198 protein-coding genes, 11 tRNA genes and 1 pseudogene (2 of these 210 running past the window's edge) are annotated in these 230,686 nt (G+C 66.4%); 101 read left to right on the forward strand and 109 right to left on the reverse strand.

Annotation, left to right across the window (positions count from 1 at the left end; translation table 11 throughout):
* Positions 1-228 carry the 3' end of an AraC family transcriptional regulator gene (locus YWC_RS0100535; RefSeq protein WP_027863630.1) on the forward strand. The gene continues 567 nt to the left of window position 1, outside the view, so the window shows 228 of its 795 coding nt (coding positions 568-795); the start codon falls outside the window, past its left edge; its stop codon occupies positions 226-228.
* A 129-nt stretch (positions 229-357) separates the two neighbouring features.
* Here the strand turns inward: YWC_RS0100535 and YWC_RS0100545 are convergent, their stop codons facing one another.
* Together YWC_RS0100545 and YWC_RS32565 are read right to left on the reverse strand one after the other, a co-directional pair.
* A complete protein-coding gene (locus YWC_RS0100545) occupies positions 358-2,334 on the reverse strand; it encodes a metallophosphoesterase family protein (RefSeq protein WP_084416230.1) in 1,977 nt (658 codons plus the stop codon).
* A gap of 341 nt (positions 2,335-2,675) precedes the next feature.
* A complete protein-coding gene (locus YWC_RS32565; protein WP_156923420.1) occupies positions 2,676-3,164 on the reverse strand; it encodes a hypothetical protein in 489 nt (162 codons plus the stop codon).
* A gap of 232 nt (positions 3,165-3,396) precedes the next feature.
* Between YWC_RS32565 and YWC_RS27750 the strand changes: the two genes are divergently transcribed.
* The 14 genes from YWC_RS27750 (at position 3,397) to YWC_RS0100615 (ending at position 22,062) form a co-directional block, all read left to right on the forward strand.
* The gene (locus tag YWC_RS27750; protein WP_211238928.1) at positions 3,397-5,568 is read left to right on the forward strand and encodes a GH92 family glycosyl hydrolase; all 2,172 of its coding nucleotides are present in this window, start codon (positions 3,397-3,399) and stop codon (positions 5,566-5,568) included.
* Positions 5,565-7,874, forward strand: a complete 2,310-nt coding sequence (locus YWC_RS27755) for a GH92 family glycosyl hydrolase (protein ID WP_051306110.1) — start codon at positions 5,565-5,567, stop codon at positions 7,872-7,874. Before YWC_RS27750 ends, YWC_RS27755 begins: the two co-directional genes overlap by 4 nt.
* A gap of 4 nt (positions 7,875-7,878) precedes the next feature.
* Positions 7,879-8,862, forward strand: a complete 984-nt coding sequence (locus tag YWC_RS0100560; protein WP_027863632.1) for a LacI family DNA-binding transcriptional regulator — start codon at positions 7,879-7,881, stop codon at positions 8,860-8,862.
* A gap of 17 nt (positions 8,863-8,879) precedes the next feature.
* Entirely contained in the window at positions 8,880-10,115 is a 1,236-nt protein-coding gene (locus YWC_RS0100565) for an AGE family epimerase/isomerase (protein ID WP_027863633.1), read from the forward strand.
* A 79-nt stretch (positions 10,116-10,194) separates the two neighbouring features.
* On the forward strand, positions 10,195-10,533 hold the full coding sequence (locus YWC_RS0100570) for a four-helix bundle copper-binding protein (protein ID WP_051306111.1): 339 nt from the start codon (positions 10,195-10,197) through the stop codon (positions 10,531-10,533).
* A 254-nt stretch (positions 10,534-10,787) separates the two neighbouring features.
* Entirely contained in the window at positions 10,788-12,785 is a 1,998-nt protein-coding gene (locus tag YWC_RS0100575) for an LTA synthase family protein (protein ID WP_027863635.1), read from the forward strand.
* A gap of 217 nt (positions 12,786-13,002) precedes the next feature.
* Positions 13,003-15,129 (forward strand): protein-disulfide reductase DsbD family protein, encoded by a 2,127-nt coding sequence (locus YWC_RS27760; RefSeq protein ID WP_084416231.1) that lies wholly within the window; start codon positions 13,003-13,005, stop codon positions 15,127-15,129.
* Between the two features lie 46 nt (positions 15,130-15,175).
* On the forward strand, positions 15,176-15,781 hold the full coding sequence (locus tag YWC_RS0100585) for a redoxin domain-containing protein (protein WP_036212465.1): 606 nt from the start codon (positions 15,176-15,178) through the stop codon (positions 15,779-15,781).
* Between the two features lie 95 nt (positions 15,782-15,876).
* Positions 15,877-16,776 carry an alpha/beta fold hydrolase gene (locus YWC_RS0100590; protein ID WP_027863637.1) on the forward strand — a complete coding sequence of 300 codons (900 nt, stop codon included), beginning with the start codon at positions 15,877-15,879 and terminating at the stop codon, positions 16,774-16,776.
* Between the two features lie 82 nt (positions 16,777-16,858).
* Positions 16,859-17,986 (forward strand): extracellular catalytic domain type 1 short-chain-length polyhydroxyalkanoate depolymerase, encoded by a 1,128-nt coding sequence (locus tag YWC_RS0100595; RefSeq protein WP_027863638.1) that lies wholly within the window; start codon positions 16,859-16,861, stop codon positions 17,984-17,986.
* Between the two features lie 68 nt (positions 17,987-18,054).
* Entirely contained in the window at positions 18,055-18,957 is a 903-nt protein-coding gene (locus YWC_RS0100600; RefSeq protein WP_027863639.1) for a LysR family transcriptional regulator, read from the forward strand.
* 92 nt (positions 18,958-19,049) lie between these two features.
* A complete protein-coding gene (gene garL, locus YWC_RS0100605; protein ID WP_027863640.1) occupies positions 19,050-19,829 on the forward strand; it encodes a 2-dehydro-3-deoxyglucarate aldolase in 780 nt (259 codons plus the stop codon).
* A 48-nt stretch (positions 19,830-19,877) separates the two neighbouring features.
* Positions 19,878-20,771 (forward strand): 2-hydroxy-3-oxopropionate reductase, encoded by an 894-nt coding sequence (locus YWC_RS0100610; protein WP_027863641.1) that lies wholly within the window; start codon positions 19,878-19,880, stop codon positions 20,769-20,771.
* Between the two features lie 16 nt (positions 20,772-20,787).
* Complete coding sequence (locus YWC_RS0100615) at positions 20,788-22,062, forward strand: glycerate kinase type-2 family protein (RefSeq protein WP_027863642.1); 1,275 nt, start codon at positions 20,788-20,790, stop codon at positions 22,060-22,062.
* 147 nt (positions 22,063-22,209) lie between these two features.
* Here the strand turns inward: YWC_RS0100615 and YWC_RS0100620 are convergent, their stop codons facing one another.
* Together YWC_RS0100620 and YWC_RS27765 are read right to left on the reverse strand one after the other, a co-directional pair.
* Positions 22,210-22,461 (reverse strand): hypothetical protein, encoded by a 252-nt coding sequence (locus YWC_RS0100620; protein WP_027863643.1) that lies wholly within the window; start codon positions 22,459-22,461, stop codon positions 22,210-22,212.
* Positions 22,462-22,633: 172 nt separating this feature from the next.
* Positions 22,634-26,169 (reverse strand): annotated as a pseudogene (locus tag YWC_RS27765) (indolepyruvate ferredoxin oxidoreductase family protein).
* Between the two features lie 144 nt (positions 26,170-26,313).
* Here YWC_RS27765 and YWC_RS0100630 point away from each other — a divergent pair.
* Positions 26,314-26,781, forward strand: coding sequence for an Lrp/AsnC family transcriptional regulator (locus tag YWC_RS0100630; protein WP_027863644.1), 468 nt, complete (start codon positions 26,314-26,316; stop codon positions 26,779-26,781).
* Position 26,782: 1 nt separating this feature from the next.
* On the opposite strand, the gene YWC_RS0100635 is transcribed toward YWC_RS0100630, so the two are convergent.
* The 3 genes from YWC_RS0100635 to YWC_RS0100645 form a co-directional block, all read right to left on the reverse strand.
* A complete protein-coding gene (locus tag YWC_RS0100635) occupies positions 26,783-28,093 on the reverse strand; it encodes a DUF1593 domain-containing protein (RefSeq protein ID WP_229412976.1) in 1,311 nt (436 codons plus the stop codon).
* Positions 28,090-29,358 (reverse strand): pectate lyase, encoded by a 1,269-nt coding sequence (pelA, locus tag YWC_RS0100640; protein WP_027863646.1) that lies wholly within the window; start codon positions 29,356-29,358, stop codon positions 28,090-28,092. The genes YWC_RS0100635 and pelA overlap by 4 nt, the downstream gene beginning before the upstream one ends.
* An 86-nt stretch (positions 29,359-29,444) precedes the next feature.
* Positions 29,445-32,363 carry a TonB-dependent receptor domain-containing protein gene (locus tag YWC_RS0100645; protein ID WP_084416232.1) on the reverse strand — a complete coding sequence of 973 codons (2,919 nt, stop codon included), beginning with the start codon at positions 32,361-32,363 and terminating at the stop codon, positions 29,445-29,447.
* Between the two features lie 411 nt (positions 32,364-32,774).
* Between YWC_RS0100645 and YWC_RS0100650 the strand changes: the two genes are divergently transcribed.
* Positions 32,775-34,226: a Gfo/Idh/MocA family protein gene (locus YWC_RS0100650; RefSeq protein WP_027863648.1), complete on the forward strand. Its 1,452-nt coding sequence runs from the start codon at positions 32,775-32,777 to the stop codon at positions 34,224-34,226.
* 134 nt (positions 34,227-34,360) lie between these two features.
* Here the strand turns inward: YWC_RS0100650 and YWC_RS0100655 are convergent, their stop codons facing one another.
* Positions 34,361-36,340, reverse strand: a complete 1,980-nt coding sequence (locus YWC_RS0100655) for a TonB-dependent receptor (RefSeq protein WP_051306112.1) — start codon at positions 36,338-36,340, stop codon at positions 34,361-34,363.
* A gap of 124 nt (positions 36,341-36,464) precedes the next feature.
* Between YWC_RS0100655 and YWC_RS0100660 the strand changes: the two genes are divergently transcribed.
* Positions 36,465-37,523: an AI-2E family transporter gene (locus tag YWC_RS0100660; RefSeq protein ID WP_027863650.1), complete on the forward strand. Its 1,059-nt coding sequence runs from the start codon at positions 36,465-36,467 to the stop codon at positions 37,521-37,523.
* An 87-nt stretch (positions 37,524-37,610) separates the two neighbouring features.
* The gene (locus YWC_RS0100665; protein ID WP_027863651.1) at positions 37,611-38,828 is read left to right on the forward strand and encodes an MFS transporter; all 1,218 of its coding nucleotides are present in this window, start codon (positions 37,611-37,613) and stop codon (positions 38,826-38,828) included.
* Here YWC_RS0100665 and YWC_RS0100670 read toward each other — a convergent pair.
* Both YWC_RS0100670 and YWC_RS0100675 read right to left on the reverse strand, forming a co-directional pair.
* Positions 38,825-39,736 (reverse strand): LysR family transcriptional regulator, encoded by a 912-nt coding sequence (locus YWC_RS0100670; RefSeq protein WP_027863652.1) that lies wholly within the window; start codon positions 39,734-39,736, stop codon positions 38,825-38,827. The two genes, YWC_RS0100665 and YWC_RS0100670, sit on opposite strands and share 4 nt — an antisense overlap.
* Positions 39,737-39,742: 6 nt before the next feature.
* The gene (locus tag YWC_RS0100675; RefSeq protein WP_169728071.1) at positions 39,743-40,966 is read right to left on the reverse strand and encodes a hypothetical protein; all 1,224 of its coding nucleotides are present in this window, start codon (positions 40,964-40,966) and stop codon (positions 39,743-39,745) included.
* Positions 40,967-41,258: 292 nt separating this feature from the next.
* Here YWC_RS0100675 and YWC_RS27770 point away from each other — a divergent pair, with 292 nt between their 5' ends.
* The 3 genes from YWC_RS27770 (at position 41,259) to YWC_RS27775 (ending at position 49,942) form a co-directional block, all read left to right on the forward strand.
* Positions 41,259-43,682, forward strand: coding sequence for a putative bifunctional diguanylate cyclase/phosphodiesterase (locus tag YWC_RS27770; protein WP_051306113.1), 2,424 nt, complete (start codon positions 41,259-41,261; stop codon positions 43,680-43,682).
* A 39-nt stretch (positions 43,683-43,721) separates the two neighbouring features.
* Positions 43,722-45,251 carry a GGDEF domain-containing protein gene (locus tag YWC_RS0100685; protein WP_027863654.1) on the forward strand — a complete coding sequence of 510 codons (1,530 nt, stop codon included), beginning with the start codon at positions 43,722-43,724 and terminating at the stop codon, positions 45,249-45,251.
* A 110-nt stretch (positions 45,252-45,361) separates the two neighbouring features.
* The gene (locus YWC_RS27775) at positions 45,362-49,942 is read left to right on the forward strand and encodes a PDDEXK-like endonuclease domain-containing protein (RefSeq protein WP_036212473.1); all 4,581 of its coding nucleotides are present in this window, start codon (positions 45,362-45,364) and stop codon (positions 49,940-49,942) included.
* A gap of 88 nt (positions 49,943-50,030) precedes the next feature.
* On the opposite strand, the gene YWC_RS0100695 is transcribed toward YWC_RS27775, so the two are convergent.
* The 6 genes from YWC_RS0100695 to YWC_RS0100720 form a co-directional block, all read right to left on the reverse strand.
* Positions 50,031-50,306 (reverse strand): hypothetical protein, encoded by a 276-nt coding sequence (locus YWC_RS0100695; RefSeq protein ID WP_027863655.1) that lies wholly within the window; start codon positions 50,304-50,306, stop codon positions 50,031-50,033.
* Between the two features lie 106 nt (positions 50,307-50,412).
* Positions 50,413-51,363: an extracellular catalytic domain type 1 short-chain-length polyhydroxyalkanoate depolymerase gene (locus tag YWC_RS27780; protein WP_036212481.1), complete on the reverse strand. Its 951-nt coding sequence runs from the start codon at positions 51,361-51,363 to the stop codon at positions 50,413-50,415.
* Between the two features lie 116 nt (positions 51,364-51,479).
* The gene (locus YWC_RS0100705; protein ID WP_051306115.1) at positions 51,480-52,106 is read right to left on the reverse strand and encodes a phasin family protein; all 627 of its coding nucleotides are present in this window, start codon (positions 52,104-52,106) and stop codon (positions 51,480-51,482) included.
* 234 nt (positions 52,107-52,340) lie between these two features.
* Positions 52,341-52,958 carry a PAQR family membrane homeostasis protein TrhA gene (gene trhA, locus YWC_RS0100710; protein ID WP_027863657.1) on the reverse strand — a complete coding sequence of 206 codons (618 nt, stop codon included), beginning with the start codon at positions 52,956-52,958 and terminating at the stop codon, positions 52,341-52,343.
* 8 nt (positions 52,959-52,966) lie between these two features.
* A complete protein-coding gene (locus tag YWC_RS0100715; RefSeq protein WP_027863658.1) occupies positions 52,967-53,293 on the reverse strand; it encodes a hypothetical protein in 327 nt (108 codons plus the stop codon).
* A gap of 230 nt (positions 53,294-53,523) precedes the next feature.
* A complete protein-coding gene (locus YWC_RS0100720) occupies positions 53,524-55,605 on the reverse strand; it encodes a putative bifunctional diguanylate cyclase/phosphodiesterase (RefSeq protein ID WP_027863659.1) in 2,082 nt (693 codons plus the stop codon).
* A 372-nt stretch (positions 55,606-55,977) separates the two neighbouring features.
* Between YWC_RS0100720 and YWC_RS0100725 the strand changes: the two genes are divergently transcribed.
* Together YWC_RS0100725 and YWC_RS0100730 are read left to right on the forward strand one after the other, a co-directional pair.
* Positions 55,978-57,015, forward strand: coding sequence for a hypothetical protein (locus YWC_RS0100725; protein ID WP_027863660.1), 1,038 nt, complete (start codon positions 55,978-55,980; stop codon positions 57,013-57,015).
* Positions 57,016-57,130: 115 nt separating this feature from the next.
* Positions 57,131-57,319, forward strand: coding sequence for a hypothetical protein (locus YWC_RS0100730; RefSeq protein WP_027863661.1), 189 nt, complete (start codon positions 57,131-57,133; stop codon positions 57,317-57,319).
* 21 nt (positions 57,320-57,340) lie between these two features.
* Here the strand turns inward: YWC_RS0100730 and YWC_RS0100735 are convergent, their stop codons facing one another.
* Positions 57,341-58,162 (reverse strand): LysR substrate-binding domain-containing protein, encoded by an 822-nt coding sequence (locus tag YWC_RS0100735; protein ID WP_211238932.1) that lies wholly within the window; start codon positions 58,160-58,162, stop codon positions 57,341-57,343.
* Positions 58,163-58,280: 118 nt separating this feature from the next.
* Here YWC_RS0100735 and YWC_RS0100740 point away from each other — a divergent pair, with 118 nt between their 5' ends.
* Positions 58,281-59,132 carry an alpha/beta fold hydrolase gene (locus tag YWC_RS0100740; protein ID WP_027863663.1) on the forward strand — a complete coding sequence of 284 codons (852 nt, stop codon included), beginning with the start codon at positions 58,281-58,283 and terminating at the stop codon, positions 59,130-59,132.
* Between the two features lie 50 nt (positions 59,133-59,182).
* Here the strand turns inward: YWC_RS0100740 and YWC_RS0100745 are convergent, their stop codons facing one another.
* The 9 genes from YWC_RS0100745 to YWC_RS0100785 all read right to left on the reverse strand — a co-directional run bounded on the left by YWC_RS0100745 (position 59,183) and on the right by YWC_RS0100785 (position 67,827).
* On the reverse strand, positions 59,183-59,668 hold the full coding sequence (locus YWC_RS0100745) for a chemotaxis protein CheW (protein WP_027863664.1): 486 nt from the start codon (positions 59,666-59,668) through the stop codon (positions 59,183-59,185).
* Positions 59,669-59,711: 43 nt separating this feature from the next.
* Positions 59,712-60,977, reverse strand: coding sequence for a hypothetical protein (locus YWC_RS0100750; RefSeq protein ID WP_027863665.1), 1,266 nt, complete (start codon positions 60,975-60,977; stop codon positions 59,712-59,714).
* Complete coding sequence (locus tag YWC_RS0100755; RefSeq protein ID WP_027863666.1) at positions 60,962-61,210, reverse strand: DUF2249 domain-containing protein; 249 nt, start codon at positions 61,208-61,210, stop codon at positions 60,962-60,964. Before YWC_RS0100755 ends, YWC_RS0100750 begins: the two co-directional genes overlap by 16 nt.
* Positions 61,207-61,674, reverse strand: coding sequence for an Rrf2 family transcriptional regulator (locus YWC_RS0100760; protein ID WP_027863667.1), 468 nt, complete (start codon positions 61,672-61,674; stop codon positions 61,207-61,209). The genes YWC_RS0100755 and YWC_RS0100760 overlap by 4 nt, the downstream gene beginning before the upstream one ends.
* A gap of 9 nt (positions 61,675-61,683) precedes the next feature.
* Positions 61,684-61,947, reverse strand: coding sequence for a DUF2249 domain-containing protein (locus YWC_RS0100765; RefSeq protein ID WP_027863668.1), 264 nt, complete (start codon positions 61,945-61,947; stop codon positions 61,684-61,686).
* Positions 61,948-62,012: 65 nt separating this feature from the next.
* Positions 62,013-64,286, reverse strand: coding sequence for a nitric-oxide reductase large subunit (locus tag YWC_RS0100770; RefSeq protein WP_027863669.1), 2,274 nt, complete (start codon positions 64,284-64,286; stop codon positions 62,013-62,015).
* Positions 64,287-64,435: 149 nt separating this feature from the next.
* A complete protein-coding gene (gene hemN, locus YWC_RS0100775; protein ID WP_027863670.1) occupies positions 64,436-65,857 on the reverse strand; it encodes an oxygen-independent coproporphyrinogen III oxidase in 1,422 nt (473 codons plus the stop codon).
* Positions 65,858-65,914: 57 nt separating this feature from the next.
* Positions 65,915-67,111 carry an NnrS family protein gene (locus YWC_RS0100780; RefSeq protein ID WP_027863671.1) on the reverse strand — a complete coding sequence of 399 codons (1,197 nt, stop codon included), beginning with the start codon at positions 67,109-67,111 and terminating at the stop codon, positions 65,915-65,917.
* Positions 67,112-67,146: 35 nt separating this feature from the next.
* The gene (locus YWC_RS0100785; protein ID WP_027863672.1) at positions 67,147-67,827 is read right to left on the reverse strand and encodes a Crp/Fnr family transcriptional regulator; all 681 of its coding nucleotides are present in this window, start codon (positions 67,825-67,827) and stop codon (positions 67,147-67,149) included.
* A gap of 267 nt (positions 67,828-68,094) precedes the next feature.
* Here YWC_RS0100785 and YWC_RS0100790 point away from each other — a divergent pair, with 267 nt between their 5' ends.
* Positions 68,095-69,303 (forward strand): molybdopterin molybdotransferase MoeA, encoded by a 1,209-nt coding sequence (locus YWC_RS0100790; protein WP_036212489.1) that lies wholly within the window; start codon positions 68,095-68,097, stop codon positions 69,301-69,303.
* Positions 69,304-69,318: 15 nt separating this feature from the next.
* On the opposite strand, the gene YWC_RS27785 is transcribed toward YWC_RS0100790, so the two are convergent.
* Genes YWC_RS27785 through YWC_RS27790 form a run of 3 tightly spaced genes read right to left on the reverse strand, consistent with a single transcriptional unit; the run spans position 69,319 to position 74,012 of the window.
* On the reverse strand, positions 69,319-71,490 hold the full coding sequence (locus YWC_RS27785) for an EAL domain-containing protein (protein WP_051306116.1): 2,172 nt from the start codon (positions 71,488-71,490) through the stop codon (positions 69,319-69,321).
* A gap of 12 nt (positions 71,491-71,502) precedes the next feature.
* Positions 71,503-72,348, reverse strand: a complete 846-nt coding sequence (locus tag YWC_RS0100800; RefSeq protein WP_084416236.1) for an alpha/beta fold hydrolase — start codon at positions 72,346-72,348, stop codon at positions 71,503-71,505.
* The gene (locus YWC_RS27790) at positions 72,333-74,012 is read right to left on the reverse strand and encodes a methyl-accepting chemotaxis protein (protein ID WP_156923422.1); all 1,680 of its coding nucleotides are present in this window, start codon (positions 74,010-74,012) and stop codon (positions 72,333-72,335) included. Before YWC_RS27790 ends, YWC_RS0100800 begins: the two co-directional genes overlap by 16 nt.
* A 210-nt stretch (positions 74,013-74,222) precedes the next feature.
* Between YWC_RS27790 and moaA the strand changes: the two genes are divergently transcribed.
* The 4 genes from moaA to YWC_RS0100825 are packed head-to-tail and all read left to right on the forward strand — an operon-like array spanning position 74,223 to position 78,528.
* The gene (moaA, locus tag YWC_RS0100810) at positions 74,223-75,197 is read left to right on the forward strand and encodes a GTP 3',8-cyclase MoaA (RefSeq protein WP_027863675.1); all 975 of its coding nucleotides are present in this window, start codon (positions 74,223-74,225) and stop codon (positions 75,195-75,197) included.
* 1 nt (position 75,198) lies between these two features.
* Positions 75,199-75,846, forward strand: coding sequence for a carbonic anhydrase (locus YWC_RS0100815; RefSeq protein ID WP_027863676.1), 648 nt, complete (start codon positions 75,199-75,201; stop codon positions 75,844-75,846).
* Between the two features lie 20 nt (positions 75,847-75,866).
* Positions 75,867-77,822 (forward strand): type IV pili methyl-accepting chemotaxis transducer N-terminal domain-containing protein, encoded by a 1,956-nt coding sequence (locus tag YWC_RS0100820; protein WP_027863677.1) that lies wholly within the window; start codon positions 75,867-75,869, stop codon positions 77,820-77,822.
* Positions 77,823-77,841: 19 nt separating this feature from the next.
* A complete protein-coding gene (locus YWC_RS0100825; protein ID WP_027863678.1) occupies positions 77,842-78,528 on the forward strand; it encodes a response regulator in 687 nt (228 codons plus the stop codon).
* Between the two features lie 6 nt (positions 78,529-78,534).
* Here the strand turns inward: YWC_RS0100825 and YWC_RS27795 are convergent, their stop codons facing one another.
* Complete coding sequence (locus YWC_RS27795) at positions 78,535-80,889, reverse strand: response regulator (protein ID WP_051306117.1); 2,355 nt, start codon at positions 80,887-80,889, stop codon at positions 78,535-78,537.
* A 214-nt stretch (positions 80,890-81,103) separates the two neighbouring features.
* Between YWC_RS27795 and YWC_RS0100835 the strand changes: the two genes are divergently transcribed.
* The 15 genes from YWC_RS0100835 to YWC_RS0100905 all read left to right on the forward strand — a co-directional run bounded on the left by YWC_RS0100835 (position 81,104) and on the right by YWC_RS0100905 (position 98,764).
* Entirely contained in the window at positions 81,104-82,375 is a 1,272-nt protein-coding gene (locus YWC_RS0100835) for an MFS transporter (RefSeq protein ID WP_027863679.1), read from the forward strand.
* A 49-nt stretch (positions 82,376-82,424) separates the two neighbouring features.
* Entirely contained in the window at positions 82,425-83,813 is a 1,389-nt protein-coding gene (locus YWC_RS0100840; protein ID WP_027863680.1) for a NarK family nitrate/nitrite MFS transporter, read from the forward strand.
* Between the two features lie 253 nt (positions 83,814-84,066).
* Positions 84,067-87,882, forward strand: a complete 3,816-nt coding sequence (locus tag YWC_RS27800) for a nitrate reductase subunit alpha (protein WP_084416237.1) — start codon at positions 84,067-84,069, stop codon at positions 87,880-87,882.
* A gap of 26 nt (positions 87,883-87,908) precedes the next feature.
* Positions 87,909-89,465, forward strand: coding sequence for a nitrate reductase subunit beta (gene narH / locus YWC_RS0100850; protein ID WP_027863681.1), 1,557 nt, complete (start codon positions 87,909-87,911; stop codon positions 89,463-89,465).
* Positions 89,466-89,531: 66 nt separating this feature from the next.
* Positions 89,532-90,188, forward strand: a complete 657-nt coding sequence (narJ, locus tag YWC_RS0100855; protein WP_027863682.1) for a nitrate reductase molybdenum cofactor assembly chaperone — start codon at positions 89,532-89,534, stop codon at positions 90,186-90,188.
* A gap of 25 nt (positions 90,189-90,213) precedes the next feature.
* Positions 90,214-90,897, forward strand: a complete 684-nt coding sequence (gene narI, locus YWC_RS0100860) for a respiratory nitrate reductase subunit gamma (protein ID WP_027863683.1) — start codon at positions 90,214-90,216, stop codon at positions 90,895-90,897.
* Between the two features lie 19 nt (positions 90,898-90,916).
* Positions 90,917-91,663: a peptidylprolyl isomerase gene (locus tag YWC_RS0100865; RefSeq protein ID WP_027863684.1), complete on the forward strand. Its 747-nt coding sequence runs from the start codon at positions 90,917-90,919 to the stop codon at positions 91,661-91,663.
* A gap of 4 nt (positions 91,664-91,667) precedes the next feature.
* Entirely contained in the window at positions 91,668-92,294 is a 627-nt protein-coding gene (locus YWC_RS0100870) for a DUF6198 family protein (protein ID WP_051306118.1), read from the forward strand.
* 44 nt (positions 92,295-92,338) lie between these two features.
* Positions 92,339-92,743: a hypothetical protein gene (locus YWC_RS0100875; protein ID WP_027863686.1), complete on the forward strand. Its 405-nt coding sequence runs from the start codon at positions 92,339-92,341 to the stop codon at positions 92,741-92,743.
* 160 nt (positions 92,744-92,903) lie between these two features.
* Positions 92,904-93,950 carry a ubiquinone anaerobic biosynthesis protein UbiU gene (gene ubiU / locus YWC_RS0100880; protein ID WP_027863687.1) on the forward strand — a complete coding sequence of 349 codons (1,047 nt, stop codon included), beginning with the start codon at positions 92,904-92,906 and terminating at the stop codon, positions 93,948-93,950.
* Between the two features lie 17 nt (positions 93,951-93,967).
* The gene (locus YWC_RS0100885; protein ID WP_027863688.1) at positions 93,968-94,855 is read left to right on the forward strand and encodes a U32 family peptidase; all 888 of its coding nucleotides are present in this window, start codon (positions 93,968-93,970) and stop codon (positions 94,853-94,855) included.
* Between the two features lie 35 nt (positions 94,856-94,890).
* The gene (gene ubiT, locus YWC_RS0100890) at positions 94,891-95,370 is read left to right on the forward strand and encodes a ubiquinone anaerobic biosynthesis accessory factor UbiT (RefSeq protein ID WP_051306119.1); all 480 of its coding nucleotides are present in this window, start codon (positions 94,891-94,893) and stop codon (positions 95,368-95,370) included.
* Positions 95,363-95,812, forward strand: a complete 450-nt coding sequence (locus YWC_RS0100895) for a putative zinc-binding protein (protein WP_027863690.1) — start codon at positions 95,363-95,365, stop codon at positions 95,810-95,812. Before ubiT ends, YWC_RS0100895 begins: the two co-directional genes overlap by 8 nt.
* A 96-nt stretch (positions 95,813-95,908) precedes the next feature.
* The gene (locus YWC_RS0100900) at positions 95,909-98,413 is read left to right on the forward strand and encodes an adenosylcobalamin-dependent ribonucleoside-diphosphate reductase (protein WP_027863691.1); all 2,505 of its coding nucleotides are present in this window, start codon (positions 95,909-95,911) and stop codon (positions 98,411-98,413) included.
* A gap of 99 nt (positions 98,414-98,512) precedes the next feature.
* Complete coding sequence (locus YWC_RS0100905; RefSeq protein ID WP_152570835.1) at positions 98,513-98,764, forward strand: hypothetical protein; 252 nt, start codon at positions 98,513-98,515, stop codon at positions 98,762-98,764.
* Positions 98,765-98,792: 28 nt separating this feature from the next.
* Here the strand turns inward: YWC_RS0100905 and YWC_RS0100910 are convergent, their stop codons facing one another.
* Complete coding sequence (locus tag YWC_RS0100910) at positions 98,793-99,392, reverse strand: nitroreductase family protein (protein ID WP_036207464.1); 600 nt, start codon at positions 99,390-99,392, stop codon at positions 98,793-98,795.
* 208 nt (positions 99,393-99,600) lie between these two features.
* Here YWC_RS0100910 and YWC_RS0100915 point away from each other — a divergent pair, with 208 nt between their 5' ends.
* Genes YWC_RS0100915 through modC form a run of 5 tightly spaced genes read left to right on the forward strand, consistent with a single transcriptional unit; the run spans position 99,601 to position 102,904 of the window.
* Positions 99,601-99,858: a MoaD/ThiS family protein gene (locus YWC_RS0100915; protein WP_027863694.1), complete on the forward strand. Its 258-nt coding sequence runs from the start codon at positions 99,601-99,603 to the stop codon at positions 99,856-99,858.
* 1 nt (position 99,859) lies between these two features.
* Positions 99,860-100,324, forward strand: a complete 465-nt coding sequence (locus YWC_RS0100920) for a molybdenum cofactor biosynthesis protein MoaE (RefSeq protein WP_027863695.1) — start codon at positions 99,860-99,862, stop codon at positions 100,322-100,324.
* Positions 100,325-100,349: 25 nt separating this feature from the next.
* Complete coding sequence (modA, locus tag YWC_RS0100925; protein ID WP_027863696.1) at positions 100,350-101,102, forward strand: molybdate ABC transporter substrate-binding protein; 753 nt, start codon at positions 100,350-100,352, stop codon at positions 101,100-101,102.
* Positions 101,103-101,108: 6 nt separating this feature from the next.
* Positions 101,109-101,804: a molybdate ABC transporter permease subunit gene (gene modB, locus YWC_RS0100930; protein ID WP_027863697.1), complete on the forward strand. Its 696-nt coding sequence runs from the start codon at positions 101,109-101,111 to the stop codon at positions 101,802-101,804.
* Entirely contained in the window at positions 101,801-102,904 is a 1,104-nt protein-coding gene (gene modC, locus YWC_RS0100935; protein WP_027863698.1) for a molybdenum ABC transporter ATP-binding protein, read from the forward strand. The genes modB and modC overlap by 4 nt, the downstream gene beginning before the upstream one ends.
* Before the next feature lie 109 nt (positions 102,905-103,013).
* Here the strand turns inward: modC and YWC_RS27805 are convergent, their stop codons facing one another.
* The 16 genes from YWC_RS27805 to lepA form a co-directional block, all read right to left on the reverse strand.
* Complete coding sequence (locus YWC_RS27805) at positions 103,014-103,661, reverse strand: NnrS family protein (RefSeq protein ID WP_084416238.1); 648 nt, start codon at positions 103,659-103,661, stop codon at positions 103,014-103,016.
* A 180-nt stretch (positions 103,662-103,841) separates the two neighbouring features.
* A tRNA-Cys gene (locus YWC_RS0100945) sits at positions 103,842-103,915 on the reverse strand.
* A gap of 137 nt (positions 103,916-104,052) precedes the next feature.
* A tRNA-Cys gene (locus YWC_RS0100950) sits at positions 104,053-104,126 on the reverse strand.
* 74 nt (positions 104,127-104,200) lie between these two features.
* A tRNA-Gly gene (locus YWC_RS0100955) sits at positions 104,201-104,276 on the reverse strand.
* A 28-nt stretch (positions 104,277-104,304) separates the two neighbouring features.
* Positions 104,305-104,380, reverse strand: a tRNA-Gly gene (locus YWC_RS0100960).
* A gap of 45 nt (positions 104,381-104,425) precedes the next feature.
* Positions 104,426-104,501: transfer RNA gene (locus YWC_RS0100965), tRNA-Gly, on the reverse strand.
* 89 nt (positions 104,502-104,590) lie between these two features.
* Positions 104,591-105,169 carry a CDP-diacylglycerol--glycerol-3-phosphate 3-phosphatidyltransferase gene (gene pgsA, locus YWC_RS0100970; RefSeq protein ID WP_027863700.1) on the reverse strand — a complete coding sequence of 193 codons (579 nt, stop codon included), beginning with the start codon at positions 105,167-105,169 and terminating at the stop codon, positions 104,591-104,593.
* Between the two features lie 278 nt (positions 105,170-105,447).
* Entirely contained in the window at positions 105,448-107,352 is a 1,905-nt protein-coding gene (gene uvrC / locus YWC_RS0100975) for an excinuclease ABC subunit UvrC (protein ID WP_084416239.1), read from the reverse strand.
* Positions 107,353-107,529: 177 nt separating this feature from the next.
* On the reverse strand, positions 107,530-107,931 hold the full coding sequence (gene acpS / locus YWC_RS0100985) for a holo-ACP synthase (RefSeq protein ID WP_027863702.1): 402 nt from the start codon (positions 107,929-107,931) through the stop codon (positions 107,530-107,532).
* Between the two features lies 1 nt (position 107,932).
* A complete protein-coding gene (locus YWC_RS0100990; RefSeq protein WP_027863703.1) occupies positions 107,933-108,706 on the reverse strand; it encodes a pyridoxine 5'-phosphate synthase in 774 nt (257 codons plus the stop codon).
* A 9-nt stretch (positions 108,707-108,715) separates the two neighbouring features.
* On the reverse strand, positions 108,716-109,516 hold the full coding sequence (recO, locus tag YWC_RS0100995) for a DNA repair protein RecO (RefSeq protein ID WP_027863704.1): 801 nt from the start codon (positions 109,514-109,516) through the stop codon (positions 108,716-108,718).
* Between the two features lie 24 nt (positions 109,517-109,540).
* The gene (era, locus tag YWC_RS0101000; protein WP_036212616.1) at positions 109,541-110,470 is read right to left on the reverse strand and encodes a GTPase Era; all 930 of its coding nucleotides are present in this window, start codon (positions 110,468-110,470) and stop codon (positions 109,541-109,543) included.
* Positions 110,471-110,478: 8 nt separating this feature from the next.
* Complete coding sequence (gene rnc, locus YWC_RS0101005) at positions 110,479-111,246, reverse strand: ribonuclease III (protein WP_229412977.1); 768 nt, start codon at positions 111,244-111,246, stop codon at positions 110,479-110,481.
* 77 nt (positions 111,247-111,323) lie between these two features.
* A complete protein-coding gene (locus tag YWC_RS0101010) occupies positions 111,324-111,734 on the reverse strand; it encodes a DUF4845 domain-containing protein (protein WP_027863707.1) in 411 nt (136 codons plus the stop codon).
* Between the two features lie 15 nt (positions 111,735-111,749).
* On the reverse strand, positions 111,750-112,679 hold the full coding sequence (lepB, locus tag YWC_RS0101015; RefSeq protein WP_027863708.1) for a signal peptidase I: 930 nt from the start codon (positions 112,677-112,679) through the stop codon (positions 111,750-111,752).
* A complete protein-coding gene (lepA, locus tag YWC_RS0101020; protein WP_027863709.1) occupies positions 112,680-114,473 on the reverse strand; it encodes a translation elongation factor 4 in 1,794 nt (597 codons plus the stop codon).
* Positions 114,474-114,588: 115 nt separating this feature from the next.
* Between lepA and YWC_RS34015 the strand changes: the two genes are divergently transcribed.
* Positions 114,589-114,720: a hypothetical protein gene (locus YWC_RS34015; protein ID WP_267872149.1), complete on the forward strand. Its 132-nt coding sequence runs from the start codon at positions 114,589-114,591 to the stop codon at positions 114,718-114,720.
* Between the two features lie 31 nt (positions 114,721-114,751).
* Here YWC_RS34015 and YWC_RS0101025 read toward each other — a convergent pair whose 3' ends face one another.
* From YWC_RS0101025 to plsX, 11 genes are all read right to left on the reverse strand, one after another.
* Positions 114,752-115,024, reverse strand: a complete 273-nt coding sequence (locus tag YWC_RS0101025; RefSeq protein ID WP_371845954.1) for a glutaredoxin family protein — start codon at positions 115,022-115,024, stop codon at positions 114,752-114,754.
* The gene (locus YWC_RS0101030) at positions 115,021-116,499 is read right to left on the reverse strand and encodes a DegQ family serine endoprotease (protein WP_036212494.1); all 1,479 of its coding nucleotides are present in this window, start codon (positions 116,497-116,499) and stop codon (positions 115,021-115,023) included. The genes YWC_RS0101025 and YWC_RS0101030 overlap by 4 nt, the downstream gene beginning before the upstream one ends.
* 222 nt (positions 116,500-116,721) lie before the next feature.
* Positions 116,722-117,126: a sigma-E factor negative regulatory protein gene (locus YWC_RS27810; RefSeq protein ID WP_084416240.1), complete on the reverse strand. Its 405-nt coding sequence runs from the start codon at positions 117,124-117,126 to the stop codon at positions 116,722-116,724.
* Positions 117,127-117,185: 59 nt separating this feature from the next.
* The gene (gene rpoE / locus YWC_RS0101040; protein ID WP_027863712.1) at positions 117,186-117,788 is read right to left on the reverse strand and encodes an RNA polymerase sigma factor RpoE; all 603 of its coding nucleotides are present in this window, start codon (positions 117,786-117,788) and stop codon (positions 117,186-117,188) included.
* Between the two features lie 61 nt (positions 117,789-117,849).
* The gene (locus tag YWC_RS0101045; RefSeq protein WP_027863713.1) at positions 117,850-118,404 is read right to left on the reverse strand and encodes a hypothetical protein; all 555 of its coding nucleotides are present in this window, start codon (positions 118,402-118,404) and stop codon (positions 117,850-117,852) included.
* Between the two features lie 149 nt (positions 118,405-118,553).
* On the reverse strand, positions 118,554-119,804 hold the full coding sequence (fabF, locus tag YWC_RS0101050; RefSeq protein ID WP_027863714.1) for a beta-ketoacyl-ACP synthase II: 1,251 nt from the start codon (positions 119,802-119,804) through the stop codon (positions 118,554-118,556).
* A 32-nt stretch (positions 119,805-119,836) separates the two neighbouring features.
* A complete protein-coding gene (gene acpP, locus YWC_RS0101055; protein ID WP_020653257.1) occupies positions 119,837-120,076 on the reverse strand; it encodes an acyl carrier protein in 240 nt (79 codons plus the stop codon).
* 170 nt (positions 120,077-120,246) lie between these two features.
* Positions 120,247-120,984 carry a 3-oxoacyl-ACP reductase FabG gene (gene fabG / locus YWC_RS0101060; RefSeq protein ID WP_027863715.1) on the reverse strand — a complete coding sequence of 246 codons (738 nt, stop codon included), beginning with the start codon at positions 120,982-120,984 and terminating at the stop codon, positions 120,247-120,249.
* Between the two features lie 39 nt (positions 120,985-121,023).
* A complete protein-coding gene (gene fabD / locus YWC_RS0101065) occupies positions 121,024-121,962 on the reverse strand; it encodes an ACP S-malonyltransferase (protein WP_027863716.1) in 939 nt (312 codons plus the stop codon).
* Positions 121,963-122,103: 141 nt separating this feature from the next.
* A complete protein-coding gene (locus tag YWC_RS0101070) occupies positions 122,104-123,090 on the reverse strand; it encodes a beta-ketoacyl-ACP synthase III (RefSeq protein ID WP_027863717.1) in 987 nt (328 codons plus the stop codon).
* Positions 123,091-123,116: 26 nt separating this feature from the next.
* Entirely contained in the window at positions 123,117-124,145 is a 1,029-nt protein-coding gene (gene plsX, locus YWC_RS0101075; protein ID WP_027863718.1) for a phosphate acyltransferase PlsX, read from the reverse strand.
* On the opposite strand from plsX, the gene YWC_RS33275 reads away from it, so the two are divergent.
* The gene (locus tag YWC_RS33275; protein WP_169728065.1) at positions 124,104-124,298 is read left to right on the forward strand and encodes a hypothetical protein; all 195 of its coding nucleotides are present in this window, start codon (positions 124,104-124,106) and stop codon (positions 124,296-124,298) included. The genes plsX and YWC_RS33275 overlap by 42 nt on opposite strands.
* Positions 124,299-124,342: 44 nt before the next feature.
* Here YWC_RS33275 and rpmF read toward each other — a convergent pair whose 3' ends face one another.
* Together rpmF and YWC_RS0101085 are read right to left on the reverse strand one after the other, a co-directional pair.
* A complete protein-coding gene (gene rpmF, locus YWC_RS0101080; RefSeq protein ID WP_005666806.1) occupies positions 124,343-124,525 on the reverse strand; it encodes a 50S ribosomal protein L32 in 183 nt (60 codons plus the stop codon).
* 217 nt (positions 124,526-124,742) lie between these two features.
* Positions 124,743-125,240, reverse strand: coding sequence for a YceD family protein (locus YWC_RS0101085; protein WP_027863719.1), 498 nt, complete (start codon positions 125,238-125,240; stop codon positions 124,743-124,745).
* A gap of 175 nt (positions 125,241-125,415) precedes the next feature.
* On the opposite strand from YWC_RS0101085, the gene YWC_RS0101090 reads away from it, so the two are divergent.
* Complete coding sequence (locus YWC_RS0101090) at positions 125,416-126,030, forward strand: Maf family nucleotide pyrophosphatase (RefSeq protein ID WP_027863720.1); 615 nt, start codon at positions 125,416-125,418, stop codon at positions 126,028-126,030.
* Positions 126,031-126,052: 22 nt separating this feature from the next.
* Positions 126,053-126,802, forward strand: a complete 750-nt coding sequence (locus tag YWC_RS0101095; protein ID WP_027863721.1) for an SAM-dependent methyltransferase — start codon at positions 126,053-126,055, stop codon at positions 126,800-126,802.
* A 201-nt stretch (positions 126,803-127,003) separates the two neighbouring features.
* On the opposite strand, the gene YWC_RS0101100 is transcribed toward YWC_RS0101095, so the two are convergent.
* The 3 genes from YWC_RS0101100 to aceA all read right to left on the reverse strand — a co-directional run bounded on the left by YWC_RS0101100 (position 127,004) and on the right by aceA (position 131,115).
* Complete coding sequence (locus YWC_RS0101100; RefSeq protein ID WP_027863722.1) at positions 127,004-128,269, reverse strand: EAL and HDOD domain-containing protein; 1,266 nt, start codon at positions 128,267-128,269, stop codon at positions 127,004-127,006.
* A 120-nt stretch (positions 128,270-128,389) separates the two neighbouring features.
* Positions 128,390-129,658, reverse strand: coding sequence for a 23S rRNA (adenine(2030)-N(6))-methyltransferase RlmJ (locus YWC_RS27815; protein WP_084416241.1), 1,269 nt, complete (start codon positions 129,656-129,658; stop codon positions 128,390-128,392).
* A 158-nt stretch (positions 129,659-129,816) separates the two neighbouring features.
* Positions 129,817-131,115 carry an isocitrate lyase gene (gene aceA, locus YWC_RS0101110; protein ID WP_027863723.1) on the reverse strand — a complete coding sequence of 433 codons (1,299 nt, stop codon included), beginning with the start codon at positions 131,113-131,115 and terminating at the stop codon, positions 129,817-129,819.
* Between the two features lie 379 nt (positions 131,116-131,494).
* Here aceA and YWC_RS33280 point away from each other — a divergent pair, with 379 nt between their 5' ends.
* The gene (locus YWC_RS33280; protein ID WP_036212497.1) at positions 131,495-132,346 is read left to right on the forward strand and encodes a PEP-CTERM sorting domain-containing protein; all 852 of its coding nucleotides are present in this window, start codon (positions 131,495-131,497) and stop codon (positions 132,344-132,346) included.
* A 159-nt stretch (positions 132,347-132,505) separates the two neighbouring features.
* A complete protein-coding gene (locus YWC_RS33645) occupies positions 132,506-133,081 on the forward strand; it encodes a PEPxxWA-CTERM sorting domain-containing protein (protein WP_229412978.1) in 576 nt (191 codons plus the stop codon).
* A gap of 77 nt (positions 133,082-133,158) precedes the next feature.
* Here the strand turns inward: YWC_RS33645 and clpB are convergent, their stop codons facing one another.
* The 7 genes from clpB to YWC_RS0101155 form a co-directional block, all read right to left on the reverse strand.
* Entirely contained in the window at positions 133,159-135,765 is a 2,607-nt protein-coding gene (gene clpB / locus YWC_RS0101125; RefSeq protein WP_027863725.1) for an ATP-dependent chaperone ClpB, read from the reverse strand.
* A 104-nt stretch (positions 135,766-135,869) separates the two neighbouring features.
* Positions 135,870-136,292: an inner membrane protein YiaA gene (gene yiaA, locus YWC_RS0101130; RefSeq protein WP_027863726.1), complete on the reverse strand. Its 423-nt coding sequence runs from the start codon at positions 136,290-136,292 to the stop codon at positions 135,870-135,872.
* A gap of 94 nt (positions 136,293-136,386) precedes the next feature.
* The gene (crcB, locus tag YWC_RS0101135; RefSeq protein ID WP_027863727.1) at positions 136,387-136,761 is read right to left on the reverse strand and encodes a fluoride efflux transporter CrcB; all 375 of its coding nucleotides are present in this window, start codon (positions 136,759-136,761) and stop codon (positions 136,387-136,389) included.
* Positions 136,758-137,264 (reverse strand): molybdopterin synthase catalytic subunit MoaE, encoded by a 507-nt coding sequence (moaE, locus tag YWC_RS0101140; RefSeq protein ID WP_229412979.1) that lies wholly within the window; start codon positions 137,262-137,264, stop codon positions 136,758-136,760. Before moaE ends, crcB begins: the two co-directional genes overlap by 4 nt.
* The gene (locus tag YWC_RS0101145; RefSeq protein ID WP_027863729.1) at positions 137,261-139,894 is read right to left on the reverse strand and encodes a DUF349 domain-containing protein; all 2,634 of its coding nucleotides are present in this window, start codon (positions 139,892-139,894) and stop codon (positions 137,261-137,263) included. The genes moaE and YWC_RS0101145 overlap by 4 nt, the downstream gene beginning before the upstream one ends.
* Before the next feature lie 206 nt (positions 139,895-140,100).
* Positions 140,101-140,694: a hypothetical protein gene (locus YWC_RS0101150; protein WP_027863730.1), complete on the reverse strand. Its 594-nt coding sequence runs from the start codon at positions 140,692-140,694 to the stop codon at positions 140,101-140,103.
* A 224-nt stretch (positions 140,695-140,918) separates the two neighbouring features.
* Positions 140,919-142,169 (reverse strand): winged helix-turn-helix domain-containing protein, encoded by a 1,251-nt coding sequence (locus YWC_RS0101155; RefSeq protein ID WP_027863731.1) that lies wholly within the window; start codon positions 142,167-142,169, stop codon positions 140,919-140,921.
* 111 nt (positions 142,170-142,280) lie between these two features.
* Between YWC_RS0101155 and YWC_RS0101160 the strand changes: the two genes are divergently transcribed.
* From YWC_RS0101160 to YWC_RS31350, 9 genes are all read left to right on the forward strand, one after another.
* Complete coding sequence (locus YWC_RS0101160; RefSeq protein WP_027863732.1) at positions 142,281-143,534, forward strand: exonuclease SbcCD subunit D C-terminal domain-containing protein; 1,254 nt, start codon at positions 142,281-142,283, stop codon at positions 143,532-143,534.
* Entirely contained in the window at positions 143,531-147,307 is a 3,777-nt protein-coding gene (locus tag YWC_RS0101165; protein ID WP_027863733.1) for an AAA family ATPase, read from the forward strand. The genes YWC_RS0101160 and YWC_RS0101165 overlap by 4 nt, the downstream gene beginning before the upstream one ends.
* 51 nt (positions 147,308-147,358) lie before the next feature.
* Entirely contained in the window at positions 147,359-147,568 is a 210-nt protein-coding gene (locus tag YWC_RS0101170) for a hypothetical protein (protein ID WP_027863734.1), read from the forward strand.
* A 10-nt stretch (positions 147,569-147,578) separates the two neighbouring features.
* Complete coding sequence (locus tag YWC_RS0101175; protein ID WP_027863735.1) at positions 147,579-148,748, forward strand: methyltransferase; 1,170 nt, start codon at positions 147,579-147,581, stop codon at positions 148,746-148,748.
* A 98-nt stretch (positions 148,749-148,846) separates the two neighbouring features.
* Positions 148,847-148,923, forward strand: a tRNA-Met gene (locus tag YWC_RS0101180).
* 82 nt (positions 148,924-149,005) lie between these two features.
* A complete protein-coding gene (locus tag YWC_RS0101185; protein WP_027863736.1) occupies positions 149,006-149,239 on the forward strand; it encodes a hypothetical protein in 234 nt (77 codons plus the stop codon).
* 44 nt (positions 149,240-149,283) lie between these two features.
* Complete coding sequence (gene dbpA, locus YWC_RS0101190) at positions 149,284-150,693, forward strand: ATP-dependent RNA helicase DbpA (protein WP_027863737.1); 1,410 nt, start codon at positions 149,284-149,286, stop codon at positions 150,691-150,693.
* A 158-nt stretch (positions 150,694-150,851) separates the two neighbouring features.
* Positions 150,852-151,958, forward strand: coding sequence for a serine/threonine-protein kinase (locus tag YWC_RS0101195; RefSeq protein ID WP_027863738.1), 1,107 nt, complete (start codon positions 150,852-150,854; stop codon positions 151,956-151,958).
* Positions 151,955-152,467: a TssQ family T6SS-associated lipoprotein gene (locus tag YWC_RS31350; RefSeq protein ID WP_156923423.1), complete on the forward strand. Its 513-nt coding sequence runs from the start codon at positions 151,955-151,957 to the stop codon at positions 152,465-152,467. The genes YWC_RS0101195 and YWC_RS31350 overlap by 4 nt, the downstream gene beginning before the upstream one ends.
* Here YWC_RS31350 and YWC_RS0101205 read toward each other — a convergent pair whose 3' ends face one another.
* From YWC_RS0101205 to apbC, 14 genes are all read right to left on the reverse strand, one after another.
* Positions 152,468-154,078, reverse strand: a complete 1,611-nt coding sequence (locus tag YWC_RS0101205; protein WP_027863740.1) for an amidase — start codon at positions 154,076-154,078, stop codon at positions 152,468-152,470.
* Between the two features lie 118 nt (positions 154,079-154,196).
* Complete coding sequence (locus YWC_RS0101210) at positions 154,197-154,772, reverse strand: elongation factor P (RefSeq protein ID WP_027863741.1); 576 nt, start codon at positions 154,770-154,772, stop codon at positions 154,197-154,199.
* 110 nt (positions 154,773-154,882) lie between these two features.
* Positions 154,883-156,055, reverse strand: coding sequence for an elongation factor P maturation arginine rhamnosyltransferase EarP (earP, locus tag YWC_RS0101215; RefSeq protein ID WP_036212500.1), 1,173 nt, complete (start codon positions 156,053-156,055; stop codon positions 154,883-154,885).
* Between the two features lie 82 nt (positions 156,056-156,137).
* Positions 156,138-156,213: transfer RNA gene (locus YWC_RS0101220), tRNA-Glu, on the reverse strand.
* 71 nt (positions 156,214-156,284) lie between these two features.
* Positions 156,285-156,360 (reverse strand) — tRNA-Glu (locus tag YWC_RS0101225).
* 31 nt (positions 156,361-156,391) lie between these two features.
* Positions 156,392-156,467: transfer RNA gene (locus tag YWC_RS0101230), tRNA-Ala, on the reverse strand.
* Positions 156,468-156,533: 66 nt separating this feature from the next.
* Positions 156,534-156,609: transfer RNA gene (locus YWC_RS0101235), tRNA-Glu, on the reverse strand.
* Positions 156,610-156,664: 55 nt separating this feature from the next.
* A tRNA-Ala gene (locus YWC_RS0101240) sits at positions 156,665-156,740 on the reverse strand.
* A 136-nt stretch (positions 156,741-156,876) separates the two neighbouring features.
* Complete coding sequence (gltX, locus tag YWC_RS0101245) at positions 156,877-158,268, reverse strand: glutamate--tRNA ligase (protein WP_027863743.1); 1,392 nt, start codon at positions 158,266-158,268, stop codon at positions 156,877-156,879.
* Positions 158,269-158,348: 80 nt separating this feature from the next.
* A complete protein-coding gene (locus YWC_RS0101250) occupies positions 158,349-159,689 on the reverse strand; it encodes an aminotransferase class I/II-fold pyridoxal phosphate-dependent enzyme (RefSeq protein WP_027863744.1) in 1,341 nt (446 codons plus the stop codon).
* Between the two features lie 49 nt (positions 159,690-159,738).
* On the reverse strand, positions 159,739-162,306 hold the full coding sequence (locus tag YWC_RS0101255) for a putative bifunctional diguanylate cyclase/phosphodiesterase (protein ID WP_027863745.1): 2,568 nt from the start codon (positions 162,304-162,306) through the stop codon (positions 159,739-159,741).
* Between the two features lie 164 nt (positions 162,307-162,470).
* Entirely contained in the window at positions 162,471-163,271 is an 801-nt protein-coding gene (locus YWC_RS0101260; protein ID WP_027863746.1) for a hypothetical protein, read from the reverse strand.
* Between the two features lie 12 nt (positions 163,272-163,283).
* A complete protein-coding gene (locus YWC_RS0101265; protein WP_027863747.1) occupies positions 163,284-164,303 on the reverse strand; it encodes an RNA methyltransferase in 1,020 nt (339 codons plus the stop codon).
* A 26-nt stretch (positions 164,304-164,329) separates the two neighbouring features.
* Positions 164,330-165,418, reverse strand: coding sequence for an iron-sulfur cluster carrier protein ApbC (gene apbC, locus YWC_RS0101270; protein WP_027863748.1), 1,089 nt, complete (start codon positions 165,416-165,418; stop codon positions 164,330-164,332).
* A 148-nt stretch (positions 165,419-165,566) separates the two neighbouring features.
* Between apbC and metG the strand changes: the two genes are divergently transcribed.
* The 6 genes from metG to YWC_RS0101300 all read left to right on the forward strand — a co-directional run bounded on the left by metG (position 165,567) and on the right by YWC_RS0101300 (position 172,237).
* A complete protein-coding gene (gene metG, locus YWC_RS0101275; RefSeq protein ID WP_027863749.1) occupies positions 165,567-167,705 on the forward strand; it encodes a methionine--tRNA ligase in 2,139 nt (712 codons plus the stop codon).
* A 268-nt stretch (positions 167,706-167,973) separates the two neighbouring features.
* Positions 167,974-169,290, forward strand: coding sequence for an enoyl ACP reductase FabMG family protein (locus YWC_RS0101280; RefSeq protein WP_027863750.1), 1,317 nt, complete (start codon positions 167,974-167,976; stop codon positions 169,288-169,290).
* A gap of 66 nt (positions 169,291-169,356) precedes the next feature.
* On the forward strand, positions 169,357-169,566 hold the full coding sequence (locus tag YWC_RS0101285) for a DUF3460 family protein (protein WP_027863751.1): 210 nt from the start codon (positions 169,357-169,359) through the stop codon (positions 169,564-169,566).
* Positions 169,567-169,582: 16 nt separating this feature from the next.
* A complete protein-coding gene (locus YWC_RS0101290) occupies positions 169,583-170,464 on the forward strand; it encodes a segregation and condensation protein A (protein WP_027863752.1) in 882 nt (293 codons plus the stop codon).
* A 35-nt stretch (positions 170,465-170,499) separates the two neighbouring features.
* Complete coding sequence (panC, locus tag YWC_RS0101295) at positions 170,500-171,339, forward strand: pantoate--beta-alanine ligase (RefSeq protein ID WP_027863753.1); 840 nt, start codon at positions 170,500-170,502, stop codon at positions 171,337-171,339.
* Between the two features lie 124 nt (positions 171,340-171,463).
* Entirely contained in the window at positions 171,464-172,237 is a 774-nt protein-coding gene (locus YWC_RS0101300; RefSeq protein WP_027863754.1) for a PilZ domain-containing protein, read from the forward strand.
* A gap of 160 nt (positions 172,238-172,397) precedes the next feature.
* Here YWC_RS0101300 and YWC_RS0101305 read toward each other — a convergent pair whose 3' ends face one another.
* From YWC_RS0101305 to flhD, 15 genes are all read right to left on the reverse strand, one after another.
* Positions 172,398-173,603, reverse strand: a complete 1,206-nt coding sequence (locus YWC_RS0101305) for an EAL and HDOD domain-containing protein (protein ID WP_027863755.1) — start codon at positions 173,601-173,603, stop codon at positions 172,398-172,400.
* Between the two features lie 57 nt (positions 173,604-173,660).
* The gene (gene cheZ / locus YWC_RS0101310) at positions 173,661-174,299 is read right to left on the reverse strand and encodes a protein phosphatase CheZ (protein ID WP_027863756.1); all 639 of its coding nucleotides are present in this window, start codon (positions 174,297-174,299) and stop codon (positions 173,661-173,663) included.
* Between the two features lies 1 nt (position 174,300).
* Entirely contained in the window at positions 174,301-174,696 is a 396-nt protein-coding gene (cheY, locus tag YWC_RS0101315) for a chemotaxis response regulator CheY (RefSeq protein ID WP_027863757.1), read from the reverse strand.
* Between the two features lie 140 nt (positions 174,697-174,836).
* Positions 174,837-175,898 carry a protein-glutamate methylesterase/protein-glutamine glutaminase gene (locus tag YWC_RS0101320; protein WP_027863758.1) on the reverse strand — a complete coding sequence of 354 codons (1,062 nt, stop codon included), beginning with the start codon at positions 175,896-175,898 and terminating at the stop codon, positions 174,837-174,839.
* A 41-nt stretch (positions 175,899-175,939) separates the two neighbouring features.
* Positions 175,940-176,533 carry a chemoreceptor glutamine deamidase CheD gene (cheD, locus tag YWC_RS0101325; RefSeq protein ID WP_027863759.1) on the reverse strand — a complete coding sequence of 198 codons (594 nt, stop codon included), beginning with the start codon at positions 176,531-176,533 and terminating at the stop codon, positions 175,940-175,942.
* 9 nt (positions 176,534-176,542) lie between these two features.
* Positions 176,543-177,409 (reverse strand): CheR family methyltransferase, encoded by an 867-nt coding sequence (locus YWC_RS0101330; RefSeq protein ID WP_027863760.1) that lies wholly within the window; start codon positions 177,407-177,409, stop codon positions 176,543-176,545.
* A gap of 81 nt (positions 177,410-177,490) precedes the next feature.
* Positions 177,491-177,991 (reverse strand): chemotaxis protein CheW, encoded by a 501-nt coding sequence (locus YWC_RS0101335; protein WP_027863761.1) that lies wholly within the window; start codon positions 177,989-177,991, stop codon positions 177,491-177,493.
* A gap of 38 nt (positions 177,992-178,029) precedes the next feature.
* Positions 178,030-180,201: a chemotaxis protein CheA gene (gene cheA / locus YWC_RS0101340; protein WP_027863762.1), complete on the reverse strand. Its 2,172-nt coding sequence runs from the start codon at positions 180,199-180,201 to the stop codon at positions 178,030-178,032.
* A gap of 36 nt (positions 180,202-180,237) precedes the next feature.
* The gene (locus YWC_RS0101345; protein ID WP_027863763.1) at positions 180,238-180,603 is read right to left on the reverse strand and encodes a response regulator; all 366 of its coding nucleotides are present in this window, start codon (positions 180,601-180,603) and stop codon (positions 180,238-180,240) included.
* Positions 180,604-180,687: 84 nt separating this feature from the next.
* Positions 180,688-181,236, reverse strand: coding sequence for a hypothetical protein (locus YWC_RS0101350; protein WP_027863764.1), 549 nt, complete (start codon positions 181,234-181,236; stop codon positions 180,688-180,690).
* An 18-nt stretch (positions 181,237-181,254) separates the two neighbouring features.
* On the reverse strand, positions 181,255-182,184 hold the full coding sequence (motB, locus tag YWC_RS0101355; RefSeq protein ID WP_027863765.1) for a flagellar motor protein MotB: 930 nt from the start codon (positions 182,182-182,184) through the stop codon (positions 181,255-181,257).
* A gap of 52 nt (positions 182,185-182,236) precedes the next feature.
* The gene (gene motA, locus YWC_RS0101360; RefSeq protein ID WP_027863766.1) at positions 182,237-183,091 is read right to left on the reverse strand and encodes a flagellar motor stator protein MotA; all 855 of its coding nucleotides are present in this window, start codon (positions 183,089-183,091) and stop codon (positions 182,237-182,239) included.
* Between the two features lie 137 nt (positions 183,092-183,228).
* The gene (locus YWC_RS0101365; RefSeq protein WP_027863767.1) at positions 183,229-183,972 is read right to left on the reverse strand and encodes a class I SAM-dependent methyltransferase; all 744 of its coding nucleotides are present in this window, start codon (positions 183,970-183,972) and stop codon (positions 183,229-183,231) included.
* Positions 183,969-184,535: a flagellar transcriptional regulator FlhC gene (flhC, locus tag YWC_RS0101370; protein WP_027863768.1), complete on the reverse strand. Its 567-nt coding sequence runs from the start codon at positions 184,533-184,535 to the stop codon at positions 183,969-183,971. The genes YWC_RS0101365 and flhC overlap by 4 nt, the downstream gene beginning before the upstream one ends.
* Before the next feature lie 60 nt (positions 184,536-184,595).
* Complete coding sequence (gene flhD, locus YWC_RS0101375) at positions 184,596-184,913, reverse strand: flagellar transcriptional regulator FlhD (RefSeq protein ID WP_027863769.1); 318 nt, start codon at positions 184,911-184,913, stop codon at positions 184,596-184,598.
* 592 nt (positions 184,914-185,505) lie between these two features.
* On the opposite strand from flhD, the gene kynB reads away from it, so the two are divergent.
* The 6 genes from kynB (at position 185,506) to YWC_RS0101405 (ending at position 190,462) form a co-directional block, all read left to right on the forward strand.
* Positions 185,506-186,153, forward strand: coding sequence for an arylformamidase (kynB, locus tag YWC_RS0101380; RefSeq protein WP_027863770.1), 648 nt, complete (start codon positions 185,506-185,508; stop codon positions 186,151-186,153).
* On the forward strand, positions 186,150-187,406 hold the full coding sequence (gene kynU / locus YWC_RS0101385) for a kynureninase (protein ID WP_027863771.1): 1,257 nt from the start codon (positions 186,150-186,152) through the stop codon (positions 187,404-187,406). Before kynB ends, kynU begins: the two co-directional genes overlap by 4 nt.
* A gap of 7 nt (positions 187,407-187,413) precedes the next feature.
* A complete protein-coding gene (gene kynA / locus YWC_RS0101390; RefSeq protein WP_027863772.1) occupies positions 187,414-188,259 on the forward strand; it encodes a tryptophan 2,3-dioxygenase in 846 nt (281 codons plus the stop codon).
* Between the two features lie 53 nt (positions 188,260-188,312).
* Positions 188,313-189,434: an acyltransferase family protein gene (locus YWC_RS0101395; RefSeq protein WP_027863773.1), complete on the forward strand. Its 1,122-nt coding sequence runs from the start codon at positions 188,313-188,315 to the stop codon at positions 189,432-189,434.
* A 61-nt stretch (positions 189,435-189,495) separates the two neighbouring features.
* Positions 189,496-190,047 carry an RBBP9/YdeN family alpha/beta hydrolase gene (locus YWC_RS0101400; RefSeq protein ID WP_027863774.1) on the forward strand — a complete coding sequence of 184 codons (552 nt, stop codon included), beginning with the start codon at positions 189,496-189,498 and terminating at the stop codon, positions 190,045-190,047.
* A gap of 16 nt (positions 190,048-190,063) precedes the next feature.
* Positions 190,064-190,462, forward strand: coding sequence for a GFA family protein (locus YWC_RS0101405; RefSeq protein WP_027863775.1), 399 nt, complete (start codon positions 190,064-190,066; stop codon positions 190,460-190,462).
* 55 nt (positions 190,463-190,517) lie between these two features.
* Here YWC_RS0101405 and htpG read toward each other — a convergent pair whose 3' ends face one another.
* Both htpG and YWC_RS0101415 read right to left on the reverse strand, forming a co-directional pair.
* A complete protein-coding gene (gene htpG, locus YWC_RS0101410; RefSeq protein ID WP_027863776.1) occupies positions 190,518-192,437 on the reverse strand; it encodes a molecular chaperone HtpG in 1,920 nt (639 codons plus the stop codon).
* 158 nt (positions 192,438-192,595) lie between these two features.
* Complete coding sequence (locus YWC_RS0101415; RefSeq protein ID WP_036212505.1) at positions 192,596-193,399, reverse strand: 3-keto-disaccharide hydrolase; 804 nt, start codon at positions 193,397-193,399, stop codon at positions 192,596-192,598.
* A 270-nt stretch (positions 193,400-193,669) separates the two neighbouring features.
* Between YWC_RS0101415 and YWC_RS31355 the strand changes: the two genes are divergently transcribed.
* The 10 genes from YWC_RS31355 (at position 193,670) to YWC_RS0101470 (ending at position 204,098) form a co-directional block, all read left to right on the forward strand.
* Positions 193,670-194,584 carry an AraC family transcriptional regulator gene (locus YWC_RS31355; RefSeq protein WP_169728072.1) on the forward strand — a complete coding sequence of 305 codons (915 nt, stop codon included), beginning with the start codon at positions 193,670-193,672 and terminating at the stop codon, positions 194,582-194,584.
* Positions 194,568-195,170: a gluconate 2-dehydrogenase subunit 3 family protein gene (locus YWC_RS0101430; protein WP_027863780.1), complete on the forward strand. Its 603-nt coding sequence runs from the start codon at positions 194,568-194,570 to the stop codon at positions 195,168-195,170. The genes YWC_RS31355 and YWC_RS0101430 overlap by 17 nt, the downstream gene beginning before the upstream one ends.
* A 17-nt stretch (positions 195,171-195,187) precedes the next feature.
* The gene (locus tag YWC_RS0101435; protein ID WP_027863781.1) at positions 195,188-196,927 is read left to right on the forward strand and encodes a GMC oxidoreductase; all 1,740 of its coding nucleotides are present in this window, start codon (positions 195,188-195,190) and stop codon (positions 196,925-196,927) included.
* A gap of 16 nt (positions 196,928-196,943) precedes the next feature.
* The gene (locus YWC_RS0101440; RefSeq protein ID WP_027863782.1) at positions 196,944-197,798 is read left to right on the forward strand and encodes a sugar phosphate isomerase/epimerase family protein; all 855 of its coding nucleotides are present in this window, start codon (positions 196,944-196,946) and stop codon (positions 197,796-197,798) included.
* Positions 197,795-199,294 carry a sugar ABC transporter ATP-binding protein gene (locus YWC_RS0101445; RefSeq protein ID WP_027863783.1) on the forward strand — a complete coding sequence of 500 codons (1,500 nt, stop codon included), beginning with the start codon at positions 197,795-197,797 and terminating at the stop codon, positions 199,292-199,294. The genes YWC_RS0101440 and YWC_RS0101445 overlap by 4 nt, the downstream gene beginning before the upstream one ends.
* Positions 199,263-200,270 carry an ABC transporter permease gene (locus tag YWC_RS0101450; RefSeq protein ID WP_027863784.1) on the forward strand — a complete coding sequence of 336 codons (1,008 nt, stop codon included), beginning with the start codon at positions 199,263-199,265 and terminating at the stop codon, positions 200,268-200,270. Before YWC_RS0101445 ends, YWC_RS0101450 begins: the two co-directional genes overlap by 32 nt.
* 29 nt (positions 200,271-200,299) lie before the next feature.
* Complete coding sequence (locus tag YWC_RS0101455) at positions 200,300-201,262, forward strand: substrate-binding domain-containing protein (RefSeq protein WP_036212509.1); 963 nt, start codon at positions 200,300-200,302, stop codon at positions 201,260-201,262.
* Between the two features lie 17 nt (positions 201,263-201,279).
* Complete coding sequence (locus tag YWC_RS0101460) at positions 201,280-202,335, forward strand: sugar phosphate isomerase/epimerase family protein (RefSeq protein ID WP_027863786.1); 1,056 nt, start codon at positions 201,280-201,282, stop codon at positions 202,333-202,335.
* The gene (locus YWC_RS0101465) at positions 202,332-203,531 is read left to right on the forward strand and encodes a Gfo/Idh/MocA family protein (protein ID WP_371845969.1); all 1,200 of its coding nucleotides are present in this window, start codon (positions 202,332-202,334) and stop codon (positions 203,529-203,531) included. The genes YWC_RS0101460 and YWC_RS0101465 overlap by 4 nt, the downstream gene beginning before the upstream one ends.
* Before the next feature lie 84 nt (positions 203,532-203,615).
* Positions 203,616-204,098, forward strand: a complete 483-nt coding sequence (locus YWC_RS0101470; RefSeq protein WP_036212512.1) for a VOC family protein — start codon at positions 203,616-203,618, stop codon at positions 204,096-204,098.
* A 146-nt stretch (positions 204,099-204,244) separates the two neighbouring features.
* Here the strand turns inward: YWC_RS0101470 and YWC_RS0101475 are convergent, their stop codons facing one another.
* Entirely contained in the window at positions 204,245-205,666 is a 1,422-nt protein-coding gene (locus YWC_RS0101475) for an aminotransferase-like domain-containing protein (RefSeq protein WP_027863789.1), read from the reverse strand.
* Between the two features lie 114 nt (positions 205,667-205,780).
* Here YWC_RS0101475 and YWC_RS0101480 point away from each other — a divergent pair, with 114 nt between their 5' ends.
* From YWC_RS0101480 to YWC_RS0101495, 4 genes are all read left to right on the forward strand, one after another.
* The gene (locus YWC_RS0101480; RefSeq protein ID WP_027863790.1) at positions 205,781-206,701 is read left to right on the forward strand and encodes a DMT family transporter; all 921 of its coding nucleotides are present in this window, start codon (positions 205,781-205,783) and stop codon (positions 206,699-206,701) included.
* A 66-nt stretch (positions 206,702-206,767) separates the two neighbouring features.
* On the forward strand, positions 206,768-207,229 hold the full coding sequence (locus YWC_RS0101485) for a RidA family protein (protein ID WP_027863791.1): 462 nt from the start codon (positions 206,768-206,770) through the stop codon (positions 207,227-207,229).
* 168 nt (positions 207,230-207,397) lie between these two features.
* The gene (locus YWC_RS0101490) at positions 207,398-208,591 is read left to right on the forward strand and encodes an aminotransferase-like domain-containing protein (protein ID WP_027863792.1); all 1,194 of its coding nucleotides are present in this window, start codon (positions 207,398-207,400) and stop codon (positions 208,589-208,591) included.
* Between the two features lie 152 nt (positions 208,592-208,743).
* Positions 208,744-210,111, forward strand: coding sequence for a diguanylate cyclase (locus YWC_RS0101495; protein WP_027863793.1), 1,368 nt, complete (start codon positions 208,744-208,746; stop codon positions 210,109-210,111).
* Positions 210,112-210,165: 54 nt separating this feature from the next.
* On the opposite strand, the gene YWC_RS0101500 is transcribed toward YWC_RS0101495, so the two are convergent.
* From YWC_RS0101500 to YWC_RS27835, 3 genes are all read right to left on the reverse strand, one after another.
* Positions 210,166-211,740 (reverse strand): FGGY-family carbohydrate kinase, encoded by a 1,575-nt coding sequence (locus YWC_RS0101500; protein ID WP_027863794.1) that lies wholly within the window; start codon positions 211,738-211,740, stop codon positions 210,166-210,168.
* A gap of 103 nt (positions 211,741-211,843) precedes the next feature.
* Positions 211,844-213,682 carry an ABC transporter ATP-binding protein/permease gene (locus YWC_RS27830; RefSeq protein WP_084416243.1) on the reverse strand — a complete coding sequence of 613 codons (1,839 nt, stop codon included), beginning with the start codon at positions 213,680-213,682 and terminating at the stop codon, positions 211,844-211,846.
* A 92-nt stretch (positions 213,683-213,774) separates the two neighbouring features.
* On the reverse strand, positions 213,775-215,448 hold the full coding sequence (locus tag YWC_RS27835) for a mechanosensitive ion channel family protein (RefSeq protein WP_084416244.1): 1,674 nt from the start codon (positions 215,446-215,448) through the stop codon (positions 213,775-213,777).
* Positions 215,449-215,601: 153 nt separating this feature from the next.
* On the opposite strand from YWC_RS27835, the gene dapC reads away from it, so the two are divergent.
* From dapC to YWC_RS0101550, 8 genes are all read left to right on the forward strand, one after another.
* Complete coding sequence (dapC, locus tag YWC_RS0101515) at positions 215,602-216,813, forward strand: succinyldiaminopimelate transaminase (RefSeq protein ID WP_027863795.1); 1,212 nt, start codon at positions 215,602-215,604, stop codon at positions 216,811-216,813.
* A 36-nt stretch (positions 216,814-216,849) separates the two neighbouring features.
* Complete coding sequence (gene dapD, locus YWC_RS0101520) at positions 216,850-217,677, forward strand: 2,3,4,5-tetrahydropyridine-2,6-dicarboxylate N-succinyltransferase (protein WP_027863796.1); 828 nt, start codon at positions 216,850-216,852, stop codon at positions 217,675-217,677.
* Between the two features lie 82 nt (positions 217,678-217,759).
* On the forward strand, positions 217,760-218,905 hold the full coding sequence (locus YWC_RS0101525; RefSeq protein ID WP_027863797.1) for a PilT/PilU family type 4a pilus ATPase: 1,146 nt from the start codon (positions 217,760-217,762) through the stop codon (positions 218,903-218,905).
* 133 nt (positions 218,906-219,038) lie between these two features.
* Entirely contained in the window at positions 219,039-219,398 is a 360-nt protein-coding gene (locus YWC_RS0101530) for an ArsC family reductase (protein ID WP_027863798.1), read from the forward strand.
* The gene (gene dapE / locus YWC_RS0101535) at positions 219,395-220,531 is read left to right on the forward strand and encodes a succinyl-diaminopimelate desuccinylase (protein WP_027863799.1); all 1,137 of its coding nucleotides are present in this window, start codon (positions 219,395-219,397) and stop codon (positions 220,529-220,531) included. Before YWC_RS0101530 ends, dapE begins: the two co-directional genes overlap by 4 nt.
* Before the next feature lie 26 nt (positions 220,532-220,557).
* On the forward strand, positions 220,558-221,448 hold the full coding sequence (gene prmB, locus YWC_RS0101540; RefSeq protein ID WP_027863800.1) for a 50S ribosomal protein L3 N(5)-glutamine methyltransferase: 891 nt from the start codon (positions 220,558-220,560) through the stop codon (positions 221,446-221,448).
* Between the two features lie 138 nt (positions 221,449-221,586).
* Entirely contained in the window at positions 221,587-223,566 is a 1,980-nt protein-coding gene (locus YWC_RS0101545) for an ATP-binding cassette domain-containing protein (RefSeq protein ID WP_027863801.1), read from the forward strand.
* 231 nt (positions 223,567-223,797) lie between these two features.
* Positions 223,798-225,942, forward strand: coding sequence for a TonB-dependent receptor domain-containing protein (locus tag YWC_RS0101550; protein ID WP_027863802.1), 2,145 nt, complete (start codon positions 223,798-223,800; stop codon positions 225,940-225,942).
* Positions 225,943-226,034: 92 nt separating this feature from the next.
* Here YWC_RS0101550 and YWC_RS0101555 read toward each other — a convergent pair whose 3' ends face one another.
* From YWC_RS0101555 to YWC_RS0101565, 3 genes are all read right to left on the reverse strand, one after another.
* Positions 226,035-226,505, reverse strand: a complete 471-nt coding sequence (locus YWC_RS0101555) for a chemotaxis protein CheW (protein ID WP_027863803.1) — start codon at positions 226,503-226,505, stop codon at positions 226,035-226,037.
* 68 nt (positions 226,506-226,573) lie between these two features.
* Positions 226,574-227,047: a hypothetical protein gene (locus tag YWC_RS0101560; RefSeq protein WP_027863804.1), complete on the reverse strand. Its 474-nt coding sequence runs from the start codon at positions 227,045-227,047 to the stop codon at positions 226,574-226,576.
* A 16-nt stretch (positions 227,048-227,063) separates the two neighbouring features.
* Entirely contained in the window at positions 227,064-227,696 is a 633-nt protein-coding gene (locus YWC_RS0101565) for an NUDIX hydrolase (protein WP_027863805.1), read from the reverse strand.
* 124 nt (positions 227,697-227,820) lie between these two features.
* Between YWC_RS0101565 and YWC_RS0101570 the strand changes: the two genes are divergently transcribed.
* Both YWC_RS0101570 and YWC_RS0101575 read left to right on the forward strand, forming a co-directional pair.
* Positions 227,821-228,690, forward strand: a complete 870-nt coding sequence (locus tag YWC_RS0101570) for a DUF817 domain-containing protein (RefSeq protein WP_084416245.1) — start codon at positions 227,821-227,823, stop codon at positions 228,688-228,690.
* Positions 228,691-228,711: 21 nt separating this feature from the next.
* Positions 228,712-229,203, forward strand: a complete 492-nt coding sequence (locus YWC_RS0101575) for a nuclear transport factor 2 family protein (RefSeq protein ID WP_027863807.1) — start codon at positions 228,712-228,714, stop codon at positions 229,201-229,203.
* A gap of 3 nt (positions 229,204-229,206) precedes the next feature.
* Here the strand turns inward: YWC_RS0101575 and YWC_RS0101580 are convergent, their stop codons facing one another.
* Positions 229,207-230,686, reverse strand: the 3' portion of a protein-coding gene (locus tag YWC_RS0101580) for a flagellar assembly protein A (protein WP_027863808.1). It continues 371 nt past the right edge of the window; 1,480 of the gene's 1,851 nt are visible here — the last part of the coding sequence; its start codon lies off the right edge, out of view — the gene reads right to left on this strand; the stop codon is at positions 229,207-229,209.

The raw sequence follows: 230,686 nt of genomic DNA on the forward strand, positions 1-230,686 counted from the left end.
GAGCGCACACTGGCGCGCCTGTTCGAACGCGAGCTGGGAATGAGCTTCGGCCAGTGGCGCCAGCAGGTGCGCCTGGCCCACGGCGTTTCCCTGATCGCGCGCGGCATGCCGCTGTGGCAGGTGGCGCAGCAGCTCGGCTACGCCAGCCAGTCGGCCTTCAGCGCCATGTTCAGGAATACCTTCGGCAGCACGCCCTCGAGCTTCTTCGCGGACGACCGGCGCCGCTAGAAGCTGATGACGAAGCGCGCCCCCTGCTTCTTGGTCGTGAAGAAGGGCGTGAAGATGTGGTTGACGAGTTCGAGCGGCACGCCCGCGCCGTCATCGGCCACCCCGATGCGCAGGCGCTGCGCGAGTAAATCAGCGTTTCCTTGCGGTCGCTGCAGCGACCGCAAGGGGCTCTCCCTGATCCGGCGCCAGGAAGCGGGTCGACGGCCGGCCATCTGCGTTGTGCTGCACGATGCGCACCGGCCGGCCTTGCGCGTCGAGCCACACCTGGCCGATCCCGGCGCCATTCCAGACGCGCTCGCCCTCCTGGCGCTGATCCGGCAGGTGCGGCGTGAACACGAGATCGCGGCGCTGGGTGAACCAGTTCAGCGGCGAGCGCGGCGAATACAGCCAGCGATTCAGGCGATCGAGCCAGTCCAGCAGGCGGCGCGGGAATTCGTTCTTGATGCCGCTGCTGGTGATCTGCCAGACATGCGGCACCCGGTCCGAGTCGCGCACCTCGACATCGTAGGCGAAGGAGTAGTGCACGTCGCCCGACAGGACCACGTAATTTCCCGGGGTGCGCGAATGGCTGAAGATATTCAGCATGCTGCCGGCCGCGCCGCGATGCGCCATCCAGTTCTCGGCGTCGACGGTCAGGGCCGCACCCAGAAAGGTGGCAAGCCGCTGCACCACCTCGATCAGCTTGACCCCGAACATGGGCGTCGGCGAGACGATGACGGCGGCGGTTTCGTCCAGCAGTTCATGCTGCAGCTCGGTCAAGGACTCCCAATCCATCAGGCCCGAAGGATGGCCGGGCCGGCGCCGGTTGCGCCAGCGCCGGGTGCGGGTATCGAGCACGATGATCGTGGGCTGGGTCCGCAGAACGAAATCCCACTTGCGGAAAGCCAGCAAACGGTCGATCAGCGCGTCCTGCCTTGGTGCGTCGAACCGGTCGTCGCCAGCCGCCGTGTCGATCAGCCCCGCCAGGTCGTCCAGCGCCGCCCCGAAGACCTCGGGGCGATTGCCCCAGCCCTGGCACAGCATGTAGGCCACCAGCGCATTGCCCACGATGCGGCGCGAGAACGGGTGCTCGTAGGCGGTGGTTTCCCACTTGGCCGACAGGTTCCAGTCGTCGGTGATGTCGTGGTCGTCGAAGATCATCAGGGTCTGGACGTGCGCCAGCAGCCGGGCGGCGCGCGGCAGGTCGCCGCGAAAGCCCGCCAGCGCCTGCGACTCGCGCTGCCAGCGCTGCGCATGCCTGGGTTCCAGCACCGGCGGGGCCGCATCCGCCACCAGTTGCCAGGGCACCGGTGACCAGACCAACAGGTACATGGCCATCACCTCGGACAGGGTGACCAGGTGGTTGTGCGCATTGGCCGTGGTGAAGATCGGCTTTTCGCTGCCGCCGAAGAAGCGGTCGCGCAGCGCATCGTTGGATTTGACTGCAGGGAGCAGCTCTTCGCGCCGGTAGTAACTGGCCGGATGGCGGTACAGGGCCTCGCTGTCGGCGACCACCGCGCCTTGCAGGCATTCGGCATACAGGCCCAGGCGCCGGATCAGCGCGTGGATCGCCGCCAGCATCGGGCCCGCCACGTCGTCTGCATACACCTGGTCTCCGCACAGCATCAGCATGGCGGGCCGCTCCTCGGCCTGCCCGACCTGATCGGCCAGCAAGGCGTCGGCGCGCGCCAGGCCGTCGCGCGCGGGATGGTGCGGCTTGCGGCAGGAGCCGAACAGGATATTGTCGCTGCGGCTGCGCAGCACCAGGTTCGGCCGGGCGGCGCCCGCATGCAGCAGGTGCGGCGCCCATTGGGCGATGCCGGCCTCCTTGCCGTCGTCCTGCGTGACGAGCAGGTCGTATTCGATGATGGTGTCCTGCGGCAGCGGCTCGGTGAGCGCCACATCGATCAGGTGCACGCAGGCGTGGCGGCCGACATGTATCACGCGACAGCGGCCCGCGTCCAGGGGCAGGCGCCGAGGCGCCTCTCCGCTGGGCGCCAGCACCAGGGTCAGGTCGAGCGGCGCGCTGCCGACCAGCCATAGCACCAGGCGGCCCGGCTCGAGACGGCGCAGGATGGGGCCGGCGAGTACGGGCGGCAGGTCGTCGGAAACAGGTGGCTGGATCAATCGGGAGCGCTATGCTGGTTTGATGAACAAACGAGTGTAGCAGACGTGCCGGATGGCTTGGGCACACGAACAGCTTGTCCGCGCGCGGTCTCCGGCAAGCCGGTTACAGCGAAAACGCCGACAGATATCTACCGCGCCTATGTTGGACATCATGAAAAGTCATTGGACCGTTATGCCGTACCACCGCATCATGCTCCCGTCTCCTCTACTTTCTCCTCCAAGAAAATAGATTCATGCCCGCGCTCAGCGGGCATTTTTTTTGTCAATTCAGCCATTCAGCCATTCAGCGTTCGCGCTTTGCGACCTCGGCGGATGAGCACACAGCACAGTCCGGAGAGCTCTCACCTGGAAGCGGAGTGAATTGCACAAGCGCCCTTGAGTTCCGGTGCTGGTGACATGAATTTGACACGGTCATTGCAGAGAGAATATGCAACCCGGACGGGTAAAGCGCGGCCGCTGATGCGGGCCGTGTGCAGCAGTTTGCGTTCGGCTGTGTCGCTATACAGCTTGAGTTCGGCAACCGTGGATGTGTCCGATGGCGTCGTGATCTCGACTGTCGCTCCAGCCATAGTCAAGGTATGCCTTCTGCCGTCCGATGGCAAAACGTGCTGCGCAGTTTCTATACCTATCTCGTTTTGAACCGAAATCTGATACGAGGCCGAACTTGCAGGCGGAGTGGCATTTACCCCTGCGGAAATTGCAACCAACCCAGCTAGAAGACTCAGCTTGCGCATGTCTGCCCTTTCGACCTTGTCTGGTAGGGCAATATTGAGCATAAGTGACTTGGCGGTCGATAACACTATAGCGTTAATCACACCGATGAGCGGCATGTGGAAGTCTTTCTGAAGCAAAACGTTTAGTAAACGAACTAAACAAGGGCTGAGTTACCATCGCTTTATTGCTCAAAAAGCAAACTCGGCATATACATGCGAGACAAGAAAGCGTTTGCCGCCACTGTTGGAGACTCCATGACCGTCCGTTCGACCCGCGCCGCCCTCTCCCACTCTTCATCGGCACCGGCGGCGACGGCCACACCTTCCCTGGCGCCACCCGCCCTTCGGCATGGTGCAGCTCAGCCCCGACACCCAGGTGCGCCACTTCCGCCAGAGCTATCCCTGGGCCGCCGGCTACCGCTACGAGGACAATTCGATCCTCGGCTTCTCGCACACCCACTTCTCCGGCAGCGGCCACTCCGACCTGGGCGACGTGCTCCTGATGCCCACCAGCGGCGAGACCAAGCTGGAGCCCGGTTACCCCGAGCGTCCCTTCTCCGGCTACCGCTCACGCTTCTCGCACGAACAGGAACGGGCGGAGCCCGGCTACTACGCGGTGCGCCTGCAGGACAACGAGGTGGACGTGGAGCTGACCGCCAGCGAACGGGTCGGCCTGCACCGCTACCGCTTCAGGAAGGACGCGACGGCCAAAGTCATCCTCGACCTGCGCTCGAGCATCTACGACTACGGCAGCAAGAACCTGTGGTCGCGCCTGCGCGTGGTTGATGCCACCACCCTCACCGGCATGCGCGAGACGCGCGGCTGGGCGCCCGGACGCCAGCTCTACTTCGCGGTGAAATTCTCGCGTCCGATGAGCGCGCGCCAGCTGCACAACCGCGAGGAAGCCATCGAGTACCGCGGCTTCGCCCCGCCCGGCAAGACGCCGGCGGACAAGGTGCTGGTCGAGGGCAAGGCCCTGATGGCGGCGCTGGAATTCGGCACGCCGCCGGATGGCACCCTCCTGGTGAAGGTGGCGCTGTCGCCGGTCAGCGAGGAGAATGCCCTTGCCAACCTGGAAGAGATGCCGGGCTGGGACTTCGACGCCCAGCACCTTGCCGCCTCCCATGCCTGGAACGAGGCGCTGTCTTCCGTGAAGGCCGAAGCGCCCGAGCCGATGCGCACCATGTTCTACACGGCCCTGTACCACAGCATGCTGGCGCCCTCGCTGTTCATGGACCGCGACGGCCGCTACCGCGGACCGGACAACGCGGTGCACCAGGCCAAGGGCTTCAACTTCCACTCGACCTTCTCGCTGTGGGACACCTACCGCGCCCTGCATCCCCTGCTCACCCTGGTGGCGCCGGAAAAGCGCAACGCCGATTTCGTGAACTCGCTGATCGCCGCCCGCGAGCACAGCCCCTACGGCATCCTGCCGGTGTGGTCCTTCCACGGCCTGGAGACCTGGTGCATGATCGGCTACCACGCGGTGCCGGTGATCGCCGACGCCTACATGAAGGGCATCCGCGGCTTCGATGCGGACAAGGCACTGGCCGCAATGACGGCCAGCGCCGAATACGGCCCCTACGGCGGGCTGGAACACTACATGAAGCTGGGCTACGTGCCGATCGACCGCGAGCCGGAAGCGGCGTCCAAGACCGTGGAATACGCGTTCGATGACTGGACCATCGCGCGCATGGCCGAGAAGATGGGCAAGAAGGACATCGCGACCAGTTACTACAAGCGTGCCCAGAACTACCGCAACGTGTTCGACCGCGAAACCGGCTTCATCCGCGCCCGCAAGTCGACCGGCGAATTCCGCACGCCCTTCAACCCGGTGCAGTCGAACTACGGCAGCGACTACACCGAGGGCAGCGCATGGCAGTATTCCTGGTACATGCCGCACGATAATGCCGGCCTGATCGCCATGCTGGGCGACGCCGCCGCCATGGTGGCGAAGATCGACCAGGTCTTCGACGCCAAGGTGGAAGACAACGCCTACGCCCACATGGAGGACATCGCGGGCCTGATCGGCCACTACGCCCACGGCAACGAGCCTTCGCACCACGTGGCCTACCTGTACAACTTCGCTGGCGCGCCCTGGCGCACCCAGGAGCGCCTGGGCCACATCATGGCGACCCAGTACCACAACCGCCCGGACGGCCTGTCGGGCAACGACGACCTGGGCCAGATGTCGGCCTGGTTCGCCTTCACGGCGCTCGGCTTCTATCCGGTGGCGCCGGGGAGCAACGAGTACGTGATCGGCCGGCCCTTCCTGGAACGGGCGCAGTTGAACCTGCCGAACGGGAAGCGCTTCAGCGTACGCGCCGAAGGCCTGAGCGAAGCGAACCGCTACGTCGGCCGCGTCACCCTGAACGGCAAGCCGCTGGCCCGCAGTTACCTAAAACACGAAGACATCAGCGCGGGCGGAGAGTTGGTGTTCACGATGCAGGCCACGCCGAACAAGGAGTGGGGCAAGGAACGCACTGCCCGTCCCTATACCCAGACCGCTTACCAGCCATGATGCGCGTCGCGGCGGCACTGCTCCTGGCGGCGGCGGGCGCCGCCGGCGCCCAGACGGTCGGCAAGGTGACCGACCCGGTCGAATGGGTCAACCCCTTGATGGGCACCCTGAGCAAGCCGGAGCTCTCGAACGGAAACACCTACCCGGCGATCGCGGTCCCCTGGGGCATGAACTTCTGGACCCCGCAGACCGGCAAGATGGGCAATGGCTGGGCCTATACCTACGACGCCGACAAGATCCGCGGCTTCAAGCAGACCCACCAGCCCTCGCCCTGGATGAACGACTACGGCCAGTTCGCCATCATGCCGGTGACCGGCTCCAAGCGCTTCAACCAGGATGCCCGCGCCAGCTGGTTCTCGCACAAGGCGGAGGTCGCGAAGCCCTACTACTACAGCGTCTACCTGGCCGACGCCGACGTCACCACCGAGATCACCCCGACCGAACGCGCCGCCCAGTTCCGCTTCACCTTCCCCGCGTCCAGCGCCAGCTACGTGGTGGTCGACGCCTTCGAGAAGGGCTCCTGGGTCAAGATCCTGCCGGAGCAGCGCCGCGTGATCGGCTACAGCACCCTGCACCGGCGCGGCCCGCTGCCGAAGAACTTCCGCAACTACTTCGTGATCGAGTTCGACCAGGCTTTCACCAGCACCGATACCTGGCAGGGCGAGAAGCTCGAGGAAGGCAAGCTGGAAAACGAGGGCCTGCACAGCGGCGCCCTGCTCGGCTTCGCCACCACCAAGGGCCAGCAGATCCACATGCGGGTCGCGTCCTCCTTCATCAGTGTCGAACAGGCCGAACTGAATTTGCGGCGCGAACTCGGCAAGGACGACTTCGACACCACGCGAGCCAGGGCCAAGGCGCGCTGGAACGAGGTGCTGGGCAGGCTGTCGGTGGAAGGCGGCACGGTCGACCAGACCCGCACCTTCTATTCGAGCCTGTACCGCACCGTGCTGTTCCCGAACAAGATGTACGAGCTCGACGCCGGTGGCAAGCCGGTGCACTGGAGCCCCTACAACGGCGAGGTGCTGCCCGGCCGCCTGTTCGCCGGCACCGGCTTCTGGGACACCTTCCGCGCCCTCTACCCTTTCCTGAACCTGGTCTACCCGTCGATCAACCGCGAGATGCAGGAGGGCCTGGCCAACGCCTTCAAGGAAGGCGGCTGGCTTCCCGAGTGGTCCAGCCCGGGCTATGCCGACATCATGATCGGCAATAACTCGGCCTCGGTGGTGGCCGACGCGTACATCAAGGGGGTACGCGGCCAGGACATCGAGACCCTGTGGCAAGCACTGGAGCACGGCGCCAACAACGAAGGGCCGATGTCGGCGGTGGGACGCAAGGGCGTCAAGTATTACAACGAACTGGGTTACGTGCCCTACGACGTCGGCATCAACGAGAACGCCGCCCGCACGCTCGAATACGCCTACGACGACTTCACCATCTACCGGCTCGGCAAGGCGCTGGGCAAGCCGGCTTCCGAGATCGACGTCTACGCCCGGCGCAGCATGAACTACAAGAAGCTGTTCGACCCCGAATCCGGCCTGATGCGGGGGAAGAACCTGGATGGCAGCTTCCAGTCGCCCTTCAACCCGTTCAAGTGGGGCGACGCCTTCACCGAGGGGAACAGCTGGCACTATTCCTGGTCCGTGTTCCACGACGTCGACGGCCTGATCCGGCTGATGGGCGGGCGCCGCGCCTTCGTCGACAAGCTCGACACCGTGTTCACGCTGCCGCCGATCTTTGATGAGAGCTACTACAAGGCGGTGATCCACGAGATCCGCGAAATGCAGATCGCGAACATGGGCCAGTACGCCCACGGCAACCAGCCGATCCAGCACATGATCTACCTGTACAACCATGCCGGCGCGCCGTGGAAAGCCCAGCACTGGATCCGCGAGACCATGGACCGCATGTATGCGCCCACACCCGACGGTTACTGCGGCGACGAGGACAATGGCCAGACCTCGGCCTGGTACGTGTTCTCGGCGCTCGGTTTCTACCCGGTGACCCCTGGCGTGAACCAGTACGTGCTCGGCACGCCGCTGTTCCCGGAGGCGACGGTGAAACTGGAGAACGGCCGGACCCTGGCGGTGCGCGCGCGTGGCGACGGCCGCTACGTCGACGCGCTGCGCGTCAACGGCAAGCCGGTCAGCCGCAGCTGGCTCGGCCATGCCGAACTGACGCAAGGCGCAAGGCTCGACTTCAGCATGGCGAGCCGGCCGAACACCAGGCGCGGCACCCGCGAACAGGATGCGCCCTATTCGTTCTCGCGCGATCCGGCCCGCCCGGCCGTGCTGCGGGAGGAAGACTAGCACCATGCCGGCCACCATCCGCGACATCGCGAAGGCGACGAACTACTCGATCGGCACCGTCTCGCGCGCCCTGAAGAACCAGGACGGCCTGACGGAAAAGACGCGCGCCCGCATCCGCGCCGTGGCGCGCGAGCTGGGCTACGACTTCGGCAAGCTGCGCCAGGGGGAACTGCGCCGCATCGCCTTCCTGCTGCACCGCCAGCACGACACCCAGACCAGCAGTCCCTTCTACCTGCCGGTGCTGCACGGCGCCGAGGAAGCCTGCCGCCGGCGCGGCATCGCCCTCTCCTTCGTGGTGGTCGGCCCGGCCGAACCGGTGCTGGAACTGGTGCGGGTGCAGCAGCCGGACGCCCTGTTGTGCGCCGGCTTCTTCGAGGCCGAACTGCTCGACGCCCTGCGCGAGACCGGCAAGCCGCTGGTGCTGCTCGACATGCGCCTGCCCGGCTACCGCAGTGTCAACCCGGACCACCAGCTGGGCGGCTACCTGGCCACGCGCCACCTGCTGTCCCTCGGGCGCAGGCGCATCGCCATGCTGTGCGGCTCGCTGGCCCACCACAGCATCCACGAGCGCAGCCGCGGCTTTCGCAAGGCCTTGTTCGAGGCGCGCATGCTGGCCGATCCGGAGCTGGAGGTGCAGCTGCCGCGCGTCGGCGGCCCAAGCGACAATGTGCGGCGCGCGATGGATGCGCTGCTGGCCCTGCCCAAGCGCCCCGACGCCCTGTTCTGCTACAACGACAGCACCGCGCTGGCGGCGATGCAACACTGCCTCGAGCGCGGCCTGAAGATCCCGCACGACCTGGCGATCGTCGGCTTCGACGACATCCAGGCGGCGGCGGGCGCCGTTCCGCCGATCAGCAGCATCGCCATCGACAAGGAAGCGCTCGGTGCGCTGGGCGTCGAGCTGCTGCTGGAAAAACACCCTGCGCCCGACGCCGACCGGACCCTTCCGGTCCAGCTGGTCGTGCGCGAGAGCAGTGACGACAACTAGGAAAAACCGAGGACTTCATGGAGCAACTGCCCGACTTCTTCTCGCCCGCCGTGCTCGAACGGCACGTCGCCCACACGATGTCGTTCTACTACCCGCGCTGCGTCGACCCGAGCGGCGGCTTCTACCACTACTTCCGCGACGACGGCAGCATCTACGACCGCCGTTCGCGCCACCTGGTGTCGAGCACCCGCTTCGTGTTCGTGTTCGCACAGGCCTGGCGCCAGTTCCAGGACCCGGACTACCGGCAGATGGTGCGCCACGGCGTCGACTTCCTGCGCCGCGTACACCGCAATCCGGATACCGGCGGCTATGCCTGGCAGCTGGAATGGGAGAACGGCAGCGCGCGCGTGCTGGACGCCGACAACCACTGCTACGGCCTGGCCTTCGTGCTGCTGGCCTATTCGCACGCCCTGATGGCAGGCATCGAAGAGGCGCGCGGCTGGATCCTTGACACCTTCGCGCTGATGGAGGAGCGCTTCTGGGAGGAAGAACACGGCCTGTACGCCGACCAGGCCAGCGCCGACTGGGCGCTCCGCGATCCCTACCGCGGCCAGAACGCCAACATGCATGCCTGCGAAGCGCTGCTGGCGGCCTTCCGCGCCACCGATCACCTGCCCTACCTGCACCGCGCCGAGCTCCTGGCCCGCAACATCACCCAACGCCAGGCCGGACGCGCGGGTGGCATGGTCTGGGAACACTACACGCGCGACTGGCAGCCGGACTGGGAGTTCAACCTGCACGACAAGGCCAACCTGTTCCGGCCCTGGGGCTACCAGCCCGGCCACTTCACCGAGTGGAGCAAGCTGCTGCTGCAGCTCGAGGCCCATGGCGCCCGGCTGGCGGGCGGGCGCGACTGGCTGCTGCCCGCCGCCCAGGATCTGTACGCCAAGGCGCTTCACTATGCCTGGGACAACAGGCACGGCGGCCTGCACTACGGTTTCGCACCGGATGGCAGCGTCTGCGACGCCGACAAGTATTTCTGGGTGCAGGCCGAAACCCTGGCCGCGGCGGCGCTGCTGGGCGCGCGCACCGGCGCGGAACGCTACTGGGTGGATTACGAGCGCCTGTGGCGCTACTGCTGGGCGCACTTCGTCGACCACGAGCACGGCGCCTGGTACCGCATCCTCACGGCCGACAACCGCAGATACTCCGACGAAAAAAGCCCGGCCGGCAAGGTCGACTACCACACCATGGGCGCCTGCTACGACATCCTGCCGGCGCTGGCGCAACGCAGGCCGCCGGTATCAGCCTAGACAGTTCCGAGCGGAATCAAGCGCTTGCCGGCACCACATTGCGCTAGGATGGCCAGCCACCACAGCAAAGGAGACGAACATGGGCGAAATGGCTAACGTACAGTCGTGCATCCAGGCCTGCGAGGAAGCGATGCGGGCCTGCCAGGTATGCGCCGCGGCCGACATCCGCGAAGGCGAGAACAATTGTGCGCTGATCAACCTCGACTGCGCCGACATCTGCGCAGCCACCCTGAACGTGCTGTCGCGCGGCTCGCCCCATCATGGCGACTTCTGCGCGCTGTGCGCCCACATCTGCCGTGCCTGCGCGGCGGAGTGCGCCAAGCACGCATCCATGCACCAGCACTGCGCCGACTGCCAGGCCGCATGCGAGCGCTGCGCCGCCGAGTGCGACAAGCACGCGCGCGAACGCCACATCTGAGCTTCGGCAGTTCCCCCGCTGCCATCCCCTGCCCGCCCTCCCGCGGGCGGGCATCCCCCAGTGTCGTATGTACGCGTCATTTAACGCATTCTTAACGCCCCAGTAACGCCGGACTGAGCCGTTGCCACGTAGCATCGACTATGATCTGAGCATACATATACATACAAGGTCGCGCTGCCCACCAGGCGGCGCACCACGGGGGCATCGCCTGGCGATGTGTGTTCCACGTCAACCAGGCGTCGTAACGCGTTTTCATGTTTCCAAAAGCATCCAGCAGTACCTCCCAGGACAAGACCCCCTCGGCGCGCCTGGCCCGAATCACTCGCTGGGCCGGTCCCTATGCCAGCCTGCTGCAGATGCTGCTGCTGGGACTGCTCATCCTGACCCTGTCGCGCGTCGCCCTGGCCGCCTGGCAGTGGGAACGGGTGGAGGCGACCGGCATCTCGGCCGTGCTGTTCCTGCAGGGTGTCCGCGCCGACCTTATCCTGCTCGGCTATTTCCTGGCGATCCCCTTGCTGCTGGCGCCCCTGTTCGCGCACCGCTTCTCGGCCCGCCTGTGGCGCACGGCCACGGTAGCCTGGGCCACCTACGCCCTGGTCTTCATCGTCTTCATGGAACTGTCCTCGCCGCAGTTCATCATGCAGTACGACGTCCGCCCGAACCGCCTGTTCATCGAATACCTGGCCTATCCGCACGAAGTGTTCGCTACCTTGTGGAACGGCTTTCGCACCGCCCTGCTGCTGGGCGCAGGACTGACCGTGGTGCTGGCCGTGCTCCTGTACCGGCTGCTGCAGCGCGCGTCGAAGGGCATGAACATGTGGCCCTCGCGCAAGCTGCTGCTGCTCTGGCCCGTGCTGTGCATTGCGGTCTTCATGCAGGTGCGCTCGACCACCGGGCACCGCCCGGCCAATCCCGCCCTGTTCGCCCTTACCGGCGACTCGATGGTCAATTCCCTGATCATCAACTCGGCCTGGTCGGTGTTCGACGCCATCGGCTCGATGCGCAAGGAGTCGGTATCCTCGGAAATCTACGGCGACATGCCGCGCGCCAGGGTGCTCGAGCAGGTGCGCGCGGCGCCCTGGCTGGCGGGGGCGCGTTTCGACAACCCGCAGCTGCCCACCCTGCACCACCAGCCGGCCGCCGTCCAGCGCGAGCGCCCGCTGAACCTGGTCATCGTGCTGGAAGAAAGCCTGGGCGCCACCTTCGTGCAGTCGCTCGGCGGCCTGCCGGTGACGCCGGAGCTGGAAAAGCTCAAGCACGAAGGCTGGTGGTTCGAGCAGTTGTACGCCACCGGCACCCGCTCGGTGCGCGGCATCGAAGCGGTGGTGGCCGGCTACGCGCCGACGCCGGCGCGCAGCGTGGTCAAGCTCTCGCTGGCCCAGCAGAACTTCTACACGCTGGCAGCGGGCCTCGGCCAGCAGGGCTACCACACCGAATTCGTCTACGGCGGCGAAGCGCACTTCGACAATATGCGCAGCTTCTTCACCGGCAACGGCTTCCAGAAGATCGTCGACATCAGCCAGATGCGCCCGTCCTTCGTAGGCAGCTGGGGCGCCTCCGACGAAGACCTGTTCGACAAGTCGCTGGAGCGCTTGAAAAGCCTGCATGCCGCGAAAAAACCCTTCTTCAGCCTGATCTTCACCTCGTCCAACCACGAGCCCTTCGAATTCCCGGACGGGAAGATCGCGCTGCACGAACCTACCAGGCAGACGGTCAACAATGCGGTGAAATACGCCGACCACGCCCTCGGCAAGTTCATCCGCGAAGCGAAGAAGCAGGACTACTGGAAGGACACCGTATTCCTGATCGTGGCCGACCACGACAACCGGGTCTACGGCAATGCCCTGGTGCCGATCAAGAAGTTCCACATCCCGGGACTGATCCTCGGCGCCGACATCCAGCCGAAGCGGATCGCCACCATCGCCAGCCAGGTCGACCTGGCACCGACCCTGCTGTCGCTGCTGGGCGTGTCGAGCACCCACCCGATGATCGGCCGCGACTTCGTACGCGACAGCAGCTCGCCGGGACGCGCCCTGATCCAGTTCAACAACCTGTTCACCTGGCTGGAAGGCTCCTCGGCCACCATCCTACGCCCCGGCAACACGCCCCTGCTGGGCCGCTACGATGCCGCCACCGGCGTGCTCGATCCCTACGCGGGCAAGCCGACCCAGGCCCAGGTCGACCAGGCGATGGCGCACGTGATGCTGCCGTCCCTCCTCTACCGCGAGCAGCGCTACCGGCCTGCTCCTTAGCCATACATATCCGGAAACAAAACCGCAACAAAGTCGCCATCCTGCGGCTGATTCTTCGGCTTGGGTTCCTGCTAATATTGGTCGTCCCGCTGGCCTTGCTGTCCGGCCGCGGGCGCACCATGCAGCGCTCTTCCAACCGGGGATAAGAAGATGGATGCCAGAACGCCAGCCGTGATTGCCTGCACAGCCTTGCCCGCCAGCGCCCGTGGACGCTGAGATGCGGCGTCCAGGCTTCCTGCGCTCGTTCCCGGCCTTCCTGCTGGCCCTGGTGCTCGCCTTCCATGCGGGCTGGGGACAAGCCGCCGCATCAAGCGAGACCGGCCATGCGCGCGTCAGCCTGCTGGTGCACGCACCAGGCGGCATCGCGCCGGGGCTTGAGGTCTGGCTGGGCCTGCGCATCGAGCACCAGCCGCGCTGGCATACCTACTGGCTCAACCCGGGCGACTCGGGCCTGCCCACGACCACGGCCTGGACCCTGCCGCCCGGATTCGCGGCCGGCGACATCGCCTGGCCGACACCGAAGCAGCTGCCGCTCGGTCCCCTGATGAACTACGGCTACGACGGCGACCTGCTGCTGCCGGTGCGTCTGACGGTGCCGCCCGGCTACGCGGGCGGCCCGGTTCCGGTGAAGCTGCGCGCCGACTTCCTCATCTGCGAAGAGGTATGCATCCCCGAATTCGCGGAACTGGACACCGTACTCGCGCCCGGCCCCGTGTCCACCCATGCCGCGCTGTTCCAGCGCGCCTTCGACAGCGCGCCGCGCGAGCTACCCGGCTTGAAAACCACCGCCAGGATTGAAAACAATGCGCTGGTGATCGAGACCCAGGGCCTGCCGCCCGCCTACCGTGGCCAGTCCTTGCAGCTGTTCCCCGCCAACGGCGGCGTGATCGACCACCCGGCGCCGCTGGCGCAGGAGTGGAAGGACGGGCAGCTGGTGCTGCGCGCGCCATTGTCAAACCAGCGCAGCGACAGCCCGGCATCCATGGACGCCGTGATCACCGCGGGCCACCAGGCGCCCGGCATCCCCATCAGCTTCGCGATCGCGGGACTCTGGCCGACACCGGGTGGGGCTGCGGCGGCCCCGGCGCCGGCGGCTCCACCGGCATCCGTGCCGGTCGACAGCGGCGCCGAGCGTCCCTGGCTGGTGGTGCTGGCATTCGCCTTCCTTGGGGGCGCCCTCCTGAACCTGATGCCCTGCGTGTTCCCGGTGCTGTCGCTGAAGGTGCTCGGTTTCGCCCAGCATGGCGGCGAGCGCAAGCGCATCGTGGCGGGCGGCTTCGCCTATACCCTGGGTGTCGTCGCTTCCTTCCTGCTGCTGGCTGCGCTGCTGCTGGTCTTGCGCGCCAGCGGCGAGGGCCTGGGCTGGGGCTTCCAGCTGCAGTCGCCGCCCTTCGTGGCGGCGCTGGCCATCCTGTTCACGCTGATCGGCTTCAACCTGGCCGGCCTGTTCGAGTTCAGCCGCATGCTCCCCGGCCGCATCCTGAATGCGCGCGCGCGCAACCCGGTGCTGGACGACTTCCTCACCGGCGTGCTGGCGGTGGCCGTGGCTTCGCCCTGCACCGCGCCCTTCATGGGGGCTGCCCTGGGCGCCGCCCTGTCCCAGCCCGCGCCGCAGGCCCTGTCGGTGTTCGCCGCGCTGGGCGCCGGCATGGCAGCGCCCTATCTCGCCGCCAGCCTGTTCCCCGGCCTGGCCCGCATGCTGCCGCGTCCGGGTCCGTGGATGCTGCGCTTCAAGACCTTCATGGCCTTCCCGATGTTCGCCACCGTGGTGTGGCTGCTGTGGGTGCTCGGGCAGCAGGCCGGCGTCGACGCGGTCGCGGCCATCCTCGGCCTGATCGTGGCCGCCGCCTTTGGCGTGTGGGTGCTGGGCATCCCGGCGCGCAGCCATGCCGGGCGCTTGGCCGGCATCGGCGCCGCCGCCCTGGCTTTCCTGGGAGCGGCTGCCTGGGCCTGGCCGGCGTTCCAGCATGGCCAGGCGAATGCGGCCACGGCCGAAGCCTCCGCCGGCTGGCAGGCCTGGTCGCCGCAGGCGGTGGCCCAGGCGCGCGAGCAGGGCCGGCCGGTGTTCGTCGACTTCACCGCGGCATGGTGCGTGACCTGCCAGTACAACAAGCGCACCACCCTCGCCGACCCGGGACTGATGCGGGACTTCCAGGCCAGGGAGGTGCTGCTGCTGCGCGCCGACTGGACCCGGCGCGACGAAACGATCACGCAGGCACTGAAGGAACTCGGACGCAGCGGCGTGCCGGTGTACGCGCTCTACCGCAAGGGCGCGCCGCAGCCGACGCTGTTGTCGGAACTGCCGAGCGTGGAGGAAGTCAGGCAGGCCCTGGCCGCGCCGTAATCAGAAGTTCAAGCAGTCCAACCAGACCAACCACCAGGAGGATTTCATGAAGCGCACCATCGCATTCTCGCTGTTCGCCGCCGGCCTGCTTCTCAATGGCAGCGCCCTCGCCGAAGCCGTGGTCGGCCAGCCCGCGCCCGCCTTCAAGGGCGTCGACGCCGCCGGCAAGCCGGTCTCGCTCGACCAGTACAAGGGCAAGTACGTGGTGCTCGAATGGGTCAACCCGGAGTGCCCCTTCGTCAAGAAGCACTACGACAGCGGCAACATGCCCACCGTGCAGAAGTACGCCGCCGACAAGGGCGTGGTCTGGCTGTCGGTCAGCACCAGCGCCGACGGCGACCGCGCGGGCAAATCGGCCGCCATCAACGACTGGGTCAAGGCGAAGAAGGCCATGCCCGCGGCCACCATCATGGACACCGGCGGCGCCATCGGCAAGGCCTACGGCGCGCGCACCACCCCGCACATGTACCTGATCGACCCGAGCGGCAAGCTGGTGTACGCCGGCGCGATCGACAGCAAGCCGAGCGCCAATCCGGCCGATATCAAGAGCTCCACCAACTACCTGGTGCAGGCGATCGACGAATCCCTGGCCGGCAAGCCCCTGAGCCAGGCCGTCACCAAGCCCTACGGCTGCTCGGTGAAGTACGGCTGATTCATGCGCTTCAGATAATGTGTCGCGGCAGCCCGCCATGCATGGCGGGCGCTGCTATGATGACTCCCCATAATCACATCAACAAGGGGATCCTCATGCGCCGTACCTCGCTTTCACGCCGCAGCCTGCTGGCCGCAGCAAGCTTGGCCGCCTTCCTGCCATTCTCCAGCGTCCTGGCCGCGCCCTTCGAATCGACGCGCATCACGGTGCGCACCGAAGGTTCCGGCCCCGACGTGGTCCTGATCCCCGGTCTGAACTCCTCGCCGCGCGCCTGGGCCTCGACCGTGGCCGCCCTGCCGGGCTACCGCTACCACCTGGTGCAGGTGTCGGGCTTCGCCGGCCAGCCGGCGGGCGGCAACAGCGAAGGCAAGGTGGCGGCGCCGGTGGCCGACGAGATCGCGCGCTACATCAAGGAGGCCGGCCTGAAGCAGCCGGCCGTGATCGGGCATTCGATGGGAGGCACCATGGGCATGATGCTGGCGGCGCGCCATCCGGAAGCGCTGTCGCGCCTGATGGTGGTGGACATGTATCCCTACCTGGGCAACTTCTTCGCCGGTCCGGGCGCGCCGCCCGAGCAGGTCGAGGCGGTCGCGAACGCGGTAATGGCGAGCATCCGCAACGCCAGCCCCGAGCAGCGCGCCAGGAACACCAGCGACACCATCGTCGGCATGGTCAACACCGAGTCGATGCGCGCCGGCGCCATCTCCGATTCCGCCGCCAGCGACCTGGACGTCAGCAGCCGCGCCTACCGCGAGCTGATCGTGACCAACCTGATCCCGGAGCTGGACAAGATTACCAAGCCGGTCACCGTGCTCTACGTGCAGCCGAAGACCGTGCTGATCCCGGCCGAGCAGTTCGACTTCGCCTACAAGAGCGCCTATGCGCCGGTGAAGAACCTGACCCTGAAGCGTATTCCGGACAGCGCCCACTTTATCATGTGGGACCAGCCGCAGCGCTTCCAGGGCGAGGTAAAGGCTTTCCTGGCCGCGCCCTGATCCAGCCTGCACGTACGCCAGCGCACGGAGCACACCTCCCGAGACGGTTATATTGCACTGCAACATAGCTTACAGATGCAATATGGTCAAACTTGCCCCCGGGGTGCGCCTGCTGCGCAGCCTGAGCCGCGCCGCCAAGGCGCAACAATCGCTTGCGGCGACACTGCTGGGCGCGTTCGCGCCGGCGCCGCAGAAGCCGGCTCCCGGACCCAGCACTTCCCGACCCGCGCCGCGGGAGAACCGTGCCCTTGAACCCGGCGCGCCCGGCCGATGGCTGGAGGCGCAGTTCTCCCTGCCGCCGCAGCCGGGACAGGGGCCCGCACAAACCATGTCTTACTGGCTGTACCTGCCGCGCCACTTACCCGAGACCGTGACGCGGCGCGGCTGGCCGCTGGTGGTGATGCTGCACGGCTGCCACCAGAGCGCCACCCAGTTCGCCGAAGGCACGCGCATGAACCGCCTGGCGGAAGAAAAAGGCTTCGCCGTGCTCTACCCGCAACAAGATCGGCAGGCGCAGCGGCAGCGCTGCTGGCGCTGGTACGACCGCGACACCCAGCAGGGCGGCGGCGACACCATGGCGCTGGCCGCGCTGGTCGACGCGGTGTGCACGCGGCACCCGGTCGACCGCCGCCGCATCTATGCCTGCGGCCTGTCCGCCGGCGCCGGCATGGCAGCCGTGCTGGCCCTGAACCATCCCGAGCTGTTCGCCGCCGTCGGCCTGCATTCCGGGCCCGTCTTCGGCGCCGGTCACAGCCCGATCGGCGCCATGCACGTCATGCGCCACGGCGCTCCCCTGCAGGCCGATGCGGCCATCCGCGCCGTACTGGAACGCCGTATCGCAGATGGCGTGGACGCGCCGATGCCGCCGATGCCGGCGTTGATGATCCAGGGCGAGGACGACCGGGTGGTGCGCCCGATCAACCAGTTCGAGCTGGCGCGCCAGTGGCTCCAGTTGAACGGTTTGCCGGCGGGTCCGGCGACACGGATCGCGCAAAAACCTGCGGGACGGGGCGGCCGCCGCAATGCCCATGAAATCCAGGACCACCTGGCCGGCTCCAGGCTAGTGCTGCGCGTGGTCCGCATTGCCGGCCTGGGTCATGCCTGGAGCGGCGGCGATCCGGCCCTGAAGTTCAATGCGGAGGCGGGACCGGATGCAAGCCGCATGATGCTCGAGTTCTTCGGCAGGCACCGGCGCCAGGCGCGGCTATGACGGACCGGGATTTTCCAGTAGAGTAGCCACCGTACCGCTACTGCCCCCATCCCGGGAGAGAAAGTCCGATGTTTGAGATCAGCCAGATACGCTGCTTCGTCGCCTTGGCCGAGGAGCTGCACTTCGGCCACGCAGCCGAGCGCCTGAACATGACCCAGTCGCCGCTGAGCCGCCAGATCCAGCTGCTCGAGCACCATGTTGGCACCCAGCTGGTGGACCGCGGCAGCCGCGGCGTGCGGCTGACGGCGGCCGGCAAGGCCTTCTTTCCCGATGCCGCGCGCATCCTGCGGCTGGCCAACGAGGCGGCGGTGACGGCGCAGCGCGTCGCCAAGGGCGAGCGCGGCGCGCTGGCGATCGGCTTCACCGCCGCTTTCGGCTACGGGCGCCTGCCCGACCTGGTCAGGCGCCTGCACGAGCGCGTCCCCGGCATTTCGCTCACGCTCAAGGAGCTGGTCACGACCGCGCAGCTCGAAGGGCTCGACAGCGGGCAGATCGACATCGGGCTGATGCGGCCGCATATCCGGCATGGCGAACTCGAGGCCGTCCGGCTGGCGCCCGAGCCGCTGATGCTGGCCATCCCGGTACGCGACGCGCCCCACTGGCCCGAGCGTCCCACGCTGGCCTGCCTGCACGGCAAGCGTTTCATGATGTATGCGCCCTACGAGGCAAGCTATTTCTACCGGCTCCTGAACAACTGTTTTGATGCGGCCGGCGTGGTGCCCGACATCGTCGAACACGTCGGGCAGATCCATACCATGATGGCCCTGGTCAGCGCCGGTGTCGGCGTGGCCGTGATCCCGGCCGCGGCCTCCCGGCTGCAGTTCAGCGACGTGGTCCTGCGCGCCATGGACACCGACCCGCCCGAACCGGTGCAGACCGTCTGCGCCTACCGCCGCGACAACGGCAATCCCCTCCTCGCCACGTTCATACGCGACATCCTGCCCGCCTTCCTGCGTCCGGGCGAAGCCTGATCCAATTCTTGCATCGATCGAGACAGTGATTGGTTTGGTCCGACGCGCCGACCGTTCTAAGATGGCTTCAAGAACGGACAAGAGAGGCGAACGTGACCACCACCCCCTACTGCGGCATCCCGAACCAGTTCAAGCGCGACCTGAGCGAAGGCAAGCGCCTGATCGGCTGCTGGTCCTCGCTGGCCAGCCCCCTGAGCACCGAGATCCTGGGCCTGGCCGGCTTCGACTGGCTGCTGCTCGACGGCGAGCATTCGCCGAACGACCTGAACAGCTTCATCCTGCAGCTGATGGCGCTCAAGGACAGCCCCAGCGCGCCGGTGGTGCGCCCGCCCTGGAACGACACGGTGCAGATCAAGCGCCTGCTCGACGCCGGCTTCTACAACTTCCTGATTCCTTTCGTCGAGACCGCCGAGGAGGCCGCACGCGCGGTCGCCGCCACCCGCTATCCGCCGGAAGGCGTACGCGGCGTGTCCCTCGCCATGCGCGGCAACCGCTTCGGCACCATCTCCGACTATCTGCGACTCAGCAACCAGCACATCTCGGTCTCGATCCAGATCGAGAGCCCGGTCGGTGTCGGCAACATCGAGGCGATCTGCGCGGTGCCCGGCGTGGATGCGGTCTTCATCGGCCCGTCCGACCTGGCCGCCGGCTACGGCCAGCTCGGGAACCCGAACCATCCGGAGGTGCAGGAAGCCATGCGCCACGTATTCGCCTGCGCCAGGGCGGCCGGGCTGGCGGTCGGGATCCTGGCGCCGGTCGAACAGGAGGCGCGGCGCTACCTGGAGATGGGCGCCACCCTGGTCGCGGTCGGCAACGACGGCGGCCTGCTGCGCAGCGCCACCCAGGCCCTGCGCGACAAGTACGCACAGTAAATCACAAGCACATAAGCACATAAGCACACAAGCACAAGGGAGCAAGCAATGAGCAAAGTGGGATTCATCGGCCTCGGCATCATGGGCACCCCCATGGCAGGACACCTGATCAAGGGCGGCCATCAGGTCTGGCTGTACAGCACCGGCGGCGTGCCGGACGCGTTGGTGGAAGCCGGCGGCCAGGCTTGCGCATCGAGCAAGGAGGTCGCCGAACGGGCCGACATCATCATCACCATGGTGCCCGACACGCCCCACGTGGCGGCCGCGCTGTTCGGGCCGGGAGGCGTTGCCGAAGGGCTGGCGCCCGGCAAGCTGGTGATCGACATGAGTTCGATCTCGCCGGTCGAGACCAAGGAATTCGCCGAGCGTATCCGTGCCTTGGGCTGCGACTACGTCGACGCCCCGGTCTCGGGCGGCGAAGTGGGCGCGAAAGCGGCCAGCCTGACCATCATGGTGGGCGGCAGTGATGCCGCCTTCGACCGCGCCCGGCCGCTGTTCGAGCTGATGGGCAAGAACATCACCCTGGTGGGCGAGAATGGCGCCGGCCAGACCGCCAAGGTGGCCAACCAGATCATCGTCGCCCTGAACATCGAGGCGGTCGGCGAGGCCCTGCTGTTCGCGGCCAAGATGGGGGCCGATCCTGCCCGGGTGCGCCAGGCCCTGATGGGCGGCTTCGCGGCCTCGCGCATCCTCGAGGTGCACGGCGAGCGCATGGTCAAGCGTACCTTCGATCCGGGTTTCCGCATCGCGCTGCACCAGAAGGACCTGAACCTGGCCTTGTCGAGCGCCCGCGCGATCGGCGTGTCGCTGCCGAACACCGCCAACGCCCAGGAGCTGTTCAATGCCTGCGCGGCGCACGGCGGTGCGAACTGGGACCATTCGGCCATGGTGCGCGCCCTGGAAAAGATGGCGAATTTCGAAATCGGGCAGCAAGCATCCTGAACCGGAGGGCCGTCTCATGCAAGCCAGTCAGCGCGACTTGTTGAAGAAGATGTTCGACGCCGCCATCGGGGCGGCGCAGCCCGGCCATTGCGTCCCGCCGCACCTGCCTGCCGCCGGCAAGGGAAGGATGATCGTGATCGGCGCCGGCAAGGCCTCGGCCGCGATGGCCAGGGCAGTCGAGCAGCACTGGGACGGCGCCTTGACCGGCCTGGTGGTGACCCGCTACGGCTATGCGGTTCCCTGTGAACGGATCGAGATCGTCGAGGCCGCGCATCCGGTGCCGGACGAGGCCGGGCTGCGCGCGGCGCAGCGGATGATGGCGCTGGTGCGCGGGCTCTGCCCCGAGGACACGGTGCTGTGCCTGATCTCGGGCGGCGGCTCCGCCCTGCTGCCCCTGCCGCTCGAGGGCATCAGCCTGGAGGACAAGCAGGCCGTCAACCGCGCCCTGCTGCGTTCCGGCGCCACCATCGGCGAGATGAACTGCGTGCGCCGGCACCTGTCGGCGATCAAGGGCGGACGATTGGCCGCGGCCTGCCATCCTGCCCGCGTGCTCACGCTCCTGATCTCGGACGTGCCCGGCGACCAGCCTTGCAACATCGCTTCCGGGCCCACGGTCGGCGACCCGAGCACCTGCCAGGACGCGCTCGCCATCGTGCGGCGCTACGCTATCGACCTGCCGGATGCGGTGCGCGCGGTGCTGGAAAGCGGCCGCGGTGAATCGGTCAAGCCGGACGACCCGCGCCTGGCCAGGGCCGAGACGCGCATGGTGGCGACCCCGCAGATGGCGCTCGAAGCCGCGGCCGCGGTGGCCAGGGAGGCCGGCATCGCGCCGCACATCCTGGGCAATGCCATCGAAGGCGAAGCGCGCGACCTGGGCAAAGCCATGGCCGGCATCGCGCGACAGGTGGCGGACTACGGCCAGCCGTTCCAGCCGCCATGCGTGCTGCTGTCCGGCGGCGAAACGACGGTCACGGTGCGCGGCGGCGGGCGTGGCGGACGCAACGTCGAATTCCTGCTGTCGCTCGCCCTGGGGTTAGATGCCCGCGCCGGGGTATTTGCCATCGCCGGCGATACCGACGGCGTCGACGGCCAGGAAGAGATCGCGGGCGCGCTGCTGGCGCCGGATACCCTGGCGCGCGCCTGGGAGCGCGGCATCAACCCGGCCGACGCCCTGCAGGACAACGACGGCCACGGCTTCTTCGAAGCGCTGGGCGATTCGGTCGTCACCGGGCCGACGCTCACCAACGTCAACGACTTCCGCGCCATCCTGGTGCTGGGCGATACCGGCTGAAGCGCTTCAGCGGCCCTGCGCGGCCTGGGCATCCGCGCTCTCTTCGGATACGGCGCCGGAAGGGCCGCCAGCTCGCCTGGCTGCATGGCCGAATCCGGCAGGCGGCGCCGCAGACGCTGGTCGTGCCGTCCTAGCAGGGGCCAGGCTTCAGATAAAGGGCCAGGCGAGGATGCCCTTCAGGTGCAGGACCATACGCGCCGGGATGTAACCAAACCCGAATACCAGGATGGGCAGGCTCCATGCATCGCCCAGCACTACCAGCCAGGCTCCGCCGACCGTGCCTGCTGCCGCCAGTACCATGAGCCATAGCTCGATGCTGAGGAAAAAAACGAATGCTTCGCGCCAAACGCGCTGCATCAGCGCGATGGCTTCCTTGAAGGTCTTGATGTCGTGGCCCATGATCGTATTCGCAAGATGGCAATGATAAAAATGAAAAAACGCTGCCGGAAATGCAAATCGCCGGCAGGGGCCGGCGATTTGGGTTATGTTGCAGTGCATTATAACCGAGACCGCGAGTTTTGCCTGACAGCAGCATCCTCCACCTGGCAGGCTCGCGTATGCTTGCGCGATTTCAACGATCCATGCGCACCAGCGCAACTTCCTTCATCTGCTCCCTCATCGGCTCCTTGAAGGCCTGCAGCAGGCGCGCCGTCTCCGCCCTGGCGCGCTCCAGGTTGGCCGCCTTCACGTGCCCGTAGCCGCGGATCGATTCCGCCACCTGGGCCAGCTTGAGCGCCGCCGCGCGGTTTTCCAGCGTCAGCTCCGTGGCCAGCATGTCGAACAGCGCAAGATAGTCGCTGCGCAGCCGGCGCTCGGCGCGGCGCTCGTGGGTATAACCGAATACGTCGAAGGCGGTGCCGCGCAAGACCTTCAGCGGCGCCAGCATGCGGAAAGCCGAGCGCATCCAAGGGCCTAAGCGCATCTTGGCAGGGACGTCCGTGCCGGGCTTCTTCCTCGCCAGCAGCGGCGGCGCCAGGTGGTACTCGACCCGGAAGTCGCCCTCGAACTGCTCCTTCAAGCCTTCCAGGAAGCCGGTCTGCGTGTGCAGGCGCGCCACTTCGTACTCGTCCTTGTAGGCCATCACCTTGAACAGCGAACGGGCGACCGCCTTGGCGACTGCGCGCTTCGACGCCGGGCCCTCGATCTCCACTTCGCGCGCTTCGTCCCTGGCCACGGCGGCGCGGTACTGCCGGGCGTAGGCGGCGTCCTGATATTGCATCAGCCAGTCGGCGCGGAACGCCACCAGTTCCTCGAGCGAGCTTGGGGGCGTGAACTGCACCACCCTGGCCGGCTGGGCCAGGCGCGCTGCTGCCTTCTCGTCGGCGGCCACCAGGCGGCCCAGCATGAAGGCCTTCTTGTTCATCTCGACGGCCACGCCATTCAGTTCGATCGCGCGGTTCAATGCCGCCAGGCCGACCGGCACCAGCCCCAGCTGCCAGGCCGCGCCCATCATCAGGATATTGGCGCCGATCGGGTCGCCCAGCACACTGCTGGCGACCTGCTGGGCGTTCAGGCGTAGCGTCGGGCCGCCGGCATCCTGGATCTTGGCCAGCAGATCGTCCTTGCGGATGTCGGCGTCCGGATCGCGCGTGAATTCGGCGGTCGGGGTCTCGTTTTCGTTGGCGACCACGCGGGTATGCCCGCGCCGCATCACGGCCAGTGCGTCCGGCATCGCCGCCACCACCAGGTCGCAGGCCAGCAGCGCATCGGCCTGCTGCAGGTCGATACGCACCTGGTGCAGCAGCCTGGGTGAAGGCGCCACCCGCACGTGCGACATCACCGCCCCGCCCTTCTGCGCGAAGCCCATGAAGTCCAGGGTCGAGGCGCCCTTGCCTTCCAGGTGGGCGGCCATCGTGATCAGGGCGCCGACCGTGACCACGCCGGTGCCGCCGACGCCCGCCACCAGCATCTCGAAGGGCTTGTCGAAGGCGTAGCTTGGAGGCAGCGGATAGGCGGCCAGCATGCTTTCCAGCTGGCGCAGTTCGAGCGCGGCGGCGGCCGGCTTCTTGAGCTGGCCGCCGATGACGGACACGAAGCTCGGGCAGAAACCTTCCGCGCAGGAGTAATCCTTGTTGCAGGAAGCCTGGTCGATCTGGCGCTTGCGGCCCAGCGGGGTCTCGAGCGGCAGGATCGACAGGCAGTTCGACTGCACGCCGCAGTCGCCGCAGCCTTCGCACACCGCCGGGTTGATCACCATGCGGCGCGGCGGATCGGGGAAGACGATATTGTCCGGCTTGTTCTTCTTGCGGCGGCGGCGCTTCTCTGCGGCGCAGGTCTGGTCGTAGACCAGCACCGTGACCCCGGGCGTGTCGCGCAGGCGGCGCTGGATGGCGTCGAGTTCGCTCCGGTGATGCACCGCCACGCCTGACGGCAGCGTCACGCCCCCGTAGTTCTCCGGCTGGTCGGTGACGACCACCGCCTCCACCGCGCCTTCGCTGAGCACCTGCTGCAGGATCTGCGGGACGCTCAGCCTGCCGTCCACCGGCTGGCGCCGGTCATGGCGACCGCGTCGTTGTACAGGATCTTGTAGGTGATGTTGGCGCGCGCCGCCACCGCCTGGCGGATCGCCAGCGAGCCGGAATGGTAATAGGTGCCGTCGCCCAGGTTCTGGAACACGTGCTTCTCGCGCGAGAAGCGCGAGGCCGCGACCCAGGGCACGCCCTCGCCGCCCATCTGGGTCAGCGTGAAGGTATCGCGCTTCATCCAGCTGGCCATGAAGTGGCAGCCGATGCCGGCCAGCGCGCGGCTGCCTTCCGGCACCCGGGTCGAGGTATTGTGCGGGCAGCCCGAGCAGAAGTAAGGGGTGCGCTTGATCGCGTCGGCCCCGTTGGACAGCACTTCGGCGTGGCAGAACTGCGGCAGGAATGATTCCAGGCGCAATGCGGGCAGCTTCGGTCCCAGCCAGCGCACCAGCACCGGCGCGATGCGCGAGGGGCGCAGCTCGCCCAGCTGCGAGAGCAGCGGCTGGCCATCGAGGCCGGTCTTGCCGAGCACCTGCGGGCGCTGCTCCGGCGCCAGGTTATACAAGAGGCTCTTGAGCTGGCCTTCGATCACGTCGCCCTTCTCTTCCACCACCAGCACTTCCTGCAGGCCGTGGGTAAAAGCATGCAGGCGGGTGCGCTCCAGCGGGAAAGTCAGGCCCGGCTTGTACAGGCGCAGGCCGAGCCCTTCGAGCTTGTCCAGGCCAAGGCCCAGGCGGGCAAAGGCTTCGAGCAGGTCGAGGTAGGCCTTGCCGGACGCGATGATGCCCAGCTTCGCGCTTGGTCCGGCGACCACCAGTTTGTCGATCGAGTTTACGCCCGCGAAAGCGTGCACGGCCTGCAGCTTGTCGGCGACGCGCTGTTCGATCGCCAGGCTGGGCAGGTCGGGCCAGCGGTAGTGCAGGCCGTCCGCCGGCGGCACGTAGTTTTCCGGCGTCTTGAAACTAGGGGGCGCGGGCAGTTCGACGACCGCACCGCCTTCCACGGTTTCGGAGATCGCCTTGAAGCCGACCCAGGCGCCTGAGAAGCGCGACAGCGCCCAGCCGTACAGGCCGAACTCCAGGTATTCCTCGATATTCGCGGGATTCAGGACCGGCATGCCCCAGGCCATGAAGGCGTGGTCGCTCTGGTGCGGCATCGACGAGGACACGCAGCCGTGGTCGTCGCCGGCAATGACCAGCACGCCGCCCAGGGGCGAGGAGCCGTAGGCATTACCGTGCTTGAGCGCGTCGCCGGCGCGGTCCACGCCCGGGCCCTTGCCGTACCACATGGCGAACACGCCGTCGACCGTGCGCTGCGGGTCGCCCCCGACCTGCTGCGAGCCCAGCACCGCAGTAGCGCCGAGTTCCTCGTTGATGGCGGGGAGGAATTCGATGGCGTTCTGCTGCAGGATGTTCGATGCGCGCCATGCTTCCTGGTCGACCGCGCCCAGCGGCGAGCCGCGGTAGCCCGAGATGAAGCCGCCGGTGTTCAGGCCGGCGCGTTCGTCGAGGGTCTTCTGCATGAGCGGCAGCCGGATCAGGGCCTGGGTGCCGGTCAGGAACACGCGGCCCTGCTCGCGCTTCAGGTTGTCGTCCAGCCGGTAGGCAGGGTCGGCCAGCGCCGCCCCGCCGACTTCTTCGTGCATCGATCCCATCTATTGTCTCCACTGTGCCAGCCCTGCAGGGGCTTGTTCATAGTGAAAGATGATAGTCAATGCCAGGGAAATAACTTTTCTAACTTACCGGGTTCTGGTGCAGAATAGGCAAAATATTTCCCTATTAAGCCCCCGATGGAAAAATCTTACCTTGACGCAGCGTCAATGCGCATCCTGCGCGAGCTGCAGCAGGACGGCCGCCTGTCCGTCAACGAACTGGCTGAACGGGTCGGCATGTCGGCCTCGCCCTGCTGGCGGCGCCAGAAGGAACTCGAAGAGCACGGCTACATCCGCCGCTACGCCGCCCTGCTCGATCGCCGCAAGCTCGACCTCGGCCTGGTGTGCATGCTGCACGTGTCCCTCACGCGGCACGAGGCCGGCGTGGTCGAAGCCTTCGAGGCGCAGATGCGGGCCTGCCGCGAAGTGATGGAGTGCTACGAGATGACCGGGACCTCGGACTACATCGTCAAGGTCATGGTCGCCAACATGGATGCCTACCACGACCTGCTGCACAACGTGCTGCTCAAGCTGCCCGGCGTGTCGCAGCTGAACACCAGCGTGGCGCTGCGCGAGGTGAAGTACGAGACCGCCCTGCCGCTGTAGATCAGGCGCTCGGCGGCGCGGCGGTCCGCGTCCTGCGCAGGCGCGCGGCGAAATCACGCAGGAAGGCTTCACGCCAGCGGCTGATCGTTTTCGCGCCCGGGTGCAGTCCTTCACGCAGTCGTGGATCGGGATCGTCGGTCCACCAGTTCGGATACCTGCCGGATGGCCGGCGCGCCAGCTCCGGCGCCGCCATGCGCGAAGTAAAAGCGCCGGCCTGGCCATCCAGGCCCGGATGGTTGCTGGCGATCCGGTAGGACCAGGTCTTGTCTTCCTTGGGCGAGAACAGGAAACGCCAGGAGCCGTCCGGCTGCGCGAAGCCCGGGAATTCCTGCTTGTCGATGTGAAGGCTGGCCCGCGGCCCGCCCGGCGTCTTGCCCGCGGGGCGGTAGACCAGCTCCATGATCGCGAAGGTCTCGACCACGTCCTGCGTCGTCGGCGGCGCCTCGAAGACCACGCGCGGGCGCTCCCAGGCGCGCACGAAGCTGCCGCCCCAGCCCCCGGCGGTCGGATCCTCGGGCCTTGCACCCAGCACGTAGGCCAGCGAGGGCGTGTCGCCCATCTTGACGAGCGGCGCGATGCCGGCGAAGTAGTCGCCCAGCGTGCCGACACCCTTGACGTGGCGCTCCACGAAGGCCTGGTTGCCCAGGTCGCCCGACTGGTCGCCGCCGGTGAACCAACCGCGGTAGGTGGAGTTGTTCTCGATGATCCAGAGATCGGGGTGTTCGCGCGCCAGGTAGTCGTAGGACGCGTTCGACCACTTCTTGTTCGGACCGCCGATCATGTAGACGCGCAACTTGGGCTTGATGTCCGGCGCATCGTGCAATGCCTGGGCCAGGTCTTCGAAGCCGCCCCACAGCAGCACCCAGAGCGGGCGCGGGTCCTTGTGGCGCGCACGCTCGATGATCCAGTTCGATCCCTCGGTCGGCCGGGTCCAGCCCGGCGGCGGCGCCAGGTCCAGCCCGCCCTGCTTCGAGATGCCGCGCAGGGTGGCCGGGCTCGGATAATCCGCCGACCAGGTCTCCAGGTTCGGATAATCCTTTTCATAGGCGTCGATGATGGCGAGCAGGTGGCGCTTGCGGTCGCGCCCCTCGCCCCAGGGCGAAGCCAGCAGGCCTTCGAGCTCGATCAGGTCGGCGTACAGCAGCAGGTGCACCAGCGACTGGAAGTCGTCGAAGTCGGTGCCGCCGATGTCGGTCGAGACGATCACCCGGGGCTTGGGGGCGGCAGCGGCCTTGCGCGGCGGCGCGCACGCGCCCAGCGGCAGCGACATGGCGAGCAAGGCAAGCAGGTAGCGGCGGCGGTCCATCGTCATTGCGCCCCCACCGGATAGCGCCGGGACCAACTGGCATAGCGCTCGATCGCCCTTGCCGGGCTGGTCACGAACCAGGCGTAGCCGTTGCGGCGTTCGATCGACAGGTCGTTCACGTCGTCGTGGACGCTGCGGTCGCGGTCCCCGAACACCGGCTTGAGGCTGTGCGCATCGTAGTAGCGCGACCAGATCTCTCCTGCTCCGGGCGCAGGCACGAGGCGGCGCCCGGCCTCCGGCGTGGTCGCTTGCCAGGCCAGGTCGCGCAGGGCGGAGGCGCGCAGCCAGGCCACTCCGGCGTGCACCGCCTGCCGGACTTCGCGCGACGGTTCGGGCAGGCGCATCAGGAGCAGGAGCACGCCTGCGCTCTCGCCGCTGGCCAGCGCGGCCGGCTCGAAATTGCGCGCACCCGCCAGGGCCAGGCTCGGGGCGTCATGTTGCTGCCCCCAGCCGGTACGCTTTCCGCCAAGGCTTTGCTGTGCCGCGACGAACAGCTTGACGCCGCGCTGCGCCGCGGCCAGGGCTTCCCCGGCGAGCGCAGCCGGCACGAAGGCGTAATCGCCCTGGGCGCTCCCTGCCTCCAGCAGCAGTTCCACGACCTTGAGCATGGCGTCGTCGTTCAGGGTAATGGCGTCCTGGTAGCCGCCTTGCAGCGGATAGACCTGGGGGAAGCCGCCGTTCGGGTACTGCGCACTCAGGAGGTAGCGCAGTCCCTTCAGGAAAGCGGCGCGGCAGGCTTCGCGCTTGTCAGGCGACTGCGCCTGTACCCGCGCCAGGAAGCGCATCTCGGTGGTCGTGGCGCCGTTGTCGATGGTGCCGACGTAGTGCCAGGCAGGCTTGCGCCCGGCTTCAGGCGGCGCCCAGTGTTCGCCCGGGGCGCGTGGCGGGCCTGATCGGTCGGCATTCTTGCCCCAGCCGCCGGCCGGGGTCTGGAAGCTGAGGATGGTGTCGACCACGCGCAGTGCTTCCGGCGTGCCATACCACGCGGCCGGCCGGCGCAGCGGCATTCCGCCATCGGGTGCGCCATGCGGGCGCGCCGGCATGCCGGCGAGCTTGGGCTGCTCGGCCTCGAGGGCGTCCTTGTCCGCGGCCATCTGCGCGCGCGAGCGCGCCAGATAGGCCATCCACTGCTCGCGCTCCATGGCTGGCAATGCCGCCAGCCGCAGCTCGGCCAGTGGCTGCGCCGGGATCATGGTGGAAACAGTGGCGGCCTGGGTGGCGGCGATCGACGCCAGGCACAGGGCGCCGATGTAAAGTGCTGCTGTTCGCATGGTGCTGGTCAGCTCCCAAAAAAAAACCGGCATGGGCGGCGCTTGCGCGCCGCCCATGCCGGTCATCGACTTCTCATGCCTGCCGCTTAGAACTTGTACTCGACAGACATGCGGTAGACACGGCCCATCATGTCCGCCAGGCTGGTCAGGTAACCGCCGCTGTAGATCGTGTTGGCGGTCAGCGGTGGCCACTCTTCCGTGATGTTGTTCACGCCCAGCGACACGGTGGTGTTCTTGATGCCCGTATAACGGACATTGACGTTGAACTGACTGTAGGATTCCACTTCGGTCAGGTTCGATCCCGCACGCGGGGTCAGGTCGGTCAGCGCGGTGTTGAAGCGCTGCGACAGGGTGGCGCGCCACGGACCGGTGCTGTAGGTCACCGCCGCGGTGTACTTCCAGCGCGGGTTCACCTGCGGCATGCCGGCCAGGCCCGAGTTCGGACCGGCGCTGCCGAAGCGGCCGTCGTTGGTGATGATGCCGACGTTGCTGTTCCATGCGCCGCCCGCCTCGCTCTGGAACTCGTACTTGTGGTACCAGGTCGCATCGAGTTTCGCATCGAAGGTGCCGAAGCTGGTCTTCGGGAAGCGATAGCTGCCCGAGATGTCGGCGCCGCGGATGCGGGTCTGGCCACGGTTGGCCTGGCTGGCGATGATGTAGTCGATGGTGCCATCGGCGCGGCGGTTGATCACGCTCTCGTACTTGGCCGGGTTCTGCTGGATCTCGGCGATCGAGACCGCACCCAGCACGTCACGCAGCTTCAGGCCCCAGTAGTCGACCGTCAGCGACAGGTTCTTGATCGGCTCCAGGCCGATGCCGATGTTGAAGCCACGCGACTTCTCCGGCTTCAGGTGGCTGTTGTTGGGCGACTTGGTCCAGTAATTGGTCAAGACGTTGCAGACCTGGTCCGCGGTGAAACCTGCCGACGGGGTGCCGGTGCCGGGTTCCAGCGGACGGGTGCTGCGGCACAGGACCGGATCGTCCATCAGCTGGCTGCGCACTTCCGGGGTCGGGTTCTGGATGTCCATGATCGACGGGGCGCGGAAGCCGCTCGAGACCGAGGCGCGCAGCACCATTTCCTGCATCGGCGCCCAGCGGGTCGCCAGTGCCGGGTTCACCGTGGTCTGGTCCAGGTCGTCGTAGCGGTCGGCGCGGACCGAACCGTTGACCAGCCAGGTCTTGGTGATCGGCGCATCGACCTCGAACATCAGCGAAGAGATCTTGCGCTTGAGCTTCTTGGCCACGCCCTGCGGGGTCTCGCCGACCAGGTCGGATTGCACCACGTTGCCGGAAGCGTCGATGTTGTAGCTGCCGTCGGCGCGCTTGTACACGAAGTCGAGCGGCGCGTTGTGGGTGCGCGCCGAGTCTTCGCGCAGCTCGCCCGACACCGCCAGCACCATGTCGCCGCCGCCGAGCGTCCAGACCGGACGGGTGACGGTGGCGTCGATGCTCTTGTTGAAGGCCTTGTTCAGGCGATAGGTGTAGTCCTCGGCCTGGATGCTGCGCAGGTAGGCGAGTCCGGCGGCGTCCTGCGGGCCGAACGGATTCAGGATGCCCTGGTCGAAGCCGGCCTGGGCCTTGCTGTACAGGATGTAGCCTTCGCCCACGCGGGTGTCGCGCTTGGAACGGCCGTAGTTCGCGCCGAGACGGTAGTCCCAGCCCATCACGTCGCCTTCGAGCGACAGCACGACGCGGTCGTTGCCCTGTTCGTCGTTGCGGTAGGCCGGTCCGAGTTCGCCCGGGCCCCACTGGAAGTAGATGGCGCGGTTGTTCATGTTCAGCGGCGTCGCTGTACCCGGGGTCTTGGCCGGGTCGATGAACATGGCCGGGGCGTTGGCGCCCGTGTTGCTGCCGACGACCTGCGGCAGCGGCGTGATGCCCTTGCCCGGGTAGAAGCGGCTGGTGGCCGGCATCGAGTAGGTGGTGAACGGCTGGGTCGCGTTCGGCACCTGCATGCCGCGGAACTTCTGCACGGTGAACGCGGAATGCAGCACGTCGAGGTCGAGCTTGTGGCCGCCCGCCAGGTTCCAGCTGGCGCGCCCGGCGACGGTGGTGATCTCGCTGCCGTCGGTGATGGCGTTCCAGAACAAGGGATTGCGGATGCAGCCCGGCGCATAGACCGGCGGGGTCGCCAGGCTGTTGTTGCCGAGGGTCTGCAGCGACCATGGCGCGTCGCAGCCGGTGGCGAAGTTCGGGTTGTAGTTCGAGTTGGCGTTGCGGGCGAAGCCGAAGTTGGCCAGCGGGTTCGGGTTGCGCGCGTCCGGCGTGATGCCCAGGCCCAGGCTGCGCAGCACGGCCGGGTCGTGCTGTTCCGGACGGTCGCCCTGGAACAGCGCATCCTTCTTCTGGTGGTCGATGGCGATGTAGGCGTTCCAGCCTTCCTCCCTCAGGTCGCCCCAGCCGAAGATGCCACTGATGCTCTTGGTGCGGCCGCCGCCGCTCAGTTCCGGACGGGCGTATTCGGCCTTGACCGCGCCGCCCTGGTAGCCGCGCTTGGTCCAGTAGTTCTGGACGCCGCCGATGGCGTCGGCGCCGTAGATCGAGGCGCCGCCGCCGTTCAGGGTCTCGACGCGCTCCAGCGCCATGCGCGGGATCACGTTGACGGAGACGTACTGGTCCTGCAGCGGCTCGTTCGCCAGGCGGCGGCCGTTCAGCAGGGTCAGGGTACGCATCGGGCCGAGGCCGCGCAGGTTGGTCACCGGACCGGCCGCGCCGGAGTTGGTGCCGAGCGACAGCGATTGCGGCTGCTCCAGCACGAAGTCCTTGAGTTCGGTATGGCCGCGGGCTTCCAGTTCCTGGGCCTTGACGGTGGTGACGGGATTCGTGCCCTCGTCGTCGACACGGCGGATCAGCGAGCCAGTCACCACCACCGCCTGCACGGCTGGCGTTGACGACGGGGCCTCGGTGTTCTGAGCCTGCGCGTGGGCCGCCAGCTGGAACAGCGCCAGGCTCACTGCGGTTGCCAGTTGGGCTCGGCGTGGGGTGGGAACAAAGGTCGGGTTCATTCACGTCTCCTATCTTTTTCTTAAGATTGATATGACCACACTACTGATTGGCCAGGCCACTTAGAGCGAAATTCGCCGGCCCTGCCCTCAAATCCTGGCCCTGTCTTTGCAGGTTTTACAAGAAGTGATATGACCGGATTATAAATTGGTCAGGCCACTTTGTTGCAACAAATATTTACGCGGCATAGCGCGTGGCCCAGAAATCATGTCGAATTAGCAAGAAACTGTTGCAATTTTCTAACGAAATTCGGTCGGAACCTCGGTTTTTGTCTCCAAAGTGTTCGACCAGATGCATGGTTTAGTCCAACCACCTATAAAAGTGGTCTTGCCAATTCTCATACTTCAGGCCACCATATACCAAGCCTGCGGCTGTGAACGCCGGTAGCGCTACAACAAGACTGGAGACAAAGCATGAATGAAAAGAATGTCGGGGGAATCGATCGCCGCACCGTACTGAAGACCGCCGGGGCGGCTGGCCTGGCGCTGGCCACCGGCGGCGCCTTCGCGGCGACCGCGCGCAAGCGCTATGCGGTGGTGGGCGTGGGTTCGCGTGCGCGCATGTTCACCAATGCGATGACGGGCAAGTTCCGCGACACCAGCGAAGTCGTGGCCATCTGCGACAAGAATGCCGGCCGCCTGGCGCGCGCCGTGAAGCTCGTCACCGAGACCGGCGCCAGCCAGCCGCGCGGCTACGGCGCGGCGGACTTCGACCGCATGATCCGCGAAACCAGGCCGGAGTATGTGATCGTCACCACGCCCGACGCCACCCACGACGACTACATCGTGCGCGCCCTCGAAGCCGGCTGCGACGTCATCACCGAGAAGCCGATGACGACCACCGCCGCAAAGGCACAGCGCATCATCGATGCCGTCAAGCGGACCGGCCGCCAGGTCCGCGTCACCTTCAACTACCGCTATTCCCCGCCGCGCACCCAGATCAAGGAGCTCTTGATGTCGGGCGAGATCGGCGACGTCATCTCGGTCGACTTCACCTGGCTGCTCAACACCGTCCATGGCGCCGATTACTTCCGCCGCTGGCACGCCAACAAGGCCAATTCGGGCGGCCTGATGGTGCACAAGTCGACCCACCACTTCGACCTGGTCAACTGGTGGCTGGGCGCCCAGCCGGAGACCGTGCACGCCTTCGGTTCGCGCCAGTTCTACACCCCGGAAACCGCGCGCCGCATGGGCCTGTCCGGCCCGCACGAGCGCTGCCTCACCTGCCCGGAAAAGCAGAAGTGCAACTTCTACTTCGACCTGGCCTCGGACCCGGGCCTGAAAGCCCTCTACCTCGACAACGAGCGCTACGACGGCTACTACCGCGACCAGTGCGTGTGGCGCCCGAGCATCGACATCGAAGACACCATGAATGTGATGGTCCGCTACGACAACGGCGCGCACCTGAACTACGCGCTGTCGGCCTATGACGCCTGGGAGGGCTACCACATTGCCTTCAACGGCACCAAGGGCCGCATCGAACACCGCATCGTCGAATCGGGCGGCGCGGCCGGCGCGGCCAAGGTGCAGAGCGGCAGCGAGAACGTGTCGATCCGCGTGATCCCGATGCGCGGCCAGCCGCGCGACATCGAGCCGATCATCGGCAAGGGCAGCCATGGCGGCGGCGACGACGTCATGCTCACCGAGATCTTCGGCGAAGGACCGCCGGACAAGTACAAGCGCGCCTCGGACGAGCGCGCCGGCGCCTGGTCGGCCCTGGTCGGCATCGCGGCCAACAAGTGCTTCGAGACCGGACAGACGGTGCGCGTGGCCGACCTGGTCACCGGCCTGACGCCGCCGGACCGCGCGCCGATGCCGGACCGCCGCGCGCCGGTGCCGATGCCGATCCGGATCAAGATTCCCTGATCAGCCACTTGCCAGAGTAAGAATCGTAGGGTGGACGGCTTCGCCGTCCGCGCGTTCAACTGTGGCGAGAACAGCCGCGCAGTCTGCTCATGCCGAGTTTGAACGCGCGGACGGCATAGCCGTCCGCCCTACGTTTACAGATCCACTGACAAATAGGCCGACACCAGGCGCCCGTTGATGACGTCATACGCGCCGGCGCCGCGCAGTTCCCATCCGTAGGTATCGAACACATTGTTCACCGCCACCCGCAGCGAAGCCGGCTGCTCGCCCAGCTTGAAGCGATAGCGGCCGCTCAGCGCCACCAGGGTGCGCTCGGGGACGGCGACCCGGTTGTCGACGGTGGCGGTGATGGCGCCGCTGTGCGAGGCCGTCATGTCCAGCGACAGCCCGTCCAGCCACGGGGTGCGCCAGTCCAGGTTGAATTCGGCGCTGCGGCGGCTCATGCCGACCGGACGCTCGCCGACCCGCCCCAGGCGCACACCCTCGCCGGTCGCGCGCGGACGCGACAGGACCGCGCCGGCGACGACGTTCAGGCGTGGGCTCAGGGCGCCCGCCAGCGACACTTCCAGTCCCCGGTTCTGCACGTCGCCCAGCTGGGCGTAGCGGTTGCCGGCGTCGAAGTTGAAGTAGGGCTTGCGCAGGTCGAACACGGTGGCGACCAGCTTCATTTCCGGGCTCAGGGCATAGCGCAGGCCGAGGTCGCCCTGGGTGGTGCGGATCGCCGGCAGCAGCTCGTTGCGGTTGAGCGCATTGCTGGGCGCTACCCCGCTCTCTTCCAGTCCACGGGTAAAGCTGCCGAAGGCCACCAGCCTGGGACCGAAATGGCCAGCAACCGTCATGTTGTACAGCCAGGGCTTGTCCTCGGCCGTGGCCAGCGGCAGGCCCGGCTTGTGCAGGCGCTTGCGGTAGTCGGTCTTCTGCAGGCTGAAGCCGATCTCGCCCACCTTGCGCCAGCGTCCGTCATAGGCGAAGCCGCCGGTCCACTGGCGGGTGCGGTCGCGGGTCTGCTCGCCGAACACGAAGGCCGGCTCGGGCGCGGTGTAAGGCGCATCGATCGTGGTGCGCCCCAGGTCGAAGGCCTGCGAGCCGTCGTAGCGGCGCTGGCGGTCGCGCCCGCGCACGCTGAAGTGCAGATTGTGCAGGCGCGGGCCTTCGACGACGACGCGCGTGAGGCGCAGTTCGCCGCTGGTGGAGGCATTCTCCGCCGGCGGATCGACGATCAGGCGCCGGTTCGCGCTGCCGTCAAGCGTCACGCCCGTGAGCAGGTGGGTGAAGGCGCGGTGGTCGTTGTACAGCGAGCGGAACACGCCGGCACGGACGGTCCAGTCCTCGCCCGCGCGCAGCGTGGCCAGGCCGCCGTAGTTCATCGCGGTGGTGCGAAAGTCGGCCCACTCCGGACCGTTGAAACGGCGGCGCTCGATGCGCGGCGGCAGGTGGCTGCCGGCCGGCAGGAAGCTTGGCGCCTTTTCGTCGTCGTAGGTCTCCGCGCGGTGCCAGAAGGGCACGATCTCGAGGCTGGCGGCCGGCTGCCAGCGCAGGCTCAGCGCGGCATTGCGGTAGCGCGAGTCGGTGCCGTTGGGGTATTCGTTGCTGCCGGCGGCGGTGCCGATGCCCAGGTTCAGGCTGCGCGCCAGCGGCAGTTCGCCGTCGGCCTCGACATAGGCGCCGCCGTAGCTGTCGCCACCCGTGACCATGGCCAGCCTGGCCCGATCGCCCGGCTTGCGGAAGCTGTAGTCGACGATGCCGGTCGGGGCCGGGAAGGGATAGCCCTGGGCCGAGATGCCGACCCGGATGTTGGTGGAGCGCCGGATGCGCGGCGTGAGTCCCCAGACCTGGTCGAAGTACAGGCCCTCGATGCGCGCATTGCCCGCCGCGACCGGTGAGAAGCCGCGTACGCTCGACGAGTTGTACAGGCCGATGGTCTCGCGCCCGACGCTGGTGCCGAAGGCATCCTCGGCCTGGCGCATCACGTTTTCGTCGGCGCGCCCATGCAGCTGCTGGGTGCCGGGCGTCGCCGGCTCGGCGGGCTGGCTGGCGGAGGGAGGGGTGGTCTGCGCCCAGGTGGGCGCCGCGGCCAGGGCCAGCAGGACGGTCGAGCTCAGGATCTTCAGCATGAGGCAATGCGCAAGTCGGAAAGCTGCGCATTATCCGGTATTGATAGACCACTATCAATATGAATATGCCTTCCAATATTGATAGAGTATCATCGACACCATCCTTGAACTCCCGGCTCTCCTGATGACGCAATTCACGCTGCCGCAAAACTCCTTCCTGCTCCTGCTGGGCGCGGTGACCCTCGCCTTTTTCTGGATCCTGCTGCCGTTCTCGGGCGCCGTCTTCTGGGGCATGGTGCTGGCGATCGTATTCGCGCCCGTGCACGCCCGGCTGCTGGCGGCGTGCGGACAGCGCCCGAATGTCGCGGCGTTCGCCACCCTGATGCTGATCGTCCTGATGGTGATCCTGCCGGTGACGCTGATCGCCGCCGCGCTGGTCGACCAGGCCCTCAGCCTGTACGCCATGGTCAGCGCCGGCAGCCTCGACTTCGATGCCATGCTGCGCCGCATGGTGGCGGGCCTGCCCGGCTGGGCCAGTTCGCTGTTCGACCGCTACCAGTCGACCATCATGGACACCTTGCAGGACAAGCTCAGCGCCGGAGTCGCCCAGGCCAGCCAGCTGGCGGCGCGCTATGCGGTCAACCTCGGCCGCAATGCGCTCGGCTTCCTGGTCAGCATGACCGTGATGCTGTACCTGCTGTTCTTCCTGTTCCGCGACGGGCGCCTGATCGCGGCGCGCATCAAGCGCGCGGTGCCGCTCGACTCGCACTACAAGAAACCCCTGTTCGACAAGTTCGTGACCGTGATCCGCGCCACCGTGAAGGGCAACGTGCTGGTGGCGGTCGCCCAAGGCACGCTGGGCGGCCTGATCTTCTGGTTCCTGGACGTCCCCGGGCCGGTGCTGTGGGGCGTGGTGATGAGCTTCCTGTCGCTGCTGCCGGCCGTGGGCGCCGCCATCATCTGGGGGCCGGTGGCGGCCTATTTCCTGTTCACGGGTTCGGTCACGCAAGGAGTGGTGCTGGCCTTGTACGGCGTGCTGGTGATCGGACTGGTCGACAACCTGCTGCGTCCCATCCTGGTGGGCAAGGACACCAAGCTGCCGGACTACCTGGTGCTGCTGTCCACGCTCGGCGGCATGGCGCTGTTCGGCCTGAACGGCTTCGTGATCGGTCCGGTGATCGCGGCGCTGTTCATCGCGGCCTGGAGCCTGTTCGCGCGCTCCGACGAGTTCCACGCGGAGTGAAAAGGAGTATTGCGTAGCGCGCATCAATCGGGGCCGGCGGCCCCCATAGAATCGGTCCCGACATCCATTCACGACAAGGACCACACCATGCGCCCACCTGCCACGCCCGCCGCCGACATTTCTCCAGGATTGACGCGCCTGCTCGCCGTCTCGGCCGGCCTGATCGTCGCCAACCTGTACTACGCCCAGACCCTGGTCGGGCCGATCAGCCTTGCCACCGGCCTGTCGGCCCAGGCAGCCGGCCTGGTCGTCACCCTGACCCAGGCCGGCTATGCCCTCGGCCTGCTCTTCATCGTGCCGCTCGGCGACCTGCTGGAAAATCGCCGGCTGGTGTTCTGCGCCCTGCTGGGGACCGCCGCGGCCTTGCTTGCCGCCGCCGTCAGCAGCAATGCCTGGCTGTTCCTGGCCGCCGCGCTGGGCATCGGGCTCGGCTCGGTGGCGGCCCAGGTGCTGGTGCCCTTCGCCGCCCACCTGTCGCGCGAGGAAACCCGCGGCCAGGCTGTCGGCAAGGTGGTCAGCGGTTTGCTGCTGGGGATCATGCTGGCCCGGCCCGTGGCCAGCCTGGTGGCCGATGCCGCCGGCTGGCACGCGGTGTTCGGCGGCGCGGCCGCCATCATCCTGGTGCTGGCCTTCGTGCTGCGCAGCAGGCTGCCGCAGCGCGCACCAACGCAGGACCTCTCCTACCGCAAGCTGATCGCGTCGCTGTGGACCCTGCTGGCGAGCACGCCGCTGCTGCGCCGCCGCGCCGCCTACCATGCGGGCCTGTTCGGGGCCTTCAGCCTGTTCTGGACCGTGACACCCTTGATGCTGGAAGGTCCGCGCTTTCACCTGTCGCAGACCGGCATCGCCATCTTCGCGCTGGTCGGCATGGCCGGGGCCATCGCCTCGCCGGTGGCCGGACGGCTGGCAGACGCCGGCCACACCTTGCGTGCGACCGCCGCGGCCCTGGTGCTGGGCGTGCTGGGCTTCGCGCTGCCGCTCTACCAGCCGGCCTCGCGCGAACTGGCGATCGGGGTGCTGGCCGTGGCCTCGATCGTGCTCGACATGGCGGTCGCGGCCAACCTGGTGCTGGGACAGCGCGCCATCTTCAGCCTCGGCGCGGAAGTGCGCAGCCGCCTGAACGGCATCTACTTCGCCCTGTTCTTCGGCGGCGGCGCGCTGGGATCGGCGCTGGGCGCCTGGGTATTCGCGCAATATGGCTGGAATGCCGCCCTGCTGGCCGGCATGGCTTTCCCGGCCGCCGCCCTGCTCTACTGGCTGGGCGAGTTGCCGGGTCGTGCTTCGGTACTGGGGAAAACTGTTTAGTTCAGGCCGGAGCGCGTGAGGTGCGCGGCGAGCAGGTCGACAAAGGCGCGGATCTTGTGCGAACCGCGCCGGTTCGTCTGGTAGAGCGCATGCAGCGCGACGTCCATCGGGCCAGGGTTGGCCTCCCAGGCCGGCAGCACCGGCGCCAGGCGGCCGGCGGCGACGTCGTCGCGCACCAGCCAGTGCGCCAGCATCGCGACGCCGAGGCCGGCGAGCGCGGCCTGGCGCAGCAGTTCGGCGCTGTTGGCCTGCAGGACGGCGTCGATGCTGATCTCCTCAGCCTCGCCTTCCCCCTCGGGGCGCCGCATGCGCCACACCCGCCGCTCGGCGAGCTGCAGGCAGTCGTGGTGGGCCAGGTCGGGCGGCAGGATCGGCATGCCGCGGCTGGCCAGGTAGGCCGGGCTCGCGCACAACAGGCGCCGGTGGGAGCCGAGGCGCCGCGCCACCAGGGTCGAATCCGGCTCGATCCTGCCGATCCGGATGGCGACGTCGATCGATTCGTCGACCAGGCGCGCGGCTTCGTCGCTGAGGCGCAGGTCCAGCACCAGGCGCGGGTACCTGGCGCGCAGTTCCGGCAGGATGGGCGCGATGTGCAGGGTGGCGAAGCTCACGGGCGCGGCGACGCGCAGCACGCCCTTGACGTCGCCGCCCTGCCCCGCGACTGCATCGTCGGCGGCGTCGAGCTGCTCCAGCACGCGCCGCGCTTCCTCGTAATAGCTGCGCCCGGTATCGGTGAGCGTGACGCTGCGGGTGGAGCGGTTCAGCAGGACGGCGCCGAGCCTTGCTTCGAGTGCATCGACCAGCCGCGTCACGGAAGACGTGGCCACGCCCAGCTGGCGCGCGGCGGGCGAAAAGCCGCCGCTGGCCGCGACCAGGCAGAACGCCTTCAGTTCGGCGAACCGGTCCATGCCGGCTTAGAACGCCAGCGTGACGCTACGCGGGCAATGGTCGCTGGTCTCGATGCGCTGGTCGGGGGCCTGCACCACCGCGGTCTTGCGCGAGCCGAGACTGTCCGGCTGGCGCGCCGCCAGGGCGCCGCTGAGCACGATGTGGTCGAGGCCGGTAAAGCCCTTGCAGTTCGCGTCCACGCTGGCCAGCGGCACCTGCCGCAGGTCCCTGCCCGCGTTCAGCTCCTGCCACATGTAGCGTGTGGCCACGCGGCCGTCCTTGTCCGTTGCCGGCACGCCGGCCGGGTCGCTGCCGTCGGTACGCACCTTGTCGGCCGGGATGTTGGCCGCGGCCTCCTCGTCGATGCGGCGGTTGAAGTCGCCCAGCAGGACGAAGTCCGGGCTCTGTTTGGCCACGCTGTCGATCCAGCGCTCGAGCGGCGCGACCTGGCGGTTCAGGGTCTTGCAGGCTCCGGCCGGATCGTCCAGCAGGCGCGCCTGGTAGATCGGGGTCGGCACGATATTGGCGCAGCCGGACTTCAGGTGCACGTTAAGAAAAGCGATGGGGCGCCCCGCCACCTTCAGCTCGAGCGCCAGTCCCGGACGGACCTTGCGCGACTCGGGGTCGGCGGGATTGTCGACGATGGCCAGGCCCTTGTCCACGCTGCAGCGGGCTTCGTTACCCAGGCTGCGGTCCCAGGCGAAGGCCAGGGTCTGGAAACCCTCGTGCGGCGCGTCGCAGACGCCGAAGCGGCCGGCATGCCGTCCCAGCAGCTGCTTGATCACCTCGCTTGACCGCACCTCCTGGAAGGCGATCACGCGCACGCCATCCTTCTCGATCAGCCCTGCGATGGTCGCCTGCAAGCCAGCCAGCTTGGCCGCGTAGTCGGCGCTCGTGAGCGCCACCGGCGCACCGCGTCCCTGATAGGCATTACACGGCGCCATCATGGCCGCCCCGTCGCGACCGCCCGCCAGGCGCTCGGTGTCGGCGACGCACTGGCGCGCCACCTTCACGGCTTCCTCGGTGATCGACGTTTGTCCCGGCTGGCGGCGCGGGCGCGTGTCGCACCACGACACGGTCGAGCAGACCGCATTCTGGCGATCGAAATCCTGCTGCGAGCCGGCCCAGCCCATGTTGAAGGAAGCGACGCCGATGGAGGTCGCCGCCGGCGGCGGAGCAGGATCGGCAGCATGGCTTGCCGCGGCGGCAAGCAGCGACGCCAGGACGGCGATGCGGGTTGGTTTGATCATGGACATCGTGCTTTTCATCGTAAGGGCGCCTTGGGAGTGTGTGCGGGGCGAAACGGTGGATTATCGCGGAGTTCCGTGGCGGCGGCAATGCGCAGCGGCGGGCACGCGCTCGAGACGCATCGTGAGAATTGTCGATAAAAAATCACTCAATCTCACAAAATTTGATCTAGATCATTTTTTTTCCATAATGCAACGATATATCCTTTGCCCGGTCGTCAACCCGCATGCACCGGCGCCAGACGTGGCGCCGCAGCCCGGCAGGCCTATGTCCGGCATCGCGTGCATACAGACCATGTTAGCCACCACCATTTTCAAAGAACAGCGCGACCCGCTTCGCTGTCGCGCCCATGCCCCCGAACTCCAGCTGCCGCAGGCGGCATCCGTCCCGGCGTCGATCCTGGACGAACTCCAGCAAGTCGTTTTCCAGACCGATCGCCACGGCAACTGGATCTTCCTGAACCAGGCCTGGCAGGTACTGAGCGGATACCCCGTCGAGGCGACGCTGGGCGATTCCTGCCTCGCGCATGTCCACCCGGACGACCTGGCGCGCGAGCAGTCGACGCTCGCGCAGCTGCTCTCCGGCCAGCGCAGCCGCTGCCGGCACGCGCTTCGCCATGTGCGCAGCGATGGCGAAGTGCGCTGGATCGAAGTGTCCGCGCGCGCGCGCCGGGGCGCGGACGGCATGGTGGACGGTACGCTCGGCACCCTGTCCGACATCTCGGAGCGCAAGCTCGGGCTGCAGCAGCGCCGGCTGGCCAGCAGCATCTTCGCCAGCGCCGGCGAAGGCATCATCGTCACCTCGGCGGACGGCCGCATCGTCGATGTCAACGGCGCCTTCGAGGCGATCACCGGCTACGCCCGCGAAGAGGTGCTGGGAAAGAATCCGCGCCTGCTCAGCTCGGGACGGCAAGACAAGGCGTTCTACAGCGACATGTGGCGCAGCATCACGCACACCGGCAGCTGGAGCGGCGAAGTGTGGAACCGCCGCAAATCCGGTGAATTCTACGTGGAGCGCCTCACCATCACGGGCATGCGCGACGACGATGGCAGGCTCACCGGCCACGTCGGCGTATTCGCCGACATCACGCGCCAGAAGCTGCAGGACCAGCACTTCGAGCACATCGCCCATTACGATCCGCTGACCGGCCTGGCGAACCGGCGCCTGCTGGCCGACCGCCTGCAGCAAGCCATGGCGCGGGCGCGCCGCAGCGGCGCCGGCGTGGCCGTCGCCTTCCTCGACATCGACGACTTCAAGGCCATCAACGAGGCCCATGGCCATGAATGCGGCGACGAGCTGCTGGCCGCCCTCGGCCGCAGGATCCAGGACACGGTGCGCGACAGCGATACCGCCTGCCGCCCTGCCGGCGACGAGTTCGTGATCGTGTTCGACGGTGTCGACTCGCCCCAGGCCTGCCAGCCGATGCTGGCGCGGCTCCTGCACGCGATTTCCGAGCCGGTATCGGCCGGCGGCGCCGTGCTGCGCGTGAGCGCCAGCGCGGGCCTGGCCTTCCACCGGCAAAGCGACGACATCGGCGCAGACCTGCTGATCAGGCAGGCGCACCAGGCCATGTACGATGCGAAGATGGCGGGCAAGAACCGCTTCCATGTGTTCGACAGCCTCGGCTATCGCGAGATGGTCGAGCGCGCGGAAGAAATCGAGGTCATCGAGCGCGCGCTCGCGCAGCACGAGTTCGCCCTGCACTACCAGCCCATCGTGCATCTCGGGAACGGAGAGCTGAATTCGGTGGAGGCCCTGGTGCGCTGGAACCACCCTAGCCGCGGCTGCCTGCCGCCGGCCGCCTTCCTTCCGGCCCTGGAGGGGCATCCCCTCATGCTGGCCCTGGAGAACTGGGTGCTCGAGGAGGCATTGCGCCAGCACGTGCGCTGGCTCGACGCCGGCCTGGACATCGCGATCAGCGTGAACATGAGCGGAGCGCAGCTGCGCCGCAAGGATTTCGTCGCGCACCTGCGCGGCCTGCTGGCCGCCCATCCGCGCGTAAACCCGCGCCGCATCAAGCTGGAAGTCCTCGAAAGCAGCGCACTGGACGACATCGCGCACGTGTCCGCCCTGGTGTCGCAATGCGCCGAGATCGGCGTCGGGTTTGCGCTCGATGATTTCGGCACCGGCTATTCCTCCCTGCGCTACCTGAAGCAACTGCCGGCAAGGCGCATCAAGATCGACCAGGGTTTCGTGCGCAACATGCAGCAGGATCCCGACGACCTGGCGATCCTCGAGGGCATCATCGGCATGGCCGCCGCCTTCAAGCGCGAAGTGGTGGCCGAAGGGGTCGAAACCGCCGAACACGCCGCCATGCTGGTCCAGCTCGGATGCATGCTGGCGCAGGGCTACGGCATCGCGCGCCCGATGCCGCCGGAAGCGCTGGCGCCCTGGCTGGCGGCGTGGCGCCTGCCCGCCGAGGTGGCCTCGTGCACGCCGCTCGAACGCGACGATGCCCTGCTGCTCAAGGCCCTGGTGGAGCAGCGCGCCTGGCATGCCGCGCCGGGCGACGCCGCCAGCCTGTCCGGGGTGCAGGCATTCGATGCCTGGCTGGACCGGCACAGCCGCAAGCGCGCGCGCTGCAAACGGCAGGTAGGCCGGGCCCTGTCCTGTCGCGACGCCTTCATCGCACAGGCCAGCCAAGCCGGCCTGGCCGCGACACGCGAACAGGCCAGCCGGGCGTTTGCCGATGCACTGAAGGAGCTGCTCCATGCTTGACGCAGGCCTGTGCAGGCACCAGGCTTGCGGACGGCAGCCATGATCAGCGCACAACTGGCCGCCAAGCGGCGCAGCATCCAGCTCCTTGCGCTGAGCATCCTGGTGGTCGCCGGCGCCGCACTGGCGGCCGCATACGTCTGGAGCAGCTGGCAGCTGCGCCGGCTCGAGCTGGCGAACGCCGAGATCTCGACGAGCAATCTCACGCATGCGCTGGCCGACCAGGCCAGCTCGGCGTTCAAGATGGTCGACACGGTGCTGGTCGGGATGGTCAACCGCATCGAGCACGATGGCCTGCCGGCGACCGACCGGGACGCGCTGTACAGGCTGATGATGGATCACCTGGCGGAGCTGCCGGCCTTGCAGGGCCTGTTCGTCTACGACGCGTCGGGCACCTGGATCGTGAACTCCGCCGGCCAGTCCTTCAACGGACGCAACAACGCCGACCGCGCGTACTTCCGGTTTCACCGCGATTCGCCCGAGCGCGACGTGCACATCGGCGCCCCCATCATCGGCCGTACCAGCGGCGCCTGGGTGATCCCGGTCTCGCGCCGCCTCGAGCATGCGGACGGCAGCTTTGCCGGGGTCGTCCTGGCAACCATCAAGGTCGACTTCTTCCGCAAGATCTACGAACAGATCGAGCTGCGGCAGGACGGCAAGATCATCCTGGCGCTGCGTAGCGGCACCCAGTTGCTGGCGATCCCCTTCACATGGACGGGAATCGGCGCCGACCTCGCGTCAACTGCGCTGTTTCCGCAACTGGCAGGACAACTGCCGAACGGCCGCCTGCCGGATGTGCCGGAGCATGGCAAGCTCCTCATGTACGGGGTCGCGCAGGCGGGCGACTATCCGCTGCTGGTCGCCACCGCACGCTCGCAGGACCAGGTCCTGGCCCCATGGCGCGAAACGATCGTCACGGCCGGCGCGGCGCTCCTCGCGCTGGCCGGCGGCATGGCCATCCTGGCGATCTACCTGGTTCGGCAGATGCGCTTGCGCGACCGTTTCGAGCGTGAGCTGCTCGATACCAAGACGGCGCTGGAAGCGTCGAACGCGTCGCTGCTGGTTCAGTCGCAGGTCGATCCGCTCACGGGTCTCTACAACAAGCGCCATTTCGAGGGGGCACTCGAGCAGGAGCTGGCCCGCGCGCGCCAGGACGGCAGCCCGCTTGCCGCCCTGATGATCGACGTCGACCATTTCAAGAGATACAACGACAGCCACGGCCACCTTGCCGGGGATGCCGCGCTGGCGGAGATCGCCCGCACGATCAGGGCCGGCGCGTCGCGTCCGCGCGACCTCGCCGCCCGCTTCGGCGGCGAAGAGTTCGTCGTGCTGCTGCCGGCGACGGACGCCGCAGGCGGCCTGGCGGTCGCCGAGGCGATCCGCACCAGACTCGAACGATTGCGCATCGCCCACCGCGAAGCGCCGCTTGGCATCATGACGCTCAGCATCGGCCTTGCCTGCACCGTCCCGCAACATGCCGAGGAAGGCGCAGACAGCTTGCTGCGGCGCGCCGACGCCGCACTGTATGCGGCCAAGGAAAGCGGACGCAATCGTGTCAGCGCGGCCGGATAGCCGGCGCACGCCAGCGGAACCACCGGAGCGTTGAGAACGGTTTAATATAACGCTACCTTGCGCACGCAAGGCTGGACCACCCTACCCACCGCCGATTCCGCGAAACAAACATGCAATCCCCTGCCCAGCTCATGAGCGGGCTGCTCGACTACCTGGTCGAGCAAGCCAAAGACATCGATCCAGCAGCTTTTACATTGTCGAAGGCTACCGAGTTCAAGAAGACCTACGCCGACCTGGAGGCGCTGCCCTGGATCGACTTCGACGTCGACACCGATGGCGAGCCCGTCTGGATGCGGGTGCACCGCCTCGAGGCGATGCGCGCGCCCAGCCTTCCGGAGCCCGAGCTTGCCCCGTTCCTGACGATCGGCGACGACCCTGCGGCCCGTCCGCCGGCCTTGAAGGAAGCGACGCTGGCGAGCGCCCGGAACGAGGACGCCCGCGTCCTCGGTGAAGAACAGGCCGAGCAGCGCGACCGGCAGCGCCGCGCGCGGGCCGGCCGCCTGCTGGAGGTCTACACGCAGCACTGGAACGACTGGGCCATGCGGGAGCGGCCGCGGCGCCAGGTGATGAGCCTTTATGCCGACCTGTTCGCGCTGAAGACGCGCCTGGAATCCGAAGAGGCGGTGCGCCCGACGGAGCTGGTCTGGGGCATGGGGGTGTCGTCGTGGCGTATTCCGGGCACTGAGGAATCCGCTTCGCCGCCGGCTGTCGACTTCCATTACCCCTTGATCACCCAGGCGGTGGAACTCGAGATCGACAACGCCAGCCACGCCATCGCCGTGCGTCCGCGCCAGGTGGAGCCGCGCCTGGAGCTCGACGCCTTTGCCGCCTGCGCCGTGCCCGGCATCGGCGATGTCGAGCGCGCCGCCCGCGCCCTGTTGCGCGACCGCCCGGACATGGCGGTTTCTCCCTTCGACCCGACCACCGTCGAACCGATCCTGAGCCTGGTCGCCGGCAAGCTCGCGGCATCGGCGCGGTATGACCGTGAAGCCGCCGGCGCCCCGGACGCCGGCGACGAGCTGGTGGTGACAAACCAGTGGGTCGTGTTCACCCGTCCGCGCGCCAGCCATTTCCTGATCGACGACATCGCGCGCCTGAAGGAGCGCGTCAGCGCCGGCAATGCGATTCCGGACGGCCCGCTCGGCATCGTCACGCCACCTGGCCAGGCCGTGATCGAGCACGAAGCGATCGCCTTCCGCGGCTTGTCCGGCCGCGCGGCCAGCCATGGCGAAGCGCGCGAGCTGTACTTCCCCTTGCCCTACAACCGCGAACAGGAGACGATCGTCCAGCAGCTCGCGCGCTCCCCGGGCGTGGCGGTCCAGGGCCCGCCCGGCACCGGCAAGACCCATACGATCGCCAACATCATCAGCCACTACCTGGCATCGGGAAAGCGCATCCTGGTCACCTCCAAGGGCGAACCGGCATTGAAGGTACTGCAGGAGAAGATTCCGGCGTCGATCCGCCCGCTCACGGTGGCGCTGCTGTCCGGCGACAAGGAGGGCATGCGCCAGTTCCAGGCGTCGATCGAGGCGATCATCCACACCCTCACCCATCTGAACCCGCAGATCGAGATCGATGCGATCGCCACCTGCCGCGCCGCCCTCGACCGCGCGCATGAAGAGATGGCGCGGATCGACTCCCGTATCGACGACATCGCGCGCGCCCACCTGGGCGAGATCGACGTCGACGGCGTGCCGATGCGGGCACAGAAGATGGCCGAGCTGGTGATCCATGGTCACGCGCAGTTCGGCTGGTTCGACGACGGCTTGTCGCTGTCGGCGCAGCACGCGCCGCCATTCGGCGACGAGGCCGGCATGGCGCTGCGCGAGGCGCGGCGCCGGCTCGGCGCCGACCTGGTCTACTGCCATGCCGATGTCCCGGCTTCCGGCATGTTGCCTCCCCCTGCCGAGCTCGGGCGCCTGCACGAGCTGCTCCAGACGCTAGGCGAGATCGAGCGCGACGAGGCGGCCGGCGTGCTGCTCCCGCTGCGCGCTTCCACGCCGGAGGTGCTCGGACATGCGCGCCAGCTGCTTGCGTCGCTTGACGTGGCAGCCGCGCTGGTGCGCGAACTCGAAGAGTCCGGGCATGACTGGGTCTTCGCCCTGCGCGAGAAATGCCGGCGCGCCGATTTCGCCACCGAACGCAGCTCCCTCGAGGCGCTGTTCTCGGAGATGGACGCGCTCCTGCAGGCCAGGGCAGAATTCATGCAACGGCCGGTCAGCGCGCCGCGCGAAGCGCTGGAACATCCGAAGGCGCTCGACGCCATCGCGCGCGGCGCCGAATCCGGCAAGCCCTTTGGTTTCCTTGCCTTCGGCGCCGGCGACATCAAGCCGCACGTCAACGCCATCCGCGTTGCCGGCCTTGCGCCAGCCTCGAGCGCGGACTGGGCGCACGTGCAGCGCTTCGCGGCACTGCACACGCGGCTGCTGTCCTTCGTGGTGCGCTGGAACGCGTTTGCCGAACTGCTCTCCCTGCCACTGCTGCAGCCGGAGGTCGGCCAGCTGCGCGCGGTCGAACAGGTCACGCTCGCCGCACGCCGGGCCAACACCCTGGCGACGACGCACGACCGCATGCTCCCTGGCCTGGCCGAACAGGTATTCGTCCGGGCGCCCCAGGACGAGCTGCTGGGGCGGCACGCCGACCTGGCCCGTGTCCGCGAACAGCTGCGCCGCCACCTCACGCGCGCCGAACTGGCAGAGGCAATGACGAGCATGGCCACGCTCCGGGAGAAGCTGGCGGGCAGCACCGGTCCTGTCTCGGAACGGCTGCGCGGCCTGGTCGGCCATGCATTGGGCAGCGCGGACCTGCCCGCCGAGGGCGTCGTGGCCGACTATGCCGACATCCTGCTTGACATCCGGCGGGTCGAGGCGCTGGCGCCGGTCCTTGCCACCGTGCGCCAACTGGCCGGCGAGATCGCACGCCATGGCGCCCCCAAGCTGGCCGCACGCGTGCTGTCAAGGCCGGTCGACGCCGCCGGTGACGATACGGTCTTTCCGGTACGCTGGCGCGACGCCTGGACCTGGGCGCGCCTGAAGGCCCACCTGGACGCCCTCGACGACCGCGACGAGATGCGCACGCTGGCGGCGCGCCGGCGCGAGCTCGAGAAGGGTCTGGCCCGCCTGTATGAAACCCTGGTCTCGAGATCGGCCTGGCTCGCAACCCGGCGCCAGGCCGGCCAGAACGTCCTGACGGCACTCGAAACCTACCGCATCGCCATGCGCAAGATCGGCAAGGGCACCGGCGTCAACGCCGGGCGCTACCGCCGCGACGCCCAGGGGGCGATGGTGGACGCGCAGGCGGCCGTTCCCTGCTGGATCATGAGCCACGCCCGCGTGTCGGAGTCGCTGCCGGCCACGCTCGGCGCCTTCGACCTGGTCATCGTGGACGAGGCGAGCCAGTCCGACCTGTGGGCCTTGCCGGCGGTCCTGCGCGGCAAGCAGATCCTCGTGGTCGGCGACGACAAGCAGGTCTCGCCCGAGGCAGGCTTCGTATCAAGCGCCAAGATCGTCGACCTGCGCCGGCGCTTCCTGGCCGGCCAGCCCTTCGAAGCGGTGCTCACCGCCGACATGTCGCTGTACGACATTGCCTCTTCGGTATTCGCCGCGTCGCGCGTCATGCTGCGCGAGCACTTCCGCTGCGTGCAGCCGATCATCGCCTACAGCAACCGGGTGTTCTACAAGGACTTCATCCAGCCGCTGCGGATCCCGAAGGCTTCCGAGCGGCTCGACCCGCCGCTGGTCGACGTCTTCGTCGCCAACGGCTACCGGACGGCCAAGTCCCAGAATCCGCCCGAGGCCGAGTTCATCGCGGCCGAGATCGAAGCGATCATCCGCGACCCGGCGCTGCGCGAGCGCACGCTCGGCGTGGTATCCCTGCTCGGGCCCGAACAGGCCCAGTGGATCGACAAGCTGGTGCGCTCCCGCGTCGAGGCGGCGGAGCTGGCGCGCCGCAATTTCGCCTGTGGCGACGCGCGCATCTTCCAGGGCAGCGAGCGCGACATCGTCTTCCTGAGCATGGTGGCCGACAGCAGGAACCACCATGCCCTGTCGGGCCTGCAGTACGACCAGCGCTTCAACGTGGCCGCATCGCGGGCGCGCGACCGCATGTACCTGGTGCGCTCGGTGCGCCTGGAAGAATTGTCCACCGCCGACCTGCGCCGCACCCTGGTCGAACATTTTGCGAAACCTGTCGAGAGCAATGACGAAGCGAGCAGCCTGATTGCCCTGTGCGAATCCGGTTTCGAACGCGAGGTCTACACCGAACTGTTCAAGCGTGGCTACCGCGTCATTCCGCAGGTGCCGGCTGCCGGCTACCGCATCGACATGGTGGTCGAGGGCGCGGACGACCGGCGCCTGGCGATCGAGCTCGATGGCGACGAGTTCCACGGGCCGGACCGGTGGGCGGCCGACATGGGGCGCCAGCGCGTGCTGGAACGGGCCGGATGGATCTTCTGGCGCTGCTTCGCCTCGACCTGGTCGCTCCAGCGCGACGCGGTGCTGGCCGAGCTGCTCGCGCAACTGGCCAGCATGGGGATCGAACCCCTCGGGGCGATGGCGCGCATCCCGTCGCTGGTCGAGTACCGTGAATGGGGACGGGATGCGAAGCCGGGCGCCGACGACGCTGCGGGACGCATGCTCGAAGAGGTCATTGCTGGCGATGCGACCGATACGACCGCGCCTGCCTTGAGGTGACCGGATCGAGGGTGGCAAGGGCCGCTGGCTGAGCTCTGTGCTATCTCGCCAGAACCCATCACTTTCGCTTCGAACCCCTCCTCCGGCGTCAGGAATCGGGGCGGGGGTCGGCGCTGTCCAGGTCTTTTCCGCCATCCAGGACCACCGCGGCCCGCTCCATGCCCATGCTGTCCGACAGCGAATGGCGATCTTCCTCGTCGGCTTCCGGTGGGTCGAGCATATCGGCGAGCATCGCCTGGAGCTCCGGGGTATCCCAGGGCAGGCCATTGCGCTCCCTGGTGTGAATGTAATGCCTGATCTCGCTGTCCTGCTCCGGGCTCAGGGGCAGGCCGCGAAACGTGTTCGCAGGGTCGGGCATGATCATGATCCCTCCTATGAAGTGGCGACCAGCATCCCGAGCCTACGCGCATTGCCGCTTGACGGGCGCACCGCACACCGGTGTGCGGGTCGTCCCCGCCGCCTGGCGCCGCTCAGGCAGCCGGGCGGCCAAAGAAGAAGCGCAGCATTTCTTCGCTGGCCTTGGGCCCCAGGGTATCAACATGACTGCCGCGCAGGTCGCCACCCGACCAGGCGTGGCCGGCGCCGTGCACGGTCCATTGCTCGGCCAGCACGCCGCCCCTGGCTTCGCGATGCACATGGCGGGTGAACGCACGCCCGCCGGCACGGCCGGTTTCGGCCACCATGGCGACGCCGGCATCCGCAGCCTGCCTGTGCAGCGCATGGTTGTCGAGCGACTGGCGTACCACACCGCTGCCGTTCGCTCGATGGACCGTGGCGTCGGCATCGCCATGGAAGACGATCACCGGCACGACGGCATGCGTCCGCGGCGGCGCGGGCGCGGACGGATCGGGACCATTGCGCATCGCCAGCATCGCGCTGGCGTCGCAGCTCGCGCTGCCGTGGGCCAGTCCGGAATGACAGCCGACCGCGCTGAACAGGTCGGGATACGTGCGTCCCAGGATGACCGCCATGGCGCCGCCCGCGGACAGGCCCGCGACCGCGACGCGTGCGGGATCCACCGCATGCTCGGTCATGATGCGCCGGGTCAGTCCCGCGAGCAGCGCCGGCTCGCCCGCGCCGCGCCGATGATGGGTAGGTTCGTACCAGTTCCAGCACCTGTTCCAGTGTGCGCTGCAAGGCTGCTCGGGGTACAGGACCATGCAGGCATGCTCCTCGGCCAGGGCGTTCATGCCGGTGCCGACGGCAAAATCGGCGGCGTCCTGGCCGCAACCGTGCAGCATGACGACCAGCGGCATCGGCTGGTCACGTTCGCCGTGGGGAATGAACAGGCGGTAGCGGAGCGCCTGCCCTCCTTCCTCGTGAAATCCGTACGTGAACCGGCTGCGGGTGGTGGGCTGGACGGGCATGCCGTTCCAGGGGAAGGCCAATGACGACCACGCGTCGAAAACGGTGTTGAACATGTGCGGGTTCCTTGTTGATGTAATGGATGGTCTCCCGAGACGGAAGCGGCGGCGAGACCGCATGGTCAGCGCCGCCGCGAGGGATGGCCCCGGAGGGCCAGGGTGAGTCGTGAAGATCAGCGCGCCGGGGACGGGACCTTGTTCTCGGCCTGGCTGTTGCCGCCGCCTTGCACGTTGCGGGTGCCACTGGGCGGGCCGGCCTGGCCGCCAGGCTTCACGCCCGCGCCATCGGCGCCGCTTTGCAGGTTGCCGAGGAACTGGGCGCCGATCCTGGCGCCGCGCTCGGCCTCCTGCTTGAAGGCATCGCGCGATGTCTTCATGGTTTCCTCCTGCTGGCGCAAGCTCTTGTCGGTTTCCTCGACCGAGACGCGCGTCACCTCGTCGGCCAGCGCACGGGCGGTACGGGAGGTTTCCTGGCCATGCTGCTCGGCCACCCGGGTCAGGTCGACCTGGGTGCTCGCGGCGAGCTGCGACAGCTGTTGCTGGTAGGAACGCAGCTTGTCGGTGGCGGGCTGGGCACGCGAGGCTGCCGCCGACAACGCGTCGGTGGGGCGCTCGGTGGCCAGCATGCGCTGGGCGGTGCTGGTGGTTTCCTCGAGCAGGCTCTGGCCCAGCTGCATGTTCAGCTGGAAGACCTGCTGCAAGGAGCGCGAGATGGTCTGCGACAGCTCGTTCAGGAACGCGGTCTGTGCCTCGATGTGGGAACGCACGGCGGGAGTGACGGATTGGGGGTATGGATACATGGAGTACCTTTCGGGGAATGGAATGATGTGGGCACGCGCGCGCCGAACGCGGCGCGTTGACATGTCTGGCGGGAATGGCAGCACGGCGGATGCCGTCTGGGAGAGGACGATCACCAAGGATCGCGTTTGACCTTCACACTATGCGCTCTTTTTCGCGCCTGTGCGGGCGCTTTGCCAATCTATTTTCGGGGAATAACAAGCGGCAAGAGATTGCCTGGAGAATGCGCCCTGGTTTCAGGCGACGTGGAACAGAACGGCGATGTAGTGGCAGGCACTGCCGGCGAGGACGAACAGATGCCAGATGCCGTGGCCATGGCGCAGCTTGTGGTCGGTGGCGTAGAACGCGATGCCGCCCGTATAGAGCAGCCCGCCGGCCGCCAGCCAGGCGAAGCCGGCACGGCCGAGCGCATCGACCAGGGGGCCAATGGCGAGCAGGGCAAGCCAGCCCATCACCAGATAGACCACGAGCGACAGGACACGTGCCCGGCTTGCATGGCAGAGCTCCTGGACGACCCCGAACAGGGCCAGCGCCCACACCACGCCGAACATCGTCCAGCCCAGGGTTCCGCGCAGCGTGACGAGCGTGAACGGCGTATACGTGCCTGCGATCAGGAGATAGATGGCGCAATGGTCCATCTTGCGCAGCACGTCCTTGGCGGCGCCGCGCACGCTGTGGTAAAGGGTGGACGTCAGGTACAGGACCAGCAGCGTGAGCGCGTAGATGCTGCAGGCGACGATCTTCCATGGGTCACCGCCGAGCGCAGTCACGGCGACCAGGAGCACGCCGCTGAGGGCTGCGAGAACCGTTCCCACCGCATGGGAGATGCTGTTGAAGCGTTCACCGTGATCCATATGGCCCGTCAGCGGCTGGCATGTCGCTGGTAATCGGCCATGGCGGATTCGATCAGCATCCTGGCAGACTGCGATCTCCAGTGCCGGGAAACGTACAATTCGCCCTCCTCCAGCTGGCTGGATACTTGCACAGCGTCGTCCCCATCGAGCAAGGCAGCGCCGGTATCACCGGGTGGCGCCGGATCCAGTTGCTCCCACCTTGTCCGGAGGCGGTCGAGGACGGCGCAGATCTCGTCCCGCTTGACGCCGTGCTGGGCCAGATAGGGAACGATCTCCTGCGCAATCGCCCCCCACTGGACAAATACCTTGGCTGGGAACTCCAGGACTGTATGCATCGCTTGCTCCGTGTAGTCGAAGTGGGCTGGGAATCGCGCGCGATCCGTGGGAATGACGCAGCAGGCCGGGATCGTCGCAGAAACGGGTCCGGCTTATTCCAGTGCGGATTGACGGCGGCGACAGGACGAAACCAGGACACTATGCGCCCCACCGCCCCCGTACGGGAGAAAAAAGTGTAAGTATTCGTTCGATGTGAACATCGCGTGTGCCCGTACAAATGGGCACGGCCTCATGCATCGCTACGCAGCATTGCCCCCATCCGGTCGGCATCGACAGGCCGGCTGAAAAAATAGCCCTGTCCTTCGCCACAGCCATGCAGCTTGAGGAAATCGAGTTGCACCGCGTTCTCGATGCCTTCCGCGATGACGCGCTGGCGCAGGCTCTTCCCCATGCCGATCACGGCGCTCACGATGGCGCCGTTGCCCTCCGGGTTGCCGTCGATCGCCCGCACGAAGGACTGGTCGATCTTGAGCACGTCGATCGGGAATTCGTTCAGGTAGCTCAGGCTGGAGTAGCCGGTGCCGAAGTCATCGACGGCAATCTGCACGCCCATCGCCTTGAACTTCGCAAGCAGGCGAGCACTGGCCGCGACATCGCGCATCAGCACGCTCTCGGTCAGTTCCAGTTGCAGCCAGGCCGGGTCGACGCCGGTTGCCTCGAAGATGGCAAGCGCGTGGTCGAAAAAGTCGCGGTGACGAAACTCCATGGCGGACACATTGACCGCGATCGATACCGGCGCCACTCCGCTGTCGCGCCAGCGCACCGCCTGCGCGCAGGCTTCGCGCAAGACCCACCGCCCGAGGGGAACCACCAGGCCGCACTCCTCGGCAATGTGAATGAAACGCTCCGGCAGGACCATTCCCCATTCGGGGTGTTCCCAGCGCAGCAGGGCCTCGACACCGGTGATCGTCCGGTTTTCCAGGTCCAGCTTGGGCTGGTAATACAGTGCGAATTCGGCGCGTTCGAGCGCCCGGCGCAGGTTGCTTTCGACGAGCTGGCGCTCGACGGCGCGCGCATTCATGTCGTGGCGAAAGAACTGGTAACCGTTACGGCCGCGCTCCTTGGCGTGGTACATCGCGGTATCGGCATTCTTGATCAGGGCGGCGGCATCCAGGCCGTCGAACGGAAAGACGCTGATGCCGATGCTCGTGGAGGTATGCAGTTGATGTCCATCGACCGCGAAAGGGCTCGACATCGCGACCAGGATCTTCTCGGCCGCCAGCGCCGCATCCTGCGGGCGCCGCTCGGCCGCCAGCAGGACCACGAACTCGTCGCCGCCGTGCCGGCTGACCGTATCGGACGTGCGCACGCACTGGAGCAGGCGCGCGGCGACGGCTTGCAGCAAGTGGTCGCCGACGCCGTGGCCGAGGGAGTCGTTGATGTGCTTGAACTTGTCGAGGTCGAGGAAAAGCAGTGCCGGGCAGGTATTGCTGCGCCTGGCCAATGCGATGGCCTGGGTGATGCGGTCGTTCAGGAGGACACGGTTGGGCAGGCTGGTCAGGAAATCGTGCTGGGCGAGGTGCTTCATCTTCGTGCTCAGTGCGACAGCCGCAGAAATGTCTCTGAAGATCATGACAGCACCCACAAGCTGTCCATTCCAATCGAAGATGGGCGCGGCCGAATCCTCGATCCTCCTGCGCTTGCCATGTCGATCCACGAGGACGACTTCCCCGCTCAAGCCCTCGGGCCGGCCGGCCCGCAGGACGGCCTCCACCGGATTGACGACCGTAGCATCCGCATCGCCTTCGACCATGACGAGGACTTCCGCGATGGGCCGCCCCCTGGCTTCATCGCGTTTCCACCCGGTCATCAGTTCGGCCGCGATGTTCAGGTAGTCGACCCGCCCATGCATGTCGACCGAGACGACGGCGTCGCCGATCGAGTTCAGCGTAATCTGCGCGCGTGCCTGGACAGCGTCCAGCTTCTGCTCGACCCGCATGCGCTCGATAATATTGCGCAGGGATTGCGGCACCAGGTTATTGTCAAAGTAGCCCTTCGACAACCAGCCCTGCGCGCCGCGCTGGACCGCCTCCCTGGCCTGCTGCTCTTGGGCGAGCGCACACAGCGCCATGATCGGCGTATGACGCGCCGCCGCGAAGACCTGGTCGAAACTTGCCAGGCCGCTGCTGTCCGGCAGGCACATGTCCAGCAGGATCGCATCGATCCCGCCCTGCGCAATGCGGTGCAGGCCGTCTGCCAGGGTCGCGGCGTCTTCCACGACGAAGGGGCCGTCGGATGCATTGCCCAGGGCGTGGCGCAAGCTCCCGACGTCGCCGGGGTCGGGGGAAATGATCAGGATGCGGTTTTCCATACTGCCTGGGTGAATACCTTCCAGATCCGCGCCGGCCCAAGCCGTCAATACAATGCATGCTAGCACGGCGCACGAGCGCCGTCGCGCGAATCGCTTGCTTCGCGCCCCGGGCATGCGCGGATCTCCCGCACGTGCCTCCGGATGGGAGTACACTGTGACATCGCCGCCGCAGCTTTGTGGCGGCCCTGCCCTTCCGGTCGCCGACCATTCGCTGCAAGTCGCGAGCACTGCCGCAGGCAACCCACATCAGCCCGCACGCTGCGGGCCGTACCACGCACCGCGATTCCACCGGCATCGTCCATGCGCGCATCCCGGGCATTCCCGCACCGCCGGCAAGCATGCTTTTTTCATTCATGGCAGCAGGAGGGCATCATGCGACACAAGCTCAAGGCGGTCTTCGACGACCGCGGCAAGGCCCAGCAGGCGCTGGACGTCCTGCTCGCCTCCGGATACGCGCGCGCCGATACCGGCCTGGCAAGCATCGCCGGCGCGCGTTCCGCGACCGCGGGCGACGCACCTCCCCCGAAGTGGCGCGAGCGCCCCGGCGCCTCGAGCGCGCGCCTGCTCTCCCGCTTGCTCGGCCAGGCAGGCAGCCGCCCGGCGGCGGCGGCTGCGATGGGCAAGGTGGACAGCCATGTCCTTACCCTGTGGACCGATTCGACGCACGATGCCAGGCGTGCCGCCGTCCTGATTGCCGGTTTCATGCGCACTGGCGGCGAGGAGGTCGGCACGCGCCCATTCGGTGGGCGAACGGACATCGACCAAGCGGCGCGTGCGGCCTACCGTTTCGGCCATGACCTGCACGAGAGCCCGCGCTACCGCAACCGTTCATGGCATGAGGCGGATGCAGACCTGAAGGTGTTGTGGGAAGCGAGCGATCCGGAGCGACCCCGATGGGACCTGGCCGCGCCGGCGGTCCGCCTGGGCTGGGACAGCACGCATCCCGAGATCGACGACGACAGCTATCGCCGGAACCACTGGAGGACGCGTTACGCCAGCGGCGCGCTGGACGCCGGCGCATCGCGCGGCCCCGGTTCGGACCAAGCGGCGCCCGCGCCTGGAAGCGCGCCGGGAAGCAGGCATCCGGGCCAGCCCACGGCCTGGGAAAACTTCATGGACGCCGTCAAGCACGGCTGGAGCAGTATCCGGGTCGGCGATGACATGGACGAGGACGACTATCGTGTTCATCACGCCCGCACCTATCCCGGCACGCATTACGAGGATCTCGCCCCGGTCTACCGCTACGGCCATCACGTGCGCCGCAGGAGCATGTTCGCGGGCCGTGGCTGGGATGAGGTGGAAAGCCAGTTGCGGACCGAATGGGAGCGCGGACATCGGGAGGGCAAGCCATCGACCTGGGACGAGATCCGGGCGGCCCTGCACCACGGCTGGGACCGGACAAAGACCTGATCGGCCGGCACCTGCCGGCTTCCTGTCCTTGCGCGACTGCCTGGCCGGGGTGCCGCGCCGTACGCAGCGGGCGGATTTCGTATACAGTCCGCCCTCGGCACAAAAGAGAGGAACAATGGAACTGACGAACGAGGTGACACTCGACGGCGACGTGTATTGCTTCGAGGACGCTGAACGGGTGACCGAAGCGCGCGCATGGATCGATGCGAACGGCAAGGACAGCACGCGCTTCCGAAACGCCTTTCCCGACGCGCGTCCGGTAAGCACGCATCCATACGGCTCGGGCGGCCAGCGCCGTCATTAGCACGACAGGACGCCCGCGGGCCTAGCGCCGCAACTCCGACATGATGTTCTCGGCCATGAAGTCGCAGGGCGGGCGCCGCGACTTGCTGCTGCGCGCGAGGATGACTTCCAGCGCATCGGGTTCCGGCAGGCCCTGCGCCTGGCCGAGCTGGCTCAGGTGCGCCGGCACCGCGCAGCGCGCCAGCGGCGCGATGGCCAGGCCCGCTTCGACCATGCTGAGCAGCCCCATCAGGCTCGGGCTTTCATACGAGGTCCGGTAAGGAATCCGTGCCCGTTCCAGGCTGCGGATCGCGTTCTCGCGCGCCACGCTGCCGGGCAGGAAAACGGCGATCGGCAGCGGCCGCTCGCGCCAGATCTCGTGCACGCTGGGCGAGGCGGCCCAGACCATCGGTTCGAAGCGCACGAACTCACCCGACAAGCCCTTGACGCGCGTGGCGCACACCAGGTCGACCGTGCCGTCCTTCACCATGGGCGCAAGCGCCACGCTCGGCAGGCCGACCACCTGGATCTCCACCTTTGGATAGGTGGCGGAAAACTTCTTGAGGATAGGCGGCAGCAGGGACGAGGCATAGTCGTCGGGCACGCCGAGCACGACCCGGCCGGTGACGTCGGGCCGGACCACCGCGGCCCAGGCTTCGTCGCGCAGGGCCAGCATGCGCCGCGCGTAGCTGAGCAGGACCTCGCCGTCCTGCGTCGGCGTGACGCTGCGCGGCCTGCGTACGAACAGGGGCTTGCCGAGCGCGGTCTCGAGCGTCTTGATTTGCATGCTGACCGCCGATTGCGAGCGGTGGACGACTTCCGCCGCGCGGCTGATGTTGCCGGTATCGGCCACCGCCACGATCATGGCCAGGACGTCCAGGTCGAGTGCTTTCACATGTATCAGAAAAACAGATAGATGCCTTCAATATTATGCGATTTTCTTAAGTGACGCCATCGTGCATAGTGTTGGAAAGGAGCCAGACATGAACGCAGCCACCGATCCACGCATCTTTGCAGTCCCCGAGCTTTGCTTTGCCACCGTCGCGTCAGGCGTACGCATCCCCTACGTGGCATCCGGGTCCGGCGAAGCGCTGCTCTTCGTGCATGGTTCGCTGTGCGACTACCGCTACTGGAACAGCCAGACGGACGCCTTGTCGCAGCACTTTTCCTGCTTCTCGGTCAGCCTCAGCCACTATTGGCCTGTCGACGAGGCCGGCGCCCAGGGCGCTTTCAGCTGGCAGCTGCATGTCGCGGAACTGGCGGAGTTCATTCGGGCGATGAACCTCGGCCCGGTCCATCTGGTGGGCCACTCGCGCGGCGCATGCGTCGCCTTCAACCTGGCGCGTGCCTATCCGGAACTCGTGAAAACGCTGACCCTGGCGGATCCCGCCGGCCCGCTGGAGACCGGCGCGGCGCCACTGCCGCCATCGGCCGAGGCTGTCCGCACGCGCGTTGCCGAGCTGATCGAGGCTGGAGAGCTCGACGCGGGCCTGGAGCTGTTCGTCGACTCGGTCAGCATGCCCGGCATCTGGCGCAAGAGCCCGGCGTCGTTCCGCACCATGGCGATCGCGAATGCGGCAACGCTGCCGAAGCAGTTCCGCGATCCCTTGCCGGCCTATACCCGCGCCGGCGCGGCCGAGCTGCGCTGCAGGACCCTGCTCCTCGCGGGAGAGCGCAGCCCACGCATGTACCGCGATAACGTCGACCATCTGGCAGGCTGGATGGCACACGTGGACAAGCGCAGCATGGCGGGCGCGTCGCACGGGATGAACGTGACGCACGCGGCGGCGTTCAACCGCCTGCTCCATGCATTCCTGGGGAAACAGGCGGCATAGGCCGTGTCTGCGGCGCCGGTGACGGGCTTCGCGGGCAGCCCGACCGGCCATCAGTCCTCACCGTGCAGATGGGTTCTGATTGCCGGCCCCAGCAAGCGTTCCAGATCGATCAGGTGGACCTCGTCCCCATCGCACCCTACGGATCCGACGAGATAAGGACAACGTTCGACCAGCGCCTGGTCCGGGATGCGAATCGCGGCGTAGTCGACATTGACCGGTTCGCGGATACGGTCGACCAGCAGGGCGAACCTGCAGTGCTGGACGTTCGCGACCACCAGGCGGCTCCCCGTCATCGGCTTTTCCTTGCCCGAAGAAGAACGGAAGTCGACAAGCGGAATAATCTGTCCTTCGTAAGACATGACGAGTCCCTTGCCAAGGCGCACTGGAGCGTGGATCGGCGCCAGATCCAGCAGCTCGCAAAGACTGACTGCATCGAACGCCAGTTCGGTGCCCAGCGCCTCGACCCGTTGCAAGCGGATCTGCGCAAACATGTCGGAAAACCTCATGTACGGATCGGTGTCGTCAAATGAATGCATGCGTGAATTGAAAAGGGGTAGGAACAGGGTCGATGCGCGCAGCTCAGGCGTGGCGCAAACGCAGAAAGAGCCGTAACGCGCCGCCCAGGTCGCGAATCAGCAGCAACATGGCCAGCGTCATGAACAGCCCGGCCGGCCTGGCGAGCACGGAGGGCGCCAACGGCGAACCGAGCAGCAGGCATAGCGCGACCACATGCCAGCGCCACTGGCGCAGGGCGCGCGCTTCGTCCACGATCGACTTCACGCCGGGCACGCGGGCGCCGCCTGCGCGGACGTCGCACTGCAGGTGATACCAGACCAGGAAGGGGACGATCTTGTAGAGCATGCCGTTTACCGCCGACATGCCGAAGCCGGCAATGACCAGCACGCCGGTCAGCAGGGCGCGCCGGTCGGGCGCGAGCGGCAGGAAATGCACGAGGATCGCCAGCGCCAGGCAAGCCATGGCCAGGCTCCAGTAGAAGGTGCCGACATCGGCCTTGCGCTTGCGCCGGCGGAAGAACTGGAAGGTGGTCGCGACGTACGTCAGCATCAGCGCTCCCACCCCGATTTCTGCCGCCAGTTGCAGGCCGGGCAGCTTCAGCAGCGCCGCGCCGCTCCAGGCGAGCAGCAGCGCGAACAGCAGCACCGGCATGCCCTCCTCCAGCAAGCGCGGGTAGGCTGGCGTGCCCTGGAACATGGGAATCACCTGGAACGAGACCGCCGCGGTCAAGGCCACGATCCAGCCGACCAGTCCCCAGGACGCGTGCACGTCGACGAACAGCAGCACATCCAGCATGCCGAGACCGGCCAGGTACATGGCCAGCGCCCCGCCCAGGCCCATCGTCACGGCCAGCCCCGAGATCGCCAGACGCACGCCTGCCACCAGGGGCCGGGCGGCCGGCACGATCCGGCGCGAGATCGCCGCTCCTACTGCGCTCAGGACGACCAGTCCGGCAAGGCCGAGCAGGCTGGCGGCCGTCACATAGAACCCGGGGCCCAGACCGAGGCCAAGGGCGCCGGCCAGGATGACGGTGCCCCCCGCCAGGCCACTCCAGGAGAGCAGCGCCACCGGGCCGGCCAGCTTGACCGCTGTCCCGGCGACGACCGGCAGGATCTGAAACAGCGCACCGACGATGGTCATCGTGAGGAAGCCAAGGCTCAGCAGGTGCGTCATGGCGAGCGTGACCGGCGTCCAGCGCGAGCTCAGCGCCGCCTCGCCATGCCACATCAGCAGGAGCGCTGCGGCGAATACAAAGCAGGGAGCGGTGAGCAGGAAGGGCAAGGGCACCCAGATCGGCGGCATCGCGCCATAGCTCAGTGTTCGTTGCATGATCTTTTCTGGATGGCCAGGTCGAACCTGCCGTCGTCGCGCGGGGTCAGCCGGTGGCGATAAGCATGGCGCTCGAGCACCCGGTACAAGGGAAAAGGTTCGCGGTCGATCAGGACCTGCAGGGCCATGTCAGGCGGCAGCGTCGCCAGCGCTTCCAGAATCCGTTCCATCGGCTCGGGTGGAAGCAGGCCGGACACATCGAGAAAAGCCGCGGCGGCAGTCGCTGCGCTCATGAGAGGAACTCCTTTGATTCGAAGGGGGAAACGGCAAGCGCGGTGATCGGCTCGGCCTCGCCTGCCGTGGCCAGCAGGTCGGCGAGGCTGAGCCGGTTCAGCTCGGCAAGGTAAGCCTCGGTCGCCCTGGCCAGCGATTGGCGCAGGCGGCAGGCGGCGCCGAACGGGCACGCGCCAGCGTCGCCGCCGAAGCACTGCGCCATGTGAAAATTCGGTTCTGTGCGGCGCACGATGTCGCCCATGCGAAGCTCACGCGGATCGCGGTCGAGCCGGATGCCGCCGCAGCGCCCGCGGACCGCCACGATCACGCCGTCGGCCGCCAGTTCGTTGACGACCTTGGCAAGATGGTTGCGCGAGATGCCGTACTCGAGGGCGACCTCGTCGATGGTTGCCATGCGGCCGTGGCAGCTGCCCAGGTACATCAGGAGGCGCAAGGCGTGGTCGGTAAACTCGGTCAGCCGCATGGCGTCTCCTCAGGAGCGCAATCTGAAATCGATGACGACGTCGCCGACGCTGCGCCGATGGTAGACGACGTTGACCCGTTCGCCGAAGACGTCGTCGATTTCGTTCAGCAGCGGAATCGGATCGTGATCGTTGCAGAACCTCATCGATTCGCCTGGCAACAGCGTATGCAAGGCGCCGAAGATGGCGGCATGACGAAAGCGGCGGTCGACGCCCCTGGCATCGAACACATAGGTGCGGCCCGGGCTCATGGGGGCGGAACAATCGTGTGGCATGTGCTACTCCTTTCGTGAATCTGTTGTAGATGCGAGCGGCCGCCGGAGCGGGCGGATTCGCTGCTTCAGGCGCGCGCCGCGACGGTGCCGGCGCCGGCCTGCGGCTCACGCCTGCCGCGCATCAGGCGCAGGGCGAACAGGCTGAGGAACAGGATCCCGACGGCGAACACGATGTCGCCCGGCACCCGCAGCCACACCATGTTCTCCATGAAGGCCGAATGGACGACCTCGGCCGAACGGGCGTACCACATGCCCTTGGTGATGCTGGCATGCGCCTGGTAGATGCCGGCCGGGACCAGCGACATGAAGACCATCATCGCCAGGCCGATGTTGAGCAGCCAGAAGGTCGGCCGCAGCAGCGAATCGGACCAGCCGATGCCTGCGCTCAGTCCGCGCAGGCAGAACAGCATCAGGCCGATGCCGAGCATGCCGTAGACGCCGAACAGCGCGGCGTGACCATGCGCTGCGGTCATGTTCAGGCCCTGCATGTAATACAGTGCGATCGGGGTGTTGATCGAGAAGCCCAGCAGGCCGGCGCCGACGGTGTTCCAGAAGCCGACCGCGATGAAGCACAGGATCGCCCACTTGTAGTTGCGTACCCACGGCGCCGCCCGGGTGCGCTGGTAGTTGCGATACGCCTCGATCCCGATCAGCGACAGCGGCACCACTTCGAGCGCCGAGAACATCGAACCGAGCGCGATCACCGAGGTCGGGGTACCGGTGAAGTACAGGTGGTGCAGCGTGCCGAGGATGCCGCCGAACAGGAACACGATGGTCTCGAGCACGATCGCGCTGTTGGCGGAAGCGGCGCGGATCAGGCCCAGGCGGGTGAACAGCAGCGCAATCACGGCCGTCGCGAACACTTCGAAGAAGCCTTCGACCCACAGGTGGACCAGCCACCAGCGCCAGTATTCGACCATCGAATAATGCGTGCTGCGGCCCCAGGTCAGCGAGGTGGCGTAGAAACCGCCGATGCACAGCGCCGCCAGGAACACCATGGCGACCAGGCCGCGGCTTTCGGATGGCTTGCGCAGCGCCGGCCACAGTCCGCGGCCGAGCAGGAAGGCCCAGAACAGCAGGCCGATGAACAGCAGCACCTGCCATACCCGGCCCATGCTGGTGAATTCCAGGCCCTGGTTGCCGATCCAGAACGAGAAGTCGGTGCCGGCGGCGCGCAGGGTGCCGAGCCAGCCGGTGACGGTCGAGCCGACCACGATGAACAGCAGCGCATAGAACAGCAGGTTGACGCCCAGTTTCTGGTGCTTCGGCTCGTGTCCGGAGATGGCCGGCGCGATGTACAGGCCGGTCGCCAGCCATGCGGTAGCGATCCACAGCACGGCGAACTGGGTGTGGATGGTGCGGCTGACGGTGAACGGCAGGATGTCGCCGATCGGCAGGCCGAAGAAGCTGGTGCCCTCGACCGCATAGTGTGCGGTGATGACGCCCATGCCGACCTGCGCCAGGATCAGCCCGACCACCACGAAGAAATACTTGCGGGTGGCGCGCATCGAGGGCGTGATGCCTAGCTTCGCCAGCGGGTCGCTCTCCGGTGCCGCCGGATCGTCCTCGTCCTTGTGCCTGCCGTGGACGAACACCATCCCGGCAATCGCAGCGATCATCAGGATCACGCTGGCGATCGACCAGATACCGGCGCCGGCGGTCGGCGTATTGCCGACCAGCGGCTCGTGCGGCCAGTTGCTGGTATAGCTCAGGCCTGGCTGGCCCGGGCGGTCGGTCGCGGCCGCCCAGGACGACCAGAAGAAGAAGCCGGTCAGCGCGGCACGGTCGGCTTCGACGGGAAGCGAGCCGGTCTTCATCGCATATTGCTCGCGCAGTGCGTCGAAACGGCTGTCGCTGCCGAACAGGCCGGCATAATGGCGCGCCACCTGCCGCACGGCTTGTGCGCGCAGGTCGGACAGCGCCAGCACGCCGGTGTGTGCATCATAGGTATTCCGGCGCAGCTCCTCGCGGACCCCGGCATCGACCTGGCCCCTCCGGCCAGCGTCGAGATCGCCGTAGGCACGCCCGAAGTCGCGCAGCGCCAGCAGGTCCTGCAGCGCCAGCGCCTCGCGGTGCAGCCAGTCGGCCGACCAGTCCGGGGCCAGGTAGCTGCCGTGGCCCCAGACGCTGCCCAGTTGTTGCCCGCCGGCGGCCAGCCAGGCCTGCTGGCCGTGCTGGATCTGCGGTCCTTGGTACAGCACCTGGCCTTTCGCATCGGTCACGGTGAGCGGTATCGGCGGCGCCTCCAGGTAGATCTCCCTGCCGACCCAGCCGAGTACGGAAAACGAGATCACACAGATGACGGCCAGCCATGTCCAGAGTTTTTTTGTGGCTTGCATGATTGTCCTTGTGAGAGTGAACAGAACACTGTTGCGTTGTTCTGTCCGGCATCGTAGGTCTCGGCATCAAATGATTCAAACTATTTACATCTTTTGGATAGTCCAGATCAAGAAAACCCCGCCATCGCCTGCAGGCGGGATTGCCGATGTCAGATCGTGCGCGAATAGGGCATGCGCTGGAGGGGCTGCGCGCTGCCGGTGCCGAGGTAGCGGTCGAAGACCATGCAGACATTCCGGATTAGAAAGCGTCCCTCGTCGGTCACCTGCAGGCGCCCCGGGGCGCGGGTCACCAGTCCATCCTTCTCGAGCGTCTCGATCTGGGTCTGCTCGCGCGCGAAATAGACGTCGAAAAGGATTCCATGGCGGTCTTCCAGCGCATGGATGTCGAGATCGAAGTCGCACATCAGGCGCTGGATCAGGTCGCGCCGCACCAGGTCGTCGGGACGCAGTTCGATGCCGCGTGCCACCGGCAGCTCGCCGCGATCGAGCGCCGCGTAGTACCTGCCCAGAGACTTCTCGTTCTGGCTGTAGACATTGGCGACCGCGCTGATCGCCGAGACGCCGCAGGACATCATGTCGGCCTCGGCATGCGTCGAGTAGCCCTGGAAGTTGCGGTGCAGCTTGCCGGCCCGCTGGGCCTGCGCCAGCTCGTCGTCCGGCTTGGCGAAATGGTCCATGCCGATGTACACGTAGCCATGCGTCGTGAGGTGGCCGATGCACAGGCCGAGCAGGTCGAGCCTGGTCTGGGCCGAGGGCATGTCTTCCTCGCGGATCAGGCGCTGCGACTTGAACAGGTCAGGCATGTGCGCATAGTTATAGACCGAAATGCGGTCGGGCGAGGCGGCCACCACCTTGTCCAGCGTGCGCTGCATCGAGCCCACGCTCTGCTTCGGCAGGCCGTAGATCAGGTCGATGCTGACCGAGCGGAATCCGTGGGCGCGCGCCGCCGCGATGGCGTCGAGCGTCAGCGCCTCCGGCTGGATGCGGTTGACCGCCCGCTGCACGTCCGGATCGAAGTCCTGCACGCCGAGGCTGATGCGGTTGAAGCCCTGGGTGCGAAGTTCGGCGATGCGGGCCGCGTCGACCGTGCGCGGATCGATTTCGATCCCGTACTCACCCTCGCCGTCGGGAGCGAAGTCGAAACGCTCGCGCAGGTGGCGCGTCAGGGTGTCCATCTGCGCGCCGCTCAGGTAGGTAGGGGTGCCGCCGCCGAAATGCAGCTGCTCGACCCGGTTCATGCCGCCATACAGGGCGGCCTGCATGTCGATCTCGCGCATCAGGTAAGCGAGGTATTCGGCGGCCTTGTCGCGGTCATTCGTGATGATCTTGTTGCAGGCGCAGTAATAGCACAGCGAGCGGCAGAACGGAATGTGGACATACAGGGACAGTGCAGGCCGGGCGGGCGCGGCGCGACGCCGCTCGACAGCGGCCTGGTAGCCCTGGCTGCCGAAATCCGGAACGAAACGGTCGGCGGTCGGGTAGGATGTGTAGCGCGGCCCCTGGCGGCTCATGCGCGCCACCAGGTCGGCGTTCAGGACGGTCGGCGGCAGGGTGTGGGAATGTGAATTCATGAGACAAGAAAAGATGGTAGGCCGCGCAGCGCGCGGCAGTGCGTACACGCAGGGCGCTCAGCCCTCGCGCCCGTCGATGCGCGGCCGCGCAAGGTAAGGCCCATAGACGGCGCAGAACAGGGCAAACGCCAGGCTCCAGCACGCCGCGGCCAGCACCAGGCCCCATTCGCGCACGCCGCCGCCGCCGAGGGCCGCCGCCAGGCGCGCCAGCACGCCGGCCTGCAGCAGCAGGTACATTGCGGTCTCCGCCCTCCCCGCCTTGAGCATGCGCCCGGTATGGCCGAGCGTGGTGCGGGTGATCATGCCGATGATCAGGCCGCCCATCGCCCCCACCGCCAGCAGATGCACGGCGGCACTGTGCGGCGCCATGCCGAAGCAGGCCAGCGCGAGCACCGCGAAGCCGGCCGGAATCCATGCATACGACAGATGCAGGATCCACAGCAGCGGATTGCGCAGCGTGCACAGGGGCTTCCAGCCGGCCATCCGCACCGCCTGCACCAGCGCCGTCGCCAGCGCCAGCACGCCGAGCGGCAGCGACAGCGGCAGCACGGCCCAGGCCAGGCCGGTCGCCGCGGTCAGGGCCAGGCTGGCCTTCTCCAGGCGGGGATCGCTGGTGGTGCGCACGCCGCGCACGGCATTTGCAGTGAAGTTCGGGATCACCCGTCCGCCCAGCACCGATTCGATCACGATGATGGCAACGATGGCCGCATACAGCGGCTGCAGCGGCGACAAGGCCAGCAAGCCCAGTGCACTGGCATGGAAGGCGGCATTGGCCAGGGCCAGCACTGCCAGCAGGACCACCATGACCAGGTTGCGCGTATTGCCGGCGCGCCGGATCACCCGGTACAGGGGAATCGTTGCCAGCGGCAGGAAAGCCAGGTCGACCGCCGCCGCCAGCGCCGGGGGCAGCGCCAGCATGCCGACGCGGCCGGCCACCCACAGGGCGACCAGGGCGCCGAGATGCCTGCCGCGCGGCGTCCACAGTCCGGTCCAGTTGCGGCCCGCCGTGTACAGGAAGCCGACCACGATTGCAATCACGAAGCCGAACAGCATTTCATGCATGTGCCACAGGAGATTCAGGCGCGAAGAGGCGATCCAGCCCAGGGACGCGGCGGTCCAGGCGGGAACGGCGACGCCAGCGAAGGCGGCTCCCAGCAGGTAGAACGGACGGAAGCCCAGGGCCAGGAAGGGGTGATCCTGCAAGGGACCGCTCGCGCGGGCGCCGGCCGGGTCTTCGATACGCAGCAATGTCATGGTGTTGCTCCCGTGTTGGATGGATGCCGGGCCGCTCAGCCTTCGTAGGCGCGCAGCCGCTCGGTGTCGAGGATCGTGATGCTGCGCCCGTCGATGGCGAGCATGCCGTGGTCGGCCATGTCGTGCAGCACGCGCGAGAAATACTCGGGCGAGAGGTTCAGGCGCGAAGCGATCATCTTCTTGCTTACCAAAAAAGTGACTTCCTGCCCCGGCACCGGGTCGTCCTTGAGCAGATAGCCGACCACGCGCTGGCTGCCCGAACGCAGGGAATAGGATTCGACATCCGAGATCAGCCCGTGCAGGCGGCGGCTCATGCCCGACAGCATGCGCCGTGAAAAAGCCGGGTTGCGCTCGATCTCTTCGTAGATCGCCTGCTTGCGCACGTGCAGCAGCATGCAGTCGGCCAAGGCTTCCGCCTGGACGATGTAGGGGCGATCCATGAACATCAGCGCCTCGCCGAAGCTCTGGTTGGGGCCAAGCAGTTCGACCACCTTCTCGTCCCCCTGGGACGACAGGAAGCACAGCTTGACGTTGCCATAGATGATCGTGTGAAAACCGTTGCACGGATCGCCGCGCTTGAAGATGACGTGGCCGCGCGCGGCGTGCACCTCGCTGGTGGCCGCAGCAACGGCGTCCAGCTGCTCGGCCGACAGGTCGGCAAACAGGGGCAGGCGTTTCAGGAACTGGCGCGGTTCGATGCGATGTCGTGGTGGCATGGTGGTTGGCGGCCTGGCTGGACGTGTCGTGATGTCTCGATAAGAACGGTTCAGATCATAGACTTCTGCCCGCGCAAAGGCTGTAGTTCTTTGTGCGTACGGCAGCTAGTCCGTCGTACCGACAGACCCATGCGCTGGAGCAGCCGGCGTGGCGGCCATCGTCATTCCGGCGTATTGCCGGCCCACCCTTTCCGCCCGACAATACAGGGGCCTTCCCAGCGGGATGGCGACGCGCGTTTCTCGATCAACCGTCATACGAGTACCCATATGCTGAGCGTGCAGGAAGCACTCGACCTCCTCCTGGCCCGGGCCCATCCGGTCACCGACACCGAGTCCATCGGCACCCTGGCCGCGGCCGGCCGCGTGCTGGCGGCGACACAATATGCCGGCATCGACGTCCCGCGCGCCGACAACGCCGCCATGGACGGTTATGCCGTACGCAGCGCCGAATGCGGCGCCGGCGCCGTGCTGCCGGTCAGCCAGCGCATCGCGGCCGGACACGCCCCCGCGCCGCTGGCTCCCGGCAGCGCGGCCCGCATCTTCACCGGCGCCGGCATTCCCGCCGGCGCCGACGCCGTCGTCATGCAGGAATACTGCCGCGGCGCCGAAGACGGCCGCAGCGTCGTCATCGAGCGGCAGCCCGTACCCGGCGAGCACATCCGCCGGATCGGCGAGGACATCCGCGCCGGCACCCCGCTGCTGGAGGCCGGCACCCGCCTGCGCGCGCCCGAACTGGCCTACGCGGCATCGAACGGGCTGGCCTGTCTCCCGGTGACACGCCGGCTGCGCGTGGCCATGCTGTTCACCGGCGACGAACTGACGATGCCCGGCGCAGCGCTGGGACCCGGCCAGATCTACAACGCCAACCGCTACGCCCTCGGATCGATGCTGTGCGCACTCGGTTGCGAAATCGACGACTTCGGCATCGTGCCCGACCGTCTCGATGCCACCCGTAGCGTGCTGCGCGATGCGGCCGCCGGCCATGACCTGGTGCTGAGCTGCGGCGGGGCCTCGGTAGGCGATGCCGATCACGTGAAGCCGGCGGTCGCCGCCGAAGGCAGCCTCGACCTGTGGAAGATCGCCATGAAGCCGGGCAAGCCGCTCGCCTTCGGCACGCTGCGCCGGCCCGGCGGCGCCACCCACTTCATCGGCCTGCCGGGCAATCCGGTGGCCTGCTTCGTCAGCTTCCTGCTGTTCGTACGCCCTTTCCTGCTGCGTCTCCAGGGAATGCGCGCCGTGCTGCCCCAGCCGCTGTCGATGCGGGCCGAGTTCAGCGTCGAGCGTCCCGACGAGCGGCTCGAGTTCCTGCGGGTGCGGGTCAACCAGGCCGGCAATCTCGTGCTGTCCGGCGGTCAGGGATCGGCGCTCATGCGCTCTGCGGTCCAGGGCAGCGGACTGGCCCTTCGCCCGCCCGGCCAGCGCATCGCACCCGGCGACACGCTTGCCTACCTGCCCTTCGCCGAACTGCTCGGCTGAGCCCTGCCCGCGCTGCTACCCGGCGCCGGCGCGATCGGAAAACAGGGGCGCCGGCCTGTGCACCTCGTAGCCCTGGGCGAAATCGACACCGATACCGCGCAGCGCCTCGAGCACCTGGGCGTTCTCGACGAATTCGGCGATGGTGCGCAGCCCCATGACGTGGCCGACCCGGTGGATCGCCTCCACCATCGTGTAGTTCACGCGGTCGGCAAGCAGGTCCTTGACGAAGCGGCCGTCGATCTTGATGAAGTCGACCGCCAAATGTTTGAGGTAGCCGAACGAGGACATTCCACTGCCGAAATCGTCCAGCGAAAAACGGCAGCCCAGGGCTTTGAGTTCGGTAATGAGATGGGTTGCCTGCTTCAGGTTGGCGATGGCCGCCGTTTCGGTGACCTCGAAGCAGATCCGCGCCGGATCGACCCGCCAGCGCGCCAGCTCCTCCCTCACGAACGGCAGGAAGCCCTCGTCGCACAGCGTGGTGCCCGACAGGTTGACCGCATACACTGGGGCGCCGGCGCAGTCCGGGTGTAGTTCATGAAAGCGCCGCAACAGGCTGCCGATGACCCAGCGATCGATCTGCGGCATGATGCCGTAGCGCTCCGCGGACGGAATGAAGGCCATTGGCGATACCAGCGTTCCGTCGGCCTCCGTCATCCGGATCAGGACCTCGACGTGCCCGGCCGCGCCGGATTCGGCCTGCAGCGCGCGGATCTGCTGCCCGAACAGGACGAAGCGTTCGTCCTTCAATGCCGCATGCAGGCGGCTGATCCAGCCGACCTCGCCCTTGTGGCGCTCGACCTCGAGGTCGTCGCGGGTCGAGACGTGCACGCGGTTGCGGCCTTTCTCCTTGGCGACGTAACAGGCCGAATCGGCAATCCGCATGGCATCGCACAACAGCATCTCGCCGGGCAGCAAGGCAAGCAGTCCAATGCTGACGCCGATCGGGAACACCTTGCCGCCCCAGACGAAGTCGAAGGCCCTGAGCGCCTGGCGCAGGCGCTCGGCAACGGCGAGGGCCTCGTGTGCTTCGCTGCGGTGCAGGAGCACCCCGAACTCGTCGCCGCCGAGCCTGGCCAGGGTGTCTTCCTTGCGCAGCGTCCTGCGCATGACGTGCGCAAGCTGGCGCATCAGTTCGTCGCCCGCAGCGTGACCGCAAGTATCGTTGACGATCTTGAACTGGTCGAGGTCCAGGTACATGAGCGTGTGGCCGGCAGGGGAATCCGACTGCAGGATGGCGCTCAAACGCCGTTCGAATTCGTGCCTGTTGATGAGTTGGGTCAATGCGTCGTGGGTCGCCAGGTAATGCAGGCGCGACTCGAACTCCTGGCTGGCGGAGACATCGCGGAACACGATCAGGTGGCCGAGCATCCCGCCGGCCTCGTCGCGCATTGGCGCGACCGAGAGCGTGACCGGAATCCGGTCCCTGTCCTTGCACAGCACCCATCTGCGCGCCGGTTCGGCCGGTGTCGCGTCGGGAGACAGCGCATGCAAGTGGAACGGCTGGCCGTCCTGTTCCTCTACCGGCGAGAATACCCTGCTGAGCGGCATGCCGAGCGCGGCATCGCGGTCGCAGGCGCACAGCGCAGCAGCGGCCGGATTCATGTAGCTCACCGTTCCCGCGCCGTCGACCGCGACGACGCCGTCGCCGATCGCGCCAAGAATCAGCCGCAGGCGTTCGGTCTGCGCGTGCAGGGCGGCATGGCTCTGCATCAGGCGCTGGTTCAGCTCGCGCTGGCGCGCATCGGATTCCTCGGCGCGCTGGCGCGCCATGCGCAGTTCGTCCTCGTAGCGCCGGCGTTCGCTCGCATTGAACACGGTGAAATCGGCGCCCACCACCTTGCCTTGCGCATTCCTGCGCTGGGCAGCGTTGACCAGCACCGGGAAGCGCGTGCCATCGCGCGCCACCAGGCGCAACGCCAGTTCACAGACGGCGCCGCCGAGCTGCAGCATGGGCTGGCATTGGCCCTGGAAAAACACCCGCTCGCCGGGCGACAGGAAATCCTCCAAGCCGCGCTTGCCGATCACGTCGTCGCGGTCATATCCCGTCCATGCCAGGAACACCTCATTGCAATGGCTGATGTTCCCGTCCAGGCCCACGGCCACCATGCCGCACAAGGAATTCAGGGCGAAACCGTTCGCCGGCGCCCCTTGGTCGCCGCCGCCGGATACCGTCATCTCGTCACGCATCGGCCGCCCCGGTCATAGAAAGGCGCGGATGGCCGCAATGGTTTCCTCGGGTGCGCTCATGTGCGGGCAATGTCCGGTCGCGGCCATGATCCTGAGCGCGCTGCCGCTGATTCTCTGGTGCAGGTAGCGCCCCACCTCGAGCGGTGCGATGGCGTCGTTGCTGCATTGCAGGATCAGAGAGGGCGTGCGCACGAGCGGCAAGGCATCGCGGCAATCGCTCAGGAAAGTCACGCGCGCGAACTGCTTCGCCACCGTGGGATGCAGGCGGCAGAAAGTATTGGCCAGCGCCCGTCCCAATTCGGGGCGCGCGGGGTTGTTCATGATCACCGGTGCCATGCTGGCCGACCAGGTGACGAAGTTGTCCTCGAGGGCGCCGAGCAGCTCGTCCATGTCGCTGCGCTCGAAGCCGCCCACATAGCCTGCGTCGTTGAGGTAGCGCGGCGACGGCCCGATCAGCACCAGCCGGTCGAACAGCGCCGGCGCGCGGATCGCCGCCAGGATCCCGATCATTGCGCTGACCGAATGGCCCACGTAGACGATGTCGCGCAGTTGCGCCTCCTCGCAGATCTCGATCAGGTCCTGGGCGTAGCCGTCCAGCGAGGCATATTTCTCGGGGCAGTAGGAAGCCGGATCGGATCCGCCGGCGCCGACGTGATCGAAGCACACCGTCAGGTGATCCGACTCGAAGGCGGGCGCGACCCGGCGCCAGACCGCCTGGTCGCAGCCGAAGCCGTGGGCGAAGACGATGGTCCTGTCGCCCGCGCCCGCGAAGCGTACGTTGTTGCGCCACAGGGCCGACTGGGCGCCCGCGTCGGGCTGTGCGCTTGCCACGCCGGCCGGGTTCAGGAGCGCGTCCATGCCAGCTCCTCGTCCTTGCTGTTGCCCAGCTGGAGGAGCCGGGAACCGCCGGCAGCAAGCCGCTCGCGCACGCCGGCCGGCCTGCGCGCAGCGGCGGCCGGCTGGCCGTCCGCCGCGGGCTCGGCAAGCCTGAACATGTGGACCGTGCGGGTCAGGGCGCCGGCCTGGTCCTGCATCGACTGTGCCGCTGCGGCGGCCTGCTCGACCAGCGCGGCATTCTGTTGCGTCACCGCGTCCATCTGAGTCACGGCCTGGTTGACCTGTTCGATGCCGCTGCGCTGTTCGTCGCTGGCGGCGCTGATGTCCGCCATCAGGTCGGTCACGCGCTGGACACTGCCCAGGACCTGGCGCATGGTATCGGCCGCCTCGCTGGTCAGGCGCGTTCCGTCCGAAATCTTGTCGACGGAATCGCCGATCAGGACCTTGATCTCTTTCGCTGCGGCTGCGGAGCGATGCGCCAAATTGCGCACCTCGGAGGCCACTACCGCAAAGCCCCTGCCCTGCTCGCCGGCCCGCGCCGCCTCGACTGCCGCATTCAGAGCCAGGATATTGGTCTGGAACGCGATCCCGTCGATGATCCCCGTGATGTCTTCGATGCGCCGCGCGCTCTCGCTGATCGACGACATGGTCGCGCCGACAGACGCCACCGCCTCGCTGCCCTCGGCCGTGATCAGCGAGGTCGAATTGGCCAGCGCGCTGGCCTGGCGGGCATTCGAGGCGTTCTGCTGCACGGTCCCGGTCAGTTCTTCCATCGACGAGGCGGTCTGTTGCAGCGCACTGGCCTGCATTTCGGTCCGCGCGGCAAGGTCAAGGTTCCCGCTGGCGATCTGGCTCGAGGCAGTGGCGATCGTGTCCGTGCCCTGACGCACCTCGTTCACCATGTGGCCAAGATTGTCATTCATGATCTCGAGCGCCTGCAGCAGTTCGCCCAGCTCGTCGCAGGAGGTGATCTCGATCCGGCTGCTCAGGTCGCCGCCGGCCACTGCCTGCGCTACCTGCACCGCCCTGCGCAGCGGCCGCACGATGGAGCGTGCCAGCCAGATCGCGAACGCGGCGCCGGCGCCGAGCGCCAGCAGTCCCAGCACCAGCATCTGGGTGGCGCTGGAGGAAATCATGGCGGCCACGGCCTTGCCACTGTCCCCGGCGCGGCGCTTCTGGTAGGCGGTCAGCGCCTGGACGCTTTCCTGCAGCGCGTCCAGCCTCGGCATGGTCTCGCGCATGACCAGTTGCTGGGCCTGCTCGCGCTGGCCGGATTCGATCAGCGCGCTCACCGAGGAAAACGATGCAACGTAGGCGACCCGCCGCTCGACCACGCTGGCCAGCAGCGTCTTGCCGGATTCGCTCGTGATCAGGCGCTCCAGGGTCTGGAGGGCCTGCGTGATGTCGTCCTTGTTGGCGGCGATCCGGTCACGGATTTGGGCGCGCTCGTTCGCGCCCGGCACCAGGAACAGTTCGAGCGTACGGCGCGCATTGGCGCGGGTCAGGGTATCGATCGTCGTGGCGGCATCGGCCTTCACCAGGTCCTGGTCGATGAGGGTGGCGGTGGAATGGCCGATCGCACGGAAGCCTTGCATGCCGGTCGCCAGCACCAGCACGAGCAGCAGGAGGACCAGGCCGAAGCCAGCGCCAAGGCGGGTGGCGATTTTCAGGTTGGAGAATTTCACGATAATGAAGTGTTCTGTAATTGGGGCGCCTCAGGAGGGGCGCCGGGACAAGGCAGGATATATTGCCCATGCGTAACATCAGCAGTGTATCGGCCCCCATCGTGGTCTGCGAATAGGCCGAAGTGACTACTTCCCTTCCTCCGTCATGCCGACTGTCGCGCCCGCCCGAGCCCCATACAATGAGGACATTCATGATGACTGGAGCATGGCATGTTGCAAGACCGATTTGGTCGGACGATCGAGTACCTGCGCCTGTCGGTGACGGATCGCTGCGACCTGCGTTGCACCTATTGCATCCCGACCGGATTCAAGGGCTTCGAAGAACCCGCCGACTGGCTCAGCTTCGACGAGATCGAGCGCCTGCTGGGCGCGTTTGCCCGCCTCGGCACGCGGCGCGTGCGTCTCACCGGCGGCGAACCCTTGCTGCGCCGTCACGTCAGCGCGCTGGCCGCGCGCATCTCCGCCATCGACGGCATCGACGACCTGTCGATGTCGACCAACGCCACCCAGTTGCGACGCCATGCAGGCGACTTGCGCGCGGCCGGCGTCAGCCGCATCAACGTCAGCCTCGATACGCTCGACCGCGCCTGCATGCGGGCGATCACCGGACGCGACAGCCATGCCCAGATCATGGACGGCATCATGGCCGGCAAGGAAGCGGGGTTCGAGCCGATCAAGATCAACATGGTGGCCATGCGTGGCGTGAACGAAGGCGAAATCGATCGCATGGCGGAATTCTGCATCGAACACGGCTTCGTGCTGCGCCTGATCGAGGTGATGCCGATGGGCGCTACCGGCCGCAACACGTCCTATCTCGACCTGCAGCCGATCCGCGCCCGCCTGCAGGAGCGCTACGATCTGGTGCCCCAAGCCGTCGAACTGGGCGGCGGGCCGGCGCGCTACCTCGCCACCCGCGATGGCCGTACCAGCATCGGGTTCATCACGCCGATGTCGCAGCACTTCTGCGCGACCTGCAACCGGGTCAGGCTGGCCGTGGACGGCACACTGTACCTGTGCCTGGGCCAGGAACAGAAGTTCGAGTTCCGCCCGCTGCTGCGCGGCGGCGCCAGTGACGCCGAACTCGAGGCGGCGATCCGCACGGCCATCGAACTCAAGCCCCAGAAACACGAATTCACCGAGCGGCCCGAGAAGATCATCCGCTTCATGGCCCAGACCGGAGGCTGACATGCAGGACATCGAGAAATTCATCCGCGGCTTCGGCCGCTTCCAGCAACAGTACCTGAGCGAGCCGACTGCCCTGGACAGCCTGCGCAGCGGGCAGCATCCGGGCACGCTGGTGATCGGCTGCTGCGACTCGCGGGTCGACCCGGCGCTGTTGACCGGCAGCGATCCGGGCGACATGTTTGTTGTGCGCAATATCGCCAACCTGGTGCCGCCCTGCACGCCCGACGCGCCGCCCGGCGTCAGTTCCGCCATCGAGTTCGCCGTTTGCGGCCTCGAGGTCTCGCGCATCATCGTGCTCGGCCATGCCCGCTGCGGCGGCATCCGCGCCCTGATGTCGCAGGCCAGGGTCACCGAGGAGACCGATTTCGTGGCGCGCTGGATGCGCATCGCCGAACCGGTACGCCAGGAAGTCCTGCGTGAACTGTCGCACAAACACGAGGACAGCCGCTGCCGCGCGGCCGAACTGGCCAGCATCCTGCACTCGCTGGATAACCTCATGACCTATCCCTGGATCAAGCGCCGCGTGGAAGCCGGCAAGCTCGCCCTGCACGGCTGGTATTTCGACATCGCGACCGGTTCTCTGCAGGCCTATTCCCCGCGCAAGCAAGAGTTCCTGAATCTGGTCGAGCCGCTCGCCGCCGCGGCATGAGCGCACCGACGAGCTCCGGCATGCGCGACTATCCACCGATTCCTGTCCGGCTGCGCCTGTCGACCCGCATCGCCGGCGCGCTGGTGGGCTTCCTGCTGCTGGCCCTGGCGGCGATCGGCGCAACCTTGTGGCTGTCCTGGCAACTGGAAGGCGCCGGTGCGGCGATCAACGAGACCGGTAGCCTGCGCAGGCACGAATACCGCCTGGCGATGTTGCTCGGGCGCGAGGTCCATACCCCGGGTGCCGGCTTCGACCAGGCCGCACGCCGCCAGATCGCATTGATCGATTCCACCCTGGTACTGATCGCGCGCGGCGACCCGCAGCGCCCGCTCGGGCTGCCCCCGACGACGGCCGTGCGCACCAGCTTCGACCTGCTGGCGCAGCGCTGGCACCGCGACATGCGCCCGCTGGCGCAGCAGGTGCTTGCCGCGCAGGGCGCTGACCGGCTCACGGTGCTGCGCCGTTTCCTGGCCGGGACCGATGCCTACGTCGCCGGGATCGACGAAGTCGTGCAACTGATCGAACGCGATAACGAGGTGCGCACGTTCTGGCTTCGCTCCTCGCAGCTGGCCTTGATGGCGCTGGCGGTGGGCGGCACGGTGGTGCTGGTCTACATGATGTTCAGTCTGATCGTGGCCCCCGTCGAACGCCTGCACGCCGGCCTGCGCAGCATGGCCGATACCGAGTTCGGCGTGCGCCTGGACGTCGACGGCAAGGACGAGTTCGGCCAACTGGCGGCCGGCTTCAACCAGATGGCCGACCGCCTGCAGCAGTTCTACGGCGAGCTGGAACGCAAGGTCCGCGACAAGACCGCCGCGCTGGAAGAACAGAACCGCGAACTGGCGCTGCTCTACGACAGCGCCGCCTTCCTGCAGCGGCGCCAGCCGCTGGAACCGATGTGCGAAGGTTTCCTGGAGCGGATCGTTCGCTATTTCGGGGCGGACGCCGGCTCCGTGCGGCTGGTCGACAGCGGCAGCGACAAGGTGCACCTGGTGGTCCAGCAAGGCTTGTCCGAGGCGATGGCCCAGGCCGAGCGCTGCATGCCGGTGGGCGACTGCCTGTGCGGGGAGGCCGCGCAACGCAAGGAAGCGGTGGTGCACTGGCTGGGGAGCCTGGCGCCGCTGCCCACCGCGCCGGCCGTCTCCCAGTGCGCGGCGGAAGGCTTCGTCACCGTGTCGGTGTTCCAGATCTTCGCGCAAGACCAGCACCTTGGCGTGTTCAGCCTGCATTTCCGCAGCGAACGACACTTCGACGCACACGGCACCGCCCTGCTCGACACCCTGGGACGGCTGCTGGGCACGGCGATCGAGAACATCCGCCTGGCCGCCCGCGAACGCGAGATGGCGATTTCGGAAGAACGCAACATGGTGGCCCGTGGTTTGCACGACAGCATCGCCCAGGGCTTGAATTTCCTGAACCTGCAGGTGCAGATGCTGGAGGCGTCGCTGCGCAACGGCCAGCAGCAGGAGGCCGCCGAGATCGTGCCGGCGCTGCGTGCCGGCGTCAAGGAAAGCTACGAGGATGTGCGCGAACTGCTGCAGAACTTCCGCAGCCGCCTGGAAGAAGAGGACTTGAATGGCGCCTTGCGCAAGGCGGTGCGAAAATTCCGCGACCAGACCGGGCACGAGGCCAGCTTCGTCGCCGAGGGCAGCGGCGGTCCGCCGTTCGCGCGCGAGGAGCAGTTGCAGATCCTGTTCATCGTGCAGGAAGCCCTGTCGAACATCCGCAAGCATGCCCGCGCCGACAGCGTGCTGGTCCGTGTCCGGGACGGCCAAGACTTTTCGCTCTCGATCAGCGATAATGGCGTCGGATTCGACTCATCCGTCGCATCCGACGCAGCCGGCGAGCACGTGGGCCTGCACATCATGCACGAGCGGGCCCGGCACATCCACGCCGACCTGGCCATCGAATCCAGGCCCGGCGCCGGAACAACTGTCAGCCTGCATGTGCCTAGTGCGCAGCGCCGGCTTGCCTGACTAAAATTGGAGTAATTGCATGGCCGAATCAAGCGAGCCAATTCAAGTCCTGCTGGTCGACGACCATCCCCTGTTCCGCAGCGGGGTGCGTTCTTTACTCCAGCGCAACCCGCGTTTCGCCGTGGTCGGCGAGGCATCCGACGGCATCGACGGGGTCAAGCGGGCGATGCAGTTCAAGCCCGACGTGATCCTGCTCGACCTGCACATGCCGGGCATGTCCGGGGTCGAAACGCTGCAGTTGATCCTGCAGGGCTGGCCCGAGGCCGTCGTGATCATGCTGACCGTCTCCGAGGAGGCGGAAGACCTCGCGACCGCGCTCCAGGGCGGGGCGCGCGGCTACCTGATCAAGAACATCGACGCCGACTACCTGGTGCGCGCGATCGAACGCGCCGCCGCCGGCGAATCGGTGCTGGCCGAATCCATGACCGGCAAGCTGATGGCGCAGCTGCAGAAGCAGCGCGAACCCAGGGCCCCGGCCCCGCCGTCCGAACTCGACAAGCTCACGCCGCGCGAACGCGAAATTCTTGCCTGCCTGGCGCGCGGCGAAAGCAACAAGCTGATTGCCCGCGTGCTCGACCTGGCCGAAAGCACGGTCAAGATCCACGTCCAGAACATCCTCAAGAAACTGGGCCTGTCCAGCCGGGTCCAGGCTGCGGTGTTCGCCGTCGAGCAGGGACTGAGCGGCCATTCCGAGCGCCAGTCCTGAGCCATCTCAGCCGGCCCGGCCGGACAGCGCCAGCAATGCCGAACTTGCTTCTTCATAGGTGCGCCTGAGCTCCCCGAGTTGCGCGCCGGCGTCCTCGAAATGCTCGCCCTTGCCCATCAGCTCGAGATTGATGCATGGCACCCGCATGCGGTTGGCGCCGACGAAGTCTATACTCGACTGCAAATAGTGCGCGGTCGATGCGAGCAAGGGACCGTCCCGCGTCTCTACCGCATGGGCCAGCTTGTCCAGCAGTTGGGGGACCTCGCCGACGAACGACCCGATCACTTCATCGAGCAGCGAGGCGCCGTCATCGATGGCGCGCAACTGGTCGATCCGTGAGGCATTGATGACCGCACCGTCGCGCCGGCGTGCCGTCACGTGCTCGACCGCCGCCGCCAGCGCCCCGTCCAGCACCTCGAGCTCGATCGGCTTGGGCACGTAGTCGTTCATTCCCGCGTCCAGGCAGCGTTCGCGGTCGCCCGGCATGGCGTTGGCCGTCATCGCGATGATGTAGGGCGCATTGGCTCCGCGGAAGCGCTGGCGCAGCCGGCGCGTCGCTTCCAGGCCGTCCATCTCCGGCATCTGCATGTCCATCAGGATCACCGGGTACTCCTGGCGGTCGAGCGCCTCGAGCGCTTCCAGGCCGTTGGCCACCACGTCGCCCCGGTAGCCGAGGTGGCGCAGCAACTGCTTGATGACCTTCTGGTTGATCGTATTGTCCTCCGCAACCAGGATGTCCACTTCCGCGCCGGCCTGCGGCGCCAGCGCCGGCGCCAGCGGGGCCCGCTCTGCGCGGCCGCCACGTTCGCCGAGTACCTGCTGCAAGGCCTCGAGCAGGGCGGCCGGCTTGATCGGCTTGTTGAGCCAGGCCGAGAACGCGCCCATGGCCTCGTCGTCGGCATCGGTATCGGTATCGGCGCGCGGACGCTGGCCGACCGAGGTCAGCAACACCAGCGGCAGCGCCTTGCGGTCGCGGTGCTTGCGCAGCTCGAGCGCGAGGCGGGCGCCGTCCATGTCGGGCATCTGCATGTCGAGGATGGCGACGTCGAAAGGATGACCGTCGCGAACCAGGTCGACCGCCTCGACGCTGGAGGCCGCCGCCAGCGGCTCCATTCCCCAAAGCAATGTCTGTTTCATCAGGATGCGCCGGTTGGTCGCGTTGTCGTCGACGATCAGGATGCGCCGCCCGCGCACGTGCGTGGCGCGGTCGCGCAGGACGTTCTCGGCCAGTTGCTCGTCAAAGGCCTCGGCTTCGATGGCAAAGGTAAAGGTCGAGCCGCGCCCCACTTCGCTCTCCACGCTCAGGTCGCCGCCCATCATCTCGGCCAGGCGCCTGCTGATCGTCAATCCCAGTCCGGTGCCGCCGTACTTGCGCGTGGTCGAGGCGTCCACCTGGGTGAACGAGGTGAAGACGTCCTCGAGGCGATGCGCCGGGATACCGATCCCGGTATCGCGCACGGCAAAGGCGAGCCGGCAGGCGCCGCCCTCGCGCACGACGGACGAGACCGTGACCACGACTTCGCCATGGTGGGTGAACTTGATCGCATTCGACAGCAGGTTCACCAGGATCTGGCGCAGGCGGGTGGCGTCGGCCAGGATCGTCGCCGGCACTCCCGGCTCGAGCATGTAGGCCAGGTCGAGATTCTTTTCGCTGGCGGCCGGCGCCAGCAGGTCGAGCGCGTCCTCGACGCAGCGCCGCACCTCGAAGGCATGGCGTTCGAGGTCGAGCCGCCCTACCTCCAGTTTCGAGTAGTCGAGCAGGTCGTTGATGATCGAGAGCAGCGCTTCGCTGCTGGAACGGATGGTTTCCGTGTAATCGCGCTGTTCCTCGTTGATGTCGGTGTGCAGGAGCAGGCTGGTCATGCCGATGACGGCGTTCAGCGGCGTGCGGATTTCGTGGCTCATATTGGCCAGGAACATGCTCTTGGCCTGCATCGCGGCCTCCGCCCTGTCCTTGGCCATTTCCAGTTCGCGCTCGTAGGCCTTGCGCTCGGAGATGTCCTGCAGGATCGCGGTCAGGATGACGCGCCCATCCGCCTCGGATTTCGAGATCGTGGCCTCGGCCGGAAACTCGCTGCCGTCCTTGCGGACCGCATAGATGGTGCCGCGTTCGCCCATCCGCCGCGCCGGCCGCTCTCCATGGCGAAAACCGGCGACGCGCTCGCCGTGTCCCGGGCGGAAACGCGCGGGAATCAGGAGTTCCAGGTTCTGGCCGACCACTTCCTCGGCGGCCCAGCCGAACACCCGTTGTGCGCCCTGGTTGAAGAACACGATGCGCTGCGCCTCGTCGGTACAGACGACGGCGTTCTCGGCAATATCGATGATGCTGCTCAGTTGTTCCAGGCTCAATGGGTTCTGCATGGCGTTGGGCTTCGTGGAAATGTCGCCATCCTACACGCTTGCGCCGGCTCAAGGTGGACGAATCACGACCCCCCCCCGCCTGGGGCTGCTAGCTATTTGTGACTAGCCGCACTAGCTCTCTTGCCCAAATGAATATCGCCCTCCGGCCAATAGTTGGGCATGCCGCTTCCACGTAGGCTTTGAACTATCGAAAAGTGCGTTTCAGGAGAAAAACATGAGCACTGATAAACGACCGGTCGCGGTCCTCGTCAGCAGTACCTTTGCATTCACGATCTGTTTTGCCATATGGATGATGTTCGCCGTCCTGGGCATCCCCATCAAGGCCAAGCTGGGCCTGAACGAGACCGAGTTCGGCCTCCTGATCGCCACCCCGGTGCTGAGCGGCGCGCTGTCCCGCGTCCCGCTCGGCATCTGGACCGACCGCTTCGGCGGCCGCATCGTCTTCTTCATCCTGATGCTGGCCTGCGCGCTGCCGATCTACCTGATCAGCTACGCGACCGCCTACTGGCACTTCCTGGTGCTGGGCCTGTTCGTCGGCCTGGCCGGCGGCTCGTTCTCGGTCGGCACGCCCTATGTCGCCCGCTGGTTCGGCAAGGAACGCCGCGGTTTCGCCATGGGCGTGTTCGGCGCCGGCAATTCGGGCTCGGCCCTGACCAAGTTCGTGGCACCGGCCATCATCGCCGCGGCCGGCTGGCAGTACCTGCCCAAGGTGTATGCCGGGGCGATGGTCGCCACCGCCCTGCTGTTCTGGTTCTTCTCGTATTCCGACCCGGCGCACAAGACGCCCTCCGGTGAATCGTTCGCCCAGCAGATGCGCGTGCTGAAGGACCCACGGGTGTGGCGCTACTGCCAGTACTACTCGGTCGTGTTCGGCGGCTACGTGGCCCTGGCCCTGTGGATGACCAAGTACTACGTCGGCGAATACGGCTTCGACCTGAAGCTGGCCGCGCTGCTGGCCGCCTGCTTCTCGCTGCCGGGCGGCGTGCTGCGCGCGCTGGGCGGCTGGATCTCGGACAAGTACGGCGCCTACAAGGTCACCTGGTGGGTGATGTGGGTCTGCTGGGTGTGCTTCTTCATCCTGTCGTATCCGCAGACCACCATGAGTGTCAAGACCGTCGAGGGCGTCATGGACATGCAGATCGGCCTCGGCCCGATCGCCTTCACCGCCCTGCTGTTCGTGGTCGGCGTGGCCATGGCGATCGGCAAGGCCTCGGTGTTCCGCTTCATTGCCGACGACTTCAGCGACAACATCGGCGCGGTCTCGGGCGTGGTCGGCCTGGCCGGCGGCCTGGGCGGCTTCATCCTGCCGATCCTGTTCGGCGCCATCGTCGACCTGACCGGCATCCGCTCGAGCTCGTTCATGCTGCTCTACGGCACCGTCTGCGTCTCGCTGGTCTGGATGCACTTCTCGTTCAAACCCGAGCGCACCCAGCCGGCGGCAATTGCGCCCAAGGCGCCGGCCGCCCCGGTACGCAGGGCAGCCTGATCCTACCCACCTTTCATCAACCAATTAAAAACGCACACAGGAGAACATTGTGAGCAGCTACCTGATATCGACCTGGGAGCCCGAGGTCCCCGCCTTCTGGCAACACCGCGGCAAGGCCACCGCCAGCCGCAACCTCTGGATCTCGATCCCGGCCCTGATGCTGGCCTTCGCAATCTGGATGGTCTGGAGCGTCGTCGTCGTCAACCTGCCGGCGATCGGCTTCAAGTACAGCACCAACCAGCTGTTCTGGCTGGCCGCGGTGCCGGGCCTGTCCGGCGCGACCCTGCGCATCTTCTACTCGTTCATGGTGCCGATCTTCGGTGGCCGCAAATGGACTGCGATCTCGACGGCCTCGCTGATGATCCCGGCGCTGGGCATCGGTTTCGCCGTCCAGGACCCGACCACCAGCTACCCGACCATGCTGGTACTGTCCCTGCTGTGCGGCTTTGGCGGCGGCAACTTCGCCTCGTCGATGTCCAACATCAGCTTCTTCTTCCCGAAGGCGCAGAAGGGCTACGCCCTGGGCATGAATGCCGGCCTGGGCAACCTGGGCGTGTCGGCGGTGCAGTTCGTGGTGCCGCTGGTGATCACCGCCGCCGTGTTCGGCGGCGAGCCGCAGACCTGGAGCAAGGTCGTGGAAGGAGCCGCCCAAACCAAGCAGGTCTGGCTGCAGAACGCCGGCTTCATCTGGGTGCCCTTCATTCTCCTGAGCGCCCTGGCCGCATGGTTCGGCATGAACGACCTGGCCTCGGCCAAGGCCTCGTTCTCGGAGCAGGCCGTGATCTTCAAGCGCAAGCATAACTGGCTGATGTGCTGGCTTTACATCGGCACCTTCGGTTCGTTCATCGGCTACTCGGCAGCCTTCCCGCTGCTCACCAGCACCCTGTTCCCGGACGTGAATCCGCTGCAGTACGCCTTCGTCGGCCCCCTGGTCAGCGCCCTGTCCCGCGTGGCTGGCGGCTGGATCTCGGACAAGCTTGGCGGCGCCCGCGTGACCGTCTGGACCTTCGTCGCCATGATCGGCGCCGTGCTCGGCGTGCTGCACTTCCTGCCCGGCGGCGGCAATCCCGGCAGCTTCGCCGGCTTCTTCGGCATGTTCCTGGTGCTGTTCGCCTGCACCGGCGTGGGCAACGCCTCGACCTTCCGCATGATCCCGGTGATCTTCCTGAGCCTGCACCAGCGCGCTGCTGCCGGCCAGCCGGAAGCCGTGCAAGCCCAGGCCGTCGCCAGCGCCAACAAGGAGGCTGCCGCGGTCCTCGGGTTCACCTCGGCCATCGCCGCCTACGGCGCCTTCTTCATCCCGAAGAGCTACGGCACCTCGATCGCCCTGACCGGCAGCGCCGACGCCGCCCTGTGGTGCTTCATCGGCTTCTACATGAGCTGCATTGCCGTGACCTGGTGGTTCTACTCGCGCAAGGGCGCGGAAATGCCCTGCTGATCGCACGACCGGCGGGAGTGGCGTGCCGGGCTGACCGGCGCGCTGCGGCGAAGGCCGCTGCCTGAGGCTTCAGGCAGCGGCCTTCGTGCTCTCGGAGCACCGCGGGGCTAGTTCGAAAGGTGTAGGCGCACTAGTCCCAAATCCGGCGCCGGACCGACTTCTTACGAATACTCAACGGACAAGCCGCTCCGTAGACTGGCAACAGTGAAATCACATTAGCGAAGCGCGCCGCCGGCGCGTCGATGGAGAAACCATGAGTCACTTTCTGGACCGACTGAAATTTTTCGGCAAAGCCAAGCAAACGTTCTCGAACGGCCACGGTGAGGTGGTCATCGAAGACCGCACCTGGGAAAACGCCTACCGCCAGCGCTGGCAGCACGACAAGATCGTGCGTTCGACCCATGGCGTGAACTGCACCGGTTCCTGCAGCTGGAAGGTGTATGTCAAGAACGGCCTGATCACCTGGGAAACCCAGCAGACCGACTACCCGCGCACCCGCCCGGACCTGCCGAACCACGAGCCGCGCGGCTGCCCGCGCGGCGCCAGCTACTCGTGGTACGTCTATTCGGCGCAGCGCGTCAAGCACCCGATGGTGCGCGGCCGCCTGATGCAGATGTGGCGCGAGGCGCGCCTCACCCGCGACCCGATCGGTGCATGGGAGTGGATCACCCAGGATCCGGAGCGCTCCGCCAGCTACAAGTCGATTCGCGGCCAGGGCGGCTTCGTGCGCGCCAAGTGGGACGAAGTCAACGAGATGATCGCCGCCGCGAATGCCCATACGATCGACAAGTATGGTCCGGACCGCATCATCGGCTTCTCGCCGATTCCCGCCATGTCGATGGTCAGCTATGCCGCCGGCACCCGCTACCTGAGCCTGATCGGCGGCGTGGCCATGAGCTTCTACGACTGGTACTGCGACCTGCCGCCGGCCAGCCCGCAGGTGTGGGGCGAGCAGACCGACGTGCCGGAATCGGCCGACTGGTACAACTCGACCTACCTGATGGTGTGGGGCTCGAACGTGCCGATGACCCGTACCCCGGACGCCCACTTCTACACCGAAGTGCGCTACAAGGGCACCAAGACCGTGGCCGTGTCTTCCGACTTCGGCGAGATGGCCAAGTTCGGCGACATCTGGCTCGCCCCCAAGCAGGGCACCGACGCCGCGCTGGCGATGGCCATGGGCCACGTCATCATGAAGGAATACCACGCCACCGGCAAATCGGCCTATTTCACCGAGTACGCCAAGCAGTACACCGACTTCCCGATGCTGGTGATGCTCAAGGAACGCGACGGCACCCTGGTGCCGGACTACTTCCTGCGCGCCTCGCACCTGGCCGACAACCTGAACGAAACCAACAACCCGGAATGGAAGACCCTAGTGCTCGACCAGGCCACCGGCAAGATCGTCGCCCCCAGCGGCTCGATCGGTTTCCGCTGGGGCGAGGCCGGCAAGTGGAACCTCGAGCAGAAGGAAGGCTCGACGCGCAACCCGATCGATCCCCAGCTGTCGCTGATCGACGCCAACGACGGCATCGTGCCGGTCGGCTTCCCCTACTTCGGCGGCAAGGATGCCGACGACCTGTTGCTGCGCAACGTGCCGGTCAAGAAGATCACCCTGGCCGACGGCAGCGAAGCCATGGTCACGACCGTGTTCGACCTGTCGATGGCGAACTATGGCGTGGACCGCGGCATCTGCCCGAACGCCGCCAAGGGCTATGAGGACGACGTGCCCTATACCCCGGCCTGGCAGGTCAAGCACACCGGCGTCAAGGCGCAGGACGTCATCACGGTGGCGCGCGAGTTCGCCGACAACGCCGACCGCACCCGCGGCAAGTCGATGGTCATCGTCGGCGCGGCGCTGAACCACTGGTACCACATGGACATGACCTACCGCGGCATCATCAACATGCTGATGATGTGCGGCTGCATCGGCCAGAGCGGCGGCGGCTGGTCCCACTACGTGGGCCAGGAAAAGCTGCGCCCGCAGACCGGCTGGACCCCGCTGGCCTTCGCGCTGGACTGGAACCGTCCGTCGCGCCAGATGAACTCGACCTCGTTCTTCTATGCCCACACCAGCCAGTGGCGCCACGAGAAGCTGCACACCTCGGAAATCCTGTGCCCTACCGCCGACGGCAAGATGGAAGAGATGGCCCTGATCGACTACAACGCCAAGGCCGAGCGCATGGGCTGGCTGCCGTCGGCGCCGCAGCTCGAGACCAATCCGCTCGAGGTGACGCGCGCCGCTGAAGCGGCAGGCATGGACCCGGCCCAGTACGCGGTCGAACAGATCAAGGCCGGCAAGCTGAATTTCTCCTGCGACGATCCGGACAATCCGGCGAACTTCCCGCGCAATATGTTCGTGTGGCGTTCGAACATCCTGGGCAGCTCGGGCAAGGGCCACGAGTACTTCCTGAAGTACCTGCTCGGCACCCAGAACGCCTTGCTGAGCGACGAGACCGACTGCATCAAGCCGCGCGACGTCAAGGTGCGTCCGGCCGCCGAGGGCAAGCTCGACCTGCTGGTGGTGCTCGATTTCCGCATGTCGACCACCTGCCTGTACGGCGACATCGTGCTGCCGACCGCGACCTGGTATGAAAAGGACGACCTGAACACCTCCGACATGCACCCGTTCATCCACCCGCTGTCCGAAGCAGTGCAGCCGCTGTGGGAATCGAAGTCGGACTGGGAGATCTACAAGGGCATCGCCGCCAAGTTCTCGGAGATCGGCGGCGCCCGTCTCGGCACCCGCAAGGACCTCGTGCTCACCCCGCTGATGCACGACACCCCGGGCGAACTGGGTCAGCCTTTCGATCCGAAGGACTGGCGTCTTGGCGAGTGCGAACCGGTCCCCGGCAAGACCATGCCGGCCATGACGGTCGTGGAGCGCAACTACCGCGACATCCACAAGAAGTTCACCTCGGTGGGACCGCTGCTCGAGAAGGCCGGCAACGGCGGCAAGGGCATCGGCTGGCAGACCGGGCACGAAGTCGAGACCCTGCGCGGCATCAACCGCACCGTCCAGGAAGAAGGCGTGTCGCAGGGCCAGCCGCGCCTGGACACCGCGATCGATGCGGCCGAGATGATCCTCACGCTGGCGCCGGAAACCAACGGCCACGTGGCCGTGAAGGCCTGGGATGCGCTGTCCAAGATCACCGGACGCGACCACACGCACCTGGCCAAACCGCGCGAACACGACAGCATCCGCTTCCGTGACGTGCAGGCCCAGCCGCGCAAGATCATCTCCTCGCCGACCTGGTCGGGCCTGGAGAGTGAAGAGGTCAGCTACAACGCCTGCTATACCAACGTGCACGAGCTGATCCCGTTCCGCACCCTGACCGGCCGCCAGCAGTTCTTCCAGGACCACCTGTGGATGCGCGACTTCGGCGAGGGACTGTGCGTGTACAAGGCGGCGATCAACACCAAGACCACCGAGGCGATCATGAACCGTCGCCCGAACGGCAACAAGGAGCTGGCGCTGAACTTCATCACGCCGCACCAGAAGTGGGGTATCCACTCGACCTACTCGGACAACCTGCGCATGCTGACGCTGTCGCGCGGCGGGCCGCACGTGTGGCTGTCGGAAACCGACGCGAAAGCCGCCGGCATCGAGGACAACGACTGGATCGAGGTGTTCAACGTGAACGGCACGCTCACCGCCCGCGCCGTGGTCAGCCAGCGCGTCCCCGAAGGCATGACGCTGATGTACCACGCCCAGGAAAAGATCGTCAACGTGCCGGGCGCGGAGATGTCGAAGAAACGCGGCGGCATCCACAACTCGGTGACCCGCGCGGTGACCAAGCCGACCCACATGATCGGCGGCTATGCCCAGCTGTCGTACGGCTTCAACTACTACGGCACGGTCGGCTCGAACCGCGACGAATTCGTGGTGGTGCGCAAGATGCGCGACGTGGAGTGGATGGAAGGCGCACGCGACGAATCGCGTCCGAACAGCGACGAGATCACGCGCGGTCCGGGGCCGGCGCAAGCCAGGCCGGCAGCGCAGCCGAAGGCCCCGAAAGAAGAACGCGAACCCGCGCTGGCAAGGATGCCGGCACCGAAGAATGCCTAAGGCGCCAGGATGAATGAGGAATTGAAATGAAAATCAGAGCACAAATCGGCATGGTCCTGAACCTGGACAAGTGCATCGGCTGCCACACCTGTTCGGTGACCTGCAAGAACGTCTGGACCAGCCGCGACGGCGTCGAGTACGCGTGGTTCAACAACGTCGAGACCAAGCCGGGCATCGGCTACCCGAAGGAATGGGAAAACCAGGACAAGTGGAACGGCGGCTGGAAGCGCACGGCTTCGGGCAAGATCGAACCGCGCCAGGGCTCGCGCCTGAAGATCCTGGCCAACATCTTCGCCAACCCGAACCTGCCGGCGATCGACGAGTACTACGAGCCCTTCACCTACGACTACGAGCGCCTGCAGAACGCGCCGCTGTCGGAGACGCCGCCGACCGCCCGTCCGGTCTCGGTCCTGACCGGCAAGAAGATGGACAAGATCGAATGGGGCCCGAACTGGGAAGACGACCTGGGCGGCGAGTTCGCCAAGCGCAGCAAGGACAAGCTGTTCGACAACGTGCAGAAAGAGATGTACTCGACCTTCGAGAACACCTTCATGATGTACCTCCCGCGCCTGTGCGAGCACTGCCTGAACCCGGCCTGCGTCGCCTCCTGCCCGTCCGGCTCGGTGTACAAGCGCGAGGACGACGGCATCGTGCTGATCGACCAGGACAAGTGCCGCGGCTGGCGCATGTGCATCTCGGGCTGCCCGTACAAGAAGATCTACTACAACTGGTCGTCGGGCAAGGCCGAGAAGTGCACCTTCTGCTACCCACGCATCGAGGCCGGCCAGCCGACCGTGTGCTCGGAAACCTGCGTGGGCCGGATCCGCTACCTGGGCGTGCTGCTGTACGACGCCGACAAGATCGAGGCCGCCGCCTCGGTAGCCGACGAGCAGGACCTGTACGAAGCCCAGCTCGACCTGTTCCTCGACCCGCATGACCCAAAGGTCATCGAGGAAGCGCGCCGCCAGGGCATTCCGGATTCGTGGCTCGAATCGGCCAAGCGCTCGCCGGTGTACAAGATGGCGGTCGAATGGAAGATCGCCTTCCCGCTGCATCCGGAATACCGCACGCTGCCGATGGTGTGGTACATCCCGCCACTGTCGCCGATCCAGGCCGCGGCCGAAAGCGGCAAGATGGGCATGAACGGCATCATCCCGGATACGCAGAGCCTGCGCATCCCGGTGCGCTACCTGGCCAACCTGCTCACCGCGGGCAAGGAAGCACCGGTGGTCCATGCGCTGGACCGCATGCTGGCGATGCGCGCCTACATGCGCAGCAAGTCGGTCGACGGTGTCGAGAACCTCGCCGTGCTGAAGCAGACCGGCCTCTCGAAAGCCGTGGTCGAGGACATGTACCACATCATGGCGATCGCGAACTACGAGGACCGCTTCGTGATCCCGAGCAGCCACAAGGAGATGGCCGAGGACAGCTTCAACGAGAAGGGATCCTGCGGCTTCTCCTTCGGCAACGGCTGCTCGGACGGCGTCAGCGACGCCTCCCTGTTCGGCAAGAAGAAACAGGGCTCGGTGCACTTCGTCTCGATGCCGAAGTCGCGCAAGAAGAAAGAGATGGAAGGCGCCTGAGGCGCTAGATGCATCCCAACCGCCGCCCCCGCCCCCGGGGGCGGGCAAGGAAAACGAGGAATCGACATGCAACACTACCAAATCCTGTCGGCGCTGCTGACCTACCCCGAGCCGGAGCTGGTCGCCGCCCTGCCCGAGCTCGAAGCCGGCCTGCCGGTGCCGATGCGCGCCCGCGTGGCCTCGCTGCTGGCGCACCTGGCCGAGAACGACATGATCACGCTGCAGCAGGAATACGTGCAGACCTTCGACCGCACGCCGACGCACTCGCTGCACCTGTTCGAGCACATCCATGGCGAGTCGCGCGACCGCGGCCAGGCCATGGTCGACCTGATGGAAGAGTACAAGAAGCACGGGCTGGAGATGTGCCCGGACGAGCTGCCCGACTACGTGCCGCTGTTCCTGGAATTCCTGTCGCAGCTGGATAGCGACGAGGCCGCCGGGCGCCTGCTGGGCGACGCGGTCCACGTGCTGGCCCACATCGGCCGCAAGCTCGATGCCAACGGCAGCGTATATGCCGGCGTGTTCGACGTGCTCGAAAGCCTGTCGCCGGTCCAGGCCGAGGAACTCTCCGAGCCGCCGATCAAGGACATGGACGAAGCCCTGGAAACCTTCGGCCCAGGTGCCGACGGCGTCGAGCCGCTGCTCAAGCCGGCCGCGAACGGCACGCAACCGATCAACTTTTACCCGCAAGGCGTCCACCGCCAGGCGCGCGCCGCCGCCTGACCGCCGGAATGCCCAGGAGACCATCATGAACTACCTGCACCAATTCACCTTCGGGATCTACCCCTACATCGCGCTGGCGATCTTCCTGCTCGGCAGCCTGATCCGCTTCGATCGCGAACAATATACCTGGAAGTCCGAGTCGACCCAGGTGTTGCACCGCGGCAGCCTGCGCTGGGGCAGCCCGCTGTTCCACATCGGTATCATCGGTCTGTTCTTCGGCCATGCCGCCGGCCTGCTCACCCCGGTCTGGGTCTGGGACAGCCTCGGCGTTCCGCACGGCGCCAAGCAGCTGTTCGCCATGGTCGCCGGCGGCATCATGGGCACCCTGTGCCTGGTCGGCATCGTGCTGCTGCTGGCGCGCCGCATCGCCAACGACCGCCTGCGCCGCGCCACCACCTTCAAGGACAAGATCGTCCTGTTGTGGATTCTCGGCACCCTGCTGCTGGGCCTGAGCTCGATCTTTGTGTCGGCAGGCCACATGGACGGCCACATGATGGTGCTCCTGATGAGCTGGGCCCAGCACATCGTCACTTTCCGCGGCGATGCCGCCGGCTTCATCGTCGATGCGCCGCTGGTGTTCAAGCTGCACCTGTTCATGGGAATGTCGCTGTTCGTCATCTTCCCGTTCACTCGCCTGGTGCACGTATGGAGCGGCTTCGGCGCGGTGGCTTACCTGGGCCGCGCCTTCCAGCTGGTCCGCCCGCGCTGAGAAGGCTAAAGGAGACATCATGGGACTTTCCATCAACGGCGTCGACATCGACGACAGCGTCATCGAACGCGAACTGCCGCATCACCAGGACGCGGCCAATCCGCTCAAGGAAGCGGTACACGAAGTGGTGCTGCGCACCCTGTTGCTGCAGGAAGCGGCGCGCCTCGGGATCCAGGGCGAGGATGACGACACCTGCATCGAAACCCTGCTGGCGCGCGAAGTACGGGTGCCGCAGGCCGACGAAGCCGCCTGCGCCCAGTACTACCGCAACCATCCGCAGCGCTTCACCAACGGCGAGATGGTCGAGGCGCGCCACATCCTGTTCCAGGTCACGCCCAGCGTGCCGCTGGAACTGGTGCGCGCCACCGCCGAATCAGTGCTGGAAGCCTTGCGCGCCGCGCCCGAGCGCTTCGACGAACTGGCGCGCCAGTACTCGAACTGTCCGTCCGGCGCGGTCGGCGGCAGCCTGGGCCAGCTCTCGCGCGGCCAGTGCGTGCCCGAGTTCGACAAGCTGCTGTTCCGCCTCGGCGAAGGCCAGCTGGCCGAGCGCCTGCTGGAAACCCGCTTCGGCCTGCACATCGTCCAGGTCCAGCGCCGGGTCGAGGGTCGCCTGCTGCCCTTCGAGGCGGTGCGTGCCCAGATCGCCGACTACCTGGGCACCGCCGCCTGGCAGCGCGGCGTGCACCAGTACCTGCAACTGCTGGTGGGACGGGCCGAGATCACCGGCGTGACCCTGGAAGGCGCCGACACGCCGCTGGTGCAGTAAGGCCATGGCCGGCGCCGGACAATCCATCGCCGAACGCAGCGTCCCGCACTCGGTGCTGGACGACCTGCAGGCCCTGGTCGGCGGCGCCATGCTGGTGTCGCTCGGCGTCACCCTGATGAACAGCGCCGGCCTGGTTACCGGCGGCGTCGCCGGACTGTGCCTGCTGCTCCACTACGCGACCGGCATCGGGTTCGGCAAGATCTTCCTTGTCCTGAGCCTGCCCTTTTATGCCTTCGCCCTGCGCAAGCTGGGCTGGCGCTTCACCCTCAAGACCCTGGGCGCGGTGCTGCTGTTTTCGCTCGGCACAGAGCTGCTGCCGGGCGTGCTGCAGCTGGGCCGGGTGCATCCTCTCTACGCCGCCCTGATGGGCGGCGTCCTGGTCGGGGTGGGCCTCCTGATGCTGTTCCGCCACCGGGCCAGCCTGGGTGGCTTCAACATCCTCTGCATCTGGCTGCAGGAACGCTTCGGCTGGCGCGCCGGCCTGGTGCAGCTCGCGATCGACGCGCTCATCCTGCTGGCTTCGCTCGCATTGCTCACGCCAGCGTCCTGGATGCTGTCACTGGCGGGCACCGCCGTGCTCAACCTGACCCTGGCGATCAACCACCGGCCCGGACGCTATCTCGCGCACTGATCCGGCCCACCGTGGCAGACTGACCTTTTTTTCGACCCCCTATCATGCAACTCAACGACTTCTCCGATTTCCTTGCCGCCGCCGGCGCCCAGGACGAGCCGCAGCAACTGCTGTTCGTGTTCGCCGCCGCCGAGCTGCCGCAAACGCATTCTCCCGGACAGAAAAAGCGCTTCGATGCCGGCCGGGGCGGCGCCTTGACACCCGTGATGTGCGTCGACAAGTCGGCCGCCGAACTGGCCAGCTTCGCGGCCCTGGCCGAGGAGTCGCGCCAGACCGGCCAGCCCTGGGACATGGTGTTCGTGGCCGCCCTGCCGGGCCGCGACGGCCAGCCGCCCGGCGGCCAGGACGTCGATCGCGCCCTGAAGATGATGATCGATGCCGTGCACCGCGGCGCCATCGATCGCTTCGCTGCCTTCGATCCGGACGGGCAGCCGGTGCGCTTCTTCTAGCGCGCTCCTTGCCCGGTTCTTGAACCAGTTTAAGGCGCGCCGGGCGCCTCGCCGCTATAGTCGTGACATGGGAGAACGGAGGTTTTCCCGCAGGGCCGGCACGCTGCCGGCATCGATCGACAGCACGGCCCCTGGCCGAGCACTACCCGTCCCGCTATCCATGTCACTCACCCCTCCCGATGCAAGCCGCGCGCCGTCGGCGCGCGCGCCGGTCGAACTCGTCTGCCCTGCCGGCAGCCTCCCCGCGCTCAAGGCCGCCGTCGACAACGGCGCCGACTGCGTCTACCTCGGTTTTCGCGACGCCACCAATGCGCGCAATTTCGCCGGCCTGAACTTCGGCGACGCCGCCATCGCCGACGGCATCCAGTATGCCCACCGGCGCGGCCGCAAGGTCTTCCTGGCCCTCAACACCTATCCGCAACCCGGCGCCTGGGACGTATGGCGCCAGGCCATCGACCGCGCCGCCATGGCCGGCATCGACGCCGTCATCCTGGCCGATCCGGGCCTGATGGAATATGCCGCGCGCGTGCATCCCGAACTGCGCCTGCACCTGTCGGTGCAGGGCTCGGCCACGAACGCGGAAGCGATCAACTTCTACCACCGCCATTTCGGCATCGCCCGCGCGGTGCTGCCGCGCGTGCTCTCGCTCGCCCAGGTCGAGCAGGTGATCGGCAACACGCCGGTCGAGATCGAGGTGTTCGGCTTCGGCAGCCTGTGCGTCATGGTGGAGGGCCGCTGCCAGTTGTCGTCCTATGCGACCGGGGAGTCGCCCAACACCCACGGGGTGTGCTCGCCGGCCAAGGCGGTGCGCTGGCAGCACACGCCGGCGGGCCTCGAGGCGCGCCTGAACGAGGTGCTGATCGACCGTTACGACGCCTCGGAGCACGCCGCTTATCCAACCCTGTGCAAGGGCCGTTTCGACGTGGATGGGGACACCTATTACGCGGTCGAGGAGCCGACCAGCCTGAACACCCTGGAAATCCTGCCGAAGCTGATCAAGCTGGGCGCGCGCGCCATCAAGATCGAGGGGCGCCAGCGCAGTCCCGCCTACGTCGCGCAGGTGACGCGCGTCTGGCGCGAAGCCATCGACCTGTGCAGCGCCGAACGGCAGCGCTATGCCGTGCGTCCGGCCTGGATGGCCGAACTCGACAAGGTGGCGGAGGGCCAGCAGCACACCCTGGGCGCCTATCACCGCCCATGGAAATGAACGATCCGGAGCCTACGATGAAAATTGCCCTCGGCCCCATCCAGTATTACTGGCCGCGCGACACCGTGTTCATGTTCTACGAAACCATGGCGGCGACGCCGGTCGACATCGTCTACCTTGGCGAAACCGTCTGCTCGCGCCGCCACGAACTGCGCCTGGCCGACTGGCTGGCGCTGGCCGCCATGCTGGAAGCGGCAGGCAAGCAGGTGGTGCTGTCGACCCAGGTGCTGATCGAGTCAAGCCCGGACCTCGGCATCCTGCGCCGGATCGCCGCCAACGGCCGCCACCTGGTCGAGGCCAACGACTTCGGCGCCGTTCACTGCATGAACGGCCTGCCCTTCGTCGCCGGGCCGCACCTGAACCTCTACAGCGCGCAGTCGCTGGCGATCCTGGCCAAGGCCGGCGCCACCCGCTGGGTCATGCCGCTGGAGATGTCGCGCAGCGGCCTGGCGGCCCTGCTCGAAGAGAAGCCGCCGGCATTGCAGACCGAGGTATTCGCCTACGGCCGCATGCCGCTGGCATTCTCGGCGCGCTGCTTCACGGCGCGCCACCGCAATTTCCCCAAGGACGACTGCCGCTTCAGCTGCATCGACCATCCCGACGGCCTGCTCATGCAAACACGCGAGAAGCAGCCCTTCCTGGTCCTGAACGGCATCCAGACCCAGTCGGCCCTGGTCTACAACTTGGTCGACCAGTTCGACGTCATGCGCGCCATGGGCGTGGACGTCGTGCGCCTCAGTCCCCAGGCGGCGCACATGCGCGCCATCGTCGACCTGGCGCACGCCACACTGCACGGCCGCCTGGACGGACGCGAGGCGGCCGGGCAGATGGCGCCGCTGATGCCGGCGGCGGCCTGCGACGGCTTCTGGCATGGCCGGCCCGGACTGGACAAACAGGCCGCATGAACGCGGCCATCACGTGGACAACCATGAGGACAATCATGCACCATGCACCGCAACTCCTGCCGGCCCCCGTCGGCCGCCTCCTGTCGCTGCTGCCCGCCTATCCGGGTTCCTGCCTGTTCGCGGCGGCCCTCAACCGGATCCTGGTCCGGCACCTGCCGGACGACGTGCGCGCCGGCCTGGCCGGCAAGCGACTGCGCCTGCGCGCGCTGGACGCCGGCATCGCCTTCGACTTCGTCTGGCGCGGCCGCGCCTTCGCCCCGGCCAGACGCTCGGGCGAGGCCGACCTGAGCATCAGCGCCAGCCTGCGCGATTTCGCCTTGCTTGCCGCACGCAAGGAAGATCCCGATACGCTGTTCTTCAGCCGCCGGCTGGTGATGGAAGGCGATACCGAGCTGGGCCTGCTGGTCAAGAACACCCTGGACGCGATCGAGCACCCTCTGTTCTCGCTGGACGGCCTGTTACCTCGCCGCCCGGGTTCGCTGCGCGCCTCACGGCAGGGAGCGTCCCATGCCTAAGGACCGCGCCAGCATCCCGCTTGTGTACTCGTGCTCGGGCTGTTCGAGCGCGGCGCAGATGGCCAACTACATCGCCCTCGCGCTGGACCGCCTCGGCGTGGCCGAGATGTCCTGCATCGCCGGCGTCGGCGGCGACGTGCCGTCCCTGGTGAAGCTCGCCAAGTCCGGGCGTCCGGTGGTGACGATCGACGGCTGCCCGCTGGTGTGCGCGAAGAGTTGCCTGGCGCGCCACGGCGTCGAGCCCGACACGCACTGGCAACTCGGCGAGCACGGCGTCAGGAAGCGCTACCACGCCGGTTTCGACCCCGATCAGGCCGAGGCGATGGTCGCGCGCGTGGCCGCGCAAGCCGCACTGCTGCACCGGGATCCGCTGCCCGCTTTCCCGGATGCGCCGACGCCCGCCGAGGTGGTCGCCGACACCCTCGCTCCCCTCCTTTCTTAAACCAGTTTAAGGCGGCATCGCGGCTTTACGCGGATAGTGGATGGCGTTGCAGATCAACCAACCGGATCCCGTGCGGATCCCTCTATCGCGAGAACCATGAACGCCAATGACCAGATGTTCGCAGCGACCATGGCACCCCAGGAGGTGTCGGTCGACGTACTGCGCGAGAAGTACGCCAAAGGAAACGAGACCAGTATCGGCGAGGTGCGCGCGCGCGTCGCGCGCGCCCTGGCAGGCCACGAGGCCGAAGCCTTGCGCCAGGAGATGGAACAGCGCTTCCTGTGGGCCCAGGAACAGGGTTTCGTCCCTGCCGGCCGCATCAACTCGGCCGCCGGCCTGGGCATCAAGGCGACCCTGATGAACTGCTTCGTGCAGCCGGTGGGCGACTCGATCACCGGCAGCCATGACGGCCTGCCCGGCATTTACACCGCGGTGGCGGAAGCGGCCGAAACCATGCGGCGCGGCGGCGGCGTCGGTTACGACTTCAGTCCGATCCGCCCGGCGGGCAGCGTCGTGCGCGGCACCCATTCGCGGGCCTCCGGGCCGGTCTCGTACATGGAAGTGTTCGACGCTTCGTGCCGCACGGTCGAGTCGGCGGGCGCCCGGCGCGGCGCCCAGATGGGCGTGCTGCGTGTCGACCATCCCGACGTCGAGCGGTTCATCGCGGCAAAGGACGGCGGCGCCTTCAGCAACTTCAACCTGTCGGTCGGCGTGAGCGATGAATTCATGGCGGCCCTGCTGGCCGACGGCGAGTTCGAACTGCGGCACCAGGCCGAACCGGGGCCGGATGCGCTGGCCGATGGCGCCTTCCGGCGCGACGACGGCCTGTGGACGTACCGGCGGGTGCGCGCCCGCGAACTGTGGGACAAGGTCATGCGCTCGACCTACGATCATGCGGAACCGGGCGTCCTGTTCATCGACCGCATGAACGCGGAAAACAACCTCTACTACCTCGAGCGGCTGGCGGCCACCAATCCCTGCGGCGAGCAGCCCCTGCCGCCCTACGGCTGCTGCGACCTCGGCTCACTGAACCTGACGCGCTATGTGCGCCAGCCGTTCGGCGCCGAGGCGCGCTTCGACTTCGATACCATGCGCGAGGTCGCCGCGATCGGCGTGCGCATGCTCGACCTGGCGCTCGACGCGACCCAGTGGCCGCTGCCGCAGCAGGCCGCCGAAGGCCGCGACAAGCGCCGGGTGGGCCTGGGATTCATGGGCCTGGGCAGCGCGCTGGTCATGCTCGGGATCCGCTACGACAGTGAAGAGGGGCGCGCCATGGCCGCCCGCATTGCCTGCGAACTGCGCGACGCCGCCTATGCCGCGTCGATCGCGCTGGCACGCGAGAAAGGCCCGTTCCCGCTGTTCGACGCGCAGCGCTACCTGGACGGACAGTTCGTGCAGCGCCTGCCCGAAAGCCTGCGCGCAGAGATCGCACTGCATGGCATCCGCAACTCGCACCTGCTGTCGATCGCGCCGACCGGAACGATCTCGCTTGCCTTTGCCGACAATGCCTCGAACGGCATCGAGCCGGCCTTTTCGTGGGTGTACCACCGCAAGAAGCGCATGCCGGACGACAGCACCCGGACCTACGAGGTCGCGGACCACGCCTGGCGCCTGTACCGTCACCTGGGCCACGAGGTCGGCGACGGCGCGCTGCCGCAACAGTTCGTGACGGCCCTGGAGATGTCCGCGCACGACCACCTGCGCATGATGGAGGCGGTACAACCCTTTATCGATACCGCTATCTCCAAGACCGTCAACGTGCCGGCCGACTATCCCTACGAGGGGTTCAAGGACCTGTACACCGAAGCCTGGCGGGCCGGGCTCAAGGGATTGGCCACCTATCGGCCGAACAGCGTCATCGGCAGCGTCCTGAGCGTCGCGCCGGCGCCGTCCGCTCCTGCCCCCACCTCCGCCCCTGAGCTGGCCTGCTCCGCCGACACCGACCCGCTGCGCCGGCGCTTCGAAAGCCGCCCCATCGGCGAGCTCGAGTCGGTGACCGCCAAGGTGGAGTACAGCACCCAGGAGGGCAAGAAGGCGGTCTACCTCACCATCAGCTTCATCCAGGTCGACGGCATGCTGGACGGGCACCCGGTGAGGATCGAGCGCCCCTTCGAGTTCTTCATGCCGGCCAACCAGCGCAGCGACGGCCAGCAATGGATCACCTCGACCATGCGCCTGCTGTCGATGGCCGCGCGCGCCGGCAGCTCGATCGCCAAGGCGCTCGGCGACATGCGCGAAGTGGTATGGGAAAAGGGACCGGTGCGCTGCGGTCATCTCACCCGCGAGGACGGCGTCCAGGTACCGGTGTACCACGATTCGGAAGTGGCCGCCATCGCCTTCATGCTGCAGCGGATCCTGATCGGGCGCGGTTTCCTGGACGCTTACGGCAATCAGGTGCCGGTGCCCGAACTCGACCGCCTGCTGCGGCTGCGCGGCAGGACACACACGGACCCGGCGGGGACAATGGCGGCGCAGGCCGGCGCGGTCGCGGCGCCGGCACGCCCGGCCGAGAAATGCCCCGAGTGCGGCGCGCGCACCCTGCAGAAGGTGGACGGCTGCGCGCGCTGCACCGAGTGCCATTACATCGGCAGCTGCGGTTGACCGGGAATGCACATGCGAAAAACCTGAACTGCTTTAAGGAACTGCGCGCGTGGCGCGGCTACGATGAATGCACCCGATACCGATTCCCAAGGAGCCAAGATGGAACACTCACTTCAATTGAACGCCGTCCTCGATCACGCCAGCATCGACAAGATGCTGGGCGTGCTACGGTCCATGCCGGGCATCCGCGCCGTCGAGCTGGCTGCAGGCAGCAGCCGGGTGGACCTGCAGTACGACGACGACCTGACCTCGCCGCAGGAAATCGACACCAGCATTTCGCGCTCGGGCTTCCCCCTGCAGCAGCGCGCCGCCCGCTCGGGCAGCTGCTGCGGCTCGTGCGGCGGCGTCTAGCAGCCCCTGGCGCGCCCGCGCGGCCCGTTCACAGCACCGTCAGGTAGTGCGCGGGCTGCGGGCGCGGGCGTGCCGCCTTGACGCACTCGGCGCTGCCGAAGCCGATGAAGCACACTGCCTGCTCGCCCGCCTCCAGCCCCAGCAGGCGGCGCATGCCGGAAGCGGCCAGCGCGGCGCCGCTGGCCAGGCCGCTGGCAATGCCGAGGGCCTGCGCCGCGATCAGCATGTTCTGCACCGCGCACCCCAGCGACACCAGGCGCTCGGCCACAGGAACATCTGCAAGCGCTGGATCGGCGCGCAAAACGGCGACCAGCAGGCAGGGCGCGTGGAAGGCCTTGCCATGGGCAGCGCTGCGCGCGTCTTCATCTGCGTCCGGCTCGCGCTGCACCAGGGCGTCCACGAAGGCATCGCCCAGTTCATGGCGCTTATGCGCCGGAATCAAGACCAGGCGCCACGAACGCTGCTTGGCATGATCGGGCGCATGCCCTGCCGCCTCGCAGATGCGCTGCAGGCCCGCCTCGTCGGGGCCGGGCGCCTGCAAGCGGCGCAGCGATGTATTGCGGCGTGCAGCCAGCACCGTCCACAGCTCGTCGGACAATGCAGGCGGCGGGTAGGTGGGGAATTCCATGATGACCTCAGTTGCCTGGACTCGGCCGGTGTAATGCGGGATATTGTCGCACGCCTCTCTTGCGGACGAACTCGACCATTCAGCCTGGCACGTAGGCCGGAATGACTAGGTCGGCGTAAGCCGTCATGCCGACAGCCATGCGCCGGCGATCTCCCTAGAATGTCGGCAAACGCTTCCACCGAAACCATTCGCTCCGCATTCGACCACCATGCACATCAAACTGCGGCTCTTCGCCGGCTTGCGCGAGACCCTCGGGGTCTCCTCCGACAACCTGACGCTGCCGGACAGTACCCGCACTGCCGCGGATGTGCTGCAAGCGCTGCGCGCGCGCGGCGGCGCCTGGACCGAAGCCCTGTCCGACCCCAGCGCGTTCCGGGTCGCGGTCGACCAGGTCTTGGGCAGCCTCGACAGCCCGGTGCACGATGGCGCCGAGCTTGCCTTCTTCCCTCCCGTGACCGGGGGCTGACATGCCCGTACGCGTACAGCACGAGGACTTCGACCTGTCTACCGAGATCGCCGCCTTGCGGGCCGGCCAGCCCGGCGTTGGCGCCGTGGTGGCCTTCGTCGGCACGGTGCGTGAAATGAACGACACCGGCGCCGTCTCGCACATGGAACTCGAACACTATCCCGGCATGACCGAGGCAGCACTGGAAGCCATTGCCCAGGAAGCTAGCCGGCGCTGGCCGGTCGCCGACATCCTGGTGATCCACCGGATCGGTGCCCTGCGCGGCTGCGACCAGATCGTGCTCGCGGCAGTGGCGGCGCGCCACCGCGGCGAGGCATTCGCCGCCTGCGAGTTCGTCATGGACTACCTCAAGACCCGGGCCCCTTTCTGGAAAAAGGAAATGAGGGCGGATGGCGCGCACTGGGTGGAGGCACGGGCCTCCGACGAGGCCGGCATGGCGAAGTGGCACGCAGGCGCCCAGGCATGAGCTCGCTGCCGACCTCCAGCATACGATGAAAAATTTTCTCCCAATCCTGCTCGTCGCACTGGCATGTGTCGGTGCGGCCCCTTCCGCCGATGCTGCCGAGGTACACGTGGCGGTAGCCTCGAATTTCTCCGCGCCCATGCAGAAGATTGCGCAGGCTTTCGAGAAAAAGAGCGGTCACAAGACCATCCTTGCCTTCGGCGCGACCGGCAAGTTCTACGCACAGATCAAGCACGGCGCACCCTACGGGCTGCTGCTGGCGGCCGACGCTGCGACGCCCGCCAGGCTGGTCGCGGAAGGCCTGGGCGTGTCCGGCACGGCCTTCAACTATGCCACCGGCCGGCTGGTGCTGTGGTCGGCGCAGGCCTCGCTGGTCGATGCCAGGGGAACCGTGCTGGCAAACCGCGGGTTCACGCACCTGGCGATCGCCAATCCCAGGACGGCGCCCTACGGCGCAGCCGCCGTCGACGTCCTTCAACAACTGCGCCTGCTCGGTGGACTGAAAAGCAGGCTGGTCCAAGGGGAAAACATTGCTCAGACCTATCAGTTCGTCAAGACCGGCAACGCGGCCCTCGGATTCGTGGCCATGTCCGACGTCTACCGGGGTGGCAGTTTCATCGGTGGATCGGCATGGGTCGTGCCGGCCGAGCTGCATGCGCCGATCCGCCAGGACGCCGTCGTGCTTGCCAAGGGCGCGGCCAACCCGGCGGCCCGGGAGCTGGCAGCCTACCTGCGCTCCGACGAGGCACGCCGGATCATCCGCTTCCATGGTTACGAGTAGCGGAGCATGGAAGACATCGATCCGCTTGCCGGTGATCTCGCCGCGGTCTGGCTGACCGTGAAACTGGCGACGCTGGTCACCCTCCTGCTGTTGCTGGTCGCCACGCCGCTGGCGTGGTGGCTGGCGCGCACGCGCTCGCGTTTGAAACCCGTGGTGGGCGCCCTGGTCGCGCTGCCGATCGTACTCCCGCCCACCGTGCTCGGCTTCTACATGCTGCTCGCGCTGGGGCCTGAAGGCCCGCTGGGCCGCATCAGCGCGGCCCTCGGGATGGGCATCAAACCCTTTACCTTCGAGGGCCTGGTGCTGGCCTCGGTCGTGTACTCGCTGCCGTTCGCGGTGCAGCCCCTGCAGAACGCTTTCGACGCGATCGGCAGGCGCCCCCTCGAGGTCGCGGCGACGCTGCGCGCAAGTCCATGGGACAGTTTCTGGACCGTGGTGGTGCCGCTGGCCCGGCCGGGATTCCTTTCCGCAGCCGTGCTTGGATTTGCCCATACGGTCGGCGAATTCGGCGTGGTACTGATGATTGGCGGGAATATCCCAAACGAGACGCGTGTCGTGTCTGTCCAGATCTATGACCATGTCGAAGCGATGGCCTACACGCAGGCGCACTGGCTTGCGGGAGGCATGCTCGTGTTCAGCTTCGTGGTCTTGTTCGCCCTTTACACCTGCTATCCCCAATCGATACGGAAACCGCGCACATGAATGGCTTACGGGTACAGTTCAATGTGGCGCTACGCGCCAGCGCAGCGGCCGAGCCGGACGGCTTTGCGCTCGAGATCGACCTTGCGTTGCCGCAGGACGGGATCAGCGCCCTCTTCGGGCATTCCGGATCGGGCAAGACCACCTGCTTGCGCGTGATTGCAGGCCTCGACCGAATCGCCGGTGCGCGCGTGTCCTTTGGCGACGAGGTCTGGCAGGACGATGGACGCAAGCTGTTCGTCCCTCCGCACCGGCGGGCGCTCGGCTATGTATTCCAGGAAGCCAGCCTGTTCGATCATTTGACGGTGCGCGGCAATCTCGAATTCGGCTTCAAGCGGGTACCGGTGCACGAGCGCCGTTTCAGCCCCGGCGCGATTACAGAGCTGCTCGGTATCGCGGCGCTGCTGGACCAGCGTCCTGCGCGCCTGTCCGGCGGCGAACGCCAGCGGGTTGCCATTGCACGCGCATTGCTGGCCTCGCCGCGCGTCCTGCTCATGGACGAGCCCCTGGCCGCGCTCGACTTCAGGCGCAAGCGCGAGATCCTTCCCTATCTGGAACGGCTGCGTGACGAGCTGGCCATTCCAATCGTCTATGTAAGCCATGCGCCGGACGAGGTGGCGCGACTGGCCGACCACCTGGTCCTGCTCGATGAGGGAAAAGTGCTGGCCAGCGGACCATTGGGCGAAACGCTGGCACGGGTCGACCTGCCGCCGCATGTCGGGCCTGAGATCGGCGCTGTGTTCGACGCCGTGCTGACACGGCACGACGCCGGCGACCTGTCCTCGCTGAGTTTCCCGGGAGGCATGCTTACGGTTGGGCGCCGCGCGGAGGCGATCGGCAGCCGGCTTCGTTGCCGCGTCGATGCGCGCGACATTGGCCTGTCGCTGATCGGTCCATCGACATCCGGCAGTGCCAACGCCCTTCCTGCCGAGATCACGGCGGTGGCCGCCGCGAACGACGCGATGGATGAGGTACTGGTGCAGTTACGGGTCGGGCCGACACCCTTCCTGGCGCGCGTCAAAGCACGACTCCTGCAAGAATTCGGTATCGTGCCGGGGCGCAAAGTCTGGGTGGAGATGCAACGCGTGGCATTGCTTTCCTAGGCCGCCGCGAGCGGACGGCATAAGGGAATCGCGTCGCCAATCCGTGTCGCCCCCATGCTTGCTGCGACGGGGACAATCCCGATCACGCAAGGGACAGCGCGCAGCCGGTTCAGGAATCGCTGCGCCGAGATTGAACGACGGCTGCCGCAGCGCGTTGCCGATCCGCTCCACCATGTCGAGCGCATGCTATTGCCAGGACGACGCTGACCAGGGCGGCTGCGCCTACCAGTGCGCCGGGGGCGAGCGGAGACAGGCCCAGTATTGCTGCATGGTAGAGGAAGTTCAACAGGGCCAGCAAGCACAGCAAGTCGACCAGAACGACGTGTTTCGACATCCGCGACCGTTTGAGAACCCGATAAAACGGCAAAGGGGCCAGAAACAGGAACGCACAGTCGATCGCAGCGAGAGCAGGATGCGGCGCCGCTAACATTGCCCCTCGTCCAGCGAGCCATACGAGTCCCGTTGCCACCGGCCAGATACTGCGCAGCGGATCCAATGCCATCCAATCCCGAGCGGACTTGTAGAGGAAACCGGTGAATACAGCCGCAAGCACACCGAAAATCGCCTCATGCGCAAACCAGCGCGCATCGATACGAGGATGCACCGTCCATTCAAGCGCGCCCCCCATCCATAAGAACAGGACGACTGCAGCAAGACCTGAGGCCAACGGGTAGAACGGACGCTCCGCGGCTTTGACAACACCGTATCCAATTGTGATGGAGCCTGGAGAAGCGGCCCTGCTGCTCGATACTGGCATTTTCCCGATGAGTGTTTGGACGACAACGCATCGTAGGGGGTGCCGAGGGATCGGGCAATCCGCCGGAATAACTATGGTGTCGGGAAGCCTGCGAAACGCCGCATTGGATCCATGCACGGCAGGCGCAATGCCTGGCCGGCTGTGTCATCGGCGGCCGGCGGAGAGAACGAACTTGGTATATGGAGGCGAGGACAGGAATCGAACCTGTCTCGGCGGCTTTGCAGGCCGCTGCATAACCTCTTTGCTACCTCGCCAGAACCTATCTTAGACCGATGGCTGCGTTCGGCTGTGTGCTGGCGCAAAGCCACGCAAATCCATATGACTCGAATGGCGGAAAGCTGGGGCCGGAAAAGCAAACGGGCCCTGAACAGGGCCCGTGCTTGATACGATCTGGAGGCGAGGACGGGAGTCGAACCCGTCTAGACGGCTTTGCAGGCCGCTGCATAACCGCTTTGCTACCTCGCCAGAGGTAATCTTGGAACAGCTGACCCGGCCGGTTATGTGCCGTATCAACCGAGAAGTAATGTCTTCTCTGAATTTGGAGCGGGAGAAGAGTCTCGAACTCTCGACCTCAACCTTGGCAAGGTTGCGCTCTACCAACTGAGCTACTCCCGCATTGGAGTCCTACCTGTCGTAAAACCTTTGGAGCGGGAGAAGAGTCTCGAACTCTCGACCTCAACCTTGGCAAGGTTGCGCTCTACCAACTGAGCTACTCCCGCATTGGAGTCTTACTACGCCTGTCGCACCAACTATCCGAAGATAACTGGAGCGGGAGAAGAGTCTCGAACTCTCGACCTCAACCTTGGCAAGGTTGCGCTCTACCAACTGAGCTACTCCCGCTTTGTCTTTCATTCTGCTGCGTTGTTGTCGCAACAGGCAGGCATTATAGAGATTCTATTCCGTACGTCAAGGATGACACAGAACATTTCTTACAAGCTTCCTGCCTTTTCTTTAATAAGCGGCCATGCGCGGCGCAGGTAGTAGAACATCGACCAGACCGTCAGCCCGCCCGCCAGCCACAGGAAGTACTCGCCCCAGTACAGGGTGTCGATCCCGAACAGCACGTCATGGAACAGCAGCATTGGAATCGCCGTCATCTGGGCGGCGGTCTTGATCTTGCCGAGCGAGCTCACCGCCACCGACTTGGTGGCGCCGATCTGGGCCATCCATTCGCGCAAGGCGGAGATGGTGATCTCGCGGCCGATGATGATGAAGGCGATGATGGCGTTCACGCGGTCCAGCTGCACCAGCACCAGCAGCGCACCCGCCACCATCAGCTTGTCCGCGACCGGATCGAGGAAGGCGCCGAAGGCCGAGGTCTGGTTCCAGCGGCGCGCCAGGAAGCCGTCGAACCAGTCGGTGACGGCGGCGATGATGAAGACCAGGGTCGCGGCAAGGTTGCGGTCAGCCAGCGGCAACCAATGGGTCGGGAGATAGAAGACGCCTACAACCAGGGGAATCAGCGCTACACGTAGCCAGGTCAGGAGAATCGGAATGTTGAAAGGCATAGGAAAAACGCTGATTACGGGAATGAAAAGTTTGGGCGACAGTCTACATGGGTATTGCAAATTGGACTAGGTGACTCGTCTGTATGGGATGCAAGGAGAGGCTAATGGCCGCTGTACGAACTTGGATTCCCGCCTTCGCGGGAATGACGGTCTTTGAGCTAACGAAAAAATGACACCCTGGCCTGCTACCTCAGCACGTCACCCCGGCGCAGGCCGGGATCCAATTTCCCTTGTACACCCCAGAAACAAAACCGGGGCACAAGCCCCGGTCCGGTAAGTCAATGCAGCTGCCGGTAAATCTCCTCCGCCAGCGTACTCGAGATGCCCTCCACCGACATCAGGTCTTCCACGCTGGCGTCGATCACGCCGCGCAGGCCGCCGAAGCGGGCCAGCAGGCGCTGGCGGCGCTTGGCGCCGATGCCTTCGATCTCTTCGAGGCGCGAGGCCTGGTGTGCCTTGGCACGCTTGGCGCGCATGCCGGTAATCGCGAAGCGGTGCGCCTCGTCGCGGATCATGGCCACCAGCATCAGGGCGGCCGATTCCTTGCCCAGTTCCTGCGGCGCGCGGCCGTCGGCGAAGATCAGGGTTTCCAGGCCCACGCGGCGCCCTTCCCCCTTGGCCACACCGACGATCATCGCGATGTCCAGCCCCAGTTCCTCGAACACCTGGCGCGCCATCTCGACCTGGCCCTTGCCGCCGTCGACCAGCACGATGTCGGGCATGACGCCTTCGCCATTGGCCACCTTCTCGTAACGGCGCTGCAGCACCTGGCGCATCGCGGCGTAGTCGTCGCCCGGAGTGATGCCGTTGATGTTGAAGCGGCGGTACTCGCCGTTCTGCATCTGGTGGTGGTGGAATACCACGCAGGAGGCCTGGGTCGCCTCGCCCGCCGTGTGGCTGATGTCGAAGCATTCGATGCGCAGCTCGTCGAGGGGTTCGCTGTCCAGCGACAGCACCTCGGCCAGCGCCCGCGTGCGCGCCTGCTGCGAGCCCTGCTCGGACAGCAGGCGCGCCAGCGCGATTTCGGCGTTCTTGCAGGCCAGCTCCAGCCACTGGCGGCGCTGCCCCTGCGGCTGGAAGATCAGGTTGATGCGGTGGCCACACTGCTCGGATAGAGCCACGATCAGTTCCGGCTGGTCGAACTCGATGTTCAGGATCAGGGTGCCGGGGATGAACTGGCCCGCGTAGTGCTGGGCCAGGAAGGCGCACAGCACCTCGGTCTCGATCGGGCATTCGCCCAAAGGCCCACCCAATGCGTCGCCGACGTGGGTCGGGAAGTAGGCGCGGTCGCCCAGGTGGCGTCCGCCGCGCACCATGGCCAGGTTGACGCAGGCGCGGCCGCCCTGCACCACCACGGCGATCACGTCGACGTCGGCGTCGCCCACGGTTTCCATGCTCTGCGCGTGCAGCACTTTCGACAGGGCCTGGATCTGGTTACGCACGCTGGCGGCCTGCTCGAACTTCAGCTCCATGGCGTAGGACTGCATCTTCTGCTCCAGGTCCTCCAGCACTTCGCTCTGGCGCCCGCGCAGGAAGCGCGCCGCGTTGTCGACGTCGCGCTTGTAGTCCTCCGGCGCGATCAGGTCGACGCAGGGCGCGCTGCAGCGGCCGATCTGGTGCAGCAGGCAGGGGCGCGTGCGATTGCTGTAGACGCTGTCCTCGCAGGTGCGCAGCAGGAAGACCCGCTGCAGCAGCTGGATCGATTCCTTGGCCGCCCAGGCGCTCGGGAAAGGCCCGAAGTACTGGTTCTTCTTGTCCAGCGCGCCGCGGTAGTAGCCCAGGCGCGGCGCTTCGCCGCCCGTGATCCGGATGTAGGGGTAGCTTTTGTCGTCGCGGAACAGGATGTTGTAGCGCGGCTTGAGCGACTTGATCAGGTTGTTTTCCAGGATCAGCGCCTCGGCCTCGCTGCTCGTCACCGTGGTCTCCAGGTGCGCGATCTGCGACACCATCATGGCGATGCGCGGGCTCGACAGGTTCTTCTGGAAGTAGCTCGACACCCGGTTCTTGAGGTTGCGCGCCTTGCCGACGTAGAGCACGTTCTGGTTGGCGTCGAAATAGCGGTACACGCCCGGCAGCCCGGGCAGTTTTGCCACAGTCGCCAGTACCTGCTCGCGCGCCGCTTCGGTCGGCTGCACCGGCAGCAAAGCGTCGCCCTTCAAAGTCGCTTTCAATTCTTCTTTCATGGCCTGCCAACTGTCCGGCCGCACGCGTGGCGCGGCGGCCTCAATCTTCCTGATCCTGGGTCTGGCGGCGCCGATGCGCGCCGGCTTCGTTGCCGGGACCGGCATCGCGGCCCCGCCGCTCGCCACATAGGCGACGGTCCTCTCGTCTTCCTTGCTCACGTCCTACCTACTCTAGCTTTATGCGGCAACAATCTTGGTCACGATCACGAAGGCCACCGCATAATCGGCCTCGTCGCTGACGGTCACCTGCGCCGTCAAGCCATTGGCGCGCATGAATTCTTCCAGGGCCCCGCTGCACACGATGACGGGCTTGCCGCTGGGTGCGTTGAGCATCTGGGCCGAGCGCCAGGTCATGGGCATGCGCATGCCCAGCCCGATCGCTTTCGAGAACGCCTCCTTGGCCGAGAAGCGGGTGGCCAGGAAGCGCAGTCCACGCACCGCGTTCTTGCTGCTCCTCGCATGGTATTTCGCCAGTTCCTCGGGGCCGAGGATCTTCTCCGCGAAGCGCGGGCCGCTGCGCGCGAGCGCCGCCTCGACACGCGAAATCTGCACGATGTCGGTGCCGATGCCGTAGATCATCTCAGGCCCCTGCCCCGTATTGCACGCCGAGGCGCGCCGCCACCATGATGGCCTTCATCTCGCGCACCGCGTTCTCCCAGCCCGCGAACAGGGCGTGGGCGACGATCGCATGGCCGATGTTGAGCTCGTGGATGTCGGCAATGGCCGCGATCGGCTGCACGTTGGTGTAGTGCAGGCCGTGGCCGGCGTTCACGCGCAGGCCGCGCGAAGCGCCCGCCCGTACGCCGACCTTGATGCGCTCGATCTCGCGCAGCGCCTCCTCGCCGTGGCTTTCGGCGTAGCGGCCGGTGTGCAGTTCGATCACGGTGGCGCCCACCGCTGCAGCTGCTTCGATCTGGCCTTCGTCGGCATCGATGAACAGCGACACCCGGATGCCCTCACCTTTCAACTGCTGCACCGCCGCTTCCACTTCCTTGTAGTAGCGGATCACGTCCAGGCCGCCCTCGGTGGTGACTTCCTCGCGCCGCTCCGGCACCAGGCACACGTCCTGCGGCTTGACCTGGCAGGCGAAGTCGATCATCTCGCGGGTGACCGCCGCTTCCAGGTTCATGCGCGTGGCCAGTTGCGGGCGCAGCGCGATCACGTCGGCATCCTTGATGTGTCGGCGGTCTTCGCGCAGGTGCAGGGTGATCAGGTCGGCGCCGGCCTGCTCGGCCAGCAGGGCCGCGCGGATCGGGTCCGGGTAGACGGTGCCGCGGGCATTGCGCACGGTGGCGATGTGGTCGATGTTGACGCCGAGGTCGATGACGGAGCCAAGGGGTTGCAGGAAGCTCATGTGTGGTCTTTATAGTTGCATCAGGTCGATCAAAATCTGGCGCGTATTCAGCGGCGCGCCGCCCAGGTGGTGCGCCAGCAGGAAGCGCATCAGCTGCTTGCTCTGCGCCTGCGTGACCGGGTCGCTGTAATCCTCGCGCTCCATGTCGAGCAGGGTCTTGCCGAGGACTACCGGCCAGACGTCGGCGGGCACGGCTTCGCGCGCGCCCTTTTCGGGGTCCACCACGTAGTCGCGCGCCGGGTCGACCTGGCCGCGCGTCGTGGTCGAGCGCGCCAGGTCGGCGGCGACCCCAGTTTCCTTAAGTAAGGCCCGTTCGAACTTTCGCAAGACGATGGGCGGCGGTTCGCCGTGGGCCAGCTGGTTCAATGTCGAGACGTAGTGGTCGAACAAGGCCGGGTGCTTGTCGTCGCGCGCGAGCAGCTTGACCAGCAGCTCGTTGAGATAAAAGCCGCACAGCAGCGCGGTCTTCTCCAGCGGCAGCATGCCGCCGACCCATTCGGCGTCGATCAGGGTGCGCAGTTCAAGCTTGCCGCTGAACGAGACCGACAGCGGCTGGAAGGTCTGCAGCACGCCGCGCAGCTTCGACAGCGGCCGCTTGGCGCCTTTCGCCACCACGCCCACGCGGCCGAAGTCGCGCGTGAACATGTCCACGATCAGGCTGGTTTCCTTGTAGGGATAGCTGTGCAGGACGAAGCCGGGCTGGCCGTTTACACGGGTGTCGCGCACTGGCGGACGGCTGCGCTTGGCCGCGACCGGAGCGCTCGGCTCCGGTGTGTCGATGAGGTCGTCTGGTTGTGCTTGATCTGGCATGCGGTGGGGACGGCCTCCGAACGCTTACTCGTAACCGTAGGCGCGCAGGCCCGCTTCGTTGTCGGCCCAGCCGGATTTGACCTTGACCCAGATTTCCAGGTACACGGGGCCGTCGAACAGCTTTTCCATGTCCAGGCGCGACTGGGTCGAGATTTCTTTCAGGCGCGCGCCCTTGTTACCGATGATCATGGACTTGTGCGTGTCGCGCTCGACCAGGATGGCGCAGAAGATGCGGCGCAGGTTGCCCTCCTGCAGGAACTGCTCCACCACCACGGTGCTCGTGTAAGGCAGCTCGTCGCCCAGCAGGCGGAACACCTTTTCGCGCACGATCTCGGCGGCCAGGAACTTCTCGCTGCGGTCGGTGATGTCGTCCGGCCCGAAGATCGGGGCATTCTCCGGCAGGTGGCGCTTGATCTCGTTTTCCAGCGCGTCGACCTGGAAACGCATCTTGGCCGAGACCGGCACGATGGCGGTGAAGTCGCGCAGCGCGGCGATCTTTTGCGCGAACGGCATCAAGACCGCCTTGTCCTTCATGCGGTCCGACTTATTGATGACCAGTACCACCGGGACGTTCTTCGGCAGCAGGTCGAGCACCTGCTGGTCGGCCGGACCAAAGGTGCCGGCTTCCACCAGGAACAGGATCACGTCCGAGGAGGTGAGCGTGTTTGAGACGGTCTTGTTCAGCGTCTTGTTGAGCGCATTCGCATGGCGGGTCTGGAAGCCCGGCGTGTCGACGTAGATGAACTGGGCGTCGTCGCGGGTCTGGATGCCGGTGATGCGGTGGCGCGTGGTCTGGGCCTTGCGCGAGGTGATCGACACCTTGGCGCCGATCAGCACGTTCATCAGGGTCGACTTGCCGACGTTCGGGCGGCCGACGATGGCGATATAGCCGCAGCGGAAGTTCTCCGGGGTGCCGGTGGTGTCGGTGGTGTCGTTGCTGTCGATATTATTCATGGTGGTGCTCATGCGGATTTGCTGCCTGTTTGTTCTGTTCCTGCGGCCCCATCGGACTGGACCGTACCGATGCCTGCCAGCTTCAGCTGGGCGGCGCGTGGTTTGCTCTTGCGGGCCGCCGGCGCCTTGGCCAGCACCGCCTGCGCCGCTTCCAGCGCCAGCCTGGCTGCGGCCTGTTCGCCGGCGCGGCGGCTGCCGCCGCGTCCGAAGACCTGCACGTTCAGCTTCGGCACCAGGCACTCGACTTCGAATTCCTGGCTGTGGGCGGCGCCGTGCGTGGCCACCACGTTATAGGTCGGCAGCGAGATTTTCTTGCTCTGCAGGAATTCCTGCAGCAGGGTCTTGGCATCCTTGCCCAGTGTACGCGGATCGACCGAGTCGAGCAGCGGAATGTAGAAGGCGCGGATCACGTCGCGCGCGGCATCGAAACCGGTGTCGAGGAAGATCGCGCCCAGCAGGGCCTCCAGGGTGTCGGCCAGGATCGAGGGACGGCGGAAGCCGCCCGATTTGAGCTCGCCCTCCCCCAGGCGCAGGAACTGCGACAGCTCGAGCTTCTGGGCGATCTCGAACAGCGATTGCTGCTTGACCAGGTTGGCGCGCAGTCGCGACAAATCGCCTTCGTCGAGCTTGGTGAAGCGCTCGTACAGGATCGAGGCCACGACGCAGTTCAGGATCGAGTCGCCCAGGAATTCCAGGCGTTCGTTATGCAGCGCGCTATGGCTACGGTGGGTCAGGGCTTGCTGGAGCAGGCCGGTGTCCCGGAACGTGTAAGCCAAGCGTGTTTGCAATAACTGTAGATTCATTGTGCTGTCATGGTTTCACCAGGCACCCAGTGCCCGGAGTCTATTACCTGTTACTGGGACGCGGTTGCGGCCCCATCTGCTTCTTGTGCCGCATTGACGCCGCTCGGGTCGGTCGTACCCGCGTAATCGATCACGAGGCTCACATTGCCCACCAGCGGCACCCGCTTCTCGTAGGCGAAGCTGACTTGCGTCTCGCCGTCGTCGCGGGTGATGGTCAGGTCGCGGCCGCTGATGGCGGTAACGTTGTTCATGCCGGCGTTCTTGTCAAAGGCTACCTGCATTTCGCGCGGCGTGCCGCCAGCTTCCTTGGCGCGCACGATCGCTTCCTTGATCGCGCTGTACTCGAACCAGGTCGGCAGCAGCTTGAGCGCGAAGACGGCGATCACGCCGATCACGGCCAGGACGAGGATCAGGCCGGTCAGGGAAACGCCGGCTTGCTTACTGGGTGCTTGGTGACGCATCGTGGATCTCCCGGATTACTGGATGCCGCCAATCCGTTTGGGATTGCTGAAGTTCATCCAGACGACGATCGCCTTGCCAACAATGTTTTTATCCGGCACGAAGCCCCAATAGCGGCTGTCGGCACTGTTGTCGCGGTTATCGCCCATCATGAAATAGTTGCCTGGAGGTACGATACAGGTAAATTTATCGTACGAATAGTCGCAGGCTTCACGATTCGGGAAATTGTCCACAGCGCCGATGTCGATCGTGCGCTTGCCCTCGGTGTTCAGGATGCGGTGCGCCACACCGTTTTCCTTGCCCGGCAGCTGCTCGACGAACTGCTTGTGGTAGATCGGGTGCTGGTCGTCCAGGTAGTCGTCCATCGGGGTGTACTGGACTGGCTTGCCGTTCACGGTCAAGCGCTTGTCTTCGTAGGTGATGGTGTCGCCCGGCACGCCGATGACGCGCTTGATGTAGTCCTGGCCCATGTCCTTCGGATACTTGAACACCATGACGTCGCCGCGCTCCGGGTCACCCACTTCGATCACCTTCTTGTTGACGATCGGCAGGCGGACGCCGTAGGCGTACTTGTTCACGAGGATGAAGTCGCCCACCAGCAGGGTCGGCACCATCGACGAGGACGGGATCTTGAACGGCTCCCACAGGAAGGAGCGCAGGATGAACACCAGCGCGATCACCGGGAAGAAGCTGCCCGAGTACTCGATCCAGGTCGGCTGGCGCAGGTGCGCCTGCTCGATGGCGGCGCGCCCGTTGCCGCTGTCGACCTTGATGCCCTCGGCGGTGAGCTTGCTGGTGCGGGCGTCGTATTCGGCCAGGGCGGCGTCGGCCTTGCGGCGGCGCGCCTTGGCCAGCACGAACACGTCCAGGCACCAGATGACGCCGGTGACCACCATCAGGACGAACAGGATCAGAGCAAAATTGCTCAGGATGGGTTGCATATCCATTTATTTTTCTTCCACCTGGAGGATGGCCAGGAAGGCCTCCTGCGGGATCTCCACCGAACCGACCTGCTTCATGCGCTTCTTGCCGGCCTTCTGCTTCTCGAGCAGTTTCTTCTTACGCGAAATGTCGCCGCCATAGCACTTGGCCAGCACGTTCTTGCGCAGCGCCTTGACGTTTTCGCGCGAGATGATGGTGGCGCCGATCGCGGCCTGGATCGCCACGTCGAACATCTGGCGCGGGATCAGTTCGCGCATCTTGGCCGCCACCTGGCGCCCGCGGTAGGGAGCGTTGGCGCGGTGCACGATGATCGCCAGCGCGTCGACCTTCTCGCTGTTGATCAGCATGTCGACCTTCACCACGTCGGCGGCGCGGTATTCCTTGAACTCGTAGTCCATCGAGGCATAGCCGCGCGAGGTCGATTTCAGGCGGTCGAAGAAGTCCAGCACGATTTCCGCCATCGGGATCTCGTAGTGCAGCTTGACCTGGCGGCCGTGGTAGGCCATGTCCATCTGGACGCCGCGCTTGCCGTTACACAGGGTCATCACCGCACCCACGTACTCTTGCGGCATGTACAGGTTGACGTCGACGATCGGCTCGCGCACTTCGTTGATCTTGGACGGCTCCGGCATCTTGGACGGGTTGTCGACGCGGACCATGCTGCCGTCGCGCATCTCGACCTCGTACACCACGGTCGGGGCGGTGGTGATCAGGTCCATGTCGAACTCGCGCTCGAGGCGTTCCTGCACGATCTCCATGTGCAGCAGGCCAAGGAAGCCGCAGCGGAAGCCGAAGCCCAGCGCCTGCGAGACTTCCGGCTCGTACATCAGGGCGGCGTCGTTCAGCTTGAGCTTTTCCAGCGAATCGCGCAGGGCGTCGTACTGGTTGGCTTCCACCGGGAACAGGCCGGCGAACACCTGCGGCTGGACTTCCTTGAAGCCCGGCAGCGGGCTTGGTGCCGGCTTGCTCGCCAGGGTGACGGTGTCGCCCACCTTGGCGGCGGTCAGTTCCTTGATGCCGGCGATGATGAAGCCCACCTGCCCTGCCGACAGTTCCGGCAGCGAGACCGAGCGCGGGGTGAACACGCCGATGTTCTCGACCAGGTTCACGGAACCGGTTGCCATCAGGAGGATCTTGTCCTTCGGACGCAGGGTGCCGTTGACCACGCGCACCAGCATCACGACGCCCACGTAGGGGTCGTACCAGGAGTCGACGATCAGGGCCTGCAGCGGCGCGTCCTTGTCGCCCTTGGGCGGCGGCACCTTGGCGATCAGGGTTTCCAGCACGTCTTCCACGCCCAGGCCGGTCTTGGCCGAGCACACGGTGGCGTCGGACGCGTCGATGCCGATGACGTCCTCGATTTCCTTCTTGGCGTTGTCCGGGTCGGCGTGCGGCAGGTCGATCTTGTTCAGGATCGGCACCACTTCCACGCCCAGGTCGAGCGCGGTGTAGCAGTTGGCCACGGTCTGGGCTTCCACGCCTTGCGAGGCGTCGACCACCAGCAGCGCGCCTTCGCAGGCCGACAGCGAGCGCGAGACTTCGTAGGAGAAGTCGACGTGGCCCGGGGTGTCGATCAGGTTCAGGTTGTAGGTCTGGCCGTCGCGCGCCTTGTACTGCAGCGCCGCGGTCTGGGCCTTGATGGTGATGCCGCGCTCGCGTTCCAGGTCCATCGAGTCGAGCACCTGCGCGTCCATCTCGCGCTCCGACAGGCCGCCGCACAGCTGGATGATACGGTCGGCAAGGGTCGATTTGCCGTGGTCGATGTGGGCAATGATGGAGAAGTTACGTATGTTGTTCATTAACAAAGCTCAAAACCAAAAAGGCCGCGGGCAGCGCGGCAGGCTACGACAACGAATAGGGGCAATGCAAAAAAGCGCTCCGTGAGGGCATGCCGGCCCCCGGTCGAAGCGCTCGATGAAGCGAATGAAAAGCGTGGGCGGCAGGCTTGCGGTCGGCCGGCGCTTTTCCGACCCCGGCATTTTACCGGATTCCGCGCCGGAAAGCCCGGTTTTGGGGGCGGCGAAGGGCAGAAAGGCCCGTTTTTGATTATCCGGGAGACAATCGCGGGGTTTGCGGATCAGGCGGCAGCCCGGGCGCAGGCGTCGGCCCAGCCGCGCGCCGCCACCGGGTCGAGAAAGTAATGGCACAGCTCCTCGCCCTTCGGGTCGCCATACAGCACCGGCACCAGCTCGTCGAAACGCGCCACCAGCGCCGGGTCGGCATCGACGTCGACCACGGCGACGTCGAAGCGCTCGCCGGGCTGCTGCAGGGCCAGCAAGGCCTGCAGCATGTCTCCGCACAGGTGGCAGTAGCTGCGCGAGTACAGCGTGAACGGAACCGCCCCCATCATTGACGCGGCTTCACGACGACGTACTGGGTGACGTCGTCACGCCGCACCAGCAGGGCCACCGGCTTTTTCGGGTCGAGCTTGGCGACCAGGCCATTGAACTGGGCCACGTTGCTCACCGGGCTATTGCCCACCTGCGAGATGATGTCGCCCGGGCGGATGCCGGCCGTGGCCGCACTGCCCTCGGCATTCTCGACCAGCACGCCGCCGTCGACGCCGGCTTCGGCGCGCGCCACCGCCGGGATGTCGGAAACCACCAGGCCGAGCGCGTTCGGCGCGGCGCCCGGGGTCGGCTTCTTGGGCGTCGGGCGGGCGGTCGGGGAACGCTCTTCCTGCAGTTCGACGATGGTCACCGGCACGTCGAGCTGGGTGCCGCGGCGCCACACGGTGACGTTGGCCCGGCTGCCGACCTTGGTGGCGCCGACCAGGCGCGGCAGGTCGCGGGTGGTCTCGATCGGCTGGCCGTTGAATTTCAGGATGATGTCGCCGACCTTGATGCCGCCCTTCTCCGCCGGGCCGCCGGCTTCGACCATCGATACTTCCGCCCCGCGCGCCTTGCCCAGGCCGAGCGACTCGGCGACGTCGCGCGTGACTTCGCTGATCTGCACGCCCAGGCGCCCGCGCGTGACCTTGCCGGTGGTTTTCAGCTGGTCGGCCACGCGCATGACCTCGTCGATCGGCACCGCGAAGGAGATGCCGTTGTAGGCGCCGGACAGCGTGGCGATCTGCGAGTTGATGCCGATGACCTCGCCGCGCATGTTGATCAGCGGGCCGCCCGAGTTGCCCGGGTTCACCGCGACGTCGGACTGGATCAGCGGCAGGTATTCGCCGGTGTCGCGCGACTTGGCCGAGATGATGCCGGAGGTGACGGTGTTGTCGAGGCCGAAGGGCGAGCCGATCGCCACCACCCATTCGCCGACCCGGATCTTGCTGGAGTCGCCGGTGCGCAGGTAGGGCAGGTTGCTGGCCGAGAGCTTGAGCAGGGCCACGTCGGAACGGCGGTCGGCGCCCAGCACCTTGGCCTTGAATTCGCGCCGGTCGGTGAGCGTGACGGTGACTTCGTCGGCGCCTTCGACCACGTGGGCATTGGTGAGCACGAAGCCATCGGCGGAAACGATGAAGCCGGAACCGACGCCGCGCGTGACCTGCTCCTCGGCGCCGCCCTGTCCGCCCGGACGGCCCTGGCCGCGCCCGCCGCCACGCGGAATCTGGCCGCCGAAGAAGCGGCGCAGGAATTCCTGCATTTCCTCCTCGCCCGGCATGCCCTGGCCGCGCTGCACGCGTTCGGTGGTGCGGATGTTGACCACGGCGGGGCCGACCTTGTCGATCAGGTCGGAGAAATCGGGCAGGCCGGTGACGACCGGGGTCTGCACCGGCGCCGCCGCCATGGCGGTGTGGGGGAGGAAGGCACAGCTCGCTGCGACCAGCAGGGCCGGCAGGAACACGCGAAGTGGACGATGCTTGGATTGACGGGTCATGGGCTTGGCGGTGGAAGGCTGAGATTGACTTTATGGTAAGCCAAAATACGCGCTTTGTCGCGCCGTACGCGGGCATGCCGCGCCCCCATCGGAGGTGGAAAAGGGATTGGGAACAAGCCGAAAGGCTTATATGCAGAATGAATCAGATGAGCTGTGTGATATGCCGCACATATCAGCGATGCATGCGCCGGCGTCGGGTGTCGGTCGACCCAGGCTGTGAGCTTAAAGGCGCTTGACGGTCGCCGGGCTCGTGTCGGCAACCGGCCCGTCGAGCGGTGTCACGCCCTGCCCGGCCATCTTGCTGCCGTTGAGCGCTTCGGCCCCTGCCACGACCGCCGGTGCGATCGCCGCCAACGCATCGGCCGCGGTCGCCGGGCGCCCTGCCGCGCGCCGCAGCGGCGTCGGTTCGGCGGCAAGCCGGTCGGCCAGGCGCAGCGCGAAACCGGGGGAGAGTTCCGCCTCGAGGGGCTCGGCGCGCAAGGCATCGCCGATGCGGTGGTAGAGATCCCATGTCTGCCGCCCGTCCGCGTCGCGCAAGGCCGCCAGCGCGAGCTCGAGGTCGGCGTCCGGCAGTTCGCCGTCCGCAAAGGCCGATATGTATTCGCGTATCTTCTTGTTCGTGTCCATCTGGTAACCCGTCGCCGTCGGTCTGTTCAATTTGTCCCGTCTCTGTACGATCCTGCTACCTACCGACGTTTGTCAACCGGGAAATCGAGCAATGGGCGCAATTTCTCGGCAATGACTTCGCGTGCACGGAAAATCCGGCTGCGTACGGTTCCTATCGGACACGCCATCACCTCGGAGATTTCTTCGTAGCTCAATCCTTCTATTTCTCGCAGAACAATTGCCGTTCGCAATTCCAGTGGCAGTGCTTCCATCGCCGCATTGACAGTGTGGGCAATCTGCTTGCTCGCCAACACCGATTCGGGTGTGTTTATGTCGCGCAAGCTGTCCGCGTCGTCGAATCCCTCTGCCCGCTCGGCGTCGGCCTCGGTGGAGGTCGGCGCGCGGCGGCCCTGTGTGACCAAGAAATTCTTGGCCGTGTTGATTCCGATGCGATACAGCCAGGTGTAGAAGGCGGAATCGCCGCGGAAGTGGCGCAGCGCGCGGAAAGCCTTGATGAAGGTCTCTTGCACGACGTCTTCGGCTTCAGCCGGATCGTGCACGAGGCGCGACACCAGGCGCATCAGGCGGCGCTGGTACTTGGCCACGAGCAGGTCGAACGCGGCCCGGTCGCCAGCCTGGACGCGCTCCACCAACACCTGATCTCCCTCGCGTTCTGTCGTCACGGACCCTGCCCCATCGGCTGCAACGGCCCTCCCGCATAAGAGTTGGCCCGCTGCAATAAGTTCAAAGTATTTTGTGCTCCACCGGTGACCCGCCCCCGGCCTGTTGGCCGGCGCCGAGCGCCACCGCCAGGGCACGAAATGCCTCCGGCGGCAGGCTGTCCGGCAGGACGGCGACAGGCGTGCGTACGGGTGCGCGCGAACCAGGCCAGCGGTGTAGCCGCCCGCCCTGCGCACCCTCGTTCGCCGCTCCGGCAGCGCCGCCGTCAGTCCCCTCCAGGCACAGCATCAACATCCGCGGCCACAGCGTGGAACCGGCCGACAGCCTCACTGGCAAGCCTTCGCGTTTGTCCTGCCGCACACCCTGTTGTACCGTCAGGCGTAGCTGGCCGGGTCCAGAAATATCAATGCGATGCACCGTTGCAGCACGCAGCGCGGCATGCAGCACGCATGCTGCTCCGAACAGCAGCGCAGCCGCCACACAGGGCGCGGCCGCGAAGCGCGCGGACGTGGCGAAGCCCACGACGCAGGCGGCCGCGAACAGGGAGGCGCCGAAGCCGGCAAGCAGGCAACGCAGGCGGCGCGACGGCGCGATGACGACGCTCAGCGCGATCGACATGGCTCTTTGGCGAGGAAAGGAAAGGGCGCCGCAGCCCGGGGGGCGACGGAGGAGATACGGGGGTGGCTTGCGCAGGACCGAACGACGACGGCTGCAGGGCGCCCATTCCGGTTAGACCGGAATGGGCGTGGTCTGGTTCAGACCGAAGGTCAGACTTTTGCGAAAACGAGGGTACCGTTGGTACCGCCGAAGCCGAAGGAGTTCTTGACCGCGTAGTCGATCTTCATGTCCCGCGCCGTGTTGGCCACGAAGTCCAGGTCGCACTCCGGATCCTGGTTGAAGATGTTGATCGTCGGCGGCGACACCTGGTTGTGGATCGCCAGCACGGTGAACACCGATTCCAGGCCGCCCGCGCCACCCAGCAGGTGGCCGGTCATCGACTTGGTCGAGTTCACGACGAGGCCGGTCTTGGCGTGGTCGCCGAAGACGCGCTTGATGCCGCGCACTTCCGCCACGTCGCCCAGCGGCGTCGAGGTGCCGTGCGCATTGACGTACTGGACTTCGCCGGCGTTCAGGCCGGCGTTCTTCAGTGCCGCCACCATGCAGCGCGCCGCGCCACTGCCATCCTCGACCGGCGAGGTGATGTGGTTGGCGTCCGCGCTCATGCCGAAGCCGATGACTTCCGCATAGATCCTGGCGCCGCGTGCAACCGCGTGTTCGTACTCTTCGAGCACCATCACGCCGGCGCCCTCGCCCAGCACGAAGCCGTCGCGGTCCTTGTCCCACGGACGGGACGCGGTGGCCGGATCGTCGTTGCGGGTCGACAGCGCGCGCGCCGAGGCGAAGCCGCCCAGGCCCAGCGGCGACACGGTCGATTCCGCGCCGCCGGCGATCATCACGTCGGCATCGCCGTACTCGATCAGGCGAGCGGCGGCGCCGATGCAATGCAGGCCGGTGGTGCAGGCGGTGACGATCGCCAGGTTCGGGCCGCGCAGGCCGAATTTGATCGAGAGATCGCCCGAGATCATGTTGATGATCGATGCCGGCACGAAGAAGGGCGAGATGCGGCGCGGGCCGCGATTCATGTACTCTTCCTTGGTGGCTTCGATCATCGGCAGGCCGCCGATACCCGAACCGATGGTCACACCGATGCGGTCCGCGTTTTCCTCGGTCACGACCAGGCCGGAATCCTGCAGGGCCTGGATGCCGGCTGCCATGCCGAAATGGATAAAGCTATCCATGTTGCGGCCTTCCTTGCCCGGCAGGTAGTCTTCCACCTTGAAGTTCTTCACTTCACCGGCGAAATGCGTCGTGAACGGCGTCGCGTCGAACTTGGTAATGTTGGCAATGCCCGACTTCCCGGCCAGCGCCGCGTCCCACGCCTCGGCAATGGTGTTGCCGATTGGTGAAATGCAGCCCAGGCCGGTAACGACGACACGGCGGTTGCGTGAACGGCTCAAGCGATTCTCCCAGAAACTTTTAAAGCGACAGCTTAGGCCTTGACGTGCGCGGTGGCGTAGTCGATGGCTTGCTTGACGGTGGTGATCTTCTCAGCCTGCTCGTCAGGGATTTCCATTTCGAACTCGTCTTCCAGTGCCATCACCAGTTCCACGGTGTCCAGCGAGTCAGCGCCGAGGTCGTCAACGAACGAGGATTCGATTTTGATGTCTGCTTCTGCAACACCCAGTTGCTCAGCGACGATTTTTTTAACGCGTTGTTCGATATCCGACATGTTATGGCTCCATTAAGGTATGTGTTGCGGAAAGTGCGCGCATTTTATCAGGTTTGCGCGATGAAAAACTACTTTCGGCGATTACCGCTAATTCCACCGAAATTACTGCCAAAAGAGGCGAATCCGCCGGATTTTCTTCGCGAGCGAAGACAATCCGGCATTCTAGCCCCTTAATTCATGTACATGCCGCCATTCACGTGCAGCTCGGTGCCCGTGATATAGGCGGCGGTCGGGCCGGCCAGGAAGGCCACGGCATGGGCGATGTCTTCCGGCTGGCCGAGGCGGCCCAGCGGAATTTGGCCCAGCAGCGCGCTGTGCTGGTCGTCGCCCAGCGCCTTGGTCATGTCGGTGTCGATGAAGCCCGGCGCGACGCAGTTGACGGTGATGTTGCGGCTGCCGATCTCGCGCGCCAGCGCGCGGGTCATGCCGGCCACGCCGGCCTTGGCCGCGGCGTAGTTCATCTGGCCCGGGTTGCCCGAGGCGCCCACCACCGAGGTGATGTTGATGATGCGGCCGTGCTTGGCCTTCATCATCCCGCGCAGCACCAGGCGCGACAGGCGGCCGACGGCGGTCAGGTTGGTGGAGATGACGCTGTCCCACTCCTCGTCCTTCATGCGCATGGCCAGGTTGTCCTGGGTGATGCCGGCATTGTTGACCAGGATCGACAGGCTGCCGAAGCCCTTCTGCACCTCGTCGACGACGGCGCTGCACTGGGCCGCGTCGGTTACGTTCAGGACCACGCCCTTGCCGCCGAATTCGGCCAGGTATTCGCTGATGGCTGCCGCGCCGCTTTCGCTGGTGGCGGTGCCGACGACCTTGGTGCCCTGGCGCGCCAGTTCCAGCGCGATGGCCTTGCCGATACCGCGCGATGCGCCGGTGACGAGGGCGACTTGGTTCTCCAGATTCATGCTATTCCTTTTGTTTTGGTGTTGATCTCAAGCCGCCGGTCAAGCTGCACTGAGCGAGGCCAGCACGCGTTCCAGCGAAGCCTGGTCCACCAGGGCCTCGCCGACCAGCACCGCATCGATGCGCTTGGCCATGCCGATCAGGGTCTTGCTCGGGGCGCATTCGATGACCTGGGTCACACCCTCGGCGGCCATCTTCTGCATGGTCTCGACCCAACGCACCGGACCGGCGGCCTGGCGCACCAGGGCGTCCTTGATCGCGGCAGGATCGTGCAGGATAGCGACGTCGACGTTGTTGATCAAGTCGATCTGCGGCGCCGAGAAAGCGATGTTCTCCATGTAGTCGCGCAGGCGATCCGAAGCAGGCTTGAGCAGCGAGGAGTGGAACGGCGCCGACACCGCCAGCTTCATGGCGCGCTTGGCGCCCTTGGCCTTGGCGATCTCGCAGGCGCGGTCGATCGCGCCGGCATGGCCGGCGATGACGATCTGGGTCGGCTCGTTGAAGTTGACGGCTTCGACCACTTCACCTTGCGCGGCCTCGAGGCAGACGGCGCGCACGTCGTCGGCCTGCAGGCCCAGCACGACGGCCATGCCGCCCTGCCCGACCGGCACCGCGTCCTGCATCGATTGGGCGCGGAAGCGCACCAGCGGCACCGCGTCCTTGAACTGAATCACGCCCGCGGCGACCAGAGCCGAGTATTCGCCCAGGCTGTGGCCGGCAACGATGGACGGCAGCGGGCCGCCGGCGGCGATCCAGGCGCGGTACACGGCGACCGCGGCGGTCAGCATGACGGGCTGGGTGTTGGTGGTGAGATCGAGGTCTTCCTTCGGGCCTTCGGCGATCAGCTTGCCGATGTCGAAGCCGAGGGCCTCGGAGGCCTCGAGCACGGTCTGCTCGACAACCGGGTTGCCGGCGAAGCCGTTCAGCATGCCGACGGCCTGGGCGCCCTGGCCCGTAAACAGGAATGCGAATTTTGTCATTTTATTGTTCTCCGTAGGGTGGGCGGGTCTCCCGCCCACGCGGCGATCGTTATGGGCTCCGATTTCGGGCGCGGTGATCTCGCCGTTAACTATCACCGCGTGGGCGGCGACGCCGCCCACCCTACGAATTCGGGATGGCGATTACATGCGGGCGAGCACCGCGCCCCAGGTGAAGCCGCCGCCGACGCCTTCCATCAGCACATTGTCGCCCTTCTTGATACGGCCGTCGCGCACGGCGCAATCGAGCGCCAGCGGGATCGAGGCGGCCGAGGTGTTGCCGTGCTGGTCGACGGTGACGACCATCTTTTCCATCGGCAGCCCGAGCTTCTTGGCGGTGCCTTTCATGATGCGCAGGTTGGCCTGGTGCGGGATCAGCCAGTCGACGTCCGAGGGCTGCATCTTGGCGTGCTCGAGCGCTTCCTTGGCGACTTCTTCCAGCACGGTGACGGCCAGCTTGAACACTGCCGGACCATCCATGTACAGGAAGCCGCTGCCGGCCACGGCGCCGCCGGCCAGGTTGCCCGGGATCGACAGGATGTGCGACTGGCTGCCGTCGGCGTGCAGCTTGGTGGCCAGCACGCCCGGCTCTTCCGAGGCTTCCAGCACCACGGCGCCGGCGCCGTCGCCGAACAGCACGCAGGTGGTGCGGTCGGTGAAATCGAGGATGCGCGAGAACACTTCGGCGCCGATCACCAGCACGCGCTTGTACACGCCGGCGCGGATGAAGGCGTCGGCGGTCGAGACCGCGTACACGAAGCCGCTGCACACGGCCTGCACGTCGAACGCGGCGCTGTTGTTCGCCATGCCGAGCTTTTGCTGCACGATGCAGGCGGTGCTCGGGAAGCTGCCGTGGAAGTCCGGGGTCGAGCTGGCGACGATCACCAGGTCGATGTCGGCGGGCAGGCAGCCGGCCGCTTCCAATGCATTGCGCGCGGCCTTCACGGCCAGGTCGGAGGCGTTCTCGTCGCTGGCGGCGTAGTGGCGGCTCGAGATGCCGCTGCGGGTCACGATCCATTCGTCGGAGGTTTCGATCCCCTGCTCGGCCAGCTGGGCCGCGAGTTGATCGTTGGTGACGCGCTTGGCCGGCAGATAGCTGCCGGTACCGGTGATCTTGCTGTAGACAGTCATCTGTTCCACCATCCTGCTGGTTTTGGTCAAGCCTGGCGCTGCTGGGCGTCGGGCGGGGGCGGCATCAGTTCGGCGATCAGGGCCGACAGCTGCTCTTGTACGTCGTATTTGGCGGCGTCGTAGGCGCGCTTGATCGCCCATTCGAAGGCGAAGGCATTGGCGCCGCCGTGGCTCTTGAAGACCAGGCCCTTCAGGCCGAGCAGGCTGGCGCCGTTGTAGCGCTCCGGGTTCAGCTTCTTGAGCGACTTACGGGCCAGCAGCGCGCCGGCCATCGACAAGATATTTTCCGTGAACACGGATTTGACGAAGCGCGACAAGCCTTCGACGGCCTTGAGCGTGACGTTGCCGACGAAACCGTCGCACACGACCACGTCCACCGTGCCCTTGAAGATGTCGTTGCCTTCGACGTTGCCGTGGAAATTCAGTTTGCCGCGCTCGTGGTCGGCCTTGAGCAGCTGGCCGGTGGCCTTGACCACGTCATTGCCCTTGATTTCCTCGGTGCCGACGTTCAGCAGGCCGATGCTCGGGCGCGGATTGTTCTCCATGGCCGAGCACAGCACCGAGCCCATGATGGCGAACTGGTGCAGGTGGTGCGGTTCGCAGTCCACGTTGGCGCCCAGGTCGAGCATGTAGGTCGGGCCGCCCTTCTGGTTCGGCATGATCGAGCAGATCGCCGGACGGTCGACGCCGGCCATGGTCTTGAGCACGTAGCGCGAGACGGCCATCAGGGCGCCGGTATTGCCGGCCGAGACGCTGGCATTGGCGCTGCCGTCCTTGACCAGCTCGACCGCCACGCGCATGGACGAATCCTTCTTCTTGCGCAGGGCGATCTCGAGCGGGTCGTCCATGGTGACGACCTCGGTGGCGTTTTTAACGGTGATGCGGGCGTTCGACTCGGCGCCATGCTTCTTGAGTTCGGCGCGCAGGACGTCTTCGAGCCCCACCAGGATGAGGTGGACGTCAGCTTGTTTTTTTAGAAACGAGACGGCTGCCGGAATGGTAACTGAGGGGCCGTGATCGCCGCCCATGCAGTCAATGGAAATTGTGATTGTCATTTGTCGGGGGATGCCGGCTCACGCGATGCGGGCGGCAAGATGGGATGGGGCATGGCGCGTAGCCAGCCGCTGTCCGCGCAATTCAAAATGACGGAGTGCAAAGTTGTTGCAGCCGCTGAAAACGGAAAAGAAAAAGCGGCGCCACGCAGATAACATACGTTGCACCGCCTTCACAGTACTAAAGGACAAGACGTCGATTACTCGTCGTTCTTGGTCTTCAGGACTTTACGGCCACGGTAGAAACCGTTCGGGCTGATGTGGTGACGCAGGTGGGTTTCGCCGGTGGTCGGCTCGACTGCCAGGTTCGGTGCGGTCAGGAAATCGTGCGAACGGTGCATGCCGCGCTTCGACGGGGACTTCTTATTCTGCTGAACTGCCATGATGACTCCTAATACATAAGTTCTAAAATTCTAACACATTCGATTTGCAAATACTTGCAGATCGAGTATCCCAGCGGCAATTTCTTATTCATCCATCGCCGACATGTTTTAACGCTGCTACATCAACTGCCTACTGCCATACTCGACTACTGCACGCGTTTGACACGTTCTTTCAGTCGTACTGCTCGGTACTGCGGTACTACTAATTCTGTAATGCTTATTCGGGCTTGAGATTTTTCAGTGCCGCGAACGGCGAGACCTTCTCGGTCTTCAGGGTGTCCAGAAGCTTGGTGTCCGGACATACCTCATGTTTCGGTGCCTGCGGCAGGGCCAGCAGGGCTTCGTCTTCCAGCAGCTGGCGGATGTCGCACTCGCGGCTGCCGACGATCACGTCGATGCTCTCGTCGTCGAGGACTTCCTCGATCCCGTCCGCATCTTCGTCGTCCTTGCCGAGCACCAGCACGGTGGACGAGTCGATCTCGTATTCCATCGGTGTCAGGCAACGCTGGCACACCAGCTTCACGGGACCGGCAACCGCCAGTGTCATCGATGGGTAACCCTGCTTGGTCAGGCCGCCGTCGATCGACCAACGGATTTCGCCGGACTTGTCGACGCAATCGGCGGCCAGGCGGGTCATCTCGGCGACAGGGGTCGTGCCCTCGCGGTGTCCGCTATTCCGGCAAAACTCGAAGGCGTCAATGACAAAAGCGCTCATTTGGAAAACTTCCCCGGAAAACCTGCGATAATAACAGGCTTCTCCCCGCAGAGTCAAAGACTTACGTCGTTTTTGAGCGCTGCGCGTTGTACCCGATATGATTTATCGGGTTTACTTGACGGAGATATATGATCTATTAGCTTAGCTTATAGTTTTCCTTATTCGCCAGACCGCAATGATACCAAGTTCGGCGCCTTCGCGCCTCATTCTCGCCTCCAGTTCCGCTTACCGGCGCGAGCTGCTGTCGCGCCTCCAGCTGCCCTTCGAGGCGATCGCACCCGACATCGACGAAACACCCCGGCCCGGCGAAACGCCGCAGGACACCGCCATGCGCCTGGCGCGCGAGAAGGCGGCCGCGGTGGCGGCGCGTGCTCCGGGTGCGCTGGTGATCGGCTCCGACCAGGTGGCGACGCTCGACGGCATGCAGATCGGTAAGCCAGGCGACCATGCGCGCGCGCTGGCGCAACTGCAGCTGATGCGCGGGCGCCGCGTGGTGTTTCATACTGCACTGTGCCTGTGGGACAGCCGCGTGGCCGACCCGCTGCAAGCCGCCCAGGTCGAGAATGTGCAGGTCTTCGTGGACTTCCGCGACCTGCCCGATGCCGAGCTGGATGCCTACCTACGCATCGAGCAGCCCTACGACTGCGCCGGCAGCGCCAAGAACGAAGGCCTCGGAATTGCCCTGCTGGAACGGATCGAGTCAAGCGACCCGACCGCCCTTACCGGCCTGCCGCTGATCGCCTTGAGCAGCATGCTGCGCCGCGCCGGCGTTTCCTTCTTCGGCGTGTAACACCTCTTATTTTTTCTCAACGATGCCCGGCACCCTTTACCTGATCCCGAACACCCTTGGCCCCACCGATGCCTCCTCCGGCGCCCTCTCGGCCCTGCTGCCGACGCAGGTGCAGGCCCTGACCTCCAGGCTCGACTACTTCGTCGCCGAGAACGCCAAGACCGCGCGCGCTTTCCTGAAGCTGGTCGCCATCGACCATCCGCTGTCCAGGCCGCTGCAAGAAATCGAGATCGCCGAACTGAACGTGAACACGCCGCCGGCCGCGCTGGCGCAACTGCTGCAGCCGCTGCTGGCGGGACGCGATGCGGGACTGGTGTCGGAAGCGGGCGTGCCGGCCGTGGCCGACCCGGGCGCGGACCTGGTGCGCCTGGCCCACCAGCACGGGATCCCGGTGCGCCCGCTGGTGGGCCCTTCCTCGCTGCTGCTGGCGGTGATGGCAAGCGGCTTGAACGGCCAGAGCTTCGCCTTCAACGGCTATCTGCCGACCGACGCGACCCAGCGCACCAAGCGCATCGGGCAGCTGGAAGGGCGTTCGCGCAGCGAGAAGCAGACCCAGCTTCTCATCGAAACGCCGTACCGGAATGGGCAGATGCTGGAGGCCCTCGTCGGCGCCTGTCAGCCTGGAACCCTGATTTGCGTGGCGACGGATCTGTCGCTGGCGAGCGAGTCGGTCCGGACGCTGACGGCCGCGAAGTGGAAGACGGCGCTGGCGGCCGGCAAGGGGCCGGATTTTCACAAGAAGCCGACCGTGTTCCTGTTCCTGGCGCAGTGACAGCGTAACGCGGCCCCGTTCCGTCCGCACGTCGTTCCCGCGCAGGCGGGAACCCAAGTTTGCATGGGCCGCCACTAAACGCAAAGGCAGTCACTACGCGAAGGAATTGGATTCCCGCCTGCGCGGGAGTCATGGGCGCCAGTGGCGCGCATGACGGTCTTCAGGACAACGGTAATTGATGTGTCGTCTCAGCGCGACGCGTCAATGCACTTCATGGGTAAGTTCCCTCACCCAGTCGAAGGCCTGCAACTCGATCTCGCGAATCTGCGCCACCGACAGGCCGAGTTTGCGCAGCGCGTTATACAGTTTGCACCCGCCCTCCGCCGCCTCGAGCAGCTCGGCCACGCGCAGCATGGTGCCGAACTCCCCTTCACGGTCGAGCAGCGCCGTGCGCACGTCGTCCGCCACCTCGACGTTGTCGAGGATGTCGCGCATCTGGATCGAGAACAGCGCATCGGCCAGCGACATGATCCCCACCGTGAAGGCGCGATCGGCCCTGGCCGCATCGTTCGGATAGCGGGCCAGGGTCATCAGCTCGAGCAGCTTGCCGCGCGTGGTGGCCAGCTGCAGCAGCGGCGAGGCCAGCTCGACCCCGCCCGCGGTCGTGTACAGCAGGATCTGCAGCCAGCGCTGCAGCTGGCGCCGCCCGAGCTGGTGCAGCGCCTGCGACAGCGACTCGATCTGCGGCCCCGGCGCCGCGCGGCTGTTCACCAGGCGCAGCAGGTTCAGGCTGATCAGGGCATCGCGCTTGACCGCGGTTTCGATCACCTGGGCGTCCGCATCCGAGCTCACCAGCTCCAGCAGGCGCAGGATCGTCATCTCCGAAGGCGTGATCTTTTTGCCCGACAAGATGACCGGGCGGGCAAAGTAATAGCCCTGGAAGTATTCGAAACCCAGCTCCATGCACAGCTTGAATTCGTCGATGGTCTCGACCTTTTCAGCCAACAACTTCTTGCCGGTGGACTTGAGCGAGCGCACCAGGCCCTTCAGCTCTTGCGGCGGCACCAGCTTGACGTCGACCTTGATGACGTCGACCAGGCCGACCAGGCGGTCGAGCTCGGGCGAATGCTCGACCACGTCGTCGACCGCGAACTTGAAACCGAGCTCTTTCAGCTCGGCGACACGCGCCAGCAAAGCCTGAGTCGGCTTGACGGTTTCCAGGATTTCGAGGATAACCTTATGCGGAGGCAGGAAACGTACGAAGTCGCTCATCAGGACGACCTCGTCGACGTTGACGAAGGCCAGCTGCTCGCCGACCACCTGCTCCATGCCCAGCTGCGAGGCGTGCGAGATCACGGCCGCCGTCGCCGCAGCGTTGTCGGTCAGTTTCGCATCGTCGTCCTCGCCGGCGGCACGGAACAGCAGCTCGAATGCCACGAGGTGCTGGTCACGGCCGAGGATAGGCTGACGTGCGAGGAAAAAATCGTTGGACGGCACGGATGCCGCTGCCGTTGCTTCGGCATGCATCTACAAAACTCCTGGAAACTGTTTCGGCCCGGATAGACGCGCCGGACAGGCGCGAACGCCTGCCTCGGAGACTATACTACAGATCCGACACTATTAGCATTTTTATATCGAACTTGCGGATCAGCGCTTGCCGCCGCCCTTGCCGCCGGTGCGTGGACCAGCCGGCCGCGGACCGGCGCTGCGCGGTCCGTTGCTGCGCGGACCGTCAGCGCGTGGCGCTGCCGAGCGTGCTCCCGTGGCGCCGCCCGCGACAGCCGGACGCTTGCCCGGAGCGCGTCCCTCGCCCGGCCCGCCCGCCTGCGGCTTGCCCTGGACGCTGCCGTCCGGGTGCCAGACGCGGCGCGCACCTGTCTTCGGTGCGGCCGGCGCCGCCTCTTCGCCCTCACGCACCATGCTTTGTCCCGGCAGGCGCAGGCTGCCCTTGCCGGACAGCGGGCTGGCGCGGCGCGCATTGCCGACCGGCACACGCGGCCCCTCGCCGGCCAGGCGCGCGGAGGCGGCACCGGTCAGCTGGGTGCCGGTTTCGATGGTGAAACGCGCGCCGGCATCCTTGCCGAGCACCTGCACCAGATAAGGCATGGTTTCGCGCAGCATCGCTTCCAGGGTGTAGGGCGGATTCAGGATGAACATGCCGCTGCTGTGCAGGCCGATGCCGTCCGGCCCCGGGGTCGAGACGGTAAGGGTCACGTTGAGCCACTCCTTGGCCGCCAGGCGCTTGAGCTTGTCAGGGAACTGGCGCGATTCCATGCGTTGCAGCACCGGATACCAGACCGCGTACATGCCTGCCGGGAAACGGCCCAGGGCTTCTTCCAGTGCGTCGCGCACCTTCTTGTAGTCATCCTTCACTTCATACGGCGGGTCGACCAGCACCAGCGCGCGGCGCGAAGGCGGCGGCAGCAGCTTCTTGAGGCTCTGGAAGCCGTCGCCGTGCTCGATGAGGACGCGCTTGCCGCGGGCGCGCTCGCCCTGCTCGGCCCGGTGCGCCTCGGCCTTGCGCACGTTCTCGTGCAGGATCTTGACGTCGGCCGGGTGCAGCTCGAACAGGCGCAGGCGGTCATCGAGGCGCGACATCTGGTCGGCCACATAGGGCGAGCCCGGGTAGTAGCGCATCTTGCCGCTCGGGTTCATGCCCTTGACCAGGTCGAGGTAGGGCTTGAGCGCCTCGGGGACGTTGGTCGCATTCCACAGGGGGCCGATGCCGGTGTCGTACTCGCCGGTCTTGGTGGCCTGGAAACTGTCGAGCGCATACACGCCAGCGCCCGAATGGGTATCGATATAGGTGTAGGCGACGTCCTTCTGGTTCATGTACAGGTGAAGCTGCACCTGGACGAAGTGTTTGAGGACATCGGCGTGGTTACCCGCATGGAAGGCGTGGCGGTAGCTCAACATAAGCTGGAATTCCTGAGAAAAGAGTCGGTGCCGTGTTCTTCGACGGCGCAATGGGCGCCATTATCCACTACAAAGCAATTTCTCGGGCCGATGAAAAAAACCGCAGGCCCTTGCGGGCGCTGCGGCAAAGTCACAGAGGTAAGTATGACGGGCAGCGCTCAGGCGACCTTCTTCTCGTCGAAGAACTGCTCGTCCTCGGTGGAACCATGCAGCGCGGTGGTCGAGCTCTGGTTCTGCTGGATGGTCTGGGTCACGGCGTCGAAGTAACCGGTGCCGACTTCGCGCTGGTGCTTGACGGCGGTGAAGCCCTTCTCGGCGGCGGCGAACTCGTTTTCCTGCAGCTCGACAAAGGCCGACATGCCGCGGCGGGCATAGCCGTGCGCCAGGTTGAACATGCTGTAGTTCAGGGCATGGAAGCCGGCCAGGGTGATGAACTGGAACTTGTAGCCCATTGCGCCCAGCTCTTTCTGGAACTTGGCGATGGTTGCGTCGTCCAGGTTCTTCTTCCAGTTGAACGAAGGCGAGCAGTTATAGGCCAGCATCTTGCCCGGGAATTTCGCATGGATGGCTTCTGCGAACTGCTTGGCGAAATTCAGGTCCGGCTTGCCGGTCTCGCACCACACGAGGTCGGCGAAGGGCGCGTAGGCCAGGCCGCGCGAAATGGCTTGCTCGATGCCCGGCTTGACGCGGTAGAAGCCTTCCACGGTGCGTTCGCCGGTGCAGAAGGGCTGGTCGATCGGGTCGACGTCCGAGGTGAGCAGGTCGGCCGCTTCGGCGTCGGTGCGGGCGATGACCAGGGTCGGCGTGCCCATCACGTCGGCCGCCAGGCGCGCGGCGTTGAGCTTCTCGACCGCCTCGCGGCTCGGCACCAGCACCTTGCCGCCCATGTGGCCGCATTTCTTGACCGAAGCCAGCTGGTCCTCGAAGTGCACGCCGGCGGCGCCGGCATCGATCATGGCCTTCATCAGCTCAAAGGCGTTCAGCACGCCGCCGAAGCCGGCCTCGGCATCGGCCACGATCGGCGCGAAGTAGTCGATGTCGTCCTTGCCCTCGGACCACTGGATCTGGTCGGCGCGCTGGAAGGTATTGTTAATGCGGCGCACCACGAGCGGCACCGAATTGGCCGGATACAGCGACTGGTCCGGATACATTTCGCCGGCAACGTTGGCGTCGCCCGCCACCTGCCATCCCGACAGGTAGATCGCCTTCAGGCCCGCCTTCACCTGCTGCATGGCCTGGTTGCCGGTCAGGGCGCCCAGGGCATTCACGTAGGGTTCGTTGTTGACCAGGTCCCACAGCTTCTCGGCGCCGCGCTTGGCGAGGGTGTGCTCGATCTGGATCGAGCCGCGCAGGCGGACCACATCCTCGGCCGTGTAGTTGCGCGTCACACCTTTCCAGCGCGGGTTGGTTTCCCAGTCTTGCTGGAGTTCACTGATCTGTTGTTCACGAGTTGCCATGCTGATTCTCCTGATTGAAAGGCTAAGTTGCGAAGGAATCCGTTGGGTAAATCATAGATCAGTTTGTGCGCAGCACAACAACTCTTATATAAGACATCAAAAGATTTTTTTATCTCTTTATTTCAATGACTTACAAATTGCATTTCATGATGCGATATAAAATTTCTCAGAATGGGAATGAATGAAGGGGCTGGCTTTGCTGCAAATTTCGTCAGGCGGAATGTGCATTTCACCATGTAAAACAAAGTCTTCGGAAGGCTGTTGCGCAGATGCATTCAATCATCAATTTCCTCAAATAATTGTTGACTAGACGAATTTGTAATGACATGATGCAATCATCAGATTCGTCAAAAACCTCAACAAATTATCGAAAGTGATTATGCGCACCCTCCTCCGTCTCGCAGTCAGCAGCCTCTTCATTGTTGCCGCAACCAATGCGTCGGCGGGTGTCATCACACAAGACGGCGTCGTGTTCACGTCGACTTTCACTGGGAATGTCCTGAGGCTCGAAATCGACGCCGCCAAACGCAGCGGCGGCTGGGCCGCCGCGAGCGCCATCGACGCCCTGTCGATCAAGACGGCTGGGAGTTTCTCGGGCGTGAAGATGAGCAGCTCGACCGGCGCCAACTGGGCGCTGTCGAGGGCGGAACTGAACGCCGCCGGCTGCGCCGGCAAAGGCAAGGGTGGCGCCGCCCGCCTGTGCTTCAGCGGCGACGCCGTCGACCTGGCCGACAACATGGTGTTCACCTTCACCTTCGAAGGCAGCCCGGAACTCGCCGCGCCGCACCTGAAGGTGCACTTCGTGAACGCCGGCGGCGCCAAGCTCGGTAGCCTGCTGTCAATGGACTTCCCATGGCAGGCGGAGACCAAGCCGGCGCCCGTCCCTGTTCCGGCTCCGGCTCCTGCTCCGGCGCCCGCTCCCGTTGCCGAACCAGCACCGGTGCAAACGCCTGATCCGGCGCCGGCCGGCGGCACGCAGGGAGGTAGCGGCGCGGCCGAGACCGGCGGCAACCTGCCGGTCGCGACGCAGCCGGCTCCCCTGGATCCGGCGCTGTTCCCGGCGTCCCCCATCGTCGTTCCAGGCGGCGGCAACGCCGACACCGGCAACACCCCCATCGTCGAGCCTGCCGACGGCGGGTCCAGCGAGGTGCCTGAACCGCAATCCCTGGCCATCGTCGGCGCCGGCCTGGCCGTGATGGTCCTGGCGCGCCGTCGCCGCCGTACGGCCTGACATTCCAGCGCCGCGGCGCTAACTCAGCCATTGGTTAATCGCCTAACAGAAAGGTCAATACGAGCGGACTAGTCTGGACTCGCGTGCTCATCCGTACGCGAGTCCGGGCCGTTCGCCGACGCGAAGGCCCGGTCGTTCAATGTCATTTAGGAGATTGAATTGAAGACCTTACTTTGCAAAGCAACGGCTGCCCTTGCTTTGGCCGCCGGCGTCGCCGCCACGGCCCAGGCCGGCTCCCTCACCTACCAGGGCGTGACTTTCACGTCGACCTGGAGCGGTAATCTCTTGACCCTGGAAATCGATGCCGCCAATCGCACCGGAGACTGGCTCGAGGCCAGCTCCATCGGCGCCCTCCAGCTCAAGGACGTGGGCAGCTTCTCCGACGTGACCCTGGTGTCGGCGCCCGGCCTGGCGACCGACTGGACCCTGTCGTCGAACGAACTGAACGCCAACGGCTGCGCCGGCGGCGCCCATGCGGGACGCAGCCTGTGCTTTTCGGGCGAGCGCGTGGCCCTGGCAGACGACATGGTGTTCCAGTTCAGCTTCAGCGGCGGCGCGCCCGACCTGGAAGCGCCGCACCTGAAAGTGAACTTCTTCGGCGAGGGCGAGCGCAAGGTGGGCAGCCTGCTGTCGCAGGCCATCGCGCCGGTGCCGGAGCCGCAGACCTACGCGATGATGCTGGGCGGACTTGGCCTGGTAGGCTGGATGGCGCGCAGGAAGCGCAAGGGGGCTTGAGCACCCGCTCCGGGGCATGAAAAAACGGCGCGTGCCTTGCGGGACGCGCCGTTTTCCTGTGTGCGGCAGACAGATGCTTACTTGGCCAGCTCCACCTGCTCGCCGAACACGAGGTTCCCCCCGCGTACCCGCACCGGGATCGTATCCTTCGGCCCGAAGCGGCCCGACAGGATCGCCTTCGACAGCGGATTCTCGATCTGCTGCTGGATCGCGCGCTTGAGCGGGCGGGCGCCGTAGATCGGGTCGAAGCCGGCTTCCGCGATCTTCTGCAGGGCTTCGTCGTCGATGTCGAGCGTCATCTCCATCTTGGCCAGGCGTTCTTCCAGGCCTTGCAGCTGGATCTTGGCGATCGCGCCGATGTTCTTCTCGTCGAGCGCATGGAACACCACGATCTCGTCGATGCGGTTGATGAACTCGGGGCGGAAGTGGCCGCGCACTTCGGCCATCACGGCCAGCTTCACCACGCCCGGCTCGTCGGTGTCCATCGACTGGATCTTGTGCGACCCCAGGTTCGAGGTCATCACGATCACGGTGTTCTTGAAGTCCACGGTGCGGCCCTGGCCGTCGGTCATGCGACCGTCGTCCAGCGCCTGCAGCAGCACGTTGAACACGTCCGGATGCGCCTTCTCAATTTCATCGAGCAGGATCACGCTGTAGGGCTTGCGGCGCACCGCTTCGGTGAGGTAGCCGCCCTCCTCGTAGCCCACGTAGCCCGGCGGCGCGCCGATCAGGCGGGCCACCGAATGCTTCTCCATGAACTCGCTCATGTCGATGCGGATCAGGGATTCCTCGGTGTCGAACAGGAAGGCGGCCAGCGCCTTGCACAGCTCGGTCTTGCCGACGCCGGTCGGGCCCAGGAACATGAAGGAGCCATAGGGGCGGTTCGGGTCGGACAGGCCGGCGCGCGAGCGGCGGATCGCATCCGACACCGCTTCGATCGCCTCGTCCTGGCCCACCACGCGCTTGTGCAGCTCGTCCTCGATGTGCAGCAGTTTCTCGCGCTCGCCCTGCATCATGCGCGATACCGGGATGCCGGTGGCACGCGCCACCACCTCGGCGATTTCCTCGGCGCCGACCTGGGTGCGCAGCAGCTTCGGCTTGCTTGCCTCGCCGTCCGCGCCTTCGGCGGCCTCCTCGGCCTTCTTCAGCTGGGCTTCCAGTTCCGGCAGGCGGCCGTACTGCAGCTCCGAGACGCGCTGCCAGTTGCTCTGGCGCTTGGCTTCCTCCATCTGGTGGCGCAGGCGCTCGATCTCTTCCTTGATGTGGGTGGTGCCCTGCACCGCCGCTTTCTCGGACTTGAGGATCTCCTCGAAGTCGTTGTACTCGCGTTCCAGGCGCGCGATTTCTTCGCCGATCAGCTCCAGGCGGCGCATCGACGCTTCGTCGGTTTCCTTGCGCACGGCTTCGCGCTCGATCTTCAGCTGGATCAGGCGGCGCTCGAGCTTGTCCATCACTTCCGGCTTGGAGTCGATCTCGATCTTGATCTTGGCCGCCGCCTCGTCGATCAGGTCGATCGCCTTGTCCGGCAGGAAGCGGTCGCTGATGTAGCGGTGCGAGAGCTCGGCCGCGGCGATGATGGCCGGGTCGGTGATCTCGACCTTGTGGTGCAGCTCGTATTTTTCCTGCAGGCCTCGCAGGATGGCGATGGTCGCCTCCACGCTCGGCTCGTCGACCATGATCTTCTGGAAGCGGCGCTCCAGCGCGGCGTCCTTCTCGACGTACTTGCGGTACTCGTCGAGCGTGGTGGCGCCGACGCAGTGCAATTCGCCGCGGGCCAGCGCGGGTTTCAGCATGTTGCCGGCGTCCATCGCGCCTTCGGCCTTGCCGGCGCCGACCATGGTGTGGATCTCGTCGATGAAGACGATGGTCTGGCCTTCGTCCTGGGCCAGCTCCTTGAGCACGCTCTTCAAGCGCTCCTCGAACTCGCCGCGGTACTTGGCGCCGGCCAGCAGGGCCGCCATGTCGAGCGAGAGCACGCGCTTGCCCTTGAGCGAATCGGGCACTTCGCCGTTAACGATGCGCTGCGCCAGGCCTTCGACGATGGCGGTCTTGCCCACGCCCGGCTCGCCGATCAGGACCGGGTTGTTCTTGGAACGGCGCTGCAGCACCTGGATCGCGCGGCGGATCTCGTCGTCGCGGCCGATCACCGGGTCCAGCTTGCCCATGCGGGCACGTTCGGTCAGGTCGAGGGTGTATTTTTTCAGCGCTTCGCGCTGGCCTTCGGCGTCCTGGGAATTCACCGATTCGCCGCCGCGCACGGCGGAAATGGCGGATTCGAGCGCCTTGCGCGCCAGGCCGTGCTCGCGCGCCAGGCGGCCGGCCTCCGACTTGTCTTCGGTCAGCGCCAGCAGGACCATCTCGGAGGCGAGGAACTGGTCGCCGCGCTTCTGCGCTTCGCGATCGGCCAGGTTCAGCAGCGCCACCAGCTCGCGCGAGACCTGCACGTCGCCGCCGGTGCCCGAGACCTGGGGCAGGCGTTCGAGTGCCGACTTGAGCGCGTTGGCGAGACCGCCGACGTTGACGCCGGCGCGCTGCAGCAGTGAACGGGCGCTGCCGTCGTCCTGGTTCAGCAGGGCGACGAGCAGGTGGACTGGATCGATGTACTGGTTATCGTTGCCGACCGCCAGGCTCTGGGCATCCGCCAGCGCTTCCTGGAGCTTGGTCGTCAGTTTGTCTTGCCGCATGGTATTGCTCCCTAGTGGTGTTCTTAACTGAGGAGCAAAATTGGGATGTCTGTCTGCTTTTCAAGATGTGCAACGCAGTTCCCCTTGCGCGGCAAGCCGCGTCCTCATTCCATGGCGGCCTTGGGCTCGTCTCTACGCGCGCCGCCGAGGTCGCGCACGTTCTTCTGAACGGCGACCACGGCGAACAGGCTCAGCACGAAGGACATGGCATAGAAACCCTTTTCGCTCGGCGCCAGGGTGGCGTTCCACAGGCCGACCGTGAGCAGCAGGATGGCCGAGATCAGCGACACCCAGCACAGGCCGGCGTAGATGCCGGTCACCGGCAAGCCTTCGCTGCGGTCACGGACCGTCTTTTGCAGCGACACCGCCGCGAACAGTCCGAACAGCAGCAAGGTCAGGTAATAACCCTTCTCGTTCAGCTGCATCTGGGCATTCCACAGGCCGATCAGGTAAGCGCTGCCGCCGATCAGGAGCGCACCCCAGGAAGCACCGACGAAGGCGGCGGTAGGACGCTGGACGGTTTGCATGGCTGTTTCCTCAAGTTAATGAACTAGCCGCAAACTTATCACGCTCCCCGAACAGCACGATTGATCTATGCAGGGGTAGCAACCCGTAATACCGCTAGCCGCGCAGGACGCGCCATGTGGCGAAGCCGGCCACGCAGAACAGGATCGAGCCGAGCAGGTGCAGGACGGTGTGGGCCAGCGCCCAGCCGTACTCGCCGCGCTGGAGCAGCAGCACCGATTCGCCGGAAAAACTGGAAAAGGTAGTCAGGCCGCCGAGGAAACCGGTGATGGCGAACAGGCGCCATTCGGGCGACAGGCCGGGATAGGCGCTGAAGAAGCCCAGTGCCAGCCCGACCAGGTAGCCGCCGACGAGGTTGGCCGCCAGCGTCCCGACCTGCACATAGGCGTGCAGGCTGCCCAGCCAGAGGCCCAGCCCCCAGCGCAGCCAGGCGCCGATCGCCGCCCCGGTGCCGACCGCCAGCCAGCTCAAGCGCGATTCTCCGTCCCCAGCCACTTGCGCTTGGCCGAATCGTCGCTGGCGCGCGCATCGACCCAGCGTGCCCCTTCCGGCGTCTGTTCCTTCTTCCAGAACGGCGCGTCGGTCTTCAGGTAGTCCATGATGAACTCGCAGGCGGCGAAGGCCTCGCCCCGGTGCGCCGAGCTGCAGGCAACCAGCACGATCTGGTCGAGCGGTTTCAGGGGCCCGACGCGGTGGATGACCTGCACGCCGAACAGCGTCCAGCGCGCCCTGGCCTGGGTCACGATGTCTTCCAGCGCCTTTTCCGTCATGCCAGGATAGTGCTCCAGCTCCATCTCAGACACCGCGGAACCCTCGTTCAGGTCGCGCACGGTGCCGACAAAACTGACCACGGCGCCCACGCGGCCGTCGCCCGCGCGCAGGGCAGCGAGTTCACGCGACAGGTCGAAGTCCGCTTCCTGCACCCGGATGTCGTTCACCTGGGCCGATGCCGGCGCGCGCATTGGCACATTCATCGGCCGTCCTTCGCGTAGCGCGTCAACAATTGTTCGATGCGCAGTTCGGTGCGGGCATCAAGCAGCGCCGGCAGCGCCAGCAGCTCATGCAAGCCCTTGGCAGCGGCGCCCTGCCCCGCGCCGTGGCCCGACTTGTGACCGGACTTGAGCGAACTTTGCAGCACCTCGACCTGCAGCTTGAGGCGCTCGCGCGCGAATTCGGCGCCGCTGTCGATGCCGGCCGCGATCTCCAGGCGCAGCAGTTCGTGCAGCAGGTGGTCGCGATTGGCATCCAGCTGGCGGGCGTATCCGCTGCGGTCGCCTTCGAGCGCGCCCAGGGCGGCCTCGAAGCGCGCATGCAGCACCGGTTCGTAGCCGCCTTCGAGCGGCAGCAGCGCGTCCCAGCGCCCGCGCCAGTCGGAGGGATTGGTATGCGCGTCGGGATTGACGATGGCGTTTTCCAGCGCCTGGATCAGGCGCAGCTTGTCGCGCACGGCGCCGGCCAGCGCCAGCCCGGCGGCGCGGCGCGCCACGTCGGCATGGTGCTGCACCGCCGCCAGCGCGGCGTGGTAGCGCTTCTCGATGCGGGCCTCGTGGGCGCGCGGCACCGGCCCGATCGCCGCCCACTCGGCCGCCGCCTCGCGCAGCAGCTTGCCGGCGGTGGCAGGGGTCGCATCCGGCGCGGCGGCTTCGAGACGCGCGCAGAGCGCCTCCTTGGCGGTTTCATGGGCGCGCCGTTCGGCGTCCGCCGCATGGGCGTGCTCCTTGCGCCTGGCGAACAGCGCGTCGCAGGCGGCGCGGAAGCGCTGCCACAGCGCCTGCTCGGCCTTGCGCTCGAGCGGCAGCGCACGCGCATGCTCCTGCCAGCGCGCCTGCAGTTCGCGCAGCGCGTCGACGGCGTGACGGTCGTGCGGGTCGAGGGCCAGCGCTTCTTCGATCAGCTGCTCGCGCACGCTCATCTCGCCCTTGCGCTGTTCTTCCAGCGGACGCTGGAGCGTGTTCAGCGCATCGGAGAACAGCGCGTCGAGGCGCTTCTTGTCCTTGCGATCGATCGCGCCCAGGTGGCTCCAGGCGGTACGCAGGCGCTGCACGGTGCCGGACACGTGTTTCCAGTCGGCCTCACCCGACTCCAGGCGCGCGATCTCGGCCTGGGCTTCCTCGACCAGGGCCTGGCCGCGCGCGGCATTGGCATGGCGCTCGTCGGCCAGGTGGCGGAAGTGGGCGGCGGCCGGCGCATAAGCCGCCGTGCAGGCGGCGTCGAAGCGCTCCCATAGCGAGCGCGGCGCGGGTCCCGACAGGCTGTCGAGCGCCTTCCAGCGTTCGCGCATGCTGCTGACCTTCTTGGCCAACTCGCCCATCGCCAGGTTCTGGGTCGATAAGACCTCGACCTGCTTGATGAGTTCTTCGCGCGAGACGTTGCCGCCCCAGCGCGCCCAGTCGGACAGGCGCTTGAGCTCGGCGCGCACGTGGTTCAGGCGCTCGAGCTGGGCAGGCGTGAGGCGCATGCCCTTGTCCTTGCTTTCCTTGAGCGACTTGTCGAGCTCGGCGGCGGTGCCGAGGGACCCTTGCTGCAGCGCGGCTTCCATCGCGTCGAGCCGGTCCAGGAAGTGCTGGTCGGCGCCCTTGTTCTGGGCCTTGGGCGCTTTCGGTGCGGCGGGCGCGGCCGCGGCCGGCCTGGCCGGCTCCTGTTTCGGCCTGGGCGCCTCTTGCGGCAGGCTGGCCAGCAGCGCGTCGAAGCGCCCCTGCAGCTGTGCGCCCGGACCGTTGGCGGGCAATGCCGGCAGGCGCTGCCATTCCTTGCGGAGGAGTTCTGCCTTGAGTTCCGTCACCGGTTGGGCCTGCCATTGCGCGAGCGCAGCCTCGCGCGCGGCCAGCGCGGCGCGGTCCTGTTCGATGGTGGCCAGGCTGGCGGCCAGGCGCGCCTGCTCGGTGGCGACTTCCGCTACCAGCGCCCGCGGCAGCGACGCGTGGCCCGGCGCGACCAGCGCGGCGGCCTGCTCGCGCGACAAGGCGTCGAGGCGTTCGGCAAAGACGGCGGGTTCGAGGCCGCCCGAGTCGAGCTGGCGCAGCGCGGCCAGGCGGTCGATCATGGCGCGCTGCAACTGCACCTGGTCTTCCAGGCGCTTGCCGAGTTCGGTTCGAATGGTGTCGAATTCCGGCGCCAGTTCCGGCGCGGTGATGACTGCCCATTTTCGGTCGAGCTCGGCAACATGGTTCGGGGTCAGGAGCTCGTCGCCGAGCAGTGCCTTGGCATGCGCCAGGGCTTCCCGGCCACGGCGCAGTTCGGCGTCATGGTGGCGGATCGCGTCCAGGCGCGACTGCATCAGCTTGGCGACGCGGCGATCGGTATTGCGCATCGCCGCATGCACGCGTTCGAGCTGCGGCCGGCTGTGGACCAGCTCGGCGGCGGCAAGGCGCAGTTCGGAGAATTCGGAGGAAAGGATGAAGGCGACGGCGGTTTCCTCGTCGCCGTTCAGGTGCTTGAGCTGTTCGGCCTGCTGCTCGCGCGGGGTCGGCGCCCCGGCGGCCGCGCCAGTCCGCCCGCCAGCCGGCGCGGACGGGCCCGTCGCCGCCGGCGCGCTGCCCGGCTTCTCACCGGAAGCGCCGGCCGGCTTGTCGCCACCCTGCCGCTTGAAAAGGAATTCGAACATGATGAAATCGCACTTCCAAAACCCCCATCATAGCAAAGAACCATGGTGGCGCTTGCCGCGCGCCTGACAAAGCCCTCATTGCTGCGTCGCATCGTCTCGCCGTACTAAAGTACTGTCTTCGCGGTCCGCCGCTGCGGCGTTGCTCCTTGCCCTGAGGGCTTTGTCAGACGCTTCTCTTTGGGTCTGTGCCTTGTCCACTGCGCGCTTCAGTGCGTGGCATAGTGCGGCAAGGACGAGAACGCGCTTTGCTTGACCGGATTCCTGCCCATGGCGCCGGCCGCGACCTGCCCGGGGCCATAGCCACGATTCTCGTTCTGCCAGGCATCCTGGACCAGCATCTGGTTAGCGATCGCAAACCAGACTTCGCTCGGCACATGGACGCGCGCCAGCGGGAACAGCTCGCGTTCTTCGCGCTCCAGGCGCGCGAGCAGCAGATTGCAGCAGCGTTCCAGCGCGGCGCCGAAGCCGGCGTCATGCACGGCTGCCGCCGCATGGGCGTCGGCGCGCGCCTCGATGGCGGCCAGGGTCAGGGCATCGAGTTCCGCCAGGAGTCCGGCAACTGCCTCGTCACCCGCGCGGGCGCGGCGCAGGGCCGGCACCACGAACTTGTCGAGCTTGCGCCAGTAGCAGTTGTCGAAGGCGACCCGCAAGGCGTCGCAGGCCAGCTTGACCTCGCGTGGCGTCGGCATGGCATGCTGCCAGGCGCCGGGTTGCCAATGCTCCAGCAGGGACTGCAGGCCGATGCGCGCGCTGGCTTGCTCGATGGACAGGGTAACCAGCGTGTAGGTGGACGTCAGCATTTTGTCTCCTCTCAGGATAGCTTCGCCAAGGCGAGGCCTGGCGCGGGCCGCGAGTCTTGGCTGGGGAAGCTTTTTTTTGTCGGGGTGGGCGGCAGCTTTTATTGTTATGGCCGGCCTCTGGGAACTCGTAGTGTAGAGAGATGCCCCTGCTCGGGTTTGAGGTGCCGCAAGCCCGGACCGGTGGACATTGGAGACTTTTTAGTTGTTGCGATGTCAAAGCACGATTACGGCAACCCGACGGTTCCGGAAGCCTCGAAGGCTGCAGCCAGGCGCATGCCGAAGGTTTCCGGCACGGCATGGATCACCCGCACCGTGGGGCATCCATGCCAGCGCGCGCAGCGCTGTACGGCGCCCGCCACGTCCTCGACCAGGCGCTCGCTGATGCGCACGCCCGGTTCCAGATGAACGCTGCGCAACTCGAATTCGCCGGCCTTGCGGTGGGCCTTGGCGTCGATCCGGCCGGCCAGCGCGCCGCGGCGCAGGATCGGCAGCGTGAAGTAGCCGTAGCGCCGCTTTTGCGCCGGGGTATAGCATTCGAGCCTGTAGTCGAAGCCGAACAGCTCGAGCGCGCGGCGCCGGTCCCAGACGATCGGGTCGAACGGCGACAGCAGGGTCGTCAGGCGCGGCGCCAGCCTGCCCTGCTCCGCCTGGCGCGCAAGCATCGCATGTTCGGGATGGATGTAGACCGGGTCATGCCAGCCCTCGACCCGTGCGCGCAGCAGCAGGCCCTGCTCGGCCAGCGCCGCCGGGTCCGGGTGCGGACGCCGGGTGCGGTGATAATCGGGAATCCACGCGGCCCTGGCCAGCCCGAGGGCGCGCACCGCCTGCAGCACGAAGCTGCGGCGCACCTCCTCCAGCGGCGGCATGTGGCCGTCGTGCCAGCTCGGGTGCACGCGTTCGGCCAGGTCGTAGATGCGCTGGAAGTTGTGGCGGCGTGCGATCATCAGTTGGCCGGCGGTGAACAGCACTTCCAGCGTGCGCTTCTCGGGCTTCCATTCCCACCAGCCGCCCCCTTTCCCGTCGCTGCGCTCGAAGTCGGACGAGCGCACCGGCCCCTTTTCACGCACGTGCGCCAGCAAGGCTGCGACCTCGTCGGCGCGCTCGCGCATCCAGTTGGCGGAATACTTCCAGCCCATGGCTTGCGGGTCGAGCATGCGGTGACGGTACAGGCCGTAATCCTCGATCGGCAGGAAGCAGGCCTCGTGCGCCCAGTATTCGAACAAGTGGCCCTCGGCCAGCAGTTCGTCGAGCCAGCCCGGGTCGTAGTCGCCCAGGCGGCTCCACAGCACCAGGTAGGGACTGCGCGCGACCACGCTGATGGTGTCGATCTGGAGCATGCCCATGCGCCGGATCGCCGCCAGCACGTCAGGCTTTGCCGCACGGCGGCGGCGCGGCGCCAGCATGTCCTGCGCGGCCAGGTGCAGGGCCCGGGCGCTACTTAAGGAAAGTTCGAAATCCGGCTTGATCGCGCTCATCTCCTTATTTTAATAGCAAACCAATACTACTGTAAAAAAACACAGTCTTTTCTTGGGCAACACGAGGAGTCTGCGCTATAGTGAGCGCCGACCCGACTTTCCATTCCAACCATGCGGCTGCTTCATACTTCCGACTGGCACCTGGGCCAGACCCTGCACACCTTCGACCGGACCTACGAGCATGCGTGCTTCCTCGACTGGCTCGTGGAAACGCTCGCGGCGGAACAGATCGACGTGCTGCTCATCGCCGGCGACATCTTCGACAACGCCAATCCGTCGGCGGCCGCCCACCGCCAGCTGTACCGTTTCCTGCAGCAGGCGCGCAGCCGGGTGCCGCACCTGCAGGTCGTGGTCATCGCCGGCAACCACGATTCGCCGGGTCGGCTCGAAGCGCCCACGCCGCTGCTGGAAGCGCACGGCACCATCGTGGTGGGCAACGTGGCGCGCGCGCCGGACGGCAGCGTCGACCTCGAGCGCCTGCTGGTGCCCCTGCGCCGGCGCGACGGGACGGTGGCGGCATGGTGCCTGGCCGTCCCCTTCCTGCGCCCGGGCGACGTGCCGCGCGTCGTGGCCGAGGATGCATCGACGGCGCTCGATCCCTACCTGCACGGCACCACCGTGCTCTACCGGCAAGCCTTCGCGCTGGCGCAGTCGCGCTGCACCGGGAACGAAGCGATCGTCGCCATGGGCCACTGCCACATGGTCGACGGCCAGTCGTCCCAGGATTCCGAGCGCCGCATCGTGATCGGCGGCACCGAGGCCCTGCCGGCCTCCATGTTCGACCCGCAAGTGGCCTACGTGGCGCTGGGCCACCTGCACCTGGCGCAGCGCGTCGGCGGCCACGAGCACCGGCGCTATTGCGGCAGCCCGCTGCCGCTGTCCTTCTCCGAGGTCGGCTACCAGCACCAGGTGCTGCGCATCGAGCTCGAGGGTCCAAGCGCGAAGTCGGTGACCCCGCTGCCCGTGCCGCGCGCGGTGCAATTGCTGCGCGTACCGAGCCAGCCAGCGCCGATCGACGAGGTGCTGGCCGCGCTCGAAGCGCTCGAGCTTCCCGACGCGCCGCCGCAGCAGCAGCCCTTCCTCGAGGTGCGCGTGCTGCTCGAAGGTCCCGAGCCGGGCCTGCGCGCGCGGGTCGAAGCGGCCCTGGCCGGCAAGCCGGTGCGCCTGGCCAAGATCGAACCGACGCGCCGCCACGCCGCGCCGGACAGCGTCGAAGAAGCCCTGAGCCTCGACCAGCTGGCCCAGCTGCAGCCGGACGACATCTTCCGCCGCCTGTGGGCGCAGCGCTACGGCATTGATGCCCCTCCCGAGCAGCTGGCCGCCTTCGCCGAGCTCACCACGGCCCTGGGTGGAGACGCGGCATGAGGATCCTGCGCATCAGCGGCAAGAACCTGGCTTCGCTGGCCGGCGAATTCCTGGTCGACTTCGAAACCGAACCGCTCGCGTCCAGCGGCCTGTTCGCCATCAGCGGCCCCACCGGCGCGGGGAAGAGCACCCTGCTCGACGCCCTGTGCCTGGCGCTGTACGACGCCACCCCGCGCCTGCTCAAGCGCGCCGGCAGCCAGCTGCCGGACGTCGGCGGCGACACCATCTCGGCGCTCGACCCGCGCACCCTGCTGCGGCGCGGCGCCGCCGAAGCCTGGGCCGAGGTCGACTTCGCCGGCAACGACGACATCCGCTACCGCGCGCGCTGGAGCGTGCGCCGCGCCTACAACAAGCCGAGCGGCGCCTTGCAGCCTTCCAGGATGACCCTGCACCGCCTGCCCGAGCTCGATCCGCTGGGCGGCACCAAGACCGAAGTGGCGGCTGAAATCGTGCAGCGCATCGGCCTGTCCTTCGAACAGTTCACGCGCGCCGTGCTGCTGGCGCAGAACGAATTCTCGGCCTTCCTCAAGACCGACGAGAACGAACGCGGCGAGCTGCTGGAAACCCTCACCGGCACCACGATCTACAGCGACATTTCCCGGCGCGCCTTCGAGCGTTACCGGGCCGAGCAGGAACGCACCCGGACCCTGTCCGCGAAGCTGGCCAACCAGGCCCCGCTGCCGCTTGAGGAACGCGACAAGCTCAATGCCGAGCGCGTGAATGCCGAGCTGGCGCTGGAAGCGGTCGATGCGCGCCGCGCGGCCCTCGAAGGCGAACTGCGCTGGCACCAGGAAGCCGCCAAACTGGCGCGCAGCGAAGCCCAGGCCGTGGAAAGCCTGGCGACGGCGCAAGCCGCGCAGCAGGAGGCGGCCGGGCGGCGCCAGCGCCTCGCCACCCTCGATGCGGTGCAGCCGGCCCGGCCGCAGGTAGCGGAAGTCCAGCGCCTGCAGGAAGAACACAAGGCGGCGGCCGAATCGACCGGCAAGCTGGAAAGTGCGCTCGCGACGGCGCTGGATGCACGCCGCCAGGCGGTGCTGGACGTCGACGCCGCCCTGTCCGCCCTTGATGCCGCCGAGAGCGCCTTGCGTGCATCGGCGCCCCAGCTCGACACTGCCAAGGCGCTGGATGCCGCGATTGCCGCCCTTGCGCCCGCGCACGGCCAGGCATCCAACGCACTGGAAGCGGCCCGCGCCGAGGCGCGCCAGGCGCGCAGCGTGCACGCTGCCAAGGCCGCCGAACACGAGACCGCGAAAGGCCAGCGCGAGCGCGCCGCCGGCTGGCTCGCGCTTCACGCACGGCTTGAACCGATGGCGGCCCAGTGGCCGCGCTGGGACAAGCTGCTGGCCCAGGCCGCGCAATCGGTCGCGCTCGATGCCGGCGCCGCCACCGCACTGGAGACGGTGAGCCTTCAGGCCCGGCAAGCCGGCGCGCACGAACAGGCCGCCGTCCTGGCGCTGACAGGCGCAGCCCAGCGCCTCGATGCCCTCGACACGGCGCGGCGCGAAGCAATGGCCGCCCTCGAGGCCGTCGATCCGCAGGCGCTGGACAGCGAACGCCAGGCCCTGGACGCGCGCCGCGAACGCCTCGCCGCCGCCGAGAAAGCCTGGACGGCGCTGGTCACGACACGCCAGGAATATGCCGACACCGCGGGCGAACTCGACCGGGTGGACACGGCCGCCGCCGCCGCCGGCCGCCTGCTCGAGGAAGCACGCGGCGCCAGCCCCGTCCTCACGGCGGCGCTGCAGCAGGCCGAGAAATCGCTGGCGGCGGCGGAGCTGGCCTGCGCAGCCAACGTGGAGCAATTGCGCGCGAGCTTGCACGACGAGGCGCCCTGCCCGGTCTGCGGTTCGCACCAGCATCCCTACCGCGACGATGGCCGCGAGGACATGCTGCATGCCATGCTGGCGAACCTGCGCGCCGAAGTCGGCGACTGCCGGGCTCGCCTGCGCGACAACGAAGCCGTGCAGGCGGCGCAGGCTGCCACCCTGGCCGCCTCCAGCGACCGGCTCGCCGGACTGCAGCGCGAGCGCGCCACCCTGCGCAAGCTGCTCGACGAGCTCGAGGCGGAGTGGGCCGCGCAGCCGCTGGCGGCCGAGGTTCCCGCCGCCGAAGGCCAGGACGATACGGTGCGCCGGGCCTGGTTCGCCGACGCCCGCGAAGCGTCGCGCGCTGCCGCGGCGGCGCTGGACGGCCGCGTCGCCGCCCTGCGCCGCGCCGCACAGGCGCGCGACGCCGCCCAGGCCGCCTACGACAAGGCGCAGCAGGAACATGCCGGCCTGCGCCAGGCCCTCGATACCGCCCGCGAGGCCGGCGCACGCCTGCAGGCCGAGCTGCGGGCCGCGATGGTCCAGCGCGACGCCGTCGCCGCCCAGCTGGCAGGATTGCTGGCCGAGCTCGACCCGGTCCTGTCGCATGCCTGCGGCGACGGCTGGCAGGACGCCTGGCGCCGCCAGGGCGCCGCCTGGCGCGAAAGCCGCGCCCAGGAAGCCGCGCAATGGCAGCAACAAACCGAACTGCAGACCCGCAGCAGCGCCGCCCTTGCCACGCTCGAGGCCGAGCTTGCCGGCGCGCTCGACCGCATCGCCCAGGCCGATCGCCACGGCGCCGGGGTGGCCGCCGAGTTCAACCGGATCGACGCCGAACTGAAGGACAAGCGCGCCCAGCGCCTCGCCCTGTGGAACGGCCGGCCGGTCGCAGAGGTGGAACAGGAACTGCAGGCCGCCGTCGGCGCCGCCCGCAATCATCTGGCAGCACGCCAGGCGGCCGCCACCGAAACCGCGCAGCGCGAAGCCAGCGCCCGCAGCGCGCTGGCCCAGCTGGCCGAGCATATCGCCCACCTGGACGCCGCCGGTGTCAAGGCTGCCGGCGCGCTGGCCGACTGGCTGGAGGACTACCGCAAATCGGCCTTCATCAAGGGCCTCGACCCGGTCGAGGACTCGGCCGAACTCGGCCGCCTGCTGGCGGTCGGCGGCACCTGGCTGGCGCAGGAACGTAGCGCACTGGGGGCGCTCGACGCCCAGGTCGCCAGCGCCACCGCCGTGCTGGCGGAGCGCCGCGCCCAGCGCGGGCTGCACGCCGAAGGCGCGCCCGAAAGCGGCCTGAGCCTTGAAACCGTGGCCGCCGCCGTCGAAGCATTGACAAGCGAACGCCGCGCGGCCCACGACCTGGCCACCGAACTGCGCATGCGCATCGGCCAGGACGACACCCGGCGCGTGCAGGCGCAGGCGGTGCTGGCCGAGGTCGAGCGCCAGCAGCTCGAAGAGCAACGCTGGGGCAAGCTGTCCGAGCTGATCGGTTCCAGCGACGGCAAGAAGTTCCGCAATTACGCCCAGCAGTTCACCCTCGACGTGCTGCTCGGCTACGCCAATGCCCACCTCGGGCAACTGGCGCGGCGCTACCGCCTCGAACGCGTCAGCCACAACGGCGCGCCCTCGCTGGCCCTGATGGTGCGCGACCAGGACATGGGCGGCGAAGTGCGCTCGGTCAATTCCCTGTCCGGCGGCGAATCCTTCCTGGTGTCGCTGGCCCTGGCGCTCGGCCTGGCCTCGCTGTCCTCGAACCGGGTGCGGGTCGAGTCGCTCTTCATCGACGAAGGCTTCGGCAGCCTCGACACCGACACCCTGGGGGTGGCGATGGATGCGCTGGACGCGCTGCAATCGCTGGGCCGCAAGGTGGGCGTGATCTCGCACGTGCAGGAGATGACCGAGCGCATCGCCACCAAGGTGCTGGTGCGCCCGGCGGGAGGCGGCAGCAGCGCGGTCGTGGTCGAGTAGACGGTGCGGGTGTAGAATGCCGCTCTTCCCGAAACTCACACAGACACTCCCATGAAGCCAGCTCGCTTCCTCACTTTCAAATGCGCCAAGTGCGCCAAACCGGTCAAGGTCACCCTGCAGAAGGTCTCGGCCTGCTCGCACATCCAGCCTTACCTGGGCGTCTGCGAATGCGGCGAGCCCAAGCGTCACGCCACCGGCAGCCCGGACGCGGTCAAGTCCTATCTCGAATCGGCCGACGGCAACTGGCACCACCATCACTGATCGGCCATCGATGAGCGACACGATGGGACAACTGAGCTGGCTGGAGGGTGGTACTGAACGCTCGGCGTCATGGCGCTCGGAAAGCGGCTGGCCGGCGCCGAAGAAGGTGGTCGTCGCCGACGACACCATGAACGCCGACACCGCCTACCGGCTGGCGCTCGAGGGCACCGCCCTGCTCTGGCGCGGCGACTTCCAGAACGCGCGCCAGCTCCTGAGCGCCCTGGTGCGCCGCGTCGAGCACAAGAGCGATCGTGCGCGCCGCGCCAAGGCGGGCAAGGGCGCCGCCAAAGGCGGCGCGCCCACACCAAGCGAACTGTTCCACCGCCACCGCCTGCAGCAGCTGCAGCGTGCGCGCACGCTCGCCATGCTCCTGATCCCCTTCGAGGCCGGCCACACGATTCCGCTGCGCCGCGCACCCGACGTGCGCGAGGCCTGCCTCGAGGCCTACGGTCCGGTAGACAGCCCCTATGTCGCTTCGCTGCGCGAACTGCTGGGCGTGATCGGCGCCCACGAATGGCGGCGCAAGGGCGTGCGCATCCCGGCGCTCGATGCGAACATCCACCCGTGGTACGGCGTGTTCTCGCCGGTGCGCGGCGAATACGTCGAGCTGGTGGCGCAGGCTCCGCTGCCCAAGGGTGCAAAGCTGGCCTTCGACATCGGCACCGGCACCGGCGTGCTGTCGGCGGTGCTGGCGCGGCGCGGCATGAAGCAGGTGCTCGCCACCGACATGGATGCGCGCGCACTCGGCTGCGCGCGCGAGAACATCGCGCGCCTCGGCCTGGCCGCCCAGGTCGAGGTGATCCAGGCCGACCTGTTCCCCGAAGGCCGTGCTCCCCTGGTGGTGTGCAATCCGCCCTGGCTGCCCGGCAAGCCCAGCTCGGCCATCGAGTACGCGATCTACGATCCCGACAGCCGCATGCTCAAGGGGTTCCTGGGCGGCCTGGCGCAGCACCTGGAACCCGGCGGCGAAGGCTGGCTGATCCTGTCGGACCTGGCCGAGCATCTCGGGCTGCGCACGCGCGAACAATTGCTCGGCTGGATAGCCGATGCCGGGCTCGACGTTGTCGCCCGTCACGATGTACGCCCGACCCACGGCAAGGCAAGCGACCCCGACGATCCGCTGCACGCGGCCCGCTCGCGCGAAGTGACATCGCTGTGGCGCCTGCGAGCAATCGACTAGGAATTGCGGCTGCAACGCTTGAGCAAGCACAAGCGTTGCAGCCGCAGAAAACCGAGATTGCACAAGCCGCCGATCCGCGCTATAATCTTTTTCTCAGACGCGGGGTGGAGCAGTCTGGCAGCTCGTCGGGCTCATAACCCGAAGGTCACAGGTTCAAATCCTGTCCCCGCAACCAAATACCGACAAAAGCCCGACTCTTGCAGCCGGGCTTTTGTTTTCTGCGGCAGCAAAAACGACGCAGCGCAGCATCCAGGCAGATGAGAGACAAGAAAGACAACGCGACAATCGACCTGCCGGGCTTCGAACCGGCCGCACCGCTTGACCCCGTTGTCGAACCGAAGCGTGCCGCTCCCCGTGCGCGCCGCGCCTCGTTGAAGCAGGAGCAGCTGGAACTGCTCGAAGAAACCGACACCACCGGCCTGCCCGTCTGGCGCCGCGACGAGAACCTCGACCTGACCGGCCTGCCGGTATGGGCGCCGGCCTCGGCGTAGTCCGCCATATTGGCTATGCTTGGCCAAACCCTGGCAGGACACCCATGAACACGCAACCCTTCACTTCGCTGGCGCTGGCGCCGCGCTTCCTCGCCAACCTTGCCACCCTGGGCTACCACGGGATGACGCCGATCCAGGCCGCCTCGCTGCCGGCGGTGCTGGAAGGACGCGACCTGATCGCCCAGGCCAAGACCGGCAGCGGCAAGACCGCCGCCTTCGGCATCGGCGTGCTGCACAAGCTCAACCCGGCCTGGTTCGCGGTGCAGGGCCTGGTGCTGTGCCCGACGCGCGAACTGGCCGACCAGGTCGCGAACGAGCTGCGCCGGCTGGCGCGCGGCGTCGGCAACGTCAAGATCCTGACCCTGACCGGCGGCGTCGCCATGCGCCCGCAGATCGCTTCGCTCGAGCACGGCGCCCACATCGTGGTCGGCACCCCGGGGCGCATCCGCGACCACCTCGGCCGTCATACCCTCGACCTGTCGAAAGTCCAGACCCTGGTGCTGGACGAGGCCGACCGCATGACCGACATGGGTTTCTACGACGAGATCGAAGGCATCGTCTCGGCCTGCCCCCAGCGCCGCCAGACCCTGCTGTTCTCGGCTACCTATCCGGACGACATCCGCTTCGCCACCGCCGGCTTCCTGGTCGACCCACTCGAGGTGGCGGTCGAGAGCCAGCACAGCGCGGAAAAGATCGAACAGCGCTTCTACGAGATCGGCTTCGAAGGCCGCGACGAAGCGGTGGCGCAGCTGCTCAAGCACTACCAGCCGGTCTCCACCCTCGCCTTCTGCAACACCAAGGCCCATTGCCGCGAGCTGGCCGATCACCTGCGCGAGCAAGGCTTCTCGGCACTGGCGCTGTACGGCGAACTGGAACAGTGGGAGCGCGACGAGATCCTGGTGCTGTTCGCCAACCGCAGCTGCTCGGTGCTGGTGGCAACCGACGTCGCCGCGCGCGGCCTCGACATCGCCAACCTCGACACCGTGATCAATGCCGACGTCTCGAAGGATCCGGAAGTGCACGTGCACCGCATCGGCCGCACCGGCCGCGGCGGCGAAAGCGGCCTGGCGCTGACCCTGGCTGCGCCGAACGAAAAGAAATGGGTGCGCCTGATCGAGGAATACCAGGACGCGCCGGCCGAATGGCACAAGCTCGAGGAGCTGGGCGAACATCCCGAAGCAGCCGCCCCGGCCCCGATGCTGACCCTGCACATCGCCGGCGGCAAGAAGGCCAAGCTGCGCCCGGGCGACATCCTCGGCGCCCTCACCGGCGATGCCGGATTGACCAAGGAACAGGTCGGCAAGATCAATGTCGGCGAGTTCGCCAGCTACGTGGCGCTCGACCGCCATGCCGCCCACGCGGCAGTCGCCAAGCTGAACGACCGCCAGGCGCCAGGTCCGGAATTCGGCGTGATCAAGGGCCGCTACTTCAAGATGCGCTTCCTCGAAGTGTGAGTACGGACTGCTGTTTGTAACGAAGTTGTAACAGCCGCGCACGGTTGGCTCAGCAGCACCGCCGGCGCGGCAAATCTGGCATTATTTGTCAAAATACAAATACCGCGCCGGGACACATTCCGGACAGCTTCCTGCGTGTCAGGGCGCGGCTCGACGCCATGATGACCAGCACTCCCGTAACCCAGCAACAGCAGACCGACGGCCGGACCGTGCGCGAAGTCGTCGAGTTCAACCACGAACTCGTCAACGAAGTCTGGTGCCGGCGCATTTTCCGCCAGATCCTGCAGTCGCTCGAACTGCAGTACGCGATGCAGATGCCGCATCGCCCGATCAGCCCCGACACGGTGCTGGTGCTCGACTCCGGCGACCCGATGCTCCTGCCCTCGCCGGACGTCGGCAATGCCTGGTCGGAGGCGGGCGACATGCACGACCTGGCCGCCGTGGTCCATTACGCCATCACGCGGGAATATCCGCCCGCTGCGCCCCTGCAGGGGCGGCTGCCCGGCAACAGCGGGGACCAGTACAGCGACAGCTTCGTGACGGCCGTCGACCGCTGCCTGTCGCCCGACCCGCAGCAGCGCCCCCACACCATCGAACAATTGCGCAACCTGCTCGGCATCGTGCCGCTCGGTCCGCCCGTTCCCGCGCAGCCGCTGTCCCCGATCCCGCCGGAACCGACGGTGTCCTTCCTTAGCGAACCCGCGCCCGTCCCCGAAAACAGCGGACTGAAGCGCTGGCTGCTGCTGGTCGCCGCGGCGACCGTCCTGCTGGCTGCCCTCGGCGCCCTGTTCGCCCTGCTACACGGGGCCGACTCGCGCGACACCGTCACGCTGGCCCTGCCGGGCGACGGCGACACCGTAGCCGCAGCGCCTGAAACACCTGCCCCCGCCCCGGCAGTGGCGCAAGCGGACGCCGGCCTGTCCGATCCGTCCATTCTCGCCGCAAGCGATCCTGCCGCACTTCCCACCCCGGCGGCGCCGGCCACCGAGACGCCAACGGCGACTGGCCAGCCGGCCACGCCGCGCCCGGTACCAGCCGCGGCTGGCGCCACCTATAAACTGGTGATCAAACCCTGGGCCATGGTGCAGGTCGACGGCGTCGACCACGGCGCCAGCCCGCCGCTCAAGCGCCTGACGCTGGCGCCCGGCCAGCACACGATCCGCATCGTCAACCCGAATTTCCCGGAGCACACCGTGATGGTCAACGCCGTCAAGGGCGCATCTGCGGTCATCGAAATGGATTTTACTGAAGAGGAGGTGGAGTGAACCTGCGCATCCCGAACCATGGCTTGCGTGCCTGCCTGCTCGGCGCCGTGATGCTGCTCGGCGGCTGCGCCGAATTGAATTCGCAGCTCAATTCCATCATGGGCAAGAACGATCCGCCGCGCACCCGCGCGCGGGTGGACGACCGCTCCCACCCGCGCGCCGAGCGTGCCGAGCGCACCGAGCGCCCGGCCCCGCGTCCGGAGCGCCCGGCCTCGAACCGCGACGACGCCGCCCTGCGCGAAGGCATCGCCCTGTACCATGACGGCGACTTCAACGGCGCGATCAAGCGCTTGAGCTCGAACGACATGAACAGCGGCTCGGTGCGCAACCGCGTCAGCGCGCTCAAGTACACCGCGTTCAGCTATTGCGTCACCAACCGCCCCACCCCATGCCGCCAGGCCTTCGAACGGGCGCTGCGGCTGGATGCATCCTTCGACCTGAGCCCCGGCGAACAGGGCCACCCGCTGTGGGGGCCGCAGTTCGCCAAGGCAAGGCAAAACGTGCGCTGATTACAGCTTCACGTTGATGGTGGCCGGATACACCGGCGCGCGGCGGCGCTTCGATGCCTGTTCGTAGGCGTAGGCCATCCCGATCAGGGACGCTTCGCTCCAGGCCCCGCCGACAAACGAGATCCCCACCGGCAGGCCGCGCGTAAAGCCGGCCGGCACCGTGATGTGCGGATAGCCCGCCACCGCGGCCGGGCTCGAGAAGCTGCCGCCGTAGTGGTCGCCGTTGACGTAGTCGGTGAGCCAGGCCGGACCGCCGGTCGGCGCCACCAGGGCGTCGAGCTTGTGCTCCTTCATCACCTGGTCGATGCCTTCGTCGCGCGAATAGCGCAGGTCGTTGGCCAGGGCTTCGCGGTACTCGCGCGCGTCCAGCCCCGGCTTGGCCTGGGCCGCGACCAGGTGTTCCTGCTTGAAGTACGGCATCTCGCGCGCCGCGTTCTTGTCGTTGAACGCGATCACGTCCGCCATGTTCCTGACCGGCGCGTGCGGGGCGTAGTTCTTGAGCCAGGCCTCCAGGCCCGGCGCGAATTCGTAGAGCAGCACCTGCAGCTCGCTCTCGTTGTACTTGTCGACGTTCGGCACTTTCACGTCGACCAGGGTGGCGCCTTGCGACCTCAGGACCGCCAGCTCCTTCTCGATGATCGCGTCGACCGCGTCATTGCTGCCGAAGAAATTGCGGGCCACGCCGATGCGCTTGCCCCTCAGGCCATCAAGACGCAGGGCCGCCGCGTAGTCGCTCAGGTGGTGCTTGCTATCGGCGGTCGCCTTGTCGTCGGGATCGGGGCCGGCCATGGCGGCCAGCATCAGGGCCGCGTCCGCCACACTGCGGGTCATCGGGCCGGCCGTGTCCTGCGAATGGGCGATCGGGATGATGCCGCTGCGGCTGAGCAGGCCCAGGGTCGGCTTGATGCCGACGATGCCGCAGGACGACGAGGGCGAGACGATCGAGCCGTCGGTCTCGGTGCCGACGGTCAGGGTGGCCAGGCTGGCCGCCGCGGCGGCGCCCGAGCCCGAGCTGGAACCGCTGGTATTGCGGTCGAGCGCGTAGGGATTCTTGGTCTGCCCGCCGCGGCCGCTCCATCCGCTCACCGACTTGGTGGAGCGCATGTTGGCCCATTCGGACAGGTTGGTCTTGCCGATGATGACGGCGCCGGCATTGCGCAGCAGGGTGACGATGTGCGCGTCCTTCACCGCGCGCACGCCGTCGAGGGCGAGCGAGCCGGCGCTGGTGCTCATGCGGTCGGCGGTGGCGATGTTGTCCTTCAACAGGACCGGAATGCCGTGCAGCGGACCGCGCAGCCGGCCGCTAGCGCGTTCGCGGTCCATCTCGGCCGCGATCTTGAGGGCATCCGGATTGGTTTCGATGACTGAATTCAAGCGCGGGCCGGCCTTGTCGACGGCGGCGATGCGCGCCAGGTATTGCTGCACCAGGGAGCTCGACGTGAGCTTGCCGGCCGCCATCCGGGCCTGCTGTTCGCGCACGCCGGCATCCAGGATGCCCGCTGCGGCCCCGCCCGGCGCCCTGCTCGCGGCTTGCGCCTGCGTCACTGCGGCGGTGGCGCCCGCCGCCATGCCTGCGCCTACTCCGAGCCGAACGAAATCCCTGCGCTTCATACAACCCTCCGTGTCAAATAATGCATGAGCATAGCAGTAAAAATTACTCATGTGACACGTTTGGTCCGGACGAAAAAAAACGCTGCCGAAGCAGCGTTTTTCCTTGGGTGCTCGACGCTTAGTTGCGAACGACTTTCTTGTACTCGTTGGTACGGGTGTCGATTTCGATGACGTCATCGGTGCTGACGAACAGCGGCACCATCACGGTGTGCTGCTTGGCTTCGATGGCGTTCTCGATCTTGGCTTCCTTCAGCACGTTGCCCGAGGTGTTGCCCTTGACGGCCGGCTCCGAGTACACGACCAGGCGTGCGATGGTGGTCGGCAGTTCGACCGAAATGGCCTTGCCGTCGTAGAACACGGCTTCGCATTCCATACCGTCTTTCAGGTAGTTGATGGCGTCGCCCATGTTTTCTTCTTCGATTTCGTACTGGTTGTACTCTTCGTCCATGAAGACGTACAGCGGATCGGCGAAGTACGAGTAGGTCACCGGCTTCTTGTCCAGCACGACCACGTCGAACTTGTCGTCGCCGCGGAACACGTTTTCCAGCGGGGCGTTGGTCAGAAGATTCTTCATCTTCCACTTGTAGGTGAAGCCCGTGCGGCTCGAACCGTTCACGTCCGAACGCAGCACGATGAATGGCTTGTCTTCGACCATAATGATGTTGCCAACACGGATTTCTTTAGCGAATTTCATAGTAGTTTTACGTAAAAAGTAAGTTGCATTAAATCAGCGGTGGCTATGAGCGAAGAAAGCTTGGGAGCCTACGTTTGATCCTGTGGTATTCGTTACAAACTAACCGCGCATTATACCGGATTTTGCGCAGCGAGCCTCAGTTCACGGGCGAATTGGAGCAGCTTCGTCGTCAAATCGCCATGGGCGAGCACTTCCCTCCGCCATTCTTCTGCACGAATGGCAATGCGGGGCAATTCGCCTTGCAAGTCCTGCCACGCGACCGGCATCGCATCGATATCGATGGCGCCATTCCATCCGAGCGAGAAGCGCTCGAGCGCTGGCAATCCGTCCGCATAACGGCCGAGAAAAGCGCGCAGTTTTTTGTGATGCAGGTTTTCGTCCTGCGGATAGATGTGCCAGACAAAAGGCCGCCCTGCCCATTGGGCGCGGACAAAAGAATCCTCGCCGCGCACGAAATTCAGGTCGCAGGCCCACAACAGCCGGTCGTAGTCGGGCTGGGCCACGAAAGGCAGCACCCGCACGGTGAGCGCGCCGGCCGTAGCGCTGTCGCCGGCGCGCGCCCCGCTCCCCATGAATGCCTGGACCGCCTCGGCGGCAACACCTTCCGGCACCAGGCAAGTGACCGGACGGGAGCCTTCCGACCAGGCGCGCAGCAGTTCGGCGACCGGCGCATGCGGATAGCAGAACAGCGAGACCTTCAGGGCCTCCATCTCGGCCGCACTCAGGCCGAGGCCGCCCAGGAAGGCAGCCATCGCGGTCCGGTCGGCCTGGAAGGCAAGGCGTTCCTCGTCGAGGCCGGCTTCGTGCAGCACGCCGCCGGTCTTCACGGTAAATCCCGGGAAGAAGAAATGCTTGGTCAGTTTCAGGCGCGGATGCATGGACGGCAGGCGGTGACAGCCCTCCACCCACTCTTCCGCCGTCAGGCCTTCGAGGTTGAACCACACCGGGCGCGGCGTGCGCTGCGCCATCGCCGCGACGTAGCCGGGCGGAATGTCGACCGCAAAGAATTCGATCACGATGTCGGCGACCTCTTCCGGCGCGAATGTGCCTTCCTGGTCGCGCCAGTGACGCACGAGCACGCCCTGCACCGTCTGCGCGGCGGCGGTGACGTCGACCTCCGGACAGATGCGGCGGAAACTGTGGAGATCGTCGACCCAGAGGCTGACGTGGACGCCATGTTCGCGCCACAGCTGGCGCGCCAGGCGCCAGCAAATGCCGATGTCGCCGTAGTTGTCGACAACCTTGCAGAACAGGGCGAGGGTAAGAGCTGGAGTGAATGGCATGTCGATACGCGAAAGCGTTGGACAAAATGAAAAACCGGAGCACCTCTCCGCGCAAGCGCGTTGGTCTACTCCGGTTTTATGCTGGCGTCCCCACGGGGATTCGAACCCCGGTACTCACCGTGAAAGGGTGATGTCCTAGGCCTCTAGACGATGGGGACCTTGAACTGTACTTGCTGCTGTTTACTAAAAATTGCACCGCACCGCGGTGTCAATCTTGCTGCCAAATTCTTGGCGTCCCCACGGGGATTCGAACCCCGGTACTCACCGTGAAAGGGTGATGTCCTAGGCCTCTAGACGATGGGGACCCGGACTGTCAGAACTGTTGTTTTTCCTACGTGGTGGAGGTAAGCGGGATCGAACCGCTGACCTCTTGCATGCCATGCAAGCGCTCTCCCAGCTGAGCTATACCCCCTACGGGAAAACAACATTCTAACATACTGCTTACTACATCTACTACTGCGTGCCGCTGGTTGCACGCTGGCGTCCCCACGGGGATTCGAACCCCGGTACTCACCGTGAAAGGGTGATGTCCTAGGCCTCTAGACGATGGGGACCTTGAACTACCGTACTACTTTACTACCGCGACCTGATTACTGCCGCACTCCAGAGTGGTGGAGGTAAGCGGGATCGAACCGCTGACCTCTTGCATGCCATGCAAGCGCTCTCCCAGCTGAGCTATACCCCCTCTTTTCACACTGTCGCAAACTACTTCGTACTACTTGTTTGCTACCGTGTGCTGCTGAAGTGCGAGCATTATAGCGGAGCGCCTTGCATTTCGCAAATACCCATTTTGAGAAAATGCGCACTCCGCAAAAAAGAATTTAGAGGTACTTTGCGATGCGCGCTAACACCACTTCGCGGCCGAACAGTTCCAGCACCGCATCGATGGCCGGCGTCTGCAGCTGGCCGGTGACGATCAGGCGCAGCGGCATGGCGATCTGCGGCATCTTCAGGCCGTGTGCGCCCAGCACTTCCTTGAACATGGCGGCGATCGCAGCCTTGTTCCATTCCACATCCTTGCAGCGCTCGGCGAAAGCGGCCAGCGCCGGGCGCACCGCATCGGTCAGGTGCTGGGCCAGCAGCGCGGCATCGGGCTGCGGTTTGCGGTAGAACAGCATCGCGGTATCGGCCAGCTCGTTGATGGTATTGGTGCGGTCCTTCACCAGCGCGATCACGGTCGGCAGCGCCGGCGCGTTTTCGAATTGCGCACCCTGCTGCTGCAGCACCGGACGGGCCAGGCCGGCCAGGCGCTCGTTGTCGGCCTGCTTGATGTAATGGTTGTTCAGCCAGGCCAGCTTTTCCGGGTTGAACTGGGCCGCCGACGCGGTCAGGTGCTCGAGGTTGAACCACTCGGTGAACTGCTCCATCGAGAAGATCTCGTCGTCGCCGTGGCTCCAGCCCAGGCGCGCCAGGTAGTTGAGCATCGCTTCCGGCAGGTAGCCCTGTTCCGGATACTGCATGACGCTGACCGCGCCATGGCGCTTGGACAGCTTCTGCCCGTCGGCGCCGAGGATCATCGGCAGGTGGCCGTACTGCGGCAGCTCGGCGCCGAGCGCGCGCAGGATGTTGATCTGGCGCGGCGTGTTGTTCACGTGGTCGTCGCCGCGCAGCACGTGGGTGATCTTCATATCCCAGTCATCCACCGACACGCAGAAGTTATAGGTCGGGGTGCCGTCCGGGCGCGCGATGATCAGGTCGTCGAGCTCCTTGTTGGCGATGGTGATCGGGCCCTTGACCACGTCGTTCCAGGTGACTTCGCCATCGAGCGGATTCTTGAAGCGCACCACCGGCTTGACGCCTTCAGGGACCGGCGGCAGGGTCTTGCCCGGCTCCGGACGCCAGGTGCCGTCGTAGCGCGGCTTCTCGCCGGCTGCGCGCATGCGCTCGCGCATCGCCTCGACTTCTTCCGGCGAGCAGTAGCACAGGTAGGCAGTGCCCTGCTCCAGCATCGAGGCGACCACCTCGCGGTAGCGGTCCATGCGCTGCATCTGGTAGAACGGGCCTTCGTCGTGCGACAGGCCGAGCCACTGCATGCCGTCCAGGATCGCCTGCACGGCTTCCGGCGTCGAGCGTTCGAGGTCGGTGTCCTCGATGCGCAGGATGAAGGTGCCGCCGAAGTGGCGTGCGTAGGCCCAGGAATACAGCGCGGTGCGGGCGCCGCCCAGGTGGAGGTAGCCGGTCGGGCTGGGTGCAAAACGGGTGCGGACGGTCATGTCTGGATGCAAGAAAGGTAAAGGAGTTATTTTACCCCGCCGTCCTTGGCTCACGCACCCATGCGCGCACCCGCCCTGCTTCAGGCCTGCGTGGACGGCTGCAGCAGCGGCCGTGGCGCCGCCAGCGCGCGCCGTACCGCCTCGGCCAGCTGGCGCGCGGCGCGCCGGATCTGGACCGGCGTATGCCGGGCCATCAATTGCAGGCGCAGGCGCGCCGCGCCGAGGGGCACGCCGGGGAATTCCATCGGATTGACGAACACCTGCCGGCGCGCCAGCAGCATGCCGGCGATCCGCGTGGCGGATTCGGGGCCCAGCAACAGCGGGACGATCGGCGACGGGTTGCCCAGGCAGCGCAAGCCCTCCTCCTGCAACAGGGCGCGCAGCTCGACCGCGTTGCGCATCAGGTCGGCGCGCAGGCGCTCGCCTTCCTCGCCGGTCGCGATGCGCAGGCACTCCAGCACGGTGGCGGCCTGCACCGGCGACAGCGCGTTGGAGAACATGTGCGGCCCCGCGAACAGCTGCAGCTGGCGCCGCACGCTGGGCTCAGGGCAGGCCACGAAACCGCCGTTCGAGGCGAAGGTCTTGGAAAAGGCGCCCATCACGATGTCGATCTTGCCCAGCATTCCCTGGGCGCCGATCACGCCAGTACCGCCCGGCCCCACGGCCCCGAGGTCGTGCGCCACGTCCACCATCAGAGTGGCGCCGTACTCGCGGCACAGGTACTGCATCAGCGGCAGGTCGGGACTGTCCGCATCCATGCTGAACAGGCCTTCGGTAATGACCAGGATCGCACCGTTGGCATCCACCGCGCGCAAGCTGGCCAGCAGTTCGCGCAGGTGGTCGCAGTCGTTGTGGCGGAACGCGGCGACGTTGCGGGTGGCCGCGTGCGCACCCTGGCGCAGCGAGGCATGGGCCAGGGCGTCGATCAGCACGTGGTCGCTGCCGTGCACCAGGGCGGTCACGGCGCCGAAGGCCGCGCCCCAGCCGGTCGGGAACAGCACCACGTGGCGGCAGTCCAGCAGCTGGCCGATCGCCTCCTCCAGCGCGCCCGAATAGCGGCTGTTGCCGAGCAGGATGGCCGAGCCGGCGCTGTGCGGCCCGCATTCGGCCATCACCCGCATGGCCGCGTCGATCACGGCCGGGTGGGCGGACAGCGACAGGTAATCCTGTGAGGCGAAGTTGATGCCCTGGCGGCGCTCGACGGTGGCCAGCGGCGCCGGCGGGCCGTCCAGGGTGCGGCCATAGGGCCAGACGCCGTGGCGGGCGCGCAGCGCGCACCAGTCGTCGAGCGGCGTGGCGCGGCGCAGCAGGTCGCGTCCGCGCGGCTGGCGGAACAGGGCGACGTTGCCGCCCAGCGCGCCGGACGCGGCCAGCGCGTCGAGGTCGTGGGCGGGATCAAAGGGAATCGGTTCATTCAGCACGACATCCTCCGGTACATGAGATGAGCAGACAAGCGACATGGACGGGAATTCAGGCCGGGACGAGGGGCGCGGCCTCGACCTGGCGCGCCAGCATCGCCGCCACCTCGGCGGGCGGCAGCGGGCGGGCGAAGTAATAACCCTGGGCCGCGTCGCATCCCATCGCGCACAGGTCGGCCAATTGCTCGGGCGTCTCGACCGCCTCGGCGATCACGTTCAGGCCGAGCCGGTGCGCCATCGACACGATGGCCTCGGCGATCGCGAACGAGCGAGCGCCGGGCCTGCCCGCGCCCGCCCCGGCCGCGCCCAGCCGGCGCACGAACAGGCCGTCCATCTTGAGAATGTCGATCGGCAGCTCGGACAGGTAATTCAGGCTCGAATAGCCGGTGCCGAAGTCGTCGATCGAGACCAGCACGCCGGCCTGGCGCAGCCCGCTCATCAGGGCGCAGTTGCCGGCCAGGTCTTCGATCAGCATGCCCTCGGTGATCTCGAGGTCGAGGCAGCGCGCCGGCATCCCGGTTTCATGCAGGATCGTCAGCACCCGCGCCGGCAGCCCGGGCTCCTTGAGCTGGCGCGCCGACAGGTTGACCGCGGTCTTGATCTCGGGGAGGCCGCTGGCGCGCCAGGCGCGGTTCTGCAGGCAGGCGGTGCGCAGCGCCCAGTCGCCGATCGGGACGATCATGCCGGTCTCCTCGGCCAGCGGAATGAAGCGGCCCGGGTCGACCCGCCCGTACACCGGATGCTGCCAGCGCAGCAGGGCCTCGACGCCGATCACGCAGCGGGTGGCCAGGTCGATCTGCGGCTGGTATTCCAGGAACAGCTGGCCCTGCGCGAGGGCGTCGCGCAGGCCGTTCTTGAGGGCCAGGCGCTCGCTCTGCGGCTGCACCGTGTCGCCGGAATAGACCTGGACGCCGTGCTCGCCCCAGCGCTTGGCGCCGCGCATGGCGATGTCGGCGCGCTTGAGCAGGGCGTCGAGGTCGCAGTCGGCCGCCGGGTACAGGGCCACGCCCACCGCCAGCGTGACGAAGCATTCGCGTCCCGCCGCGCTCAGGGGCAGGCCGAAGCGGTCGAGGACCTTCTCGGCCACCACCTGGGCGTCGGATTCGAAGCTCAGGTCTTCCAGCAGCGCGATGAATTCGTCGCCGCCCCAGCGCGCCACCGTGTCGGAATCGCGCAGGCAGCGCCGGATCGCGGCGCCGGCCTGGGCCAGGAGCTCGTCGCCCGCCTCGTAGCCGAATTCGTCGTTGATCTCCTTGAAACCGTTGATATTCAGGAGCAGCAGGGCCACCAGCCGGCGGTTGCGGTTGGCGCGGTCCATGGCGTGGCGCAGGCGGTCGCGCAGCAGGTTCCGGTTGAGCAGGCCGGTGAGCTGGTCGCACTGGGCACCACCCTGCAGGCGTCCGGCGCTCACCCGCGGGCCGCTGCCGGGGCCCTCCCCCCCGGCCTGCTCGACCGCCAGCTTGGGCAGCACCGGCAGGCGCTCGTCGTCGTCGTGGCACTGGACCCGGTTGCGCCCCAGGGACTTGGCCGCGTACAGCGCCTCGTCGGCGCGCGCGATGGCCTGGGCCACGACCTCGCCGAGGCGGTATTCGACCACCCCGACCGATACCGTCAGGCTGATTTCGCTGCCGCCGGTTTCCTGGCCGCGAAAGCAGAGGCCGGCGATCACGCGCCGCACCCGCTCGGCCAGCACCAGCGCGTCCGGCGCCGGGGTCTCGGGCAGCATCAGGAGGAACTCCTCGCCGCCGTAGCGCCCGAAGGCGTCGGTGCCGCGCACCTGTCCCTGCACCGCCTCGGCGAAGCGGCGCAGCACCAGGTCGCCGGCCGCGTGCCCATAGGTGTCGTTGATGCGCTTGAAGAAGTCGATGTCGAACAGGCACAGGCAGAACGGGCGGCCATTGCGGTCGGCGCGCTCCTTTTCGCGGTCGATCAGCCCGAGCAGGAAGCGGCGATTGTGACTGCCCGTGAGCTCGTCGCGGATTGCGAGCTCGTTGATGGTGGCCAGGGCGCGCTGCAGCTTGACGAAGCCCTCGGTCTTGGTGAGTTCGAACAGCAGCACGAACACCAGCACCACCACATACAGGCCGAGGTTGCAGATCAGGTGCAGCAGCGGCATGTCGAGGCTCGGGGTGTGCAGCGCCGCCAGGCCGAAGGCGCTCACGGCCCAGATCGCCGCGGCGGCCGCGCAGCTGACCATCAGCCAGAACACGCCGCTGGCCACGCCGCCGAGGAACATGGCTACCACCGGCGCGGTGATCAGCCAGCTGGCCGTGGGCGCATGGATGCCGCCCAGGTGCCAGGTCAGCCAGGTGAAATTGAAGAACAGCGCGCACAGGAACAGTTCGCGCGCCAGCGCGATGCTGCCGGTCAGGCGCAGCACCGGGGGCGCCATCAGCATGACCATGCAGCAGGCCAGGATCTCGGCGGCCGCCAGCCGCAGGCCCAGCATCCAGTAGGCCAGCGCGTACAGCGGGCCGGCGGTGGCCGCCATCAGGGCGGCGTTGACCACGTTCTCGGCACGCGCGAGCGCGGTCGCATCCTGCCGCAGCCTGCCTGGTACGAACAGGTGCGCCGCGTCCAGGTAACGCCCGCGCCACCGCTGTCTGCTGTTATCGCTCATCAGGCATCCCATGCGCCACGCTCCAAACTCCGAGTGTAGGCAGGAAGATTCCTGTGAGCTTTATTTTCGAACAGAAAGTTGCTGGAAAGATGAGGCGTGCCAGGCAATACCACTCTGGCAAGGTCGAGCGGCGCGGCAGGCACTTCCGCGCGTTTTCACCGTGTTTATTCCGGCAAGGATTTTTCGGTGAACGAGTCCTGCGTCATCCGGTGTTCGGCTATTCTCCGGCTGATGGCGCCCGGTTCTTCCAGTTCGCGCTCGGCCAATGCGCGCAATTCCTCGTTCGCCAGCCCACATAGCAAGCCGTCGCGTACGGCCTCGGCCTCGGCTTGCCGTCCCAGGCCGCGCAGCACGGCGATGCCGATGCGGGCCTCGCGCGTCAGGCTCATCAGTTCGGCTGCCAGGCGCGGCGCCTGCCGTCCCGGCGGGAACAGGGTCCAGGTCCTGGCGTTGCAGTTGACTTCGGCCAGCAGCGCGAGCGGATCGCCGCGGTAACGCTCGGCCAGGGCGAAATCACCCGCCTCGACGATGGCCGGCAAGGCGCGCCAGGCGTAGCGGCGCGCGAGGTCCGGCTGACGTTCTTCCAGCTGCAGGAACAGCGCATGGGTTGCACGCGGATCGCCCAGGGTCTCGTTCATGTTCACGATCAGGGCGAAGCGTTCGACCCGCTCGAACATCTGGCGGTGGTCGTCCAGCCAGGGCGCGGTGCCGGTATAGGGCGCGCCGGCCAGCAGGCGCCGCGCCTGCTCGTCGCGCGCCCGGGCCAGGGCGCTGGCTGCTGGCGCATACTTCTCGATAAGCATGCTCCACTGGAACATCGTCATGAAATAATCGGTCCTGGCCGGCGCCGGCGCTTCCTCGACCTGGGCGTACAGCCTCTCCAGGCAGGCCAGCAGCTCGTCATGGCGACCCTCGCTGTCCAGGGTGTGCATCCGCTGGACGCCGGCTTGGGTCTGTTCGTCCATCCTGATCCTCGTTCAAGCCCGACGCAAGGCGATCGTGCGCCCGGCCCGCGCGCGCAGCTGGCCGCAGCCGCCGTCGACGTCCTGCCCGGCCGAATCGCGCAGCTTGGTCAGCACGCCGCGCGCATGCAGGCCGGCCGCGATGGCGCGGGCGCGCTCCCAGCTCGGCCTTTGGTACGCCAGGTCGGGCACCGTGTTATAGGGAATCATGTTGAGGATGGCATACTTGCCGCGCAGGAGCGACACGATGCCGTCCATCTCATCGGGACCGTCGTTCACGCCCTCTAATAATGTCCACTGGTACTGGATCGGATAGCCGGTCTGGCGCGCATAGCGCTCGCCATGCTCGACCAGCGCCGAGGGTGACAGGCGCGGCGCGCGCGGCAGCAGCTCGGCGCGTAGCAGCGGCTTGGTGGTGTGCAGCGACAGCGCCAGCGCCGGTTTCACGCGCGCGCCATGCAGGCGTTCGAAGGCGCGCGGGTCGCCCACGGTGGAAAACACCAGGTTCTTGTGCGCGATGCCGGCCTCGGTGCCGAGCAGCTCGATCGCTTCCAGCACGTTGTCGAGGTTGTGGGCCGGCTCGCCCATGCCCATGAAGACCACCTTCTTCACCGGCCGGCGGCGGCGCGCCAGCACCACCTGGGCCACGATCTCGCCGCTCGTCACCTGGCGCAGCAGGCCTTCGCGGCCGGTCATGCAAAACGTGCAGCCAACCGCGCAGCCGACCTGGCTCGAGACGCACACGCCGTCGCGCGGCAGCAGCACCGATTCGACCATCTGGCCATCGCCCAAGCCCACCAGCAGGCGCTCGGAACCGTCCTCGCCCGGGTGGCTGGAAACCAGCCGCACCAGGCCAGCCAGCTCGTCATCCAGCAGAGGCAAGGCTGCGCGTACGGATTTGGGGAGGAAGTCGGAGGCCGGACGGCGCCCGCGCTCGTGCGCCGCGCCCTGCACCCAGTCGCGCAGCACGCGCTCCTGGTGCAGCGGCAGCGCGCCCAGCAGGGCCAGGCGCTCGCGGATGCTGGAAACGCGCATCGTTTTTTTACCAAATGGTAAAAAAATCAGTCGTTCTTGACGACGATGCTCGGGAACTTGCTGGTCATGTCCTTGGCCTTCTCGGCGACCTTGACGGCGACCTTGCGCGCGATCTCCTTGTACACGCCGGCGACCGGGCCTTCCGGATCGGCGACCACGGTCGGGCGGCCGGAATCGGTCTGCTCGCGGATCGACAGGTTCAGCGGCAGCTTGCCGAGGAAGTCGACGCCGAAGTCGCGGCACATCTTCTCGCCGCCGCCCGCCCCGAAGATTTCCTCGTGGTGGCCGCAGTTGGAGCAGATGTGGGTGCTCATGTTCTCGACCACGCCGATGATCGGAATGCCGACCTTCTCGAACATCTTGAGGCCCTTGCGCGCGTCCAGCAGGGCGATGTCCTGCGGGGTGGTGACGATGACGGCGCCGGTGACCGGCACCTTCTGCGACAGGGTCAGCTGGATGTCGCCGGTGCCCGGGGGCATGTCGACGATCAGGTAGTCGAGGTCGCGCCAGTTGGTCTGCTCGAGCAGCTGCTGCAGCGCGCCGGTGACCATCGGGCCGCGCCAGACCATCGGCTCGTCCGGATCGATCATGAAGCCGATCGAGGACACCTGCACGCCGTGGTTCTCGAGCGGTTCCATGGTCTTGCCATCCGTGCTCTCGGGACGGGCGTTAATCCCCAACATCATCGGCTGCGACGGACCGTAGATATCCGCGTCCAGGATGCCGACGCTGGCGCCTTCGGCGGCCAGGGCCAGGGCCAGGTTGACGGCAGTGGTCGACTTGCCCACGCCACCCTTGCCCGAGGCGACCGCGATGATGTTCTTCACGTTCGGCATGACCTTCAGGCCGCGCTGGACCGCGTGCGACAGGATCTTGGTATATACCCTGGCCGTCACGTTGCCCACGCCAGGCAGGGCCTTGACGCCGGCCACCACGCTGTCGCGGATGCCGGCGACCTGGCTGGCTGCCGGATAACCCAGCTCGACGTCGAAAGAGACGTCCGCGCCGCTGAGCTTGATGTTCTTGATGGATTTGGAAGAAACGAAATCCTTCCCGGTATTCGGATCGATGACCGCCGATAATGCTGCCTTGACATCGTTCTCAGTGATGCTCATGTGTTTCTCCAGGTTATAGGGGCGAAGTGTAGCGCAAAATGCCGCTCGCTTCTTGTTGCTTTGGCAAACCCGGCGCCGGCCGCTGCGCAGGTGCCGCCTTCCGCTGGTAAAATGCTTCTTTCCATATAACCAAAGCGCTTCGACCACCATGACCCGCAAGCTGTTCGTCACCACTGCCCTGCCCTACGCCAATGCTGCCTTCCATATCGGCCACATGATGGAATACATCCAGGCCGACATCTGGGTCCGGTTCCAGCGAATGCAGCGCGATAATGGTACCCAGCGCCAGGTGCATTTCGTCTGCGCCGACGACACCCACGGCACTCCGATCATGATCGCTGCCGAAAAAGAAGGCATCACGCCGCAGGAATTCGTGGCCAAGATCGCCGCCGGCCGCCCGCAGTACCTGGACGGCTTCCACATCGCCTTCGACAACTGGTATTCCACCGATTCGCCGGAAAACGTCGAACTCTCGCAGGGCATCTACCGCCAGCTGCGCGACGCCGGCCTGATCGTCACCAAGACCGTCGACCGCTTCTACGACCCGGTCAAGGGCATGTTCCTGGCCGACCGCAACATCAAGGGCGAGTGCCCGGTCTGCCACGCCAAGGACCAGTACGGCGACAACTGCGAAGTCTGCGGCGCCGCCTACCAGCCGACCGAACTGGTCAATCCGTTCTCGGTGTTCACCGGCTCGACCCCGATCCTCAAGCCGTCGGAACAGTATTTCTTCAAGCTGTCCGACCCGCGCTGCTTCACCTTCCTGAAGGAATGGCTGAACACCCCGGGCCGCCTGCAGCCGGAAATGGTCAACAAGGTCTCGGAATGGCTGGGCGAGTCCGGCGAGAAGCTGGCCGACTGGGACATTTCGCGTGACGCGCCCTATTTCGGCATCCCGATTCCTGACGCGCCGGGCAAGTTCTTCTATGTGTGGCTGGACGCGCCGGTCGGCTACCTGGCCTCGCTGAAGAACTACTTCAGCAAACAGGGCATCGACTACGACGCTTTCCTGAACGACCCGGCCGCCGAGCAAGTCCACTTCATCGGCAAGGACATCGTGTCCTTCCACCTGCTGTTCTGGCCGGCGATGCTGAACTTCTCGCAGCACCCGATCATCGACAAGCTGAAGGTCGCGGTGCACGGCCACCTGACGGTCAACAACGAAAAGATGTCGAAGTCGCGCGGCACCGGCATCTCGCCGCTGCGCTACCTGGAGCTGGGCATGAACCCGGAATGGCTGCGTTACTACCTGGCGTTCAAGTTGAATGCGAAAGTCGAAGACCTCGACTTCAACGGCGACGACTTCGTGGCCCGCGTGAACAGCGACCTGATCGGCAAATACATCAACATCGCCAGCCGCTGCGCCGGCTTCATCTCCAAGAAATTCGACGGCAAGCTGGCCGACAGCCTGTCGGACAACGCCAAGGGCTGGATCTGCAAGGCCCTGATGAACGAAGGCGCCGAGCGCCAGGCCAGCATCGCGGCCGCGTTCGAAGCGCGCGAGTACGGCCGCGCGATGCGCGAGATCATGGAGATCACCGACATCGTCAACCAGTACGTGGACGAGAACAAGCCCTGGCTGCTGGCCAAGGATGAGTCGAAGCTTGCTGAACTGCACGACGTCTGCACCACTGCGCTGATCCTGTTCCGCCAGCTCTCCATCATGCTGTCGCCGGTGCTGCCGCAGGTGGCCGCGCGCGTCACCGAATTCCTGGGCGATAGCGAGCTGAGCTGGCTCGATACCCATGGCGCGGCCGTCTACGAAACCATGCTGGGCCGCACGATCGGCGCCTACAGCCACCTGATGCAACGCGTCGATGCGAAGATGGTCGAGAACCTGTTCGACAAGCCGGCAGGCGTCCCTGCGGCAGCTCCCGCAGTGGCTGCACCTGCGCCGGCTGCCCTTGAGGCCGCCGCGCCGGCCGGCGACATCGAGGAACTGGCGCCGGAAATCTCGATCGACGATTTCCTGAAGGTCGACCTGCGCGTGGCGAAGATCGTCAACTGCGAACACGTCGAAGGCGCCGGCAAGCTGCTGCGCCTGACCCTGGACGTGGGCGAAGGCCGCTACCGCAACGTGTTCTCGGGCATCAAGTCGGCCTACAAGCCGGAAGACCTGGTCGGCAAGCTGACCGTGATGGTCGCCAACCTGGCGCCGCGCAAGATGAAGTTCGGCGTGTCGGAGGGCATGGTGCTGTGCGCGTCCGCTGCCGACGAGAAGGCCAATCCGGGCCTGTACCTGCTCGATCCGATGCCGGGCGCGCAGCCGGGCATGCGTATTCGCTAACCATACGGACACATCATTGGATCCCGGCCTTCGCCGGGATGACGTTGTTTGAAGTAAGTGGTAACGCAAGCACCGTCGTCCCGGCGAAGGCCGGGACCCAAGTTCGTAGCGCCCTGCTACAGCTTCCCCTCACCACTTCCCCCAGCGCCAAAATCAACGCCCACGCCCAACCACAGCGTTATAATGGTGTGTTTTTTCTGAAACTCATGCCCCTACGGCCCTTGCCGGCAGGCCTTCTTCAGACCATACAAGATAGGTAGATAATAAGATGACCGAATTCACTCCTCTCCGCCATATCCCGCAAGCCAACGTGTTCCGCAAGGGCGACGTCTTCGTCCTGTTCGGCGAACTGTTCGGCCGCGGCTATGTGAACGGCCTGATCGACGAGGCGCGCGCTGCCGGCATGAGCATCGTCGGCATCACCGTCGGCCGCCGCGACGAGTCCGGCGCCCTGCGCGCGCTCACCGCGGAAGAACACGCCGAGGCGGAAGAGAAGCTCGGCGGCAAGATCGTCAACGTGCCGCTGATGGCCGGTTTCGACATGGACGCCCCGGAAGGCGAGCAGAACCCGACCGAACTGCTGGCGGACGTCAAGCTCAAGACCTGGCAGGACGACAAGCTGGACTGGGAAAAGATCGAGCGCTGCCGCGAAGCGGGCGTGCGCCGCTTCACCACCAGCGCCGCCCAGGCGATGGCTGAAATCGACAAGCTGATCCCGGAAGGCGCGAACGTCTTCTTCGCCCACACCATGGCCGGCGGCATCCCGAAGATCAAGGCCTTCCTGGCCATCGCCAACCGCATCTACAAGGGCCGCGGCGAGCGCTTCGAATCCTCGCGCGCCCTGCTCGACAGCGACCTGGGCAAGCTGATCCTGATGAACTTCGACGAAGTCACCGCCAACACGCTCAAGTACCTGATCGATGCATCAAGCACGCTCCGCGAGCGCGTCACCAAGGCAGGCGGCGAAGTGCGCTACACCGCCTACGGCTACCACGGCACCGAGATCCTCATCCAGGGCGAGTACCAGTGGCAGACCTACACCAACTACACCCAGGGCTACGCCAAGATGCGCCTGGAGTCGATCGCCCAGGCGGCCTGGAACGAGGGCGTCTACGCCACCGTGTTCAACTGCCCGGAAATCCGCACCAACTCCTCGGACATCTTCGTGGGCGTCGAGCTGTCGCTGTTCCCGCTGCTGCTCGCCCTGAAAAAGGAAGGCGGCGGAGCATGGGCCGACCAGCAATGGCAGATCTGCCAGGACCTGCTGGGCGACGGCATCTCGCTGCAATCGCTGCTCGACACCATCGAGCACTACAACAACGACGCGACCAGCGCCCATTTCCGCAACTTCGAAGCCTGGCCGATGGACAACACCCCGGAACTGGCCGAAGTCATGATCGGTACCTCGGAAGCCATCACCAACCTGCACAAGGACAAGAAGGCACTCATCACCGACCACCTGTCCAGCCTTGTATTGGAAGGCGCCGGCCCGCTGATGTTCCATGGCGCATCGGAAAAGATCGCCCCGGTGCTGTGGCTCAACCACGACATCATCGCCCGCCAGCTGAACGAACTGCACAAGTAAACTTGACGCAAACCTGCCGGGGCTGAAGAATCTGCCCCGTCTGTTTGCTACTTCATTCTGGAAATCATGTTCTTCAAGAAACAACACTCGCTGTACGAATCCGAGCACACCAAGTTCATCAAGGAACTGAAAGCCAAGACCCCGGGCATGGAAGAGCGCCAGGTGGAAGGCCGCGCCCTGCTGTGGGACAAGGCCCCGCTGTCGCTGGACGAACAGGAGCGCATCAACGCGTCGCGCCTGCGCCAGCAAGCCTACCCGTACCAGTCCAAGGTCTGAGGCTGAGGTAAGCCCCATGCTGCCCGAGCAGGCCGCGCCAAGCGCGGCCGATCCCCCGCAGGATGGGGCGCCCCCGGCTATCCACGACGAGCACCTGAACGCAGCGGCCAATGCGGCCGAGGCGGCCATCGCTCGCCTGTACGGCGAGCCTTTGATGCGCCTGCCCAACGACCTGTACATCCCGCCGGACGCGCTCGAGGTCTTCCTCGACGCCTTCGAAGGTCCGCTCGACCTGCTGCTGTACCTGATCCGCAAGCAGAACTTCAACATCCTCGACATCCCCATGGCGCAGGTGACCCTGCAATACCTGGAATACGTCGAGCAGATCCGCCAGCGCAACCTGGAACTGGCCGCCGAGTACCTGCTCATGGCGGCGATGCTGATCGAGATCAAGTCGAGGATGCTGCTCCCCAAAAGGCACGAGGACCTGGTCGAGGACGTCGGCGACCCGCGCGCCGAACTGGTGCGCCGCCTGCTGGACTACGAGCAGATCAAGGCGGCGGCGGTGGCGCTCGGCGCCCTGCCCCAGGAAGGCCGCGACTTCGTGCGCCCGCAGCTGTTCGTCGAACAGGGCCTGGCGCCCGTGCTGCCCGACGTCGATCCCTGGGACCTGCAGCGTGCCTGGCTGGATGTGATGCGCCGCGCCAAGCTGACCCAGCACCACCGGATCAGCCGCCAGGAGCTCTCGGTGCGCGAGCACATGTCGGCCATCCTGCGCACCCTGCAGTCGCAGCGCTTCGTCGAATTTTCCGAATTGTTCGCCGGCCAGCACACGATTCCGATCGTGGTTGTACACTTTGTCGCCATGCTCGAACTGGCGAAGGAAACCTTGATCGAGATCACGCAGGCCGAGCCCTTTGCGCCGATCTATGTGCGCCTGGCCTATTCCCCGGCTTGAAGAGCCGGTTACTTTATCCCTATTCTGTTACCCCCATGAAAATCATTTCCTCCATCGACGAACTGCGCGACCAGCTGCGCGGCCAGCTGCGCACCGCCTTTGTGCCGACGATGGGCAACCTGCATGAAGGCCATTTGTCGCTGATGCGCCTGGCGCGCCGGCACGGCGACCCGGTGGTGGCGTCCATCTTCGTCAATCGTTTGCAGTTCGGCCCGAACGAGGATTTCGACAAGTACCCGCGCACCTTCCAGGACGACGTGGCCAAGCTGGAAAAGGAAGGCGTCTACGTGCTGTTCGCGCCGACCGAGAGGGACATGTACCCGGAGCCGCAGGAATACCGCGTGCGCCCGCCCGAAGGCCTGGGCAATACCCTGGAAGGCGAATTCCGCCCCGGTTTCTTCGACGGCGTCTGCACCGTGGTGACCAAGCTGTTCTCCTGCGTGCAGCCGCGCGTGGCCGTGTTCGGCAAGAAGGATTACCAGCAGCTGATGATCGTCCGTAACATGGCGCGCCAGTTCGCCCTGCCGACCGAGATCATCGGCGCCGAGACCTTCCGCGCCGAGGACGGCCTGGCCCTGTCCTCGCGCAACGGCTACCTCTCGAGCGAGGAGCGGCTCGAGGCCCCGGCGCTGTACCAGCAGCTGAACGCCGTCGCCGAAGCGATGCGCGCGGGCAGCCGCGACGTCGCCGCCGTCGAGCGCCAGGCCATGGATTTCCTGGCCGCGCGCGGCTGGAAGCCGGACTATGTGTCGATCCGCAAGCGCATCGACCTGCAGGCGCCCGGCATGGCCGACCTGGAAGCGGGCGCCCCGCTGGTCGTGCTGGCGGCGGCCAAGCTCGGCAACACGCGCCTGATCGACAACCTGGAAATCTAGCCGTAACAAACAGCTATCTTTGCTTGCTAAATTGCAATACCAGTCGGACTAGCCTTATACTTGACGTGCGCGGAAACCAGCCGGTTTTCGCGCAGCATGAAGGAATCTCGCAAGGAAAGTTGCCGTGAACGAAACCTCCACTCCCATCGACCGCAAGGGCCCACCGCGGCAGTCGGACGCGCTCAGCCGTATCGGCAGCACCGCCGAGCCGCATGAAATGCGCGATCCTTTCGATATCGGCGAAACCTTGACCGCGCTGTCCCTGTCCGGCGAGCCGATCACGGTGTTCCCGGCCGGCTGGATCGAGCCGCTGCTGGCGCGCATCGAATCGGTCGACCCGGAGCTGCCGCATTTCGTCATCGACTTCACCGGCAGCGAGCGCCCGCCGGCCGGCAAGGCCACCCTGGTCGCTTCGCTGGGCGGCAACGCCAAGCTGCAGTTCGAGCTCGACCAGTCCTGGAACCCGGCGCCCTCCAACAAGCTGCACGTCCAGGCCGAATTCCCGCCCGCCTGCCTGGTGCTGAACCGCCGCGCCGCGCGCCGGGTCGAGACGCCGGTGGGCGTCCATTACCTGGCGAGCTTCCGCATCAAGGGCGCCGAGATGGAACTGCCCCTGTACGACTTCTCGCAAGGCGGCGTGGGGCTGCGTGCGACGCCCGAGCAATGCTTCGGGCTGCACGTGGGGAAGAAGCTGGAAGGCGTGCGCCTGCAGCTGGGGCCGAGCCTGGCGATCACCGCCGACCTCGAAGTGCGCCTGCTGCGCCCGTTCCGCACCTTCCTGCTGGGAGAGCAGGTGCAGATAGGTTGCAGCTTCGCGAGCATCTCGATGCAGATGCAGCAGACGCTGGAACGCTTCGTGACCACCGGGACGCCGGAGCGGCGGGCAGTTGCGCGATAGGCGCTGGCGGTATGCTGGCAACATTGGATCCCGGCCTGCGCCGGGAGTCATGGGCGCCAGTGGCGCGCATGACGTGCCAAGACCGCTGGCCACAACGAAGTTCCATCAGCTCAGAAACCGTCGTCCCGACGAAGGCCGGGACCCAAGTCGACGTTCGCTTTTAGGCGGCGATCGACTGCGCCCAGGCCAGCGCCGACAGGTGCGCCTTGTTGACTTCCAGCGGAGGGATGTCGAGCGACTCCGCCAGCCCCGCCACCAGCTTCGAATTGAGTTCGCAAGCCTCGGCCAGGGCCAGGTAAGGCCCGTATTTTCCTTCGCGCGACACCAGCGCCCTGACCACTTCCTCGGGCAGCGGCACCGTTTCCAGCACCTCCTGCATCGGCAGGCCCAGCAGCCGGTCCAGCAGCGAGAACATGCCGGCCACGAACAGGTGCTCGCCCTCGCCGCGCAGCGCCTTTTGTCCGAGCAGCTCGGCCAGGCGGCCACGCACCACCGCGGTCTCCATCAGCACCGGCGAATAACCGCTCGAACTGGCCGTGGCCAGCAGCAGCACCAGCCAGCGGTACAAGGGCGCATAGCCCATCAGGGCAATCGCCTGGCGCAGCGACTCTACCCTGCGCGCGGCCCCGAAGCCCGCGGAATTGATGTAGCTGAGCAGCTTGTAGGTGAGCGCCGGATCGCGCTTCAGGATGTTCTCGAGCCTGGGCAGGTCCTCGTTGTTCTGCACCAGCTGCATCAGCTGCAGGATGGTGCTCTGGGTCGGATTCATGCCCTTGACCGGATTGCCCGGCCGCGGGGTCAGGTGCAGCTTGCCGACAAAGGCGTCCAGGCCGAGCGCGGCGCAGGCGTCGAAATCGGCCCAGGTGGCCACCGGGCGGCCCACCATGCGCACCGCGGCATGCCTGGCGGCGGCATAGGTGCGGGCCTGCGCGGCGACGTCGCTGCCCGCGAACTGCACCTCGACGTAGGAGGCATAGGGCGACAGGTTCCGGCCCAGCAGCTTGAGGTCGGCGCCGCGGATCGACACCCCTACCCCGCCCACGCGCACCGCCTGCACCGCCGCGCGCACGTCCGGGTCGGTCAGCTTGCGGATGTTCAGGGTGAGGACGGTGCGCTCCGGCGGCAGCGCGTGCAGCGCATCGAGGGAGAGCATCTCGGGGACGGCGTCGAGGAACAGGACCTTGTCGCGCAGCAGCCAGCCGTGCTCGGCATGGTTGACGTGCTCGGCGACGAAGCCGACCAGGTCTTCGAGTTCCTGGTCGCTCGGGACCTTGCCGTCGTGATGCTGCCACGACAGCTCGTAGCCGATGACGCGCTGCCTGGGGTCGAGCAGCGGTTCGCGGACGATGAAGTTAGTTCGATGCATGTGGCGCGTCAGTGAAACGTATTACGGAGCACGGGCTGCGCCGCGGCCCGGCGCAAGCTAGAAACCGAGGCTGTCGAGCAGGTCGTCGACCTGGCCCTGGTCGGCCACCACTTCGCTCTTGCCTTCCGGCTTGATCTGCGGGCCGTTGAGCAAGCCATTGTCGATCTCGCGCCGGATCTCGCTCGGCGCGAAGTCGATCAGCACCTGCACCAGCTGCTTCTCGAGGTTCTGGGCGATGCCCGTGATGCGGCCGATCACCTGGCCGGTCAGGTCCTGGAAGTCCTGGGCCATCATGATGTCCATCAGCTGGCCACGCGTCGCGCAGGCCCCGGCACGGGACTCGTCGAGGCCGGCGATGGTACGCTGCGCCAGCGCGCGCCAGTCGGCTTCCGACGCCCCCTGGTCCAGCAGCGCCTGCCAGGCGCCGGCGAGCTCGCCGGAGCGGGTCTCGATCGCATCCTGCACCGGACCGGCGGCGTCGGTGGCGTCCAGCACGCGCTTGGCAGCCTGTTCGGACAGGCGCGCCACGTAGTCGAGGCGATCGCGCGCATCGGGAATGTCGCTCGCCGCCTTCTCGATCAGCTTGTCGAGGCCGAGGCCACGCAGGCTTTCATGCAGCGCGCGCGTCATGTGCCCGATCCGGCTCAGGACCTCGTCGTGGGAGGTCTCGACCTGCGCCGCAGTCTGCTCCGTCATGTCAGCCCGCCTTGTCCATCTTTTCGAAGATCTTGTTGAGCTTCTCGTCCAGCGTCGCGGCCGTGAACGGCTTGACCACGTAGCCGCTGGCGCCGGCCTGCGCGGCCGCGATGATGTTTTCCTTCTTGGCTTCGGCGGTCACCATCAGCACCGGCAGCTTGGCCAGCGCGGGATCGGCACGGATGTTCTGCAGCATGGTCAGGCCGTCCATGTTCGGCATGTTCCAGTCCGACACAACGAAGTCGAAGGGTTCGCTGCGCAGCTTGGCCAGCGCCATCACGCCGTCTTCCGCTTCGTCGACATTGGCATAACCCAGTTCCTTCAACAGATTCCGGACGATGCGGCGCATCGTCGAGAAATCGTCAACAACCAGAAAACGCATCTTTGGATCAGCCATGAATTACTCCGTTTTGAATCTTTTGCTTTGGTTTAGTAGGTGAGCGCTGAACAACACCGCGCGACCGTGGGATCAGCCTCAAGAATAGCATTTTTGTTGCCGTACGGCGATAAAATGGCATCAATACAAGCGCATCCGGATCAAACACGCAACGCCCGGCTGCCCTGCGAGGCCAGGTGCTCGAGCACCATGCCCGGCAAGGCCTGCAAACTGCCTACTTCGTGGGCAGCGCCGAGCGCGATCGCTTCGCGCGGCATGCCGAACACGACGCAGCTTGCCTCGTCCTGGGCAAAATTGTGCGCGCCCGCATTGCGCAAGTCCAGCATGCCGGCGGCCCCGTCCTTGCCCATGCCGGTCAGGATAACACCGACCGCGTTCTTGCCGGCCGCCTGGGCGGCGCTGCGGAACAGCACGTCGACCGAGGGACGGTGCCGGTTGACGGGCGGGCTCTGCTCGATCTTCGTCATGTAGTTGGCGCCGGAACGGGTGAGCAGGAGGTGCGAATGCCCCGGCGCGATGTAGGCGTGGCCGGGCAGCACCCGCTCGTTGCCCTGCGACTCGCTGACACTGATCTTGCACAGCGAATCGAGGCGCTTGGCGAAGGAACTGGTGAAGCCTTCCGGCATGTGCTGGGCGATCAGGATGCCCGGGCAGTCCGAGGGCATCTGCATCAGGAATTCGCGGATCGCCTCGGTGCCGCCGGTGGAGGCGCCGATGATGATCAGCTTTTCCGACGAGATCAGGGGGCTGCGCAGGGCCGACAGCTGCGGCGCCGGGGTACTGCCCGGGACCATGCGCTTGATGCGCGCGCGGCTCGCTGCGCGGATCTTGTCGGCGATGAGTTCGGTGTATTCGCGCATCCCGGTCTGGATCGACAGCTTCGGCTTGGTGACGAAATCGACCGCGCCCAGTTCCAGCGCGCGCATCGTGATCTCCGAGCCGCGCTCGGTCAGCGAAGACACCATCAGCACCGGCATCGGGCGCAGGCGCATCAGCTTTTCCAGGAAATCGAGGCCGTCCATCTTCGGCATCTCGACGTCGAGGGTCAGCACGTCCGGGTTGTGGCGCTTGATCAGCTCGCGCGCGACCAGCGGATCGGGGGCCGTGGCCACGACTTCCATGTCGGGCTGGGAGTTGACGATTTCGCTCATCACGCTGCGGATCAGCGCCGAGTCGTCGACGATCAACACCTTGATTGTCATGTGTCGTCCTTTCAGGTCTTGTTCTTCTGTCGCTGGCACGCTCAGAACAGGTCGATGTCGCCGCCGACCGGTTCGACCTTGAGTCGTTTGGCGTAATCGAGCTCGCGTTTTGCCAGCGTATCGTTCTGGGTCTGCATCAGCTTCTTCACTAGCACCTTGCCGGTCTTGGGGAAGAAGTACACCTTGCGCGGATAGACGTCGTTCAGGTCCGAGGCCAGCACCGGGATGCGCTCGGTCTTCAGGAAGTCCACCACGAAGGAGGCGTTGCGTTCGCCCACATTCATGGCGGTGAAGCCGCGCAGCACGGCGCCGCCGCCGAACACCTTGGCCTCCAGATGCTCGCGGCGCGCGCCCGCCTTGAGCAGGTCGTTGATCAGGATCTCCATGGCGAAGCTCCCGTAGCGCATCGAGGCCGACACCGGGCTGCCGGCGTCGCCGCCGTCGGGCAGCATGAAATGGTTCATGCCGCCCAGGCCGGTGATGCGGTCGCGGATGCAGGCCGACACGCAGGAACCGAGCACGGTCACGATCAGCATGTTCTTGCCGGTGTAGTAGTACTCGCCCGGCAGGATCTTGGCTGCGTCGCAGTCGAAGGTGCGGTCGTAGTAGACGTTGGTGGCGAACTGGTTGTTCATGTCGGTGTCTTAGAACGGGTGGCGGCGCGCGGCCTGATCGAGTTCGTACACCGTCTTGCCGCGCAGGCGCAGCGAATCCGACACGTACAGGAAGTTTTCGGAATGCCCGGCGAACAGCAGGGCATGGGGCTTCATCAGGGGCACGAAGCGCGCCAGGATCTTGCGCTGGGTGTCCTTGTCGAAGTAGATCATCACGTTGCGGCAGAAGATCGCGTCGAACTGCCCTTCCACCGGCCATTCGTTCGCCAGCAGGTTCAGCTGGCGGAAATTCACCAGCTGGCGCACTTCCGGACGCACCCGCGCCATGCCCTCGTTGGCGCCCTTCCCCTTCAGGAAGAAGCGTTTCAGGCGCTCCGCGCCCACCTTGTCGACGCGCTCCATCGGATAGACCCCGGTGGCGCCGACCGCCAGCACGTTGGTGTCGATATCGGTCGCGACGATCTGTACCGGCGGGTTCAGGCTGCCGAAGGCCTCGCAGGCGGTCATCGCGATCGAATACGGCTCTTCGCCGGTGGACGCGGCCGAACACCAGATGGTGAGCGGCTTGCCGTCGCGGCGCTGCAGGCCCGCCAGGTGCTCGGCCAGCAGCGGGAAGTGGTGGGATTCGCGGAAGAACGAGGTCAGGTTGGTGGTCAGCGCATTGGTGAAGGCTTCCCATTCGGTCGCCATGCGGCCGGCTTCCAGGTCGTCGAGGTAGCGCACGAAGGACTGGATCCCGGTGGCGCGCAGGCGCCGCGCCAGGCGGCTGTAGACCATCTCCTGCTTGCTGTCGGCCAGGGATATCCCGGCGCGCTGGTAGATCAGCGCACGGACCCGCTCGAAATCACTGCGCGTGAAATCGAATTCCTTGGCCGTATCGGTTCGTTGCTGCGGCACGTTATTGCCTCTTCGTTGCTATCAGTGTTGCTTGTGCCGGCTGTTCGCACGGTGGGCGTTTTCCGGCCCACCGTACAAAAATCACGCTGCCAGCTTGTCCATCAGGCCCATCTCGCTGGACGACATCAGCTTGTCGATGTCGACCAGGATCAGCATGCGCTCGTCCACCGTGCCCAGGCCGATCATGTAGTCCGAATTGAAGGCGGTGCCCATTTCCGGCGCCGGCTTGATCTGGTCCGGGGTGAGCGTGGTCACGTCCGACACGCTGTCCACCACCATGCCCATGATGCGCCCGCCGATGTTCAGGATGATCACCACGGTGAACTGGTCGTACACCGGGGTGCCCAGCTTGAACTTGATGCGCATGTCCACCACCGGGATGATGATGCCACGCAGGTTGATGACGCCCTTGATGAATTCCGGTGCGTTGGCGATGCGGGTCACGGCTTCGTAGCCGCGGATCTCCTGCACCTTGAGGATATCGATGCCGTATTCCTCGGAGCCCAGGGTGAAGGCCAGGAACTCGCTGCCCGCGCCTTCGATGGTGCCGTCGCCCGGCTTGGTGTTCTGTACAGTAGACATGTTCACGTCCTCTTGGGGTTAATGTTTTGTAAAAAGCTTCACGATACGACGGTGTCGCCGAGCAGCTGGCGCGAGGAGCGCACCAGCGCGGCCACGTCGAGGATCAGGGCGACGCCGCCGTCGCCCAGGATGGTGGCGCCCGAGATGCCGGCCACCTTGCGGTAATTCGCTTCCAGGTTCTTCACCACCACCTGCTGCTGGCCCACCAGTTCGTCCACGAACAGCGCGGCCTTCTTGCCCTCGGTCTCGAGGATCACCACGATGCCCTCGGACGGGTCGGTGATGCGCGGCTGGATCTCGAACATCTGGTACAGCGGGATCAGGGGCAGGTATTCGCCGCGCACCTTCAGCACGCTGCCGCGTCCCGCGATCTCGCGGATGTCCTGCGGCGCCGGCTGCAGCGACTCGACGACGAAGGACAGCGGCAGGATGTAGACCTCTTCGCCGCTCCTGATCGACATGCCGTCCAGGATGGCCAGCGTCAGGGGCAGCGAGATCGAGATCGTGGTGCCAAAGCCGCGCGCCGAGCGGATGTCGACGCTGCCGCCCATCGAGGCGATGTTGCGCTTGACGACGTCCATGCCGACCCCGCGGCCCGACACGTCGGTCACCTGCTCGGCGGTCGAGAAGCCCGGCGCGAAGATCAGCTGCCAGACTTCCTCGTCGCTCATGTTCTCGCTCACCGCGAGCCCGTTCTGGCTGGCTTTGGCCAGGATGCGCTCGCGATTCAGGCCGGCGCCGTCGTCCGAGACTTCGATGACGATGTTGCCGCCCTGGTGGCCGGCCGACAGGAACAGGCGCCCCGCCTCCGACTTGCCGCTGGCGACACGCGCGGCCGGCATCTCGATGCCGTGGTCGATCGAGTTGCGCACCAGGTGGGTCAGCGGATCGACGATGCGCTCGATCAGGCCCTTGTCGAGCTCCGTGGCGGCGCCGTTGGTGATGAAGTCGACCTTCTTGCCAAGCTTGCTGGCCAGGTCGCGCACCATGCGCGGGAAGCGCGAGAACACGAAGTCCATCGGCATCATGCGGATCGACATCACCGCTTCCTGCAGCTCGCGGGTGTTGCGGCCCAGCTGGCTGATGGAATTGAGCAGGCGCTCGTGCGCCATCGGGTCCAGCCCGCCGCTCCTCTGCTCGAGCATGGCGTTGGTGATCACCAGTTCGCCGATCAGGTTGATCAGCTGGTCGACCTTTTCGACCGACACCCGGATCGAGGACGATTCCGCGTGCGGGTCCTTCTTGGCGGCGGCCTTCTTTTCAAGCGCCAGCTCGCTTGCCGTTTCGGACAGCTCGAGCGGTTCCGGGCCCTTCGGCGCGGCAGCCGGCTTCGGTTCACCCGTGATGCCGGCCGCGGCGCGGATCTGTTCGATCGGCTGGAAGAAGCCGTAGCCGCGCTCGTCGTCCGACAGCTCGTCGCCGCCGCTTGCAGCGGCCGCGCCCTCGTCGTCGGCGTCGAAGAAGCCGTAGCCCTGCTGGTCCTCGATGCGCTTGCGCTCGGCGGCCTCGATCGCACGCTGTTCGGGCGTCAAGGCCGGGGCCTCGAAGATCTTCAGGTCTTCCGGATTGAGCACGAAGGAGCAGATCGCGATGATGTCGTCCAGGCTCTCGTGCGTGGTGATGATGATGGCGCTGCGCCCCGCCTCCAGGGGCGTCACCTTGGCGCGCCCCATCAGGCCCAGCTCGTCGACCAGGGCGCTGATGTCGCGCTGCTCGACCGCCGGCAGCTCGATCTTGTAGCGGTGCGCACCTTCGGTCGGGTGGTGCACCTTCGCTTCCGCGGTGAGATAGGACGGCGCCACCACGGGCGCGTGCGGCACCAGGCCTTCGGCCAGGTCGTGCAGCACCATGCGCACGTTGGCGACCGCTTCCTGGTCGACGGCTGCGCCGTGGCGGTGGCCGTCGAGCTGCATCTTGAGGCTGTCCTTGGCCGCCAGGAAGGCGTCCACGTGGTTCGAGGTCAGCGCCATCTCGCCCTTGCGGATGCGGTCCAGCAGCGACTCGAGCACGTGGGTGACCTCGCTCATGTCGGACAGGCCGAAGGTCGAGGCGCCGCCCTTGACCGAGTGGGCGGTGCGGAAGATGGCGTTCAGGTCTTCCGGGTCGGGCGCGGCCACGTCGACTGCCAGCAGCAGCCGCTCCATTTCGGCGAGCAGTTCCTCTGCCTCGTCGAAAAAGACCTGGTAGAACTGGCTGATGTCGATCGTCATGGTGCTGTTTCCTCGATTACCCGGCGCATCATCGGTTCAACCGATGACTTTTTTGACGACCTCGATGAGGCGCTGCGGATCGAAAGGCTTGACCAGCCAGCCGTTGGCGCCGGCGGCGCGGCCCTTGGCCTTCATCTCGTCGGACGACTCGGTGGTCAGCATCAGGATCGGGGTCTTGGCGTAGGTCGGCAGCGTGCGCAGGGTCTTGATCAGCGCCAGGCCGTCCATGCGCGGCATGTTCTGGTCGGTCAGGACCAGGTCCACGCTCTGCAGCTTTGCCTTGTCGAGGCCATCCTGGCCGTCCACGGCTTCCACCACGTTGTAGCCAGCCGCCTTCAGGCTGAAGGCCACCATCTGGCGCAGCGAACTGGAATCGTCGACCGCGAGAATCGTTTTTGCCATGTTTTGCTCCTGCTGTTTTATCCGGTATGTTCCGGTTGAATGTTAAGTGGCGAAGTGTCGTGTTGTTCAGTACAGGCGGCGCACTCAGAAGAGTTCGATGTCCCCGCTCTCGAGGTGCTGCTGTTCGACCGACTTGCGCAGCATGCTGCGCAGCTCGAGCGACTGGATCGCCAGCGCCATGCTGACCTTGCCCAGGCGTTCGACGATCTCGTCGCTGTCGGTTTCCGGTGCGATCTCGGCGCCATGCTCGCTGAGCGTGCCGAGGAAATCGCGCAGGCCGGTCACGCGCCGCAGCGTGCGGTCGATCAGCTGGCTGGTCATGTCCTGGAACTGCATGCTGGTGATGGCCGAGTTCACGTGCTGGCCGATCTCACCGGACATGTCCGCCAGGTTCGCGCTGTCTTCGGCGCTCGGCGTCTCGCCGGCCAGCAGGCGGTTGATCGCTTCCTGGCGCGCCCCGACCGCCGTGTGGATGGCCATGAAGCTGCTGGTCAGCTTGTCGATGGCTTCTTCCAGCAGCAGCTCGGTCTGCAGCAGGTCCGTCTCGACCTCGGTCAGGTGGCGGCGTCCGTGGATGGCCACACCCGACAGCAGGCGCTTGACGTGCGATCCGAGAATCTTTTTTCTTTTCATTTCAAGTCTCCTGCTGGGCTACTTGCCCGCCGCCGCAACCGCCTCGGCTGCCGCCGCGGGTTGCTGCGCCGGCACCTCGAGCGAGGCGGCGTCGCGCTGCACGGCTTCCTCGGTCTTCTTGTTCATGACGATGATGCTGATGCGCCGGTTGATCGGGTTGAACGGGTCTTTGCGGTCCAGGTTGGCGGCCGAAGCCAGGCCCACCACGCGCAGCACCTTGTCGTCGCCCAGCCCGCCGCGCACCAGTTCGCGGCGCGAGGCGTTGGCGCGGTCGGCCGACAGTTCCCAATTGCTGTAGCCGGCGTGGCTGAAATACGGGGTGGCGTCGGTATGGCCCGACAGGCCGATCTTGTTCGGGACTTCGTTGAGCACCATGCCGATGATATTCAGGATCTCTTTCGTGTACGGCTGCAGCTCGGCCTTGGCCAGTTCGAACATCGGGCGGTTCTGCTCGTCCACGATCTGGATGCGCAGGCCTTCGCTGGTGAGGTCGAGCAGCAGCTGGTTCTTGTACTTCTTGAGCAGCGGATTGACCTCGATGACCGATTCGATCTTCATTTTCAGGGACTGCAGGCGCTCGGCCTCGGCGCGCGCGACCTGGGCCTTGGCCGCTTCCAGGTTGTAGGTCTTCGAGGTCGGGTCGATGTCGCCCTTCTTGACCTGGCCGTTGCGGCGGGTCAGGTCCGTGCCGCCGCCCTTGATCACCGACGAGGAGTCGCCGGCGCCCGAGCCGCCCGCCATCGCCACCTTGAGCGGCGTCTTGAAGTATTCCGAGATGCCTTCCAGGTCGCCCTTGGCGGTCGAGCCGAGCAGCCACATGAGCAGGAAGAAGGCCATCATCGCGGTCACGAAGTCGGCGTAGGCGATCTTCCAGGCGCCGCCATGGTGGCCGCCCTGGACCTTCTTGATGCGCTTGACGACGATGGGACGCATGTTGTCGTCAGCCATGGTCCCCTCCTCGCCTCGATTCCTGCAGTTGATCTGAAAGCAGCATCACGCCTTACTTCTTCTTCTTGATGTGCTCTTCGAGTTCGGCGAAGCTCGGGCGCTCGGTCGAGTACAGCACCTTGCGGCCGAATTCGACGGCCAGCGCCGGCGCATAGCCGTTCAGGCTCGCCAGCAGCGTGACCTTCACGCACTGGAACATCTTGGTCGATTCTTCCAGCTTCTGTTCCAGCACGCTGGCCAGCGGAGACACGAAAGCGTAGGCCAGCAGGATGCCGAGGAAGGTGCCGACCAGCGCCTTGGCGATCAGGATGCCCAGCTCGGCCGGCGGCAGGCCCACCGATTCCATGGTGTGGACCACGCCCATCACCGCCGCCACGATACCGAAGGCCGGCAGGCCGTCGCCGACCTTGGCGATCACGTGGGCCGGGATCGCGCCTTCGTGGTGGTGGGTCTCGATCTCGTTGTCCATCAGGTTTTCGATCTGCATCGCATCCATGTTCCCCGACACCATCAGGCGCAGGTAGTCGGTCATGAACTCGACGATGTGGTGGTCGGCCAGCACCGCCGGATACTTGGAGAACAGCGGCGAGGCTTCCGGCGCCTCAATGTCGCCTTCGATCGACATCAGCCCTTCCTTGCGCACTTTCGAGAGCACGTCGAACTGCAGCGCCATCAGCTCCATGTACATGTCCTTGGTGTACTGCGAGCCCTTGAAGATGCCCGGCATGGCCTTCATGGTCGCCTTGACGGACTTCATCGTGTTACCGACGAAGAAAGCGCCCAGGGCCGCGCCGCCGATCATCAAGAGTTCGATCGGCTGCCATAGCGAAGCCAGATGGCCGCCGGCCAGCGCGAAGCCGCCGAACACGCAGAGGCACACGACGATGTAACCAAAAATGACTAACAAGGGAATTCCACTCCAGAAATACCGGGAATGCTCGATCCGGCTGACTCAAATAATAGTGATTTCAGGCAAAGTTGACGCAGGGAACCACTCTAGCGGGAGAATGGCTTACCGGCAAGCAGAAAGGCCGGTTTTGTCGTCTAAAAGTGCCAGATATGAAGGGCCGGGCCGCCCTCTGTGGGATAGACGATACGGTCCGGTGAACGATCGTCAATGATGAATTCGTAACTGAGAAGCAGCGAACCGGGCCGCATTTCGCGCGCCGCCTTGCGCCACAGGGCGTGCATCGCGGCCGGCGACAGGTAGGCGAACACCAGGTCGAATTCGCCGAAATTGAGGGCATCGTAGTCGCCGCGGATGAAACGGGCGCGGCTACGCGCCAGGCGCGCGCGCAGCCGGCTCACCAGCCACGGCAGCGGCGCCAGCTCGATGCCAATGGCCTCGACAGCCGGCCCGCGGCGCGCCAGGTCCAGCACCAGGCCGCCCAGGCCGCTGCCGATGTCGATCACGCGCACCGGTTGCTTATCCGGCAGGAGTCCGGCCACCGCCTCCCAGACGCGCCGGCTGGACGGGTAGTACGGCACCTGGGTGCGGTAGGTGGACCAGTAGAGCAGGAGCAGGAACAGGAAGACGGCCAGGAAGACGGGCGGCGGGATCGCCAGTTGAACGGCGCCGAACAGCGCGACCGGGAACAGCAGCTGGATCGCGCGCCACCAGCTCGCCAGGCTGCGCCACCAGGTCAGGCCGGCGGCGGCCAGCCCCTGGATCAGGGCCACGGACAGATAGGACATCGGGATGCCGGCCCTGGCCAGCAGCCAAGTCACGGCGAGCGTCAGGGGAAACGCGGCAATTTGCAGCAGCAGCGCCGCAACGGCGGGTTTCACTCGCCCTGCTTGGCCGCAGCAGCGGCCGCGTCCTTGGCATCCTTGGCCTTGCGCGTCTTGCCTGCGCGCGAAGGCATGTGGCACAGGCCGCACAGATAGCCGGCGTTCAGGTCGAGGGCGTTGACGACGTACTTGCCCTGGCATTTCTGGCACGGGGCCAGCACCAGCATGCCGCTCTGGAAAAAGCGCACCAGGGTCCAGGCGCGGGTGAGCGACAGCAGCGGCTCTTCGCCGGGCTCGGGCGGCATCTGTTCGAGGTAGAGTTGGTAAGCCTTCATCACCGCCTGGATGCCGCTGGCGCCGGCATGTTCGACCAGAAAGTGATGGATGTTGATGAACAGCGAGGAATGGATGTTGGGCTGCCAGGTCAGGAACCAGTCGGTCGAGAACGGCAACATGCCCTTGGGCGGAGAGACGCCCTTCAGTTCTTTATACAGCTTGAGCAGGCGCTCGCGCGACAGCGAGACTTCGGTTTCGAGCAGCTGGAGGCGCGCCCCCAGGTTGATCAGTTCGATCGCAAGCTGGATTTCCTGCGCTTCCGATACGACACTCTTCTTGCTCATTGCTACTCCCGCCCGTATTGCTTGCCGTGCAGCCCCGACGGGACCGCCTCAAGCGGGATTTTATACGATCTCTTCAACAGGCTGGCCGGCCATCAGGATGGCGGCGTGCGACTGGGCCAGGCTGCGTTCCTTGGTGTGGCTGGTCAGCATCGACAGGATGGCGGTGTCGTCGAAGCGGAAACGGGCCAGCATCATGTTGCCGCTTGCCAGCTTCAGGATCTGGGCGTTGCTCATGCCTTCGATCAGCTCGGCGATGTCGGCGGAGATGCCGAGACGGAAAATGGCGGTGACTTTATCGGCGCGGATCATCTGCTGGGCCAGCATCAGGTAGCTCAGGTTGGCGTCGCGGATTTCAGCCATCATGTCGTTCATCGTCATTTTTCTATCTCTCCGTATCCGTTGATCGGCGCTCAGTTGCTACTGAGGTGTTGCCGTTGAGATAGATTCTGACCGTGAGGAAACTTTTTCGGTATTGGACGAACTCTGTATTTTTCGTCCGCGAAATGACGGCATGACCCGTAGGAGTTTGTCTGACAAACCCTGCTGGATCACTCTGGCGCCCCTATGAAAACGAGGCTTGGGGAGGTGCGGAAAATCTGCCGAATTGTGTGCGCTCGACACCGCTTCTGTCGTGCGCTTGATACGGTTTACGTCAAACTTTCGGAGAACTTTAGGGTTTTCGCGAAATATTTTTTCAAATCTTGCTGCCCTTCTCCACTCCATTAACGGAGCGCCTGACGAGAACTTGAGGGTTTGTCGAAAATATTTTTTCAAGACCCTTTACCGCGCTTCTGGTACGGGTAACGGCAGCGGTTTGGAGAACTTTAGGGTTATTGAGAAAGTTTTTTGAAAAATTTTTTGTGCTCCAAAAAGTTATCGGCAAGCCAACAAAGGCAGGCGGCAGGCCCGGGAACTTGCTACACTGCGAGACTAGCAAAAGCTTCAAGCCTCAACCAATTCAAGGCATTGCATGGAATCTTTACGCATCTGGGATATCAGCCCGACGATATCGAACGGCATCCCCGTCTGGCCCGGCGACACCCCCTTCGAGGCCGCTCCGACCTGGGAGATGGAGGACGGCTGCCCGGTCCGCGTCAGCCGCATGACCATGACCACCCACCTCGGCGCCCACGCCGACGCCCCCAGCCACTATGACCCGGCCGGCAAGTCGATCGACCAGGTCGACCTGCTGCCCTACATCGGCGCCTGCCGCGTCATCCACTGCACCGGCGTGACCACAGTCGAGCCATACCACCTCGAGGGCAAGCTCGACGGCGTGCCGCCGCGCGTGCTGCTGCGTACCTACGCCAGGGCGCCCCGGCAGGCCTGGGACCCGGCCTTCCCCGCCATCAGCCCGGCCGCGATCGCGCTACTGGCCAGCCGCGGCGCGATCCTGGTCGGCACCGACGCCCCTTCGCTCGACCCGCAGGATTCGAAGACCCTGGACGCCCACCACGCGGTGCGCGCCGGCGGGATGGCGATCCTGGAGGGCATCGTGCTGGACGAGGTCCCCGAGGGCGACTACGAGCTGGTCGCCCTGCCCCTGAAATTCGCCGGCATGGACGCCAGCCCGGTGCGCGCCATCCTGCGTCAATTACCCATGAAGGAAGCTGCATGACCGCTGTAACGACACGCGCCGACTGCGTCGCGCGCGACCAACGCGACCCGCTGCGCGCCCTGCGCGAGCGCTTCGACCTGCCCGACGGCATCATCTACCTCGACGGGAATTCGCTCGGCGCCCGGCCCAAGGCCGCCCTGGCGCGCGCCCAGGAAGTCGTCAGCCGCGAGTGGGGCCAGGACCTGATCAAGAGCTGGAACACGGCCGGCTGGTTCGACCTGCCCAAGCGCCTCGGTAACCGCCTGGCGCCGTTGATCGGCGCAAACGAGGGTGAAGTCGTGGTCACCGACACCACCTCGCTCAACCTGTTCAAGGCGCTGGCCGCGGCGCTGCAACTGCAGGCTGAAGGAGCGGGGGCCGGACGGCGCACCATCGTCACCGAACGCAGCAACTTCCCGACCGATATCTACATGGCCGAAGGCCTGACCCAGTGGCTGGATCGCGGCTACCGCGTGCGCCTGGTCGATTCGGTGGACGAGATCCCGGCGGCAGTGGACGCCGACTGCGCGGTGCTGATGCTCACCCACGTCAACTACCGCACCGGCTACCAGCACGACATGGCGGAGCTGACCCGCCACGCGCACGCCGCCGGCGCGCTGGCGGTCTGGGACCTGGCCCACTCGGCCGGCGCGGTGCCGGTCGACCTGCATGCGGCCAACGCCGACTTCGCGGTCGGCTGCACCTACAAATACCTGAACGGCGGCCCCGGCGCCCCGGCCTTCATCTGGGTGCCGCAGCGCCACCAGGCGGCGTTTGCCCATCCGCTCACAGGCTGGTGGAGCCATGCGAAGCCCTTCGCCATGTCGCACGGCTTCGCGGCTTGCGAAGGTATCGGGCGCGCGCTGTGCGGCACCCAGCCGGTGCTGTCGCTGGCGCTGGTCGAGTGCGGGCTGGAGGTGTTCGAGGAGACCACGATGGCGGCCATCCGCGAGAAGTCCTTGGGGCTGACCGACCTGTTCATCGAGCTGGTCGAGTCGACCTGCGGCGACCATCCGCTCGGCCTGGTGACGCCGCGCGAACACGCGCGGCGCGGCAGCCAGGCCAGCTTCACCCATCCGCATGGCTACGCCGTGATGGCGGCACTCATTGCCCGCGGCGTGATCGGCGACTACCGCGAGCCGGAGATCATGCGCTTCGGCTTCACCCCGCTCTACACCAGCTTCGCCGACGTCTGGGATGCGGTGGCGATCCTGAAGGATATCCTCGACCGCGAGGCCTACGATACCCGGGCCGAACGCAGCGCAGTGACCTGAGGTCGACATGGACGACAAAGCCAACCCCAAGCCGGCCGAATGGCACGGCGCCAAGCTCGATTTCAAGGAATCGATGAGCTACGGCGACTACCTGGGCCTCGACCAGATCCTGTCCGCCCAGCACCCGCTCTCGCCGAACCACAACGAGATGCTGTTCATCATCCAGCACCAGACCAGCGAGCTGTGGATCAAGCTGATGCTGCACGAACTGCAGGCAGTGCGACGCCACATCAAGGAGAGCAACCTGCCGCCGGCCTTCAAGATGCTGGCGCGCGTGGCCCGCATCATGGACCAGCTGGTGCATGCCTGGGACGTGCTGGCGACCATGACCCCGCCCGAATACACGGCGATCCGCCCCTACCTGGGCGCGTCCTCGGGCTTCCAGTCCTTCCAGTACCGCGAGCTCGAATTCATCCTCGGGAACAAGAACCCGAACCTCTTGGGCGTGCACGAGAAGTCGCCCGAGGCGCATGCCATCCTGGACCGCGAGCTGCACGCGCCTTCGGTCTACGACGAGGCGGTGATGCTGCTGGCGCGCAGCGGCTTCACGATCGCGCCGGAGCGCCTGTCCGCCGACTGGACCCGGCCGACCGTGGGCGACGAGAGCGTCAAGGCGGCCTGGCTGGCGGTCTACCAGGCTACCCAACACCACTGGGCGCTGTACGAACTGGCCGAGAAGCTGGTCGACCTGGAGACCGCCTTCCGCTTCTGGCGCTTCCGCCATGTGAGCACGGTCGAGCGCATCATCGGCTTCAAGACCGGCACCGGCGGCACTTCCGGCGCCAGCTACCTGCGCAAGATGCTCGACGTGGTGCTGTTCCCGGAGTTGTTCGCTCTGCGAACTGCGTTGTGATTCCAGCAGGCCCGGCGGTGTATGATCGCATTGTTCCATAACCTAAAGAAACAATGCAATCCGCGCCGCCTGCGCTCGCGCAGCCCTTTTCCGTCTATCTCGACCTGACCCGCTTCCTCGCTGCGGTCATGGTGGTGCTCGCCCATGTCGAGTACTTCGGGGTCATCCCGAAAGGCGCCTGGGGCCTGGTGCCGGAAATGGGCCGCGAGGCCGTGATCGTGTTCTTCGTCCTGTCCGGCTTCGTGATCGCGGCGACGACCGCGCAGCGCCGGCCGTCCGCGCGCGCGTATGCGGTGGCGCGCCTGTCGCGCCTGTATTCGGTGGCGCTGCCGGTCCTGCTGCTGGGACTGGCCTGTGCATTGGCCGTGCGCGCCTTCACCGACCTGGTCCCGCCCTATGGCTACGTGCTCGACAAGTTGTACGTGTACGTACCATTCCACCTGCTCTTCCTCGGCCAGCACTGGACCCTGGGCGAAGTGCCTCCCTACATGGAGCCGTACTGGTCGCTTAACTACGAGGCCTGGTACTACCTGCTGTTCGGGCTGGCCTGCTACCTGCAGGGCCGCCGCCGCATCGCCCTTGTGGGACTGGCGCTGCTTGTCATGGGCTACAAGCTGTGGCTGCTGCTGCCGGTGTGGCTGGCCGGCGCCTGGCTGTACCGGCGCAGCCATGGCCCCTGGCTCGGCCGCAATGCGGCCCGGGCCGGATGGCTGGCCAGCCTGGTGCTGCTCGCCGCCTGGGTAGGCCTGCGCCTGGAAGAGCCGCTGCGCATGGCCGGCATCGCCTGGTGGCCCTTCTCCGGGCTGCCACTTGGCAGTGCCGACCGCTTCCTCGGCGACTATGTGGTCTGCGCCATCGTCCTGCTCAACTTCGCCTGCGCGCGCGATGCCGGCTTCACGGCGCTTGAGCGCATCGCACCGGCGGTGCGGCTGCTGGCCTCGTACACCTTCACGCTCTACCTGTCGCATGCGATCGTCATCGGGCTGTGGCTGGCGGTCTACCCGCACGAGCGCAGCTCTGGTGCGGCCCTGCTGGGCCTCGGCGCGGCGATCGTGGCGACCACCTTCGCCCTCGGCGCGCTCACCGAACACCGCCGCCATCTATTCCAGGCCCTGTTCGCGCGGCTGCTGGCGCCGCGCAGGCCCTTGGTCGCGGCTGAAAAAACCGGAGCCTGAAACCGGCCTGCCGCTTTCGACGTACAATCGCCGTTCATCTTTTCCTAATGGCGGAGGCGCGATGAAGTGCGACGTACTGATCCTGGCAGGCCTGTGGAATTCCGGTCCCGAGCATTGGCAGAGCCAGTGGCAGGGGCGCTATCCCGCCTGGACCAAGGCCCAGCACCGCGACTGGAACTGCCCGGACCGCGACGAATGGGTGGCCGAGCTGGACGCCGCCATCGCCGCCTGCAAAGGCGCGCCGATCCTGGTCGCGCACAGCCTCGGCTGCATGCTGGTGGCGCATTGGGCGGCCAGCCGTTCGCCGCTGAAGGTGGCCGGCGCCTTCCTGGTGGCCCCGAGCGACGTCGAGGCGCCGAGCTATCCGGCACCGAGCAACGGCTTCGCGCCGATTCCGCTCGCTCCCCTGCCCTTTCCCAGCATGGTGCTCGCGAGCGGCAACGATCCCTACCTCACCATGCCACGCGCCACCGCCTTCGCCCAGGCCTGGGGCAGCCGCCTGGTGCACATTGGCGAGGCCGGCCACGTAAACGCGGATTCCGGCCACGGTCCCTGGCCCGAGGGGGAGCGCCTGCTGCAGGAGTTCTGCGACCAGATCGGGCATACGACGTGAGCTTTCTGGCCACAGCATGAAGACCTACCACGGCAGCTGCCACTGCGGCAGCGTGCGCTTCGAAGCCGACATCGACCTGGGTGCCGGCACCATCAAGTGCAACTGCACGATCTGCAGCAAGATGCGCTTCTGGGCGGCGCAGGTGTCTTCCTCGGCATTCCGCCTGCTCGCCGGTAGCGATACCTTGCGCGAATACCGCTACCACACGCGCCGCGATGCGCATTACTTCTGCGGGCACTGCGGCATCAACACCTTCTCGACCGGCGACTCGCCGGCGCTGGGCGCCTTCCACGCGGTGGTGCTGGCCAGCCTGGACGACCTGCCGGTCGAGGAACTGCTGGCCGCCCCGGTACGCTACCTGGACGGGCGCAACGATAATTGGGTGACGCCGCCCCTCGAAACCCGCCACCTCTAGGCGAAAAAAAACCGGGGCGCGAAGCCCCGGTTCGGTGTGCAGCTGATAAAGACGCTTACTTCGCGGTCGCCAGCAGCATCTCGTTCAGGCGTTTCACGAAGGAAGCCGGATCGCTCAGGCTGCCGCCTTCGGCCAGCATGGCCTGGTCGAACAGGATGTGCGACCAGTCGGCGAAGCGCGGGCCGCTCGCGTCCTCGTACTTCAGGCGCGTCACCAGCGGGTGGTTCGGGTTGATCTCGAGGATAGGCTTCGATTCCGGCGCGTTCTGGCCGGCCGCCTTCAGCATGCGCAGCAGGTTACCCGACAGCTCGTTCTCGTCCGCGACCAGGCAGGCCGGGGAATCGGTCAGGCGGAAGGTCACGCGCACGTCCTTGGCCTTGTCGCCAAGCGCGCCCTTCATCTGCTCGACCAGTTCCTTGTAGCCGGCTTCGGTCTCGGCATGTTCCTTTTTCTCGGCCTCGTCTTCCAGCGCCCCCAGGTCCAGGCCGCCCTTGGCGACCGACACCAGTTCCTTGCCTTCGAACTCGCTCAGGAAGGACAGCATCCACTCGTCGACGCGGTCCGTCATCAGGAGCACTTCGACGCCCTTCTTGCGGAAGATTTCCAGGTGCGGGCTGTTCTTCGCGGCGCTGTAGTTGTCGGCGGTGACGTAGTAGATCTTGTCCTGGCCTTCCTTCATGCGCTTGACGTAGTCGGCGAACGAGACGTCCTGCGCGTCCGACTCGCCGGCGGTGGAGGCGAAGCGCAGCAGCTTGGCGATGCGGTCCTTGTTGGTCGCGTCCTCGCCGATGCCTTCCTTGAGCACCTGGCCGAATTCCTTCCAGAAGGTGGCGTATTTATCCTTGCCGGCCTGCTCTTCCGAATTCGCCATCTCTTCCAGCATGCCCAGCACGCGCTTGGTCGAGCCTTCGCGGATCACCTTCACGTCGCGCGATTCCTGCAGGATCTCGCGCGAGACGTTCAGCGGCAGGTCGCTTGAATCGATCACGCCCTTGATGAAGCGCAGGTAGGTCGGCATCAGCTGCTCGGCGTCGTCCATGATGAACACGCGCTTGACGTACAGCTTGATGCCGGCACGCTTGTTGCGGTCCCACAGGTCGAATGGGGCATGGCCCGGGACGTACAGCAGCTGGGTGTACTCGCTACGGCCTTCGACGCGGTTATGGGTGTAGGCCAGCGGGTCCTGGAAGTCGTGCGAGACGTGCTTGTAGAACTCGTTGTACTGTTCTTCGGTAATGTCGCTCTTCGAGCGCGCCCACAGCGCGCTGGCCTGGTTGACGGTCTCGAATTCGTCCTTGAGGACGGTCTGCTTCTTCTCCTCGTCCCACTCTTCCTTCTGCATCACGATCGGCAGCGAGATATGGTCCGAGTACTTGCGGATGATCGACTTCAGCTGCCAAGCGGAGAGCAGCTCTTCCTCGCCGGCGCGCAGGTGCAGGATCACGTCGGTGCCGCGGCCCGGCTTCTCGATCTGCTCGACGCTGTAGTCGCCCTCGCCGGTCGACTCCCAGCGCACGCCGTCCGAAGCAAAGGCGCCGGCGCGGCGGGTGTTGACGATGACGCGGTCGGCAACGATGAAGGCCGAGTAGAAGCCGACGCCGAACTGGCCGATCAGGGCCGCGTCCTGCTGCTGGTCGCCCGACAGCTTGCTGAAGAATTCCTTGGTGCCCGACTTGGCGATGGTGCCCAGGTGCGAGATGACTTCGTCACGGCTCATGCCGATGCCGTTGTCCGAAATCGTGATGGTGCGCGCGTCCTTGTCGAAGCTGACCTTGATTTTCAGCTCGTGGTCGTTGCCGTACAGGGCGTCGTTGTTGATCGCCTCGAAGCGCAGCTTGTCGGCCGCGTCGGACGCGTTCGAGATCAGTTCGCGCAGGAAGATCTCCTTGTTCGAGTACAAGGAGTGAATCATGAGCTGCAACAGCTGTTTTACTTCTGCCTGGAAGCCAAGGGTTTCTTTTTCGGCAACTGCCATCTTGTTCCTCGTGGGTGGGTCTAATAAAGGGTTAAAAACAAACGGACTGCTGCAATATAAGGACACCAACAAGGATTTCAAGGCCCCGCCATTGCAGCAATGTTGCAATTATTTTAACCTACCCGCCCGCGCGGCTTATTCCCTACTGGGATAGGTTCTTATAGCGGCCTGACCTGGATGTTGCGGTAGAAGGTCTCCGCGCCTTCCGACTGCAGCGAAAACTTCCCGCGCGTGTGCGGCAACATCTTGCCGGCCACGTCCTGGCGCGGATTCTCGGCGCGCAGCACTTCGACGCCGTTGACGATGTGGACCAGGGTCTTGCCGTCGGCGATCACTTCCAGCGTGTTCCACTCCCCGGTCGGCTTCTCGGGGTTGCCCTTCTTGAGGATGCGCGCCTTCAGGCCGGTGCGCAGCGGCAGCGAGGGCTCGTAGCGGTAGAACTTCCAGTCGCCCTCGTTGGCGTCGCCCACGTGGGCATCGACCGTCACGCCGTCCAGGCTGTGGTAGTCGCCGGTATCGCCCTCCTGGATCTGCGCTTCGTGGCTGCGCATCCAGTGCCCGCTCTCGGCGCCTTCCGGCCCGACCGCGTAGTACAGCAGCCCGCTGTCGCGCGGCAGGTCGAGGCGTGGCGCCCACTTCTTGCTGCCCCACTTGAACTCGAGCTTGAGGTGGAAGTTCTCGTATTCTCCGAGCGTGCTGATGGCGCCCCACTCCTCGCCCGACACGCGCAGCATGCCGTCCACCACCGAGAACACCTTGCGCGGATCCTTGTTGAGGCCGCGACTCGAGGTGGGTGCCTTCATGTTCGGGGAAGTCGGCTGCATGCTGATCCAGGTCGTCCACCCGGACAGGTCGCGGCCGTTGAACAGCGAGGTCCATCCGGCCTCGGCCGCCTGCAGCGGCGCGCACAGGGCCAGGGCGGCGGCCAGCAGGCCGGCTCTGGCAAGTGAATAGCGGGTCATCGACAGTCTCCTTCTCTTATAAATATGCGCCTGGCCTGAACAAGCCTTGCGGCGCCGCGGGCAGCCCGTCCGTACGGGCGAAGTGAATCTAGCATGGCCATGTGTGTTAGCGCTACCACACAAACCCATCTTGCCGAATTCCTTATAAATTTTTCCGATTTATTGACACTCTTAAACATTTCCGAATGCTAGTATTTCCCATATAAGCAGCCAGGCGTGCCGATGGTGTTAGCGCGCACATGGCTGATCACAAAAGCGGAGACAGGCAGGATGAGCACAATTGTCGTTGGCATGGGCATGGTCATTGCCATGGGCTCGGGCAGCGAGCCCGGCGAGCGCAAGGAGCGCCAGCGCACCCGGCGTCCCGCCTCCGTGGCCAGGCCCTGCGCCTCTGCGGCACGGGAAGAATGCGCCGGTTTCTTCGCCGCGCACGGCATCTCGACCCCAAGCACCCTGTTCGATACGCTCTCCGATACCTATTACTTCGCCAAGAACCGGGCCGGCCAGTTCGTCTGGGGCAACCGCCTGCTGCAGGAACAGCATGCGCTGGCGGACGTCAAGGACATCCTCGGCAAGACCGACCACGACTTCTTCCGGCGCGACATCGCCGACCGCATCCGCGCCGACGACCTGGCCGTGATGGAGACCGGCGTCACCGTCAAGAACAAGCTGGAGGTGATCGACGGCGGCAACGGCGAACTGACCTGGCTGTTCACGACCAAGGCCCCGATCCGCAACCGCGAGGGGGCGATCGTCGGGATCGAAGGCTTTTCGCGCGACGCCCGCCGCTCGCAGGACGCGATCGCGCCCTTCCACGAATTCAAGGCCTGCATCGAGTACGTGCAGGAACACCTGAACGAAAACATCAGCATCGACCACCTCGCCAAGCTGTCCTGCATGTCGCTGTCGACCTTCGAGCGCAAGTTCAAGGAGCACTTCTCGCTCACGCCCAAGCAGTACGTGCTGCACATGAAGGTCCACGAAGCCTGCCGCCTGCTCCCCGGCGCCAACAGCATCGCCCGGGTCGCGCTGGCGACCGGCTTCGGCGGGCAGAGCTACTTCACCAAGCAATTCCGCAGCATCGTCGGGATCACGCCCAAGCAGTACCAGCTGGCGCTGGCGGCTGGACGGGCCGGGAATGCCCCATCTTTTCACCGAAAAGGAAACCATGTTGAAGCCTCTTGATCCTCGCGCCCGGCAAAGGCGCTCGGCCCTGCTGCGCCTGGGCGCCCTGTGCGGCGTCACCGGCTTGTCCGCCCTCCCGTCCAGCGGCGAGGTGCTCGCCGCCGTGGCGGCAGCCGGCAAGGGCGCCGCCTACGAGCCGGTGCTGCTCACGCGCGACGAGCTGCTGCTGACCGGCGTGCTGGCCGAGCTGATCATCCCCAGGACCGACACCCCGGGCGCCCTGGCGGTCGGCACGCACCGCACCATCGACCACCTGCTCAAGGTGTGCGCCCTTGCGCCCGAGCAGGCGCGCTTCAAGGCCGGGCTGGCCCGCATCGAGGCGGTGGCGCAGGCGCAGGGCGGCAAGCGTTTCACGGCGCTGCCGGCGGCGCGCCAGGTCGCGCTGCTGCGCGCGCTCGACGCCGGCAGCGCGCCCTTCGAGGGCGAAGACCAGGGCTTCTTCCGCCAGCTGAAGGGCTACGTCGCTTTTGCCTACTACACCTCGGAAGCCGGCGCCACGCGCGAACTGGCCTACCTGCCCATCCCGGGCGGCTTCCAGGGCAACTACAAGCTCACCCGTTCCAGCCGCGGCTGGGCGATCCAATAAACCCGACACCAGGCCCCATGGAACCCGTCTCCTCCTTCTATATCAAAAGCAGCCCGGAACAGTTCGACGCGATCGTCGTCGGCTCGGGCATCACCGGCGGCTGGGCCGCCAAGGAATTGACCGAACGCGGACTTAAGACCCTGATGGTCGAGCGCGGCCGTCCGGTCGAGCATGGCATCGATTACATCGGCGAAAACAAGGACCCGTGGACCATGCCCAACCGCGGCCGGGTCGACGCCACGGTGGCCGACGAGCAGTACCCGGTCCAGAAACAGTGCTACGCTTTTGATGAGCACACCAAGCAGTTCTTCAACAACGACCGCGACATGCCGTATTCGACACCCGCGGGCCGTCCGTTCAGCTGGATCCGCGGCAACCAGCTGGGCGGCAAGTCGCTGATGTGGGCGCGCCAGTCCTACCGCTGGAGCGACCTGGACTTCGGCGCCAACCTGAAGGACGGCCACGGCACCGACTGGCCGATCCGCTACGCCGACCTGGCGCCCTGGTACAGCCACGTCGAGCGCTTCGTGGGCATCAGCGGCAGCAAGGAAGGCCTGGCGGTGCTGCCGGACGGCGAATTCCTGCCGCCTTTCGAGTTCAACACGGTCGAAGCGGCGCTGAAAAAGAAGTTCGACGCCATGTATGCGCCGGCGCGCATGATCATCGGCCGCACCGCGAACCTGAACAAGGCCAGCGACGAGCACCTGGCCCAGGGCCGCGCCCCCTGTCAGGCGCGCAGCCAGTGCCACCGCGGCTGCTCCTTCGGGGCCTACTTCTCGACCCAGAGCTCGACCCTGCCGGCGGCGCTCAAGACCGGCCGCCTGCGCGTCGCCACCAATGCCATCGTGCACAGCGTGATCTACGACGCCAGGACCAACCGCGCCACCGGGGTGCGGGTGATCGATGCCGAAACCATGGAGACGCGCGAATTCCACGCCAAGGTGGTCATCCTGTGCGCCTCGACGCTGGCCTCCACCGCGATCCTGCTGAACTCGACTTCAAACGCCTTCCCCACCGGGCTGGCCAACTCGTCCGGCGTGCTCGGCCACTACCTGATGGACCACCTGTGGGCCGCCGGCGCCAGCGGCCGGGTCGAGGGTTTCGAGAACGACTACTACCGCGGCCGCCGTCCCACGGCCCCCTACATCCCGCGTTTTCGCAACGTGGTCGACCAGCACCCTTCTTTTGTGCGCGGCTATGCGCTGGCGGGCGGCGCCGCGCGCGACGGCTGGCAATCGGCGGCCTGGAAGCCAGGCTTCGGCAAGGACTTCAAGGCCATGCTGAGAAAACCCGGCCCCTGGCACTTCAGCCTGGGGGGCCAGGGCGAGATGCTGCCGCGCTTCGAGAACATGGTCAGCCTGCACCCGACCAAGAAGGACAAATGGGGCATCCCGCTGCTGCACATCGACATCACCCACGGCGAGAACGACCGCAAGATGCGCGAGGACATGGCCGATACCGCCGCCAACATCCTCGAGGACCTCGGCGTCAAGGACGTGAAGAAGCGCATGCTGACGGAAGCCGAATACCCGCCCGGCCTGGCGATCCACGAGGTGGGCACGGCGCGCATGGGCCGCGACCCGAAGACCTCGGTGCTCAACGGCTTCAACCAGGCCCATGACGTGCCAAATTTGTTCGTCACCGACGGTTCCTCGCTGGCGTCCAGCGCCTGGCAGAACCCTTCGCTGACCTTCATGGCGCTGACCGCGCGCGCCTGCGCCTATGCGGTGGACCAGCTGAAAGCCGGAAAAATCTGACAAGAACGGAGACAGAATGAACAAGCAAACCGTGTTGTACGCCGTGTTGGCCGCTGCCCTCGGCGCCGCCTCCCACACCGTGGCCGCCGAAACTTCTCCCCGCATCGGCGTGCAACTGTGGTCAGTCAAGGACGAGATCAAGCAGGACTTCGAAGGCACGCTCACGAAAATCGCCAGGCTCGGCTTCCAGGGCGTGGAGTTCGCCGGCGAATTCGGTCCCTACAAGTCGAACCCGGCCGGCCTGAAAGCCTTCCTGGACAAGAACAAGCTGCAGTGCGCCGGCGCCCATGTGGGCTTCGACCAGCTGGCCGACGCGCGCTTCGACGCCACCACCGCCTTCTACAAGACGCTCGGCTGCGCCAACCTGGTGATCCCGATGGATGCGCGCGGCGCCAGCGTCGAGGGCAGCACCGCGATGAGCAAGGAACTCAGCGCCCTGTCCAGCAAGCTGGCGCCCAAGGGCATGCGCATCGGCTACCACAACCACGCCCAGGAAATGGCGGGTGAGGTCGGCAGCACGCCCTGGGACGTGATCGCCCGGAACACGCCGAAGGCGTCGATCATGCAGCAGGACGTGGGCTGGACCACGCACGCCGGCAAGGACCCGGTGGCCTACGTCTACAAGTACCCGGGCCGCACCGTGAGCACCCACTACAAGGCCAAGTTCGCGCCCGGAACGACCGGCACGCCGATCATCGGCCAGGACAGGACCGACTGGGCGGCCCTGACGCGCGCCCTGCGCGAGGTCGGCGGGACAGACTGGATCATCGTCGAGCAGGAGGAATACCCGAACGGCATAGGCCAGCTCGACACGGTGGCCGCCTCCCTGAAAGGATTGAAGGCCGTGCTCGCGAAGATGCCGGCCAAATGAGCCTGTCCGTCCGTTTCAGCCACATCGTCAAGGAATTCGGGCCGGTACGCGTCCTGCACGGCGTCGACTTCGCGCTCGAAGCGGGGCGCGTGGTCGGCCTGCTGGGGGAAAACGGCGCCGGCAAGTCGACCCTGATGAAGATCCTGGCCGGCTACGAACGTCCTACCAGCGGCCAACTGCTGGTCGACGGCGTCGAGCGCCAGTTCGACAGCGCGCGCGACGCCGAGGAGCTGGGCATCGCCCTGATCCACCAGGAATTCAACCTGGCCGAGCACCTCACGATCGCCCAGAACATCTTCCTGGGCCATGAGAAGACCCGCAACGGCCTGCTCGACCGGCGCGCCATGGAGGTCGACGCTGCCGCCTGCCTCGAGCAGGTCGGCCTGGACCGCGACCCGGACACCCGCGTGTCCGAGCTGATCGTCGCCGAAAAACAGCTGGTGGAGATCGCCAAGGCCCTGTCGCGCAAGGCGCGCCTCCTGATCATGGACGAGCCCACCGCCAGTCTGTCGGCGGGCGAGACGAAGAAGCTGTTCGCCCTGATGGCACGCCTGAAGGCGGAGGGCGTTACCATCGTCTACATCTCGCACAAGCTCGACGAGATGGAAGCGCACACCGACGAGGTGGTCGTCATGCGCGACGGGAAGTTCGTCACGCGCGCCTCTACCGGCGACGTGAACCGCCGGCAAATGGCCAACCTGATGGTCGGACGCGACGTGTCGGACATGTTCCCGCCCAAGCAGCCTGCGCTCGACGACGCGCCGGTACTGCTGCGGGTATCGAACCTGGCGGTGCCGGGCTGGGTACACAACCTGGGCTTCGAGGTGCGCGCCGGCGAGATCCTGGGCTTTGCCGGCCTGGTCGGCGCCGGCCGCACCGAAGCCTTCGAAGCCATCCTCGGCCTGCGCCCGCGCCAGAGCGGCAGCATCGAGATCGGGGGACAGCAGGTCGACATCCGCAGCCCGCGCGAGGCCATGCGGCATGGCCTGACCTACCTGAGCGAAGACCGCAAGGGCAAGGGGCTACACCTCGACCTCGGCCTGCGCGAGAACCTCACCATGATGACGCTGGAGCGCGACGCCAGGCCCTGGGTCGACCTGAAGGCCGGCCGCGCGGCGCTCGAGCGCGCCATCGCGGACTTCGGCATCCGCCTGCGCGACCCGGACTGCGTGGCGCGCTCGCTCTCGGGCGGCAACCAGCAGAAGCTGGCGCTGGCCAAGTACCTGCATTCGAACCCGCGCGTGATCGTGCTCGACGAGCCTACCCGCGGCGTGGACGTGGGCGCCAAGCGCGACATCTATGCGCTGGTCCACCGCCTGGCCAGCGAGGGCCGCGCGGTGATCATCATCTCGTCCGAACTGATCGAGCTGATCGGCCTGTCGCACCGGGTGGCGGTGCTGCACGGCGGGCGCCTGCAGGCCGTGCTCGGCCCCGACCAACTCAGTGAAGAAAACATCATTTCCCATGCAACCGACACCCAACACACCCGCCACTAGGCCCTCCTTCCTGCCTGCCCTGCCGCGCCTGAAGGGCCTCGGCCCGGCGCTGGCCCTGATCCTGCTCTGCATCGCGGGCGGCCTGCTCAATCCCGATTTCGCCACCTTCGACAACCTGATGAACGTGCTGACCCGCACCGCCTTCATCGGCATCATCGCGGTCGGCATGACCTTCGTGGTCGTCTCCGGCGGCATCGACCTCTCGGTCGGCTCGATGGCGGCGCTGATCGCGGGCGTCATGATCGTGGCGATGAACGCGCTGGCAAGCGGCGCGAATCCGCCCGGCGCCGTCACCATCGTCCTGCTCGGCATCGGGCTGGCGCTCGCCTTCGGCGCGGTATTCGGCATCCTGCACGGATTCCTGATCGCACGCGGCCGCATCGAAGCCTTCATCGTCACGCTCGGCACCCTCGGCGTGTTCCGCGCCGTGCTGACCTGGCTGTCGGACGGCGGCGCCCTGACGCTCGATTTCACCTTGTCCGAGACCTACAGCCCGGTGTACTACCACAGCCTGCTGGGCGTGCCGGTGCCGGTATGGGTGTTCGCCCTGGTGGCCCTGCTGGGCGCCCTGATCCTGAACCGCACCGCCTACGGCCAGCACGTGCAGGCGATCGGTTCCAGCGAACAGGTGGCGCGCTACGCCGCGATCCGCGTCGACCGGGTCAAGGTGCTGACCTACCTGCTGCTGGGCGTGTGCGTGGCGATCGCCACCATCCTGTACGTGCCGCGCCTGGGTTCGGCCACGCCCACCACCGGCATCCTGTGGGAGCTGGAGGCCATCGCCGCGGTGGTCGTGGGCGGCACCTCGCTCAGGGGCGGCTCGGGCCGGGTCATGGGCACCGTGATCGGCGCCATCCTGCTGTCCGTGATCGGCAACATCCTGAACCTCACCAGCATCATCAGCGTGCACCTGAACCCTGCCGTGCAGGGCTTGGTGATCATCGCCGTGGCTTATTTGCAGCGCGGCCGCCGCTGAACCGTTCATCCATTAACAAAGGAATCTCCATGCGTCCATCCAAACGACAATTCGGCAAACTGGCCGCGGCCTGCCTGCTGGCGCTCGGCACGGGCCAGGCGTTCGCCGCCGACAAGCTCACCATCGGCGTGGCCATCCCCACCGCCACCCATGGCTTCACCGGCGGCATCGTCTGGTGGGCCAACCAGGCCAAGCGCGAGCTGGAAGCGGCCAATCCTGGCTTGAAGATCATCGTCAAGACCGCCGGCAGCACGCCCGAGCAGGCCAACCAGGTGCAGGACCTGCTGGTGGTGAACAAGATGAACGCGCTGGTGATCCTGCCGCTGGAATCGGCCTCGCTGACCCAGCCGGTGGCCCAGGTCAAGAACAAGGGCGTCTACGTGACCGTGGTCGACCGCGGCCTGACCAACCCGGCGGCCCAGCATGCCTATGTCGCCGGCGACAACACGGCCTTCGGCAGGCTGCCGGCCGAGTACCTGGCCAAGCGTATGAACGGCAAGGGCAATATCGTGGTCCTGCGCGGCATGCCGAGTACCATCGACAACGAGCGCGTCAAGGCCTTCCAGGCCGAGATCGGGAAGCACCCGGGCATCAAGGTACTCGATGCCAAGTACGGCAACTGGAACCGCGACGACGCCTTCAAGGTCATGCAGGACTACCTGACCCGCTTCAAGCAGATCGACGCCGTGTGGGCCTCCGACGACGACATGGCGATCGGCGTCATCAAGGCCATCGAGCAGGCCAAGCGCAGCGACATCAAGGAGGTGTTCGGCGGCGCCGGCGCCAAGTTCGCGGTCAAGAAGGTGATGGATGGCGACAAGCTGGTGCAGGCCGACGTGTCCTATTCGCCCAAGTTCATCTACGACGCCATCAAGATGACCGCCAACGCGCGCCTGAAGGGCCAGGCACTGCCGAGCAGGACGATCATTCCGTCGGTCCTGATCACGCGCGAGAACGCCAAGCAGTTCTATTTCCCCGATTCGCCTTACTGATACGACAGGCCACCAGCATGAAAACCATCAAGGGACCGGCGATCTTCCTCGCCCAATTCATGGGCGACCAGGCGCCCTTCGACACCCTGGCCAACCTGGCCGCCTGGGCCGGCGGCCTGGGCTACGAGGGCATCCAGCTGCCGACCGACAAGCGCCTGTTCGACCTCGACATCGCCGCCGAGAGCCAGGACTACTGCGACGAAATCAAGGGCGTGCTGGCCGCGCACGGCCTGGCGATCACCGAGCTGTCGACCCACCTGCAGGGCCAGCTGGTGGCCGTGCACCCGGCCTACGACGCCCTGTTCGACGGCTTTGCCGCGCCGCAGGTGCGCGGCAACCCGCGGGCGCGCCAGGAGTGGGCGGTCGGCCAGATGAAGAACGCGGCGCGCGCCTCGCGCCGCCTCGGCTTGAACACGCACGCGAGCTTCTCGGGCGCGCTTGCCTGGCCCTACCTGTATCCGTGGCCGCAGCGGCCCGCCGGCCTGGTCGAGGAAGCCTTCGGCGAACTGGCTCGGCGCTGGCTGCCGATCCTGGACGCGTTCGAGGAGGCCGGCGTGGACGTCTGCTACGAACTGCATCCGGGCGAAGACCTGCACGACGGCGTGACGTTCGAGCGCTTCCTCGAGGGCGTTGGCGGCCACCGCCGCGCCAACATCCTGTACGACCCGAGCCACTTCGTGCTGCAGCAGCTCGATTACCTGTCCTTCATCGACATCTACCACGAGCGCATCAAGGCCTTCCACGTCAAGGACGCCGAGTTCCGCCCGAACGGGCGCCAGGGCGTCTACGGCGGCTATACCGGTTGGCAGGAACGCGCCGGGCGCTTCCGCTCGCTCGGCGACGGCCAGATCGACTTTTCCGCCATCTTCTCGAAGCTGGCGCAGTACGACTTTGCCGGCTGGGCGGTGCTCGAATGGGAGTGCTGCCTCAAGCATCCGGAAGACGGCGCGCGCGAAGGCGCCGATTTCATCCGCCGCCACATCATCCGGGTGGCCGAACGGGCGTTCGACGATTTCGCAGGTGGCGGCGCCAACCGCGCCGCCCTGCGCCAGCTGATGGGGATCGAAGCATGAGTGCGATCGGACGCAATGAAACGGACAAGCAGGACGGCCTGCCCCCGCGCCGGTTGCGCCTGGGGATGGTGGGTGGCGGCGACGGCGCCTTCATCGGCGCCGTGCACCGCATCGCGGCGCGCCTGGACGACTGCTACGAGATCGTGGCCGGCGCCCTCTCCAGCGACGCCGAGCGCGCCTTGCGCAGCGGCGCGGCGATCCGGCTCGACCCGGCGCGCAGCTACAGCGACTACCGCGAGATGGCGCGGCTGGAAAGCCAGCGCCCGGACGGCATCGACGTGGTGGCGATCGTTACCCCCAACCACCTGCACGCCCCGGTGGCGAGAAGCTTCCTGGAAGCGGACATCCACGTTATCTGCGACAAGCCGCTGGCCATTTCGCTAGACGAAGGCCGCGAATTGGCCGCGCTGGCGCAGGCGAAGGGGCGCGTGTTCGCCCTCACCCACACCTACAGCGGCTACCCGATGGTGCGCCATGCGCGCGAACTGGTCGCCTCGGGCGCGATCGGCGACGTGCGCCTGGTGCACGTCGAATACGCCCAGGACTGGATGGCCGAAGCCGCCAACCAGTCGCCGGAATTCCAGGCCACCAACTGGCACAACGATCCGCGCCGCGCCGGCCCGACCGGCTGCACCGGCGACATCGGCACCCATGCCTTCCACCTCGCGGCTTTTGTTACCGGCATCCAGCCGAGCGAACTGCTGGCCGAGCTGCACTCGTTCACGCCGGAGCGCATCCTGGACGACCACGTGCAGGTGATGCTGCGCTACCCGAACGGCGCGCGCGGCATGCTGTGGTCGAGCCAGATGGCGACCGGCTGCGAGAACGCGCTGAAGCTGCGGGTGTTCGGCAGCAAGGCCAGCCTCGCTTTCGACCAGGAAAACCCGAACGAGCTCATTCTCACGCCCCAGGGCGGCTGTGCGCAGCGGCTCACGCGCGGCCGCGTGGGCGGCGTCGCTGCCGGGCATGCCACCCGTGTTCCCTGCGGCCATCCGGAAGGCTACCTGGAGGCGTTCGCGCAGCTGTACCGGGACGCGGCGGCGCAGATCCATGCGGTCGAGGCCGGCCAGCCATTGCCGGAGGCGAGCGCCAGCCTGCCCACGGTCGAGGACGGCGTGGCCGGCCTGCGCTTCATCGACGCCGTGCTGGCCAGCCACGACGCGGGTTCGCGCTGGGTGGAACTCGGAAAAAAATAAATCTGGCGGCGCATGTCGAATCCGGACCTTCCTGTTCGTCGTAGTGGCAGTAGCACCCCACAACCAGAACAGGAGGTCCACATCATGTCACAAGCAACACGTCCGATTCCCGAAGGTTTCCACAGCATCACCCCGCACCTGGTCTGCAAGGGCGCGGTCGACGCCATCGCGTTCTACCAGCAAGCCTTCGGCGCCGTCGAACTCGATCGCATGCCGGGGCCCGGCGGCAGGCTGCTGCACGCCAGCATCCGCATCGGCGATTCGATCCTCATGCTGTGCGATGAATTCCCCGAATTCTGCAGCAGCGGGCAGATGCCCGCGCCGGGGTCGGCGGTCTCCATCCACCTGTACGTGCCCGATGCCGACGCGGTCTGGGAACGCGCGCTGGCCGCCGGCGGCCAGCCCATCATGCCGCTGGGCGATGCCTTCTGGGGCGACCGCTACGGCCAGCTGGTCGATCCCTTCGGCCACCGCTGGGCGATCGCCACCCACCTGCGCGACATGACGCCGCAGGAAATCGCGGCCGAGATGGCCAGGCAGGTGCCGCCCGTTTCCGCGGACGCTTGAGCAGTCGGTAGGGTGGTCGGCTTCGCCGACCGCGCGTCCAGCTCCGGCATGCGCTGCTACAGCGCATCCGTGAGTCGAACGCGCGTTCGGCAGAGCCGAACACCCTACCAAACCAGTACCTCGGCATCGGATCGAGTCCGATTGTCCTAGCCGGCCAGCGTACGCTCTAGAAAGCGGAAGGTCGCCGGGTCCTGCAGCGCGGCCACGTTCAGGCGCATGCGGGTCGAGGGCAGCTGGCTTGGCGAGAACAGGCTGCCCGGCGCCAGCAACAGGTCTTCCCTCATGGCGCGCGCGGCCAGTTCGTTGGTGTCGCGGCCGGCGTCGACCCACACGAACATGCCGCTGGCTGGCGCCGGCTCGGGGCGCAGGCCGAGCGCCTCGATCTGGCGCAATGCCTTCGGCCGTACCGCGTCCAGGCGGCTGCGCACCCGGTCCAGGTGCTTGCGGTAGAGTCCATCGGACAGGATCTTGTAGACCACGCGCTCGCCAATGTCGCTGGTGGTGAGCGTGGCCAGCATCTTGCGGTCGGCCAGGCGCTGCGCCCGCTCGGGTGAGGCCGCGATGAAGCCGACCCGCAGGTTGGGCGCCATCGATTTCGAAAAGCCGCCCAGGTAGATCACCTGGCGCAAGCCGTCGAGCGCCGCCAGGCGCGTCGCATTTCCGGGATGGAGATCGGCGTAGATGTCGTCCTCCACCACCGTAAAACCATGCTGCTCGGCCAGGCGCAGGACCTGGAAGGCTTTCGAGGCCGACAGCGAGGTCGAGGTCGGGTTGTGCAGCACCGAGTTGATCACGTACAAGCTAGGCTGGTAGCGGGCCGCCAGCTCGGCCAGCTGCTCCAGGTCGGGACCGTCGCCAAGGCGGCGCACGCCAACCACGTTCAGTCCCATGGCGGCGAACGATCCGAACATCAGGAACCAGGCCGGATCGTCGACAAAAATGGTGTCGCCCGGCCGGCAGAACTCGCGCGCCACCAGGTCGAGCGCCTGGCTCACGCCCAGGGTCATGACGATCTGTTGCGGCGGCGCACCGATCTCGAACTCGGCCAGCTTGCGCTGCAGCTGCTGACGCAGCGGCAGGAAGCCCTGCGGCGCGCCATAGCCGAGGAAGGCGGCGCTGTTCTGCCGGCTCAAACTTGCCAGGCCCTTGGCCACGGCCGGACCGTCGAGCCAGTCGGCCGGCAGCACGCCCGCGCCGGGCGAATGCTGCAGCGGGGACTGCCGGAACATATTGCGGATCAGCCAGGCGACGTCGAGATTGGCGCCGACGCTCCCTGCCGCCCCCGCCGCCCTGTCGCCCGGGCCGGTCGGTGCCGGCGCCCGCCCGCGGACGAAAAACCCGGCGCCGCGGCGCGAATCCAGGTAGCCCTGGGCCACCAGCCGGTCATAGCTGGCCACCACGGTGAAGGGCGACACGCCATGGCTTGCTGCGAACTGGCGGATCGAGGGCATGCGCGCGCCGGGGCGCAGCAGGCGCTCGTCGATGCAGCTGGCTACGGCGCGGACGATCTGGTCGGCCAGCGGCTCGCCGGAATCGCGCGCCAGGCTCAAGACGGGCGTATTGGTCATTTCACCATCACAGTGAAGAAATTAAGTAGTAAAGTGTACTGGGACTGTATTGGCCCATCGCGCTAGCATAGACCTGTCTTCAGCCTCGCCGCAAGTATCTTTCGAAGGAGTCCCATGCCTACCGCCGCCTGTCCCTCCGCCACTGCCATCCGCAGCACGGATGCCCTCGATCAGAACCGGGGCATGCTGCTCGGCCTGCTCGGCGTCGCGATGTTCAGCCTGACCATGCCCTTCACCCGCATGGCGGTCGCGCAGCTCGATCCCGTGTTCGTCGCGCTCGGCCGCGCCCTCGGCGCCGCCCTGCTGGCGGCGGGATGGCTGCTCTGGCGCCGCGCCCCGCTACCGCCGCGCGCCGCCCTGCTGCCCCTGGCGCTGGTGGCAGGCGGCTGCATCGTCGGCTTCCCGCTCCTGACCTCGATCGCCCTGCGCAGCCTGCCTGCCTCGCACGGCGCCCTCTTGGTAGGCGTGCTGCCTCTGGTGACGGCGCTGTACGCCGCCCTGCGCGGCCATGAGCGGCCATCGAGCGGCTTCTGGGGCATGTCCCTGCTCGGTTCCGGCCTGGTGGTGGGCTTCGCCCTGGCCCAGGGCGGCGGCAGCCTGCATCCGGCCGACCTGCTGGTGTTCGGCGCCGTGGCCGCGGCGGCGGTCGGCTATGCCGAAGGCGGCCGCCTGGCACGCAGCCTGGGCGGGCCGGAAACCATCTGCTGGGCGCTGGTGCTGGCGGCGCCGGTCCTGCTCCCGGTGCTGCTGTGGCATGGGATTCCCGCGCTGGGCGGCGTGGGAATGGCGTCCTGGCTCGGCTTTGCCTACGTCACCGCGATCTCGATGTTCATCGGTTTCTTCTTCTGGTACCGCGGCCTGGCGCTGGGCAGGGTGGCGCGGGTGGGCCAGGTGCAGCTGCTGCAGCCCTTCATGAGCCTGGTGGGCGCCGCCCTGCTGCTGGGCGAGGCGCTGACCCTGGCCAACTGCGCCTTCGCGCTGGCGGTTGCCGCCGTCGTGTTCGCGGGACGCCGGATGGCGGTGCGCCAGCAGTAAAACATGCTTGCGGGCGCCGGGTGGACGTACAATATCGGCTTCTTTCACTGCAACGTCACAAAAACCATGTCCGTCTACGATAAACTCAAAGAACTGAACATCACCCTGGCCGCGCCGGCCACCCCGGCCGCCGCCTACGTCATGTACGTGCAGACCGGCAACCTCGTGTTCATCTCGGGCCACATCGCCAAGAACGCCGACGGCTCGCCGAACGCGGGCATCCTGGGCCGCGACAAGACCACCGCCGACGGCCAGGTTGCTGCGCGTTCGGTCGCCATCGACCTGATCGGCACCCTGCAGGAAGCCGTCGGCGGCGACCTGAACCGCGTCAAGCGCATCGTCAAGGTGATGAGCCTGGTTGCCTCGACCCCGGAATACAATGAGCAGCACCTGGTCACCAACGGCTGCTCGGAACTGATCGGCGAAGTCTTCGGCGAAGCCGGCAAGCACGCCCGTTCGGCCTTCGGCGTCGCCTCGCTGCCGCGCGGCACCTGCGTCGAGATCGAGCTGATCGCTGAAGTTGCCTGATCCTTGTTGCCTAAACATTTGTTTAGGCAACATTGCAATTGTTTAATTAGTACCGATCGCGGGCTGGGCCTACCCGGCCCGGTCCATCCCGAGGCCGCCTACCCGCGTGCCTTATAATGGTCCGGCACTACCCGTGCGGTCCCTTCCTGAGAGTCCTGTGAGAACAGCATGAAAATCGAGAATCCAAACCCCATCCAGTGGCAGTTTTCGGAACGCGCGCAGCAGCTGCAAAGCTCGTTCATCCGCGAAATCCTGAAGATCACCCAGCGTCCGGAGATCATCTCCTTCGCGGGCGGCCTGCCTTCGCCAGCCACCTTCCCGGTCGAGCGCATGAAAGAAGCGTACGACAAGGTACTGTCCGAGGCGGGCAAGGTCGCGCTGCAGTACGGTCCGACCGATGGCTACGGCCCGCTGCGGGAATGGATTGCCAATTCGCTCTCCACGGAAGGCAGCCGCATCCTGCCTGAACAGATCCTGATGACCTCGGGCTCGCAGCAGGCGCTCGACCTGCTGGGCAAGGTCCTGATCGACGAAGGCAGCCGCGTGCTGGTCGAGACCCCGAGCTACCTGGGCGCCCTGCAGGCCTTCTCGGTCTACCGTCCCGAATTCAAGTCCGTCGACACCGACGAACACGGCCTGGTGCCGTCGTCGATCGACGCGATCGCGCAAGGCGCACGCCTGCTGTACGCCCTGCCGAACTTCCAGAACCCGACCGGTCGCAGTTTGTCGGTCGAACGCCGCCAGGAATTGGTGGAAACCTGCGCCCGCCTCGGCCTGCCGCTGATCGAGGACGATCCCTACGGCACGCTGAGCTACAAAGGCGAGCCGATGCCGAAGATGGTGGCGATGAACCCGGACGGCGTCATCTACATGGGTTCCTTCTCGAAGGTGCTGACCCCGGGCATCCGCCTGGGCTACGTCTGCGCCCCGCTGCCGCTGGTGCGCCGCCTCGAGCTGGCCAAGCAGGCGGCCGACCTGCACACCGCCCAGCTGACCCAGATGGTGGTGCACGAAGTGGTCAAGGACGGCTTCCTGGACCAGCACATCCCGACCATCCGCAAGCTGTACGGCGACCAGTGCCAGGTGATGCTGGACGCGATGGCCGAGCACTTCCCGGCAAGCGTGACCTGGACCCGCCCGGAAGGCGGCATGTTCATCTGGGTGACCCTGCCGCAGAGCATCGACGCCATGAAACTGCTCGACCAGTCGCTGGCCGCCCGCGTGGCCTTCGTGCCGGGCGCGCCGTTCTACGCGAACGAGCCGGCCACCAACACCCTGCGCCTGTCCTTCGTGACCGTGCCGCCGGAGCGCATCCGCGAAGGCATTGCCATCCTTGGCAAGCTGATCAAGGACATGCTGTAATCCGTCCGCAGCATCGTAACCAACCGCCGGCCTGACCGGCGGTTTTTCATTTTATTCAACACAAGTGGATATAAGACAACACTGTACCCACAAGTCACTCTGAAAAGAGTATCATCCGTTGCAGTCTTACCTTTCGGCAACACTGCAACTGAATGAACTCCCCCTGCTCCGCCTTTTCGATGCCAGTCCGCCAGACGAGGATTCTGATCGTCGACGACGTGCCCGACAGTCTCGATCTGCTCAACGAAATGCTGCGCAGCCAGGGATACCACACCTTCCTTGCCAATTCCGGTCCGCGCGCCATCGACCTGGCCCGGCGGGTGCAGCCCGACCTGATCCTCCTTGACGTGATGATGCCCGGAATGGACGGCTTCGAAACATGCCGGCGGCTCAAGGCACATCCCGAGACAGTCGATATCCCGATCATCTTCGTTAGTGGCTGCAACGAGACGGACGACGTGGTGTCCGGCTTCGACCATGGCGCGGTCGACTATATCTCGAAGCCCGTGCGTTTGCCGGAAGTCAAGGCACGCGTGCGCTCACAATTGCAGACCCAGTCCAGCAGTGAACACCAGAAGCGCCAAACCCGACGCCTGAGAATGATCGTCGAAGGCATGGACGAGGGCCTGATTCTGGTCGGCGCAGACGGCCGCATCCAGTATGCGAATCCGGCGAGCGAGCGTGTGCTCGGGTACACGGAGGCAGAACTGGCCGGCCGGCCCCTGGCCGAACTGCTGACCGAGCCTGCGGCAAACGATTACGCGGCCTATTTCGACCGCCGCGACACACTGCCGCGCGATCCGGCCCTGGAGATCTGCCGCGGGACCCGCGAAGTGCTGTTGCGGCAGGCCGATGGAAGCCTGCGGCCGATGGACCTGAACCTTTCGCCGATGGCGCAGGGCGAACAGCTGTACGTCGCCCTCCTGCACGATATCAGTCACCACAAGCAGTCCGAGACCGCCCTGCAGCGCGCAGCGCTGGCTGACCCGCTCACCGGGATTGCCAACCGTCGCCAGTTCGACGCCTGCCTCGACAAGGAATGGCAGCGTGCGATCCGTACAGCACGGCCCCTGTCGCTGCTGGTGCTGGACGTCGACCACTTTAAACTGTTCAATGACCTGTTGGGCCATGCTGCAGGCGACCAGTGCCTGCAGGCGGTAGCGAAGACGCTGGAGGCACATGCGCTGCGCGCGACCGATCTGGCGGCACGCTACGGCGGCGAGGAATTTGTGTTGCTCCTGCCGGATACCGCGCACCCGGGCGCGGTATCCGTCGCCGAGTCGATCCGCGCAGGCATCGAACGTCTGCTCGTGCCGAACCCGCGCTCGACCACTTCCGCCTACGTCACCGTCAGCATCGGCGCGGCCACCTTCGTGCCGACCCAGTTCGACGACATCCGCTCGCTGTTCCTGACTGCTGATCGCGCCATGTACGAAGCGAAGGCCGCCGGACGCAACCAGGTGCGGGCGGTGGAAGGCGGGTATGCATGGGAAACCATGCAGCGAGCGATGGTTCCCTAGCCGCGCCGATTGACGTTTCCGTCAACGTCAAGACCGTCGTTCCGGCGCAGTGCTTCAGACAGGCTTCGGATAACCCGTGATGCGCGCGATGTCGCGGTACATCGGCTGAAGCCGGCGGTACATCCCCAGGTAAACCTCGCGGTACAGCCGGTCGTAGACCGCCTGGTTGGCGGCAATTGGCTCGAACACCCTGCCCACCCGCGTCATGCCCCGGATCGCCGCCGCGAAGTCCGGGTACAGGCCCAGCCCGACGGCGGCATCGATCGCCGCGCCCAGCCCCGAGGTCTCGTACACGTGCGGGCGCGCGACCGGCAGGCCGAAGATGTCGGCGGTGAGCTGCATCGCGGCGTCGCTCTGCGAGCCGCCGCCCGACACGCGCAGTTCGGTGATGCGGGTGCCCGAGCGCCGCTCGATGCGCTCCTTCCCTTCGCGCAGCGCATACGCCAGCCCTTCCAGGATGGCGCGGTAGACGTGGGCACGGGTATGGACGTCGCCGAAACCGATGATGGCGCCCTTGGCCTCGCGCCCCGGTACCCGGATGCCGGGCGTCCAGTAGGGCTGCAGCATCAGGCCCATGGAGCCGGGCGGCACCGCATTGGCCAGTTCGTCGAACAGGCGCTCGGGGGCCACGTCCTCCAGCAGCGCGCGCGATTGCTCATGGTGGCCGAACTGCTCCTTGAACCAGTTGACCATCCAGTAGCCGCGGAACACTTGCACCTCTAGGCTATAGGCGCCGGGAATCGCCGCTGGATACGGCGGCACGAAGGGCGTCACCTCGACGTAGCGGGTGGTGGTGGTGTTGATGGTGGCCGTGGTGCCGTAGCTCAGGCAGCCGACGTGGGGCGCGCGGCAGCCGGCGCCGATCACTTCGCAGGCCTTGTCGGCGGCCGCCGCCAGCAGCGGCAGGCCCGCAGGGATGCCGGTGTCCCGCGCCGCCTGTGCGCTGATGCTGCCCAATTGCATGCCCGGCTCCTGCAGCTCGGGCAGCATGCGCGGCTCCACCGCCAGCGCCTGCCATTTCCAGTCGCGCCGCCCGGCCCACCTGCGGCGCCGGTAGTCGAACGGCAGGTAGGCCACCTGCGACCCGGAGGAATCGGCGAAGCGCCCGCACAGGCGCCAGTTCAGGTAGCCCGACAGCAGCAGGAGCTTGTGGGTCGCCCGCCAGACCTCTGGCTGGTGCGCGTGGATCCAGTTGATCTCGGCTTCACCACGGAGGTAATCGATGGTCTCGTGGACCCGCGCCAGCCTGAAGGCGGTGCGCCACAGGGGCCCGACCGGCGGCACCACATCGGTACGACGCTGGTCGAGCCAGGTGATGGCCGGCCGCAGTGCTGCGCCTTCGCGGTCGACGTTGATGACGGTGCCGCGCTGCGTCGTCACCGCCACGCCGGCAATGCGGGTACGGTCGGCGCCCGGCTGGGTCCAGAGCTGGCCACAAGCCTGGCACAGCGCCTGCCAGAACCCCTCGGGGTCGTGCTCGGCCCAGCCGGGATGCTCGCTGCGGTAGTCCAGCAAGGGCACTTGCGCCCTGGCGACGATGTCGCCCTTCAGGTCGAACAGCAGGGCGCGCACGCTCTGGGTGCCGTTGTCGATGGCGAGGATCAGCGGGTCGTGAAGTCCTGTCTGCATGGGTCGGCGTGGAGATGGCAAACGGGTATTGCCAAACATCAACAGGATAGCGCAGCTGCGCCGCCGCAGGTACAAGAATGATCGGGCTGGCGCCCGCGCCGGCCTATTTGGCGGCAGCCAGCTCGCGCAGCTGCGGCGCCGGCTGGGCCGGCTGGGCAGGCGGCCCGTCGAAGCGGAAGCCGGCAGCCTCGTGCACTTCCCAGGCTCCCTCCCCCTTCAGGCACAGCACATGGGTGTGGTGGCGCAGCACCGCGGCGCGGTGGGCGATGCTGATCAGGGTGGCGCCGCTTTCGCGCAGGCGCGCGTACAGCGAGGCCTCGTTGGCGGCGTCGAGGGCGCTGGTCGCCTCGTCCAGGATGACGATCGTCGGCCGGTGCACCAGCACCCGGGCGAAGGCCAGGCGCTGCTGTTCGCCGACCGACAGCAGCTTTTCCCAGTCGTGCACCGCATCCAGTCCGCCCACCCGCTCCGCCAGGCGCGGCAGCTGGACCTCGCGCAGGATGTCCAGCAGTTGCGCGTCGCTCAGGTCGGCATGCGCGCTGGGGTAGAGCAGCTGGCTGCGCAGCGTGCCCGACTGCAGGTAGGGCTGCTGGGGCAGGAAGAAGAACCGGTCCAGGGCCGGACGGTGGATGGTGCCGCTGCCCTCGTGCCACAGGCCGGCGATCGCGCGCAGCAGCGAGCTCTTGCCGCAGCCGCTCTCGCCGGTGATGAGCAGCGCGTCGCCGGGTTTCAAGGCGAGCGACAGCTCCTTGATGAGCACCCGTTCCGATTGCGGCGGGTGCAGCGTCAGCGATTCCAGCACCAGCTGCCGGCTCTGGCGCGTCTCGATGCGCGCTTGCCCGGCGGCGGCGCCGGACCCTGCTTCGGGCAGCACCAGCCTGGACAGGGCCTGCAGGCGCCCGATGCCCGCCACGAAGCGGCTCAGGCTCTCGAAGTTGTCGACGATGACGCCCACCGCCGCCAGCACCGCGGTGAAGGCGCCGGCCGCCTGCACCGCCCGCCCCACTTCCAGCTCGCCCGACAGCACGCCATGGGCCAGGATCATGAAGGGCAGCACCAGGGTCAGCTGGCTGAAGGTGCGCTGGAACAGGTTGAGCGAACACTGCTTGCGGATCAGGCGCGCGAAATTGTCGATCACCTGCTGGAACTTGCCGTCGATATGGGCGCGCTCCTGCGCTTCGCCGCGGTAGAAGGCGATCGACTCGGCGTTCTCGCGCAGGCGCATCAGGCTGAAGCGGAAATCCGCCTCGCGCCGCAGCTGCCAGAAATTCAGGTGAATCAGCGGGGTGCCGAACACGTACAGGGCGACCACGGTGCCGGTCAGCGCGTACACCGCCAGCACCCCGACCAGCAGATGCGAGATCGACCACAGCACGGTGCTGAAGGCCACCAGCTGCATGATCGAGCCCAGGAAGATGAGCAGGAAATGGATCGACCGGCCCGTGAAACTGTTGATGTCTTCGCTGATGCGCTGGTCGGGGTTGTCGATGTCGCCCTCGGCGCCCAGCCGGTAGTACTTGCGCCCCTTCAGGTAGCCGTCCAGGAAGCGCCCGGTGAGCCAGCGCCGCCACTGGTTGGCGAAGCGGTCGCGCATGTAGTAGTAGAAGGCATAGACCGGCACCGCGAACCCCAGCGTCATCAGGCAGGCCCGCACCGCGGTCCAGAAGCGGCCGTCTTCCTTGCCCGCCAGCGCGGAGGTCATCTCGCCGGCCTGCTCGTTGAGCATCACGGCCAGCTTGGTCTCGACCAGCATCAGCACGATCAAGAGGGCCAGCAGGGTCCAGGCCTGCCTGCGCTTCTCGCCCAGCCAGTAGGGCTTGGCCACGCTGACGAATTCCTTCCATGCTGCGAGCGACAGGGGCGCGGCGCGGCGCCCATCGTCGGCGCCTGCCGGCGCATCCTGCGCTGCTGGGCCTTGGGCTGCTATGGTCGGCGTCTTCATGCTCGGTGAAATGCTGTTGATGTCTTGACACCAGCATAGCGCCGCCCGGTCGCCGCTTCCGTGCGAAAACGGACATAGTCCGTCCTGTTCCGTCAGGTCTTCGACGCCCCCGGGACAGGGTCAGGACAAGGCTCGTCCACGGCGCCGGGCTGTAGCAGCGCCAGCTGCTCCGGCGCGAACACCACCGTCTGGGCCTGGAACCCCAGCGCGATCCCGGCCGCCTCGAGCCGCTCGACGATCGCCAGCAGCAGCGCTTCGCGCGTGCGCACGCTGGCCTCGAAATCCGGCACTTCCATGTAGGCGAACACTTCGATATTGAAGGAGCGCTCGCCGATCCGGCCCAGGTGCGCGCGCGATCCTTCGCCGACCTCTTCGTGATCGAGCAGGACCTGGCGGACGATGCCGGCCGCTTCCGCCAGCCTGGCGGCGGGGGTGCGGTGGTCGAGCGCGATCACCGGGTTGAACAGGAAGCGGTCGCGCGCGGCGTAGTTCTCGATCTGGCGCGCCGAAAAATCGCCGTTCGGGATGGTCACCAGGGTACGGTCCAGGGTGCGCAGGCGGGTCGAACGGATCCCGATGTCTTCCACCGTGCCGATCACGTCGCCGACCTTGACGAAGTCGCCCACCTGGGCCGGCCGGTCGGCGATCACGGTGACGCTGCCGACCAGGTTCTCCACGGTCTTCTGCGCGCCCAGGGCAAGCGCGATACCGCCGATGCCGAGCGCCGCGATGCCGGTCGTGACATCGATGCCGAAGGTGTCGAGCAGGCCGATGGCGAAGAACAGCAGCAGCACCACCTTGGCGGTGCGCCGCGCCAGCACGATGACCGAGACCACCTGGCGCCGCCCGCGCCGCTGCATGCGCGTGATGGCGAGCTGGGCGACGGCGTCGAGCAGGCGCAGGCCGAACCAGACGAAAGCGATCAAGAGCAGGATGCCGGTGTAGCGCAGCAGGGTCTGGCGCGCCACGATCGCGACCGGCAGCCGTTCGGCCCATTCGAAGAACACGAACACGGCGACCAGGAGGCTGAGCGGCGGCAAGGCCGCCTCGAAGAAGCGGTAGGCGCCGTTGGCGGCGGGGTCCGCTACCAGCCGGCGGATCAGGGCGACCAGGATCGTGGCGACGAGCCACAGCCCGCCGAAGACCAGCGCGCCCAGGCCCACCAGCATGCCCCAGTCCTCCAGCGGCGCGCCGGCCACGGTGAATTGCGGACGCTGGGCATCGGTGACGGCGGTCGATTTCTCGGCCACGGCCGCGATCGCGGTCGCGGTCTCGCGCGAGATGCGCCAGATCTGCAGGCCCTCTTCTTCGCCGCGGCTGAGCAGGACCGGGATCGTCCTGCCCCTGGTCCTGATCTCGCCGATGCGCTCCTGGTCCACGGGCAGCTCGTCGCCGATCCTGCCGGGGCCGTCGTTCGACAGGGCCGCATACGGTTCCAGCGAGCCGCCGCTGTCGAGCAGGGCCTGGAACTCGCGCGCCCTGGCGGCAGCGGCCGCACGCTGCCGGCTGCTGTTCGCGGGGAGGTCGAAGTACTGGGCGGCGCGGTCGTAGTCTCCCTCGGCCAGGGCCCGGATCAGCCCGGAGACCGCCGAACGCGGCGTTTCGCGGCCGAGCAGGTCGGCCTGGGTGGGCGCGGCCGCGGTCTCGGGCTCGGCCGCGAACAGGGGACCGGCTGCCGCAGCCGGCAGTATGGACGCGAGCAGCAGCCATACAAAGGCCAGGGGAATCAAAAATTTCAGGAAAGAAATCAGGGCAGAAAGACGCATTCTCAAAAACAACTCCTTCGCTCAAGGGCAAGGCGCAGTCTAGCATCCGCCCCGTCCCTCACGAACTGCTGTCCTCGCCATCGCATCCGCAGGCAAGGGCTATAATTGTCCGAATAGCCAACGCACCCAGGCCGCTCATTGACGGTAATCGACGTGAATCCACATCTCGACCAGCTCCACCCCTACCCCTTCGAACAGCTGCGCCAGTTATTCAGCGGCGTGACCCCGAACCCCGCCTACAGTCCGATCAGCCTCGGTATCGGCGAACCGAAGCACCCGACGCCCGCCTTCATCGAGAAGGCCCTGATGCATGCGATGGCCGGCCTGTCGGTCTACCCGACGACCCACGGCAGCGAGCCGCTGCGGGCGGCGATCGCCGGCTGGCTCGAGCGCCGCTACGCCATCCCGGCGGTCGACCCGGGCACGATGGTGCTGCCGGTGAACGGTTCGCGCGAAGCGCTGTTCGCCTTTGCCCAGTGCGTCGTGGACGGCGCCCGCGGCAATGCGCTGGTGATGAGCCCGAACCCGTTCTACCAGATCTACGAGGGCGCGGCCTACCTGAGCGGCGCCACGCCCTATTACGTCAACTCGGAACCCGGCCGCAACTTCGCGCCCGACTATGCCAGCGTGCCGGATGAGGTCTGGTCGCGCGTGCAGCTGCTGTTCGTCTGCTCGCCGGGCAACCCGACCGGGGCCGTGCTCACGCTCGAGGACTGGCGCCAGCTGTTCGAGCTGTCCGAGCGCCACGGCTTCGTGATCGCCTCGGACGAGTGCTATTCCGAGATCTACTTCGGCACGACCCCGCCGCTGGGCGCCCTCGAAGCGGCGCACCAGCTGGGCCGCAGCAACGGCGCGCGCCCGTATGCGAACCTGGTGGTGTTCTCCAGCCTGTCGAAGCGCTCGAACGTGCCGGGCATGCGCTCGGGCTTCGTGGCGGGCGACCCTCAGCTCTTGAGGAAATTCCTGCTCTACCGCACCTACAGCGGCGGCGCCATGTCGCCGCCGATCCAGGCGGCCTCGATCGCTGCCTGGAACGACGAGCACCACGTGCAGGACAACCGCGCGCTGTACCGCGAGAAGTTCAACTTGATCACCCCGCTCCTGAAGGGCGTGATGGACGTCGAGTTGCCCGACGCCGGCTTCTACCTGTGGGCCGACGTGCGCCGCACCGGGCTGTCGGACACCGAGTTCGCACGCCGCCTGTACGCCGAATATAATGTGACGGTTTTGCCAGGCAGTTATCTTGCACGCGAAGCGCACGGCCTCAACCCGGGCCGCAACCGCATCCGCATGGCGCTGGTAGCCAGCGTCGACGAAGGACTCGAAGCCGCCAACCGCATCGTCGAGTTCTGCAAGAGCCTGTGAGGCCGGCACCAAACCATACCTAACTAGAGAATCATCATGACCCAACAACTCCAGAACATCATCGACACCGCGTGGGAACAGCGCGCGGAGTTCAGCCCGTCCAACGCCCCAGCCGAACTGCGCGACGCGGTCGCCCACGTGCTCGCCGGCCTGGATGCCGGCACCCTGCGCGTGGCAGAGAAAAGCAGCGGCGACTGGGTCGTGAACCAGTGGATCAAGAAGGCCGTGCTGCTGTCCTTCCGCCTCGAGAACAACGTGCCGGTCGCCGGTGGCGGCGGCATGCAGTTCTACGATAAAGTGCCGACCAAGTTCGCCGACTACACCCCGGAAGACTTCGCCAAGGGCGGTTTCCGCGTGGTGCCGCCGGCGGTCGCCCGCCGCGGCAGCTTCATCGGCAAGAACGTGGTCCTGATGCCGTCCTACGTCAACATCGGCGCCTACGTCGACGAAGGCGCGATGGTCGACACCTGGGCCACCGTCGGCTCCTGCGCCCAGATCGGCAAGAACGTGCACCTGTCGGGCGGCGTCGGCATCGGCGGCGTGCTGGAACCGATGCAGGCCAACCCGACCATCATCGAAGACAACTGCTTCATCGGCGCCCGTTCGGAGATCGTCGAAGGCGTGATCGTCGAAGAAAACTCGGTGATCTCGATGGGCGTGTACATCGGCCAGTCGACCAAGATCTACAACCGCGAAACCGGCGAAGTCAGCTACGGCCGCATCCCGTCGGGTTCGGTGGTGGTGTCGGGCAGCCTGCCGTCCGCCGACGGCAAGTACAGCCTGTACTGCGCCGTGATCGTCAAGCGCGTGGACGCCAAGACCCGCGCCAAGACCGGCATCAACGAGCTGCTGCGCGGCGACTGATGCACTTGCTGACCGCGTGGGCAGGGAACCTGCCCACGCGGTCAAGCGGCAGTAGAGCACCACTACATTAGGAGACGATGCCATGGCCATGGACCGCCTGTTCCAGCTGATGAAGGAGAAGAACGCTTCCGACATGTTCTTCGCCGCGAACTCGCCGGTGCACATCAAGATCAACGGGAATCTCATCCCGATCAACCAGCATCGTCTCGAACCCGACAACATCATCTCGCTGCTGTCCGAAATCGCCTCGCCGGAACAGATGCAGGAGCTCGAGCGCGAGAACGAACTCAACATGGGCGTCTCGGTCGCCAACCTGGGGCGCTTCCGCCTGTCGGCCTTCCGCCAGCGCGGCTCGATCTCGGCGGTGCTGCGCTTCGTGCCGGCGAATATCCCGCCGATCGGCGAACTGGGCCTGCCGCCGGTGCTTTCCGAACTCATTATGGAAAAGCGCGGCCTGCTGCTCGTCGTGGGCGCCACCGGTTCCGGCAAGTCGACCACCATCGCCTCGATGCTGGACCACCGCAACGAACAGCGCACCGGCCACATCCTGACGCTGGAAGACCCGATCGAGTACCTGTTCAAGAACAAGAAGTCGATCGTCAACCAGCGCGAAATCGGCAGCGACGCCACCAGCTTCGCCACGGCGCTACGCAACTCGATGCGCCAGGCGCCCGACTGCATCCTGATCGGCGAGATCCGCGACAAGGAAACCATGGCGGCGGCGCTGGCTTACGCCCAGTCCGGCCACCTGGTGCTGGCCACCCTGCACGCCAACAACAGCTACAACGCGCTGAACCGCATCATCAGCTTCTACCCGATCGAGAACCGCGCCGCCCTGCTGCAGGATCTGGCGTCAAGCGTAAAGGCGATCGTCTCGCAGCGCCTGATCAAATCAAGCGCCGGCGGCCAGCGCCAGGCCGCGGTCGAGGTGATGCTCAATACCCGCTACATCGCCGACCTGATCGAAAAGGGCGAGATCGGCCAGATCAAGGAAGCGATGGACAAGAGCCTGTCGCCAGGTTCGCAATCGTTTGAAACCGCCCTGCTCAAGCTGGTCAAGGATGGGCTGGTGACGCAGGAAGAAGCGCTGGCCAATGCCGACTCGGCCACCAACCTGCTCTGGCTGCTCAACAATGGGCCGGAAAGCCAGGTGCAGGGGGAGGAAGAGAAGAAACCGGGCAACGAACCGCCGGGAGCGTCCTTTACCGAATTCACGCTCAACAACTGAGCCATTTCTTCCGTCCGCTGCGGAAAAACGCCCCTGTGTAGAATCCTCGCAGGGGGCGTGCTGTGCTATCCTTGCCGCCTTTCCAAAATACCATCTCCCTGCGCATTCGCGCAGGCGCAAGGATTGACGCACCATGACCACGACCCTCTACGGCATCCCCAACTGCGACACCGTCAAGAAAGCCCGCACCTGGCTGGCGGACAACGGCCACGATTTCACGTTCCATGACTTCAAGAAACAAGGCTTGACGCGTGAACTGGTGGCCGGCTGGCTCGAACAGCTGGATTGGGAAACCCTGGTCAACCGCAAGGGCACGACCTGGCGCAACTTGCCGGACGAGCGCAAGGCGCACATCACCGACAAGGCCAGCGCGCTGGAGCTGATGCTGGAGAACCCGTCCGTCATCAAGCGCCCGGTATTGCAGGGCATCGGCCCGGTTTCGGTCGGCTTCTCGGCCGATGCCTATGCGGCCAAGTTCAAGGACGCTGCATGAAACCCTCGCGCGCCCTCTTGCTGACCGAAGAGCTGATCGCGCTCGACTCGGTCACCCCGCACGACAAGGGCTGCCAGGAGCGCCTGAAGGAGCTGCTGGCGCCCCTGGGCTTTCACTGCGAGACCATCGAATCGAACGGCGTCACCAACCTGTGGGCGCGCAAGGGGACGACCGCACCCGTGTTCGTGTTCGCCGGCCACACCGACGTGGTGCCTTCGGGCCCCGAACACCAGTGGCATTCCGCGCCTTTCGTGCCAACCCGCCGCGACGGCAAGCTGTATGGCCGCGGCGCCTCCGACATGAAGACCTCGATCGCGGCCATGGTGGTCGCCTGCGAGGAATTCATCGCCGCCCATCCTGACCACAAAGGCTCGATCGCTTTCCTGATCACCAGCGACGAGGAAGGCCCGGCCGTGGACGGCACCGTGGTGGTCTGCGAACGCCTGGAAGAACGCGGCGAGACCCTGGACTATTGCGTGGTGGGCGAACCGACCTCGAACCACGTGCTGGGCGACACCATCAAGAACGGCCGCCGCGGCTCGCTCTCGGGCCACCTGGTGATCAAGGGCATCCAGGGCCACATCGCCTACCCGCACCTGGCGCGCAACCCGATCCACCAGGCCGCGCCGGCGCTGGCGGAACTGGCTCTAGAGGCCTGGGACGAAGGCAATGAATACTACGCGCCGACCAGCTGGCAGATCTCGAACATCCAGGCCGGCACCGGCGCCACCAACGTGATCCCGGGGCATGTGACGATCGACTTCAACTTCCGCTTTTCCACCGCCAGCACCGCCGACGGCCTGGAAGCGCGCGTGCACGCCATCCTCGATCGCCACGGGCTCGACTACGAACTGCAGTGGACTTTATCCGGACAGCCGTTCCTGACGCCGAAAGGCCTGCTGTCGGACACGCTGTGCGACGCCATCTTCGAGGAGCTGGGCGTGCAGACCGAGCTGTCGACCACGGGCGGGACCTCGGACGGCCGCTTCATCGCCCGCATCTGCCCGCAGGTGATAGAATTCGGGCCTCCGAACGCCAGCATCCACAAGATCGACGAACACATCGAGCTGCGCTACATCGATCCCCTCAAGAACATCTATCGCCGCACGCTGGAACAGCTGCTGGCCCAGTAACGAGCAATAAAAACCGGGAGAAGGCCATGACCAACACCACTTTCAGCACGCCGCGCGACCTGCTGCGCTATGCGATCACCCGCTTCAACTCTGCCCGCCTGTTCTTCGGCCACGGCAGCGCCGAGGCCTTCGACGAAGCCGCCTACCTGATCCTGCACACCCTCAAGCTGCCGCTGGACCGGCTCGATCCCTTCCTGGACGCGCGCCTGCTGCCGGACGAAGTGATCCAGGTGATGGAAGTGATCGAGCGCCGCGTCACCGAGCGCGTGCCGGCCGCCTACATCACCAAGGAAGCCTGGCTGGGCGACTACCACTTCTACGTGGACGAACGCGTGCTGGTGCCGCGCTCCTTCATCGCCGAACTGATCCCGCAGACCTTCAGCCCCTGGGTGCAGGATCCGGAAAGCGTGGAGAACGTGCTGGAACTGTGCACCGGCAGCGGCTGCCTGGCGATCATGATGGCCGACGCCTTCCCGAATGCCGTGATCGACGCGGTGGACATCTCGAAGGACGCGCTGGCCGTGGCCGAGCACAACATCCGCGAATACAAGCTCGAAGGCCGCGTCAACCCGATCGAATCGGACCTGTACGAGCACGTGCCCTTCAAGCGCTACGACCTGATCGTCACCAACCCGCCCTACGTGAACAGCATCTCGATGGGCAAGCTGCCGCCGGAATACCTGCGCGAGCCGCAGATCGCGCTGGCGGGCGGCGAGGACGGCATGGACCTGGTGCGCAAGATCGTCGAAGGAGCGGCCGAGCGCCTGACGCCGGAAGGCATCCTCGTGGTCGAGATCGGCAACGAGCGCGACTATGCCGAAGCGGCCTTCGGGCACCTGGGGCTGACCTGGCTGAGCACTAGCGCCGGTGACGACGCCGTGTTCCTGCTGACCGCCGAACAGCTGCAGGCCAAGTAATACCGTTTAACGCTTTTCGTAGGGTGGACGGCTTCGCCGTCCGCGCGTCCAGCTAGAGACTGCGTCGTCACAGCGCATCCGAAAGTTGAACGCGCGGACGGCAGAGCCGTCCACCCTACATAACACTACAAGTTTGCAATGATCCGCTTCCAGAACGTCAGCCTGATGCGCGGCACCAAGCCGCTGCTCGAGGACGCCGACCTTACCCTCAACCCGGGCGACAAGATCGGCCTGATCGGCGCCAACGGCGCCGGCAAATCGAGCCTGTTCGCCATGCTGCGCGGCGAGCTGCACCCGGACCAGGGCGCCATCGACTTCCCCGCCAAGTGGCGCATGGCCTACGTGGCCCAGGAGACCCCGGCCCTGGACCGTCCAGCGCTGGAATACGCGATCGACGGCGACGTCAACCTGCGCCGCCTGCAGGCCGAACTCATTGACCTGGAAGCGCATCCGGATGCGGACGACCACGGCATGCGCCTGGGCGAAATCCACAGTCTGCTCGCCGATGCCGACGCCTACACGGTGCAGTCGCGCGGCGAGCAGCTGCTGCTGGGCCTGGGCTTCTCTCTGGAGCAGATGGCGCAGCCGGTGGCGAGCTTCTCGGGCGGCTGGCGCATGCGCCTGAACCTGGCGCAGGCCCTGATGTGCCCTTCCGACCTGCTGCTGCTGGACGAACCGACCAACCACCTGGACCTGGACGCGATCATCTGGCTGGAGGATTGGCTGAAGCGCTATCCGGGCACCCTGATCATCATTTCGCACGACCGCGATTTCCTCGACGAGATCGTCAACGTCGTCGTGCACATCGACGAGCGCAAGCTGAAGCGCTATTCGGGCAACTACAGCGCCTTCGAGCGCCAGCGCGCCGCCCACCTGGTGCTGGCCGCCGCCGCTTTCGAGAAACAGCAGCGCACCCGCGCCCACCTGCAATCCTTCGTGGACCGCTTCAAGGCCAAGGCCACCAAGGCGCGCCAGGCCCAGAGCCGCATGAAGGCGCTGGCCAAGATGGAAGAGCTGGCCCCGCTGCGCGCCGCCGCCGAATTCTCCTTCGAGTTCCGCGAGCCGCTCTCCGCGCCGAATCCGCTGCTGGTGCTGGACAACGTCGATGCCGGGTACCCCTTGCTGGATGAGCATGGCGACAAGGTCGGCGGCAAGGCGATCGTCAAGCGCGTCAACTTCTCGCTGCAGATCGGCCAGCGCATTGGCCTCCTTGGCGTGAACGGCGCCGGCAAGTCCACGCTCATCAAGACCGTCGCCGGCGAGCTGATGCCGCTGGAGGGCAAGGCTACGCTCGGCAAGGGCCTGTCGATCGGCTATTTTGCCCAGCACCAGGTCGAGATGCTGCGCCACGACGAGTCGCCGCTGTGGCACCTGCTGAAGATTGCCCCGAACGTGCGCGAGCAGGAGCTGCGCAACTTCCTCGGCAGCTTCAACTTCCCGGGCGACATGGTGACCAGCCCGATCGCGCCCTTCTCCGGCGGCGAAAAGGCGCGCCTTGCTCTGGCCCTGATCGTGTGGCAGCGCCCGAACCTGCTGCTGCTGGACGAACCGACCAACCACCTCGACCTCGAGACCCGCGAGGCGCTCACCATGGCGCTGGCACAGTTCGAGGGCACCGTGGTGCTGGTGTCGCACGACCGCCACCTGCTGCGCGCCACGACCGACGAGTTCATCATCGTCGCCGACGGCAAGCTGCAGCCTTTCGACGGCGACCTGGACGACTACAAGGAATGGCTGTTCCAGACCAAGCTCGGCAAGGGCACTGACACCCTGCCGGCGCCTGCCCCTGCGAAGGACGGCAAGCTCGAGGCGCCAATGGCGGCCCCGGTCGACCGCAAGGAGCAAAAGAAGCTGGAAGCGGAAGCGCGCCAGCGCATGGCGGCGCTCAGGAAGCCCATCGAGAACCGCGTCAAGCGCCTCGAAGAGCAGATGGCCAAGCTGAACGCGAAGAAGGCCGAGATCGACGCCCAGCTGCTCGAGCCGAGCATCTACGATGCCGAGAACAAGGACAAGCTCAAGACCCTGGTGGCTGACCAGGCTTTTGCTTCGCGCGACCTGGAACAGCTCGAATCCGAATGGCTGGAGCTGCAGGAGCAGCTCGAAGGCCTGGCGGCGTAAACCTCACGCCAAACCTCTTCGTTTGACCCATCCGCATCGTCCTGAGCAAGGGCGATGCGCGACCCGTTGTGCCCCCTCTTCTACCCGCCAATCCGCGAACCTGGTGCCTTGTCGCGTGCCTCCCTCATCAAAAAAGTCGAGATTTAAATAGGAATCATTCTTATTCTCATTTATAATGTTTCCATTCTGCATATCTTTACGTTCTTTTTCGACTTTTTACACGGATACCGTATGCCTGCGTCCCGCTTTGCCCTGCCGCTGTTCCGCCGCTCCCTCATCAGCACCGCCGTTGCCCTGCTGCCCCTCGCTGCCAGCGCCGATCCGGCGCCGCACGACATGGCGACGGTCGTCGTCACCGCGTCCGGCTTCGAGCAGAGCATCCGCGAAGCGCCGGCCTCGATCACCGTGCTCACCCGCGAGCAGCTCGAGAAGGAGCGCTTCGGCAACCTGGCGCAGGCGCTGGAGAGCGTGGAAGGCATCGACGTCGGCGCCGCCGGCGACAAGACCGGCGGCCTGAACATCAGCATCCGCGGCATGCCCAGCGACTACACCCTGGTCCTGATCGACGGCCGCCGCCAGAACGCCGCCGGCAGCGTCACCCCGAACGGCTTCGGCGGCACCTCGACCAGCTTCATGCCGCCGGTCGGCGCGATCGAGCGCATCGAGATCATCCGCGGCCCGATGTCGACCCTGTACGGTTCGGACGCGATGGGCGGCGTGATCAACATCATCACGCGCAAGGTCGGCAAGCGCTGGCATGGCAACGTGGCGGCCGACTACACGGTGCAGGAGGAATCGAGCTTCGGCGACGTCAAGGGCGCCAAGTTCTACCTGAGCGGCCCGCTCGCCGCCGACGTGCTGGGCCTGTCGTTGCGCGGCAGCACCCAGCGCCGCGCCGCCGCCGATATCCGCTACCAGAACCAGAACGGCATCGTGGCGCCGACCATGGGCGCCAATCCGGTCGAATCGAACATCCACAACCTCGGCGCGCGCCTGGCCTGGGCGCCCAGCCGCATGCACGAATTCACGCTGGACGCAGACAGCACCCGCCAGAGCTACGACAACACGCGCGGCCAGCTCGGGACCCTGGGCATCCAGGGCGGCTACGGTCCGAAGCAGAAGTACAACCGCGACCAGGGCAGCCTGTCCTACCGCGCGCGCCTGGGCTTCGGCACCTGGGACAGCAGCTACATGGTCAACCGCACCGAAACCATCGGCCGCACCATCCCGCCGGGAACCCCTGGCGCCGTGGCCGGCAGCGCGCGCACACTGGAAGTCGAAAGCCGCGTGTTCGACACCAAGCTGGTGGCGCCCTGGGGCAATCACCTGACCACCATCGGCGCCCAGCACTGGGATGCCGAAATGGTCGACGGCGTCGCGCCGCAGGCCTTCGCCTTCACCCAGAAAGCCCTGTTCCTGGAAGACGAGTGGCGCATCGCCCAGCCGCTGCTGCTGACGCTCGGTGCGCGCTACGACGACCACAGCATCTTCGGTGGCCAGGTCAGCCCGCGCGCCTACCTGGTGTGGAACGCGTCGCCGCGCTGGACCGTCAAGGGCGGCGCCAGCCGCGGCTACAAGACCCCGCGCGTCGAGCAGCTGGCGCCCGGCATCAACGGCTTCGGCGGCCAGGGCACGATTCCCCTGGTGGGCAGCCCCGGCCTCAAGCCCGAGACCAGCGTGACGACCGAACTGGGCGTCTATTTCGACAACGGCGCCGGCTGGACCGCCAATGCGGCCCTGTTCAACAACGAGTTCAAGGACAAGATCACCACCGGCACCGGCCTGCTGAACTGCTCCTACAGGCTGGCGCCCAATCGACCGGGCTGCGTCAGCTTCGGCAACTGGCCGAACGTCGACGCCTTCGGCCAGTCCACCAACGTCGATGAGGCGGTGACCCGCGGCGTGGAGCTCGCGACCCGCTTCCCGCTCGCACCTGACTGGGCCCTGAGCGCCAACTACACCTACACCGACAGCGAGCAGAAAAGCGGCCCGAATGCCGGCAAGCCGCTCGGCGACACGCCGGAACATGCGCTCAACGCGCGCCTCGCCTGGGACATCTCGGCGCAATGGAACGCCTGGCTGCGCCTCGAGGCCCGCAGCGAGCGCTTCCGCGATCCGGGCAGCTCGGCAGCGACCCGCGCGGCCAAGGCGGCGCTGGGCGACTACAAGGGGTATGGGATGCTGCACCTGGGCGGCAGCTACCAGCTGAACAAGCGCGTCACGCTGAATGCGGCGATCTACAACCTGGCCAACAAGGACTTCATCGATTACCGTCCTTACCAGGCGCCCGGGTCTGCTGCGCCGACCTGGAGCAGCGTCTACGTCAACAACATGGACGGGCGCCGCCTGTGGCTGTCCGTGAGCGCGGACTTCTAAGAGCGCCTAACAATTCCCCCTATGGCTGCGTTGCATCGTCTCGCCGTACTAGCGTACTGTCTTCGACGCTGCGCCTTGCCCTAGGGGTTTTGTCAGGCGCTCTTGGCGACCTGGCGCGGTTCGGCCGGCGCCACCGACATCAGGCGCGCGATGTCGATCAGGATCATGCGCCGCCCCTTGGCCAGGCCGAGGCCGATCAGGTAGTCGGCGTCGCGCTGGGCGCCCGGCAGCGCGACCACCTGCTCCGGGCGCAGGCGCACCACGCCGGTGACGCGCTCCACCACCACCCCGACCACGCCTGCCGCCACCCGCACGATCACCACGTCGGTATCCGGCTCGGGCAGCGCAAAGACGGGGGCGAAGGCGGCCCGCAGGTCCATCACCGGCATGATCACCCCGCGCGAGAGCGCCACGCCGCCGATGATCTCGCCGTCGCTGCAGAAACGCTCGAGCGACCGGTAGGCCTTGAGTTCCTGCACCGCGGAATAGTCGAGCCCGTAATCGAGCCCGCCCAGGGTAAACCCAAGGAATTGCTGGGGTGCGGCGAGGAGGTGGTTCGACATGGTGGTTCCTTTCATCGGCACCACCAATGCTAAAGGCGAGCTTCCCTTAAAATGTTGACTGCAGTCAACTACCGCACTGTGCCGGGGCACACTGCACTGCTGTTGTCCAGGCAATCGCCGGATTCGCCGACAGAGCGCAATGCGCGTTTGGCGCGGCGCAGGGACTGGACATTGCGAAAACTCACGTAGACCAGCCCGGCGATGAACAGTGCCGCGAAGGCGAGCGCCATGCGGATGCCGCCGAACAGGAAGCCGCCCGCGAAAAAGAACAGCCCGTACCAATAGATGTCGTAGACCGTGGCCAGCACCAGCCCGGCGGCCGAATGCTTGAGGGTGACCGCCGGCGAGCCAAGGTCGCGCCAGCCCAGCACCGAGTTCCAGTCGCCCGGCCGCCCGAATGCGACGGCGTAGGTGGCGCCTGCCTCCGGAATGGTCCCGTGCCCCAGGCTGACGCCATAATGGGTTCGGCCTTCGCTGCGAAAGCTGAAATCGCCGGCGGCGACATCGAATACTTCTTCAAAATGGATGCGCTCGATCTGCATGGTTCTCCGTTCGTCTTCAGGCCTGCAGCCAGGCCACCAATGGCGCATCGTTCAGATTGACCAGCACCTTGTCCAGGTACGCGCGCGGCAGCAGCGACACCGCCTGGCTCTCCCAGCCCATGTCGGACGGACAGCCGCCGACGCGCCGTCCCAGGTAGTAGCGGGTGCGGCTGCGGCTGCGCGTCAGGTCCATCAGGTGTCCGGTCAACACCACATGCAGGCCGCTTTCCTCAAACGCTTCGCGGATCGCCGCGGCGCGCAGCAGCATGCCCGGGTCGAGCGTCCCTTTGGGGAAGGTGGCCGGGTAGCCGCCGAAGCCGTTCGACGGGTGCACCACCCAGACCCGCCCGTCGTCCTCGAGGATGACGACACCGGCCGCCACGCGCTTGCCCGGCGCGGGTTCGAAGGGCGGCTCGTCGAAGGCATCCTCCTGCCCCGCAAGCGCGATCCAGCCGGCATCGATGCGCGGAGCCTCGCGCCACACGGCGAATGCGAGGCCGTTCAGGGCCTGCGGCACCGGGCCGCCCGGGATCACGGTGGCGGGGAGCAGCGGGTCGTGCCAGTTGTCCAGCGGCGTCGGCGCGGTGGGCGCGGCGATGGCGACCGGCTTGCCCCATTCATCGGGTTTCGGGTGGATCGACGTATGCATGTCTGACGCGGGAGTCGGTGACGCTCCATTCTAATACCGCAACAGCGCCGCAGCGAAGCATTGATTCGCCACCCCTTCTGTGACAACATCGGCTGACCACCTCCTCCATCCGCGACCGACAACGATGAACAAGACGCCCGGCTCCGCTCCCATCACCCTTGCGCTCGACAACGTCCTGCTCGACACCCGCCCGCGCCAGCTCGGCGGCTGGCGCCGCGCTAGCGCCGAGTTCCTGTATTTCGGCTTCAAGAACGCGCGCGCCTGCCTGTTCGTGGGCCTGTTCTTCGCCGCCATGATGCTCACGCCGCGCACCGGCATGTTCGGCATTCCGCGCTACGACGTGCTGCTGCTGGTGGCGCTGGCCATCCAGCTGTGGATGGTGAGGTCAGGCCTGGAGACGATGGACGAGCTGAAGGCGATCTGCCTGTTCCACGCGATCGGCTTCGCGCTCGAGGCCTTCAAGGTGTCCAGCGCCATCCAGTCCTGGGCCTACCCCGACTTCGCCTACACGAAGGTGCTGGAGGTGCCGCTGTTCTCGGGCTTCATGTACGCGGCCATCGGCAGCTACATCGTGCAGGCCTGGCGCCTGTTCGACCTGCGCATCCGCCACCATCCGCCGCACTGGATGGCCTGGGCCATCGCGATCCTGATCTACCTGAACTTCTTCACCCACCACTATATCGGCGACTACCGCTGGTACCTCGCGGCCTGCGCGCTCGGCCTGTACTCGCGCACCATGGTGGTGTTCCGGCCGCTCGACCGCGACCGCAGGATGCCGCTGCTGCTGGCCTTCGTGCTGATCGGCTTCTTCATCTGGCTGGCCGAGAACATCGGCACCTTCTGGGGCGTGTGGCGCTACCCGAACCAGCTGGGCGCCTGGTCGGTGGTCCACGTGAGCAAGTGGAGCTCGTGGTCGCTGCTGGTGATCATGACCTTCACCATCGTGGCCAACCTCAAGCACATCAAGGAAAAGATCCACGTCGCGCGGGCCTGAACCTCACCCGAAGGAAGCAACATGAAACGGACGCTCGGCCTCACGATTCTGTTCACCCTGCTGCCCGCGATGCCGCCCGCCCATGCGGCCGGCTTCCAGAGCCAGCGCGCCATCGCCGCCGGCGAAGTCGACGTTCCGGCCATGCTGGCCGGGATGGAACGGCAGCGCGCCAAGGCCATCGTGCAGCGCGACATCGCCACCCTGCGCCACCTGATGGACCGCGAGTACTACCACGTCGACAGCCGCGGGCGGATGCGCAGCAAGACCGAGCTGCTCACCGCGCTCGACCGCAACGATTTCCGCTTCCGGCTCTACGAGATCGACAGCACCGAGGTGCACCTGCTGGAGGGCGCTAACGCGGCCCTGGTCACCGGCACCTACCGCGCGCTGATGGCGGGCGACGCCGCCAAACCGCTGCGCTTTCGCTTCGCGCACCTGTGGATACGCCAGCCGGACGGCTGGAAGAACAGCTTCCACCAGAGCACTGCCATCCGTCCCGCGCAAGACGATTGAAGATCAGGCGACGGCCTCCGCCGTGCTCCAGCTGACGCTGCCGCTGCCGCCTGCGAACAGCAGCTCGGCGCCGCTGGCCTCGCGCAGTCGCGCCTTGATCTCGCGCGGCGCCAGGTTGTAGTGATTGCCGCGCTCCGCGTCCGCGCTGTCCGGCTCCACGTCGAGCGCACGCACCGTGAGCTCGCCGGCCACCTGCGCGATGGCGACGCTGACCGTGCCGCTGTGCTGCGCGCGCTGGGCCACCAGGCGCTCCAGCAGCGCCATGCCGGATTGCTGCTCGGCCTCGACGTCCTTGATCTCCTGCGACAGCGTGGCCATCTGCTTGAGCGCCGGCGCGGCGGCCGCGGCCAGCTTCTTGAATGCCGGCTGCTGTTCCGGCGTGAGCACCAGTTCGCCCTTGCGCACGCGCCCCGCCAGCCTGACGTAGCTGGCCACCTCGGGCTGAGCCGCCAGCGTACCCATCGCGGCGCGGCGCCGGCCGGCCAGCTCGCCGAACTGGCCCACGCGCTCGCGGATCATGCCGATCGCCGCATCGATGCGCGTGCAGTCCGGGCGCAGCACGAAGACCCGCATCTCGCTGTGCCCGCGCGGCGCGGCGCGCTCGATGGAGATGCGCCTGGCGACGATGGCGCAGCCTTCGGCCTGGCTGATTTCCACCACGTCCGCCACGATCTCGCAATTGAGCGCCTCGACGATCGAGACCCTGCTGCCGGAGATGATGCAGTTCTCGGCGCGCTGCAGCGTGACCTCCCCGTTGGCACTCTGGATGCTGGCGTTCGATGCGACGCCCGCCACGACGATCGGGCCATCGCTGTTGCGCGCGCTGCCGCCCATCAGGTTGCGGTTCAGGCGCACCACGCCGCCGCGCGAGGCGATGTGGCCGAAGACGTCGGCATGCACCGTGATGCTCTCGCCTTCGACCACGCGGTTTTCCTGCACCTCGCCGAATTCCTCGTAGTCGCCCTCCAGCTGCAGGTTGCCGGTCGTCCTGGCGCTGACCCCGTCGTGGCTGACGATCTTGTCGCCCACCGAGATCCGGTTGCCTTCCACGTTCAGGAAGCCGTCCTGCAGGGCGAGCACGAACTCGCCTTCGGCGATGCGGTCGACCGTGGTGCCCGGACCGCTCCAGTCGCTCAGTTCGAGATCAAGCGGCAGTTCGGGCGCGAGGGCGATGCCGGACAGGTCGAAGCCCGGCTCACCCTGCACGCGCGGGAGCTTGCGCAGCAGGCGCGTGCCGCGCTGGACCTGGGGGAAGCGGTTCTGGAAGCTCATCAGGTCGAGCTTGCCGTTGGCAAGCTGGCGCGGGGCGTCGCTGCGGTGCAGTTCGTTCGAGACCTCGACCACGCGCGCATCCTCGCCCGGCCGCGGGGCCAGCCGGCGCGCCACCACGATGCGGCCGGCCGCGCCGGTGGCGATGGCGTCCCTGACTCCCTCGACGTCGAGGCCGAAGCGGATGCCCTTCATCCACATGTCGGCGATGAAC

It is taken from the genome of Massilia alkalitolerans DSM 17462 (assembly GCF_000427785.1).
Classification (GTDB): Bacteria; Pseudomonadota; Gammaproteobacteria; order Burkholderiales; family Burkholderiaceae_D; genus Telluria; species Telluria alkalitolerans.

Coding starts and splice junctions, on each gene's coding strand:
- YWC_RS0100585 (WP_036212465.1), top strand. CDS start 15,176: ATGAAGCGCACCATCGCATTCTCGCTGTTCGCCGCCGGCCTGCTTCTC.
- YWC_RS0100650 (WP_027863648.1), top strand. CDS start 32,775: ATGAATGAAAAGAATGTCGGGGGAATCGATCGCCGCACCGTACTGAAG.
- YWC_RS0101160 (WP_027863732.1), top strand. CDS start 142,281: ATGCGGCTGCTTCATACTTCCGACTGGCACCTGGGCCAGACCCTGCAC.
- YWC_RS0101345 (WP_027863763.1), bottom strand. CDS start 180,603: ATGGCAAAAACGATTCTCGCGGTCGACGATTCCAGTTCGCTGCGCCAG.
- YWC_RS0101440 (WP_027863782.1), top strand. CDS start 196,944: ATGAACAAGCAAACCGTGTTGTACGCCGTGTTGGCCGCTGCCCTCGGC.
- YWC_RS0101195 (WP_027863738.1), top strand. CDS start 150,852: ATGATGACCAGCACTCCCGTAACCCAGCAACAGCAGACCGACGGCCGG.
- lepA (WP_027863709.1), bottom strand. CDS start 114,473: ATGAACAACATACGTAACTTCTCCATCATTGCCCACATCGACCACGGC.
- YWC_RS0101290 (WP_027863752.1), top strand. CDS start 169,583: ATGCTGCCCGAGCAGGCCGCGCCAAGCGCGGCCGATCCCCCGCAGGAT.
- YWC_RS0101320 (WP_027863758.1), bottom strand. CDS start 175,898: ATGACAATCAAGGTGTTGATCGTCGACGACTCGGCGCTGATCCGCAGC.
- modC (WP_027863698.1), top strand. CDS start 101,801: ATGAATGGCTTACGGGTACAGTTCAATGTGGCGCTACGCGCCAGCGCA.
- YWC_RS0101335 (WP_027863761.1), bottom strand. CDS start 177,991: ATGTCTACTGTACAGAACACCAAGCCGGGCGACGGCACCATCGAAGGC.
- earP (WP_036212500.1), bottom strand. CDS start 156,055: ATGCCATTCACTCCAGCTCTTACCCTCGCCCTGTTCTGCAAGGTTGTC.
- YWC_RS0100885 (WP_027863688.1), top strand. CDS start 93,968: ATGAAAATTGCCCTCGGCCCCATCCAGTATTACTGGCCGCGCGACACC.
- htpG (WP_027863776.1), bottom strand. CDS start 192,437: ATGGCAGTTGCCGAAAAAGAAACCCTTGGCTTCCAGGCAGAAGTAAAA.
- YWC_RS0100590 (WP_027863637.1), top strand. CDS start 15,877: ATGCGCCGTACCTCGCTTTCACGCCGCAGCCTGCTGGCCGCAGCAAGC.
- moaA (WP_027863675.1), top strand. CDS start 74,223: ATGTTGCAAGACCGATTTGGTCGGACGATCGAGTACCTGCGCCTGTCG.
- YWC_RS0101025 (WP_371845954.1), bottom strand. CDS start 115,024: ATGATGGGGGCGGTTCCGTTCACGCTGTACTCGCGCAGCTACTGCCAC.
- YWC_RS0100875 (WP_027863686.1), top strand. CDS start 92,339: ATGCAACTCAACGACTTCTCCGATTTCCTTGCCGCCGCCGGCGCCCAG.
- YWC_RS0100790 (WP_036212489.1), top strand. CDS start 68,095: ATGCTGAGCGTGCAGGAAGCACTCGACCTCCTCCTGGCCCGGGCCCAT.
- YWC_RS0100685 (WP_027863654.1), top strand. CDS start 43,722: ATGATCAGCGCACAACTGGCCGCCAAGCGGCGCAGCATCCAGCTCCTT.
- YWC_RS27835 (WP_084416244.1), bottom strand. CDS start 215,448: ATGCGTCTTTCTGCCCTGATTTCTTTCCTGAAATTTTTGATTCCCCTG.
- cheZ (WP_027863756.1), bottom strand. CDS start 174,299: ATGACGGAGCAGACTGCGGCGCAGGTCGAGACCTCCCACGACGAGGTC.
- YWC_RS0101285 (WP_027863751.1), top strand. CDS start 169,357: ATGTTCTTCAAGAAACAACACTCGCTGTACGAATCCGAGCACACCAAG.
- YWC_RS0100635 (WP_229412976.1), bottom strand. CDS start 28,093: ATGACGATGGACCGCCGCCGCTACCTGCTTGCCTTGCTCGCCATGTCG.
- rpmF (WP_005666806.1), bottom strand. CDS start 124,525: ATGGCAGTTCAGCAGAATAAGAAGTCCCCGTCGAAGCGCGGCATGCAC.
- YWC_RS0100990 (WP_027863703.1), bottom strand. CDS start 108,706: ATGAGCTTCCTGCAACCCCTTGGCTCCGTCATCGACCTCGGCGTCAAC.
- kynA (WP_027863772.1), top strand. CDS start 187,414: ATGGACGACAAAGCCAACCCCAAGCCGGCCGAATGGCACGGCGCCAAG.
- YWC_RS0100560 (WP_027863632.1), top strand. CDS start 7,879: ATGCCGGCCACCATCCGCGACATCGCGAAGGCGACGAACTACTCGATC.
- hemN (WP_027863670.1), bottom strand. CDS start 65,857: ATGAATTCACATTCCCACACCCTGCCGCCGACCGTCCTGAACGCCGAC.
- YWC_RS0101185 (WP_027863736.1), top strand. CDS start 149,006: ATGAGAGACAAGAAAGACAACGCGACAATCGACCTGCCGGGCTTCGAA.
- YWC_RS0101565 (WP_027863805.1), bottom strand. CDS start 227,696: ATGCATACGTCGATCCACCCGAAACCCGATGAATGGGGCAAGCCGGTC.
- acpS (WP_027863702.1), bottom strand. CDS start 107,931: ATGATCTACGGCATCGGCACCGACATCGTGCAGATTTCGCGTGTCGAG.
- YWC_RS0101495 (WP_027863793.1), top strand. CDS start 208,744: ATGAACTCCCCCTGCTCCGCCTTTTCGATGCCAGTCCGCCAGACGAGG.
- YWC_RS27795 (WP_051306117.1), bottom strand. CDS start 80,889: ATGCAGAACCCATTGAGCCTGGAACAACTGAGCAGCATCATCGATATT.
- YWC_RS0100620 (WP_027863643.1), bottom strand. CDS start 22,461: ATGGGCCACGACATCAAGACCTTCAAGGAAGCCATCGCGCTGATGCAG.
- YWC_RS0100675 (WP_169728071.1), bottom strand. CDS start 40,966: ATGATCAAACCAACCCGCATCGCCGTCCTGGCGTCGCTGCTTGCCGCC.
- narJ (WP_027863682.1), top strand. CDS start 89,532: ATGCAACACTACCAAATCCTGTCGGCGCTGCTGACCTACCCCGAGCCG.
- YWC_RS27780 (WP_036212481.1), bottom strand. CDS start 51,363: ATGTTCAACACCGTTTTCGACGCGTGGTCGTCATTGGCCTTCCCCTGG.
- YWC_RS27755 (WP_051306110.1), top strand. CDS start 5,565: ATGATGCGCGTCGCGGCGGCACTGCTCCTGGCGGCGGCGGGCGCCGCC.
- YWC_RS0100630 (WP_027863644.1), top strand. CDS start 26,314: ATGGAAAAATCTTACCTTGACGCAGCGTCAATGCGCATCCTGCGCGAG.
- YWC_RS0101145 (WP_027863729.1), bottom strand. CDS start 139,894: ATGTTCGAATTCCTTTTCAAGCGGCAGGGTGGCGACAAGCCGGCCGGC.
- YWC_RS0100815 (WP_027863676.1), top strand. CDS start 75,199: ATGCAGGACATCGAGAAATTCATCCGCGGCTTCGGCCGCTTCCAGCAA.
- kynB (WP_027863770.1), top strand. CDS start 185,506: ATGGAATCTTTACGCATCTGGGATATCAGCCCGACGATATCGAACGGC.
- YWC_RS0101165 (WP_027863733.1), top strand. CDS start 143,531: ATGAGGATCCTGCGCATCAGCGGCAAGAACCTGGCTTCGCTGGCCGGC.
- YWC_RS0100765 (WP_027863668.1), bottom strand. CDS start 61,947: ATGCCACACGATTGTTCCGCCCCCATGAGCCCGGGCCGCACCTATGTG.
- YWC_RS0100780 (WP_027863671.1), bottom strand. CDS start 67,111: ATGACATTGCTGCGTATCGAAGACCCGGCCGGCGCCCGCGCGAGCGGT.
- YWC_RS0100865 (WP_027863684.1), top strand. CDS start 90,917: ATGGGACTTTCCATCAACGGCGTCGACATCGACGACAGCGTCATCGAA.
- YWC_RS0100895 (WP_027863690.1), top strand. CDS start 95,363: ATGCCTAAGGACCGCGCCAGCATCCCGCTTGTGTACTCGTGCTCGGGC.
- YWC_RS0101350 (WP_027863764.1), bottom strand. CDS start 181,236: ATGAAAAGAAAAAAGATTCTCGGATCGCACGTCAAGCGCCTGCTGTCG.
- cheY (WP_027863757.1), bottom strand. CDS start 174,696: ATGGCTGATCCAAAGATGCGTTTTCTGGTTGTTGACGATTTCTCGACG.
- flhD (WP_027863769.1), bottom strand. CDS start 184,913: ATGACGATGAACGACATGATGGCTGAAATCCGCGACGCCAACCTGAGC.
- YWC_RS34015 (WP_267872149.1), top strand. CDS start 114,589: ATGAAGCGAATGAAAAGCGTGGGCGGCAGGCTTGCGGTCGGCCGGCGC.
- dapE (WP_027863799.1), top strand. CDS start 219,395: ATGAAACCCTCGCGCGCCCTCTTGCTGACCGAAGAGCTGATCGCGCTC.
- clpB (WP_027863725.1), bottom strand. CDS start 135,765: ATGCGGCAAGACAAACTGACGACCAAGCTCCAGGAAGCGCTGGCGGAT.
- YWC_RS0100600 (WP_027863639.1), top strand. CDS start 18,055: ATGTTTGAGATCAGCCAGATACGCTGCTTCGTCGCCTTGGCCGAGGAG.
- ubiT (WP_051306119.1), top strand. CDS start 94,891: ATGCACCATGCACCGCAACTCCTGCCGGCCCCCGTCGGCCGCCTCCTG.
- YWC_RS0100705 (WP_051306115.1), bottom strand. CDS start 52,106: ATGTATCCATACCCCCAATCCGTCACTCCCGCCGTGCGTTCCCACATC.
- pgsA (WP_027863700.1), bottom strand. CDS start 105,169: ATGCCTTTCAACATTCCGATTCTCCTGACCTGGCTACGTGTAGCGCTG.
- YWC_RS0101255 (WP_027863745.1), bottom strand. CDS start 162,306: ATGAGCGATAACAGCAGACAGCGGTGGCGCGGGCGTTACCTGGACGCG.
- YWC_RS0101170 (WP_027863734.1), top strand. CDS start 147,359: ATGAAGCCAGCTCGCTTCCTCACTTTCAAATGCGCCAAGTGCGCCAAA.
- narH (WP_027863681.1), top strand. CDS start 87,909: ATGAAAATCAGAGCACAAATCGGCATGGTCCTGAACCTGGACAAGTGC.
- YWC_RS0101405 (WP_027863775.1), top strand. CDS start 190,064: ATGAAGACCTACCACGGCAGCTGCCACTGCGGCAGCGTGCGCTTCGAA.
- YWC_RS0101560 (WP_027863804.1), bottom strand. CDS start 227,047: ATGCAGATCGAGCGCATCCATTTTGAAGAAGTATTCGATGTCGCCGCC.
- YWC_RS0101530 (WP_027863798.1), top strand. CDS start 219,039: ATGACCACGACCCTCTACGGCATCCCCAACTGCGACACCGTCAAGAAA.
- yiaA (WP_027863726.1), bottom strand. CDS start 136,292: ATGCAAACCGTCCAGCGTCCTACCGCCGCCTTCGTCGGTGCTTCCTGG.
- YWC_RS0101480 (WP_027863790.1), top strand. CDS start 205,781: ATGCCTACCGCCGCCTGTCCCTCCGCCACTGCCATCCGCAGCACGGAT.
- YWC_RS0100755 (WP_027863666.1), bottom strand. CDS start 61,210: ATGAGCGCAGCGACTGCCGCCGCGGCTTTTCTCGATGTGTCCGGCCTG.
- YWC_RS0100910 (WP_036207464.1), bottom strand. CDS start 99,392: ATGGAATTCCCCACCTACCCGCCGCCTGCATTGTCCGACGAGCTGTGG.
- YWC_RS0100615 (WP_027863642.1), top strand. CDS start 20,788: ATGCAAGCCAGTCAGCGCGACTTGTTGAAGAAGATGTTCGACGCCGCC.
- gltX (WP_027863743.1), bottom strand. CDS start 158,268: ATGACCGTCCGCACCCGTTTTGCACCCAGCCCGACCGGCTACCTCCAC.
- metG (WP_027863749.1), top strand. CDS start 165,567: ATGACCCGCAAGCTGTTCGTCACCACTGCCCTGCCCTACGCCAATGCT.
- YWC_RS0101485 (WP_027863791.1), top strand. CDS start 206,768: ATGTCCGTCTACGATAAACTCAAAGAACTGAACATCACCCTGGCCGCG.
- YWC_RS27760 (WP_084416231.1), top strand. CDS start 13,003: ATGCGGCGTCCAGGCTTCCTGCGCTCGTTCCCGGCCTTCCTGCTGGCC.
- YWC_RS0100665 (WP_027863651.1), top strand. CDS start 37,611: ATGCGCCCACCTGCCACGCCCGCCGCCGACATTTCTCCAGGATTGACG.
- YWC_RS0101095 (WP_027863721.1), top strand. CDS start 126,053: ATGCCCGGCACCCTTTACCTGATCCCGAACACCCTTGGCCCCACCGAT.
- cheA (WP_027863762.1), bottom strand. CDS start 180,201: ATGACGATCGACATCAGCCAGTTCTACCAGGTCTTTTTCGACGAGGCA.
- YWC_RS0100785 (WP_027863672.1), bottom strand. CDS start 67,827: ATGCCACCACGACATCGCATCGAACCGCGCCAGTTCCTGAAACGCCTG.
- YWC_RS32565 (WP_156923420.1), bottom strand. CDS start 3,164: ATGCCGCTCATCGGTGTGATTAACGCTATAGTGTTATCGACCGCCAAG.
- YWC_RS0100570 (WP_051306111.1), top strand. CDS start 10,195: ATGGGCGAAATGGCTAACGTACAGTCGTGCATCCAGGCCTGCGAGGAA.
- YWC_RS0101150 (WP_027863730.1), bottom strand. CDS start 140,694: ATGCTGACGTCCACCTACACGCTGGTTACCCTGTCCATCGAGCAAGCC.
- YWC_RS0100740 (WP_027863663.1), top strand. CDS start 58,281: ATGAACGCAGCCACCGATCCACGCATCTTTGCAGTCCCCGAGCTTTGC.
- modB (WP_027863697.1), top strand. CDS start 101,109: ATGGAAGACATCGATCCGCTTGCCGGTGATCTCGCCGCGGTCTGGCTG.
- YWC_RS0101545 (WP_027863801.1), top strand. CDS start 221,587: ATGATCCGCTTCCAGAACGTCAGCCTGATGCGCGGCACCAAGCCGCTG.
- YWC_RS27785 (WP_051306116.1), bottom strand. CDS start 71,490: ATGCGTGACGAGATGACGGTATCCGGCGGCGGCGACCAAGGGGCGCCG.
- YWC_RS0100825 (WP_027863678.1), top strand. CDS start 77,842: ATGGCCGAATCAAGCGAGCCAATTCAAGTCCTGCTGGTCGACGACCAT.
- YWC_RS0101550 (WP_027863802.1), top strand. CDS start 223,798: ATGCCTGCGTCCCGCTTTGCCCTGCCGCTGTTCCGCCGCTCCCTCATC.
- YWC_RS0101415 (WP_036212505.1), bottom strand. CDS start 193,399: ATGACCCGCTATTCACTTGCCAGAGCCGGCCTGCTGGCCGCCGCCCTG.
- YWC_RS0101085 (WP_027863719.1), bottom strand. CDS start 125,240: ATGAGCGCTTTTGTCATTGACGCCTTCGAGTTTTGCCGGAATAGCGGA.
- acpP (WP_020653257.1), bottom strand. CDS start 120,076: ATGTCGGATATCGAACAACGCGTTAAAAAAATCGTCGCTGAGCAACTG.
- YWC_RS0101205 (WP_027863740.1), bottom strand. CDS start 154,078: ATGAAGCGCAGGGATTTCGTTCGGCTCGGAGTAGGCGCAGGCATGGCG.
- YWC_RS0100655 (WP_051306112.1), bottom strand. CDS start 36,340: ATGCTGAAGATCCTGAGCTCGACCGTCCTGCTGGCCCTGGCCGCGGCG.
- YWC_RS0101210 (WP_027863741.1), bottom strand. CDS start 154,772: ATGAAATTCGCTAAAGAAATCCGTGTTGGCAACATCATTATGGTCGAA.
- aceA (WP_027863723.1), bottom strand. CDS start 131,115: ATGGCAACTCGTGAACAACAGATCAGTGAACTCCAGCAAGACTGGGAA.
- YWC_RS0101030 (WP_036212494.1), bottom strand. CDS start 116,499: ATGACCCGTCAATCCAAGCATCGTCCACTTCGCGTGTTCCTGCCGGCC.
- YWC_RS0101265 (WP_027863747.1), bottom strand. CDS start 164,303: ATGCGCGTTTCCAGCATCCGCGAGCGCCTGGCCCTGCTGGGCGCGCTG.
- YWC_RS0101460 (WP_027863786.1), top strand. CDS start 201,280: ATGAAAACCATCAAGGGACCGGCGATCTTCCTCGCCCAATTCATGGGC.
- YWC_RS0100730 (WP_027863661.1), top strand. CDS start 57,131: ATGGAACTGACGAACGAGGTGACACTCGACGGCGACGTGTATTGCTTC.
- dbpA (WP_027863737.1), top strand. CDS start 149,284: ATGAACACGCAACCCTTCACTTCGCTGGCGCTGGCGCCGCGCTTCCTC.
- YWC_RS0100900 (WP_027863691.1), top strand. CDS start 95,909: ATGAACGCCAATGACCAGATGTTCGCAGCGACCATGGCACCCCAGGAG.
- YWC_RS0100670 (WP_027863652.1), bottom strand. CDS start 39,736: ATGGACCGGTTCGCCGAACTGAAGGCGTTCTGCCTGGTCGCGGCCAGC.
- YWC_RS0100905 (WP_152570835.1), top strand. CDS start 98,513: ATGGAACACTCACTTCAATTGAACGCCGTCCTCGATCACGCCAGCATC.
- YWC_RS27800 (WP_084416237.1), top strand. CDS start 84,067: ATGAGTCACTTTCTGGACCGACTGAAATTTTTCGGCAAAGCCAAGCAA.
- YWC_RS0100820 (WP_027863677.1), top strand. CDS start 75,867: ATGCGCGACTATCCACCGATTCCTGTCCGGCTGCGCCTGTCGACCCGC.
- YWC_RS0101260 (WP_027863746.1), bottom strand. CDS start 163,271: ATGGACGAACAGACCCAAGCCGGCGTCCAGCGGATGCACACCCTGGAC.
- YWC_RS0100720 (WP_027863659.1), bottom strand. CDS start 55,605: ATGGAAAACCGCATCCTGATCATTTCCCCCGACCCCGGCGACGTCGGG.
- flhC (WP_027863768.1), bottom strand. CDS start 184,535: ATGAGCAAGAAGAGTGTCGTATCGGAAGCGCAGGAAATCCAGCTTGCG.
- YWC_RS0101045 (WP_027863713.1), bottom strand. CDS start 118,404: ATGTCGATCGCGCTGAGCGTCGTCATCGCGCCGTCGCGCCGCCTGCGT.
- motB (WP_027863765.1), bottom strand. CDS start 182,184: ATGGCTGACGACAACATGCGTCCCATCGTCGTCAAGCGCATCAAGAAG.
- YWC_RS31355 (WP_169728072.1), top strand. CDS start 193,670: ATGAGCACAATTGTCGTTGGCATGGGCATGGTCATTGCCATGGGCTCG.
- plsX (WP_027863718.1), bottom strand. CDS start 124,145: ATGACAATCACAATTTCCATTGACTGCATGGGCGGCGATCACGGCCCC.
- YWC_RS27805 (WP_084416238.1), bottom strand. CDS start 103,661: ATGCCAGTATCGAGCAGCAGGGCCGCTTCTCCAGGCTCCATCACAATT.
- YWC_RS0101430 (WP_027863780.1), top strand. CDS start 194,568: ATGTTGAAGCCTCTTGATCCTCGCGCCCGGCAAAGGCGCTCGGCCCTG.
- cheD (WP_027863759.1), bottom strand. CDS start 176,533: ATGAACAACCAGTTCGCCACCAACGTCTACTACGACCGCACCTTCGAC.
- panC (WP_027863753.1), top strand. CDS start 170,500: ATGAAAATCATTTCCTCCATCGACGAACTGCGCGACCAGCTGCGCGGC.
- moaE (WP_229412979.1), bottom strand. CDS start 137,264: ATGAATGTGCCAATGCGCGCGCCGGCATCGGCCCAGGTGAACGACATC.
- YWC_RS0101280 (WP_027863750.1), top strand. CDS start 167,974: ATGACCGAATTCACTCCTCTCCGCCATATCCCGCAAGCCAACGTGTTC.
- YWC_RS0100750 (WP_027863665.1), bottom strand. CDS start 60,977: ATGCAACGAACACTGAGCTATGGCGCGATGCCGCCGATCTGGGTGCCC.
- YWC_RS0101395 (WP_027863773.1), top strand. CDS start 188,313: ATGCAATCCGCGCCGCCTGCGCTCGCGCAGCCCTTTTCCGTCTATCTC.
- YWC_RS27810 (WP_084416240.1), bottom strand. CDS start 117,126: ATGGACACGAACAAGAAGATACGCGAATACATATCGGCCTTTGCGGAC.
- YWC_RS0101090 (WP_027863720.1), top strand. CDS start 125,416: ATGATACCAAGTTCGGCGCCTTCGCGCCTCATTCTCGCCTCCAGTTCC.
- fabG (WP_027863715.1), bottom strand. CDS start 120,984: ATGAATCTGGAGAACCAAGTCGCCCTCGTCACCGGCGCATCGCGCGGT.
- YWC_RS0100835 (WP_027863679.1), top strand. CDS start 81,104: ATGAGCACTGATAAACGACCGGTCGCGGTCCTCGTCAGCAGTACCTTT.
- era (WP_036212616.1), bottom strand. CDS start 110,470: ATGAATAATATCGACAGCAACGACACCACCGACACCACCGGCACCCCG.
- YWC_RS0101445 (WP_027863783.1), top strand. CDS start 197,795: ATGAGCCTGTCCGTCCGTTTCAGCCACATCGTCAAGGAATTCGGGCCG.
- YWC_RS0101400 (WP_027863774.1), top strand. CDS start 189,496: ATGAAGTGCGACGTACTGATCCTGGCAGGCCTGTGGAATTCCGGTCCC.
- lepB (WP_027863708.1), bottom strand. CDS start 112,679: ATGGATATGCAACCCATCCTGAGCAATTTTGCTCTGATCCTGTTCGTC.
- YWC_RS0101435 (WP_027863781.1), top strand. CDS start 195,188: ATGGAACCCGTCTCCTCCTTCTATATCAAAAGCAGCCCGGAACAGTTC.
- YWC_RS27830 (WP_084416243.1), bottom strand. CDS start 213,682: ATGAAGACGCCGACCATAGCAGCCCAAGGCCCAGCAGCGCAGGATGCG.
- YWC_RS0101500 (WP_027863794.1), bottom strand. CDS start 211,740: ATGCAGACAGGACTTCACGACCCGCTGATCCTCGCCATCGACAACGGC.
- YWC_RS0100645 (WP_084416232.1), bottom strand. CDS start 32,363: ATGAACCCGACCTTTGTTCCCACCCCACGCCGAGCCCAACTGGCAACC.
- YWC_RS0100760 (WP_027863667.1), bottom strand. CDS start 61,674: ATGCGGCTGACCGAGTTTACCGACCACGCCTTGCGCCTCCTGATGTAC.
- pelA (WP_027863646.1), bottom strand. CDS start 29,358: ATGCGAACAGCAGCACTTTACATCGGCGCCCTGTGCCTGGCGTCGATC.
- YWC_RS0101490 (WP_027863792.1), top strand. CDS start 207,398: ATGAAAATCGAGAATCCAAACCCCATCCAGTGGCAGTTTTCGGAACGC.
- YWC_RS0101450 (WP_027863784.1), top strand. CDS start 199,263: ATGCAACCGACACCCAACACACCCGCCACTAGGCCCTCCTTCCTGCCT.
- YWC_RS0101525 (WP_027863797.1), top strand. CDS start 217,760: ATGGCCATGGACCGCCTGTTCCAGCTGATGAAGGAGAAGAACGCTTCC.
- trhA (WP_027863657.1), bottom strand. CDS start 52,958: ATGGATCACGGTGAACGCTTCAACAGCATCTCCCATGCGGTGGGAACG.
- YWC_RS0100735 (WP_211238932.1), bottom strand. CDS start 58,162: ATGATCGTGGCGGTGGCCGATACCGGCAACATCAGCCGCGCGGCGGAA.
- YWC_RS0100695 (WP_027863655.1), bottom strand. CDS start 50,306: ATGATCATGCCCGACCCTGCGAACACGTTTCGCGGCCTGCCCCTGAGC.
- YWC_RS0100565 (WP_027863633.1), top strand. CDS start 8,880: ATGGAGCAACTGCCCGACTTCTTCTCGCCCGCCGTGCTCGAACGGCAC.
- YWC_RS0100610 (WP_027863641.1), top strand. CDS start 19,878: ATGAGCAAAGTGGGATTCATCGGCCTCGGCATCATGGGCACCCCCATG.
- YWC_RS0101555 (WP_027863803.1), bottom strand. CDS start 226,505: ATGTCGAACCACCTCCTCGCCGCACCCCAGCAATTCCTTGGGTTTACC.
- YWC_RS0101575 (WP_027863807.1), top strand. CDS start 228,712: ATGAAACGGACGCTCGGCCTCACGATTCTGTTCACCCTGCTGCCCGCG.
- YWC_RS0100745 (WP_027863664.1), bottom strand. CDS start 59,668: ATGCATTCATTTGACGACACCGATCCGTACATGAGGTTTTCCGACATG.
- YWC_RS33280 (WP_036212497.1), top strand. CDS start 131,495: ATGCGCACCCTCCTCCGTCTCGCAGTCAGCAGCCTCTTCATTGTTGCC.
- ubiU (WP_027863687.1), top strand. CDS start 92,904: ATGTCACTCACCCCTCCCGATGCAAGCCGCGCGCCGTCGGCGCGCGCG.
- prmB (WP_027863800.1), top strand. CDS start 220,558: ATGACCAACACCACTTTCAGCACGCCGCGCGACCTGCTGCGCTATGCG.
- uvrC (WP_084416239.1), bottom strand. CDS start 107,352: ATGAAAGAAGAATTGAAAGCGACTTTGAAGGGCGACGCTTTGCTGCCG.
- YWC_RS0101175 (WP_027863735.1), top strand. CDS start 147,579: ATGAGCGACACGATGGGACAACTGAGCTGGCTGGAGGGTGGTACTGAA.
- recO (WP_027863704.1), bottom strand. CDS start 109,516: ATGCCAGATCAAGCACAACCAGACGACCTCATCGACACACCGGAGCCG.
- modA (WP_027863696.1), top strand. CDS start 100,350: ATGAAAAATTTTCTCCCAATCCTGCTCGTCGCACTGGCATGTGTCGGT.
- YWC_RS0101070 (WP_027863717.1), bottom strand. CDS start 123,090: ATGACTGTCTACAGCAAGATCACCGGTACCGGCAGCTATCTGCCGGCC.
- YWC_RS27770 (WP_051306113.1), top strand. CDS start 41,259: ATGTTAGCCACCACCATTTTCAAAGAACAGCGCGACCCGCTTCGCTGT.
- YWC_RS0101570 (WP_084416245.1), top strand. CDS start 227,821: ATGAACAAGACGCCCGGCTCCGCTCCCATCACCCTTGCGCTCGACAAC.
- YWC_RS0101475 (WP_027863789.1), bottom strand. CDS start 205,666: ATGACCAATACGCCCGTCTTGAGCCTGGCGCGCGATTCCGGCGAGCCG.
- YWC_RS0101155 (WP_027863731.1), bottom strand. CDS start 142,169: ATGAGCGCGATCAAGCCGGATTTCGAACTTTCCTTAAGTAGCGCCCGG.
- YWC_RS0101305 (WP_027863755.1), bottom strand. CDS start 173,603: ATGCATCGAACTAACTTCATCGTCCGCGAACCGCTGCTCGACCCCAGG.
- YWC_RS0100870 (WP_051306118.1), top strand. CDS start 91,668: ATGGCCGGCGCCGGACAATCCATCGCCGAACGCAGCGTCCCGCACTCG.
- YWC_RS0100920 (WP_027863695.1), top strand. CDS start 99,860: ATGCCCGTACGCGTACAGCACGAGGACTTCGACCTGTCTACCGAGATC.
- YWC_RS0100915 (WP_027863694.1), top strand. CDS start 99,601: ATGCACATCAAACTGCGGCTCTTCGCCGGCTTGCGCGAGACCCTCGGG.
- narI (WP_027863683.1), top strand. CDS start 90,214: ATGAACTACCTGCACCAATTCACCTTCGGGATCTACCCCTACATCGCG.
- YWC_RS0100575 (WP_027863635.1), top strand. CDS start 10,788: ATGTTTCCAAAAGCATCCAGCAGTACCTCCCAGGACAAGACCCCCTCG.
- YWC_RS0100725 (WP_027863660.1), top strand. CDS start 55,978: ATGCGACACAAGCTCAAGGCGGTCTTCGACGACCGCGGCAAGGCCCAG.
- dapD (WP_027863796.1), top strand. CDS start 216,850: ATGACCCAACAACTCCAGAACATCATCGACACCGCGTGGGAACAGCGC.
- YWC_RS27815 (WP_084416241.1), bottom strand. CDS start 129,658: ATGTTGAGCTACCGCCACGCCTTCCATGCGGGTAACCACGCCGATGTC.
- YWC_RS27750 (WP_211238928.1), top strand. CDS start 3,397: ATGGTGCAGCTCAGCCCCGACACCCAGGTGCGCCACTTCCGCCAGAGC.
- YWC_RS0100595 (WP_027863638.1), top strand. CDS start 16,859: ATGGTCAAACTTGCCCCCGGGGTGCGCCTGCTGCGCAGCCTGAGCCGC.
- fabD (WP_027863716.1), bottom strand. CDS start 121,962: ATGACAAAATTCGCATTCCTGTTTACGGGCCAGGGCGCCCAGGCCGTC.
- YWC_RS0100800 (WP_084416236.1), bottom strand. CDS start 72,348: ATGGACGCGCTCCTGAACCCGGCCGGCGTGGCAAGCGCACAGCCCGAC.
- YWC_RS0100715 (WP_027863658.1), bottom strand. CDS start 53,293: ATGCATACAGTCCTGGAGTTCCCAGCCAAGGTATTTGTCCAGTGGGGG.
- apbC (WP_027863748.1), bottom strand. CDS start 165,418: ATGAGCATCACTGAGAACGATGTCAAGGCAGCATTATCGGCGGTCATC.
- YWC_RS0101470 (WP_036212512.1), top strand. CDS start 203,616: ATGTCACAAGCAACACGTCCGATTCCCGAAGGTTTCCACAGCATCACC.
- YWC_RS0100660 (WP_027863650.1), top strand. CDS start 36,465: ATGACGCAATTCACGCTGCCGCAAAACTCCTTCCTGCTCCTGCTGGGC.
- YWC_RS0101100 (WP_027863722.1), bottom strand. CDS start 128,269: ATGCATGCCGAAGCAACGGCAGCGGCATCCGTGCCGTCCAACGATTTT.
- YWC_RS27775 (WP_036212473.1), top strand. CDS start 45,362: ATGCAATCCCCTGCCCAGCTCATGAGCGGGCTGCTCGACTACCTGGTC.
- YWC_RS0101010 (WP_027863707.1), bottom strand. CDS start 111,734: ATGCGTCACCAAGCACCCAGTAAGCAAGCCGGCGTTTCCCTGACCGGC.
- YWC_RS0101465 (WP_371845969.1), top strand. CDS start 202,332: ATGAGTGCGATCGGACGCAATGAAACGGACAAGCAGGACGGCCTGCCC.
- YWC_RS0100770 (WP_027863669.1), bottom strand. CDS start 64,286: ATGCAAGCCACAAAAAAACTCTGGACATGGCTGGCCGTCATCTGTGTG.
- kynU (WP_027863771.1), top strand. CDS start 186,150: ATGACCGCTGTAACGACACGCGCCGACTGCGTCGCGCGCGACCAACGC.
- YWC_RS0101455 (WP_036212509.1), top strand. CDS start 200,300: ATGCGTCCATCCAAACGACAATTCGGCAAACTGGCCGCGGCCTGCCTG.